Origin of the sequence: Xanthomonas sp. NCPPB 2586, from assembly GCF_041475775.2 — a bacterium.
In the GTDB taxonomy this organism is placed as follows: Bacteria; Pseudomonadota; Gammaproteobacteria; order Xanthomonadales; family Xanthomonadaceae; genus Xanthomonas; species Xanthomonas campestris.
In genome coordinates, this window is record NZ_CM192981.1 from 4,018,016 (window position 1) to 4,248,701 (window position 230,686).

The 230,686-nt window shown below is 65.2% G+C and carries 190 protein-coding genes, 8 other RNA genes, 3 pseudogenes and 2 riboswitches (1 of these 203 only partly in view); of the genes and pseudogenes, 75 read left to right on the top strand and 126 right to left on the bottom strand.

What is annotated here, in order from left to right; translation table 11 throughout:
• Positions 1 to 264 carry the end of a tRNA dihydrouridine synthase DusB gene (gene dusB / locus ACCQ09_RS17610; RefSeq protein ID WP_040941763.1) on the top strand. It extends 735 nt beyond the left edge of the window, so only the last 264 of its 999 coding nucleotides appear in the window; its start codon lies beyond the left edge, outside the window; its stop codon occupies positions 262 to 264.
• Positions 265 to 413: 149 nt separating this feature from the next.
• Here the strand turns inward: dusB and ACCQ09_RS17615 are convergent, their stop codons facing one another.
• Positions 414 to 1,505: a metal-dependent hydrolase gene (locus ACCQ09_RS17615; protein WP_040941764.1), complete on the bottom strand. Its 1,092-nt coding sequence runs from the start codon at positions 1,503 to 1,505 to the stop codon at positions 414 to 416.
• 234 nt (positions 1,506 to 1,739) lie between these two features.
• Here ACCQ09_RS17615 and metK point away from each other — a divergent pair, with 234 nt between their 5' ends.
• Entirely contained in the window at positions 1,740 to 2,951 is a 1,212-nt protein-coding gene (gene metK / locus ACCQ09_RS17620) for a methionine adenosyltransferase (protein WP_011269998.1), read from the top strand.
• A gap of 973 nt (positions 2,952 to 3,924) precedes the next feature.
• Here metK and ACCQ09_RS17625 read toward each other — a convergent pair.
• The 10 genes from ACCQ09_RS17625 to ACCQ09_RS17670 form a co-directional block, all read right to left on the bottom strand.
• A complete protein-coding gene (locus tag ACCQ09_RS17625; RefSeq protein ID WP_040941765.1) occupies positions 3,925 to 5,256 on the bottom strand; it encodes a histidine-type phosphatase in 1,332 nt (443 codons plus the stop codon).
• Positions 5,246 to 8,017, bottom strand: a complete 2,772-nt coding sequence (locus tag ACCQ09_RS17630; RefSeq protein WP_040941766.1) for a TonB-dependent receptor — start codon at positions 8,015 to 8,017, stop codon at positions 5,246 to 5,248. The genes ACCQ09_RS17625 and ACCQ09_RS17630 overlap by 11 nt, the downstream gene beginning before the upstream one ends.
• A gap of 132 nt (positions 8,018 to 8,149) precedes the next feature.
• Positions 8,150 to 8,551, bottom strand: a complete 402-nt coding sequence (locus ACCQ09_RS17635) for a hypothetical protein (RefSeq protein WP_228427854.1) — start codon at positions 8,549 to 8,551, stop codon at positions 8,150 to 8,152.
• 186 nt (positions 8,552 to 8,737) lie between these two features.
• Positions 8,738 to 8,812: non-coding RNA, sX9 sRNA (locus ACCQ09_RS17640), on the bottom strand.
• Between the two features lie 60 nt (positions 8,813 to 8,872).
• Positions 8,873 to 10,084, bottom strand: a complete 1,212-nt coding sequence (locus ACCQ09_RS17645; RefSeq protein WP_488646139.1) for an OmpA family protein — start codon at positions 10,082 to 10,084, stop codon at positions 8,873 to 8,875.
• A gap of 185 nt (positions 10,085 to 10,269) precedes the next feature.
• Entirely contained in the window at positions 10,270 to 12,333 is a 2,064-nt protein-coding gene (locus ACCQ09_RS17650; RefSeq protein WP_228427852.1) for an esterase/lipase family protein, read from the bottom strand.
• Positions 12,330 to 13,373 carry a DUF4105 domain-containing protein gene (locus tag ACCQ09_RS17655; RefSeq protein ID WP_012439198.1) on the bottom strand — a complete coding sequence of 348 codons (1,044 nt, stop codon included), beginning with the start codon at positions 13,371 to 13,373 and terminating at the stop codon, positions 12,330 to 12,332. The genes ACCQ09_RS17650 and ACCQ09_RS17655 overlap by 4 nt, the downstream gene beginning before the upstream one ends.
• Positions 13,370 to 13,942, bottom strand: coding sequence for a TetR/AcrR family transcriptional regulator (locus ACCQ09_RS17660; RefSeq protein WP_014506704.1), 573 nt, complete (start codon positions 13,940 to 13,942; stop codon positions 13,370 to 13,372). The genes ACCQ09_RS17655 and ACCQ09_RS17660 overlap by 4 nt, the downstream gene beginning before the upstream one ends.
• Before the next feature lie 80 nt (positions 13,943 to 14,022).
• The gene (ppc, locus tag ACCQ09_RS17665) at positions 14,023 to 16,737 is read right to left on the bottom strand and encodes a phosphoenolpyruvate carboxylase (RefSeq protein ID WP_228427851.1); all 2,715 of its coding nucleotides are present in this window, start codon (positions 16,735 to 16,737) and stop codon (positions 14,023 to 14,025) included.
• Between the two features lie 277 nt (positions 16,738 to 17,014).
• Positions 17,015 to 19,522: a S9 family peptidase gene (locus tag ACCQ09_RS17670; protein WP_057673216.1), complete on the bottom strand. Its 2,508-nt coding sequence runs from the start codon at positions 19,520 to 19,522 to the stop codon at positions 17,015 to 17,017.
• A 122-nt stretch (positions 19,523 to 19,644) separates the two neighbouring features.
• Positions 19,645 to 19,759: riboswitch (S-adenosyl-L-homocysteine riboswitch) on the top strand.
• Between the two features lie 30 nt (positions 19,760 to 19,789).
• On the opposite strand from ACCQ09_RS17670, the gene ahcY reads away from it, so the two are divergent.
• The 3 genes from ahcY (at position 19,790) to ACCQ09_RS17685 (ending at position 22,144) form a co-directional block, all read left to right on the top strand.
• The gene (gene ahcY / locus ACCQ09_RS17675) at positions 19,790 to 21,232 is read left to right on the top strand and encodes an adenosylhomocysteinase (protein ID WP_050911694.1); all 1,443 of its coding nucleotides are present in this window, start codon (positions 19,790 to 19,792) and stop codon (positions 21,230 to 21,232) included.
• Between the two features lie 335 nt (positions 21,233 to 21,567).
• Positions 21,568 to 21,819 carry a hypothetical protein gene (locus ACCQ09_RS17680; RefSeq protein ID WP_014506700.1) on the top strand — a complete coding sequence of 84 codons (252 nt, stop codon included), beginning with the start codon at positions 21,568 to 21,570 and terminating at the stop codon, positions 21,817 to 21,819.
• A gap of 16 nt (positions 21,820 to 21,835) precedes the next feature.
• Entirely contained in the window at positions 21,836 to 22,144 is a 309-nt protein-coding gene (locus ACCQ09_RS17685; RefSeq protein WP_227971426.1) for a hypothetical protein, read from the top strand.
• A 99-nt stretch (positions 22,145 to 22,243) separates the two neighbouring features.
• Here the strand turns inward: ACCQ09_RS17685 and ACCQ09_RS17690 are convergent, their stop codons facing one another.
• Both ACCQ09_RS17690 and ACCQ09_RS17695 read right to left on the bottom strand, forming a co-directional pair.
• Complete coding sequence (locus ACCQ09_RS17690; protein ID WP_043921613.1) at positions 22,244 to 22,801, bottom strand: DUF3228 family protein; 558 nt, start codon at positions 22,799 to 22,801, stop codon at positions 22,244 to 22,246.
• A gap of 189 nt (positions 22,802 to 22,990) precedes the next feature.
• Positions 22,991 to 23,536 (bottom strand): DUF2058 domain-containing protein, encoded by a 546-nt coding sequence (locus ACCQ09_RS17695; protein ID WP_011035985.1) that lies wholly within the window; start codon positions 23,534 to 23,536, stop codon positions 22,991 to 22,993.
• Between the two features lie 171 nt (positions 23,537 to 23,707).
• Here ACCQ09_RS17695 and ACCQ09_RS17700 point away from each other — a divergent pair.
• The 6 genes from ACCQ09_RS17700 to ACCQ09_RS17725 all read left to right on the top strand — a co-directional run bounded on the left by ACCQ09_RS17700 (position 23,708) and on the right by ACCQ09_RS17725 (position 27,854).
• A non-coding RNA gene (locus tag ACCQ09_RS17700) (sX9 sRNA) lies at positions 23,708 to 23,783 on the top strand.
• A 443-nt stretch (positions 23,784 to 24,226) separates the two neighbouring features.
• Entirely contained in the window at positions 24,227 to 25,597 is a 1,371-nt protein-coding gene (locus ACCQ09_RS17705) for an alpha-amylase family protein (protein ID WP_228427878.1), read from the top strand.
• Between the two features lie 427 nt (positions 25,598 to 26,024).
• Positions 26,025 to 26,231 carry a histidine phosphatase family protein gene (locus ACCQ09_RS17710; RefSeq protein WP_075272220.1) on the top strand — a complete coding sequence of 69 codons (207 nt, stop codon included), beginning with the start codon at positions 26,025 to 26,027 and terminating at the stop codon, positions 26,229 to 26,231.
• A complete protein-coding gene (locus ACCQ09_RS17715) occupies positions 26,146 to 26,733 on the top strand; it encodes a histidine phosphatase family protein (RefSeq protein ID WP_011035983.1) in 588 nt (195 codons plus the stop codon). The genes ACCQ09_RS17710 and ACCQ09_RS17715 overlap by 86 nt, the downstream gene beginning before the upstream one ends.
• An 11-nt stretch (positions 26,734 to 26,744) precedes the next feature.
• Positions 26,745 to 26,906 carry a hypothetical protein gene (locus tag ACCQ09_RS17720; protein WP_228422057.1) on the top strand — a complete coding sequence of 54 codons (162 nt, stop codon included), beginning with the start codon at positions 26,745 to 26,747 and terminating at the stop codon, positions 26,904 to 26,906.
• A 27-nt stretch (positions 26,907 to 26,933) separates the two neighbouring features.
• Positions 26,934 to 27,854, top strand: coding sequence for a hypothetical protein (locus tag ACCQ09_RS17725; RefSeq protein ID WP_228427877.1), 921 nt, complete (start codon positions 26,934 to 26,936; stop codon positions 27,852 to 27,854).
• Here the strand turns inward: ACCQ09_RS17725 and ACCQ09_RS17730 are convergent.
• On the bottom strand, positions 27,813 to 28,748 hold the full coding sequence (locus ACCQ09_RS17730) for a Gfo/Idh/MocA family protein (protein ID WP_016945092.1): 936 nt from the start codon (positions 28,746 to 28,748) through the stop codon (positions 27,813 to 27,815). The two genes, ACCQ09_RS17725 and ACCQ09_RS17730, sit on opposite strands and share 42 nt — an antisense overlap.
• Positions 28,749 to 29,055: 307 nt before the next feature.
• Here ACCQ09_RS17730 and ACCQ09_RS17735 point away from each other — a divergent pair, with 307 nt between their 5' ends.
• Positions 29,056 to 29,457 (top strand): VOC family protein, encoded by a 402-nt coding sequence (locus ACCQ09_RS17735; protein ID WP_012439207.1) that lies wholly within the window; start codon positions 29,056 to 29,058, stop codon positions 29,455 to 29,457.
• A 61-nt stretch (positions 29,458 to 29,518) separates the two neighbouring features.
• Positions 29,519 to 29,593, top strand: a non-coding RNA gene (locus ACCQ09_RS17740) — sX9 sRNA.
• A 162-nt stretch (positions 29,594 to 29,755) separates the two neighbouring features.
• Here ACCQ09_RS17740 and ACCQ09_RS17745 read toward each other — a convergent pair.
• The gene (locus ACCQ09_RS17745) at positions 29,756 to 30,733 is read right to left on the bottom strand and encodes an NAD(P)H-quinone oxidoreductase (protein ID WP_012439208.1); all 978 of its coding nucleotides are present in this window, start codon (positions 30,731 to 30,733) and stop codon (positions 29,756 to 29,758) included.
• A 692-nt stretch (positions 30,734 to 31,425) separates the two neighbouring features.
• The gene (locus ACCQ09_RS17750; protein WP_012439209.1) at positions 31,426 to 31,665 is read right to left on the bottom strand and encodes a hypothetical protein; all 240 of its coding nucleotides are present in this window, start codon (positions 31,663 to 31,665) and stop codon (positions 31,426 to 31,428) included.
• A gap of 161 nt (positions 31,666 to 31,826) precedes the next feature.
• Between ACCQ09_RS17750 and ACCQ09_RS17755 the strand changes: the two genes are divergently transcribed.
• The 3 genes from ACCQ09_RS17755 (at position 31,827) to ACCQ09_RS17765 (ending at position 34,803) form a co-directional block, all read left to right on the top strand.
• On the top strand, positions 31,827 to 33,125 hold the full coding sequence (locus ACCQ09_RS17755) for a glycoside hydrolase family 2 TIM barrel-domain containing protein (RefSeq protein WP_228427849.1): 1,299 nt from the start codon (positions 31,827 to 31,829) through the stop codon (positions 33,123 to 33,125).
• 98 nt (positions 33,126 to 33,223) lie between these two features.
• Positions 33,224 to 34,051, top strand: coding sequence for a methylenetetrahydrofolate reductase [NAD(P)H] (gene metF, locus ACCQ09_RS17760; RefSeq protein ID WP_040941773.1), 828 nt, complete (start codon positions 33,224 to 33,226; stop codon positions 34,049 to 34,051).
• Positions 34,052 to 34,200: 149 nt separating this feature from the next.
• A complete protein-coding gene (locus ACCQ09_RS17765) occupies positions 34,201 to 34,803 on the top strand; it encodes a hypothetical protein (RefSeq protein WP_052844766.1) in 603 nt (200 codons plus the stop codon).
• A 240-nt stretch (positions 34,804 to 35,043) separates the two neighbouring features.
• Here the strand turns inward: ACCQ09_RS17765 and ACCQ09_RS17770 are convergent.
• The 5 genes and pseudogenes from ACCQ09_RS17770 to ACCQ09_RS17790 form a co-directional block, all read right to left on the bottom strand.
• Positions 35,044 to 35,575, bottom strand: a pseudogene (locus ACCQ09_RS17770) (P-loop nucleotide/nucleoside kinase family protein).
• The gene (locus tag ACCQ09_RS17775) at positions 35,572 to 36,519 is read right to left on the bottom strand and encodes a Nudix family hydrolase (protein WP_012439214.1); all 948 of its coding nucleotides are present in this window, start codon (positions 36,517 to 36,519) and stop codon (positions 35,572 to 35,574) included. Before ACCQ09_RS17775 ends, ACCQ09_RS17770 begins: the two are co-directional and overlap by 4 nt.
• A gap of 180 nt (positions 36,520 to 36,699) precedes the next feature.
• A complete protein-coding gene (locus ACCQ09_RS17780; RefSeq protein ID WP_011035971.1) occupies positions 36,700 to 37,068 on the bottom strand; it encodes a VOC family protein in 369 nt (122 codons plus the stop codon).
• Positions 37,069 to 37,537: 469 nt separating this feature from the next.
• The gene (secA, locus tag ACCQ09_RS17785) at positions 37,538 to 40,276 is read right to left on the bottom strand and encodes a preprotein translocase subunit SecA (protein ID WP_228427848.1); all 2,739 of its coding nucleotides are present in this window, start codon (positions 40,274 to 40,276) and stop codon (positions 37,538 to 37,540) included.
• A 157-nt stretch (positions 40,277 to 40,433) separates the two neighbouring features.
• Positions 40,434 to 41,378, bottom strand: coding sequence for a M23 family metallopeptidase (locus tag ACCQ09_RS17790; protein WP_011035969.1), 945 nt, complete (start codon positions 41,376 to 41,378; stop codon positions 40,434 to 40,436).
• Here ACCQ09_RS17790 and ACCQ09_RS17795 point away from each other — a divergent pair, their 5' ends adjacent.
• Positions 41,379 to 41,831 (top strand): DciA family protein, encoded by a 453-nt coding sequence (locus ACCQ09_RS17795; protein WP_011035968.1) that lies wholly within the window; start codon positions 41,379 to 41,381, stop codon positions 41,829 to 41,831.
• A 183-nt stretch (positions 41,832 to 42,014) separates the two neighbouring features.
• Here ACCQ09_RS17795 and lpxC read toward each other — a convergent pair whose 3' ends face one another.
• From lpxC to mraZ, 15 genes are all read right to left on the bottom strand, one after another.
• A complete protein-coding gene (gene lpxC / locus ACCQ09_RS17800) occupies positions 42,015 to 42,926 on the bottom strand; it encodes a UDP-3-O-acyl-N-acetylglucosamine deacetylase (protein ID WP_012439218.1) in 912 nt (303 codons plus the stop codon).
• A gap of 224 nt (positions 42,927 to 43,150) precedes the next feature.
• A complete protein-coding gene (gene ftsZ, locus ACCQ09_RS17805; protein ID WP_040941774.1) occupies positions 43,151 to 44,380 on the bottom strand; it encodes a cell division protein FtsZ in 1,230 nt (409 codons plus the stop codon).
• 290 nt (positions 44,381 to 44,670) lie between these two features.
• Entirely contained in the window at positions 44,671 to 45,906 is a 1,236-nt protein-coding gene (ftsA, locus tag ACCQ09_RS17810) for a cell division protein FtsA (protein ID WP_003485272.1), read from the bottom strand.
• On the bottom strand, positions 45,903 to 46,739 hold the full coding sequence (locus ACCQ09_RS17815) for a cell division protein FtsQ/DivIB (protein ID WP_228427847.1): 837 nt from the start codon (positions 46,737 to 46,739) through the stop codon (positions 45,903 to 45,905). Before ACCQ09_RS17815 ends, ftsA begins: the two co-directional genes overlap by 4 nt.
• A gap of 106 nt (positions 46,740 to 46,845) precedes the next feature.
• Positions 46,846 to 47,802 (bottom strand): D-alanine--D-alanine ligase, encoded by a 957-nt coding sequence (locus tag ACCQ09_RS17820; RefSeq protein WP_228427846.1) that lies wholly within the window; start codon positions 47,800 to 47,802, stop codon positions 46,846 to 46,848.
• Positions 47,799 to 49,232 (bottom strand): UDP-N-acetylmuramate--L-alanine ligase, encoded by a 1,434-nt coding sequence (gene murC, locus ACCQ09_RS17825; RefSeq protein WP_011035963.1) that lies wholly within the window; start codon positions 49,230 to 49,232, stop codon positions 47,799 to 47,801. Before murC ends, ACCQ09_RS17820 begins: the two co-directional genes overlap by 4 nt.
• On the bottom strand, positions 49,229 to 50,446 hold the full coding sequence (gene murG / locus ACCQ09_RS17830; RefSeq protein ID WP_228427876.1) for an undecaprenyldiphospho-muramoylpentapeptide beta-N-acetylglucosaminyltransferase: 1,218 nt from the start codon (positions 50,444 to 50,446) through the stop codon (positions 49,229 to 49,231). Before murG ends, murC begins: the two co-directional genes overlap by 4 nt.
• 62 nt (positions 50,447 to 50,508) lie before the next feature.
• On the bottom strand, positions 50,509 to 51,879 hold the full coding sequence (ftsW, locus tag ACCQ09_RS17835) for a putative lipid II flippase FtsW (protein ID WP_228427845.1): 1,371 nt from the start codon (positions 51,877 to 51,879) through the stop codon (positions 50,509 to 50,511).
• Complete coding sequence (gene mraY, locus ACCQ09_RS17840; RefSeq protein ID WP_040941777.1) at positions 51,879 to 52,964, bottom strand: phospho-N-acetylmuramoyl-pentapeptide-transferase; 1,086 nt, start codon at positions 52,962 to 52,964, stop codon at positions 51,879 to 51,881. The genes ftsW and mraY overlap by 1 nt, the downstream gene beginning before the upstream one ends.
• Positions 52,954 to 54,438, bottom strand: coding sequence for a UDP-N-acetylmuramoyl-tripeptide--D-alanyl-D-alanine ligase (locus tag ACCQ09_RS17845; protein WP_040941778.1), 1,485 nt, complete (start codon positions 54,436 to 54,438; stop codon positions 52,954 to 52,956). Before ACCQ09_RS17845 ends, mraY begins: the two co-directional genes overlap by 11 nt.
• Complete coding sequence (locus ACCQ09_RS17850; protein WP_197708567.1) at positions 54,435 to 55,910, bottom strand: UDP-N-acetylmuramoyl-L-alanyl-D-glutamate--2,6-diaminopimelate ligase; 1,476 nt, start codon at positions 55,908 to 55,910, stop codon at positions 54,435 to 54,437. Before ACCQ09_RS17850 ends, ACCQ09_RS17845 begins: the two co-directional genes overlap by 4 nt.
• Before the next feature lie 8 nt (positions 55,911 to 55,918).
• On the bottom strand, positions 55,919 to 57,781 hold the full coding sequence (locus tag ACCQ09_RS17855; RefSeq protein ID WP_016945098.1) for a peptidoglycan D,D-transpeptidase FtsI family protein: 1,863 nt from the start codon (positions 57,779 to 57,781) through the stop codon (positions 55,919 to 55,921).
• 55 nt (positions 57,782 to 57,836) lie between these two features.
• Positions 57,837 to 58,100, bottom strand: a complete 264-nt coding sequence (ftsL, locus tag ACCQ09_RS17860) for a cell division protein FtsL (RefSeq protein ID WP_011035956.1) — start codon at positions 58,098 to 58,100, stop codon at positions 57,837 to 57,839.
• On the bottom strand, positions 58,097 to 59,155 hold the full coding sequence (gene rsmH / locus ACCQ09_RS17865; protein WP_040941780.1) for a 16S rRNA (cytosine(1402)-N(4))-methyltransferase RsmH: 1,059 nt from the start codon (positions 59,153 to 59,155) through the stop codon (positions 58,097 to 58,099). The genes ftsL and rsmH overlap by 4 nt, the downstream gene beginning before the upstream one ends.
• 14 nt (positions 59,156 to 59,169) lie before the next feature.
• The gene (mraZ, locus tag ACCQ09_RS17870; RefSeq protein ID WP_040942386.1) at positions 59,170 to 59,616 is read right to left on the bottom strand and encodes a division/cell wall cluster transcriptional repressor MraZ; all 447 of its coding nucleotides are present in this window, start codon (positions 59,614 to 59,616) and stop codon (positions 59,170 to 59,172) included.
• 324 nt (positions 59,617 to 59,940) lie between these two features.
• Between mraZ and ACCQ09_RS17875 the strand changes: the two genes are divergently transcribed.
• The 3 genes from ACCQ09_RS17875 to ACCQ09_RS17885 are packed head-to-tail and all read left to right on the top strand — an operon-like array spanning position 59,941 to position 61,324.
• The gene (locus tag ACCQ09_RS17875; RefSeq protein WP_040941781.1) at positions 59,941 to 60,708 is read left to right on the top strand and encodes an NRDE family protein; all 768 of its coding nucleotides are present in this window, start codon (positions 59,941 to 59,943) and stop codon (positions 60,706 to 60,708) included.
• A gap of 50 nt (positions 60,709 to 60,758) precedes the next feature.
• Positions 60,759 to 61,010: a type II toxin-antitoxin system CcdA family antitoxin gene (locus tag ACCQ09_RS17880; RefSeq protein WP_029217148.1), complete on the top strand. Its 252-nt coding sequence runs from the start codon at positions 60,759 to 60,761 to the stop codon at positions 61,008 to 61,010.
• On the top strand, positions 61,007 to 61,324 hold the full coding sequence (locus tag ACCQ09_RS17885) for a CcdB family protein (RefSeq protein WP_040941782.1): 318 nt from the start codon (positions 61,007 to 61,009) through the stop codon (positions 61,322 to 61,324). Before ACCQ09_RS17880 ends, ACCQ09_RS17885 begins: the two co-directional genes overlap by 4 nt.
• A gap of 273 nt (positions 61,325 to 61,597) precedes the next feature.
• Here the strand turns inward: ACCQ09_RS17885 and rnpB are convergent.
• Both rnpB and rsmI read right to left on the bottom strand, forming a co-directional pair.
• An RNA gene (gene rnpB / locus ACCQ09_RS17890) (RNase P RNA component class A) lies at positions 61,598 to 61,947 on the bottom strand.
• A 142-nt stretch (positions 61,948 to 62,089) separates the two neighbouring features.
• Positions 62,090 to 62,911: a 16S rRNA (cytidine(1402)-2'-O)-methyltransferase gene (gene rsmI / locus ACCQ09_RS17895; RefSeq protein WP_040942387.1), complete on the bottom strand. Its 822-nt coding sequence runs from the start codon at positions 62,909 to 62,911 to the stop codon at positions 62,090 to 62,092.
• A gap of 82 nt (positions 62,912 to 62,993) precedes the next feature.
• Between rsmI and ACCQ09_RS17900 the strand changes: the two genes are divergently transcribed.
• From ACCQ09_RS17900 to ACCQ09_RS17915, 4 genes are read left to right on the top strand one after another with little or no spacing between them, the layout of a single operon-like run.
• Positions 62,994 to 64,724, top strand: a complete 1,731-nt coding sequence (locus ACCQ09_RS17900; protein ID WP_012439222.1) for a penicillin-binding protein activator — start codon at positions 62,994 to 62,996, stop codon at positions 64,722 to 64,724.
• Positions 64,725 to 64,728: 4 nt separating this feature from the next.
• Entirely contained in the window at positions 64,729 to 65,097 is a 369-nt protein-coding gene (locus ACCQ09_RS17905) for a YraN family protein (RefSeq protein WP_011035949.1), read from the top strand.
• Positions 65,098 to 65,113: 16 nt separating this feature from the next.
• Positions 65,114 to 65,653, top strand: a complete 540-nt coding sequence (locus ACCQ09_RS17910) for a metal-dependent hydrolase (protein ID WP_040941784.1) — start codon at positions 65,114 to 65,116, stop codon at positions 65,651 to 65,653.
• Positions 65,650 to 67,038: an FAD-binding oxidoreductase gene (locus tag ACCQ09_RS17915; protein WP_040941785.1), complete on the top strand. Its 1,389-nt coding sequence runs from the start codon at positions 65,650 to 65,652 to the stop codon at positions 67,036 to 67,038. The genes ACCQ09_RS17910 and ACCQ09_RS17915 overlap by 4 nt, the downstream gene beginning before the upstream one ends.
• Before the next feature lie 461 nt (positions 67,039 to 67,499).
• Here ACCQ09_RS17915 and ACCQ09_RS17920 read toward each other — a convergent pair whose 3' ends face one another.
• The 12 genes from ACCQ09_RS17920 to ACCQ09_RS17975 form a co-directional block, all read right to left on the bottom strand.
• The gene (locus ACCQ09_RS17920; RefSeq protein ID WP_042597568.1) at positions 67,500 to 68,216 is read right to left on the bottom strand and encodes a response regulator; all 717 of its coding nucleotides are present in this window, start codon (positions 68,214 to 68,216) and stop codon (positions 67,500 to 67,502) included.
• On the bottom strand, positions 68,206 to 70,872 hold the full coding sequence (locus tag ACCQ09_RS17925; RefSeq protein ID WP_040941787.1) for a DUF4118 domain-containing protein: 2,667 nt from the start codon (positions 70,870 to 70,872) through the stop codon (positions 68,206 to 68,208). The genes ACCQ09_RS17920 and ACCQ09_RS17925 overlap by 11 nt, the downstream gene beginning before the upstream one ends.
• 62 nt (positions 70,873 to 70,934) lie before the next feature.
• Positions 70,935 to 71,564, bottom strand: coding sequence for a potassium-transporting ATPase subunit KdpC (kdpC, locus tag ACCQ09_RS17930; RefSeq protein ID WP_040941788.1), 630 nt, complete (start codon positions 71,562 to 71,564; stop codon positions 70,935 to 70,937).
• 30 nt (positions 71,565 to 71,594) lie between these two features.
• Positions 71,595 to 73,643, bottom strand: a complete 2,049-nt coding sequence (gene kdpB, locus ACCQ09_RS17935; protein WP_040941789.1) for a potassium-transporting ATPase subunit KdpB — start codon at positions 73,641 to 73,643, stop codon at positions 71,595 to 71,597.
• Positions 73,644 to 73,656: 13 nt separating this feature from the next.
• Entirely contained in the window at positions 73,657 to 75,456 is a 1,800-nt protein-coding gene (gene kdpA, locus ACCQ09_RS17940) for a potassium-transporting ATPase subunit KdpA (RefSeq protein WP_040941790.1), read from the bottom strand.
• A 15-nt stretch (positions 75,457 to 75,471) separates the two neighbouring features.
• Positions 75,472 to 75,564, bottom strand: coding sequence for a potassium-transporting ATPase subunit F (locus ACCQ09_RS17945; RefSeq protein ID WP_011035940.1), 93 nt, complete (start codon positions 75,562 to 75,564; stop codon positions 75,472 to 75,474).
• A gap of 828 nt (positions 75,565 to 76,392) precedes the next feature.
• Positions 76,393 to 77,973, bottom strand: a complete 1,581-nt coding sequence (locus tag ACCQ09_RS17950; RefSeq protein ID WP_228427844.1) for a CocE/NonD family hydrolase — start codon at positions 77,971 to 77,973, stop codon at positions 76,393 to 76,395.
• 416 nt (positions 77,974 to 78,389) lie between these two features.
• Positions 78,390 to 79,364: a thiamine-phosphate kinase gene (gene thiL / locus ACCQ09_RS17955; protein WP_227971091.1), complete on the bottom strand. Its 975-nt coding sequence runs from the start codon at positions 79,362 to 79,364 to the stop codon at positions 78,390 to 78,392.
• A gap of 110 nt (positions 79,365 to 79,474) precedes the next feature.
• Positions 79,475 to 79,954, bottom strand: a complete 480-nt coding sequence (gene nusB / locus ACCQ09_RS17960) for a transcription antitermination factor NusB (RefSeq protein WP_011035937.1) — start codon at positions 79,952 to 79,954, stop codon at positions 79,475 to 79,477.
• On the bottom strand, positions 79,951 to 80,415 hold the full coding sequence (gene ribH / locus ACCQ09_RS17965; protein ID WP_011035936.1) for a 6,7-dimethyl-8-ribityllumazine synthase: 465 nt from the start codon (positions 80,413 to 80,415) through the stop codon (positions 79,951 to 79,953). The genes nusB and ribH overlap by 4 nt, the downstream gene beginning before the upstream one ends.
• Positions 80,416 to 80,527: 112 nt before the next feature.
• Positions 80,528 to 81,658 carry a 3,4-dihydroxy-2-butanone-4-phosphate synthase gene (ribB, locus tag ACCQ09_RS17970; protein WP_011035935.1) on the bottom strand — a complete coding sequence of 377 codons (1,131 nt, stop codon included), beginning with the start codon at positions 81,656 to 81,658 and terminating at the stop codon, positions 80,528 to 80,530.
• The gene (locus ACCQ09_RS17975; RefSeq protein WP_012439227.1) at positions 81,655 to 82,257 is read right to left on the bottom strand and encodes a riboflavin synthase; all 603 of its coding nucleotides are present in this window, start codon (positions 82,255 to 82,257) and stop codon (positions 81,655 to 81,657) included. Before ACCQ09_RS17975 ends, ribB begins: the two co-directional genes overlap by 4 nt.
• A gap of 168 nt (positions 82,258 to 82,425) precedes the next feature.
• Positions 82,426 to 82,594, bottom strand: a riboswitch (FMN riboswitch).
• Positions 82,595 to 82,812: 218 nt separating this feature from the next.
• On the opposite strand from ACCQ09_RS17975, the gene ACCQ09_RS17980 reads away from it, so the two are divergent.
• Positions 82,813 to 83,436: a hypothetical protein gene (locus ACCQ09_RS17980; RefSeq protein ID WP_011035933.1), complete on the top strand. Its 624-nt coding sequence runs from the start codon at positions 82,813 to 82,815 to the stop codon at positions 83,434 to 83,436.
• Positions 83,437 to 83,510: 74 nt separating this feature from the next.
• On the opposite strand, the gene ribD is transcribed toward ACCQ09_RS17980, so the two are convergent.
• The 5 genes from ribD to ACCQ09_RS18005 all read right to left on the bottom strand — a co-directional run bounded on the left by ribD (position 83,511) and on the right by ACCQ09_RS18005 (position 87,694).
• Positions 83,511 to 84,575 (bottom strand): bifunctional diaminohydroxyphosphoribosylaminopyrimidine deaminase/5-amino-6-(5-phosphoribosylamino)uracil reductase RibD, encoded by a 1,065-nt coding sequence (gene ribD / locus ACCQ09_RS17985; protein WP_043877936.1) that lies wholly within the window; start codon positions 84,573 to 84,575, stop codon positions 83,511 to 83,513.
• Positions 84,576 to 84,601: 26 nt separating this feature from the next.
• Positions 84,602 to 85,084 carry a GNAT family N-acetyltransferase gene (locus ACCQ09_RS17990; protein ID WP_040941794.1) on the bottom strand — a complete coding sequence of 161 codons (483 nt, stop codon included), beginning with the start codon at positions 85,082 to 85,084 and terminating at the stop codon, positions 84,602 to 84,604.
• Complete coding sequence (gene nrdR / locus ACCQ09_RS17995; protein WP_005997276.1) at positions 85,081 to 85,605, bottom strand: transcriptional regulator NrdR; 525 nt, start codon at positions 85,603 to 85,605, stop codon at positions 85,081 to 85,083. Before nrdR ends, ACCQ09_RS17990 begins: the two co-directional genes overlap by 4 nt.
• A 101-nt stretch (positions 85,606 to 85,706) precedes the next feature.
• Complete coding sequence (gene glyA / locus ACCQ09_RS18000; RefSeq protein ID WP_011035930.1) at positions 85,707 to 86,960, bottom strand: serine hydroxymethyltransferase; 1,254 nt, start codon at positions 86,958 to 86,960, stop codon at positions 85,707 to 85,709.
• Between the two features lie 209 nt (positions 86,961 to 87,169).
• Positions 87,170 to 87,694 (bottom strand): RcnB family protein, encoded by a 525-nt coding sequence (locus tag ACCQ09_RS18005; protein WP_040941795.1) that lies wholly within the window; start codon positions 87,692 to 87,694, stop codon positions 87,170 to 87,172.
• Positions 87,695 to 87,920: 226 nt separating this feature from the next.
• On the opposite strand from ACCQ09_RS18005, the gene ettA reads away from it, so the two are divergent.
• Positions 87,921 to 89,582: an energy-dependent translational throttle protein EttA gene (gene ettA, locus ACCQ09_RS18010; RefSeq protein WP_011035928.1), complete on the top strand. Its 1,662-nt coding sequence runs from the start codon at positions 87,921 to 87,923 to the stop codon at positions 89,580 to 89,582.
• Positions 89,583 to 89,700: 118 nt separating this feature from the next.
• Here ettA and def read toward each other — a convergent pair whose 3' ends face one another.
• Both def and arsC read right to left on the bottom strand, forming a co-directional pair.
• Positions 89,701 to 90,216, bottom strand: coding sequence for a peptide deformylase (def, locus tag ACCQ09_RS18015; RefSeq protein ID WP_011035927.1), 516 nt, complete (start codon positions 90,214 to 90,216; stop codon positions 89,701 to 89,703).
• A gap of 255 nt (positions 90,217 to 90,471) precedes the next feature.
• Entirely contained in the window at positions 90,472 to 90,894 is a 423-nt protein-coding gene (gene arsC / locus ACCQ09_RS18020) for an arsenate reductase (glutaredoxin) (protein ID WP_040941796.1), read from the bottom strand.
• Positions 90,895 to 91,669: 775 nt separating this feature from the next.
• On the opposite strand from arsC, the gene ACCQ09_RS18025 reads away from it, so the two are divergent.
• Both ACCQ09_RS18025 and ACCQ09_RS18030 read left to right on the top strand, forming a co-directional pair.
• Entirely contained in the window at positions 91,670 to 92,086 is a 417-nt protein-coding gene (locus ACCQ09_RS18025) for a post-PEP-CTERM-1 domain-containing protein (protein ID WP_040941797.1), read from the top strand.
• Positions 92,079 to 93,737, top strand: a complete 1,659-nt coding sequence (locus tag ACCQ09_RS18030) for a PA domain-containing protein (protein WP_012439232.1) — start codon at positions 92,079 to 92,081, stop codon at positions 93,735 to 93,737. Before ACCQ09_RS18025 ends, ACCQ09_RS18030 begins: the two co-directional genes overlap by 8 nt.
• A gap of 142 nt (positions 93,738 to 93,879) precedes the next feature.
• On the opposite strand, the pseudogene ACCQ09_RS18035 reads toward ACCQ09_RS18030, so the two are convergent.
• The 8 genes and pseudogenes from ACCQ09_RS18035 to ACCQ09_RS18070 all read right to left on the bottom strand — a co-directional run.
• Positions 93,880 to 94,362: pseudogene (locus tag ACCQ09_RS18035) on the bottom strand (cellulose synthase subunit BcsC-related outer membrane protein); the annotation flags it as partial.
• A gap of 313 nt (positions 94,363 to 94,675) precedes the next feature.
• Complete coding sequence (gene pncB / locus ACCQ09_RS18040) at positions 94,676 to 95,872, bottom strand: nicotinate phosphoribosyltransferase (RefSeq protein ID WP_040941798.1); 1,197 nt, start codon at positions 95,870 to 95,872, stop codon at positions 94,676 to 94,678.
• Between the two features lie 443 nt (positions 95,873 to 96,315).
• Positions 96,316 to 96,390, bottom strand: a non-coding RNA gene (locus ACCQ09_RS18045) — sX9 sRNA.
• A 61-nt stretch (positions 96,391 to 96,451) separates the two neighbouring features.
• Positions 96,452 to 97,417, bottom strand: coding sequence for a glycoside hydrolase family 113 (locus tag ACCQ09_RS18050; protein ID WP_040941799.1), 966 nt, complete (start codon positions 97,415 to 97,417; stop codon positions 96,452 to 96,454).
• Complete coding sequence (locus ACCQ09_RS18055; protein ID WP_040942389.1) at positions 97,399 to 98,646, bottom strand: hypothetical protein; 1,248 nt, start codon at positions 98,644 to 98,646, stop codon at positions 97,399 to 97,401. The genes ACCQ09_RS18050 and ACCQ09_RS18055 overlap by 19 nt, the downstream gene beginning before the upstream one ends.
• A gap of 49 nt (positions 98,647 to 98,695) precedes the next feature.
• The gene (locus ACCQ09_RS18060) at positions 98,696 to 100,603 is read right to left on the bottom strand and encodes a glycosyltransferase family 2 protein (RefSeq protein ID WP_040941800.1); all 1,908 of its coding nucleotides are present in this window, start codon (positions 100,601 to 100,603) and stop codon (positions 98,696 to 98,698) included.
• Positions 100,604 to 100,616: 13 nt separating this feature from the next.
• Positions 100,617 to 101,525 carry a hypothetical protein gene (locus ACCQ09_RS18065; protein ID WP_080640160.1) on the bottom strand — a complete coding sequence of 303 codons (909 nt, stop codon included), beginning with the start codon at positions 101,523 to 101,525 and terminating at the stop codon, positions 100,617 to 100,619.
• Positions 101,526 to 101,780: 255 nt separating this feature from the next.
• Positions 101,781 to 102,620, bottom strand: coding sequence for a glycosyltransferase family 2 protein (locus ACCQ09_RS18070; protein ID WP_040941802.1), 840 nt, complete (start codon positions 102,618 to 102,620; stop codon positions 101,781 to 101,783).
• Positions 102,621 to 102,984: 364 nt separating this feature from the next.
• On the opposite strand from ACCQ09_RS18070, the gene ACCQ09_RS18075 reads away from it, so the two are divergent.
• The 4 genes from ACCQ09_RS18075 to ACCQ09_RS18090 all read left to right on the top strand — a co-directional run bounded on the left by ACCQ09_RS18075 (position 102,985) and on the right by ACCQ09_RS18090 (position 107,938).
• Positions 102,985 to 104,142 (top strand): phosphotransferase enzyme family protein, encoded by a 1,158-nt coding sequence (locus ACCQ09_RS18075; RefSeq protein ID WP_040941803.1) that lies wholly within the window; start codon positions 102,985 to 102,987, stop codon positions 104,140 to 104,142.
• Positions 104,143 to 104,173: 31 nt separating this feature from the next.
• Positions 104,174 to 106,342 carry a TonB-dependent receptor gene (locus ACCQ09_RS18080; protein WP_228427843.1) on the top strand — a complete coding sequence of 723 codons (2,169 nt, stop codon included), beginning with the start codon at positions 104,174 to 104,176 and terminating at the stop codon, positions 106,340 to 106,342.
• 188 nt (positions 106,343 to 106,530) lie between these two features.
• Positions 106,531 to 107,106 carry a nicotinamide riboside transporter PnuC gene (pnuC, locus tag ACCQ09_RS18085; protein ID WP_040941805.1) on the top strand — a complete coding sequence of 192 codons (576 nt, stop codon included), beginning with the start codon at positions 106,531 to 106,533 and terminating at the stop codon, positions 107,104 to 107,106.
• Between the two features lie 103 nt (positions 107,107 to 107,209).
• Positions 107,210 to 107,938, top strand: a complete 729-nt coding sequence (locus ACCQ09_RS18090) for a UTRA domain-containing protein (protein WP_040941806.1) — start codon at positions 107,210 to 107,212, stop codon at positions 107,936 to 107,938.
• A 271-nt stretch (positions 107,939 to 108,209) separates the two neighbouring features.
• On the opposite strand, the gene ACCQ09_RS18095 is transcribed toward ACCQ09_RS18090, so the two are convergent.
• The 18 genes and pseudogenes from ACCQ09_RS18095 to xerD form a co-directional block, all read right to left on the bottom strand.
• Positions 108,210 to 109,049 carry a glycosyltransferase family 2 protein gene (locus tag ACCQ09_RS18095; RefSeq protein WP_014506611.1) on the bottom strand — a complete coding sequence of 280 codons (840 nt, stop codon included), beginning with the start codon at positions 109,047 to 109,049 and terminating at the stop codon, positions 108,210 to 108,212.
• A complete protein-coding gene (gspD, locus tag ACCQ09_RS18100) occupies positions 109,049 to 111,388 on the bottom strand; it encodes a type II secretion system secretin GspD (RefSeq protein ID WP_040941807.1) in 2,340 nt (779 codons plus the stop codon). The genes ACCQ09_RS18095 and gspD overlap by 1 nt, the downstream gene beginning before the upstream one ends.
• Positions 111,385 to 112,170: a type II secretion system protein XpsN gene (gene xpsN, locus ACCQ09_RS18105; protein WP_011035909.1), complete on the bottom strand. Its 786-nt coding sequence runs from the start codon at positions 112,168 to 112,170 to the stop codon at positions 111,385 to 111,387. Before xpsN ends, gspD begins: the two co-directional genes overlap by 4 nt.
• On the bottom strand, positions 112,160 to 112,801 hold the full coding sequence (gene gspM / locus ACCQ09_RS18110; protein WP_012439241.1) for a type II secretion system protein GspM: 642 nt from the start codon (positions 112,799 to 112,801) through the stop codon (positions 112,160 to 112,162). The genes xpsN and gspM overlap by 11 nt, the downstream gene beginning before the upstream one ends.
• Positions 112,785 to 113,906 carry a PilN domain-containing protein gene (locus ACCQ09_RS18115; RefSeq protein ID WP_011035907.1) on the bottom strand — a complete coding sequence of 374 codons (1,122 nt, stop codon included), beginning with the start codon at positions 113,904 to 113,906 and terminating at the stop codon, positions 112,785 to 112,787. Before ACCQ09_RS18115 ends, gspM begins: the two co-directional genes overlap by 17 nt.
• The gene (locus tag ACCQ09_RS18120) at positions 113,903 to 114,754 is read right to left on the bottom strand and encodes a type II secretion system minor pseudopilin (protein ID WP_012439242.1); all 852 of its coding nucleotides are present in this window, start codon (positions 114,752 to 114,754) and stop codon (positions 113,903 to 113,905) included. Before ACCQ09_RS18120 ends, ACCQ09_RS18115 begins: the two co-directional genes overlap by 4 nt.
• Entirely contained in the window at positions 114,751 to 115,389 is a 639-nt protein-coding gene (locus ACCQ09_RS18125) for a type II secretion system protein J (RefSeq protein WP_012439243.1), read from the bottom strand. Before ACCQ09_RS18125 ends, ACCQ09_RS18120 begins: the two co-directional genes overlap by 4 nt.
• Complete coding sequence (gene xpsI, locus ACCQ09_RS18130; protein WP_040941808.1) at positions 115,386 to 115,802, bottom strand: type II secretion system protein XpsI; 417 nt, start codon at positions 115,800 to 115,802, stop codon at positions 115,386 to 115,388. Before xpsI ends, ACCQ09_RS18125 begins: the two co-directional genes overlap by 4 nt.
• Positions 115,799 to 116,308, bottom strand: coding sequence for a type II secretion system protein XpsH (gene xpsH / locus ACCQ09_RS18135; protein WP_012439245.1), 510 nt, complete (start codon positions 116,306 to 116,308; stop codon positions 115,799 to 115,801). Before xpsH ends, xpsI begins: the two co-directional genes overlap by 4 nt.
• A 10-nt stretch (positions 116,309 to 116,318) precedes the next feature.
• Positions 116,319 to 116,750 carry a type II secretion system major pseudopilin GspG gene (gene gspG / locus ACCQ09_RS18140; protein ID WP_011035902.1) on the bottom strand — a complete coding sequence of 144 codons (432 nt, stop codon included), beginning with the start codon at positions 116,748 to 116,750 and terminating at the stop codon, positions 116,319 to 116,321.
• Between the two features lie 264 nt (positions 116,751 to 117,014).
• Positions 117,015 to 118,232, bottom strand: a complete 1,218-nt coding sequence (gene xpsF / locus ACCQ09_RS18145) for a type II secretion system protein XpsF (protein ID WP_012439246.1) — start codon at positions 118,230 to 118,232, stop codon at positions 117,015 to 117,017.
• Positions 118,233 to 118,455: 223 nt separating this feature from the next.
• Positions 118,456 to 120,183, bottom strand: a complete 1,728-nt coding sequence (gene gspE, locus ACCQ09_RS18150; RefSeq protein ID WP_016945112.1) for a type II secretion system ATPase GspE — start codon at positions 120,181 to 120,183, stop codon at positions 118,456 to 118,458.
• 131 nt (positions 120,184 to 120,314) lie between these two features.
• On the bottom strand, positions 120,315 to 122,198 hold the full coding sequence (locus tag ACCQ09_RS18155; protein ID WP_040942390.1) for a S8 family peptidase: 1,884 nt from the start codon (positions 122,196 to 122,198) through the stop codon (positions 120,315 to 120,317).
• Between the two features lie 158 nt (positions 122,199 to 122,356).
• On the bottom strand, positions 122,357 to 129,412 hold the full coding sequence (locus ACCQ09_RS18160; RefSeq protein ID WP_228427842.1) for an ESPR-type extended signal peptide-containing protein: 7,056 nt from the start codon (positions 129,410 to 129,412) through the stop codon (positions 122,357 to 122,359).
• A 532-nt stretch (positions 129,413 to 129,944) separates the two neighbouring features.
• A pseudogene (locus ACCQ09_RS18165) lies at positions 129,945 to 130,049 on the bottom strand (serine protease); the annotation flags it as partial.
• 861 nt (positions 130,050 to 130,910) lie between these two features.
• Complete coding sequence (gene purL / locus ACCQ09_RS18170) at positions 130,911 to 134,957, bottom strand: phosphoribosylformylglycinamidine synthase (RefSeq protein WP_228427841.1); 4,047 nt, start codon at positions 134,955 to 134,957, stop codon at positions 130,911 to 130,913.
• A gap of 330 nt (positions 134,958 to 135,287) precedes the next feature.
• Entirely contained in the window at positions 135,288 to 136,082 is a 795-nt protein-coding gene (locus tag ACCQ09_RS18175; protein ID WP_012439251.1) for a DsbC family protein, read from the bottom strand.
• A gap of 251 nt (positions 136,083 to 136,333) precedes the next feature.
• On the bottom strand, positions 136,334 to 137,305 hold the full coding sequence (gene xerD / locus ACCQ09_RS18180; protein ID WP_075286165.1) for a site-specific tyrosine recombinase XerD: 972 nt from the start codon (positions 137,303 to 137,305) through the stop codon (positions 136,334 to 136,336).
• A gap of 87 nt (positions 137,306 to 137,392) precedes the next feature.
• Here xerD and ACCQ09_RS18185 point away from each other — a divergent pair, with 87 nt between their 5' ends.
• On the top strand, positions 137,393 to 137,860 hold the full coding sequence (locus tag ACCQ09_RS18185; protein ID WP_029217152.1) for an RDD family protein: 468 nt from the start codon (positions 137,393 to 137,395) through the stop codon (positions 137,858 to 137,860).
• 139 nt (positions 137,861 to 137,999) lie between these two features.
• Here the strand turns inward: ACCQ09_RS18185 and ACCQ09_RS18190 are convergent, their stop codons facing one another.
• The 3 genes from ACCQ09_RS18190 to lptF are packed head-to-tail and all read right to left on the bottom strand — an operon-like array spanning position 138,000 to position 140,487.
• Positions 138,000 to 138,302, bottom strand: coding sequence for a hypothetical protein (locus ACCQ09_RS18190; RefSeq protein ID WP_012439253.1), 303 nt, complete (start codon positions 138,300 to 138,302; stop codon positions 138,000 to 138,002).
• A complete protein-coding gene (lptG, locus tag ACCQ09_RS18195) occupies positions 138,302 to 139,408 on the bottom strand; it encodes an LPS export ABC transporter permease LptG (RefSeq protein ID WP_012439254.1) in 1,107 nt (368 codons plus the stop codon). Before lptG ends, ACCQ09_RS18190 begins: the two co-directional genes overlap by 1 nt.
• Positions 139,405 to 140,487, bottom strand: coding sequence for an LPS export ABC transporter permease LptF (gene lptF, locus ACCQ09_RS18200; protein WP_012439255.1), 1,083 nt, complete (start codon positions 140,485 to 140,487; stop codon positions 139,405 to 139,407). Before lptF ends, lptG begins: the two co-directional genes overlap by 4 nt.
• A 107-nt stretch (positions 140,488 to 140,594) precedes the next feature.
• Here lptF and ACCQ09_RS18205 point away from each other — a divergent pair, with 107 nt between their 5' ends.
• From ACCQ09_RS18205 to ACCQ09_RS18230, 6 genes are all read left to right on the top strand, one after another.
• Positions 140,595 to 142,076 (top strand): leucyl aminopeptidase, encoded by a 1,482-nt coding sequence (locus ACCQ09_RS18205; protein WP_227971080.1) that lies wholly within the window; start codon positions 140,595 to 140,597, stop codon positions 142,074 to 142,076.
• A gap of 114 nt (positions 142,077 to 142,190) precedes the next feature.
• Positions 142,191 to 142,616, top strand: a complete 426-nt coding sequence (locus ACCQ09_RS18210; RefSeq protein ID WP_005995970.1) for a DNA polymerase III subunit chi — start codon at positions 142,191 to 142,193, stop codon at positions 142,614 to 142,616.
• 9 nt (positions 142,617 to 142,625) lie between these two features.
• On the top strand, positions 142,626 to 143,858 hold the full coding sequence (locus ACCQ09_RS18215; RefSeq protein ID WP_228427840.1) for an AAA family ATPase: 1,233 nt from the start codon (positions 142,626 to 142,628) through the stop codon (positions 143,856 to 143,858).
• A gap of 2 nt (positions 143,859 to 143,860) precedes the next feature.
• Positions 143,861 to 144,526, top strand: a complete 666-nt coding sequence (locus ACCQ09_RS18220; RefSeq protein ID WP_043921595.1) for a hypothetical protein — start codon at positions 143,861 to 143,863, stop codon at positions 144,524 to 144,526.
• Positions 144,527 to 144,639: 113 nt separating this feature from the next.
• Positions 144,640 to 147,474 (top strand): valine--tRNA ligase, encoded by a 2,835-nt coding sequence (locus ACCQ09_RS18225; RefSeq protein ID WP_012439257.1) that lies wholly within the window; start codon positions 144,640 to 144,642, stop codon positions 147,472 to 147,474.
• Between the two features lie 143 nt (positions 147,475 to 147,617).
• A non-coding RNA gene (locus ACCQ09_RS18230) (sX9 sRNA) lies at positions 147,618 to 147,692 on the top strand.
• A gap of 3 nt (positions 147,693 to 147,695) precedes the next feature.
• Here ACCQ09_RS18230 and ACCQ09_RS18235 read toward each other — a convergent pair.
• From ACCQ09_RS18235 to pssA, 6 genes are all read right to left on the bottom strand, one after another.
• Complete coding sequence (locus ACCQ09_RS18235; RefSeq protein ID WP_016945117.1) at positions 147,696 to 147,923, bottom strand: hypothetical protein; 228 nt, start codon at positions 147,921 to 147,923, stop codon at positions 147,696 to 147,698.
• Positions 147,924 to 148,119: 196 nt separating this feature from the next.
• Entirely contained in the window at positions 148,120 to 149,259 is a 1,140-nt protein-coding gene (locus tag ACCQ09_RS18240) for a pectate lyase family protein (RefSeq protein WP_101958101.1), read from the bottom strand.
• Between the two features lie 237 nt (positions 149,260 to 149,496).
• The gene (locus ACCQ09_RS18245; protein ID WP_040941816.1) at positions 149,497 to 150,630 is read right to left on the bottom strand and encodes a pectate lyase family protein; all 1,134 of its coding nucleotides are present in this window, start codon (positions 150,628 to 150,630) and stop codon (positions 149,497 to 149,499) included.
• A 701-nt stretch (positions 150,631 to 151,331) separates the two neighbouring features.
• A complete protein-coding gene (gene rimI, locus ACCQ09_RS18250) occupies positions 151,332 to 151,814 on the bottom strand; it encodes a ribosomal protein S18-alanine N-acetyltransferase (protein WP_012439259.1) in 483 nt (160 codons plus the stop codon).
• Positions 151,811 to 152,278 (bottom strand): alanine acetyltransferase, encoded by a 468-nt coding sequence (locus ACCQ09_RS18255; protein WP_012439260.1) that lies wholly within the window; start codon positions 152,276 to 152,278, stop codon positions 151,811 to 151,813. The genes rimI and ACCQ09_RS18255 overlap by 4 nt, the downstream gene beginning before the upstream one ends.
• Positions 152,275 to 153,048: a CDP-diacylglycerol--serine O-phosphatidyltransferase gene (gene pssA, locus ACCQ09_RS18260; RefSeq protein WP_011035883.1), complete on the bottom strand. Its 774-nt coding sequence runs from the start codon at positions 153,046 to 153,048 to the stop codon at positions 152,275 to 152,277. The genes ACCQ09_RS18255 and pssA overlap by 4 nt, the downstream gene beginning before the upstream one ends.
• A 135-nt stretch (positions 153,049 to 153,183) precedes the next feature.
• Between pssA and ACCQ09_RS18265 the strand changes: the two genes are divergently transcribed.
• The 3 genes from ACCQ09_RS18265 to ACCQ09_RS18275 all read left to right on the top strand — a co-directional run bounded on the left by ACCQ09_RS18265 (position 153,184) and on the right by ACCQ09_RS18275 (position 156,136).
• On the top strand, positions 153,184 to 153,582 hold the full coding sequence (locus ACCQ09_RS18265; protein ID WP_040941817.1) for a DUF4124 domain-containing protein: 399 nt from the start codon (positions 153,184 to 153,186) through the stop codon (positions 153,580 to 153,582).
• A gap of 113 nt (positions 153,583 to 153,695) precedes the next feature.
• Positions 153,696 to 155,390, top strand: coding sequence for a proline--tRNA ligase (locus ACCQ09_RS18270; protein ID WP_012439262.1), 1,695 nt, complete (start codon positions 153,696 to 153,698; stop codon positions 155,388 to 155,390).
• 278 nt (positions 155,391 to 155,668) lie between these two features.
• On the top strand, positions 155,669 to 156,136 hold the full coding sequence (locus ACCQ09_RS18275) for an H-NS histone family protein (RefSeq protein WP_011035880.1): 468 nt from the start codon (positions 155,669 to 155,671) through the stop codon (positions 156,134 to 156,136).
• A gap of 62 nt (positions 156,137 to 156,198) precedes the next feature.
• On the opposite strand, the gene ACCQ09_RS18280 is transcribed toward ACCQ09_RS18275, so the two are convergent.
• The gene (locus ACCQ09_RS18280) at positions 156,199 to 157,458 is read right to left on the bottom strand and encodes a threonine/serine exporter family protein (RefSeq protein ID WP_042596442.1); all 1,260 of its coding nucleotides are present in this window, start codon (positions 157,456 to 157,458) and stop codon (positions 156,199 to 156,201) included.
• Between the two features lie 165 nt (positions 157,459 to 157,623).
• Here ACCQ09_RS18280 and ACCQ09_RS18285 point away from each other — a divergent pair, with 165 nt between their 5' ends.
• The 4 genes from ACCQ09_RS18285 (at position 157,624) to ACCQ09_RS18300 (ending at position 161,219) form a co-directional block, all read left to right on the top strand.
• Positions 157,624 to 158,736 carry an MlaE family ABC transporter permease gene (locus tag ACCQ09_RS18285; RefSeq protein WP_012439264.1) on the top strand — a complete coding sequence of 371 codons (1,113 nt, stop codon included), beginning with the start codon at positions 157,624 to 157,626 and terminating at the stop codon, positions 158,734 to 158,736.
• 82 nt (positions 158,737 to 158,818) lie between these two features.
• The gene (locus tag ACCQ09_RS18290) at positions 158,819 to 159,649 is read left to right on the top strand and encodes an ABC transporter ATP-binding protein (RefSeq protein WP_011035877.1); all 831 of its coding nucleotides are present in this window, start codon (positions 158,819 to 158,821) and stop codon (positions 159,647 to 159,649) included.
• Positions 159,650 to 159,651: 2 nt separating this feature from the next.
• Positions 159,652 to 160,578, top strand: coding sequence for an MlaD family protein (locus ACCQ09_RS18295; RefSeq protein ID WP_011035876.1), 927 nt, complete (start codon positions 159,652 to 159,654; stop codon positions 160,576 to 160,578).
• The gene (locus ACCQ09_RS18300; RefSeq protein ID WP_057673285.1) at positions 160,575 to 161,219 is read left to right on the top strand and encodes an ABC-type transport auxiliary lipoprotein family protein; all 645 of its coding nucleotides are present in this window, start codon (positions 160,575 to 160,577) and stop codon (positions 161,217 to 161,219) included. Before ACCQ09_RS18295 ends, ACCQ09_RS18300 begins: the two co-directional genes overlap by 4 nt.
• A gap of 12 nt (positions 161,220 to 161,231) precedes the next feature.
• Here the strand turns inward: ACCQ09_RS18300 and ACCQ09_RS18305 are convergent.
• Both ACCQ09_RS18305 and ACCQ09_RS18310 read right to left on the bottom strand, forming a co-directional pair.
• A non-coding RNA gene (locus tag ACCQ09_RS18305) (sX9 sRNA) lies at positions 161,232 to 161,307 on the bottom strand.
• 455 nt (positions 161,308 to 161,762) lie between these two features.
• Positions 161,763 to 162,362, bottom strand: a complete 600-nt coding sequence (locus tag ACCQ09_RS18310) for an alpha-ketoglutarate-dependent dioxygenase AlkB family protein (protein WP_029629047.1) — start codon at positions 162,360 to 162,362, stop codon at positions 161,763 to 161,765.
• Between the two features lie 125 nt (positions 162,363 to 162,487).
• Between ACCQ09_RS18310 and ACCQ09_RS18315 the strand changes: the two genes are divergently transcribed.
• Positions 162,488 to 164,137 (top strand): electron transfer flavoprotein-ubiquinone oxidoreductase, encoded by a 1,650-nt coding sequence (locus ACCQ09_RS18315; protein WP_068573739.1) that lies wholly within the window; start codon positions 162,488 to 162,490, stop codon positions 164,135 to 164,137.
• A complete protein-coding gene (locus tag ACCQ09_RS18320) occupies positions 164,134 to 166,221 on the top strand; it encodes a glycoside hydrolase family 99-like domain-containing protein (RefSeq protein ID WP_040941819.1) in 2,088 nt (695 codons plus the stop codon). Before ACCQ09_RS18315 ends, ACCQ09_RS18320 begins: the two co-directional genes overlap by 4 nt.
• 29 nt (positions 166,222 to 166,250) lie before the next feature.
• Here the strand turns inward: ACCQ09_RS18320 and ACCQ09_RS18325 are convergent, their stop codons facing one another.
• Positions 166,251 to 166,892: a CoA transferase subunit B gene (locus tag ACCQ09_RS18325; protein ID WP_012439272.1), complete on the bottom strand. Its 642-nt coding sequence runs from the start codon at positions 166,890 to 166,892 to the stop codon at positions 166,251 to 166,253.
• The gene (locus ACCQ09_RS18330) at positions 166,892 to 167,620 is read right to left on the bottom strand and encodes a CoA transferase subunit A (protein ID WP_075286170.1); all 729 of its coding nucleotides are present in this window, start codon (positions 167,618 to 167,620) and stop codon (positions 166,892 to 166,894) included. Before ACCQ09_RS18330 ends, ACCQ09_RS18325 begins: the two co-directional genes overlap by 1 nt.
• Before the next feature lie 134 nt (positions 167,621 to 167,754).
• Between ACCQ09_RS18330 and ACCQ09_RS18335 the strand changes: the two genes are divergently transcribed.
• Together ACCQ09_RS18335 and ACCQ09_RS18340 are read left to right on the top strand one after the other, a co-directional pair.
• Complete coding sequence (locus ACCQ09_RS18335; protein ID WP_040941821.1) at positions 167,755 to 169,101, top strand: phosphohexose mutase; 1,347 nt, start codon at positions 167,755 to 167,757, stop codon at positions 169,099 to 169,101.
• 45 nt (positions 169,102 to 169,146) lie between these two features.
• Positions 169,147 to 170,550 (top strand): mannose-1-phosphate guanylyltransferase/mannose-6-phosphate isomerase, encoded by a 1,404-nt coding sequence (locus tag ACCQ09_RS18340; protein WP_040941822.1) that lies wholly within the window; start codon positions 169,147 to 169,149, stop codon positions 170,548 to 170,550.
• Positions 170,551 to 170,671: 121 nt separating this feature from the next.
• Here the strand turns inward: ACCQ09_RS18340 and rfbD are convergent, their stop codons facing one another.
• The 4 genes from rfbD to rfbB all read right to left on the bottom strand — a co-directional run bounded on the left by rfbD (position 170,672) and on the right by rfbB (position 174,137).
• On the bottom strand, positions 170,672 to 171,580 hold the full coding sequence (gene rfbD, locus ACCQ09_RS18345; RefSeq protein ID WP_228427839.1) for a dTDP-4-dehydrorhamnose reductase: 909 nt from the start codon (positions 171,578 to 171,580) through the stop codon (positions 170,672 to 170,674).
• Positions 171,577 to 172,134 carry a dTDP-4-dehydrorhamnose 3,5-epimerase gene (gene rfbC / locus ACCQ09_RS18350; RefSeq protein WP_011035866.1) on the bottom strand — a complete coding sequence of 186 codons (558 nt, stop codon included), beginning with the start codon at positions 172,132 to 172,134 and terminating at the stop codon, positions 171,577 to 171,579. Before rfbC ends, rfbD begins: the two co-directional genes overlap by 4 nt.
• Positions 172,131 to 173,018 (bottom strand): glucose-1-phosphate thymidylyltransferase RfbA, encoded by an 888-nt coding sequence (gene rfbA / locus ACCQ09_RS18355; RefSeq protein ID WP_012439277.1) that lies wholly within the window; start codon positions 173,016 to 173,018, stop codon positions 172,131 to 172,133. Before rfbA ends, rfbC begins: the two co-directional genes overlap by 4 nt.
• A gap of 63 nt (positions 173,019 to 173,081) precedes the next feature.
• Positions 173,082 to 174,137: a dTDP-glucose 4,6-dehydratase gene (gene rfbB / locus ACCQ09_RS18360; protein ID WP_012439278.1), complete on the bottom strand. Its 1,056-nt coding sequence runs from the start codon at positions 174,135 to 174,137 to the stop codon at positions 173,082 to 173,084.
• Positions 174,138 to 174,365: 228 nt separating this feature from the next.
• Between rfbB and ACCQ09_RS18365 the strand changes: the two genes are divergently transcribed.
• From ACCQ09_RS18365 to ACCQ09_RS18400, 8 genes are all read left to right on the top strand, one after another.
• A complete protein-coding gene (locus tag ACCQ09_RS18365; RefSeq protein ID WP_011035863.1) occupies positions 174,366 to 175,112 on the top strand; it encodes an electron transfer flavoprotein subunit beta/FixA family protein in 747 nt (248 codons plus the stop codon).
• On the top strand, positions 175,112 to 176,056 hold the full coding sequence (locus tag ACCQ09_RS18370) for an electron transfer flavoprotein subunit alpha/FixB family protein (protein WP_019237972.1): 945 nt from the start codon (positions 175,112 to 175,114) through the stop codon (positions 176,054 to 176,056). The genes ACCQ09_RS18365 and ACCQ09_RS18370 overlap by 1 nt, the downstream gene beginning before the upstream one ends.
• 86 nt (positions 176,057 to 176,142) lie before the next feature.
• The gene (locus ACCQ09_RS18375) at positions 176,143 to 176,463 is read left to right on the top strand and encodes a hypothetical protein (RefSeq protein WP_228427875.1); all 321 of its coding nucleotides are present in this window, start codon (positions 176,143 to 176,145) and stop codon (positions 176,461 to 176,463) included.
• A gap of 48 nt (positions 176,464 to 176,511) precedes the next feature.
• Entirely contained in the window at positions 176,512 to 177,615 is a 1,104-nt protein-coding gene (locus ACCQ09_RS18380; protein ID WP_228427838.1) for a DegT/DnrJ/EryC1/StrS family aminotransferase, read from the top strand.
• Positions 177,600 to 178,571: a glycosyltransferase gene (locus tag ACCQ09_RS18385; RefSeq protein WP_012439282.1), complete on the top strand. Its 972-nt coding sequence runs from the start codon at positions 177,600 to 177,602 to the stop codon at positions 178,569 to 178,571. Before ACCQ09_RS18380 ends, ACCQ09_RS18385 begins: the two co-directional genes overlap by 16 nt.
• Entirely contained in the window at positions 178,568 to 179,497 is a 930-nt protein-coding gene (locus ACCQ09_RS18390) for a WxcM-like domain-containing protein (RefSeq protein WP_228427837.1), read from the top strand. Before ACCQ09_RS18385 ends, ACCQ09_RS18390 begins: the two co-directional genes overlap by 4 nt.
• The gene (locus ACCQ09_RS18395) at positions 179,484 to 179,924 is read left to right on the top strand and encodes a GtrA family protein (protein ID WP_012439284.1); all 441 of its coding nucleotides are present in this window, start codon (positions 179,484 to 179,486) and stop codon (positions 179,922 to 179,924) included. Before ACCQ09_RS18390 ends, ACCQ09_RS18395 begins: the two co-directional genes overlap by 14 nt.
• A gap of 69 nt (positions 179,925 to 179,993) precedes the next feature.
• Positions 179,994 to 182,246 carry a sugar translocase gene (locus tag ACCQ09_RS18400; RefSeq protein WP_228427836.1) on the top strand — a complete coding sequence of 751 codons (2,253 nt, stop codon included), beginning with the start codon at positions 179,994 to 179,996 and terminating at the stop codon, positions 182,244 to 182,246.
• Positions 182,247 to 182,387: 141 nt separating this feature from the next.
• On the opposite strand, the gene ACCQ09_RS18405 is transcribed toward ACCQ09_RS18400, so the two are convergent.
• From ACCQ09_RS18405 to ACCQ09_RS18470, 14 genes are all read right to left on the bottom strand, one after another.
• Entirely contained in the window at positions 182,388 to 183,326 is a 939-nt protein-coding gene (locus ACCQ09_RS18405) for a GDP-mannose 4,6-dehydratase (protein ID WP_012439286.1), read from the bottom strand.
• The gene (gene gmd / locus ACCQ09_RS18410) at positions 183,310 to 184,344 is read right to left on the bottom strand and encodes a GDP-mannose 4,6-dehydratase (RefSeq protein WP_228427835.1); all 1,035 of its coding nucleotides are present in this window, start codon (positions 184,342 to 184,344) and stop codon (positions 183,310 to 183,312) included. Before gmd ends, ACCQ09_RS18405 begins: the two co-directional genes overlap by 17 nt.
• Positions 184,345 to 184,421: 77 nt before the next feature.
• On the bottom strand, positions 184,422 to 185,021 hold the full coding sequence (locus ACCQ09_RS18415; protein WP_012439288.1) for a hypothetical protein: 600 nt from the start codon (positions 185,019 to 185,021) through the stop codon (positions 184,422 to 184,424).
• 32 nt (positions 185,022 to 185,053) lie between these two features.
• On the bottom strand, positions 185,054 to 186,805 hold the full coding sequence (locus ACCQ09_RS18420) for a glycosyltransferase (protein WP_228427874.1): 1,752 nt from the start codon (positions 186,803 to 186,805) through the stop codon (positions 185,054 to 185,056).
• Between the two features lie 20 nt (positions 186,806 to 186,825).
• Positions 186,826 to 187,887 (bottom strand): glycosyltransferase family 4 protein, encoded by a 1,062-nt coding sequence (locus tag ACCQ09_RS18425; RefSeq protein ID WP_012439290.1) that lies wholly within the window; start codon positions 187,885 to 187,887, stop codon positions 186,826 to 186,828.
• A gap of 49 nt (positions 187,888 to 187,936) precedes the next feature.
• Complete coding sequence (locus ACCQ09_RS18430; protein WP_227971070.1) at positions 187,937 to 190,225, bottom strand: methyltransferase domain-containing protein; 2,289 nt, start codon at positions 190,223 to 190,225, stop codon at positions 187,937 to 187,939.
• A gap of 39 nt (positions 190,226 to 190,264) precedes the next feature.
• Complete coding sequence (locus ACCQ09_RS18435; protein WP_116670405.1) at positions 190,265 to 191,551, bottom strand: ABC transporter ATP-binding protein; 1,287 nt, start codon at positions 191,549 to 191,551, stop codon at positions 190,265 to 190,267.
• Positions 191,548 to 192,333 (bottom strand): ABC transporter permease, encoded by a 786-nt coding sequence (locus tag ACCQ09_RS18440; protein WP_227971069.1) that lies wholly within the window; start codon positions 192,331 to 192,333, stop codon positions 191,548 to 191,550. The genes ACCQ09_RS18435 and ACCQ09_RS18440 overlap by 4 nt, the downstream gene beginning before the upstream one ends.
• An 83-nt stretch (positions 192,334 to 192,416) precedes the next feature.
• Entirely contained in the window at positions 192,417 to 193,802 is a 1,386-nt protein-coding gene (locus tag ACCQ09_RS18445; RefSeq protein ID WP_228427834.1) for a glycosyltransferase family 4 protein, read from the bottom strand.
• Positions 193,799 to 194,998 (bottom strand): cystathionine gamma-synthase, encoded by a 1,200-nt coding sequence (locus ACCQ09_RS18450; protein WP_228427833.1) that lies wholly within the window; start codon positions 194,996 to 194,998, stop codon positions 193,799 to 193,801. Before ACCQ09_RS18450 ends, ACCQ09_RS18445 begins: the two co-directional genes overlap by 4 nt.
• Positions 194,999 to 195,091: 93 nt before the next feature.
• Positions 195,092 to 196,462: a pyridoxal-phosphate dependent enzyme gene (locus ACCQ09_RS18455; protein ID WP_014506550.1), complete on the bottom strand. Its 1,371-nt coding sequence runs from the start codon at positions 196,460 to 196,462 to the stop codon at positions 195,092 to 195,094.
• Positions 196,463 to 196,693: 231 nt separating this feature from the next.
• Complete coding sequence (locus ACCQ09_RS18460) at positions 196,694 to 196,912, bottom strand: HP1242/YdcH family protein (RefSeq protein WP_014506549.1); 219 nt, start codon at positions 196,910 to 196,912, stop codon at positions 196,694 to 196,696.
• Between the two features lie 341 nt (positions 196,913 to 197,253).
• The gene (locus ACCQ09_RS18465) at positions 197,254 to 198,144 is read right to left on the bottom strand and encodes a coiled-coil domain-containing protein (RefSeq protein WP_228427832.1); all 891 of its coding nucleotides are present in this window, start codon (positions 198,142 to 198,144) and stop codon (positions 197,254 to 197,256) included.
• Complete coding sequence (locus ACCQ09_RS18470) at positions 198,141 to 198,524, bottom strand: DUF4398 domain-containing protein (protein ID WP_011035838.1); 384 nt, start codon at positions 198,522 to 198,524, stop codon at positions 198,141 to 198,143. The genes ACCQ09_RS18465 and ACCQ09_RS18470 overlap by 4 nt, the downstream gene beginning before the upstream one ends.
• A gap of 98 nt (positions 198,525 to 198,622) precedes the next feature.
• Between ACCQ09_RS18470 and ACCQ09_RS18475 the strand changes: the two genes are divergently transcribed.
• Positions 198,623 to 199,756: a PilT/PilU family type 4a pilus ATPase gene (locus ACCQ09_RS18475; RefSeq protein ID WP_012439300.1), complete on the top strand. Its 1,134-nt coding sequence runs from the start codon at positions 198,623 to 198,625 to the stop codon at positions 199,754 to 199,756.
• Between the two features lie 519 nt (positions 199,757 to 200,275).
• Here ACCQ09_RS18475 and maiA read toward each other — a convergent pair.
• Both maiA and ACCQ09_RS18485 read right to left on the bottom strand, forming a co-directional pair.
• On the bottom strand, positions 200,276 to 200,938 hold the full coding sequence (maiA, locus tag ACCQ09_RS18480; RefSeq protein WP_228427831.1) for a maleylacetoacetate isomerase: 663 nt from the start codon (positions 200,936 to 200,938) through the stop codon (positions 200,276 to 200,278).
• Positions 200,939 to 200,981: 43 nt separating this feature from the next.
• A complete protein-coding gene (locus ACCQ09_RS18485; protein WP_223647447.1) occupies positions 200,982 to 201,971 on the bottom strand; it encodes a fumarylacetoacetate hydrolase family protein in 990 nt (329 codons plus the stop codon).
• Positions 201,972 to 202,350: 379 nt separating this feature from the next.
• Between ACCQ09_RS18485 and ACCQ09_RS18490 the strand changes: the two genes are divergently transcribed.
• The 3 genes from ACCQ09_RS18490 (at position 202,351) to ACCQ09_RS18500 (ending at position 204,733) form a co-directional block, all read left to right on the top strand.
• Positions 202,351 to 203,739: a DEAD/DEAH box helicase gene (locus ACCQ09_RS18490; RefSeq protein ID WP_050912442.1), complete on the top strand. Its 1,389-nt coding sequence runs from the start codon at positions 202,351 to 202,353 to the stop codon at positions 203,737 to 203,739.
• Positions 203,740 to 203,854: 115 nt separating this feature from the next.
• A complete protein-coding gene (gene queD / locus ACCQ09_RS18495; RefSeq protein WP_008576903.1) occupies positions 203,855 to 204,208 on the top strand; it encodes a 6-carboxytetrahydropterin synthase QueD in 354 nt (117 codons plus the stop codon).
• A gap of 189 nt (positions 204,209 to 204,397) precedes the next feature.
• A complete protein-coding gene (locus tag ACCQ09_RS18500; RefSeq protein WP_011035833.1) occupies positions 204,398 to 204,733 on the top strand; it encodes a phasin family protein in 336 nt (111 codons plus the stop codon).
• A 156-nt stretch (positions 204,734 to 204,889) separates the two neighbouring features.
• On the opposite strand, the gene bioD is transcribed toward ACCQ09_RS18500, so the two are convergent.
• Positions 204,890 to 205,564, bottom strand: a complete 675-nt coding sequence (gene bioD, locus ACCQ09_RS18505; protein ID WP_012439302.1) for a dethiobiotin synthase — start codon at positions 205,562 to 205,564, stop codon at positions 204,890 to 204,892.
• Between the two features lie 271 nt (positions 205,565 to 205,835).
• Here bioD and msrC point away from each other — a divergent pair, with 271 nt between their 5' ends.
• Positions 205,836 to 206,318: a free L-methionine (R)-S-oxide reductase MsrC gene (gene msrC, locus ACCQ09_RS18510; protein ID WP_019237988.1), complete on the top strand. Its 483-nt coding sequence runs from the start codon at positions 205,836 to 205,838 to the stop codon at positions 206,316 to 206,318.
• On the top strand, positions 206,315 to 206,707 hold the full coding sequence (locus ACCQ09_RS18515; RefSeq protein ID WP_011035830.1) for a TfoX/Sxy family protein: 393 nt from the start codon (positions 206,315 to 206,317) through the stop codon (positions 206,705 to 206,707). The genes msrC and ACCQ09_RS18515 overlap by 4 nt, the downstream gene beginning before the upstream one ends.
• Positions 206,708 to 207,055: 348 nt before the next feature.
• Here ACCQ09_RS18515 and ACCQ09_RS18520 read toward each other — a convergent pair whose 3' ends face one another.
• Together ACCQ09_RS18520 and dinB are read right to left on the bottom strand one after the other, a co-directional pair.
• On the bottom strand, positions 207,056 to 207,706 hold the full coding sequence (locus tag ACCQ09_RS18520) for a phosphoglycolate phosphatase (RefSeq protein ID WP_011035829.1): 651 nt from the start codon (positions 207,704 to 207,706) through the stop codon (positions 207,056 to 207,058).
• A 136-nt stretch (positions 207,707 to 207,842) separates the two neighbouring features.
• The gene (gene dinB, locus ACCQ09_RS18525; RefSeq protein ID WP_011035828.1) at positions 207,843 to 208,922 is read right to left on the bottom strand and encodes a DNA polymerase IV; all 1,080 of its coding nucleotides are present in this window, start codon (positions 208,920 to 208,922) and stop codon (positions 207,843 to 207,845) included.
• A 206-nt stretch (positions 208,923 to 209,128) separates the two neighbouring features.
• On the opposite strand from dinB, the gene fabA reads away from it, so the two are divergent.
• Positions 209,129 to 209,644, top strand: a complete 516-nt coding sequence (fabA, locus tag ACCQ09_RS18530; RefSeq protein WP_011035827.1) for a 3-hydroxyacyl-[acyl-carrier-protein] dehydratase FabA — start codon at positions 209,129 to 209,131, stop codon at positions 209,642 to 209,644.
• The gene (fabB, locus tag ACCQ09_RS18535; RefSeq protein WP_227971065.1) at positions 209,644 to 210,852 is read left to right on the top strand and encodes a beta-ketoacyl-ACP synthase I; all 1,209 of its coding nucleotides are present in this window, start codon (positions 209,644 to 209,646) and stop codon (positions 210,850 to 210,852) included. Before fabA ends, fabB begins: the two co-directional genes overlap by 1 nt.
• A 623-nt stretch (positions 210,853 to 211,475) precedes the next feature.
• On the opposite strand, the gene ACCQ09_RS18540 is transcribed toward fabB, so the two are convergent.
• Both ACCQ09_RS18540 and ACCQ09_RS18545 read right to left on the bottom strand, forming a co-directional pair.
• A complete protein-coding gene (locus tag ACCQ09_RS18540; protein ID WP_040941838.1) occupies positions 211,476 to 213,500 on the bottom strand; it encodes a M3 family metallopeptidase in 2,025 nt (674 codons plus the stop codon).
• A 185-nt stretch (positions 213,501 to 213,685) separates the two neighbouring features.
• The gene (locus ACCQ09_RS18545; RefSeq protein ID WP_040941839.1) at positions 213,686 to 214,789 is read right to left on the bottom strand and encodes a PLP-dependent cysteine synthase family protein; all 1,104 of its coding nucleotides are present in this window, start codon (positions 214,787 to 214,789) and stop codon (positions 213,686 to 213,688) included.
• A gap of 129 nt (positions 214,790 to 214,918) precedes the next feature.
• Here ACCQ09_RS18545 and ACCQ09_RS18550 point away from each other — a divergent pair, with 129 nt between their 5' ends.
• From ACCQ09_RS18550 to ACCQ09_RS18575, 6 genes are all read left to right on the top strand, one after another.
• Positions 214,919 to 215,341, top strand: coding sequence for a CopL family metal-binding regulatory protein (locus tag ACCQ09_RS18550; RefSeq protein ID WP_040941840.1), 423 nt, complete (start codon positions 214,919 to 214,921; stop codon positions 215,339 to 215,341).
• A 97-nt stretch (positions 215,342 to 215,438) separates the two neighbouring features.
• A complete protein-coding gene (locus ACCQ09_RS18555) occupies positions 215,439 to 217,172 on the top strand; it encodes a copper resistance system multicopper oxidase (protein WP_228427830.1) in 1,734 nt (577 codons plus the stop codon).
• 341 nt (positions 217,173 to 217,513) lie between these two features.
• Positions 217,514 to 218,650, top strand: a complete 1,137-nt coding sequence (locus ACCQ09_RS18560; protein ID WP_372386292.1) for a copper resistance protein B — start codon at positions 217,514 to 217,516, stop codon at positions 218,648 to 218,650.
• Between the two features lie 496 nt (positions 218,651 to 219,146).
• Positions 219,147 to 219,671 (top strand): lactoylglutathione lyase, encoded by a 525-nt coding sequence (gene gloA, locus ACCQ09_RS18565; RefSeq protein ID WP_014506527.1) that lies wholly within the window; start codon positions 219,147 to 219,149, stop codon positions 219,669 to 219,671.
• A gap of 342 nt (positions 219,672 to 220,013) precedes the next feature.
• Positions 220,014 to 220,772: a hypothetical protein gene (locus tag ACCQ09_RS18570; RefSeq protein ID WP_228427828.1), complete on the top strand. Its 759-nt coding sequence runs from the start codon at positions 220,014 to 220,016 to the stop codon at positions 220,770 to 220,772.
• 106 nt (positions 220,773 to 220,878) lie between these two features.
• Positions 220,879 to 222,750 carry an XVIPCD domain-containing protein gene (locus tag ACCQ09_RS18575; protein WP_228427827.1) on the top strand — a complete coding sequence of 624 codons (1,872 nt, stop codon included), beginning with the start codon at positions 220,879 to 220,881 and terminating at the stop codon, positions 222,748 to 222,750.
• Positions 222,751 to 222,822: 72 nt separating this feature from the next.
• Here the strand turns inward: ACCQ09_RS18575 and ACCQ09_RS18580 are convergent.
• From ACCQ09_RS18580 to glmS, 4 genes are all read right to left on the bottom strand, one after another.
• Positions 222,823 to 222,897: non-coding RNA, sX9 sRNA (locus ACCQ09_RS18580), on the bottom strand.
• Between the two features lie 212 nt (positions 222,898 to 223,109).
• Positions 223,110 to 224,264 (bottom strand): hypothetical protein, encoded by a 1,155-nt coding sequence (locus ACCQ09_RS18585; protein WP_228428431.1) that lies wholly within the window; start codon positions 224,262 to 224,264, stop codon positions 223,110 to 223,112.
• A 231-nt stretch (positions 224,265 to 224,495) separates the two neighbouring features.
• A complete protein-coding gene (locus tag ACCQ09_RS18590) occupies positions 224,496 to 224,969 on the bottom strand; it encodes a hypothetical protein (protein ID WP_016945130.1) in 474 nt (157 codons plus the stop codon).
• A gap of 334 nt (positions 224,970 to 225,303) precedes the next feature.
• Entirely contained in the window at positions 225,304 to 227,133 is a 1,830-nt protein-coding gene (gene glmS, locus ACCQ09_RS18595) for a glutamine--fructose-6-phosphate transaminase (isomerizing) (protein ID WP_228428430.1), read from the bottom strand.
• A gap of 203 nt (positions 227,134 to 227,336) precedes the next feature.
• Here glmS and ACCQ09_RS18600 point away from each other — a divergent pair, with 203 nt between their 5' ends.
• From ACCQ09_RS18600 to ACCQ09_RS18610, 3 genes are read left to right on the top strand one after another with little or no spacing between them, the layout of a single operon-like run.
• Positions 227,337 to 228,608, top strand: a complete 1,272-nt coding sequence (locus ACCQ09_RS18600; protein WP_228428429.1) for an efflux RND transporter periplasmic adaptor subunit — start codon at positions 227,337 to 227,339, stop codon at positions 228,606 to 228,608.
• 40 nt (positions 228,609 to 228,648) lie between these two features.
• Positions 228,649 to 229,368 carry an ABC transporter ATP-binding protein gene (locus tag ACCQ09_RS18605; protein WP_050911724.1) on the top strand — a complete coding sequence of 240 codons (720 nt, stop codon included), beginning with the start codon at positions 228,649 to 228,651 and terminating at the stop codon, positions 229,366 to 229,368.
• Positions 229,369 to 229,378: 10 nt separating this feature from the next.
• Positions 229,379 to 230,680: an ABC transporter permease gene (locus ACCQ09_RS18610; RefSeq protein WP_014506519.1), complete on the top strand. Its 1,302-nt coding sequence runs from the start codon at positions 229,379 to 229,381 to the stop codon at positions 230,678 to 230,680.
• Positions 230,681 to 230,686: the final 6 nt, after the last annotated feature.

Genomic DNA, 230,686 nt, shown 5'->3' on the forward strand with positions numbered 1-230,686 from the left:
TTGCTGCCGCCACCGTCGCTGGCCTTCGTGCGCGACACCTTGCTCGGGCATCTGGAAGCGCTGCACGCGTTCTACGGGCAGCCGCAGGGCGTGCGCATCGCGCGCAAGCATCTGGGGTGGTATGCGAAGGATCATCCGCAGAGTGCGGACTTCCGCGCAGTGGTCAATCGCGCCGAAACACCCGAGGCGCAGCTGGCGCTGACCCGTGATTACTTCGACGCCTTGATTGCCGGCGTGCCGCCGCCGCTGCACGCTGCTGCCTGAGCCAGTTGGCCGTGTTTGCGATTCCGCGCCGAGACTGCGCGCAGCGCACGTCACGTTTCCGCAGATGCAGCCACACCTGATCGCATCGGCATGCGTGACACATCACCCATGCGCCGCGCAGCCGCATGAAACCCGCTACGAGACCGGTGTTATTGGACCTTGGCCGAGGCCGGCGCAGCGCTGTCATCAAGATCGCCGGTCAGCGCCTTGCCGGTTGGCGCGTGCCAGATGCGGTGCCACATCTGTGCCAGCACCGCGCCGATCTGGTCGCGCGCCACCGGCGCACGGTACGCCGCCTGGACCTGGCGCGGCACGATCGGCTTCCATCGCCCATCATCACGATGGGCGACCACGAAGTTGAAGTTGTAGTCCGGCTCCAGGCCCATGCGCAGGTCGCTCAGCATCAGGTCGTCGTCAACCAGGCGTGCGCGCATGAAGCCACGATTGAACCAGGTGAGCCGGCGCACCGAGTCGAACGCGGCCACCTCGCCCAGCGCCTGGGTGTTGCTGGAAAAGCCGCGAAACTGCATCGGGCCGCTATCGGCCACCAGCGAACGCTCGCCAATCACGTAGCCATTCGGGGTCATCGCCACCACGCGCCACAGCAGCGTGTTGAGCGGCATCGGCACCGAGAAGCGCGGCGCATCGCCCAGCCCCAGCGCAGCGAGCGCGCGGTCGGCCTCCTGGTCGACCAACTGCTTGGCCAGCAGCGACCAGCCCAGGTAGGCCGAGCTCAGCACCAGCCCGGCAACCAACGCGCGCTGAGCCAGCGGCCGTGCGCGCGCAAACCAGGCCACCGCGCAGGCCAGCAGCAGCCACAGCGTGTAGGCCGGGTCGATGATGAACACACTCGACCACATGGCCGGATGCGGGTGTAGCGGCCACCACAGCTGGGTGCCGTAGACGGTGAAGGCATCCAGTAGCGGATGGGTGATCAAGGCCAGCTGGATCGCCCAGAACCAACGCTTGGGCGCACTGGCCACGCGGCCGTCGCCATAGCGCCGAAACAGCCACCAGATCAGCCAGCCCACCAGCGGCAGCACGAACAATGAATGGCTGACACTGCGGTGCACGGTCATCAGGGTGACCGGGTCGTCGGTGAGCGGCAGCAGCGCCAGCGAGTCGATGTCGGGCAAGGTGCCCAGCGCAGCGCCGGCCAGCAAGGCCGCACGGCGCTGACCGGCCGGCGCGATGGCGGCGGCAATCGCGCCGCCGAGTACGATCTGGGTCAAGGAATCCATCGCCGGATGCTAGCAGGCCGAACCTGCCTGCGCGGTGCCGCCGAAGCCCGACGCGGGGATGTCTGACACCGGCCCCGCATGCAGGTGCAAATCACCTACCCTCGCCCTGGCCGATGCGACCGATGGACGTGGCTTAACCCCACCGATGCCCGTTCAGGCGCACAATGCAACGGTCACCGTGGGCGTGTATCATCCGCACCCATCTTTTCATCCGAATTAAGGGATATAAGCCTGATGTCCAGCTACCTGTTCACCTCCGAATCGGTCTCCGAAGGCCATCCGGACAAGATCGCCGACCAGATCTCCGACGCAGTGCTGGATGCCATCCTGGCCCAGGACAAGCGTGCCCGCGTGGCGTGCGAGACGATGGTCAAGACCGGTGTGGCGATCGTTGCCGGCGAAGTGACCACCAGTGCCTGGATCGACCTGGAAGCGCTGACCCGCAAGGTGATCCTGGATATCGGCTACAACAGCTCCGATGTCGGCTTCGACGGCGAGACCTGCGGTGTGCTGAACCTGATCGGCAAGCAGTCCCCGGACATCAACCAGGGCGTGGACCGCAAGAACCCCGAACAGCAGGGTGCCGGCGACCAGGGCCTGATGTTCGGCTATGCCACCAACGAGACCGACAGCTACATGCCGGCGGCGATCCACCTGTCGCACCGCCTGGTCGAGCAGCAGGCCAAGATCCGCAAGAAGAAGAACTCGGCGCTGTCCTGGCTGCGTCCGGATGCCAAGTCGCAGGTCACCCTGCGCTATGAAGACGGCGTTGCCACCGCGATCGACGCGGTGGTGCTGTCGACCCAGCACGATCCGGGCGTCAAGCAGAAGGACCTGATCGAAGCGGTGCGCGAGGAAATCCTCAAGCCGGTGCTGCCGGCCAAGTGGCTGCACAAGGGCACCAAGTTCCACATCAACCCGACCGGCAAGTTCGTGATCGGCGGCCCGGTGGGCGATTGCGGCCTGACCGGTCGCAAGATCATCGTCGACACCTACGGCGGCTGGGCCCGTCACGGCGGCGGCGCGTTCTCGGGCAAGGATCCGTCCAAGGTCGACCGTTCGGCAGCCTATGCGGCGCGCTATGTGGCCAAGAACGTCGTGGCGGCCGGCCTGGCCGACCGTTGCGAAGTGCAGGTTTCCTACGCCATCGGCGTGGCCGAGCCCACCTCGATTTCGGTCACCACCTTCGGCACCGGCAAGATCGCCGATGAGCTGATCGAGAAGCTGATCCGCAAGCACTTCGACCTGCGTCCGTTCGGCATCATCCAGATGCTCGACCTGATCCACCCGATGTACCAGCAGACCGCCTCCTACGGTCACTTCGGCCGCAAGCCGAAGGACTTCACCTACACCGACGGCACCGGCGCGCAGCACAGCGCAACGTCGTTCTCGTGGGAAAAGACCGACCGTGCAGAGGCCCTGCGCGCTGCTGCAAAGCTGAAGTAAGCCAGCGGCTCCCACGGGAGCGTGCTTGGTAATGCAAATGGGCCGCTGATGCGGCCCATTTGCGTTTTGGCGGCATGGACGTCGTTGGCGAGCTTGTGGCGATGCAGGCGCGGCGTGTCCCGTCTTCGGGTGCAGTTCCGTACACCGCACAGTCTTACGCGCGACGCCTGGCAGTGATGTGCGACGGCTTCGGATAGCGAGCGCGCCTGCACGCATGTCGGCATGGGACACGCCGCAAGTAAGCCCATGTACGCTTCCACGCGGCATCCATGCCGCATAGGGCCCCGCGCCGGCACGTGCACAAGCACCGCCGGTTGTGGTCGATGGCGGAAGGAACGGCGTTGCCGGGTTTCCAGGCGATCGCCAACGTAGCGGCGTCACCGGCCACAGACACGTCGCGCTGATGGCGGCCAGCCTGTTGGCGCAGACCGATCTGTTCCGTATCGGCGTAGCGATGTTTGGAGCACGACCTTCGTCGGCAAAAAATTCGCCTCGATGCCGCCCTGATAAACAGCGGAATTCGGACACGTCGCGCTTGATCGAAGAGATATTTGCGGTGCGACCAGCCATGGCACGGCTTGGCAGCGCGGCGTCGCGTCCGGGAGCGGGACCGTGTAGCGGCATGGATGCCGCTACCGAGCCTCCATGGACGGATTCACGGCGTGTCCCGCTCCCGGATGCGGCGCCGCGCGTATCGACCAACTTCGCGCACGGGAGCTACCGGGGATTGCGCACGCGCATCCGTCATCAAAGACGCTGCGCAAGTAACGGGCTGGGCATGCCCATTGTTAGTCGGTGTAGGTGCCTACGCAGCCCCTATCCTGCAAGAGTTCGATGCCGAAATGCATGCGCGCATCAGTAGCTCTCGTTGGCAGCCGAGACTGGAAAACAGAATCCGTCCATGCCTTTAAAGAATGCTGGCACTCAGCATCGCCCACAAATGCGACCAAGCCGCCAACGCAACTCCATCACCTCACGGCGAGCGCTGCAGCTGCCGTTCCAGCGCCTGCGCAAACGCCGGCAACGGGCACGCCATCCGCTGCTCACCAGCGCAAACGCCTAACGCCAACGTCTGCTGCAACGGTGGGTGGTCCAGATCCAGCGGTGCCAATGTGCGCAATTGGTCCAGCGATTGCGCCAGGTACTGCGCGCGCACGCTGCGATGGCCGTCAGGCATGCGCCACAGGCCCAGCACCAACGCGCCACCGGGCGGCGGGTCGTCTGCGCCATAACCAGGTAGATGGAAGTGCACGCCCAGCAGACTGCTCAATGCCGCGATATGCGTGTCGCTGCCGACGAAGACAGACACCTTCGGCGCGCCCGCGTCGCCGAAGCGCTGCAGCACCTCGCGCGCCAGCGGCGCACCCGAGCGCGAGGCCATGTAATGCGGCCGCGCATAGATGTCGAACAGCAGCGCGTGCAGGCGCGACACCTGCGCCAGGCGCTCGGGAGTGGCACGCCCCCAGCCAACCTGCGACAGCGGCATGCCTTCGGCGTATTGCAGCAGCAGCACTTCACCGGTGCCGGAGGCCAGGTCGATCGGCCCGCCCAGCGCCAGGCCGCGACCGTCCGCCGAAGGCTTCAAGGTGGATGGCATGCGCGCAAAGTCACAAGGTGTTTTGGTGCAGCCCAGGATCTGCTGCAAGGCCTGCAATTCCGCGGCATGCCCCTGCAGCAAGGCGGCCGGGCCGCCGGTTTCACGCTGGATCGCTGCAACCGCTGCGTTCGCATCGAAAGGCACGGCACCGGCTTCGATCGGCCGGAACAACGGATCGTTACTCCCGACCGCGCGATGCCCTGCCTGCACGTTGCAGCCAGGCGCCAGGGCGTCGGCCAGCAACGCGCCACTGTCGATGGTGCGTTGGTCGGTATTGGCCCAGACCGTCAGGCTGCCCGGCGCCGGGCAGCCATTGCGGGGCAGCAGCGCCTGTTGCACCAACCACTGCCGCAGATACTCGCCACTCAGCTGCACCGCCTTGCGGCCATGCGGGGTGACCAGGCTCGCTGGCGTGGACCATTGCGGCCAAGCTTCGTCGGCGTAATGCGCCGCAGCCGCTTCGCCTTGCAGCGGCGCACGCACGCCGTGCCGGAACACCACCACCACCCGTTCCAAGGTCGCGCTGGCAGCTGACGCCGCCGGGGTCGGTCGTGGTGTACAGCCCAGCGACAGCGCGGCCACCAGCAGCACGCCGAGCGTTTGCCAGCGCAAAGGAGCTGCAGCGGCCCGCAGCCGCGCTGGCCTGCGCGCGAACGTCCGCAGTGACTTCAATTCTGCAACCACCACTGCAGCGGGATCAGAACACATACTTGGCCGTCACCAGGCTGGTCATGCCGGAATCGACGATGTCGGAGATGGCCGTGTTGTCGTGGCCCACGTGCGCCCAGTAGCTGTGCTGCCTGGTGAGGTTGGCCACGGACAGGTCCACGCGCAGATGGTCGGTGGGCGCGTAGCCCACGTGCAGGTCCACGCGGGTGATCGGCTTGATCCACAGGTTGTCCCAACGCGCGCCCTGGTTGAGGTAGTCGTAGACCGACACGTATTCGCCGGAATAGTGGTAACTCAGATTCACCGACCACGGGCCTTTTTCGTAGAACACCTCGGCGTTGGCGAGCAGGTCCGGCGCGTTCTGGATGCGCTCGTGCGCGAAGCCTTCCTCGCCCAGATCCACGCGCGTGGTCTGGCGCGTCACGTTGGCACCGATGCCGAAGCCGTCCAGCGGTGCCGGCAGGCCCTGGAAGGTTTGCCGCACCGCCGCCTCCATGCCGAGCACGCGGCCGTCGCCACCGTTTTGCGGGCGCACGAAGCGCGTGCTGGCGGTTCCACTCTCGCCAGCGTTGGCGGCGTCCGAACCGCTCTCGTAGATGTAGTCGGTGAGGCGCTTGTAGTAGCCGGCCAGCATGGCGTGGCCGCCCGCATCGTTCTGCCACTCGCCGGACAGATCCACGTTGAGCGACTTGATCGGCTTCAGATCCGGGTTGCCTTCGGTGATGGTGGTCTGGCCATCGGCAGAAATATCGGTGGAGCGGCCGCCGCCGAGTTGCACGAAGGCCGGGCGCGTGTAGCTGGTCCACACCGAGCCGCGATAGACCGCGCCATCGCCGTCGGGGCGGTAATTCACGAACACGCTGGGCAGCACCACGTTGTAGCGGGTCTGGTTGTTGGCAAAGGCGCCCACCTGCTCCACGCCGCCCACCGCGGCTGGCTGCGCCCAGAAGGTGTTGTCGATGCTGGTGTGCTCAAAACGCAGGCCGGGGAGGATTTCCCAGTTGCCGGTGCGCAGCGTGGCCATCACATAGGCCGCGCTCACCGCTTCGGTGGCGCGCATGGTGTTGCAGTTGAGATTGTTGACCGCCAGCCGCCCGCAGCTGTCGAAACTCTCCGGCGTGAGCGTGCGCGCGATCAAGGCATTGAGGGCATCGTTGCTCAGGCGCAGCGTGGGCAGCGCGTACTGGCCCGGGTACACCGCGTCGTAGCGCTGCGCCACCAGGCCGGTATCGCGCAGCAAGGTGCCATCGGTGTACTTGGCGTTGGTCCAGTCGCGGTCGGTGAAGCTGCGCGAGCTGTCCACGTACTTCACGCCGAATGCAATCCGGCTCAGCACGCCGTCGTCGAAGTCGTAGCTCACATCGAGCTTGCCGCCGCCCTTGTCCTGGCCGCTGTACTGCTTGGAAATCTGTCCCGTCCGCCGTGCAAACAAGCTGCCGACATCCGAGGCCTGCGCCTGCATCGCCGGCGTCAGCAGCGGAATCGGGAAGCCGTCGCCGTCGTAGCTGATGAAGCGGTTGGCACCGTAGGCAAAGTTGGTGGAGCTGTATTGATCGTTGCGCGCGGAGATTTCCACATGGTCCGGGCGGTCATTGTTTCCGGTGCCGTAAAACACATTCGGTGCGAACGTCCAGTGCCCCAGCTGTTTCTCGGCACCGAACTGGATGGTGGCCAGGTCTGCTTCTTCCGGGTTGGTTTCGTACCAGTAGCGCACGGCCACGCGGTTGATCTGCGGCTGGTAGACGCCGCTGGTACCGATCTGCGTATAGCTGACATTGGCCGGCACAAATTGCGTGTAGCCGGTGTTCTGTTCGGTCTTGGCAAACGCGTAGGTCATGCGGGCGTACAGATGCAGGCTGGGGTCCACGCGCCAGTCGAATGCAGCGTTGCCACCGTAGCGGCGGGTATCGCCTTGCGAATAACCGATGTTCACGCCGGTGCTCTGCAGTGCGTCCTGCGGGTCGGTACCTGCCGCCAGCGCGCCGCTGGCATCGGTGCGGGCAAATTCCCAGGAGCCATCGCTGCGCGCGGCAGAGGCGCCGGCCACTTCGCTGTTCACGAAATGGCGCTCGTCGTAGTACGCACTGACCGCCACGCCGAATTGGCCATCGGCGCCGAAGCGCGCATGCCAATCGCCGGCGGCACCACTGCCCAGCCCGGAATCGCCGTAATCACGCGCGCGGCTTTCCATGCGCCCGCTCAGGGTGATGCTGCCGCCCTGGCGGTCTGGCGAATCGAACGCGCTGGGGGTGCGGTAATCGATGGTGCCGCCGATCGCATCGCCATCCATGTCGGCGGTGGAGGTCTTGTTCAACACGATGGTCTGCAAGCCGGAGGGCGGCAGCAGGCTCAGTTGCACGCCGCGGCTGTACGGCATGCCTTGCGCGACGTTGACGCCGTTGATCAGGTTGACGTTGTATTCGGCATTGAGGCCGCGTACCGAGGAGAACATACCCTCGCCACGCGCAGCGCCGTCGATGCCGCCGAAATACGATTGCCCGGTGTTGATGACATTGACGCCCGGCATCAGCCCCAGCGCTTCGGCCACATTGTGCACCGCGGTGGTCTTGAGGTCGTCGGCAGAGAGCACATTGACGGTGTTGGTAGCGGCCATCTGCATGTCGGTCGCGTTGTAACGCGTGGCCGCCACGGTGACCTTGTCCAAGGTAGCCATCTGGCCCTGCGCGGGCGCGTTGGCCTGGGTGTCTTGCGCAGCGGCATGGCCACCCACGATGCACAACGAAAGGCACAGCGCCTGCGACAGGCGCGAGGGACGCAACAACACACAACGACGCATCATGAAAGATCCAAAAGTGCAGCGGCCTGCCATGCCTCTACATGACGACCACCGGGAAGTGGGGGCATTCGACGCGACCGGCTCCTCGGCGCGTCACCTGCAAGCAGGCGCGGCGCATGGTGGCCGGGGCATATTTCAGTGCGGTGACGCGTACGCGATGCGGTGCAAACAGACGCAGGTGATGCGGAATTGCGCACAGTCGATGGCGCAGCAGGTGGCGTGCGCCGTTGAAGTGCGCAAGCGGTCACGCTCGCATCGCTCCTGCAATGAGAAAGACCGCATCGCCGGTTTGCGTGCATGAATCTTGATGAATACCAGGTCTCTATTTGAGGAATTCGGTGCGGCGACGTGATTCGCAGCTGCATTGCGTAGTGGATGCGCTGATGCACCGCCGCCGCGTGCGGTCTGCTGTTTGCTGTTTGCTGTTTGCTGTTTGCTGTTTGCTGTTTGCTGTTTGCTGTTTGCAAGACAGAAGAGCATCACCGCGATGCATGCGCACAACTGACAGCCCCGCAGCATCAGGCGTGAATTCGCCACGACAGCACGTGTATGCGCTTCCGCATCTCAGACGGTCTGATGCAAGTCAGCGTGGATGGAACCTGCAATTCGCTACAGCCGCAACGCAGTGATGACACCAGGCGCGCATCGAAGCCGAGTCAGGCAAACGTGCCCACCGCTGCCACGCACGCAAGCGATGCGTGCGCGGCGTAGTCCACTAAGCGTGGCTACCAAAACGTAGCGAGCGGCCGTCAGGTGGGTGCGGACGGCGCGGAAGAACCGGAGTGTCCGCCAGTACCTGAGGATTCCGAGCACCGGCCGCGCCCGCCTGGCGGCTGCGCAGGCGTTTTGATCGCTGCGCTAAGTGCGCAGGAACAACTCCACGCGCCGATTCAACTGGCGCCCGCCCGGATTGTCCTGCCCTTTGACGGTATTGGGCGCCAACGGCTGCGATTCGCCATAACCCTTGGCGCTGGCAGACTGCGCGGTGCCGCGCGTGCGCAACGCGGCGAGCACCGCGTTGGCGCGGCGCTCGGATAGCGCCTGGTTGTAGTCATCGCCGCCCTTGGCATCGGTATGCCCACGGACTTCCATCTGCGCGACGCTGACCTTGCCGAGTGCAGCCGCCAGCGTGTCCAGCACGCGTGCCGCGTCCGGGCGGATGTCTGCCTTGTCGAAGTCGAAGAGGATGCGGTCGCTCAGGGTGATCACATACCCGCATGGCGCACCGGGCGGCGCGAACTTCTGCAGCAGCGGGAACCGGCCCGCGGGCGGCACCTTGGGTAGCGGCGGCATCCGTACCTGCCGTGGCGGCGTGCCCACGGTGCCGGTGCCATCGCCATGGTTTTGCACCAGGCCATCGGGGCCGTTCCACAGACCCGAACCGTCGGCGTTGATGGTCACCAGCCCACGCGGCCCGTTCCAGGTGCCGCTACCGTCGCCGTGGTTGTCCACCAGGCCGTGCTTGCCGTTCCAGGTGCCGGCGCCCTTGCCGTCCAGGCTGATCAGCCCGGCCGGGCCGTTGTAGGTGCCCGCGCCCGACGCTTCGACCTGGATCAACGCACCCTCGCTCTGGCCGTCATCGGCGCTGTTGATGGTGCCGCTGCCATCGGCGTTGACCTGGACCAGGCCGCCATCGACGTTGGCGGTGCCACTGCCGTCGGCCTTGAGCGCGAACAGGCCGGCCGCACTGTTGCGCAGCAGATTGCCGTCGGCATCCACGCTGGTGATGCCGGCATCGTTGATCAGCGTTCCGCCGGTGTCACAGCGCGCCGGTGCCACGCGCACGCCGTCGATCGGGTCGAGGATGTCCTGCAGCGACGCTTCCAATGCGCGCTGCGCCGGAGTTACGCCGGCGATGTCGGGCACCACGATCTGCGGAATGGCCGGGAACTCGGGAACTGCCGGGCTGCTGGCTGGCTCAGCCGCCGGAGCTGGTGCGGACGCAGACGCTCTCTGCGCCGTTGGTGCAGATTCCGGCACGGCAGCTGCCTGATCCTGCTGCCCCTCCCCGCGGCTGCAGCCCAGCAGCAACATGGGCACCCACAGCACTGCCAACAGCGTCTTGCGCATCGCACCTTCCTTGTTCGAGGAACCGCCTGATAGCACGGGTGCGGTAAACAATGCGCTAAGCCGGGCCTGCGGCCCTGCAGGCAGGCACCGAAGCCTGCGTTGCTGGGGCGCCGACGCCGTGCGACCCGTTGCAGCACACCATCACTCAACGACCGCCCAGGCAATTGCGCAGCCGTGACAGATCGTCAGTGCGTGGCCAGATCAGTCGGTGCGTCGGTAGCCAATTGGGCCGAAGCATCGGGCGGTGCATCCGTCGCGGATTGCACCGCCGCGGGCACCGGCGACGATGCCGCACCCTGCAACTCTGCGTGCAGGATGCGGCGGATCTCCAGGATCGCCTGCGGCGTTTCCTGCACGCTATGCCAGGACGTCACCACCAGTTCGGAGGCGGCGCCGTCCAGATGCGCGCTGCGATACGGCACCAGACCGTCGTCGGACATGGGTAGCGGCACCTGCGGTTTTTCGCGGCCGATGATGGTGTGGTAGCGCACCGAGGGCGCGATCGGCAGATCCGCGGCCGCGCGCACGAACGGGTCGGTATCGCGCAGGTTGTCGATGCTGGTCGGCGGCAACAGGCGCCGCTTGCGTTGCGGCTCGCCCGGTGCATCGCGCTCGCTGTTGGCCAGGTCCTGCAGCACATCGCCGAACCGATCCAGCAAGGCGATCGGCAGGCGCACCAGGCGGCCGACGAAGCGCCCCAGCCCGCCTTCGGCCAACGGCGTGCCGCGGTGCGGCGCGGCGATGAAGATCGCGCGGTCGATCTGCGGCATCGGCGAAAAATGCAGCAGCGGCGACAGCTTCTGCCGGATCCGCGCACCGCGCTCGCCTTCCAGCCGGTAGTCGGCCAGCAGGCTGCTCCAGATCTGCTCGCCAGACGAGGACACCAGCAAGCGGCCGATCACCCCGCCCATGCTGTGACCGATCAACACCATGTCGTGCGAGGCCGGCGCATCACCCTGCGGGTCGAAATGCCGCAGGCTGCGTTGCACCAGTTCCTGGATTTCGGCGCGGTTGACCGCCAGCGGCGCGTTGGTGGGGTAATACACCTGCCAGATCTGATAGTGCTGCCGCAGCGTTTCATCGCCCATCACTTCATTGGCGACATTCACCCAGGCCTCCGGGCTGCTGGCCAGGCCGTGCAGCATCAGCAGCACGCGCCGGTTCGGGTCGTAGGGCTGCATCAGGTATAGATGCGGGCGATCGATGCCGCGCGCGCGGCCCAGCATCGAGCGCAGCGATTGCGCGGCAAAGCCCGACTTCGCAAGCCACAGGCCGTACGCCGCAGTGAAGTTGGCCGCCAATGGCACGCGCTGGCCATGCAGCATCACTGCGGTCTGGCGATACGGGTCGTAGGGCGCGACCGTGGCGCTGTCGGTGTGCAGCACCGCATCCAGCGTGTCGCCTGCAAAACGCAGCAGGACCGTGGCCGGTGCATACGGCATCTCGCTGAAGGTGGGCAACGGCCGCTGCGGGTCTTTTGGCGCGGGCAGCGCCTGCTGCACGGCCAGGCCGGCCGGGTCGCCGACCACCGCCGGGTCTACCTCGGCCACCAGATCTGCACCGAAGCCGTCGCGGCGATAGGTGCTACGCAGCCCGCCGAAGCGCAGCGACGATGCCGCGAACAACGCACGCGGCGTATTGCCATCGCCGGGCAACCGGTAGGCGGCCAGATCCACATTTACGCGCCAGCGGCCCACCGTGGTGGCTGCAGGTGCGCTGGCGCCGGCCTGCTGGGCGCGCACGAACAGGCGTTCGACCACCTGCTGTACGGCGTAGTTGTAGTAATCGCGCACCTGGGTCTGGCGGTTTTCGAAGGCCCGCTCGCTGGGCGCGCGCGTGGTGAAGAACAGATATGCGTAGGCATGCCGCGCCGCTTCCAACCACGCATCCAATGCCGCGTCGCTCATCTGTGCGGGTGTGCGCCCGCTCAACGCGATGGCCTGCGTGATCCACAGCTCGGCCTGGGTGGCCAGCCGGCGCTCATCGCCGATGCCGGCCACCGTGCGCAGCTGTTCGATGCAGGGCAGTGGCGTCTTGCGGCAGGTTTGGGGATCCAGCCCGGCCACCTGCAGCGTCTCGCTGCCGGCCTGGCTGAGCGTGCCGGCACTGAGGATGTCGCCGCGGGTCTGGGCGATGTAATCGCCGCTGCTGCGCGCCTTCACCGTGACCATGGCGCAGCCGCTGAGCCACACACAGGCCAGCACGGCCACGCCTGCCACGGCGCGCCGCGCCCAGGTGCTGCGGCTCATCGGTGTGCGCTCGCTGCAGATGCCGGTGCCGGTGCCGGTGCCTGCGGCATGCCTGCACGGATGCGCGCGGAGAAATCTTCGGCGCGGTCTGCGGCGTGCGCACGCGCAGTGAAATGCCCACGTTGCTTCAGCGTGGCGAAGTCATAGCCCGGCATCAGCCCGTGATGGTCGAAGGCGTATTCGTCCGCATAGCCGGACAACAGCAGGCGATGATCCAGCGGCAACGTCGGCCGCAGCTGGCGCACCAGCGCAAACACAATGGTGGTGCAGTTGCTGGTGAGCGTGTTGTAGAACGCCGGCGCGCGGTTCAAGTCGTTGGCCAGTCCCACATAGCCCATGAACATGCGGCGCAGGCCGGCCTTGGGAATGTTCAGGCGATACAGATACATGTCCTCGCCACGCACGTTGGTGCGCACGCGCAGGATGTCGCGCTCGTCGGCGGCCACCAGGGTCTCTTCGAAGCTGCGAAAGAAGCCACCCAGCGCGGAGAACGATTCGCCGCGTTCCTTGCGGATCTCCAGTGAGAACACCACATGCGAGCCATCGTCGAAACCGAACGATACCAGCGTGTGCGCAATCGCCGGGCCCATCCAGTACGACAGCGCCAGATCCGCGCTGACCAGGTGATCCAGATCGTACTGACGCGTTTCCCAGCGCGGCTGGTAGTCGGTTTCGCTATGCCAGTCGAAGTTGCGCACGTTGTGCAGCGTGACCAGGTTGCCGTGCACTTCCGGGCGCAGACGCTGGGCGACATCATCGGCCCAGTCGCGGTCCTGGCTGGGCTGCATCAGCCACCACGCCGTGCCCAGCGCCACGAAGGCTGCGGCGAAGATCCCCACCAGCGCCCAGTTCTCGCGCCGGCGCCGCAGGCCCCACAGCGCAGCGAGCGCCATCGCGCACCACGAGGCCACCCACCCGGCGCGCACCACGCCATTGCCGCTGAGCGCGAAATAGATCGCCAGCCCGCCCCAGGTGGCGGCCACCACCACCGCAAGCCGCAATGCCCAGCGGCCGATGCGCGCACGCGTGGCCGGTGTCATTGCGTGCCGCCAACCGGTACCGGCATGCCCAGCGCGTGCATCAGCAGATCGGCGGAGCGGTGTGCCAGACGCTTGCGCTCGGCTTCGTCGCTGCCACGCAGGCAACTGCCCAGCATGTCCATCACCAGGACCAACTGCTCTTCATCCAGATCCGCGCGGCACAGGCCGGCCTGCTTGGCGCGCTGTACGAACGGTAGAAAAATGCCGACCACGCGCTGGTCGACCGCTTTCACTGACGGATGCGCGCGCTCGATCGAACGCCAGAAATCCACCATCGGTGCGGACTGGGCGATGTGTTCGGCCACATCGTGCAGCAGCACGGCCAGACCGTCCGGGCGATCGCCCAGGTCGGCTGCCAGCCGCTCCAGTCCATCCAGGCCGCGCTCCATCAGCGCGGTCATCAGGGCCAGGCGGTCGGGGAAATTGCGGTATAGCGTGGCGCGGCCAAGGCCGGCACGTTCCACCACCAGTTCTAGCGGAGCGTTGACGCCGTGTTCGCTGAAGACTTCGTCGGCGGCGTCGAGAATCTGCCGGCGGCGGAGCGCGGCATCGGGGCGGGGAGCTGTCATGCCGGCATTATCGGACAGATTTGTCCGGTTGCGCCAGAGCCCGCTTACCGAATGCACGCACTCTCCGACCAACGGTCGGATCAGCCGGTGTTCTGCACGCCTTGCGCCACCCCGTTGACGCATGCCACCAGCGCACGCAGCAGTTCTTCGTCTTCGCCATCGGTGGCACGCCAGCGTTGCAGCAGATCCACCTGCAACACGCTGATCGGGTCGATATACGGGTTGCGCAGCCGGATCGACAACGCCAGGCGCGGGTCGTGTTGCAGCAACGAGCGCTGCCCGAGCAAGGTCTTGACCCAGTGCTTGGTCAGCGCGAGTTCGTCGCGAATGCGCGGGAAGAAACGCGCGTGCAGCGGGCCAGCCAGGCGCGAGAACAGCTCGGCGATATTGAGATCGCCCTTGGATAGCACCATGGCGATGTCGTCCAGGAAGGTGCGGAAGAACGGCCAGTCCTGCGCCATCTCGCGCAGGCTGTCTTCGTGCCCGGCCTCCACCGCGGCCTGCAGGCCACTGCCCACGCCGTACCAGCCGGGGATCACCGCACGCGCCTGGCTCCAGGCAAACACCCAGGGAATCGCGCGCAGGTTCGACAACGCCGCGTCCTGGCCCAGCCGGCGCGAGGGGCGCGAGCCCAGCGTCATGCGTTCGATCACATCGATCGGCGTGGCCAGGCGGAAGTACTGCATGAAATCCGGCGCGCCGACAAAACCGCGATACGCCACCGTGCTGCGCTCGGCCACCAGATCCATCACTGGCCGCCAGGCGTCTTCGCGCGGCTCCGGCGCGCGCGGGCGCAGGCTGGACAACAACACCGCGCCGGTCATCTGCTCCAGCGAGCGTAACGCCAGCGCGCGGATGCCGTACTTGCGATGGATCACCTCGCCCTGCTCGGTCACGCGCAGGCGTCCATCCACGCTGCCGCGCGGCGCTGCATCCAGCGCGCGGGTGGTCTTGCCACCGCCCCGCACGATCGAACCACCGCGGCCGTGGAAGAAGGTCAGGCGCACGCCGAGTTCGGCGGCGGCCTCCAGCAGCTCCACCTGGGCGCGTTGCAGGCCCCAGCGCGAGGCCGCAATGCCGCCGTCCTTGCCACTGTCCGAATACCCCAGCATCACCATCTGGGTGTCGCCGCGCGCGCGCAGGTGCTGGCGATACACCGGGTCGGCCAGCAGGTCCTGCACGGTGCCGGTGCCGCCGCGCAGATCGTCCACGGTTTCGAACAGCGGCACGATGTCCAGCGGCACCGCACCGGCGTCATCGACCAGGCCACCACGCCGCGCCAGCGCTAGCACGGTGAGCACGTCGGCGCGATTGTGCGCCATCGAAATGATGTAGCTGCCCAGCGCATCGGCACCATGCCGCGTGCGTGCATCGGCGAGCGCGGCGAACACCGCATCCAGCCGCGCGTTGCCTTCGTCGTCCACCTGCGGCAACGCCTGCTCACCCGAGGCATATGGGCCGAGCAGACCGGCACGGTGGGTGGCGTCCTGGCTGTCCCAATCGGCTTGCCCCAATGCATCGGCCACCGCGCGCGCATGCACGCTGGATTCCTGGCGCACATCCAGCCGCGCCAGATGGAAACCGAAGCTGCGCACGCGCCACAGCAGGCGGCGCATTGCGAACCAGCCCGCGTGCAAGCCCTTGTTGACCTCCAGGCTGTCCAGGATCAGTTGCAGGTCGTGTTCCAGCTCGGCAGGCGCGGCGTAGGCGCCGTCGGCATCGTCCAGGGTGGCCTGCAGGCGCGCGCGCATCAGGTCGTTGAGCAGGCGGTACGGCATGTCGCCGTGGCGCGGCCGCGAGCGTGCGGCGGCGTCGGGCAGCAGCGCCTGGTAGCGTTCCAGCTGCGCGCTCAGCGCCGGGCTCACCGCCACCAGCGTGGTGGATTGGCTGAGCAGGCTCGCCAGCTGCCACAACTCGTTGAGATAACGGTCCAGCACCGCGCGCCGTTGCGCGTCCAGGGTGCCGGCAATGGTGTGCGCATCCACGTTGGGATTGCCGTCCATGTCGCCACCGACCCAGGTGCCGAAGCGCAGCAGGCGCGGCAACGCCGGCGTGCTGCCGTAGGTTTCTTCGATGGCGTGTTCCAGGGTTTCGTACATCACCGGGATGACGCGGTAGAGCACCTGGGTGAGATAGAAGCCCACGTGCTCGCGCTCGTCTTCCACGGTGGGGCGCACCGGCGAGGAATCGGCGGTCTGCCAGGACGCGGTCAACGCCATGCGGAACCGCGCCGCATCGGTGGCGCGCTCATTGGGCGTGCGCATGCCATCCAGGTTGTCGACCAGGCTGGCGACCATCAGCTGTTCTTTTTCGAGCAAGGCGCGGCGCACCGCCTCGGTGGGATGCGCGGTGAACACTGGCTCCACGTCGATGCGCGGCAGCCATTCGCTCAACTCGTCCAACGTCACGCCCTGCGCCTTGAGCCGGCGCAGCGCATCGTGCAGGCCTTCCGGCTGCGGGGTGTCGGTACCGCTGCGCTGGTAGTCGCGCCGGCGCCGGATGCGGTGCACGCGCTCGGCGATGTTGACCACCTGGAAATAGGTACTGAAGGCACGCACCAAGGCCTCGGCGGCGCGCGGTTCGCGGCCTTCCAGCAGCGACAGCAAGCCGGCGGGCGGCGTATCGCTTTCGCGGCGTGCGATCGCGGTGGTGCGGATGCGTTCGATTTCTTCAAGAAAGTCCGCAGACACCTGCTCGGCGAGCAGGTCACCGACCAGGGCACCGAGCCGACGGACATCGTCGCGCAAGGGAACGTCGGGGGTAGCGAAGACAAGACTGCTGCGGTACTCGTTCATCGGAAACGCACACCCTCTTCAAGCGCAAAGTCGTCGAAGACTAACCCAAAAGGATTAGATGATCGCGACAGACGCGACGGTTTCACCTTGAACCATCGCGTTGACGGGCGCTTGATGTCTTCGTCGTAGCAGCGCGCTTGCGCGCGATGGGCGTTATCGGCAATGCCTCATCGCGCGCAAGCGCGCTCCTACGTGGAGCCGCCGTGCGTGTGCGGTGTTGCGCAGCGATTGCGCGGAGTGGCGGCACCGTGGAGCGGTGCCGCCTGTAACGCGCGCTTCAGCGCTTGCGCGCAGTGGCTGGCGCGTTGGCCTCACCCAGCGTCATCTTCAACCACTGTTCGCTCTCGGCCAGCATGTGCAGGATCGACTGCCGCGCACGGTAGGCGTGCGCTTCGTTGGGCAGCATCACCAGCCGCGCGTTGCCGCCCAGACCCTTGATCGCGGTGAACAGGCGCTCGCTCTGGATCGGGAAGGTGCCGCTGTTGTTGTCGTCCTGGCCGTGGATCAACAGCAGCGGATCCTTGATCTTGTCGGCGTAGTTGAACGGCGACATTGCCTGATACACCGGTTGCGCCTGCCAGTAATTGCGTTCCTCGGCCTGGAAGCCGAAAGGCGTGAGGCTGCGGTTGTACGCGCCACTGCGCGCGATGCCGGCCTTGAACAAGCGCGTGTGCGCGAGCAGGTTGGCGGTCATGAACGCGCCATAGGAATGCCCGCCGATGGCGATGTGCTCGCGGTCGGTCACCCCACGCCGCACCACTTCATCCACCGCGGCCTGCGCATCGGCGATGAGCTGCGGCAGGTAGGTGTCGTTGGGTTCGGCATCGCCTTCGCCCACGATCGGCATGGCCGGGTTGTTGAGCACCACGTAGCCGATCGCCAGAAACGCCTGCGGGCCCCAGTAGCTGATGGCATTGAAGCGATACGGCGAGTCGGTGACCTGGCTGGCGGTGTCGGCGCTTTTGAACTCGCCCGGGTAGGCCCACATCAACAGCGGCCGCGGGCCATCGCGTTTGGGGTCGTAGCCGGGCGGCAGCAGCAACGTGGCGGTGAGGTCCACGCCGTCATTGCGCTTGTAGCGGATCTGCTCCTTCTGCACGCCGCGCAATTGCGGCAACGGGTGCGCAAAGCGGGTCAGCGCCCGCGGTGTGGCCGCCGCGTCGCCCAGTGTCTGCACGTAGTAGTTGGCCGGCTCCTCGGGCGATTCGCGGCTGAGCAACAGCTGCGTGCCCTGCGTATCCAGCAGCGCGATCGGTGCGGCATAGGTGGGCGCCTTTGAGTGGAACAGCCGCGTGGTGCGTTTGCTCTGCAGATCGAAGCGGTCCACGAACGGGCGGTCGCCTTCCGGCGAAGCGCCCTTGCCAAGCAGGAACAGGCTGTTGCCATCGGCACCGGTCTGCAGCAGCGCATGGCCGTTGCCGTCGGCGATCAGCGCCGGCGTTCCGGGGTCGTTGTAGCGGTCCTGCGAGGAGCGGTCCCACAGCAGTTCCGGCGCGCGCTGTGGTTGGTCCGGTGCGATGCGCCACTGTTTGGTGCGGCGGGTCTTCCACCAGCTCTCGCTGATGATGGCCAGGTCGCCCCGGCCCCAGTGCACGCCCTCGAACCGGCTGCCGAGCTTGGCCAGGGTGACCGGCGCACGTTTGAACGGCGCGGCCTGCATCAGCACCGCATCACGCACGCTGCTGGCGCGCGCCGGGTCGCCGCCGTCCTGGGCTTCGGCCCAGACCAGGGTGGCCGGCGCATCGGCGCGCCAGGCGATTTCGCGCACGCCGGTGGGTACGGCGTCATTGCCGGTCGGCAAGCCTTCCACCAGCGGCAGTTGCGCGATCTGGCGGACCAGCTTGCCTTGCAGATCCAGCACCTCAATGCGGCGCGCAAACGCGTCCAGCGGCGCCAGATACGAGAACGGGCGCTCGCTGCGCTCGCTCAGCACGTAGCGGCCATCCGGCGACACCGACAGGTGCAGATAGATCCCGGGCGGGGCAATCGGCCGCACCTGCCCGTTCACCGCCACGATCACCGGCTGCGCGGTGGCGTAGTACTCGAACAGCCGCGCATCGGCTTCGTTGCGGAGCAGATCCTGATAGGTGCGGATTGCGCGCACGCCGGCATCGGCACTGGTCTGCTGGATTGCCGGGCCCGCCGGCACCGCGTCGCGGGCGGGCGGTGCGGCCTGGTCACGCAGTTGCTGCTGCACCAGCAACCCACTGCTATCGGGCAGCCAGTGCAGTTCGTCGTTGATGCTGGTGTTCACGTCGGCCAGCAGGCGACGCGCCTGCCCTGCCGCCACATCCACCACCCACAGCTCGTTGGCGCCACTGGCCGCATCCTCGCGGCGGAAGGCCAGAGAGCGCTGGTCGGGCGACCAGGCCAGGTCGGCCAGCGACAACGGCGCCGGCAGGCCGGCGATCTGGCGCTCGCTGCCATCGGCCACCGACAGCAGCCACAGCTTGCTGGCGAAGGAGAACCGGCTGGCGGCGTGGGTCTTGGGATGGATGCGCACGCCGGCCAGCTTGAGCTCGGGCTGCGCCACCTCGGCAATGTCCGGCAGCGCCGGCAGCTGCAGCATGGCCGCCAGGTCGCGCCGTGGCGACAGCTGCAGCAACGGCGCGCGCGGCGCGTCCACCACCGCCTGCAGCGCCTTGGAGGGCAGCTGGTAGCCGGTGGTCGGCAAGGACGTCGGCGGGGCCGCCGGCTGCGCCAGGGCCGGGACGCTCAGCGCCAGCCAGCCCAACACCACCCAGCCCCGTTGCCACCCCTGCCGCCTGGTGCATCTCGCCTGCATGCCCTTCCCCGGTGTCGAATGAGGCTTGGACCATAGCAGCCAGGCGGCCCGGCTCCCCCTGTCGTTGGTTGGGGTGGGCGGCAATTCATGCCGGACGGGGGTGCTGCCGATATAATCAGACCCTCGTCGAGGGGCGCTGCGACCGGTACGGCAGATTCATCTGCCACCTGCACGAAAAGTGCGGGCAACAACGGCCAGGCTCGACAGGGATTTTTCGTGAAACGGCGCCCGGAATTGCAGACATTCGCCTGCCTACCGGAGCAACTGATGAACGCTGTCGCAAAAACCGTTCCACACACCGATTACAAGATCGCCGACATCTCCCTGGCCGATTGGGGCCGCAAGGAGCTGGACATCGCCGAGCACGAGATGCCGGGCCTGATGTCGATCCGCCGCAAGCATGCGCAGACCAAGCCGCTGAAAGACGTCCGCATCACCGGCTCGCTGCACATGACCATCCAGACCGCCGTGCTGATCGAAACGCTCAAGGACATCGGCGCCAATGTGCGCTGGGCCTCGTGCAACATCTTCTCCACCCAGGACCACGCGGCCGCCGCGATTGCCGCCACCGGCACGCCGGTGTTCGCCTGGAAGGGCGAGACGCTGGAAGAGTATTGGGACTGCACCCTGGACGCGCTGACCTTCACCCTGCCCGACGGCACCCTGACCGGCCCGGAGCTGGTGGTGGACGACGGCGGCGACGTCACCTTGCTGATCCACAAGGGCTATGAGCTCGAAAACGGCAGCACCTGGGTCGACGAGCCGGCCTCCTCGCACGAAGAAGGCGTCATCAAGGCACTGCTCAAGCGCGTGGCTGTCGAGCGTCCGGGGTACTGGGCGCGTGTGGTCAAGGACTGGAAGGGCGTCTCTGAAGAGACCACCACCGGCGTGCACCGCCTGTACCAGATTGCCGAAGCCGGCAAACTGCTGATCCCGGCCATCAACGTCAACGACTCGGTCACCAAGAGCAAGTTCGACAACCTCTACGGCTGCCGCGAGTCGCTGGCCGATGGCCTCAAGCGCGCGATGGACGTGATGCTGGCCGGCAAGGTCGCCGTGGTCTGCGGCTACGGTGACGTGGGCAAGGGCAGCGCCGCATCGCTGCGTGCCTACGGTGCCCGCGTCATCGTCACCGAGATCGACCCGATCTGCGCCCTGCAGGCGTCGATGGAAGGCTTCGAGGTCAACACCATCGAATCCACCCTGGGCCGCGGCGACATCTATGTCACCACCACCGGCAACAAGGACATCATCACCGTCGAGCACCTGCAGGCGATGAAGGACCAGGCGATCGTCTGCAACATCGGCCACTTCGACAACGAGATCCAGGTCGATGCGCTGAATGCACTCAAGGGCGTGCAGAAGATCAACATCAAGCCGCAGGTCGACAAGTATGTGTTCGGCAACGGTAACGCGATCTTCCTGCTGGCCGACGGCCGCCTGGTGAACCTGGGCTGCGCCACCGGCCACCCGAGCTTCGTGATGTCCAATTCGTTCGCGAACCAGACCCTGGCGCAGATCGACCTGTGGGAAAAGCGCGACAGCTACGAGAAGAAGGTCTACATCCTGCCCAAGCACCTGGATGAAGAAGTGGCCCGCCTGCACCTGGAGAAGATCGGCGTCAAGCTGACCACCCTCACCAAGGACCAGGCCGACTACCTCGGCGTGGACGTGGCCGGCCCGTACAAGCCGGATCATTACCGCTACTGATCCATTGGCAAAACATCGCCATGTAGACAAAACGGGCGCCGTAAGGCGCCCGTTTTTTGTTTGAGGACATTGCCGAGAACAGTGCACCGCAAAGCGGTTGAGGTTCGGGTCACACACACTTGAGCCGCGTGCTTCGCTCGCCTTGCAAGCGTGGCTGCCAACTCAGCACGTTCGATGCTCGACGCATTGATCAGTCCGTTGCATCTGGACCCTTGCGCTCGACAGGCTGCACACGCCGGCGGTAACGTACCGGCCCGGGCGTCGCCCCTGCCTTGCCTGCACGCGGTTGCGGCAGAACGCGCCGGCTCTTTCAGCCCATCTAAAAAGGACACCGCATGGGTAGCTTCAGCATCTGGCATTGGCTCATCGTTCTTGTGTTTTTCGGCATCATCGCTGCCGTCATCAGCGCGATCGTCTGGCTTGCCAAGCGCGCTTCACGCAAACCCGGTGCATCTGCCGCAGGCACTACAGCGGCACTGAAGACCACCGAATCCCGGCTGGCCGAACTGGATCGGCTCAAGTCTCAGCAGCTGATCACCGACGCCGAGTACACCCAGCGACGCACTCAGATTCTGAGCGAACTTTGAGCGGCTGCACCTGCCGGTGAATCATGTCCGCGCCGTGATGGAACATCAGATCCATGTCACCTGCGCGCCAGGCGCCGCGTATCAAACGCTACTGGCGCAAGGTGCCGCGACAAGCGACGGGATCGTGCTGGACGTCCGCACACCGGAGCGACAGGCCGAGATGTTCAGCCTGCTGCAGTCGCTGCAGCTTCCGTTTGCCGATGCGCCTGCAGGCTGGCCACCCGCCGCGGTCTTTGCGCACCTTAGGGAGCAAGGGCGGGTGCACGGCGCCATCATCACGGTGACGTGGGCGGCCCCTGAGATGCCCGTGCTCGGCGTCGGCTAACGCTGCTTGAGCGCGGTGCGTGAACGCCGGTCGCCTGCAGGCAGCTGACGAAGACGAAGGCGCAGGCCCATGTGCAACCGCTACGCCCAACGCCTCGCGTCAGGGGCGCCAATTCGCGTTGGCATCCCAGAACGCCACCGCGCGGCGGTAGGCATCGCGATCCAGCGGCACGCCGGAACCTCCCTCTTGCACACCCAGCGCATTGCGCAGCATGGTGATGGGGGCCATGGGAATTTCGTCTGGCTCGGCGGTGTACAGACAACCGACCACGCCCCAGTCCGCGTCGATGGGGCTGCCCTCCTTGGCCAGCTGATCGCGGCTGTAGAGGATGGGCAGCAGATAGTTAGCCACCGATGGCTCCACGCCTTCGAACCAGCGCACCAGGACGGGTAATTCCTGCGAATTGCGTGCCTCGTAGGCGGAGCGCAGCTGATGGCGATTGGCATCGGTGATGGGGACGGTCAGACAGCGTGTCGAGGTCCAATTGCGATGCGCATGCAGCCGGCAGAATGGCGCGTAGCCCTCGATCACCCGCACTGGCGTTTCATCGTTGAGGCGCTGGATGAACTGCTCGGGCGTGCAGTCCTGGATGGCGTTGCGGCGGCCATCGCGCGGAAACAATCGCGGGCGGGCAAACGGGGTAAGAACAATCGACATGGCGCGTGCTGGCAGCGGTACAGCGTGCAAGGGTAACGCGGGCGCATCGTTCTCACGCAAGCGCTCCTCCCGCGCCTTGGTCTGCGGTGACCCGCCAGATGTGCTGGCAGCAGTACATCGCCCTGCTACCTGTACGCGCGTTGCCCGCCATCGACGCGGCGCGCACGCATCACGGTGCCCGCATCCGGCTTACCAGATCAGATCGTCCGGCACCTTGAACTGGCTGTAATAGTCGTCGTCGCTGTCCGGCGATGGTGGCGCTGCGGCGCGGCCATGATCCAGCACCACCACGGTGGCATCGCGGCTGTAGACCTTCTCGGCCGCGGCACGCGGAATCAGTTCGAAACCCTCGCCGTAGCGCGCGATCACCAACGCGCCACTGGCCAGCTGGCTGCGCAAGAGGGGGCTGACCAGCACGCTGCGAATGACGCTGCCATCGTTGAAGCGGTAATCGATCTCGCCTTCGCGCTTGACGCGGCTGGTCTCGATGATCTGGCGGACCTGCGCCACCAGTTCCTGCTGCCGCAGCTGCGCGTTGCGCTCCTCGGCCAATGCGCGGTCGCGCTCGGCGCGCTCGGCTTGCAGGCGGGCGGCATCCACCTTGTCCGGGTCTGCTGCGGCCGCCGGTGCACCCTTGGCATGGCGCTGCTTGTTCTGCTCGCGCGCCACCTTGTCCACCTGGGCTTTCTTGACCAGGCCTGCCTTGAGCAGTTGTTCTTGAAGAGGATTGCGCATGCGAGAAGACCAACCGGTGACGTGCACACAGTTTAACGCGGCCGGCGTGGTGGCCGCCCTGGTGCACGAGGTGCCGCTGGCCAGGAGGCCTGAACCAGGCTGTTCAGGCTTAGCGCCGCTATCAAAACGCCTGCAGGCGCCAGCCGGGCGCGGCCGGTGCTAGGAATCGGCATGTACCCCCATACACTCCGGGTGCTCCGCGCCGGCCGCACCCACCTGACAACTTGCTCGCTACGTTTCGGTAGCCGCTCTTCATACCGCTGAGCCATTGTGCACGCGCTGCTGCACTGGGCTGCCGTCGTTGCCTGTAGCGCGCAGGTTGCGCACCGAGCCCGGCCTGCTGGACGTCACGGCATCCATACCGGCAACCACCGCCGCCATTCATCAGCACCGCGCGCAGTGCATCGGTGCGAGTGCGACCGTGCACGCCCTCGGCATCGAACCGGCCGCACGTTTCGCGGCTGTTGTGCAGTGAATACGTATGCACAGGGTCAATGCTGCGCCGCGATGCGCGCTTAGCATCACCGCGCGCCGCACGCCGTGGGGCGCGCTTTCCGGAACAGGGGCCGGAGGGCATTGCTGCATGCATCGCTGTGCGGGATGCGTGCGTCCACTGATCAGGAGACACACCCGATGCACGCCACCTCTCGCCCCTGTCCACGCACGTTCTGGCAACGCGCTCACCAGTTGCTGTTGATCGCGCTGACCTTGTTGCTGACCACCGCCAGCGCACAGGCCGACGTCATCCTGCATGCGTTCAACTGGCCCTACGCCACGGTAGAAGCGCGCGCCAAGCAGATCGCCGATGCCGGGTATCGCAAGGTACTGGTCGCACCGGCCTATCGCTCCGAAGGCAGTGCCTGGTGGGCGCGCTACCAGCCGCAGGATATCCGCTTGATCGACAATCCACTCGGCGACACCACCGCGTTCGCGCGCATGGTGCAGGCACTGGCAAACAACGGTGTGGAAACCTATGCCGACGTGGTGTTCAACCACATGGCCAACGAAGCAGCAACGCGCTCGGACCTCAATTACCCCGGCAGCGCGGTGCTGGCGCAGTACGCAGCCAATCCTGGGCGCTACGATGCACTGCGCCTGTTCGGCACGGTGCAGTCCAACTTTTTGAGCGCCAGTGATTTCGGGCCGGCGCAATGCATCAGCAACTACAACGATGCCTTCCAGGTGCGCAATTACCGCATCTGCGGCGGCGGCAGCGATCCGGGCCTGCCGGATCTGCTCAGCAACGATTGGGTGGTGCAGCAGCAGCGCGCCTACCTGCAGGCGCTCAAGGGCCTGGGCGTCACCGGCTTCCGCGTGGACGCGGCCAAGCACATGACCTTCGACCATCTCAACCGCGTTTTCGATGCCGGCATCCGCTCCGGTGTGTACGTGTTTGGTGAAGTGATCACCGGCGGTGGCAGCGGCAATGGCGACTACGACCAGTTCCTGGCGCCGTATCTGCAATCCACCCCGCATGCCGCCTACGATTTCCCGCTGTTCAACGCGGTACGCAATGCCTTCGGTGTGGGTGCGAGCATGCAACAGTTGGTGGACCCGGCGTCCACCGGGCAGGCCTTGCCGGGCAATCGCGCAGTCACCTTTGCCGTAACGCATGACATCCCCAATAACGCGGGCTTCCGCTACGCGATTCTCGACCCGGTCGATGAAACGCTGGCCTATGCGTACTTGCTGGGCCGCAACGGCGGCGTGCCGATGGTCTACACCGACAACAACGAAAGCGGCGACAACCGCTGGGTCAATGCCTATCTGCGCGATGATCTGCGCCGCATGATTGGCTTCCACAACGGCGTGCAGGGCAGCGACATGCAGGTGCTGTCATCCAGTGCCTGCCACATCCTGTTCCGCCGCGGCAGCCTCGGCATCGTGGGCATCAACAAGTGCGGCAACCCGGTCAACACCACCGTTGCCATGAACGGCAGCGTGTTGTTCTGGAATGCGGATTACGTCGATGCACTGGGTTCCGGCAATGTGGTGCGCATCTCCAGTGGCTCGTACACCTTCACCCTGCCGGCGCGGCAGGCGCGTATGTGGCGACGTTGATTTTGCAGACGCGCTGCAGCACGGTCTGTTTTCCGTAGGTGACATCCAGGCAACCAGGGAACACCAGCAGATCCCGCTGAGTAGCAACACCGACGCCTTCATGGGTGCAGCCCGCATGAAGGCGTCGATGCGTTCGGCAACCGAAAAAATCTACAACGACGCATCTTTTTCATTGCTGGCGGCATTTCAGGACCACGCGATGACGCGCACGGTTACCAGCAGGCGCCCTCGCGCGCATGCCAACCAAAGATGAACTGTCCGCGCACCGCAACCCATCAATGCAACCCGTTCGCACGGCGCGCGTACCTACGAGCGGTCGCTGCAATTGCTTCCTTCTGCTGCGCGGCGACCATCGTGGCGAGCGCCATGCGAGCACTACACGCATGACATCGCCCTCCCCCATCGATGGTGCACGCCGGAGCATGCGATGCCTCTCTACTTTGTCCGCCATGGGGAATCGCTCGCCAACGAACAGAACTACTTCGCTGGTTCCCAGAATTCGCCGCTGACCCGGCTCGGCCGGCATCAGGCGCAGCAGGCCGCGCTACGTGCAGCAACGCGCACTGCACTTCGACCAGGTGCATGTCTCCACGCTGGAGCGCGCGCAGGCAACGGCAGCCATCATCCTGCATGACGTTGCGCCCATGCCCGAGGTCGTTTCCAGCGCGGCACTGGTGGAACGCAACTTCGGCATCTTCGCCGGCAAGAACAAGACCTTGATCAAGAAGTCGGTCGGCCATGCGGTGTTTGAACGCTACTTCCATGATGCCGATGGCGCGCCACCGGACGGCGAACACTGGATGGATATGTACGCCCGCTGCAAGACCTACTACGAGACCGTGCTGGCGCCGCTGGATCAGCAAGCCAAGCACGTGCTGGTCGTCGCGCACAAATACATCGTGGAAGTCTTAGCGCTGATCGCATCCGGGCTGCCGCCAGCGGAGTACATCGACTTCCGCTTGCCCAACTCGCGCCCGCTGTCATGGGACGAACTCAAGCAACTGACCGCGCGCAGTTCGTCACACCTCAATACGCTGGGCGAATTGACGGAAATCCACCTGCTGCGCTGGATGCTGCTCGCCACGCTCGGTGGTTTGCACTGTCGTGCATGGGCGCAGCGCTGCCACCTGCGTTAGCCAGCGTTGCGGTGATCGCCTTGCTGGCAGTGAATGCGTTCTTCCTGTCGCTCCGGATCGAGCCCGGGGCACTGCGCCTGACCAGCGGCCCGGAGAACATCGCATTGGGTGCGCTCAGTGTGGGGCGTGTCTTGCTGGCAATAGCCCTGCTGGTTGGCACGCAGAACGCGTGACTGCATGTCCTGGGCCTGTTGCTCATTGTGCCGCCAGCGTTGTCGGTGCCCACGTTCTCGCTGGCACGTGGGGGCGACTATTTCTTTGCCGCGCGCTACACGCTGGTCTTGTCGATCGTGCTGCCGCTGCTGCTATTGGTACTGTTCCTGGACCATCGCGAAGTGCTGGGCAACGCGCATGCGCTGGAGCGCTTCTTCGTGGTGTTGGTGGTTGCCTTGGCGCTGCCTTGCCTGCTTGGCCAGGCCTGGCGCCACGCGCGCCCCATCGCGGCCGGCAAGCTCGCCACCAATTGGAGCTGGGTCGGTGCGCTGGCGATGGTGCCACTGGCATTTCTGGTGGCGCTGCGCGCGGACGGCGATGCACTGCCGGCCACCCTGCGCCACTGCGGCTGGCATGCGTGGGCCGCGTTGCTGCTCCCGTTCTGCGTCCTTGTGGCCAGCCGCTTCTGCAGCGCGCTGTATCTACGGCTGCACCAACGGATGACCGGCAGGACCATTCATGCCGCGATCGTGGCCGATATCCATCTGCTGCAGACCTCGCCGAATATTTTCCTGTGGCTCAGCCTGCTGTTACCCGGCACGTTCCTGCATGCGCCGACACTGGTGGCCGGCTCCCTGTTGGGCTTCTTCGTCTTCGCCTACCTGGATGAAGCGCTGATCGTCAGGCGCTTCCGCGCACAGATTGCGCCCGCTGTGGCAACGCCGGTGCGTGCTGCGACCGACAGCATCGGTGACGCGCAAGCGGTGGATACACAGGATCAATGCACCGTGCTCGACACGCGGCAGGTCAAGACGCGCCTGTTCTCAGACGCTCTAGCAATGGCGTCTCGGCGGCGTTCCATGCACTGGAACGCCGTGAACAGGTACATGGCGAGCCTGCCAACGCTGCGCCTTACGCGCGCACCGTCACCACGCAAACGGCGCAGTCACCTGCCGTTCGCCCAGTAAAAACGCATCAGCCACATGCACGAAGGGCGTGGTGTCCACCTCGGACTCGCCCGCGCGCACCAGTTGCACGAAACGCGCGTACAGCCCGTCGTATTCGCTGGCCGCAGGCACGCTGTGTGCGACGCCATCGATGTGCAGCTTGGCACCGCCCTCGCTCAGCACCAGCGCTCCCTGCGTGGTCTCCACCGCGATGTCCCAGCATTGGTGGCCGGTCTGCAGGAAATCGAATTCCGCAGTCACCGGTACGTCGTCGGTATCGGCGAAGGTAAGCGTGGCCGCCAGCGGCGCCTGCCGATTACTCGGTGTGTGCAACGTGGCTTTGCGCAGCGCGAACGGCCGCGGCAGCAGATGGGTGACGATGGACAACGCATTGATGCCGGGGTCGAACACGCCCATGCCACCGTGCTCCAGGATCCAGTCCTGGCCGGGGTGCCAATGGCGGATGTCTTCCTTCCAGGTGATGTGCACGCGCACCAGCTGCTTGCCGGCCAGCCACTGCCGTGCCGGCTCCACGCCGGCCGCGCAACGCGAGTGCCAGCTGGTGAACAAGCTGCGCTGCGCCTGCCGGGCGATCACGCGCAGGTCGTCGATCTCCGCCAGGGTGGCCGCCGGTGGTTTTTCCAGGAACACATGGCGCCCGGCCGCCAGCGCAGACTGCGCCAGGGCATGCCGCCCCACCGGGGGTGTGCACAAGGCCACCGCCTCGATCTGCGGATGCGCGGCAAACGCCTCCTCCAGCGTCTGGAACGCTGGCACACCATCCACCGTGCCATGCCGGCTCACGGTGGCCACCAGCTGCACGTCGTCGCGCGCGGCGATGGTGGGCACGTGCTGGTCGCGGGCGATCTTGCCGATACCGACAAGGGCAATGCGCAATGCGTCTGGATGCTTCATCGAAACCTTCGTGCTCATGAGGAAATGACGACCCACAGATGACACCGGCAGCCCTGCGTCGTCGTGCGCACGGCTGCGTGGCGAGAGGTGTCGCAGCCACGGCGGCTGCGCGCAACCGGCGCAGTGTACGGTCAGCACAGCGGCCGCTGCGAGACATCGCTACCGCTTGTTTTGCTATACCTCGTGGCAGGCCGCAGCCGCGCGCATCGTGCAAGGTTGGGCGACCGATCTACGGTTGACGGCACGCGGGTCAGCAGCCAGCATCGCGCCGCACACTCCGTGCGGTCATCCCCTCGGGCGCATCGCCATGCTGCATCACCTCTCGCTGGGCGTCAGCGCGATCTACACGTCCGTCACCTTCTACGATGCAGTGCTGGGCGCACTGGGCTATGTGCGGGTGTGGTCGGACCTGGCGCCTGGCACCGATGACCAGGCAGTGGGCTATGGCTGGGCCGGTGGTGGCGACAAGCTCGCCTTGAAGCAAAGCACGGCCGTGCCGCTGGCCGCGGGCGCCGGCTTCCATCTCGCCTTCAGCGCAGCGAGTACCGCTGCGGTGGACGCGTTCTACGCCGCAGCGCTGCAGTACGGCGGCCGCTGCAACGGCGCGCCGGGCCTGCGGCCGGACTATGGCGATGACTACTACGCCGCCTTTGTGATCGATCCCGATGGACACCGCATCGAGGCGGTGCACAACCAGCCTGCCGGCTAAGAGCAGCTTTCAAAACGACTGCGCAGCCGCCAGGCGGGCGCGGCCGGTGCTCGGAATCGGCATGTACCCACGTACATTCCGGTTCCTCCGCGCCGTCCGCGCCCACCTGACGGCTGCTCGCTACGTTTTGTTAGCCGCTCTAAGTGTTGCTGCGGGTGATTGCCGGTGGCGCGCTGTCTTCGAATCGCGCAATGCCACCGATGCGGCCGCACGCGCACCGCTCAAGCAACCGCACAGGCGCGCCCGTGCGACAGGCCCGCAGCCTACGGTGCAGGCCATGTCCGCACCTGCAGTGCCGCTACATTTCCAGCACCACCTTGCCCAGATGGCTACCCTGCTCCAGATAGCGATGCGCGGCGGCGGCCTCGGCCAGCGGGAAACATTGATCGATCAACACGCGCACCTTGCCTTGCGCAATCCAGGGCCACACCACGCGTTCCACTTCCGCTGCCAGCCGCGCCTTTTCGTCGGCGTTGCGCGGGCGCAGGGTCGAACCGGTGATGATGGCCTGCTTGCGCATCAGCAGCGGGATCGGCACTTCCAGCGTGGCGCCGGCCTGCGAGGCGATGTAGACGATGCGGCCACGCGGATTCAGTGCTTCCAGCGTATCGGCAAAGACCGAGGCGCCCACCATGTCCAGCGCCACGTCCACCCCGGCGTGCGCCTTGGCGGCGGCCACGAACGACTCGGTGGTGGAGTCGATCGCCACGTCCGCGCCCAGTTCGCGTGCCTGCGCCGCCTTGCCGGCCGAGCGGGCCGTGGCCAGCACATGCGCGCCGGCGACCTTTGCCAGCTGGATCGCGGTCACGCCGATGCCGGAGGTAGCGCCGTGCAGCAGCAGCCATTCGCCTGCCGCCAGGCGGCCATGTTCGAACAGATTGGCGTACGCGGTGAAGATGGTTTCCGGCAACGCAGCGGCCTGCACCAGCGTCATGCCGTCAGGAACCGGCAACACATGGCGCGCGTCCACCACCGCGTACTGCGCGTAGCCACCGCCGCCGAGCAAGGCGCATACACGGTCGCCAACCTTCCAGCGGCCAGCGGCCACCACGACGTCACCCGCGACCTCCAGGCCCAGCGTCTCCGGTGCACCCGGCGGTGGCGGATAGTGGCCCCCACGCTGCAACAGATCCGGCCGATTGATGCCGGCGGCATGCACACGGATCAACACCTGGCCCGGTCCCGGCTGCGGGCGCGCTTGCTCAACCGCATGCAGTGCATCTGCATCGCCCTTGCCGTTGCGGATCGCAATGGCCGTCATCGTGGTCTCGCTCATGGGGACGCTCCGTAGAAAGTGGGCACCAGTGTAGGCGCCGGCCCGTCAACGTTTGGCACAGGAGCGACGTGTGCCCGGCGTAGCGTCGCGAGAAATGCGAACCGTCGTTGGCGTCACCCTACATCCCTGGGCGACGTGACTGCTTTGTGCATTGATCAATGCCTGCATCAAGAATGCCTTGGCCCTCGAGCATGCGCTGAGCGTTCGAACAGCTGCTGACCGAGGCAGTTTCGCGCTGGCACTGACGCGAACAGGGACTAGCTGCGCGCTGCTAAGCCTGCGCTGCGAGACATCGTCGCGCGCTCTCGGTGATACCAAATCCATCGTTGAACTCGCGCTTGGCGTGCGTTTGCAGTGTTCACTGCTGCTCCTGCCGCCAGCCGCGGCACCACACGGCCAGACACGTGAGCACTCCGACCACGACCACTTCCCCACGTACGCCGCAGACGGTCACCACACGTCGCAGACGCATCATCGTTTCGCTCTGAGCCACCACAGCAGCAGCCACCAACTGCCAGCCACTTGGGCGAAACGATCACCAGCAACCCATCCCCAGTTGTCGCCATGCCGAAAGTTCAACGTGACGGCATCGCGCTGCACCGCGACACCTCGCGCGCCGCCTAAACGACACCACCACCATCGCCACGCCAACAGCTGCGCGCCCACGTTTCCGTAGGCGCGCAGGCAGCCAGTTACTCGGCGTCGTCTGCCACCACGTCCTGATCCAGGTACTGGCGGATCGCCTCGAACACCTTCGAGGTCCCGTCATCCTGGCCCGAGGGCAGGCGTGCGGCGAAGTCGCGCAACAACTTGTCGCCGTCCACGCCGGGCTGTTCGGCCATCGCGAGCGCGAGATCGCCCACGCTGCGCGCCAACGCGACCCAGATGCGGCCCAACGACTCAGCGATTACATCCATTTCCTGCTCTTGCATGTCGCGCTCCGATCAATTGCGTGGGGTAGCGCCCAGCTTACCGCGTGCATCGCGCCATGACTGCGTCACCGGCAAGCAGCCCCAAGCATGCCGCGACCACGATCACATCCAGCGGCTCTGCCGCCTCTATGATTTGCGGCATTCGGCAGCGGAGTCGGCGCATGCGGTATCGATGGCAGTGGTGTCAGTTGGTGGCGGGCGCCCTGCTGCTGGGCTGCGGTGCAGCGGCATGGGCCGCGCAGGTGCGCATCGAACACCGCGATGACCGCTATCGGCTGCTGGTCGATGGCGCGCCCTTCGTCATCAAGGGCGCGGGCCTGGGTAATGGCAGCATGGAGACGCTGGCTGCACGTGGCGGCAACGCGCTGCGCACCTGGCGCGTGGATCCGGACCCGCAGCGCCAGCGCGCATTTCTGGATCGCGCGCAACGCAATGGGTTGAAGGTCGCCGTCGGCATCGAGGTCGGCAACGAACGACACGGCTTCGATTACAACGATGCCGCAGCCGTGCGCCAACAACTGCAGCGCATTCGCACTCAGGTGCAGCAGTCGGCTGCGCATCCGGCGGTTTTGATGTGGGTGGTCGGCAACGAGCTCAATCTCGATTACACCAATCCCAAGGTCTGGAACGCGGTGGGCGCGATTGCTGATGCCATCCACGCAATCGATCCGGACCATCCGGTCACCACCACCCTGGCCGGTTTCGACAAGCCGTTGATCGACCGCCTCAAGGCACGTGCGCCGTCGCTGGATCTGATCGCCGTACAGCTGTACGGCGACATCGAAGCATTGCCGCAAAAACTGCACGACAGCGGCTGGCGTGGCCCGTATGTGGTCACCGAATGGGGCCCCACCGGCCACTGGGAATCGCCGACCACCCCCTGGGGTGCGCCCATCGAAGACAACAGCGCGCGCAAGGCGGTGCTGCTGGAGCAGCGTTATCGCCAGCGCATCGCCAGCGATACGCGGCAGGGGCTGGGCTCGTTCGTGTTCCTGTGGGGCAACAAGCAGGAGCGCACGCCCACCTGGTATGGGCTGTTCCTGCCCTCTGGCGCGGCCACGCCCAGCGTGGACACGCTGCAGGCGCTATGGACCGGGCGCTGGCCAGCCACGCGCGCGCCGGCCGTGTCCACGCTGACCCTGGACGGCAAACAGGTACTGGACAGCGTGACACTGCGCGCAGGCCGAATCGCCACTGCCACGCTCACGGCCAGCGGCGCCACCGCACTGCGCTACGTCTGGCAGGTGCGCACCGAAAGCACGGCGCGCAGCATCGGTGGCGATGCGGAAGCACTGCCAGCGCAGATCGACGTTGAGCTGCATCCCGCGCATGCGGGCGATGACAGTCGCGTCCGCCTGAAGGCGCCGGCGCCGGGCAATTACCGCTTGTTCGTGGAAGTCCATGACCAGCAAGGCCGCGCCGGTTACGCCAACCTGCCGTTCCGGGTAGAAGCGCCTTAGCGCGGCATGCCCCGCGCGGATCGGGACACTCGCAACCAAATATGCATTCATCGCGATGAAGCGATATTATGGCCGCACGCTCTGCCGGACCTGCCGCGATGACGCATCTCAGCTTCGAGTTCTACCCGCCCAAAACTGACGACCAACGCGCGCAGCTGGACCGGACTGCGGCCAAGTTGAAGGCCTATGCGCCCGAATACGTGTCGTGCACGTTTGGTGCCGGCGGCTCCACGTTGAGCTACACCTCCGAGACGGTGCGTCACCTCAAGCAGAAGCACGGCTTTGAAGCGGCGCCGCATCTATCCTGCGTGGGCGGCAGCCGCCAGGAAATCCGCGAGCTGCTCAAGCTCTATCGCGCCATCGGCTGCACCCGCATCGTGGCGCTGCGTGGCGACCTGCCGTCTGGCATGGGCCACCCAGGCGACCTGCGCTACGCCTCGGATTTGATTGCCTTCATCCGCGCCGAGCATGGTGATGCGTTCCGCATCGAGGTGGGCGCCTACCCGGAGACCCATCCGCAGGCCATCGATGCCGACAGCGACCTGAGGTACTTCAAGGCCAAGGTCGATGCCGGCGCGGATGCGGCGATCACCCAGTACTTCTACAACGCCGATGCGTACTTCCATTTTCGCGATGCAGCGCAGCGGCTGGGCGTGGAGGTGCCGATCATTCCCGGCATCATGCCGATCTCCAACTTCTCCCAGCTGCGCCGGTTTTCCGAGCAATGCGGTGCAGAGATCCCACGCTGGATCGGCAAGAAGATGCAGGCCTACGGCGATGATGCCGATGCGGTGCGCGCGTTCGGCGCCGAGGTGGTCGCCGCGCTGTGCGAACGGCTGATTGCCGGCGGCGTGCCGGCGCTGCACTTCTATACGCTCAATCTGGCCAAGCCGACCACACAGGTGTTGCAGCTGCTCGGGCGCTGAGGCAAGCCGTCCAGGGCATTCTCTCCACAGGCATGCCGTTCCGGATCACATCCCTCGCACGCACGCGGGTGACCGGCGCGCGCGGTGCAGGCCTGTGCGGCATTGCTGTGTTGTTCGCCGGCTCACGCGTACACCGTTACGCTGCGCCGATGCCTCGCCTTCTGCTGCCGTTGCTGCTGTTGTTCTGCCTTTGCCCCGCCACACGCGGGCAGGCGCAGGAAATCCGTCGCTGCGTGTCGCCGGACGGGCAGACCATGTTCACCGACCGCCGCTGCGAAGACGTAGGCGCGGTCAGCCGCCTGCCGCCGGCCACGCGTGCGCAGGGCAATGAAGGGTTGTATCGCTACGGCTGCCCTCGTCGGCTGAGCGAGCTGGTGTCGCTGCTGCAGCTGGCAGTGGACAGCCGCGACGTCAACCGGCTATCCAGCCTGTATCTGTGGAGCGGGCAGTCCGACGCCGCCGCCAATCAGGTGCTGAGCCGGCTCGAAGCCATCGTGCAACGCCCGTTGCTGGAGATCGCCCCGATGTATCCACAAAGCGATCCTTCTAGCTGGGAGGCAGACGCAACAGCCTCTGCGGCAGCCCCTGCCAGCGGCCTGGATGGCGGCGCGGTCGACGCGCCTCTGCCGCCGCCGGCTACCCGTCCGCGCCCATGGGGCCTGCGCCTGGAGCAGGCACTCGCCAGCGGCACGCCGGCGCGCAGCGTGTTGCGCCTGCGCCGGCAATACAACTGTTTTTGGGTGACGTTCTAGCGTCAGCCTCGCCGCCCGCCGTGCAGAGGCGGAAGCCGGCAACCAGCAGCGATCAATTGCACCGGCGTGCGCAACGCTAACGCGCCATGCCGCTCAGCGCGTGCGGCCGGCGAACTGCACGAATCAATGGGTGTGAGGTCGTTCGCACATGGCCCGGGCGACGCACGACTGCTGCTTGCCGTGCCGCCTGCGCACCTCAGCGCACCTCAACAGCGCGACGCTCAACCACCGCATCGCCATCTAGCCAGCCAGGTGTGCAGTGATTGCCGCCACCGCCTGCTCCGGGCTCAGCACTGCACTGGAGCAGCAGATGCGGCTGCGTCCACGCCGCATAGTCATGCGCCAACACTGACGCCCATTCCGGCAATCGCAGGCCCGGCACCTCGCTCTGGCGTGTCTCCACCCGCTGCCGATGCAGGTCTTGGTCGCTGCAGATCACTTCGATCTCCAGCACGCGGCTACCGGCATGCGCGGCAACATCGCGCCAGGCCTGGCGCGTGACCGGCAAGGGATTCACGCAATCGGCGACCACCGTCAGGCCGTGGTGCAGATTGCTGCGCGCCAGCGCATAGGCAGCCAGGTAACCGGCCGCGCCAACGTCGCCGGCAAGCATGCCGCTGTCGCGCAACGCCTGCTCGATCGTATCGATGCGCAAGTACACCGCCCCGCACTGCGCCACCAACTGCTGCGCAATGGCGCTCTTGCCGACGCCAGGCAATCCACCGAACACCACCAACCAGGGCGACCGCGCAGCAATCGCGCCTGCTGTCACGCTGGCCACAGCCCGCGAATGGCGGCGATGCCCTGCGCGCCATGCGCGCGTGCTTCGCGCACGTCTCCGGGCTGCATGCCGCCCAACGCGTAAATCGGTAGCGAGACCTGCTCGCGCAAGGTCTCAAACCCCTCCCAGCCCAGCGGCGTGGCGCCCGGGTGCGATGCGGTGGCCTGCACCGGCCCAAGCACGGCGAAATCGCAGCCGAGCCGCTGGGCATGGCGCAGGTCCTCCAGCCCGTGGCAGGAGGCGGCAACGGGCTGGTCGGCCGGCAATGGGCGCTCAGTCAATGTGGCCAGCTGCTCCGATCCCAGATGCACGCCGATGCCGAGCTCGCTGGCCAGGCCGATGTCGCGATTGAGCAACCACTGCGCACGCTGACGCCCGCGCAGCCCCATCACTTGATGCACGAGGGCGCGCCAGCGCGCAGGATCCACCGCCGGTGCGCGCAGCTGGATGCGGGCAATTTCTTGCTGCAGCGCCTGCTCCACGCCATCCAGCCACGCGGCATCGTTCTGCGGCTCCGGCGTGATCAGGTAGCGATCCGGCTGGCGCAGCACCCCCACCACCGGCAAATCGGCCGGCGGCATCGAATAGCGCGCCAGCTTGTCGGCGGCCACCCAGGTCATGGCCTGGCCCTCGCGCCCGCGCGGGCTGCCCTTCCATCCAGTGATCTCCCGCACTTCCAGCCGCAGCCGCTTGTCCGGGTACAGCTGCGGCACGTCCATCACCCACGCGCCCACGTGCGCATCGATGCCGAGTTCTTCGTTGAGTTCGCGCACCAGCGCCTGTTCGGAGGTTTCGCCAGGCTCGCGCTTGCCGCCGGGGAATTCCCACAGGCCAGGCATGTCACGGGTTTCGGTACGGCGGGTCAGCAGGATGCGGCCGCGGGCGTCGGTGATCACGCCGGCAACGACGTGGATGGATCTGAGGGAATCGGGCATGGCGCAAGAGTGCCGCGAGTGAGCGGTTCAGCGCAATCGACTGGCGGTTCAAACAGAGAACGCCGTGCACCAGCTGCCATCTGCACTGGTCAACGCACAGCATTGGAACAACGAGGCCGGCGGCAACCGGCTACGCAGTCCGCTCCAACCAATCTCCACTTCCCAATCCCGACTCCCGCCCTACAGCGGATGCCCGATGCGCCAGAGCACGCCACTGGGGTCGTGCAGGGTGAAATCGCGCGCCCCCCAGGGGCGGTCTTCCGGCGCGCTGCAGGTCACCTGAAAGTGCATGGTCAGTTCGCTGTCGTGCACGTGCTGCCACCACGCATCGGCATCATCCACCCACAGGTGCAGCATCAGGTTCTCGGCCAGCTCGCGCACGTAGAAGTCCTGCAGCAAAAACGCACACTGCGCCCCATGCCGGAAGCAGGTCACGTGACCGACCTCGTCTTCCTGCAAAAAGCCCAACGCCCGATAGAACTGTTGCGAGACGGCGTAGTCGCGCGCAGGCACGAACACTTTCAGTTGCTGGCTGGCTAGAAGCGACACGACCGCACTCCAGTGAGAACGTAGGTCGAGCATACGCCTCGCAATGGCACGGGCGGGGAAGCCTGCATGCAGCGCGGGCGCAGGGCGCAGTTGGCGCCGGTGCGCAATGGACAAGCGCATGGCGAACCTGCAGGGCCGAGGCTTACCGGGAAAAAAGCGCATCGAGCTGGTCGAGCTCTTCTGGGGGCTATACCGCGATTTCCAGACGCCGTCTGGCAACGAGGCAGGCCACGCCGTTGGCAGAGAGCTGGCACAGACGCGATATCTCGGCTGTGGCATTGCGCCCAGCATTCGGCATTCCATGCCTGAGCCTCAGGAGCCCCAACCACCTCCTCCGTAAGTGCAGCCCCCTTGGTAAGGAGGGTGCGCCAAAGGCGAGGGATCGAAAGCAAGGACCGTGCACCCAGCGTCCTGCGCGGACGTTGGGTTTGCAGCCCGCGTCACGGGCTGCACCACGGTCACCAAAGGATCAGCTGAGCTGACCGTGGCAGTGCTTGTACTTCTTGCCGCTGCCGCACGGGCAGGGATCGTTGCGGCCGACCTTGGGCTCGTCGCGGGTGACCTGCGAGACCGGTACCGGCGCGTTGCCGCCCTGCATCTGCTCCACTTCTTCGTCCGCACCGTAGCCGCCGGCATCCTGGTGCTGGAACTGCGAGGCCAGCAGGCGGGCTTCGGCCTGGCGACGCTCCTGCTCTTCCAGTTCGGCGACTTCTTCTTCGCTGCGGATGCGCACGCGCGCCAGCACATTAATCACCTCGCGCTTGACGTTCTCCAGCATCTCGGAGAACAGCTCGAAAGCTTCCTTCTTGTATTCCTGCTTGGGTTGCTTCTGCGCATAGCCGCGCAGATAGATGCCCTGGCGCAGGTAATCCATCTTGGCCAGATGCTCCTTCCAGCCCTGGTCGAGCACAGTCAGCATCACGTGCTTTTCCAGTGCGCGCATGGTGTCTGCGCCCACGGCCGCTTCCTTCTCGGCGAAGTGCGCATCTACCGCGGTCTGCACTTTGGCGGCGATCTGCTCGGCGTCCAGTTCTTCCTGGGTCTTGGCCAGCTCGCGCAGTGCCAGCGGCATGCCCAGTTCCGATTCCAGCGTGGCTTCCAGGCCCTGCAGGTCCCACTGCTCGTCCACCGAGTTGGGTGGCACGAAGCGAGCGACCAGATCGTAGATCACATCGCCACGGATGCCATCGACGTTGTCCTTCACCGACTCGGCATCCAGCAAGTCATCGCGCTGTGCGTAGATCACCTTGCGCTGGTCGTTGTTGACGTCGTCGAAATCCAGCAGGTTCTTGCGGATATCGAAGTTGTGCGCTTCCACCTTGCGCTGCGCCTTCTCGATCTGCCGGCTGACCAGGCGATCTTCGATGACGTCGTCTTCCTTCATGCCCATCATGCGCATCGCCTTCTGGACCCAGTCCGAGGCGAAGATGCGCATCAGGTTGTCTTCCAGCGACAGATAGAAGCGCGAGGAACCCGGATCACCCTGGCGACCGGCACGGCCACGCAGCTGGTTGTCGATACGCCGCGATTCATGGCGCTCGGTACCAATGATGTGCAGGCCGCCGGCGGCCTTGACCGCATCATGGCGGCGCTGCCAATCGGTCTTGATCTTGAAGCGGGCTTCTTCGGTCGCGTCTTCGCCCAAGGCGTGATATTCCGCTTCCAGCGAGCCACCGAGCACGATGTCGGTACCGCGACCGGCCATGTTGGTGGCGATGGTCACCGCGCCCGGCTGGCCGGCATTGGCCACGATGGTCGCTTCGCGCTCATGCTGCTTGGCGTTGAGCACTTCGTGCTTCACGCCGGCCTTGCGCAGGTGCTCGGAGAGCATCTCGGAGGTTTCGATCGAGGTGGTGCCCACCAGCACCGGCTGACCGCGCTTGGCGCAGTCTTCGATATCGGCCAGCACCGCATTGAACTTGCCCTTGCGGTTGAGGAACACCTGGTCCGGATGATCCTTGCGCACGGTGGGGCGGTTGGTCGGAATCACCACCACTTCCAGACCGTAGATGCTCTGGAATTCGTAGGCTTCGGTGTCGGCCGTACCGGTCATGCCGGACAGCTTCTTGTACATGCGGAACAGGTTCTGGAAGGTGATGCTGGCCAGCGTCTGGTTCTCGCGCTGCACCGGAACGCCTTCCTTGGCCTCGACTGCCTGATGCAGGCCATCGGACCAGCGACGTCCGGACAGGGTACGGCCGGTAAATTCGTCGACGATCACCACCTCGCCATCGCGCACGATGTAGTCCACATCGCGCTGATAGATCGCATGCGCACGCAGCGCAGCGTTGAGGTGATGCACCACGCTCAGGTTCTGCGCGGCATACAGGCCGTCGTCGGCGTTTTCCAGGATGCCGGCCTGCAGCAGCAGCTCTTCGGCGTGGCCCATGCCCGCCTCGGACAGATGCACCTGCTTGCCCTTCTCGTCGATCCAGTAATCGCCTTCGCCTTCTTCGCTTTCCTGCTTGGTCAGCTGCGGCACGATGCGATTGACGCGGATGTACAGCTCGGGCGATTCGTCGGCCGGGCCGGAAATGATCAGCGGGGTGCGCGCTTCGTCGATCAGGATCGAGTCGACTTCGTCGACGATCGCGTAATGCAGCTTGCGCTGGTAACGGTCGGCCCGCGACAGCGCCATGTTGTCGCGCAGGTAGTCGAAGCCGAATTCGTTATTGGTGCCGTAGGTGATGTCGGCAGCGTAGGCGGCGTGCTTGTCGCTATGCGGCATGCCCGGATACACCACGCCCACGCTCAGGCCCAGCCAGTTGTACAGCTTGCCCATCTGCGCGGCGTCGCGGCGCGCCAGGTAGTCGTTGACCGTCACCACGTGCACGCCCTGGCCTTCCAGAGCGTTGAGGTAGACCGGCAGCGTGGCCACCAGGGTCTTGCCTTCACCGGTGCGCATTTCGGCGATCTTGCCCAGGTGCAGCACCATGCCGCCGATCAGCTGCACGTCGTAGTGGCGCATGCCCAGCACGCGGCGGCTGGCCTCGCGGCAGACCGCAAAGGCTTCGGGAAGGATCTTGTCCAGGGACTCGCCGGCGGCAAGCCGCTGCTTGAACTCCGGGGTCTTGGCTTGCAGCTCGGCGTCGGAGAGCTTCTCGATCGTCGGCTCCAGCGCATTGATCTGGGTGACGAGGCGGTTGAGCTGGCGCAGCTGGCGTTCGTTACGACTGCCAAAGACACGGGTAAGCAGACTGTTGATCATTGAAGAAACCGGTTGAAAAGGAACGGTTTGACCGACGCCGGTCCCCACAGACCCGACCGCCGTAAACGAAACAGGGCGCACTGCGCCCTGTCGATGGCAACACCCTATTGTAGCTTGGGGCGGGGCTTCACGAATCAAGCACCGCCCGCTGCCGCCATTAGCCGCGCCCGCGGCGTCCCACCGGGGTGTTGGTATCGCCCAGGAACTTGCGCGGATTGACCACGCGGCCGTCGGCCCACACCTCGAAGTGCACGTGCGCACCGGTCGAACGGCCGCTGGACCCGGCCTTGGCCACCTGCTGGCCGGCACGGACCAGATCGCCCACCCTCACCACCAGGCGCGAGTTGTGCGCGTAGCGGGTGACGTAGCCATTGCCGTGATCCACTTCCACCACGTTGCCGTAGCCGCCGCGCACACCGGCATAGCTGACCACGCCGTCGGCCACCGACATCACCGGGTCGCCCACATTGGCGTGGAAGTCCACACCCTTGTGGAAGGCGGAGCCACCGTCGAACGGATCGGCGCGGCCACCGAAGCCGGAGGTGATGTAGGTGTTGCGGATCGGCATCCGCGACGGCACGGAATTCTGCTCCAGCTGATGATCGAACATCAGCGAGGCGAGCACGTTCAATTGCTGGCCGGAGGCGGAAAACTGCTGCTCCAGCTGCCCCAGATCCTGCTTGAGCGACTGCACCGGCATGTCGTTGACCGGCTCATCGCCGCCACCAACGCCGACCGGCTCGTCGAAGTCGAACTCGCCGTCCTTCAACTTGCCCATCTGGGTCAGGCGCTCGCCCAAGGCGTTGAGCCGGGTGGCCTGCGCCTGCAACTCGCCCAGGCGTGCCGCCAGGGCGTTGACCTGGGCCTGCGAAGCGCGCTGCGCCTGCGCAAGCTCGGTCTGCTGCTGCGCGACCTTGGCCTGCAGCGCGGAATTGGTCACCATGCCGGTGGCGGTGCTTGCACCGACGCCGATCAGCATGCCCAGGCCCAGTACCGCACCCAGCACCACCATCGGTCGATCCGCGGCAAAGCCCTGGAACTGTCGGGCCAACCGCTGGGCCCGGGTCTCGCAAGATTTGATTACGACTTTCTTTAACGCCATATGAGTGTCATGTCCAAGCCCAAGTCCAACGCACGCAGCCCATCCGTTCCGCAGCAAGCCGTCGAGGCCCTGCTCGGGGAAAAGGCTGGCGACCCTCTGCGCCGAGCGTTGTGGCTCGACGCGCTGGATCGGCAGTTGCGCCCCCTGTTACCGCCCCATCTCGCCACCCGTTGCCGGTTGGCCAATGTCCGAGGCGAACAGCTCGTTTTTCTGGTTGATTCGCCGGTCTGGCATGCCAAGGTGCGGCTTGCCGAAACCCAATTGCTCGATGCCGCCCGATCCATCGGACTGAAGGTCACCGCGGTGACCGTCAAGACGGCCTCTGCGCCGCTGCATTCCCCAACACAGCAACACCGCGACCGCCCACACACGCCGGTATCCGAGGCCACGCGTAACGGCTTGCGTGACGCACTTGCATCCTTGCGCGACGTGCCATCGACCAACAAAAAGTGATGTCCATGCCGCTGCAAGCGGCTGCCGGTGCGTGAAGAAATTGCGAAGTACCGCACACGACCCGACGCATCCTAGCGATCATGGACGACGCAGGAGTTAGGGAAAGATTAAATAAACGTTAAGAATGGGCCGGAAATCCGACGCAGTTCACACTTCGCGGCCGTGCCAGGGAAATCCCTGACATCAGGCATAGACGGGGCTGGCGTAGGTCACCGGTGACTGCTCGGTGCCTTCCGGGAAGCTGACCCATTCCCATGCGGCCTGGTCCGCCAGCAGCGCACGCACCAGCTTGTTGTTGAGCGCGTGGCCGGATTTGAAGCCTTCGTAGGCACCCAGGATCGCGCCGCCGGCCAGGTACAGGTCGCCGATGGCGTCGAGGATCTTGTGGCGGACGAATTCGTTGGTGTAGCGCAGGCCGTCTTCGTTGAGCACGCGGAACTCGTCCAGCACGATGGCGTTATCCATCGAGCCGCCCAGTCCCAGGTTGCGCTCGCGCATGTACTCCAGGTCGCGCATGAACCCGAACGTGCGGGCGCGCGAGATTTCCTTGACGTAAGCGGAGGTGGAAAACTCGATCTCCTGGCGTGACTGCTTGGCCGGGATCATCGGGTGATTGAATTCGATGGTGAAACCGAGCTTGTAGCCCTCGTACGGCTCGAAGCGCGCGACCTTGTCGCCCTCGCGCACTTCCACCGGCTGCTTGATGCGGATGAAGCGCTTGGCCTTGTTCTGCTCGACGATGCCAGCCGACTGCAGCAGGAACACGAACGGGCCCGAGGAGCCATCCATGATCGGCAATTCAGCCGAGGACAGCTCCACGATCACGTTGTCCACACCCAGGCCGGCCAGTGCCGACATCAGGTGCTCCACGGTCTGGATCTTGGCGCCGTTGCAGGTCAGCCCCGTGCACAGCGTGGTCTCGGTGACCAGCTCGGCATCGGCAGGAACTTCGACCACCGGCTCCAGATCGACGCGACGGAACACGATGCCGTGATCGACCGGTGCAGGGCGCAGGGTCATATAGACCTTGTCGCCGCTATGCAGGCCGACGCCGGTGGCGCGGATGGTGTTCTTGAGAGTGCGTTGCTGGGTCATGGGCGAAGTCTGTATGAGCAATGCAGACAGACGCTGAACCGGCTGTCTAATCGGGGAGATTAGCCGAATCTTAACAAATCACGCGTGACGGAGACTGTAACGCACCAGTCACGCCGCTGCAAAAGCTGCCGGGTCGGCACCGACCCGGCAGAAAAGGACAGGACAGGCGCCCCGGCGGCTGCCGGGGCATTGCCGCTGCGCCGAACCGCGCGCAGCGTGAGCGGTCAGTCGGCCTGGCGGCGCAGGAACGCCGGGATATCCAGGTAGTCGTTCGGCAGATCTGCGGCAGCCGGGGCGGACGCGCCAGCGTTGCTGCTGCCGGCCGAGTCGCTGCTCGGACGACGCAAGCCCAGGCCCATGCTGCCGCCGACGGCCTTGGACACCGCGTCACCGCCGGTCTCGAAGTCGCCAAATTCCGGCTGGCCGGTGGTGGCATTGCGCACCAGCTTGATCGGCGCGCGCTGGTCCGGGCGCTGGGTCTGCCGCGCAACGGCACGGTTGAGGCCCGTGGCCACCACGGTGACGCGCACTTCGTCCTGCATGTCGGGGTCGAGCACGGTGCCGACGACCACGGTGGCATCTTCGGAGGCGAACGCTTCGATGGTGCGACCGATCTCGTCGAACTCGGCCATGGTGAAATCCGGGCCGGCGGTGATGTTGACCAGGATGCCGTTGGCACCGGCCAGGTTGACATCGTCCAGCAGCGGGTTCTGGATGGCGGCTTCGGCAGCGGCCTGCGCGCGGTCATCGCCGCGTGCCGACCCGGTGCCCATCATGGCCAGGCCCATTTCCGACATCACGGTGCGCACGTCGGCGAAGTCGACGTTGATCAGGCCCGGACGCACGATCAGATCGGCGATGCCCTGCACGGCGCCCTGCAGCACGTCGTTGGCAGCGCGGAACGCCTGGATCATGGTGGCGTTGCGGCCCAGCACGGTGATCAGCTTTTCATTGGGGATGGTGATCAGCGAGTCGCAATGCTGGCTCAGTTCCTCGATGCCCTTCAGCGCGACCTGCATGCGGCGACGGCCTTCGAACGGGAACGGCTTGGTGACCACGGCGACGGTCAGAATGCCCATCTCCTTGGCCAGCTGGGCGACCACCGGGGCGGCGCCGGTGCCGGTACCGCCACCCATGCCGGCAGTGATGAACACCATGTCCGCGCCCTGCAGTGCGTCCATGATGCGCTCGCGGTCTTCCAGCGCGGCCTGACGGCCGACTTCCGGATTCGCGCCTGCGCCCAGGCCCTTGGTGACGTTGGTGCCCAACTGCAGCTGCAGCTTGGCGCCGCAGTTCTTGATCGCCTGCGAGTCGGTGTTGGCGGTGATGAATTCCACGCCATCGACGTTGGTGTTCACCATGTGCGCAACCGCGTTGCCACCGCCGCCGCCGACGCCGACGACCTTGATCACCGCGTTGGGAGCCATCTTTTCGATCAGTTCAAAATGTGCCATGTCAGTGTCCTCTTTAATGCCGTGAATGGAGAATCGGGAATGGGGAATCGGAGTACTCCGTTCGCCAGCCCGACACCCGCATGTCGGCGAATGTTGTTGTTTGAATGCCGGAAATGGGGAGTTGGGAATGGGGAATCGCAACAGCGAATCACCTCCACGCCAGCTACCACTTTCCTCGGCGGAAACACAAAAAATTACGTCCTGCCCGCTCTCACCGCTCTCTACTCAAAACTTGCCGCAACCGCCTTGCCCTTGCTTTAACCGATTCCCGAATCTCGATTCCCGATTCGTCAGAATTCGCCGCGATACCAGTTCTTCAATTTCTTGAACAAGCTCCCCGCGCGCCCGGTCGGGATCGACGGTCGGCGCGGGTGTTCGATCTGGCTGCCCATCAGCAACAGGCCCACGCCGGAGGCGTGTACCGGGTTGCCCACCACTTCGCCCAGGCCGGTGACATGTTGGGGAATGCCCACGCGCACCGGCATCTGCAGCATTTCTTCGGCCAGCTCCACCACACCTTCCATCTTCGAGGCGCCGCCGGTGAGCACCATGCCGGCGCGCACCATTTCCTCGAAGCCGGAGCGACGCAGTTCGGCCTGTACCATCTCGAAAATTTCTTCGTACCGGCCCTGCACCGCCTGCGCGAGTGCGTGCCGCGGCATGCGACGCGGCGGGCGATCACCCACCGACGGCACCTGGATGCTTTCTTCGGCGGTGGCCAGCTGCGCCAGCGCGCAGGCGTAGCGCACCTTGATCTGCTCGGCTTCCGGCGTCGGCGTACGCAGCATGTGCGCGATGTCGTTGGTGACGTGGTCGCCGGCGATCGGCAGCGACGCGGTGTGGCAGATCGCGCCCTGCACGTACACGGCCAGGTCAGTGGTGCCGGCGCCGATATCCACCAGCACCACGCCCAGCTCGCGCTCGTCGGCGGTCAGCACCGCGACCGAGGACGCCAGCGAGGACAGCACCAGATCGTCCACCTGCAACCCGCACTTCTGCACGCATTTGGTGATGTTGGCCGCTGCCGACTGCGCGCACACCACCAGGTGCGCGTGCACCTCCAGGCGCACGCCGGTCATGCCGACCGGGTTACGGATGCCTTCCTGCGAATCGTCCAGCACATACTCGCGCGGAATTGCATGCAGGATGCGTTGATCGGCAGGAATGGCCACGGCCTTGGCGGCGTCAAGCACGCGCTCCAGATCGCTCCAGGTTACCTCGCCATCGCGGATCGGCACGATCCCGGGCGAGTTCTTGCACTGCACGTGGTTGCCGGAGATCGAAGCGTACACCGAGCGGATTTCGCAGCCGGCCATCAGCTCGGCTTCTTCGACCGCGCGCTGGATCGACTGCACGGTGGATTCGATATCCACCACCACGCCGCGCTTGAGGCCGCGCGACTCGTGCGAACCGATGCCGATCACTTCGATCGGATTGCCGGGCGAGTACTCGCCGACCAGCGCGACCACCTTGGAGGTGCCGATATCCAGTCCAACGATGAGGGATTTGTCGCCTTTGCGGTTCATGTCTTAAAGCCGGGAATAGCGAATGGGGAATGGGGAATGGTCAACAGCGGTGTACGGAGGCGCAGAGAATTAAGGACCAGCGCGTGCGGCGCAGCAGGCGGAACCGGCTTTGGCTTTTTACCCATTCCCGATTCCCCATTCTCCATTCGCCGTTCGACCGTAAAGCCATTGGTGTAACGCAGGTCGGCGCGCGCGATCGGACGTTGTGGATCAGTCAGCTGCGGCAGTACCCGCGCGAACCGCTGCAGGCGTGCACGTGCATCATCGCGGCCGATCACGATCTGCACGCCATTGCTCAAGCCCAGCGACCAGCTGCCGCGCGCATCCATTTCCAGACGCTCCACATCCAGGCCGGTCGGCGCGAACAACGCGCGTGACTCGTTGTACAGCGCCACCACCTCCTGGGTCTTGGCATCCGGGCCACCGAGCTGCGGCAACTTGAAATCCTTCAGCAACGGCGGTGTGCGAAACAGCCGGCCCTGCTCGGACAACATGCGATCGGTGCCCCAGCGGGCGAACGGCTTGTGTTCGACCACATGCACTTCCAGCACATCCGGCCAACGCTTGCGCACCTGCGCACTTTCCACCCACGGCAAGCGCGCGATGGCGTCCTGCGCGTCCTGCAGCTTCACCGCGAAAAATCCCGAGCGCGCATACGGCAACACCACCGCACGCAGCTCCTCGGCCGGCACCCGCTTGAAATCGCCGGAAACCCGCAAGCGCGCCAACGGCCACCGCTCGGCGCCCACCCAGCCATTGAGCACGGCCACCACCGGCAACGCGACCAGCGCCACCGCGATCAACCAGGCCAGGATGCGCAGAGTGGCGTTCATGGGCGCGCTCCGCGCGCGGGAATGGGGAATCGGGAATAGGGAATCGCAACGGCAACAGCGCAGCCGCTGTTACCCATTCCCGATTCCCGATTCCCCATTCCCCGCTTCACAGCGTCTGCTCCAACACGCGCCAGACCAGCGCTTCGAAGTCGATGCCGAGTTGGCGGGCGGCCTTGGGCACCAGCGAGTGGCTGGTCATGCCCGGGGCTGTGTTCACTTCCAGCAGGTACAGCTGGCCGGTGCTGCCATCGCGCATCACGTCCACGCGACCCCAGCCGCTGCAGCCGGCGGCGCGGAACGCATCCAGGGCGAGCTGGCCGATCTGTGCTTCTGCGTCGCCATCAAGTCCCGGGCACAGGTACTGCGTGTCTTCGGCGATGTACTTGGCGTTGTAGTCGTACCACTGGCCCTTGGGCACGATGCGGATCGACGGCAGCGCCACATCGCCGAGCACGGCGACAGTGAGCTCGTCGCCTTCGATCAGTTGTTCCATCAGCAGCGCGCCGTCGTAGCGTGCGGCAAGCGTCACGGCCTCTTCGAGCTGCGCCTGGTCGAACACGCGGCTGACGCCGACGCTGGAGCCTTCGTTGGCCGGCTTCACGATCACTGGCAAGCCGATCTGCCCGGCAGCGGCGTGGATCTGCTGCGCGCTGGCGCCGGCGGCAAGCCGTGCGTAGCGCGGCGTGGACAGGCCCAGCGACAGCCAGACCTGCTTGGTGCGAATCTTGTCCATGCTCAGCGCCGAGCCGAGCACGTTCGAGCCGGTGTACGGCACGCCGAAGGCCTCCATCAACCCCTGCACGATGCCGTCTTCGCCGCCGCCGTTGTGACCATGCAGCACGTTGAAGACGCGGTCGAAGCGCTGCGCGACCAATGCCTGCGCCAATGCCGGAATGCCGTCGACCGGCTGCGCATCGACACCGCGCGCGCGCAGGGCGTCGAGCACATTGCTGCCGGAGTTGAGCGAAACCTCGCGCTCGGACGAGGTGCCGCCGAGCAGCACTGCAACGCGGCCGAACATGGCCGGGTCGCTGATGCGCGCGGGAGCGATCTGTGCACTCATGCCGGCGCTCCGACAAAGCCATCGGTGACGATCTGCTGGGCGACATAACCGATGTCGCCGGCGCCCATCATCAGCAGCAGGTCACCGTCCTGCAGAACATCGGGCAGCACTTCGGACAGACCGGCGACCTGACCGACCACCACCGGCTCGCTACGGCCACGTGCACGGATGGCACGTGCCAGGGCGCGCGAATCGGCGCCGGGAATCGGTGCTTCGCCGGCCGGGTAGACCTCGCTCAATACCAGGGCATCGACGGTGCTGAGGACTGCGGCGAACGCGTCGAACTGATCGCGGGTACGGCTGTAACGGTGCGGCTGGAAGGCCACCACCAGGCGCTTGTCCGGCCAGCCGCCACGGGCCGCGGCGAAGACTGCTTCGAGCTCGCGCGGGTGGTGGCCGTAGTCGTCGACCACGCGCACGCGCGCGCCGCTGGCGGTGGTGACTTCGCCCAGATCGTTGAAGCGACGGCCGATACCGGCAAAGTTTTCCAGCGCGCGCGCGATGGTGTCCGGCGCCACGCCCAGCTGCCAGCCGATGGCCGCAGCAGCCAGTGCATTGAGCACGTTGTGACGGCCCGGCAGGGCCAGCGTCACCGGCGTGGTGGTGCCTTCGGGCAGGCGCAGTGTGAAGCGCATGCGCGGGCCGTCCTGCACCACGTCTTCGGCGCGCACGTCGGCGTTTTCGCTCATGCCGTAGCTCATCACATGGCGCGGCGTCTTGCCGGCCAGCGCTGCCACTTCCGGGTCGTCGATGCACAGCAACGCCAGACCGTAGAACGGCAGGCGCTGCAGGAATTCGGCAAATGCCGCCTGCACGCGGGCAAAGTCGTTGCCGTAGTTTTCCAGATGATCGGCATCGATGTTGGTGATCACCGCCATCAGCGGATTCAGGCGCAGGAAGCTGCCATCACTTTCATCGGCTTCGGCCACCAACCACTGACCACCGCCGAGCTTGGCGTTGGCACCGGCGGCCAGCAGTTGGCCACCGATCACGAAGGTCGGATCCAGGCCACCTTCGCTCAGCACGGCCGCGGCCAGGCTGGTGGTGGTGGTCTTGCCGTGCGTGCCGGCCACCGCGATCCCGCGACGGAAGCGCATCAACTCGGCCAGCATCGCCGCCCGCGGCATGATCGGAATGCGCTGGCTGCGCGCTTCCATCAGTTCGGGGTTGTCTTCGCGGATCGCGCTGGACACCACTACGCAATCGGTTCCCAGCACGTTGGCCGCCGAATGGCCGCGCATCACGCGCGCACCCAGCTTGGCCAGGCGCCGCGTGGCCGCGTTGTCGGCATTGTCCGAGCCGGAGACTTCATAGCCCAGGGTCAGCATCACCTCGGCAATACCGCTCATGCCGGTGCCGCCAATACCCACGAAATGCACACGCGGGAACGCGCGCACCAGATCGCCACTGTCCTGCAGACGGCGGATCACTGGGCACCTCCTGCGGAAGTGCGAATCGGGAATCGAGAATCGGGAATCGGGTGAAGCGAAGCGCTGGCTGCGTCGAGCGCCTGATCGGTGCGCTTGTTTTGGTGAATCACGGTGTGTTCCTGAAGTTGTTCTGTGCTCTGACCATTCCCCATTCCCGATTTACCATTCCCTGCCTCTTGCAGAATGATGTCGGCGATGCGTTCGGCGGCATCGGGTTTGGCCAGGGTGCGGGCGGCCTGCGCCATGGCGAGGCGGCGGGCGGGGTCGGCGAGCAGGGTCTGCAGCATCTGCTGCAGGCGCACTGCCAGGGTGCCGTCCTGCTTGAGCAGCACGGCGGCCTCGGCACTGACCAGGTATTCGGCGTTGCGGGTCTGGTGGTCATCCACGGCGGCGGCGAACGGCACCAGCACGCTGCCGACACCGGCCGCGCACACTTCGGCCAGCGTGCTGGCACCGGCGCGGCACACCACCAAATCGGCCCAGGCGTAGGCCGCGGCCATGTCGGCGATGAAGGGTTCCACGCTGGCGTTCACCGCTGCCTGCGCATAGGCGGCCTCGGCTTCGGCGCGCAGCTTTTCGCCGCACTGGTGACGCACGTCAACGGCCGGGTGGCCAAGCGCAGCCAGTGCGGCCGGCACGGCATTATTGAGTGCGCGGGCGCCCTGGCTGCCGCCGAGCACCAGCAGCCGCACCGGGCCACCACGGCCGACCAGGCGCGTGGCCGGTGCCGGCAGTGCGGCGATTTCCTCGCGTACCGGGTTGCCCACGGCTTCTTCGCCAGCGAAGCTGCCCGGAAAGCCGGTCAGCACGCGGCGCGCAAAACGCGACAGCACCTTGTTGGTCATGCCCGGCGCGCGGTTCTGCTCGTGCACCAGCAGTGGCACGCCCAGCAGACGCGCTGCCAGGCCGCCCGGGCCCGCGGCAAATCCACCGAAGCTGATCACCGCGCGCGGCTGGCGCTTGCGCAGCACGAAGCCGGCGGCGCGTACTGCACGCATCACCCGCACCGGCGCACCGAGCAGTTTCACGATGCCCTTGCCACGCAGGCCACTGATGGCCAGCGTGTCGATCTGGATTGCGTGCTGTGGCACCAGCCGCGTTTCCATCGCGCCGTCGGCGCCCAGCCACGTCACCGGCACGCCACGCGCGCGCAGCACCTTGGCCACGGCCAGGCCCGGAAAAATATGCCCGCCGGTGCCGCCGGCCAGGATCATCACCGGTCGCACCGATGCCGCGGCATGTGCAGGCTGCTGCGTCGGATGCGCATGCTCAACGCTCACGCGATCCTCCCGAACGTGGGTTCGACGCGTGGCTGCATGCGGCTGGTCCCGCGCAGCACGGCAGATGCCGGCGCGACGGAGGCCGGCATGACCGGTGCAGGTGCGGCAGCCGCGGTTTCGCGCTGCGGCTTGCGCACCGGTGCAGGTGCAGGCGCCGGCGCTGGCTCGGCAGACGGCTCGGCCGGTGCCATCGGAGCAGGCGCGGCACCGTGCGGCGACAACTTGCTGCGCAGGCGCTCGGCACGGTCCATTTCATAGGACACGCGCAGCAGCAGGCCCATCGCCACGCAGGTCATCAGCACCGACGAACCGCCCGAAGAGATCAGCGGCAAGGTCAGGCCCTTGGTCGGCAGAATGCCCAGATTCACGCCCACCGAGACGAAGCTCTGCAGGCTGATCCACAGACCGATACCGAAGGCGATGTAGCCAGAGAAGTGGCGCTTCATTTCCACACAGCGCATGCCCAGCCAGAACGCGCGGCCGACTAGCAGCGCGTACAACGCCACTACGCTGCACACGCCGACAAAGCCGAGTTCTTCGGCGATCACCGAAAAGATGAAGTCCGTATGGGCTTCAGGCAGGTAGTTGAGCTTCTGCACCGAGGCGCCCAGGCCCACGCCGGTCCACTGCCCGCGGCCCACCGCCATCAAGGCATTGGACAACTGATAGCCGGAGCCAAGCTGGTCGGCCCACGGATCCAGGAACGAGGTGATGCGGCGCAAGCGGTACGGTTCCAGGATCGCGATGAACGCAAACACCGGCAGGCCGAACACGATCGGCATCGACATGCGCGGCAGGTTCACCCCGCCCAGCACAAGCATGCCGGCGGTGATCGCCAGCAGCAGCGTGGAGGAGCCGAAGTCCGGCTGCATCAGCAACAGGCCAACCAACGCGATCGCCACGCCCAGCGGCTTGAGCATCGCCGGCCAGGTCGCGTTGACCTCGTCGCGGAAACGCACCAGGTAGCTGGACAGCCACACGATGTAGAGCACCTTGACCGCTTCGACGGTCTGGAATTTCGACACGCCCAGGTTGATCCAGCGCTTGGCGCCGTTGACGCTGCTGCCCAGCCCCGGCACGAACACCACCATCAGCAGGCCGAAGCACGCCAGCAGCAACACCTGGTTGTACTGCTCGATGGTCTTGAGCTCGGTGCGCATCGCCCAGAACGCCAGGCCCACGCCGATGCCCAGGAACAGCAGATGGCGGGTCAGGTAATAGAACGGGTTCTCCGACAACTCGATCGAGCTGGAGGCCACCATCACCACGCCCAGCGATGCCAGCGTGGCAGCCGCGCTGAGCAGCCACGGGTCATAGCGGCCGCCGATGGCGTCCAGTCGCGTGGCCTGGCGGGATATGTCGTTCATCAGCGCACCTTCAACGTGGCAAGGCCGATCAGCACCAGCACCACCGAGATGATCCAGAAGCGCACGATCACGCGCGGCTCCGGCCAGCCCTTGAGCTCGAAGTGGTGATGGATGGGCGCCATGCGGAACACGCGCTTGCCGGTCAGCTTGAAGCTGGCGACCTGGATCATCACCGACAGCGTTTCGATGACGAACACGCCGCCCATGATCACCAGCACCAGTTCCTGACGCACGATCACCGCCACGGTGCCGAGCACCGCGCCCAACGACAGCGCGCCGATGTCGCCCATGAACACCATCGCCGGGTAGGTGTTGAACCACAGAAAGCCCAAGCCTGCCCCGGCAATCGCCGAGCAGATGATGATCAGCTCACCGGCGCCGGGAATCAGCGGGATCTTGAGGTATTCGGCGAATACCACGTTGCCCGAGGCATAGGCGAAGACGCCCAGCGCGCAGGCGACCAGCACGGTCGGCATGATCGCCAGGCCGTCCAGGCCGTCGGTCAGGTTGACCGCGTTGGAGAAGCCGACGATCCAGAAATAGGCGATCACCACGAAGCTCACGCAGGCCAGCGGCAAGGCGATGGCCTTGAACATCGGGATGTAGAAGGTGATCGCGGCCGGCACGTCGGCCGTGTAGTACAGGAACAGGCCCGCGGCCAGGCCGAAGATCGACTGCAGCAGATATTTCCAGCGCGACTTCAAGCCGTTCGGGTCGCGCCGCACGATCTTGATCCAGTCGTCGTACCAGCCGATCGCACCGAAGCAGATCATCACCGCCAGCACCAGCCACACATAGCGGTTGCGCAGATCGCCCCACAGCAACACCGACAAGGTGACCGTGAGCAGGATCAGCGAGCCACCCATGGTCGGCGTGCCGGCCTTGGAAAAATGCGTCTGCGGGCCGTCCTGGCGAATCGGCTGGCCGCCCTTGAACTGCGCCAGCTTGCGAATCACCGCCGGGCCCATCCACAACGACAGGAACAGCGCGGTCAGCGCTGCCAGGATGCCGCGGAAGGTCAGATAGTTGAACAGCCCGAACAGGCTCTCCAGTTGCTGTAGCCAACGGGCCAGCTCAAGCAGCATGGGAGGCATCCTCCGACGGTGCGAGCAACGCGGCGACGATGCGGTCCATGGCGCTGCCACGCGAGCCCTTCACCAGCAGCGTGGGCGGCGCGACGGAGGCAGCGGCCCGCGCCACTGCACCGGTGTGTTCGTGCATCAAAGAAGAGTCCTGCGTTTGAGTCTGCGAAGCAGCGGCTGCCAGGTCCGCCTGCAAGGCCGCGGCCAGCGCGGCATGGGTGGCGAACACACGGCCGCCGTCGCCGAACGCCTGTGCGGCGGCGGCGCTGAGCGCGCCCAGTGCATACAGGCGCGCGAGCTTGGCGTTGCGCGCGCGGCGGCCGGCCGCAGCGTGCAATGCCGGCGCTTCGGGGCCGAGTTCGCGCATGTCACCCAGCACCAGCCAGCCCTCGCCCGGTGCGGCGGCCAGTGCATCGATGGCCGCGTCCAGCGAACCGGGATTGGCGTTGTAGCTGTCGTCGATCAGCACCGCACCGGTCGTCAACGTGTGTGCAATCTGGCGCCCGGCCACCTGCGTGGCCTGGGCCAGACCGGCGGCAATGATCGGCAGCGCAATGCCGGCGCCCAGCGCCAGGCCGGTGGCGGCCAGCGCATTGAGCACGTTGTGGCGGCCCGGCAGCGGCAGCACCACCGGCGCTTCGCCCTGCGGGATCACCAGCACGAACTGCGCGCCGGCGGCATGCAGGCGCAGCTGACGCGCGGTGATTTCAGCGCTTGCGTGCAAGCCGTAGCGCAGCACGCGGCGGCCCTGCAGCGGCTGCGCCAGCAGCTGTTGTTCGAACCAGGCACCGAAGGCGTCGTCGGCATTGATCACGGCCACGCCATCGGCCGGCAGCGCGGTGTAGATGGCGCCCTTGGTCTGCGCCACCCCGAGCAGGCTGCCCATGCGCTCCAGATGTGCCGGCGCGATGTTGTTGACCAGGGCCACGTCAGGGCGCGCGATATCGGTGAGATAGGCGATATCGCCGGGCTTGCCCGCGCCCATTTCGTAGACCGCCAGATCGGCATCGTCCGGCGCGGCGATCACCGCCAGCGGCAGGCCGATCTCGTTATTGCGATTGCCCGGGTTGGCGTAGGCGGTGATGCCGTCGACACGGCCGGCTTCGGCCAGAATCGCCAGCAGCAATGCCTTGACGCTGGTCTTGCCGTTGGAGCCGGTCAGCGCAATGACGCGCGTGGCGCGGTCGCGCTGCATGCCGGCGGCGATGCGCGCCAGGGCGAGTTCGGTATTGGCGACCACTACCTGCGGCACGTGCAGTGCCGGCACTAGGCGCTCCACCAACAGGCCGCTGGCGCCGCGCGCCACCGCATCGGCGGCAAAGTCGTGGCCGTCGAAACGCTCGCCGCGCAGCGCCACATACAGGCTGCCGCTGGCCAGCGCACGGGTGTCGTTGCCAACGGCGTCGATCATTGCGTCGTCGCCATGCAATTCGCCGCCAGCAAAGTGGGCAATCAGCGACAGCGGTGTGAGCTTCATACGCGCACCCCCAGCCCGGTGCGCGGCAGCAACGCCTGCGCAGCCACTGCTGCATCGTCGAAGGCATGCCGCACGCCGGCCACTTCCTGATACGGCTCATGGCCCTTGCCGGCGATCAGCACGATGTCGTCCGTGCCGGCCATGCTGATGGCCTGGTGGATGGCGGCAGCACGGTCGCGCTGCACGATCGCCGCATCCGGACGCGCAAACCCGCGCAGGATGTCGGCAACGATCACATCGCCATCTTCGCCGCGCGGATTATCGTCGGTGACGATCGCCACATCGGCGGTGACCTCGGCAATGGCAGCCATCTGTGGGCGCTTGCCGGTGTCGCGTTCGCCGCCGCAGCCGAACACGCAGATCAACCGATCCTGCGCATGCGAACGCAGGCTGGTGAGCGCCTGTTCCAGTGCGTCAGGCGTGTGTGCGTAGTCCACCACCACCAGCGGCGCGCCATGCGCACCACCCAGGCGATTCATGCGGCCGTGGATCGGCTGCAAGCGGCCCAGCACTTCGGAGATCTGCGCCGGTGCGATGTCGAGCGCGTGCAGCGCGCCGGCCACGGCCAGCAGGTTATCCACGTTGAAACGGCCCAGCAGCGGCGAGCGCACCGGGTGCGCCGCTTCGCCGATGTGCAACGTAAACTGGATGCCGTGGTGATCGAGCTGCAAATCCTGCGCCTGCACCGTGGCACCGGCCTGCGCACGCGAGCTCACGCCGATGGCGTGCAGTGCCGGATCCAGCGCCGCAAACAACGTGCGGCCGAAGGCGTCGTCCAGGTTCACGACCGCTGCGCGCAACCCGGCGCGTGCGAACAGCTTGGCCTTGGCCGCACCGTACTGCGCCATGTCGCCGTGATAATCGAGATGGTCGCGAGTGAGATTGGTGAACACCGCCACGTCGAACTGCACCGCATCCACGCGGCCCTGATCGAGTGCATGCGAACTGACTTCCATCGCCACCGCCTGCGCGCCGGCATCGCGCAGTTGCGCGAGCTCGGCGTGGGTCTGCAACACCAGCGGCGTGGTGAACCCGGTCGGCACCGCAGCGCCGTACAGGCCCACGCCCAGCGTGCCAATGGTGCCGGTGGGGGTGCCGAGCAGCGTCAGCGCCTGCGCCAGCAGCTGCACCGTGGAGGTTTTGCCGTTGGTGCCGGTGACACCAATCATGCGCATCGCCTGCGACGGCGCACCGTGGAAGTGGTCGGCCAGCACGCCCAGGCGCGCGCGCAACCCCGGCACGGCGATCGCGTCGGCCGGCACTGGCAGGTCGGCCGGCGCCGGCGGTTCGAACAGGATGGCGGATGCACCGCTGGCCAGCGCCTGTGCGGCAAATCCCAGCCCATGCGCACCGAAGCCGGCGATGGCCACGAAGGCATCGCCCGGGCGCACGGCACGGCTGTCCATCACCAGGCCGGACACCTGCACATCGCGTGCAAGCGCCACGTCCGGGAGCAGCTGCGACAGTGCCATGGCGCGGCTCACTGGCGGCTCTCCTGCAACGGCGCCGGCTGCGCGGGCGTGGCGCCCGATGCCAGTGCGGTCGGGATGCCGGCGGACACTTCGTCCACCGGGTCCGGCACCAACGCCGGGTCGAGATCGGCCGGCTGCGGCTTGACCACCGGCTGGCCGGTCTTGCCGGCCGCCTGCGCGGCCAGCCACGACTGGATGTCGTCCGGCGGCACGTCCATCAGCCGCAGCGCGCCTTCCATCACCCGGTGGAACACCGGCGCAGACACCAGGCCGCCGTAATACACCTTGCCCTGCGGATCGTTGATCACGATGACCGTGGCAAAGCGCGGCCGGGTGGCCGGCACCAGGCCGGCGAACAGCGCGTTGTAGTGCCCGCGCTCGTAGCCGCCAGCGCCGTTCTTGCGCGCGGTACCGGTCTTGCCGGCCACGTGATACCCCAGGATCGCCGCACCCTTCGCGCCGCCCTGGGTGACCACGGTTTCCATCATGTCGATGACCTGGCGCGCCACTTCCGGCGTCACCACCTGGCGTGTTTCGTTGTGCTGGCCGCGCACGAAGGTGGGCGGGGTCAGCTTGCCGCCATTGCCCAACGTCGCGTACGCCTGCGCAATCTGCAGCGGCGTCACCGACAGGCCGTAACCGTAGGACATGGTGGTCTTGGACGGGCCACTCCACTTCTGCGGCTGCAGCACCATGCCGGACGATTCGCCCGGAAATCCGCTCTGCGGCGCGCTGCCGTAACCGAAGTTGCGGATCGACTGGTAGAACGTCTGGTCCGGCACCTTGGCCGCGATCTTCGCCGCGCCGATGTTGGAACTGCGGGTGATCACGCCGGTGACGTTGAGCACGCCGTTGTTGCGCGGCACGTCGCGGATGGTGAAGCGCCCCACGGCCATGTAGCCGGGGTTGGTATCGATGATGGTGTCCTTGGTCACCACGCCGGCAGTCAGCGCGGTGGCCACGGTCAGCGGCTTCATCGTCGAGCCCGGCTCCACCAGGTCGGTGACCGCGCGGTTGCGGCGCGCCGACGGGTTGATGCCGGTGACCGAATTCGGGTTGTAGGTGGGCAGGTTGACCATGGCCAGCACTTCGCCGGTGGCCACGTCCATCACCACCATCGAGCCGCCAGCGGCCTTGTTTTCGACCAGCGCGTTGCGCAGCTCCTTGTAGGCCAGGAACTGGATGCGGCGGTCGATGCTCAGCGTCAGGTCTTTGCCCGGCTGCGCCGGACGCACCAGGTCCACGCTCTCGACAATGGCGCCGCGGGCATCGCGCACCACCTTCTTGGAGCCCGGCTTGCCGCGCAGCCATTCGTCGAAGGCCAGCTCCAGGCCTTCCTGGCCGCGGTCGTCGATATTGGTGAAGCCCAGCACGTGGGCCATCGCTTCGCCTTGCGGATAGAAGCGGCGGAACTCGCGCTGCGAAAACACGCCCGGGATCTTCAGATCCACGATCGCATGCGCCTTGTCCGGGTTGATCCGGCGCTTGAGGTACATGAATTCCTTGCCGGCTTTTTGCGCCAGCTTGGCGTTCAACTCGTCCAGCGGCTGCCCGAGCGCGGTGGCCAGCTCCGGGATGCGGTCCGGGTTACGCAGCAATTCCTGCGGATTGACCCAGATCGATTCCACCGGCGTGGACACCGCCAGCGGCTCGCCGTTGCGGTCGGTGATCATGCCGCGCGAGGTGGCGATCGGCAGCTCGCGCAGATAGCGGGCCTCGCCCTGGCGCTGGTAGAAATCGCGATTGACCAGCTGCACGTAGGCCGCGCGGCCGATCAGCGTCACCGAGCACAGACCCAGCGCCACGCCGACCAGGGTCAGGCGGCCGCGCAGGTTGAAGTTGCTACGGGGGCGGTTGCGGCCGGCTTTCATGGCGCACATCCCTGTGCGCGGCTTGCCAGTGCGAAACGGCTGTCGTGCCAGCTTGTCATGGGCGGATCACCACGATGTCGCTGGTCTCCGGGAACTTCATCCCGATGCGCTCACGCGAGACCTGATCCACACGATTGCTTTCCGCCCACGTGGCCTGCTCCAGCTGCAGCCGGCCGAATTCGATATTCAATTCATCGCGGCTGTGTTCGAGCTTGGACAACTGCACGAACAACTTGCGATGCATGTGGCGCATGTACACCACACCGATCGCCGAGGCGATGCTGCAGGCGAGCAGCACGATGAGCAGCAGGCGGCTCATGGGGCGTCTCCGTTGGGAGACGTCGGGAATCGGGAATCGGGAGTGGGGAATCGAGAAGCAGCGGCGCCGTGACCTTTGCCCATTCCCGATTCCCGATTCTCCATTCCCAGCTTTTCAGCCACCCGCAGCACCGCACTGCGGGCGCGCGGGTTGACGGCCAGCTCGCTGTCGTCGGCCTTGATCGCGCCGCTGACCAGTTGCAGGGTCGGCACGAACGGCTGCGCTTCGGGCAGACGGCGGTTGCTTGGCGGGGCCTTGGCGTAGCGGGCCATGAACTGCTTGACGATGCGGTCTTCCAGCGAATGGAAGCTGATCACCGCCAGGCGGCCACCCGGCTTGAGCGCGCCCAGGGCAGCGTCCAGCCCGGCTTCCAGGTCGGCCAGCTCGCGGTTGATATGGATGCGGATCGCCTGAAAGCTGCGCGTGGCCGGATGAGTCTTGCTGTCGCCGCGCGGCATCACCGAGGCAATCAGGTCGGCCAGTTGCGCGGTGCGCAGCAACGGCTGTTCGCCACGGCGCGCCACGATCGCCCGCGCGATGCGCCGGCTCTGGCGTTCTTCGCCGTAGGTCCACAACACATCGGCAATCTCGCGGTCGGTTGCCTGCGCCAGCCAGCCGGCGGCGCTCTGCCCGCTATCGGGGTCCATACGCATGTCCAGCGGGCCGTCCTTGCCGAAACTGAAACCGCGCCCGGCCACGTCCAGTTGCGGCGAAGACACGCCCAGGTCCAGCAGGATGCCGTCGACGGTTGCCGCGGCGACCACCTGGCCGAGCCCGGCGAAACTGCCGCGATGGATGGACACGCGCGCATCGCCACCGAACGTGTGTTCGGCCACGGCAATCGCTTCGGGGTCCTTGTCTATCACCAGCAGTCGACCTCCCGGGCCAAGGTGTTCCAGCACGCCGCGTGCGTGTCCGCCACGCCCGAACGTGCCATCGAGATAGGTTCCGTTTTCGGTCACCTGCAGGCCTTCGAGAACCTGGGTGTACAGCACCGGCACGTGGGCCGCCGGCGGCTGCGACACCGGGTGACCGGGCTGCGCTTCACCGCGCATCCGGGCACCCCGGCTCACAACCTGAGATCGAGCAATTCATCGCCCAGATCCCCGTCAGACAATGTCTGCTGGATCAGTGCGCGATGTGCCTGCTCGCTCCAGAGTTCGAACTTGTCGCCCGTGCCCAACAGCACGGCCTTCTTTTCAATGCCGACCGCATTGCGGTGGCTGGCGGGGATGCTCAAACGGCCATTGGCGTCGAGCTCCAGCACCGCCGAAGAACCCACCAGCTTCTGCTGCAGCGTGCGCACCACCCGCTGGGTATTGGGCTTGGACATCACATCGTCACGCACCCGCTCCCACTCCTTTTCTGCATACAGCCACAGGCATCCGGCTTCGAACGGGTTGTAGGTGAGCACCAGGCGATTGCCGCTCACGCGCGCAACCAGGTCGCGATATGCGGTTGGCACCGCCATACGCCCCTTGTCGTCCACCGTGATGGCCGTCTCGCCCTGAAACACCGAATGCAACCTCGAAAATCCGCCTGGGGGATCATTGAACCACGAAAAACCACAAAAAGCCTGGTTTTCCCTCCGTTGCCCACCTTAGCAGTGCGTCAAAGGTTGTCAACAGTTTTCAAAGGCGCAAATCGCTAGTCACATCAATGAGTTGCAGCACTCTTTAGAGACTTGTTCAAAGCTTATCCACAAGTTGCTGTTTCGTCTCAGATTTTGAGATTGAACAAAAATTCAGGGGCGTGAAGGCCATGTAAACCCGACCACTGTCTCACTTCACACTGCGCCAGCTGCAGACCTCAACTGCGCAAACGGGCGACAATAGAAGGTATGTGCCTGGTCGCTCTTGCCTGGAAAACCCACCCACGCTGGCGCCTGCTGCTGGCCGGCAACCGCGATGAGTTCCACGAGCGCCCCACCGCGCCACTGGCGCAATGGGCGGCGCCGGCCGAGCGCGTGCTGGCCGGCCGCGACCTGCGCTCCGGCGGCAGTTGGGTAGGCCTGGGGCTGGACGGCCGCGCCGCCGTTGTGACCAACGTGCGCGACCCGCTGGCCACCGCCTCCGGCCGCTCGCGCGGCCACCTGATTGCCGACTACCTCTCCGGCAGCGCGGACGCGGCCACCTACGCGCGCGAACTGGCGGCTGCCGGGCAGGAGTTCCCGCCCTTCAATCTGCTGCTGTGCGACGCCGAGCGCTGCGAGCACCTCAGCAACCATCCAGCGCTGGCACGCGTCCTCGCCCCGGGAATCCACGGCATGTCCAACGGCCCGCTGGATGCGCACTGGCCCAAGACCACCGTGCTGACCCAAGCACTGGCCGCCTGGTGCGACAGCGGCAGCGACGACCTGCAGCCGTTGTGGACGGCCCTGGCCAACCCCGCTACCGCCGCAGATGCCGACCTCCCGCACACCGGCGTGGACCGCGCCACCGAACGCCTGCTCTCGGCGGCCTTCATCCGCGGCGCCAACTACGGCACCCGCGCCAGCACCATCGTGGCGGCGGACCACCACGGCCACGGTTTTATCCACGAGCGCCGCTTCGGCCCGGATGGTGTCTTTCAGGGCGAGACACGACTGGACGTCGCCGGCATGCATTGACAATGCGCATTCATGCGCATAGCGTGCGCATGAATGACGGGATGCCAATCATGAGCCGTTACTACGACACTTCCGCGCAAAAAAAGCCGCTGAACCTGACCATCAACTCGGACTTGGCCGCGCAGGCACGGGCGATGACCGGCAACCTGTCGGCAAAGGTCGAAGAACTGCTGGCCGACTACGTGACAAAAGAGCGCGACAGCCACAGCGCCAGGGCGATGGAGCTGCAACGCGCCGCAAGCGAATGGAAGACCTTCACCGACGCGCACGGCTCCTTCGCCGACGAGTTCTCCACGCTATGACCGACCAGTTCGATGTCTACGCGAACGTCGGCCAGAACAAGAACATCCCGTACGTGGTGGTCGTCCAGTCAAAGATCTTCGACGCCTCACCTCGCCGCGTCGTCGTGCCCCTGGTCCGAAAGTCCACCCACTCCCCGACCCCATCCCGCTTCAACCCGGAACTCACGGTGTCCGGCCACAGCGTCATCCTGCAACCCCTGGAAATGACCTCGGTGCCGCTGGCGGCGCTCAGCAAACCTGCCGGCTCCCTGAAAGACCAAGGCCAAACCATCATCGACGCCCTGGACGAACTGTTCACCCGCTCATTCGGCTAAGCGCCAAACACGGCCGCAGGGGAACACCAACGCGTCGTCGGCCGCGAGGGCGAAGCCCAAGCCACGTAACGATGACCGCAGCAACCAGATCGCATTGATCGCAGCCAAGGCAAAGCGCCCAGCAGTGCACCCAAGTGCAAGCCCCCTTGAGTCAAGGGGGCGCGGCGATAGCCGCGGGGTTCTGGCGTGCCCGGAGCGGGACCCGCGTTTTGTACTGCCGCAGGCGGTACGAAGCGTGGGCGCCTTGAGCTTTGGGCGATGCCCAAAGCAAGGCGGCGGAGCCGGCCGATAAGCCGGGTTCTGTCGTGGACAGTCATTCGTCTAGGCGCTACGTCACCGCAGCGCTCAAGCAACCTACCCGGATCCAGCGCGGGCCACGCCAATGGATCCCTATTTGGTCTTGCTCCAGGTGGGGTTTGCCGTGCCGGTCCGTTACCGGACTCGCGGTGCGCTCTTACCGCACCATTTCACCCTTACCGGCTCCCCGAAGGGAACGTAGGCGGTATCTTTCTGTTGCACTTTCCGTCGGCTTGCGCCGCCCAGGCGTTACCTGGCACCTTGCCCTATGGAGCCCGGACTTTCCTCGGCACTCTTGCGAGTGACGCGACTGTCTGGCCGACTCCGCCGGGGCGCATTCTACGCTATCGCTGCCGTGCAGAACGGCGCGGCAAGTTGCCTGGCCGATGCAGGGAGCGCGACTGCGCGCAATCAGGGCTTGACCGAGGACGCTCCATCGCGCGCAAGCGCGCTCCTGGGACAACGACATCAGCCGCCATACAACGCCTTACGCGGCGCGCCGGTCAGCTCGGCGGCCAGCTTGGCGGCGGTGGATGGTGGCAGGTATTCGGCAAGCTTGGCGTAGACGCGGCGGCCTTCGGCAAGCTGGCCGTCGGCGGCATCGGCGGCGCCCTGCACCATCACCACGAACTCGCCCTTGCGCTGGTTGTCGTCGGCTTCGACCTGGGCCTGCAGGTCGGCCAGGCTGCCATCGAGCACGGTTTCGAACAGCTTGGTCAGCTCGCGGGCGATCACCGCGGGGCGGTCGTCGCCGAAGGCACTGCGCAGGTCGGCCAGCGATTCGACGATGCGGTGCGAGGATTCGTAGAACACCAGCGTGCGCGTCTCGCCGGCCAGGCGTGACAGCCGCTCGCGGCGCGCAGCGGATTTGGCCGGCAGGAAGCCTTCAAAGCCGAACCGGTCGCTCGGCAAGCCGGCAACGCTGAGCGCGGCGATGGCGGCGCAGGCGCCCGGTACCGGGCTGACCCGGATGCCGGCCTCACGGGCGGCACGCACCAGCTTGAAGCCCGGGTCGCTGACCAGCGGGGTGCCGGCGTCGCTGACGATGGCCAGCGATTCGCCCTCGCGCAGGCGGGTCACGATGCGCTCGGACATGGCTTCTTCGTTGTGGTCGTGCAGGGCCAGCAGCGGGCGGTCGATGCCGAAATGGCTCAACAACTGGCGGGTATGGCGGGTGTCTTCGGCACAGATGGCAGCCACACTGCGCAGCGTCTCCTGGCCGCGCGGCGACAGGTCGGCCAGGTTGCCGATCGGCGTGGCGACCACGTGCAGGGTTCCGGAGGACGTCATCAGCGGCATTCTCAAGGGCAAAGAGTAGAATCGTAGCGTTTTTAACGGTCCGCCCTGGCGGCCCCTGTCCAATGGATCTGAAATGAACAAGCGTGTTGCAAGGATCTCCGCCCTCTCGCTGATGGTCATGCTGGCCGCCGGTTGCGCGACCAGCAGCGTCACCCAGACCGCTTCGCCGACACAGAGCGCGGCGCTGGCGCTGTTGGACCAGGGCAAGCCGCGCGAGGCCGCGCAGCAGCTGGAAGCCGAGGCAGCCAGCGCCAGCGGTGCGCAGCGCAGCCGCCTGCTGGCTGCGGCGGCGTTCGGTTGGCACGATGCCGGCGACGATGCACGCGCCCGTACCTTGCTGGCCCAGGTCACCGCGCGCCACCTCACCGGCGAGGACCGCGCGCGTTTTGACCTGCTCACCGGCGAGCTGGCGGTGATCGACAAGCAGGCCGCGCAGGCACTGCAGGCCTTGGGCGACAGCCCGCAGGGGCTGACCCAGCCGCTGCAGACACGCTGGCTGGTGGCACGCGCAGCCGCGCTGGAAGCCACCGGCGACCTGTTCGGTGCCGCGGCCGACCGCGCCCGCGCCGACGCCAGCCTGACCGGCACACCGCGCAGCGAGAACCAGCGCGCCATCGTGCGCCTGCTTGCCGCGCTCGACGACGCCACGCTCAAAGGCCGCACCGCCGCGCTGCCGGCGGGCGACCCGCTGTACAACTTCGCCGGCCGCGCGCTGATCAGCCGTGGCCTGCCGCTGCCGCGTGCCTTCGAACGTGACGCGCAGTGGGGCTTCGACACCAGCAAGCGCCCGCCGGCCGAACGCGACGGCTACCGCCCGCCGGTGAAGCTGGGCGTGCTGCTGCCGCTCAGCGGCAACCTGGCCACCGCCTCGGCGCCGGTACGCGACGGCCTGCTGGCCGGCTATTACGCCGAGACCCGCCGCCGCCCGGAACTGCGCTTCTTCGACACCGCCGGCACCGCCGCCGGCGCCAATGCCGCCTACGACAAGGCCGTGGGTGCGGGCGTGGATTACGTGGTCGGCCCGCTGGGCCGCGACGAGGTCAGCGCGCTGTTTGCGCGCGGCCAGCTCGCGGTGCCGGTGCTGGCGCTCAACCGTCCCACCGACAACAAGGCCCCGCCCAGCGGCAGCGCCGGGTTCTCGCTGGCGCCGGAAGACGACGGCATCATGGCTGCCGAATATCTGCTCTCGCGCGAACGCCGCAATGTGCTGATCGTCGGCACCAGCGACGACAACGGCAAGCGCACCATCAAGGCCTTCCGCGACCGCTTCAGCGAACGCGGCGGCACCATCGCCGGCAGCATCAGCGTGGCCGATGTGCCGGGCGACATCGGCGCGCAGTTGCGCAATTACGGCACCGCCGATGCGGTGTTCCTGGCGGTGCGCGGCAACACCGCGCGCGCGTTGGCGCCGCAGTTGGCATTGAGCGGGTTCGCCGGCAAGTCGCGCGTTGGCACCTCGCAGCTGGTGGCCGGCACCGGCAAGGTGGAAGACGACCTGGCGCTGGATGGCATCGTCTACCCCAGCGAGACCTGGACCGCCCTGGGCGTGTCCGGCCTGCCGGCAGCCAGCCAGGTCGCCAGCACCCTGCCCAGCGCGCGCGGCCCGGCGGCACGCCTGTTCGCGTTCGGCTACGACGCCTGGAAGATCAGCGCGTACCTGGAAAAGCTCGCCACCGGCAGCGACGGCGGCCTGCGCGGCGCGACCGGCACCCTGCATCTGGATGGGTTCGGCAATGTGCTGCGTACGCCGGCATGGTCCACCTTCAACGGTGGCCGGCCGGTCCCGATCGCCGACGGCCGCTGAGCCCATGCCGGCGGCCCGCCAGCAGCGTGGTGCAGCGGTGGAAGCCGCCGCACGCGCGCAGCTGGAACAGGCCGGGCTGCGGCTGGTGGCGGGCAACGCCAATTACCGCGGCGGTGAACTCGATCTGGTGATGCGCGACGGCCCGATGCTGGTGTTCGTGGAAGTGCGCTACCGCCGCGACGCACGCTTCGGTGGCGGCGCGGCATCGGTGGATTTCCGTAAACGCCGCAAGCTGGTACTGGCCGCGCAACTGTTCCTTGCCGCCCACCCGGCGCTCGCGGCGCTGCCGTGCCGGTTCGATGTGGTCGAGGCCAGCGGCGAGCCGCCGCTGCTGCACTGGATCCGCGACGCATTCCGTCTCGACGACTGCTGAGCAACGAGCCCATTCGATGCCAACCATCATGACCCACGCCGCGGTGCCGCTGGCGCTCTGGTGTGCCAGCGAGCGCGGACGCATCAGCCCGCGCCTGCTTGCCGCCGGCGTGGTGGCCGCAATGCTGCCCGATGCGGACGTAGCCGCCTTTGCACTGCACATCCCGTATGCCGATGCGTTCGGCCACCGCGGCGCCAGTCACTCGCTGCTGTTTGCCGTATTGATGGCCGCGCTGGGCGCCGGCGCGCATCGCCTGCTTCGCGCCGATGCACTGCAGGCAGCGGTGTTTCTGTTGATCTGCACCGCTTCGCATCCGCTGCTGGATGCAATGACCTCCGGCGGCCTGGGCGTGGCGCTGGCCTGGCCGTGGAGCGATGTGCGCTGGTTTGCGCCGTGGCGGCCAATCCGGGTCTCGCCGTTTGCCGGCAATTTCTTCAATGCGCGTGGCCTCACCGTGCTGCTCTCCGAGCTGCGCTGGGTGTGGTTGCCGCTCACCGTCGCGGCGCTTGGGTGGCGATGCCTCCAACGCGCGAGACCACAGGATCACGCGTTATGACTGATGGACTTCCCACCGCGCTGGCCGACCTGCTGGCCGCACGGCTTGGACCGGAAGGCTGGCTGACCGGCGCAGACGCGCGGCGCCGCTATGGCGAGGACGATTCGCGGCGTTGGGCATTGCCGGGTGCGGTGGCGCTGCCGCGCGACACCGACGAGGTGGTGGCGATCGTGCAGGCGTGCCGCGCGCATGGCGTGCCAATCGTGGCGCGCGGCGCGGGCACCGGCACCACCGGCGCGGCGGTGCCGTTTTCTGGCGGCGTGGTGGTGTCGATGGCGCGCATGAACCGCATCCTGGCGTTGCGCCCGGCCGACCGCTGTGCGGTGGTGCAACCGGGCGTGCTCAATGGCGATTTGCAGCAGGCCTTGCAGCCGCATGGCCTGTTCTGGCCACCGGATCCATCGAGCGCGGAGATCTGCAGCGTGGGCGGCAACCTGTCGACCAATGCCGGCGGCCCGCGTGCGGTGAAATACGGCGCCACCCGCGACAACGTGCTCGGCCTGGTTGCGGTGACCGGCACCGGTGATGTCATTCACTGCGGCGGCGCGTACACCAAAAATTCCACCGGCTACGACCTCACCCACTTGCTGGTCGGCAGCGAAGGCACGCTGGCGATCATCGTCGAAGCCACCTTGAAGCTGACCCCGCGCGCCGTGGCACAAGCCGGCGTGCGTGCGCTGTACCGCGATGCCGCCAGCGCGGCGGCGGCGGTGTCGCGCATCATGGCGCAACCCACCACGCCGACGATGCTGGAATTCATGGATGCCAGCGCGATTGCACTGCTGCGCCGCAATTGCAGCGACGTGCCCGATGCCGGCGCGATGCTGTTGATCGAAGCCGATGGCGATCACGATACCCTGCCCTACGCATTGCAGGCCCTGCATGACGCGGCTGATGGCGATGGCGTCCTCAGCCTGGACATCGCCGCCGATGGCAGCGCGCGCGACAAGCTGTGGGCGGCACGGCGTGCGTTGTCGCCGGCATTGCGCACCATCAAGCCGGGCAAGATCAACGAGGACGTGGTGGTCCCGGTGTCGCGCATTCCTGAGCTTGTCGCTGGTGTGGAAGCACTGGCGGTGGAGTTCGCGGTACCGATCGTCGCCTTCGGTCATGCCGGCAATGGCAACCTGCACGTCAACATCATGTATGACCCGGACGACGCCGATGAAACGGCGCGCGCGCAGGCGGCACTGCCGCGCGTGTTTGCGCTGGTGTTGGCACTGGAAGGCACGCTCTCCGGCGAACACGGCATCGGTGTGGCCAAGCGCGATTTCATGACCCAGGCCTTCAGCGCACCCACCCTCGCGGCCATGCGCGCGATCAAGGCCGCGCTGGATCCGGATGGGATTTTGAATCCGGGCAAGGTGCTGCCGCCGGCGCCGTGATGCAGCGGTAGAGGTGCGCGGAATAATGGATGCGGTGCTGGCCAGCGGCGAATGCGGCACGGAAGAAAGCCGGCAGCTGAAAACCGCAAACGCGCGCTGCCGGGTGCTGCTGCGTTTTCGTTCGCTGCGTGGGCGGCGCAGTAGTGGCTCGTTGCTCAGCGTGTGAGTGATGCAACCAAGTGCCGGTGGCGTGCGAATGAGCCCGTCTGTTTATTTCGAAATAGCATCGATCCGTACTCACGCCTGCGCGGCAACAAAGCAGTCGCCATGACACGACCCGCCCCCAGGTAGGAGCGCCCTCGGGCGCGAGCGCTTTCTCGATAAAACCTAGCAGCGCCCACGCTTGATTTCGAACAACCCTAGAACCCCGCCATCCGCAAGCGCTGGGCACCTAGAGCAGCTATCAAAAACGACTGCGCAGCCGTAATGAGATAGCGCCCTCAAGTACCGCAACGCAATACTCAGCGCCCGCCACCGATAAATCGCAAGCCCACGCCCGGTTCGGTGACGATGTAATGCGGCGCCGCCGCATCATCGTGCAGCTTCTGGCGCAGCTTGCCGACCAGGATGCGCAGGTAATGCGTGTCTTCTTCATGGGTGGGGCCCCACACCTCGCGCAGCAACTGCGGCTGCGTCACCACGCGGCCTGCGTGCTTGAACAGCAGCGCGAGCAGCGCGTATTCCTTGCGGCTAAGCGGCACTGCTTCGCCATCGAGCGTGACTTCGCGCAGGCCCAGGTGGATATGCAGGCGGCCATCGTCGAACACGCTTTCTTCCACCGTGTTGCCGGCGCCGGCCTGACGCAGCAGCGCGCGGATGCGGGCCATCAGCTCCTGCACGCCGAAGGGCTTGGTGACGTAGTCGTTGGCGCCGGCGTCGAGTGCGGCGACCTTCTCGGTTTCGCCGGCGCGCACGGTGAGCATGATCACCGGCACGCTGGACCACTGGCGGATCTCGCGCAGCACCTCGTGGCCGTCGCGATCAGGCAGGCCGATGTCCAGCACCACCAGCTCGGCGCCCTGCCCGGCCAGCGTGGCCAGGCCTTCTTCGGCGGTGCCAGCCTGCAGCACGCGGTACCCCTGCGCACGCAGGCTGATGTCGAGAAACCGGCGGATCTGCGGCTCGTCGTCGATGATGAGCACGCGCGCGGGGGGAATGGCAGTCGGGTCAGTCGGCATCGGGGCGAGGTGGCGCGGCAGGAACGAGCAGCGGCAGCGTAATGCGGATCGTGGTGCCGTGACCATGCGGGCCGGCCAGCGCCTCCACGCTGCCGCCATGCGCACCGATCATACCCTGGCAGATGGTCAGACCCAGGCCGGTGCCGTGGCGGCCGCGATCGCCGCGCTCCACGCTGTAGAACATGTCGAAGATACGCGCGCGCTCGTCTTCGGGAATGCCCGGGCCCTGGTCGCCGATCTCGATCTGCAAGGCGCCGCTCTGCAGCCGGGCCTGCACCGTCACCGCCACGCCTGGCGGCGAGAATTTCGCTGCGTTTTCCAGCACGTTGAAGATGGCCTGCTCCACCAGCGCCGGATGCACCCAGATCGCCGGCAGCTCCGGCGCCAGGTCCAGCTGCAGGCGCACCTGCGGCTGGTAGCGCTGCAGCCGCCGCGTGGCCGAGCCGATCAACTCGTCCACGCCGATCCAGTCGCGCTTCAAGGTCAGCCCGGTATGGCCGAGCCGGGTCATGTCGAGCAGATTCTGGATGTAGCGGTCCAGCCGCTCGCCTTCGAGCTGGATGGTCTCCAGCAGGCTGCGGCGGTCGGTGGCGTCCATCGCCTCGCCATATTCGGCCAGGCTGCTGGCTGAGCCGATCATCGAGGCCAGCGGCGAGCGCAAATCGTGCGAGACCGATGACAACAACGCCGAGCGCAGCCGTTCGGTTTCGCCGCTGACGCGGGCGCCTTCCAGATCGGCAACCAAACGCGTGCGCAGTGCGGCCTGGCCAATGTCTTCCACCATCGCCTCGGCCAGGCGGCGCTGCTCCAGGCCCGGCCGCTGCCGCTGCAGCTGCTGGCGGAAGCGCAACGCCGCCACGCCCAGCGTGCCGCGCTCATGCCGCACCGGCAGGCACCACCACTGCGCGCCGGCCAGGGTGTCGGTGAAGCGGCCGGCCGGCTGGCCGTGGCGCTGGGTCCAGTCGGCGGCGTTGCGGTCCAGTGCACTGAAACTGGTGGACGCTTCGCTCTCGCGCTGTTCCAGCCGCAGCCAGACCTCTGCATCGAGCGCGCTGGCCAGCGCACGCCGGCCGGCCTCCAGCACCTGGCCCAGATCGGCCGCAGTGCTGAGCTGGCGGGCCAGCGCCTGCAGTGCGTTGGCGTGCGCGTTGGCCGCGCGCAGGGCCAGCACCTGGCTGCGCAGGCGCGAGGCCAGGCGCCCGGCCACCAGCGCGGCGATCAGGAACAGGCACACCGTCACCACGCCCTGGCGCGCACTGATGTGCAAGGTGAAACGCGGTTCGATGAAGAAGAAGTTGTAGGCGACAAAACTCAGCAGTGCGGCGATCACCGCCGCGGCCATGCGCGTGCGCGAGGCCACCAGCACCACCGCAACGATGAACACCATCGACAGGTCATCGATGTCGGTCCAGCGCTGGATCACCCAGGCAACCGCCACCGCGGCGGCAGCAGCGATCGCGGCGTAAGCCAGGTCGTAACGCTGCAGCCACTGGCCTGGATTACGCCAGCGCTGGCGCGCGCGGGCGCGCGCATCGCCCGAGCTGACGATGACCAGTTCGTAATGTGCGCCGCGCTGTAGCAGTTGCTGGGTCAGCGTGCGGTTGAACATGCGTGCCAGCGGGCGCTCGCGAGTGCGGCCCAACACCAATGTGGAGACGCCGTTTTGCGAGGCGAAATCCAGCAAGGCATCGGCCACGTTGGCGCCATGCAGCAGCGCCGTGTCGCCGCCGAGCCGGCGCGTCAACGCGAACGCGCGGTCGATCTCCAGTTGCCAGGCGGCATCGGCCACGGTGCGTGTCTGCACCGTCACCACAGTCCATGGCGCGTCGCGGCGTTCCGACAGCCGCCGCGCCACCCGTACCAGATAATCCGAGCTGCCGCGCCCGTCGATTGCCACCACCACATGCCGCCGCAACGCCGCCGTGCCCGGCAGACCGCGCGCGGCCTGGGTGTCGCGCAGATCGCTGTCCACGCGGTCGGCGGCGGTCTGCATCGCCAGCTCGCGCAACGCGGTGAGGTTGGAGGGCGAGAAGAATGCCTGCAACGCCTGGCTGGCTTGCTCGGGCAGATACACCTTGCCCTGCTGCAGCCGCTCGATCAGCTCGCGCGGTGGCAGGTCGACCAGCACGATGTCGCGCAGGCGGTCGAATACCGCATCGGGCACGGTTTCGGACACGCGCACGCCGGTGATGCGCAGCACGATGTCGTTGAGGCTTTCCAGGTGCTGGATATTGACGGTGGTGTAGACGTCGATGCCGGCGTCCAGCAACTCCACGATGTCCTGCCAGCGGCGCTCGTGGCGGCTGCCGGGCACGTTGCGATGTGCCAACTCGTCGATCAACGCCAGCTGCGGCTTGCGCGCCAGCAGCGCATCCAGCGCCAGTTCCTCCAGCGCATGCCCCTGGTAGCTCACCTGCGCGCGCGGCAGCAGCGGCACGCCATCGAGCAATGCGGCGGTCTCGCTGCGGCCGTGCGTTTCCACCACCCCGGCCACCACATCCACGCCCTGGCGCAGCCGCTCGCGCGCGCGCGACAGCATGGCGTAGGTCTTGCCCACGCCCGGCGCTGCGCCCAGGAACACGGTCAGCCGACCGCCGTGTTCGCGCTGCAGTTCGCCGATGAGGGCATCGGCGTGTTGGGTACGGGCGTCAGACATTCGGGAATCGGGAATCGGGAATCGGGAATCGGGAATCGAAGAGCCTACCCTGGCTTGGTGTACTAGCGCTGTTGCTCTACGCCATTCCCCGTTCCCGGCGCTCCATGTCCGGCGCGATCAAGCGCCAGATTCAGCGCAAGCACATTGATTCGGGGCTGCCCAAGCAAGCCGAACTGCGGCTGCTCGGTGGCGGCCTGCAACAGCGCGGCCACGCGTTGCTTCGGCCAACCACGGGCGGCGGCGACGCGGCGCAGTTGCACCTGCGCACCGGCCGGGCTCAGGTGCGGGTCCAGGCCGCTGCCGGACTGGGTGAGCAGCTCGCCGGGAACTGCGTCCGGCGCGATGCCATCGCGCTGTGCAACTTCCGCACGTGCGGTGGCGATCCGCGCCAGCAGCTCTGGATTGGAGCGCGCCTGGTTGCTGCCAGCCGCAGCGGTGGGGTCGTACTTGGCGGCGGATGGACGCGGCTGAAAGTAGCGCGCATCGGCAAACGGCTGCGCCACCAGCGACGAGCCGATGACCTGGCCATCCACCCGCAGCAGCGACCCATGCGCCTGGTCCGGCATCAACGCGCCGGTGATGCCGGTGGCCACCAGCGAATAGCCCAGGCCCAGCCCGAGCAGCACGAACAACGCGAGGGCGAAAGATGCGCGCACGGCGCCATCGTCACGCAATGGCAGGGAGTTAGACATGGTCGTGCTCTTGGAAGAAGTGGTCATGACTCAGGCACCCAGCGTGGCGACCAGCGCCAGATCGATCAGTTTGATGGCGGCAAACGGCAGCAACACGCCGCCCAGGCCGTAGATCAGCATGTTCCGGCGCAACAACGCCGTGGCGCTGGAGGGACGGAACCGCACGCCGCGCAGTGCCAGCGGAATCAATGCAGGAATGATCAGCGCATTGAAGATCAGCGCCGCCAGCACCGCATGCCGCGGGCTGGACAGGTGCATCACGTTGAGCGCGGCCATCGAGGGAATGGCCGCTGCGAACAATGCGGGCAGGATCGCGAAATACTTCGACACATCGTTGGCCAGCGAGAACGTGGTCAACGCGCCGCGGGTGATCAGCTGCTGCTTGCCCACTTCGACCACCGCCAGCAACTTGGCCGGATCCGAATCCAGATCGACCATGTTGCCCGCTTCCTTGGCGGCCTGGGTGCCCGAGTTCATCGCCAGGCCCACATCGGCCTGGGCGAGTGCCGGGGCGTCGTTGGTGCCATCGCCCACCATCGCCACCAGGCGACCGCCGGCCTGCTCGGCGCGGATGCGCGCGAGTTTGTCTTCCGGGCGCGCCTGGGCGATGTAGTCGTCCACGCCGGCTTCGGCGGCAATCGCTGCGGCGGTGAGCGGGTTGTCGCCGGTGATCATCACTGTCTTGATGCCCATCGCACGCAACTGCGCGAACTTTTCCTTGATGCCCTGCTTGACCACGTCGCTGAGTTCAACCACGCCGAGCACGTGGCGGCCTTCGGCCACCACCAGCGGGGTGGCGCCGCCGCGTGCCACTTCTTCGATGCGCCCGTTCAACTCCGGCGACACCGTGGCGCCTTGCGCCTGCACATACGCCACGATCGCATCGCCCGCACCCTTGCGGATGTTGCGCCCGGCCAGGTCCACGCCAGACATGCGCGTTTGTGCGGTGAATGCAATGAAATGCGCGTCTTCCGGCTCCACTGACACTGCGCCTTGCTGACGTGCCAATTTGACGATGGATTTGCCTTCCGGTGTCGGGTCGGCGAGCGAGGCCAGCATGGCGGCATCACGCAGCTGTGCACGGTCGATGCCGGCCAACGGATGAAACGCGGTGGCCTGGCGATCGCCGTAGGTGATGGTGCCGGTCTTGTCGAGCAGCAGCACGTCCACGTCGCCAGCCACTTCCACCGCCTTGCCCGACTTGGCCAGCACATTGGCCGACAGCGCGCGGTTCATGCCGGCAATGCCGATCGCCGGCAACAGCCCGCCGATGGTGGTGGGAATCAGGCACACCAGCAACGCGATCAGCAGCAACGGATCCAGCGTGACGCCGACAAAGCCGGCAATCGCCGGCAGCGACGCCACCACGATCAGGAAGGTCAATGTCATCGCCGCCAGCAGCAGCGTCAGCGCAATTTCGTTCGGTGTCTTCTGCCGGTTGGCGCCTTCCACCAGCGCAATCATGCGATCGAGGAAACTCTGCCCCGGCTCGGCGGTGACCTTGAATACGATCTCGTCGGACAGCACGCGCGTGCCGCCGATCACGCCGCTGCGGTCGGTCCCGGCCTCGCGCAGCACCGGCGCGGATTCGCCCGTGACTGCCGCTTCGTTGATGGTGGCCAGGCCGCGCACGATCTCGCCGTCGGCAGGCACAAACTCGCCTTCGGACACCAGCACGAAATCGCCCGGGCGCAATTCGGCCGCCGGCACGCGGGTTTCGCGCCCGCCCAATGCGGTTTCCACGCGCCGCGCCACCAGGTCCTTGCGTGCGCGCCGCAGCGACGCGGCCTGGCCGCGACCGCGCGCCTCGGCGATGGCTTCGGCAAAGTTGCCGAACAGCACGGTGACGAACAGGATCGCCGTCACCGCCCAGCCGAAGCCGGCATTGCCATGCCCGCTGGCGGTGATCACCGCTGCCAGCAAGGTGCCGCCCATCACCACCGCCATCACCGGGCTGCGCAGCAGATGCCGCGGCGTCAACTTCAAAAATGCCGCGCGCATCGCCGCCAGCAGCACCGCGCCATCGAGCAACTTGGCGTCGGCGCGCTCACGCTTTTCAATCACAGGAATCGTAGACATTGCTCGGGAACTCTCAGGACGCCGCCAGGGCGAGGTGTTCGGCGATCGGGCCCAGCACCAGTGCGGGCATGAACTGCAGCACGGTGAGCACCAGCACGATGGCCATCAGGGTCAATGCAAAGGTGGGGGTTTCGATCTGCAGGCTGCCGGACGATTCCGGTGCACGGCGTTTGGTTGCCATGCGCGCAGCCACCATCAGCGGCAGGATCAGCGCCGGATAACGCCCCAGCGCCAGCACCACCGCGCAGCTCAGATTCCACCAGTAGGTGGCATCGCCCAGGCCTTCGAAACCGGAACCGTTGTTGGCGAATGCCGAGGTGTACTCGTAGAACACCTGGCTGATGCCATGGAAACCGGGGTTGGAATTGGCCGTCCACGCCGGCACCGACAACGCCACCGCGGTGAAGCCCAGCACCACCAGCGGCTGCAGCAGAATCAACAGCGCCAGCAATTGCACTTCACGCGCTTCGATCTTGCGGCCGAACAATTCCGGCGTGCGTCCGGTCATCAGGCCGGCCAGGAACACGCTCAACAACAGATACACCACGAACTGCTGCAGCCCGCACCCGATGCCGCCCCAGATGGCGTTGATCAACATGTCCACCAGCGTGACCAGCCCGCTCAACGGGCTGAGCGAATCGTGCATCGCGTTGACCGAGCCGTTGGAGGTCTGCGTGGTCAACGCGGCCCACAACGCCGAGGCGTCGGCACCGATGCGCACTTCCTTGCCTTCCATCAACGCGGGCGATGCGGCGCTGCCCGAATGCGCTTCGGACCACAGCAGCAAGCCGGTGGATGCCACCGACATCAGCAGCATGGTGCCGAACACCAACGCAGTCAGCCGCTTGCGCCCGGTGAGGTAGCCAACCATGAACACCACACTCATCGGCAGTAACACCAGCGCCAGCGTTTCCAGCAGATTGCTCAACGGAGTGGGGTTTTCCAGTGCAACCGAACTGTTGGGGCCATACCAGCCACCGCCATTGGTGCCGAGTTGCTTGACCGCCACCATCGCCGCCACCGGCCCGACCGGAATGGTCTGCGTGGCCATGCCGGCACTGCTGTCCAGCGGCGTCGCCGTCGCTGCACCCTGCAAGGTCGACGGCACGCCCTGCCAGCCCAGCAGCAGCGTCCACAGCAGGCACAGCGGCAACAACACCCGCACGCTTGCGCGGATCACATCGGCCCAGTAGTTGCCCACGTCTGCATCGGGCAACGGCGCGCCTGCCGGTATTGACGGCTGCGTCTCGTGCGTAGCCAAGCTCGCTGTCGCGGCCTGCAACGCGGTGGAGTGCGGGCCGCTTGCCGTTGCCGCAACGTCGTTGGCATTCGCAACCGCCCGCCCGCCAAACAGCGCGCGCAAGGTTGCCACCGCCAGTGCCAGACCCATCATCGGCGTCACCACCTGCAGCCCGACAATGCCGGCCATCTGCGCCAGGTACGACAACTGCGCCTGGCCGGAGTAATGCTGCTGGTTGGTGTTGGTGAGGAACGACACCATCGTGTGCAACGCGGTGTCCCAACGCATGTTGGGAATGGCATCGGGATTGAACGGCAGCCAGGCCTGGGTCATGAACACGCCCCAGGTCAGCACGCCCACCACCAGATTGCTGAGCAGGAACGCGGCGACGTAGCCGCGCCACGACATGCCTTGCTGCGGGCGCGTGCCAAGCGCTGCGTAGAGCGGCCGTTCGATCCAGCCGAACACAGCGTCGCCGCGCATGGGCGCACCGCGCATCACCGCCGCCAGATAGCGACCCAAGGGCCACGCCAGCACGATGGCCAACGCATAGACAAGCAATGTTTCAGTCATTGGAGCGCACTCGCATCAGAAGTCTTCGGGCCGCAGCACCACGTACAACAAGTACGCAGCCGCCACGAACACGGCCACGCCGCACAGCAGGGACAACCAGGCAGGCATGTCGGTTACTCCGTGGGTGCGCAACGCGGCGCAAGCGAGACACCGCCCGCAGGTGCAGGCGGCAGGGACGAACCAACAAGACAAGGCGCTGCCGCACCGGGCGCGCAGCGCCGATGGGGCAGACGGGAAAGAGCGTGCATCGGAATGTCCACGGCGGAACCGCTCCGCCAATGCGCGCAGTCTCGTCCTGTGCTGCGTAAAGTCGCTATGGACCTGGTGGGGCGGCCGCGTAAATTCCGCATAAAGCGCTGAATTGGCTTGTTTGTTCCGGCACTCGGGCCCACTTGGCTTCAGCGCTATTGGCAGGTGCTGGAGTTCCTGCGAGTCCACGCAGGGTTGGTTGCGGGCGGACTGCCCTGGCCGCTTCCGGGACACGCCGTGAATCCGTCCATGGAGCAACTGTGGTGTTGGAGTGGCCACGGCCACTCCGAGGACCGGGCAAGCGCAGACGTGCCGCCTCCAACACCACAGTTGCTACAAGGACGTACTTGCGGCGTGTCCCGCGATGGTGGGCGGGCAAGCGCCCTGCGACGCAACCCCAGTTCGCGCCGTGCAACCAACCCAGACGAAGGGATGAGACACATACACTGAAAAGCAAAACACGGCATGCGCGAAGACAGCATCAGTCACGAGCACATGCATGCACCCCGACACAAATCCTCCGCAACCCAAAGCACCGATCAATCGACAGCCATCTGCCGGCTTATCGTCTTGCGCACGCGAAGCGGCATTTCGCACAGAAGTCCTGCCCACACGCCCAAGCACGCTCCCATCCGACGAGACTCGGCAGCCTCCTGCCACCGAGTCTCTTCAGTATCGAAAACAAGCTCACCGCAGCGGCACATTCAACACCGATGGCGTCGCCACCGGCGACGTAAAGGTCAGCGTGCCGCCGCCGCCGCTGGCATCGGTGTAGCGTGCATCGCGCGTGTCGACCACCAACACCAGGCGCTGCCCGGCCGGGATCTCTGCTGCGGCGGCCTGCAGCGCCCACTCCAGCGTCACCGGCGTGCCGGGCGTTGCGCCGCGCAGCGAATATGGCGCGTGGGTCAGCAGCTGTGCAACGCCCAGTGCATCCATGCGGTACAGATAGGCGAACAGGCTCACCTGCGTCTGGCTGGGCACCACGGTGACCCGCAACGATGGACTGCCGGCCAGTCGGCGCACTCCGCTCGACGGTGCACCCACCCACACCGCCGCACCGGCCCGGTTCACCAGCGGGATGGAGGTGGTCACCGGCAGGCCGATTCCCTGCAACAGCCCACTGGCCAGCACCACGCCAGACTCGGCGAGCGTCGGCACGTCGGTACCAATGCGCGACTGCCAGCCGCTGGCTGTGCCGTTGATCAAGCCGCCCGTGGGGCTGAGCAGCCCGCCCGGCGCGGAGAGCCCGAACCGGGTGGCACCCTGTTGCACCGCCGCCCAGTCCGGGTAGTCCAGCCATTGCCCGGCGCGCGGCGACAGCCGCACCGGCGCTTCGTCGTCCACGCCATTGCGCAGCTGCTTGAGGTGGCGGTCGAACCAGCGCGTGGTCGCCGTGTACACCGCGTTGGGCAGCCCGAGCGCGCCCGGCAATTCGGCGGTGGCATGGTCGCCCTGGCTGAGCAGCAGTTGCTTGGGGCCGCGCAGTTGGTTGTAGAACGCGATGGTCTGGTTGGGTGGAAACAGGCCGTCGTTGAAGGCATTGCCCAGCAGCACCGCGGTGCCGCGCGCATTGAGCGCCGCCACATCGCTCGCGGGGCTACGCGATGCGGCCTGCGGCAGGAAGCCCTGCACCGCGCCGTCGTAATCGCCAGCCGCCACCCTGGCGCCGATCCTGGCCAAGTCCGGCCCCGGCCGGCCGGTCAACGTACCCGCCCCTACCAGCAGGCCCACGCCCTGCTGGCTCACCGTGCGATTTGAGTACAGCGAGGCTTCCAGATCCGCCCACCCGCTGAGCGCGGCCACCGCCTTGATGCGCGGGTCGCGCTCGGCGGCCAGCAGGCTGATGCCCGCACCATAGGAAATACCGGAGGCGCCAATCGCATCGGGATTGGCCGGCGTATGTGCCAGCGCCCAGTCGATCACCGCGCTGACATCTTCCACGGTGTCCGGCCCGGCGATGTCGATCTGCCCGGCCGAATCCCAGAACCCGCGCGAGGTGTAGCTGACCACCACATAGCCATCGCTGGCCAACTGGGTGGCGCGCCCGAGATATTCCAGATTCGGCAGCGACCAGCTGGCCGGCATCACGATCAGCGGAAATGGCCCGCTACCCTGCCCTTGCGGCACCAGCACCAGGGCGCCCATCTGCGCGCCGTCCCAACCCGGAATCCGTTCGTAGGTCTTGCTGAAGGCACCGGCCAGAGCCGACGCCGACGACAGCAACAACGCCATGGCGGCAAGACCGCCCATCCAACGCTTGTCCATCGTGTTCTCCCACGCAAAGCCGGGCCGGGATAGCCCAGCGGCAACTGCCATGCATCCGTGGTTCGGGGGAGAAGGTGGCGAACGTACCAGACGGTACGGTATGGCTCAAGGGCTGGGAATCGGGAATCGGGAATCGGGAATCGGGAGTCGGGAATCGGGAGTCGGGACGAGCCGAGCGCAGGCAGGGCGATTAGATTGTTACTTCAGGATTGGCTGATGCAGCTGCGCCCGAATCCGTCGGATCAATACGTTTGCCGATTCAAAGGCGCTGTAGCACTGCACATTCGAAAATCACGCTCGCTGCGCAACGCGCAATGGCGCCAATCGCATGGTCATGCAGTCGAATGGACCATCAAAGCGAACGCGTAAGACTCACCCTGCGCCTACCCCACCCGCAGAACACAGCGCCAACCGACTCAGCCGACGAAGTGCTGGTAGCCACGTTGCGGCGGTTGCCATGGGTTGCCGCTGGCATCGTGGACCACCACGCCGGGCGCGGCGACGATGCGCCCGATGCGGGTGGCGGCCACTTGTGCGAATTCCAGTGCCTGCCGCACCGCATCGCGATGCTGCACGGCAGCGGTGAAGCACAGTTCGTAATCGTCGCCGCCGCCGAGTTGCCACGCGCTGTACTGCGTGGCTGTGACGCCGGCGGTAGGTGGCATCTGCGGCAAGGCAGCCAGCGCAAGTTCCGCGCCCACGCCGCTGCGTTCGCACAAATGCCCCAGATCGGCCAACAGGCCATCGGACACATCGATGCAGGCATGGGCAAGCCCACGTAGGCGCAGTCCGGCCTGTACGCGTGGCTGCGGGCGCAGCAGGTGCTGTCGCCACTGCTCCTGCACGGCGTCAGTGGCCGGCACCGTCACGTCCAGGTCGCCGGCCTGCCACAGCGACAATGCCGCCGCCGCCTCGCCCAGCGCACCGGTCACCCAGATGTCGTCGCCAACGCGTGCCCCATCGCGGCGCAGCGCCGCGCCCGGTGGCAGGCTGCCGATCGCGGTGACCGCGCACGACAACGGCCCGCGCGTGGTGTCGCCACCGACCAGGGCGATGCCGTGCAGATCGGCCAGCGCAAAAAACCCATCGGCGAACGCATCCACCCACGCGGCATCGTCGTGCGGCAACGACAGCGACAAGGTGCACCAGCGCGGCTGCGCGCCCATCGCGGCCAGATCGGAAAGATTGACCGCCAGCGTCTTCCAGCCGAGGTCCGCGGCGCCTGTTTCCAGCGGGAAATGCACGCCGGCATTGAGCGTATCGGCGGTGATTGCCAACTGCTCGCCGGCCGGCGGCTGCAGCAGCGCCGCATCGTCACCGATGCCCAACGGCACATCGGCCCGCGCAGCAATGCGGGCACGCAGGCGGGCGATCAGATCGAATTCGGGCATGAGGACGGGAATCGGGAGAGGGGAATCGGGAATCGCAAAGGCGCGTCAGGAGATGTCGGAAACGTTGCTCTTCCGATTCTCCATTCCCGACTCCCCATTCCCGCGGCGCCTCACGCGCCGCTGGCGCCCGATTCCATCTTGCGCCACTCCACGGCTGCGCGGTCCAGCACGCCGTTGACATAGGTGTGGCCGTGTTCGGAACCAAAACGCTTGGCGGTTTCGATCGCTTCGTTGATCACCACGCGGTACGGCACGTCCTGGCGATACAACAGCTCGTAGGCGGCCAGGCGCAGCACGGCGCGCTCGATCGCATCGACTTCTTCCACGCCACGGTCCAGGTACGGCGTCAGCGCGGTATCCAGCTCACTGCGGTTGCTGAGCACGCCTTCCACCAGGCTTTCGAAGTAGGCCAGATCGGCCACTTCATGCGCTTGCTCGTGGGCAAACTGCGCGATCACCTGCTTGGCGAACCCACCGGCGATCTGCCAGGCATACACCGCCTGCAAGGCGCGACGGCGTGCGCGCGAGCGCAGCACCGGGTCGATGCCGTCACGACGTCCGTGGCGGGCGTGTCCACCGGGCTTGCTCATGGCAACAGCTCCATCAAATTGACCAGTTCCAGTGCGGCCAGGGCGCATTCTTCGCCCTTGTTGCCGTGGCTGCCGCCGGCACGTGCCTCGGCATCTTCCACGCGCTCGACCGCCAGCACGCCGTTGAGCACCGGCACGCCGGTCTGCAACTGCACGCTCATCAGGCCTTCGGCGCACAGGTCGGCGACGTGTTCGTAATGGCGGGTATCGCCACGGATGACGCAGCCCAGCGCGATGATCGCCGCATGCTGGCCGCCCTGGGCGACGCGGTTGGCGGCCATCGGGATTTCCCAGGCGCCGGGCACGCGCACCACGTCGATGGCGTCTTCGCCGATGCCGTTGCCGGCCAGGCTCTGACGCGCACCGGTCACCAGGGCGTCGGTGATACGGGCATTCCAGCGGCTGGCGATGATCACAAAGCGCGCGGTGGTGGGGCGAAGATCGCCTTCGTAGTGGGTCATGCGGGTCGGCAACTCGAGGGGGCGGGAAGTTTAACAGCAGCCGGGCAATGCGCCCGGTCTGCACGCCACGGCCGGGCCCGCCTGCGCAGGCCTGGCCGTGGCGGCCGCCGGCTCAGGGCGCGGCGGCCACGCGCGAGGCGGCGCCCGGATGGCATTCCAGAAACTCCACCACCTCCAGGCCGAAGCCGGCCAGGCCGACCTGCCGCCGCGGCGTACCCAGCACGCGCAGCTTGCCCAGGCCCAGGTCGGCCAGGATCTGCGCGCCGGCACCGTTGCGGCGCCACTGGCTCACATCCTTGGCGTTGGCGGCCACCTCCGGCTGTTGGCGCAGGCGTGCCAGCAGCGATTCGCTGTCGCGCGGGGCCGACAGCACCACCATCACGCCCTGCCCTTCGGCAGCAATCGCGCGCAGCGCATCGGTGGCGGCCACGCCGAAATCATCGCGCTGCCAGTGCAGCAGATCGGCCAGCGGGTTTTCCACCTGCACGCGGACCAGGGTTGGCGTGGTCGGATCCGGGGTGCCACGCACCAGCGCGAAATGCAGGTCGTGCGCGATGCGGTCGCGGTAGGTCACCAGATGGAACGGCCCGAACTCGGTTTCGATCTCACGTTCATCCACGCGCTCGACGGTGTGTTCGTTGGCCAGCCGGTAGGCGATCAGATCGGCGATCGAGCCCATCTTCAGCCCATGCTCGCGCGCGAACACCTCCAGCTGCGGGCGGCGCGCCATGCTGCCGTCGGGGTTGAGTACTTCCACCAGTACACCGGCCGGTTCCAGCCCGGCCAGCATCGGCAGATCGCTGGCCGCCTCGGTGTGCCCGGCGCGCGTCAGCACGCCACCCGGCTGCGCAATCAGCGGGAAAATGTGCCCCGGCTGGCTGAGATCGTGCGGTTTGGCATCCGGCCGCACCGCGGTGCGCACGGTATGCGCGCGGTCGTAGGCGGAAATCCCGGTGGTGACCCCTTCGGCCGCCTCAATGCTGACGGTGAAGTTGGTATGGAACTGCGCGGTGTTGTTGCGCACCATCGGTGCCAGACCGAGCTGCGTGCAGCGCTCGCGGGTCAGCGACAGGCACACCAGGCCACGTGCGTGGGTGACCATGAAGTTGATGTCCGACGGCTTGACCAACTCGGCCGCCATGATCAGATCGCCTTCGTTTTCGCGGTCTTCGTCATCGACGATCACCACCATGCGGCCGGCGCGCAGCTCTTCGATCAATTCGGGGACAGGCGCAAAATTCATGCCGCACCTCGCGTGCCAAGCAGGCGTTCGACGTAGCGCGCCACCAGGTCGATCTCCAGATTCACCGCCGCGCCCACCGCCGTTTCGGAAAACGCGGTATTGGCCACGGTATGCGGAATCAACGCGACCTCGAACCCGGCATCGTCCACTTCGTTGACGGTGAGGCTGACACCGTCGACGCAGATCGAGCCCTTCTTGGCGACATACCGCAGCACCTGCGGCGGCGCCGCAAAGCGCCAACGTTGCGCGCGTGCATCGCCGTGCACCGATTGCACCTGGCCCAGGCCATCCACATGCCCGCTGACCAGGTGGCCACCCAGCCGATCGGTGGGCCGCATCGCGCGTTCCAGGTTCAACACTGCGCCTTCCTGCAAGCTGCCCAGCGTGGTCAGCGACAGGGTTTCGGTGGACGCATCGGCCTGGAAACTGGCCGCATCGAACGCAATCACGGTCAGGCAGACGCCGTTGACTGCGATGCTTTCGCCGAGCTGCACCGCCTCGAACGGCAGGCTGCCGGTGGCGAAGGTAAAATGTACATCGCCGCCCTGCGGCTGGCGCGCGGCCAGGCGGCCAACGCCTTCAATAATGCCGGTGAACATCAGCACGCTCCTGTGGGCAATGGCCGCAAGGCGCGCGTAGAGCGCTGGACTGGCGTGCGGTAGCACGCTGGATGACGCATGGTGGACATAGCCGTTTCTCGCAAAAAAGTTGAGCGAAAAACGCCGCAAGGCAAACAGGCGCGCGCGCAGCCGCAAGGGCTGCGCGTTGGCCGTCTTCTTTCATCCGGACTATACCGTCGGCCCCGGCATCGCACCGGATCTGCTGACCTTCACCGCCGTGCTCTCAGCGAGAGATCGGCAGCGAAGCGCTCGCGGGCTCACACGCTTGCGCATGCATACCGCCGGTGGGGAATCGCACCCCGCCCTGAAGACGTTCGTAAGTACCGGCGAACCGGCGCGTCAATTCTACAGGGCGGCTTCCGGCGATAGCTGACTGCCAAGACATGCCTGGCAGGACGCTGCGTCATGTCGGGAAATTCCCCATAGCCAGAATCGTGAAGGTTTTGTTAAAGTGCGCGCCGCGGCGGGAGACGTCGCTATTTTCGCCCCGCAACGGGACGAAGACACGGACATCAATTCGGAGAGAAACACCCCATGCGTAACACCCTGATTCTGGCCGCCCTGCTGGCAGCCGCACCGTTTGCCGCCTCGGCCGAAGGCCTGAGCTATTCCTACGTGGAAGGTGGCTGGAACCGTACCGAGATCGGCGTCAACGGCGAATCCGACGACATCGACGGCGGCTACGTTCGCGGGTCCTGGCAGATTGCACAGCCGGTGTATGTGTTCGGCGGCTATGAGCGTGCCAACAAGGACTTCAACCTCGGCGGCGGCTTCGTGCTCGAAGGCACCCTGCAGCAGGCCACCCTGGGTATCGGTTACCGCCAGGAAATGACCGAGCGCGTCGACTTCACCGCCGACATCAGCGTGCTGCGCACCAAGGTCGAATCCGACCTGCGCCTGCGTGGCCGCTCGCTCGACGACTCGTCGGACTCGAGCAACCTCGGCTTCGCCAACCTGGGCCTGCGCGGCAAGCCCTCGCCGCGGACCGAAGCCTGGATCAAGGCCGGCTACATCGACGGCAGCGACGTGGACGAAGGCGAATTCGTCGGCACCCTCGGTGGCCAGGTGAACTTCACCCCCACCTGGGGCCTGGTCGGCGAAGTCCAGTTCATCGACGACGCCAACCAGTACAAGGTCGGCGTGCGCGCGAGCTTCTGATCCAGCGCGCTCAAGATAAAAAAGGCCCCGCATGCGGGGCTTTTTTATGCGGCGTCAAACGCACCGCGCAGCTCTTACGCAGTAGCAACCGGCGCATAGCGCAGTCGCAAATCCTGGCCAATGTGGCGGACATCGAGCAGCTGCAATGCATGCCGCTGCGCCATGGTGTCGATGCCGAGCCCAGCCAGCAGCGGCCGCGCCGTCTCACCCAGCAGCACCGGCGCCATGTAGACCAACAGCTCATCGACCAGGCCGGCCTGCAGCAGTGCCCCACTCAACGTGGCGCCGGCTTCCACGTGCACCTCGTTGATACCGCGCTCGGCCAGCGATGCCAGCACCGCGGCCAGATCGAAGCGACCCGCATGCAACGGCATCGCGGCAAACTCCGCGCCGTCGAACGCCGGCGCCGTGACATCGGCGCCGTGCAGATACAAGGTGGGCGCATCGCCCTGGCGAATGTTGGCGCACGCCAGCGTGCGCAAGCCGGCATCGAGCACCACCCGCAGCGGCGGCACGCACGGCGTGTCCTCGCCCAGCCGCACCGTCATCGATGGGTCATCGGCCAGCACCGTGCCGGCACCGGTCAGGATCACGCCGGCACGTGCGCGCCAGCGCTGCACATCCGCGCGCGCATCGGCGCCGGTGATCCACTTCGATTCGCCGCTGGCCATCGCGGTGCGCCCATCCAGGCTGGCACCGAGTTTGACCCGCACCCAGGGGCGGCCACGCTCCACGCGCGACAGAAAGCCCTGGTTGAGCGCGCGCGCCTGCGCTTCCATCACCCCGCTGTGCACCTGGATCCCTGCATCGCGCAGCAAGGTGAAGCCACCACCATTGACCTGCGGAAACGGGTCCGCCATCGCCGCGACCACGCGTGTGACGCCGGCCGCGATCAAGGCCAGCGCGCACGGCGGCGTGCGCCCGTAATGCGCGCAGGGCTCCAGGGTCACATACGCCGTTGCACCCCGCGCCTGTTCGCCCGCCGCACGCAGCGCGAACACTTCTGCATGCGGGCCGCCAGCACGCTGATGAAACCCCTCGCCCACGCACGCGCCATCGCGCACGATCACGCAGCCCACCATCGGATTGGGACGGGTGGTGTAGGCGCCGCGCTCGGCCAGGCGCAGTGCCTGTGCCATCCAGCGGTGGTCGTCTGCGCTCACGCTCACCGCACTACTGCCGGTTCGATCTGCATCACCACGATCTGCAGTGGTCCCAGCAACAATTCGGCATGCGCCTGCCAGCCCAGGCGCTGGTAGTACGGCACCAGCGCGGGCTGGCAGTACAGATACAACGCCGCCACGCCCAGATGCGCGGCGGCCTGCACGCAATGCGTCACCAGTGCCTCACCGATGCCCTGCCCGCGCGCCTGCGGCTGCACGTACAGCGACGCCAGCCACGGCGACCATTGCCGGATGCGCGCATCGTCGTTCTCCAGCAGGCTCACCGAGCCGAGCCACTGCGTGTCATCCAGTGCCACCCACGTGGTGGGAATCACCCCGTCGCGGTCGTGGCTCTGCAGTTCTTCCAATGCCTGATCAAAATTCCAGTCCGGCAGCAAGGCGCCGAAGGCCTGGAGATGTGCCTGCGCAATGACAGGCAGGAGCTCCGGCGTGTCGGCCACGCAGGCGATGCGCATCACGCTCAACGCTTGCCGGGCTTGCCGGCGCGTTCCAGGGCTGCTTCCAGCAACGGCAGCTGCTCGCTGCCGACCGGGAGTTCGCGTTCGAGCTTTTCGATCTCTTCGCGGAAATCGGCCACGTCCTGAAAACTGCGGTACACCGACGCGAAGCGCACATAGCCGACATGGTCGAGCTTGCGCAGCTCCACCATCACGTATTCGCCTACCCGCAGCGAGCCGACTTCGCGCTCGCCGGACATCCGTAGCTGGTGCACCACCGCACGCACCGCCGCCTCGATCTGTTCTTCGGACACCGGGCGCTTTTGCAGCGCGCGGTCGAAGCTGGTGCGCAACTTGCGCGCATCGAATGCCTCACGCCCGCCATCGCTCTTGACCACCGTCGGCAGCTTCAGCTCGATGGTTTCCAGGGTGCTGAAACGCTCGCCGCACGCTTCGCATTCGCGACGCCGACGGATCGTCGTCCCGTCTTCGGACACGCGCGAATCGATCACGCGGGTGTCATTGTGCTGGCAGAAGGGGCAATGCATCAGACGTCCGGGAATAGGGAGAGGGGAATAGGGAATCGGAACAGCGGGGCTATCGCAGCGTTGCTTTTACCATTCCCGTCTCTCCATTCCCGATTCCCGCATCAGCCATACACCGGATATTTCTTGCACTGCGCGGTCACTGCATCGCGCACCTTGGCCAGCACGGCGTCGTCGGCCGGGGCGTCCAGCACGTCGGCGATCCAGTTGGCCAGGTCCACGCAGTCCTGTTCCTGGTACCCGCGGGTGGTGATGGCCGGGGTGCCCAGGCGCAGGCCCGAGGTGACGAACGGCGAGCGCGGGTCGTTGGGCACCGAGTTCTTGTTGACGGTGATATGCGCCTTGCCGAGCGCGGCTTCCGCGTCCTTGCCCGAGACATCGCGGCCGATCATGTCCACCAGCATCAGGTGGTTCTCGGTGCCGCCGGAGACGATCTTGTAGCCGCGCGCGATCAGCGTGTTCGCCATCGCCTGCGCGTTCTTCACCACCTGCTGCTGGTAGGTCTTGAACTCCGGCTCCAGTGCTTCCTTGAACGCAACCGCCTTGGCCGCGATCACGTGCATCAGCGGGCCACCCTGGATGCCGGGGAACACGATCGACTGCAGCTTCTTGACCAGGTCCTCGCCCGCGCCCTTGGCCAGGATGATGCCGCCACGCGGGCCACGCAGGGTCTTGTGCGTGGTCGAGGTGACCACGTGCGCATGGTCCATCGGGCTGGGGTACACACCGGCGGCCACCAGGCCGGCCACGTGCGCCATGTCCACGAACAGATACGCACCGACGCTGTCGGCAATGGCGCGGAAGCGCGCCCAGTCGATCTTCTGCGAATACGCCGAGAAGCCGGCAATGACCATCTTCGGCTTGTGCTCGGTGGCCAGGCGCTGCACCTCGTCGTAATCGATCAGGCCCTGCTCGTTCACGCCGTACTGCACGGCGTTGAACAGCTTGCCCGAGGCATTGACCTTGGCGCCGTGGGTGAGGTGGCCGCCATGGGCCAGGCTCATGCCCAGGATGGTGTCGCCCGGCTGCAGCAGCGCGAGGTACACCGCCTGGTTGGCCTGCGAGCCACTGTGCGGCTGCACGTTGGCGTAGTCCGCACCGAACACCTGCTTGATGCGGTCAATGGCCAATTGCTCGGCAATGTCGACGAACTCGCAACCGCCGTAGTAGCGCTTGCCCGGGTAGCCTTCGGCGTACTTGTTGGTCAGCTGGCTGCCCTGGGCTTCCATCACCAGCGGGCTGCAGTAGTTCTCGCTGGCGATCAGCTCGACGTGATCCTCCTGGCGGCCGGCTTCAGCGGCAATGGCCTTGGCCAGTTCGGGGTCGTAGGTTTCCAGTCGGACGTCGCGCGAGAACATGCAGAAGCTCCGGGGGGCAGCTGTGGCCAGTAAGACCGCCGATTGTAAGCCTCCGGGGAACGGGTGACCAATCGACCAGACTGGCCTTGCGACGCAGCACACCGGGGCCCAGGAACGGGACCCACAAACGCCATGGGCGCACCGAAGTGCGCCCATGTGATGCCTGTGGCCTGACCGGGCTGCCCGGTCGGGCGCTGCCAGCTAGGGGCTCAGTTGTTGAGCACCAGATCGGCGATCTCACCGGTTGCGATCGCCACCAGCAGGAAGTTGCCGGTGTTGTCGCGCTGCCAGCGATAGCCATACGGCGGGCGACGCAGGTGGTGACGGTCGTAATCGTTGATCACATACACCGGGCCGTTGTAATAGCCGCCACGCACATAGCGCGGGCCGCCGTAATAGGCCGGGCGGACGGGCTGGTAGGTGTAGACGCGGCGATCGTTGTAGCGGTCGCGGTAGCGCGCGTCCTGGTAACCCTCGCGGTAGCCGTTGCTGTAGACGCGGCGGTCCTGGCGCCACTCGCGGCGGTCATCGCGGCGACGGCGGTCATCCCAGCGCTGCTGGGCCTGCCAGTTGCGGTTGTCGTGACGGTCGTAGTCGCGCCGATGGTCGCGGTCGCGGTCATGCCCACGGCGGTCGTGGTCGCGGTCCCAATCCCCGGCAAATGCGGCCGGTGCAGCGAAGCCCAGCGCCAAGATGGAGGAAAGCACAACGGTGACGATGCGTTTGCGGTTCATGGGATTGCTCCTGTGTGCGATGTCGCAATTGCATTAAGAGGCTGCCCGGCTTAACGCTTTCTTGCTGGAATCGGTTACGAAAACACCCATTCAGGTGGGAAGTAAGCTGCCGTTTAGCCGCATCTGCGGTCCGGCGGAGGTGAATACTTGCCGGTATAATCGGCGCAATCCCTTTTCCGCTGCCTCCGGCCTCGGCCGGCGGGCTGCCTGCGTCCACGGAGTCCCCATGTCGCAATACATTTACACCATGAACCGCGTCAGCAAGGTGGTCCCGCCCAAGCGGCAGATCATCAAGGACATCTCGCTGAGCTTCTTCCCCGGCGCCAAGATCGGCCTGCTCGGCCTGAACGGCGCCGGCAAATCCACGGTGCTGAAGATCATGGCCGGCGTGGATACCGACTTTGAGGGCGAAGCCCGCCCGCAGGCCGGCATCAAGGTCGGCTACCTGGCCCAGGAGCCGCAGCTCAACCCCGAGCACACCGTGCGCGAGGCGGTGGAAGAAGGCGTGGGCGACGTGCTGCAGGCCCAGGCCGCGCTGGATGCGGTCTATCTGGCGTACGCCGAAGAAGGCGCCGATTTCGATGCGCTGGCCAAGGAACAGGAGCGCCTGGAGGCCATCCTGGCCGCCGGCGATGCACACACCCTGGAAAACCAGCTGGACGTGGCCGCCGATGCGCTGCGCCTGCCGCCGTGGGACGCCATCGTCGGCAAGTTGTCCGGTGGTGAAAAGCGCCGCGTGGCGCTGTGCCGCCTGTTGCTGCAGAAGCCGGACATGCTGCTGCTCGACGAACCGACCAACCACTTGGACGCCGAGTCGGTGGAGTGGCTGGAGCAGTTCCTGGCGCGCTACACCGGCACCGTGGTGGCGGTCACGCATGATCGCTACTTCCTCGACAACGCTGCCGAGTGGATCCTGGAACTGGACCGCGGCCGCGGCATTCCGTGGAAGGGCAACTACACCGAGTGGCTGACCCAGAAGGACGAGCGCCTCAAGCAGGAAGACAACCAGGAAAAGTCACGCCAGAAGGCGATCCAGAAGGAACTGGAATGGTCGCGGCAGAACGCCAAGGGTGGCCGCACCAAGGGCAAGGCGCGTCTGGCCCGCCTGGAAGAGCTGCAGTCGGTGGATTACCAGCGCCGCAACGAGACCAATGAAATCTTCATCCCGCCGGGCGAGCGCCTGGGCAACTCGGTGATGGAGTTCAAGAACGTCTCCAAGAAGTTCGGCGACCGCCTGCTGATCGACAACCTGTCGATGATCGTGCCGCCGGGCGCCATCGTCGGCATCATCGGCCCCAACGGTGCCGGTAAGTCGACCCTGTTCAAGATGATCACCGGTGCGGAAAAGCCGGATTCTGGCGAGATCGTGATGGGCCCGACCGTGCAGCTCTCGTACGTGGACCAGAGCCGCGACAAGCTCGAGGGCAACCACAACGTGTTCCAGGAAATCGCTGGCGGCCTGGACATCCTCAACATCAATGGCGTGGAGATCCAGTCGCGCGCCTACATCGGCCGCTTCAACTTCAAGGGGCAGGACCAGCAGAAGATGGTCGGCTCGCTGTCCGGTGGTGAGCGTGGTCGCCTGCACATGGCCAAGACCCTGCTGCAGGGTGGCAACGTGCTGCTGCTCGACGAACCGTCCAACGACCTGGACATCGAAACCTTGCGTGCGCTGGAAGATGCGTTGCTGGAGTTCCCGGGCAACACCTTCGTGATCTCGCATGACCGCTGGTTCCTCGACCGTATCGCCACGCACATCCTGTCGTTCGAAGGCGAGTCGCACGTGGAGTTCTTCCAGGGCAACTACCGCGAGTACGAAGAAGACAAGCGTCGCCGCATGGGCGATGACGCCGGTCCCAAGCGCCTGCGCTTCAAGGCATTGAAGTAAGCCATCCACGGCGCCCGGATGAGGGCGCTGTCATGAGGCTGGATGAAAAAAGGGCGCCTTGAGGGCGCCCTTTTCCTTATGCGCGTTGCGCCGCGACGCCTGCGCTGTGGGCGTCGCACTACAGGTCGTAGGACAGCACGTCTTCGAAGCCGAAGGTGTCGAAGTTTTCGATGCGCGAGGGATACAGGCGGCCAACCAGATGGTCGTATTCGTGCTGCACCACGCGTGCATGGAAGCCTTCGGCCTCGCGCTCGATGGGCGTGCCGTCCGGGGCAAAGCCGGAATAGCGGATGACGCGGTGGCGGGGAATGACCGCGCGCAGGCCGGGGATCGACAGGCACCCTTCCCAGCCGTTTTCCATCTCATCGGATAGCGGTTCGATCTGCACGTTGGCCAAGGCGGTGCGTGGCACTGCCGGTGCTTCGGGATAGCGCTCGCTGGCCTCGAAACCGAACACCATCAATTGCAGGTCCACCGCGATCTGCGGTGCGGCCAGCCCGACACCGCGCGCGGCATCCATGGTTTCAAACATATCGGCCACCAACGCGTGCAACTCGTCACTGCCCAGGTTGGTGACCGGCGGCGCCACGCGCAGCAGGCGCTTGTCGCCCATGCGGATAATTTCGCGAATCATGCGGGTGCTCCAATCAACGATGCGCCGATGGTAGAGCGTGGCGCGTGGTGTGAGGTGAGCAAACCTAGCCCGACAGACCCACCCCAGCCAGCACCGATGCGCAGTGGCTGCGCTACGGCGGAACCGGAAAGCCTCCCGGAGGCGCGAGCCCTGCGTTGGCGGGTGCGTGGCGGCGCCGTTGCGCACGCGGCCACGACCGCAGCGGTGTCATCGGCAGGCGATGCTGCTGGGTCCTAGCGCGTTGCCCGCATGACCTCACTGACTAACGCGGCGCCCGGCCTTATCGAGCACACGTTCGCCGTCTTCCTTGATGAAGCCGCTGGTCGCCGCCGGCAGCAGTTCCAGCACCTGCTCGGACGGCCGGCACAGCCGCACTCCGCGATCGGTGCGCACGAACGGGCGGTTGATCAGGATCGGATGCGCCAGCATCGCGCTGAGCAAGGCGGCATCGTCCAGCGCGGGGTCATCCAGCCCGAGTTCCAGATAGGGCGTGCCCTTCTGGCGAAGCGCATCGCGCACCGACAGGCCGGCCTCGGCAATCAGTGCCTGCAAGGTCGCGCGCGTTGGCGGGTCGCGCAGGTACTCGATGATCTGCGGTTCGATGCCGACATGGCGGATCAAGGCCAGCGTGTTGCGCGAGGTGCCGCAGGCAGGGTTGTGATAGATGACGGCGTGCATGGGCAACCTGAGGGCGTCACGCCGATGGCGTGGATGACGGGAGGCCAATGGTAGTGGCGTGCACACTGCAGCACGAGCGGTCTCAGCGCCTGCCATCGAAACGCGAAACGCAAACCGTCTGCCGCGCCTGACCAAGCGACTAACGTTGTGCTGCAGGCGCGGCGATGTAGCCCCTGCGGTGTACGCCACGTAGTACCTGCACTCGCTGCACGTCCGCCTGCGAGCTGCGCGGTGAACACAACTCCTTACGAAGCCATTCCGCTCTGCAATCTGGTAGCGATGGCAGCAGGGCGCGTTCGCGCCGACCAACCTGCAGCGCATCCGATGGCGTGTGCGATGTCGCCGCGTCTGTCTGCGAATGCCACGGCCAACTCCCGGCAACAGCTGCGACGCGGCATCGCCGTCTGCCGTACGCCCTTCAGGTCAGGCCCGTCGAAAACGCGGAAGCCAACACCTGTGTGGGCATGACAACGCTAAGCACCCGCACCTCGTGCGCCAGCTAGCCCTCTCCACCTGCCGTACGCAATCCGATCGCATCCCTCGGAACTCGGAACAGGCAGAGCACTCAGGACGAATTGGCATTTCGCGCAACAGCGCAAGCGCAGACATGACTATTTCAGGCAATGACTTCGCATTCAGGGGTCCATGTGTCAAAAAGTTGCCACACATCACGGATTCATGATTCAGTAATGAACAGACTGGAAATGAAGGATTTCCCCGAGCGCCGGTGTCAGTGCGGCGTATTTCCCCTGTTGGACCCAAGGAAACCCCAACGATGATGAGCTTTCGCAAGCCCGGATGGATGCTGTCCGGTGTGTTGTGTCTTGCCTGCCTGCCGGCACTTGCCGCAGCCCAGGATGCAGGAACCAGCAGCTCCAAGGTCGGTATCGACCCGGTCACCGGCAAGTTGCGTGCGCTGACCGCCGAAGAAAGCGCCGCGCTGGACCGGCAGGCCGCCGCAGCCCCGGCTGCGCGCAGCGCCCAACGCAGTGCAGTCCCTCAGACCGAGACGGCCGCCCTGGCCACCGAGCGCCGCCTGCCCAACGGCACCGTCGCGCGCAAATTGCCGGCCACCCAGATGAGCTCCCTGGTTGCGACCCGGCAGGCCGATGGCCGCCTGGTGATCGAGCACAGCGAGGATGCCACCACCCAACCTGCCCACGCCGAGCACGGAGCGCTGCCGCATGAATAAGCCCCTGTTGCTGTTGTCCCTGGGCATCGCCGCCGCGCTGTCGCCGCTGCACGCCTCGGCCGCCAACGTCACCCTGATCAATGGCGATGCCGGCACCAATGTCGGCTTGAACGACCCCACCGCTGCCGCACCGCTGGGTGGCAACCCGGGCCGGTCGGTGGGTGAGCAGCGGCGCATCGCCTACCAGTACGCCATGGACATGTGGGGCGCAGTGCTGCAGAGCAGTGTCGAGATCAAGGTGTATGCCTCGTTCGCGCGGCTGACCTGTACCGCCACCGGCGGCACCCTGGGCCAGGCCGGCCCGAACTGGATCGTCAACAACTTCCCCGGCGCCAAGGCCAATACCTTGTACCCATCCGCGCTGGGCGATGCGATCGCCGGGCAGGATCTGGTGCCCGACCCGGCCGATCCGGCCGACGTGTTTTCACAATTCAACGGCGACCTGGGCAAGGACGACTGCCTGGCCGGGTCGGGCTGGTACCTGGGCCTGGACGGCAAGACGCCGGAAGGCCAGATCAACTTCCTCAACGTGGTGATGCACGAGATCGGCCATGGGCTGGGCGCGGCGGGCTTCCTCAACAAGACCACCGGTGTGCTCGGCTCGGGCTCCGGCCTGACCGACGTCTATACCGCGCAGGCCTTCGACAACGTGCAGAACAAGCGTTTCGACGACCCCACCATGACCAATGCGCTGCGTGCCGAAGCCATGCGCACGCCCGGGCGGACGGTGTGGGCCGGTACGCGCGTCAACCGCGAGGCGGCGTTGATCCTGGATCCGCGCACGCTGCTGCAGGTGAGCGCGCCAGCCGGTGCGGCCGGCAAGTTCGAAGTGGGCTTTGCCAGCTTCGGGCCGCTGGCCACCGCCGGCAATTTCCCGGCGCGTTCGGTGGTGACGGTGGATGACGGCGTGGCCGCTGCCTCGGCCAGCGACGGTTGCGAAACCCCGTTCGTCAATGCAGCGGCCGTGGCCGGCAAGGTGGCCTTGATCGACCGCGGCACCTGCGCCTTCGCCATCAAGGTCAAGAACGCCCAGCTCAATGGCGCGGTGGGCGTGATCGTGGCCAACAACGCGGCCGGCGTGCAGACGATGGGCAATGCCGCACCGCCGATCACCGACATCACCATCCCGGCTATCATGGTCTCGCAAGCCGACGGCGCGCGCCTGAAGGGCAGCACTGCGGTGGTGGCAGGGCTGTACGAGGACCCGGAACTGCTGCAGGGCACCGACAGCCAGGGCCGCACCCGCTTGTACGCCCCCAGCGTGGTGGCCGGTGGCTCGACTTTCTCGCACTTCGATACCGACCTGCAGCCGAATGCGCTGATGGAACCGTTCGATACGCCGGAAGTGCAGGCGCAGCTCAACATCGACCTGACCCCGGCGATGTTTGCCGATATCGGTTGGACGGTGAACCGCGGCCTGACCAAGCTGGGCAGCTGCAGCACGCTGGTGCCGACGGTGGAAACCGGCGGACTGATTCCCGGCGCCAACATCCAGGCCGAGAGCAGCCTGTGCAAGACGCAGAACGCAGGCAACCGCCTGGGTTACCTGACCTGCATGGACGAGCACGTGCGTGGGCTGCAGGACCAGGGCGCGATCAGCCGCCTGCAGCAGGCGTCGGTGTTCGTGTGTGCCACCAAGGTGCGCCCGTAACCCGGACGCCCTGCGGTCAGTCACGGTGTGACCGGAACGGCGCCGCAAGGCGCCGTTCTTCGTTGCCGCTGCAGACCAGGCGTGCAACGTGCCCGGCGCGCGCACGCATCACCGCACACCTTGCGCACTGCACTGCGTTGGCTCAGTGATCCGCCGCGTACGGCGAAGTCAGTACCTGCGGCGCGCGGCCCAGCGCGGAACCCAGCCGATCCAGCACGAAACGCAGATAGAGATTGCTGCTGAACTGGTTGTAGTCGCGCGCGTTGTTGAAGGTCATGCGCCCGCCCAGGAACAACTGCGGTGCCACCTGCCATTCGGCCGCGCCGCTGAGGTTGTAGGACACGCCGGTGCGGCTTTCGCCCGCGTACACCGGGTCGGTATAGCGGTTGACCAGGCCCAGCAACGCCGCGACCGAGGCGGCATCGTAGGCGGCCTGCTGCAAGGTGGGATCGGTCGGGAAATACGGCGTGGCTTCGGTGGTGAAGTGCTGCACACCGATGCTGGCGTCCACCTTCCAGTTCACCGTCTGCCCGGCGCTGCGGCCGCTCCAGTGCACCGGGAATCCCAGGTCCACATAGTCCTGCGGGCTGAAGTAGCCACCGTGGCCGTAGGTGAAACCTCTGAGCGTACTGCAGGCGGTCTTCGGTACTCGGGGTGGCGCCGGTGACCAGGCGCTGGGCCAGGGTCAATGCGCGCGGGGTGTTGCCGGCGTCGGCGTGCGCACCGGCCAGCGCTGCCAGCAGTTGCGGGTCGTCGAGCTGATTGCCGAGTGCGGCTTCAGTGCGCGCCAGCAGTTGTTGCGCTTCGCCCGCCCGCCCCTGCTCGACCAGCAAGCGCGCCTGGCGCGCCTGCAGTTCGATCCAGGCGGTGTTGCGCAGCTGGGTCATCTCCTGACAGCAGTGCCCGAGCTCCCGACACCGCCTGCCGCTACACGTCAGTCACTGACGCGCTGGGCCACCCGCTTCCGGCATCGGCGGCAGGCCGAACACATCGCGCAGGTAGCGCAGGTAGCCCAGGTCTTCGCACATGCTCTTGCCCGGCGAATCGCTGAGCTTGGCCACCGGCTGCCCATTGCAGCGGACCATCTTGATGACGATCTGCAAGGGCGTCGGGCCCAGGTCGTTGGTCAGGCTGGTGCCCACGCCGAACGCCAGCCGGCAGCGCGGGCTGAAGTGTTCGTACAGCCGCATCACCTTGTCGATGTTCAGCCCGTCGCTGAAGACCAGCACCTTGGTGCGCGGATCCACGCGGTGCGCTTCCAGATGCGCGATCACCCGCTCGCCCCAGTCGAACGGGTCGCCGGAATCGTGGCGCATGCCGTCGAACAGCTTGCAGAAATACAGATCGAAGTCGCGCAGGAACGCGTCCAGGCCCACCACATCCGACAGCGCAATGCCCAGGTCGCCGCGGTATTCGCGCGCCCACGAGTCCAGCGCCGCCACCTGCGAATCCCGCAGCCGCGGGCCCAGCGCCTGGAACGCCTGCAGGTATTCGTGCGCCATGGTGCCCAGCGGCGTCAGCCCGTATTGCTTGGCGAAAAACACATTACTGGTGCCGACGAATTGTTCGCCCAAACCATCGCGTAGCAGCGGCAGCAGTTCGCCATGCCATTGCCGCGAATAGCGGCGGCGCGTGCCGTAATCGGCGATCTTGCAACCGGCCGGCATGCTGCGCAGGCTGCGTACCTTCTCGCGCAGCCGGCTGCGGCCTTCCTCGAAATCCGGCTCGGAGGTGTTGCGGAACCACACCTCGTTGATGATCGCCAGCAGCGGCACTTCGAACAGGATGGTGTGCAACCAGGGCCCGCGAATGGTCAGCTCGATCTCGCCCGGGTGGGCGGCCGAGGCGGCCAGGGTCAGGTATTTGCGGTCCAGGTGGAACAACGCGAGAAAGTCGGCGAAGTCCGGCTTGATGAAGCGCAGGCTGCGCAGGTAGTCCACCTCGTCCTCGCGCAGGCGCAGCCGGCACAGCGCGTCGATCTCACGCGAGATCTCGTCGATGAACTGCGCCAGATCCACGCCGGGTGTGCGGCACTTGAAGCGGTAGTCCACCTGCGCGGCCGGGTGCTGATGCAGCACCGCCTGCATCATGGTGAACTTGTACAGATCGGTGTCGAGCAGCGAATGAATGATCATGCTGCCGGATTATGCCCGCAGCGGCGGGGCGGGTGCGTGTCGTGGCATTGAGACACCGGTGAGCGCAGGCAGTGTTCCCCCGCTGCAGACGAACGCAACAGCAGACGCATACGGCGCTGCATCCGTCAGGCCGTTCAAGCGGGCTCAGTGCGTACAGGACGCGGATTTGCGATCACGCCGAGGGCTGCGGGCGACGCGTTGTGAGCAGCCGCGAGGTTGGAACGCACTATCCATGTGCTCCGCAGCGGTCACGCCTGTCTGGCGCGTGTCGTTCGAGGACGCGTGACGCAGCACCGACTCAGCTAGCGGGATCGTATCGACGGAAATCCGCGCGCATCTCGACTGCATGTGCGCCGAACTCGCAGCGCACAGTCATCGACTGCCTAAGAAGGCAGCGCACCGCGCGCATTTCGAAGCAGCATATCCACGCGCCCACTTGGAGCTGCTGACAACGCGTAGCGAGCAATCGTCAGGTGGTCGGGGACGGCGCGGAGAAACCGGAGTGTTCGGGGTTAGATGCCCGATTCCGAGCACGGCCGCTTTCGCTTGGCGGCTGTGTCGTCGTTCTAATAGCGGCGCTTACTCCGCCAGCACTCGTTGCGCCGGCTTGCCCTGCACGGTGAAGTCGCTATCCCCGGGACCGCCGGCCTTGGGGTCGGTGTACCAGCACCACAGCGCGATACCTTCCACGCCATGCGCCTGCAACACCGCACGCCACTGTTGCAACACCTGCAATTGCAGCTTTGTATCGACCGCCGCGGCGCGCTGTTCCGGGCTCTCCCACGGCGCCGCCAGGCTGCCGCGTGCCGAACGCAGCCCCAGCTCGGCCACCCAGACCGGCTTACCGACGCGCTTGCCCAGGTCCTGCAGGCGCTGCGCGGCGGCCTCCATCTCCGGACGCCGTTTAGCCGCCGCTTCAGACAGACGCGGATACAGACTGGTGCCCACCGCATCGAACAGCGACCAGTAGCGGAACGTCTCCGCGTGCTCCATGCCGTCGGCCACGTACAGCAGCTTGCCGCCGTAGACAGCGCGCACCGCCGCCACCAGGGCCGGCCATTGCGGTGCGTCCTGCAATTGGCGCAGCTCGGTACCGATCACCAACGCCTCGGCGTGCTCGTCTTCAGCAAGCTGTGCCAGCGGCAGCAGCGCGCGCTGATAGGCGGCAAACCATGCTGCCTGATCGGCCGGCGCAGCATCGCCGGCCCAATGCCCCGGAATCCACAGATGCACCTTGAGCGTGGGCTGCAGCCCGGCCGCGTGGCTTTGCCGCAACGCTGCGCGCATCGCGGCCAGGCTGCTGTCGCTGCCCAGCACCGGGTCGTTGGACTGCGGCGCTGCCTGCCACACGAAGGCGATCAACAAGGCCTTGCTCGCACCGGTGTCAGCCAGCGCATTCAACGATTGCGCTGCCGCGTCGCTTTCCCACGGCGCGTTGGCCGACACCTTGACGTTGGCGCCCATCCAGGTCGGCACGGCCTGGCATCCAGTGGCGAACACGCACAACCCCATCAATAACGTTGCGTTTAGAAAGCGCTTGAACATGCTGCAGAAACCTGATTCGACGAAAGCGCCTTCTGCTGAGTGCAGGTTGTGGGGCTTGAGGTTGTAGTGTTCTCGGCAGCCATCGGCGCCAGCGCAGACGCACCGCCAGCCAGCACCGCAGCGCCGGCTTCGGGCTGGGCAGCATGCGCTGCCACAGCAGACTGACCGTCCGTCATCGGCAGCGCCGCCATCGCGGTCACCACGATCGGCTCGCCCTGCGCCTGTGCCTGTTCAGCCGATGGCGCCTGCATCCAGCGGCCCCAGCCCTGCGGCTGCACCCACGCCGCACCAAGCACGCCCAACAGCAGCAGGCCGGCGGCCTGGCCACGTTGATCGGCACGCAGCGCGCGCAGCAACAATGCGGCCGGCACCCACAGCAGCAGCAAGGCATCGAAGCCGGCCCAGCCGAACGCGAACGACAGCGCCGCCGCGCAGATCACCGTGCCCGCACTGGCGAGCACGCCGCGCGCCAACACGCCGCTGCGGCTGCGCATCACCAACGCCAGCAATGGGAAACACGCCACGGCCGCCACACCCCAACGCAGCGCCGGCAGCCAACCGTCGGCATGCGCCTGCAGCGGCAACGGCAGCGGGTGCGCACCGGCGGCGATGCTGGACAATGTCGGCCACGGCGCATTGAACATGGTCAGATTGATGTAGGCCCACATGCCGACCAGGAACACGAACGGCAGGTAGCACACCAGATAGAACGATCCCGGTGCCTTGCGCAGCATCTGCGGCGGCATCACCAGCAGCAGCCAGGGCGCGACCATCGTCGACAGCGCCAAGGTCTGCAGATCCAGGCACAACAGGATGCACAGCCAGCCGGCAATGCGCAGGTAAGTGAAGGCCTCCACCGGCGCCTGCAGGCGGCGCAGCGTGCGGCACAACCCGTAGAACGCGAGCAGGCCGACCGCCTGGCTGCCACCGGCGGCAATCGGCAGCAGGAATAGCGGGTTGCAGCCCACCAGCAAGGTCAATCCGCTGGCCCAGCCGCGCCCGAACACGCCGGCCAGATCGCGCCACAGCAACGACAGGAACAGCGCATTGGCGGCCACCGCCACGAACGGCCACACCTGGAACGGCAGGTTCCAGCGGTGCGCAGCGACATCGATCAGCCAGGTCAGCAGGCCGGTTGCCGGCAACCCCACCGTGGGCGCCACCGCCGGTGCCGCGCTACCCAACGACTGCACCAGCAACGGCTGGCTCAGCAGCGACAACGCCACCACCGCCACCAGGAACGCCGGCAGCCCGCTGTCGCGGCGCGCGGCGCCCGGCTCACTCTTCGAGTGCGGCGCGGCGCTCTTGTTCGGAATGCTTGCTGATGCCATGCGTGGTCTTCTCCCAGTAGAACGGATTGCGGATCAACTGCCACAGACCCTTGTAGGCCGCGATCGACTGCAGCAACCAATAGAACGGCACCGTCAGCGCATACGGCGCGAGCTTGAAGTAGTCGCGCTTGAACGCGGCCACCAGCGTGATGTAGATGAAAAACCCGTTGGCGAGCAGCAGATTGATCAGCGAGACCGCGGCCAGCCACGGCGGGAAGATGCGGTCGAACGCCGAGGTCCCGGTCAGCAACCACGCCGCGTACAGCACCCACAGCACCGGCACGCCCAGCGCGGTGAAAAAGCCGCCGCCGATGAAGAACTGAAAGCCCCAAAACCCCTTGAAGCCGGTGCTGCGGTACAGATGCACCGGGTCGCGCATGTGCACCAGCCAGGTCTGCATGTAGCCCTTGAGCCAGCGCGAACGCTGCCGGATCCAGTTGGGGATGCTGACGTTGGCTTCTTCGAAGGTGGTGGAATTGACCACGTTGACGCGGTAGCCGTTCTGGATCAGCCGCACGCCCAGGTCGGCGTCTTCGGTGACGTTGTACGGGTCCCATGCGCGCACCTGGCGCAACACGTCGAGACGGAAGTGGTTGGAGGTGCCGCCCAACGGAATCGGAATGCGCAGGTATTCCAGCGCCGGCAGGTAGAAGTCGAACCAGAGCGTGTACTCCAGCGTGAACATCCGCGTCAGCCAGTTTTCGTCGGCGTTGTAATAGTTCAAGCGCGCCTGGATGCACACCACATCTTTTTCCGCCTTGCGGAACGCAGCCACCACGCGCTTGAGCTGATCCGGCTCGGGCTTGTCTTCGGCGTCGTAGATGGTGAGCAGTTCGCCGCGCGCAAAATGCAGCGCGTAGTTGCAGGCCTTGGGCTTGGTCTTGGGCTGCGACGGCGGCACCCGGATGATTTCGAAGAATGCTTCCAGGCCGAGCTTCTTGGCCGCTTCGATGGTGTCGAAATCGTCGGCTTCGAGCACCAGTTTCACGTCGAGCTTGCTGATCGGGTAATCCAGCTTGCGCAGCGCGTTGGCCAGGATCGGCAGGACTTCCGGCTCCTTGTACATCGGCACCAGCACGGTATAGACCGGCAGGTCGTCATCGCGCAGCGCGGCCACTTCGTCTTCGGTGACCTTGATGTCAATGCGGTGGCGCGAGCCGAACCACACCAGCAGCAATTTCAGGCCGAAGGTCGCCAGAAAGCCCAGCGCCACCAGCACATTGATGGTGATCAGCGTGATGATGGGGAATGCGGCGATTGCCGCCACCAGCACCGCGGCAATCGCCCACAAGGTGAACTTCTGCCCGCGGGTGACCACCTGGCGTGCGGAATACGTAGGCGCGTGTGCGGCCAGCAGGTTCAGCGCATTGTCGGTGAGCTGCTCGTCGGCGTAGCGCTGCAGGCTCCAGATGATGTCGAACTTGGCAGTGCCGACGAAGCGGACTTCCGCACCGTAATGCTCGCGCGCCCAGGCGAACAGCGCCGGGTCCGGGTCGGCCACGGCCAGCACCAGCACACCGTCCTCGCGCCGCCATGGCAGGATCAGCCGCTGCGCATACACATCCAGGTCGGTGGCGGTGAGCAGCTCGGGGTCCGGCGGCTGTTGCACCAGGTCGACGAACTGCAGCCCGAAGTGCGCGGCCACGATGGCGTAGAACCGCTGCGCCGGCACGCCGCGCTGGGCCAGGATCACATCGCCCAGGCGCGAATTCCAGCGTTGCTGCAAGGCAAGCGCGGCGCGCAGTTGCTCGTCGGTGATGACGCCGGCAGACACCAGCGAACGCCCCAACAAGCCGCGTTCGCGGCCGATATCCGGCGCCCGTCCCAGCGCGTCCATTTCGCAGGTGACCGTCATTGTCGGCCCTGCCCTAGAACCGCCACCAGGCGGCCACGAATGGCCCGCCGGCAGCACCGGTATTGCGGCCCATCACGGGCTGCTGGTAGCCCACCTGCCACTGGCTACCGCCGGGGGCGGTATACAACGTGGACAGCTGCAGCTTGGTGAGGTCGTAGTTGGTGCCGGTGGCGACGAAACTGACGCCACCAGCAGAGCCGGGCACGTCGAAGTTGTTACGCCCGTTGCCCAAGCCCTGGATCACGTTGAGTTCGCCAAGCACTAGCCAGCTGGGAGTCAGGCTCAGACCGGTGGAGGCATCCACCCGCAGTTCGTCGGAGGCGGCACTGCCGCGCAGACGCACCGCACCGCCGAGGTCGACATAGCCATTGCGCCCACCCAGCGTGTATCCACGCCCGCGGCTGTAGCGCAACTCCAGACCATAGTCACCCAACCCCAAGGCCGGGTCGGAATTCGCACCAGGGGTGTTCGGATGGTAGGTCTTGCTGCGGCCATAGGCCGGGATGCTCACCAGTGCCTGCACCGAACTGCGCCAGACATCGTCCTGCGCACTCGGCAGCGCGTAGCGCAGGCCGATTTCCTGATCGGCGAAGCCGGTGGTGCTGGCGCGGGTGCGGCCGTCTCCGCCGTGATTGCTGAAACCCACGTCGGTGAAATAGAAGTTGCCGATGACGCTCAGTTGGTCAGTCAGGCCATGCTCGACGTAAACATTGAGCTGGTCCTGGCGGCTACGCCCGTTGCCATCGAACTGCTGTCCATCACCGAAGGAGGTGCGGTGATGGCTGTCATCGAACCAACCGCGTCCATCGCTATGCAGCGCCTTGACGATCACCAGAATGTCGCCTTGCGGCTGGGTCCAGGCACCGGCCATGGCAGTGTCGGGCAGCGCGGCGATCAGGCAACCCACCGCAAGCAGTGACATGGCCGCCCGCTGGAGGGGACGCCGTTGGGGCTGGCTGCACGCTGGCGCCCGCTCAACCGAGCCGGACAGTGAAGGGATGGCACACGACTGACGTACCCGCGAGCGCGGGTCGTTCTGTAGGGACATTGCAGATTTCCTGGTGGGGGACCCGGAAGGGACAGGAAGCAATCGACTTTGATCACATTTCTAAGAGAAACTTATCACAGTTCCAGACACTATCGCATCACGGATTTATCACAAATTTAACGCGACGAACTAGCGTTGGCGTAGCAGCCGGGGTACCTGCGCCGCCGCATGGGTCCAGATCGCCGCCCAGACCCCAAGCCGCACCAGCAGCCCGCGTTGCGCGGACTCGAATTTGCAAAAATACCGCCACAGACCGCGGTGCTTGTGCCATTCCACGAAGAACGGGCGCGAACGGCTGGAGACCCCACGTACGTGCACCACCTGCAGGTCATTGGCCACTGCCACCAGTGCGCCGGCCTGGCGCGCACGCCGGCACAGGTCCAGGTCCTCGGCATGCAGGCGGTAGCCGCCGTCCCAGCCGTCCAGGCGGTCAAACAGGCTGCGTTGCATCAGCATCAGGGCACCGGAGATGGCGTCCACCGGTTGCAGCGCCAGCGCCGGGTCCGCAGGCACGGCCAGCTGGGCGGCGGCGCGCGGCGCACGCAGCATGGCGGCAAAGTCCGGGTCACGCCGGCGTACCGCGGCGTCGGGCTGGCCGTGTTCGTCCACCTGCTCCACCCCCAGCAACACCGCCGCATGGCCGCCGGCGCGCTCGCACAGCCGGCGCAGCGTGTCGTGTTCGACCATCAGGTCGGGGTTGATGAAGACCAGCCACGGCACCTGCGAGTCGCGTGCGCCCTGGTTGCAGGCGGTGGCGAAGCCGGGGTTGTCCGGGTTGGCGATGAACTGCACGCGCGGATCGGCCAGGGCATGCCGCTGCACCACATCCAGGGTGTCGTCGCTGGAGGCGTTGTCGACCACGCGGATCTCGCTGACGCCCTCGGCCGCGCGCAACCGCGCCAGGCACGCGTCGATCGTGCTGCTGCTCTGGTAGGTGACAACGACGGCGGCGATCGAGAGGGAAGTCATCCGGCGATTATCCCGTGCCGCGCGTCCGCAGCGCCATCGCCGCAGCGGCCGGGTGCATGGCGGTCGGCAAACACAGGGAGCATACTGCGCGCCCGGATCCGCCATGCGGTGTTCCGTGGACGCCGCCCTGCGGCGCACCTCCCACTTTTCAGCTTCGAGATGACGGCCAGCGACCCCACGGTTTCGCGCTGCCCTTTCACTACCTGCGTCGCGGCCGCCTGATGGTGCCTGCGCTGCAACGACGGCCTGGCAGCGCCGTCTTTGATCTTGCCGGCAGGCACGCCGGGCCCCAACGATCGGCCCCACCCTCCTGGTCTATACCAACCCCGCAAGCAAGACTGCGCGCGGTCGCCGGCGGGCAGCCATGAACGGGCCGCATCACGTCCATGGCATGGGCCTGGAACTGGCCTTGCCGGATTGGCCGGTGCTGCGCGCCGACGAGATCCACCATGTGCTGCAGCGGTTCGCAGGCAGCGTCGGCACTGAAGCCGTGCGCTGGCATAGCGCGCGCCCGTTTTCCGCGGCGGCGTGCGTGGAGACGGCGGCCGGCACGGTCATCGTCAAACGGCATCACCACCGCGTGCGCACGGTGGAGACGCTGCGACAGGAGCATGCCTTCATGGCGCATCTGCGCTGGGCTGGCGCGCCGGTGGTCGAAGTCCTGCACGACGCACAAGGCCGCACTGCGCTGGCCGAGGCGGAGTGGGTCTACGAAGTGCAACGCGTGGGCCGCGGCCAGGACGTGTATCGCGATGCCTTGTCGTGGACCCCGTTCTGCAACGTTGCGCATGCGTTTGCAGCCGGCGCCGCGCTGGCACGCCTGCATATGTGCGCGCAGGGATTCGACGCGCCGCCGCGCCAGACCAGTGTGCTGGTGGCCAATCTGGCGTTGTTCACCCAGCAAGACCCGCTGCATGCCTTGGAACAGGCGCTGGCATCGCGTCCCGCGTTGGCGGCCGATCTACGCCATCGGCCATGGCGCGCCGACATCGCCACCCACCTGCTGCCTTGGCATGCGCAGGCCTGGCCGTTGCTCTCTGCGCCGGGCGCGTTGCCGCCGCTGTGGACGCACGGCGACTGGCACGCCTCCAATCTGTTGTGGGACACCGATGCGGGCCACACGGAGGTCAGCGCGGTGTTCGACTTCGGCCTGTGCGATCGCAGTTTCGCGTTGTTCGATCTGGCCACGGCGATCGAACGCAATCTGATTCCGTGGCTGCACCTGGACACCGCGCAGCGCGCCGAGCCGCAGCTGGAACAGCTCGACGCCTTGCTGGACGGCTACGCGCAGCACTGCGCGCTGGATGCGGCGCAACTGCGCCTGCTCGCGGCGTTGCTGCCGATCGTGCATGCCGATTTTGCGCTCAGCGAGATCGGCTACTTCGCCGGCATCACCCGCTCGGCCGACAACGCCGACATCGCCTATCACCGTTATCTGCTCGGCCACGCGGACTGGTTTGCCAGCCCCGAGGGTCGGCGCCTGCGCGAGCATCTGCACGCGCGTGCGCGCCGGCTGCACTGAGCGTCTTTCATCCTTTCTTCGAGTCTTGCGCATGTACGCACCCTGCCCTTCCTTGCTGTCCCGTCGTCCGCTCGCCTTGGCGCTGGCGCTGTGCATCACCACGCCTGCCCTGGCACAGCAACAACCGGACGGTGCGGCCGTCCAACTGGATGCGGTCAACGTGCGGGGTGAGCGCGCCGATGCCGCCACCACGCTGAGCGGCTTTGGTACTACGTCGCTGCTGGATGCGCCGGCATCGATTGCGGTGATCGAGCGCCAGCAACTGCTCGACCGCCAGGCGCGCGTGCTCAGCGAGGTATTGCGCGCCGATGCCTCGGCCGGTGATGCGTATGCGCCAATCGGTTATTACGAAAACTTCGTGCTGCGCGGCTACTCGCTCAACGCCGCCAACAGCTACCGCATCAACGGGCTGAGCGCGGTGGGTGAGCAATCGATCGCGCTGGAAAACAAGCAGCAGGTGCAGATCCTCAAGGGACTGGCCGGGCTGCAATCCGGGGTCAACGAACCGGCGGGGCTGATCGACTACCGCACCAAGCGCCCCGAGCACGTGCGTAGCGTCACCCTGGGGACCGACGAACAAGGCTCGCGCTACATCGCGGCCGATCTGGGCGACTGGTTCGATGCCGATCGCACGCTGGGCGTGCGCGTGAATGCCGCGCGCGAAGATTTCCGCAGCTATGTCGACCATGCCGATGGCTACCGCAATTTCCTGTCGCTGGCCGGCGACTGGAAACCCACCGCGCAGTCGTTGTTGCAGGTGGATGTGGAATACCAGCATCGGCAGCAGCGCTCGGTACCCGGGTATCAGTTGCTGGGCGGCACGCAGGTGCCGCGCAACATCGACGTGCATCGCCTGCTCGGGTATCAGCCGTGGTCGCGGCCGGTGGAGATGGATTCGCTCAACGCGCAGCTGCGCTATGCCTACCAGTTCAACGAGGCGTGGCGCGCCAGCGTGGAAGCGTCGCGCAGCCGCTCAACCATCAACGATTTCTCCGCGTTTGCCTGGGGCTGCTATGGCGCGGCCAGCTGCGCGGACATTGCCACGCCGAATTTTTTCAGTGCGCAGGGCGAATACGACGTTTACGACTACCGCAGCCCGGACGACACCCGCGTGCACGACCAGCTGCGCGCCAGCCTGGACGGCCGCGTGACTACCGGCGCGCTGGACCATCAGCTGAGCATCGGTGCCGATTGGTTGCGCCGGACCATCGACCGCTACGGGTCGGTCAATGAGTTCGTCGGCAGCGGCAGTATCGATCGCGACCCGGAGGTCTTCGCGCAGACCGATGTCGCGCTGGACCCGAAACAGCGCCGCCTGGACAGCCGTCAGCGTGCCCTGGTCGTGGCAGACCGGATTGGCTTCGGTTCGCAATGGGAGCTGTCGCTGGGCGCGCGTTATGTGCGCCTGGACGAGCGCGCCTTCGACCGCGATGGCGTGCTGGAACGCCGCACCCGCAAGGACGCATTGCTGCCACAGGCAGCACTGCTGTTCAAACCGCAGCAGCAGGTCACCGTGTATGCGAGCTACGCCAAGAGCCTGGCTGCCGGTGGCACCGCACCGTGGTTTGCCGACAACGCCGATGAAATTCTGCCGCCGACCAATGCCTATCAGCTGGAAACCGGCGCGAAATGGCAGCTGCAGGGTGTGCGCCTGGGCGCTGCCGTCTTCGATATCCGCCAGGCCTATCAGTTCACCCAGCCGCAGGCCGACGGTGGCCTGCTGTACGTGCAGCAGGGGCGGCTGCACAACCGTGGCCTGGAGCTGTCTGCCGATGGCGCGGTGACCGGGCAACTGCAGCTGTTTGCCAGCGTGGCCGCGATTCGTGCGCGTGCCGAAGACACCGGCATTGCCGCCTACGAAGGCCACCAGGCCATCAATGTGCCCAAGCTGCGCGCCAGTGTGCAGGCCGACTACCGCGTACCCGGCATCGACGGCCTGGCACTGCTGGCGGGCGTGCAATACAGCGGCCGCAAGTTTGCAGACCGCCTCGGCGGCACCAGCGTCCCGGCCTACGCGGTGGCCAACCTGGGCACGCGTTACGCCACCACGCTGGGCGGGCTGGCCACCACCTGGCGCTTGAACGTGGACAACGTATTCGACAAACGCTACTGGCGCGATGCGGGCGAATACCAGGGCGATGCCTATCTATTCCCCGGCGCACCGCGCACCGCCCGGCTGACCGTACAGGTGGATTTCTAACCCGTAATCGCTGCGCTGCGCCGTGTGTAGCGGCGCGGCGCATAAACCTGCAGCGCGTCTGCAGGCTCAGCGATCACGCGCAGCGCCATGACGGCACCCGCACCACCGTGCACGTGCAGCTGATCGGCAGCAAACACACAGCGTCCTGCACACCGTCCACCCACATCGCATTTCCCCTCCAGGCCACCATGTCCTTGCTCGAATCCATCGCCGTTGTGATCAACCTGCTGGGCGTGTGGCTCACGGCGCGGCGCATTCGCTGGTGCTGGCCGGTGGGCATCGTGGCCGTAGCGCTCTACGCCTGGCTCTTCTACCAATGGAAGCTGTATTCGGACATGTTGCTGCAGGGCGTGTACGTGCTGACGCAGTTATATGGGTGGTGGCAGTGGCAGCGCGGCACTGCGCTGGAGACGCGCATCCGCCCGCTGCCAATGCCGCAACGTGAGCTGTGGCTGTCGTTGGGCCTTGGCGCCGGCTTCGCTGCCGCGTTGGGCGCCTACATGCACCACCGCACCGATGCGGCGTTGCCGTGGCTGGACGCGGCGCTCGCCAGCTTCAGCCTGGTGGCCAGCGTGTGGGCCGCGCGCAGGCGCATCGCCAACTGGGTGCTGTGGATCGTGCTGGACTGCGTGTATGTGGGCGTGTTCGTGAGCAAGGCGCTGTACCCCACCGCCCTGCTCTACGCCGGCTTCGTGGGCCTTGCCGTGTATGGCTGGCACAGCTGGAATGCCCAACGGAAGCGCGCCCCCGCAAACGCACAGTGACCTGAAACAGGTTTGTGGCCGCATTCTTCATTACCATCGATGCACTCGTCTTTTCGGTCATCTCCCCGCACATGCTGTGTGTCACCCGTCGGCGGATCGCCGCATGAACGTCTCACGCCAGTCCACCATCACCGATGCCATCAGCGCGCAGATCGCTGCGGGCGAATGGGGCCCGGACCAGCGCCTGCCGGTAGAGCGCGCGTTGGCCGAGCGTTTTGGCTGCACGCGCATCACCCTGCGCGAAGCCCTGCAGCAACTCGAAGCCGAAGGCCGCATCTACCGCGAGAATCGGCGTGGCTGGTTCGTCAGCGCACCGCGCGTGCGCTACGACCCCACCAGCATTGCCGGTTTCATGCAGTACGTGGCTGCGCAAGGGCGCAAACCACGCACCGAGCTGTTGAGCGCCACCCTGCAGCCAGCCGGCGCGGCGTATGCCGCCGCGCTGCGCCTGCACCGCCTGCAAGAGCCGGTGTTCGTGCTGCAGCGGCGGCGCTGGATCGATCGCCGCGCGGTGCTGCTGGAAACCAACGTGGTGCTGGCCGCCTGGGCACCCGGGCTGCTCGAGCATGATCTGGCCGGCTCATTGTCGAGCGTGTTCAACCAGAAACTGGGCCTGTTCCTGAGCCGCAGCCAGTTGTCGATGCATCCGGCCGGCCTGGATGCGGCGCAGGCAATCCTGCTGCAGTCCACCACCGGCACGCCGTGTTTTCGGCTGCAGCGGGTGAGCTTCGCCGAAGACGGCAGCGCGGTGGAACTGGATATCGAATCCTGGCGCCACGATGCGCTGGATGTGGTGGTGCGCACGGAGGCGCCGACGCACTCGGCGCTGTAGCGCCGGGAATCGGGAATCGGGAATCGGGAATCGGGAATCGATGGTGAGCATTGCGCGCTGCGCACTTCGTTGCGTTCGCGAGCCTCAACGCGGCGGACAACGTGTCGCGACCGGTTGAGGGTGAGGCACGCTAAAAAAGCGGTTTATTGTGTATTGAATGGCCGCTGCGCTGCGCCTGTCTCGCCACTGCAAAGACGTTCTTGTCAGTGGCTTTTATGCATTCGGTCGCGACTCCCGCCCTGCACACCAGGCAGACTCGGTCGCGATCGAGCTACGCGTCGAACAAGGTGCGCTGCGGGTCCGGTGGCGGCAGGTCGGCCAACAGGTGCGTCAACTGCTCGCGCTGCGCACGCAGCGGGTCGTGCATCAGGAAGTTCGCCAGGCGCGCATGCCAGGCGGGCCACCGCGTGGCCAGTGCGTCCATGTCGCCATCGGCCGGGCGGCCTTCGTGCGGGGACGCGACGAACGCGGTGTCACACAGCACGTTGCGCCAGCCCAACCCGGCCATGCGCAGGCTCAGGTCCGTCAGCGCGGCGTACCACGAGCCATAACTGCTGGCATCCAGCCCGCCCGCCTTGCGACGTGCGCTGCCGCGCAACAGCACTGCATGGCCGGCGGCCGACGGCAATTCCGGATGCAGCGGCGGCATCGCCGCGCAGGCGGCAGCCAGGCGTTCGGGGGCCTCCGGCAGTGGATTGATCTCGCCCAACCGTGGCCAGGCACAGGCCTCGCCGGCATTGCTCCACGGGGTGGCGGTGGCAATCGCGGCATCGCGCGCAAAACAGGCCTGCAGTTGCCGCAGCCAGCCCGGCAATGGGCGCGCATCGATGCCGAGCACCACCACGTCGGCCTCGCCACAGGCGGCGAGCATTTCATCCAGATGCGCCACCTCGCCCAGCATGCGCTGGCGGCGAGTGTGGTGCGCCTGCAGCTGCGTGCGCGCCAGCCAGTGTTCGATCACCGCGCGCCCGCGTGGGCCGGCCTGCGCGTCGTCGGCCAGCCACACCCGCGTGCCTGCAGGCGTGGCGGCATCCAATGCACCAAGACACGCATCCAGCGCCTCGTCGTCGGTGCCGACCGGCACCAGTACGACAGGCAACGCCGCACTCATTACGGCTTCTGGCTGGGTTTCAGCGGCTCCATCACCTTGAACTTCTGACCGTATTCGTCGGTGAGATTGCGCGCTTCCTGCGGGTTGCGCACGATCGACGGGGTGATCAGCACGATGACTTCGCGGCGGGTGTTGCTCTTTCCCTTGGTACCAAAAAGCGCACCAACAACTGGCAATTTACTGAGGAACGGCACGCCATCGCTGGTGTCGGTGGTCGTGTCATCGATCAGACCCGCAAGCATGATGGTGTCGCCGCTCTGCACAGCAGCTTCGGTTTTGACGCGGCGTGTATTGATATCGACGTTACAAGCGGCCGCATTGACCGTTGCAGTTGCCGACGTACATGCCGCCGGCCGATCACCCGGGCTGCTGACTTCCTGGACGATATCCAAGAAGACCATGCCGTCCTTGGTGACGCGTGGGCGCACCTTGAGGATCACACCGGTGTCGATGTACTGCACCGAGGAAAAGCTGCTGTCGCTACCAAGCCCCGTATTGATCGAGGTGGAATTGATGGCGATCCGCGAGCCGACATTCAGTGTCGCCTCGGCGTTGTTGCGAACAAATACCGAAGGCGTTTGCAACAGTCGGACGTTGGTTACACGGTCCAATGCGGTAATGACGGCCGCAGCATTCTTGCCCAGGAAACTCCATGCGAGACCACCGCTACCAACTTGACCAGCGATATCGCCCCAGATGTTACGTCCCGCTGCATTCGCAAGACCTGCACCAAGGCCGATGCCTGTTCCATTGGTTAGGCCGCCATCAGTCGCGGTTGCCGGTGCATTTACTGCATTTTCAAAATACCAGTTAACGCCATAACTCAGCGCACCAGTCAAATTCACCTCAGCCACCTGCGCTTCAATATGCACCTGCATCGGCATCACATCGAGCTTTTCGATGACGTCGCGGATCGAGCTCCACGATTGCGGGGTGGCGCGCACCAGCAAGGTGTTGGTTTCGGCGACCGCAGAAACGCCGACCTTGTCGCCTTCCACTTCCAGGGTGACCGCGCCATTGCCGTTGCTGCGCGGCGACAGTTGCAGGCTGCCGTTGCCCAGGCCACCGCTACTGCCACTGCTGCCACCACCACCGACGCCGCTGCTGCTGCCGAAGCTGCCGCCTCCACCGCTGCTGTCGCCGTTTTCGCCAATGCTGCCACCGGTCATGCCGGAGCTGCCGCCCATGCTGCTGTCGCGATTACCCAGTGCGCCGCCAAGCACGCTGGTTTCCGAGCCCGGTGCCAGCGAGGCGTTGGAATCGCCACCCTGGCCACGCCCGCCGCCGAACACTTCCGACAGGCGATCGGCCAGGTCCTTGGCCTTGATGTATTTCAGCTCATACGAAAACAGGCGCACGCCGCCACCGGCGCTGTCGATGCGGTCCAGCCACTGCTGGATCTGGTCCAGATAGCGCGGCTGCGGTGTGATCACCAGCACCGCGTTGGCGTTTTCCAGCGGCATGAAACGGAACATGCCGGCACTGGGGGTCTTGCTCTGTTCGCCGAAGACCTTTTCCAGATCGGCGCTGACCTTTTCGGCCTTGCCGGACTGGATCGGGAACACGCCCACCGACATGCCCGACAACCAGTCCACGTCGAAGATCTGCACGGTGCGCAGATAGTTTTCCAGCTCGGCACGCGTACCGCCCAGGGTGATCACGTTGCGCGAGGCATCGGTACCGACGATCGCGTTCGGGCGCGCGTACGGCTCCAGCACTTTCTTCATTTCGCTGGCGGAGATGTACTTCAGCGGCACCACACGCACCTCGAAGCCGCGCGCGGCCGATGGTGAGGCGGTGCTGGGCGCGACCGTGCCGGCCAGCGCCTGGTCGGCCGGCACGATGTTGTAGCGGCCACCACTGAACACCATGCGCGCGTTGTTCCAGCCCAGCACCATCTCCAGCAGGTTCAGCGCCTGCGCGGGCGACACCGGGTTGGGGGTAGCCAGGGTGACGGTGCCTTGCACGCCCGGGGCGATCACGTAGTTCTGGCCGAGCATGTCGCCCAGGATCGCCTTGACCACGGCCTGTACCGATTCGCCTTCGAAGTTGAAGGTGGCACTGCCGCTGCTGGCCATGCCCAGGGTGGGCGATGGGGCCGCGGCGGCGCTCTGGTTGATCATGGTGCCGCTGCCGCGCCGGATCACCGGGGTCGGCTTGGCGCTAGCGTTGCCGTCGGCGCGTTGTTCGGCGGTGGTCTGGGTGGCGCCGGCGGCGCCGACTTGCGGATCCAGGCGCGCGTCGCGGCGTACGTCCGGCGGCGGAGTGGTGGCGCAACCGGCCAGCAGGCCAATCAGCAGGGACACGGGAAACAGGCGCGGCGTCATGCGTTCACTCATTGGGTCTGACCGGGGGTGGAGCCGCCCTGGCGCTGCTGTTGCAGCTGGCGGCGTCGGGCTTCGATACGTTCACGGATGGCGCGCATCTGCTCATCGGAGGGGCGTGGTGCTTCCTGGGCGCCATCGCTGCGCTGCGGCGGCACCGTCGGCGGCGCCTGGCCACCGGGCTGCTGCTGCGGCACCTCGGCCGGCGGCGGCGCGGGTGTTGCAGGTGCCGGCGGGACATTCGGCGGCAATGGCGGGACGGCACCGGGCGCCTGCGGGCGGCCCCCGATGGCGGTTGGCGGCTGCCCACCCTGGCCGTTGAACACCTGCAGCTCCAGGGTCTGGGTGCCGCCCGGGCCTTCGATGGTTGCACTACGCGGCTGCAGGGCCAGCAACCGGTATCCCTTCACCGCATCGCCGCCCAGCTGCACCCGCACCGAATCGGCCGGGTCCAGCGTCAGCGTGGCCATCTTGAAGGTGGAGGTCAGCAGCACGCCGGTCAGGCGCACCGTGGAGGCGGCCCCGCTGCCGTCGTTGCCGGACAGGAAGAACGGGTGCGGCAGGCGATCTTCGGCAAACGCCGGATGCGCGGCGATCTCGGCGTATTTTTCGAACGGCCCCAGCCGTTCCGGGGCCGGTGCCGGCAACGCCGGCAGGCGCTGCACCAGGGCCGGGTCATCAGGCAGCAATTCCACCCGCTTGCCCAGGCCGGCCACGGCCAGCACGCAGACCAGCAACGCCCAGCCGACCACGGTGGCCAGCAACCAGGTGCGCAGGCCAATCATCTCAAGGCGCATTGCTGGCCTCCCCGGCGGCAGGCGCGGCGCCGGTGTTCACCGGGCCGGCATTGCTGCCCGGCCGCAGGTAGCCGGCCAGTTCGAAGGCGATATCCAGGCCATTGCCGCTTTCGTTGGGCGAGAGCTGGTAGCGCTGCGCCATCACGTTGAGGTTGTCCACGAACAGGCGCGGGGTGCCGTTTTCCAGGCTGTACAACACCGAGGCCAGTTCGGGCGTGCCGCAGCGCAGGCGCACCTGCACCGCCACGCGGGTGAAGCGCTTGGTTTCCGGCTGCAGCGGCGAGCGGTTGCTGATCGCGCAGCTGCGGTTGCCCGGGCTGGCATCGACCACGGCACGTTCCAGCCGCTGCACCAGCCCGGCCGAGGCCAGCTCGGCGGAACTCTCCGGCAAGAAGCCGGGGCGGCTTTGCAGCGTCTGCCTGGCCTGCTGCAGGCGCTGGCTGACCTGCGGGGCCTGTTGCAACTGCACGCGCACGCGCAACTCGCGTTCGCGCAGCGATTGCAATTCGTCCTGCACGGCGAGCATCGGCTGGGTGAACCAGGGGTGCACCAACACCAGATACCCCACGCCCATCACCAGCAGCAACAGGCCCAAGGCGATCCAGCGATCGCGTTTAACGCTGCGCGGCATCGGCGGCCTCCTTGGCATCGGGACCGGCCAGTTCGGCGGTGATGGTGAAGCGGTCCACGTTGCGGCCGGCATCGCTCTGCAGCACGCCGGTCAGCGATGGCGTGTGCCACAACGGCGAACCCTCCAGACGACGCACCAGCGAGGAGGCCTCCTTGCTCAAACCGATCAACTGCAATTGCCCGCCCTCGACCGAAAACTTTTCCAGATAGGTGCCGCTGGGCAGGCGGCGGCTCAATTCGTCCCAGATTTCCACCGAGGTCGGACGCGTGGCACGTTGCTCCTGGAAGAACGCTGCGCCCTCCACCAGTTCCAGCAATTGCTGGCGCTCGGCGGCCACCTGGCGCGCGCGCCCGGCATTGGCCTGCACCTGGGCACGCAGGTCGTCGGCGGCCTGGCGGCGGTTGTCCAGCAGCAGCCAGCCGGCCACCGCGAGCAACACCAGCGCGGCCACGGCGAGCAACAGATTCCAGCGCTGCATCGGGTCGCTGCGGCGCAGGCGGCGGGCCGGCGGCAGCAGGTTCACGCCCAACGGCGCGCCGCGCGCATCGGCCACGTCGATCCCGGACAACGCGTTGCTCCATGCCTCGGGCACGCCGGCCGGGCCGTCGATCATGCGCCGCGGCACCACCACCAGCTCGGCATCGAGCTGGCCGTCTTCGCGCACGTCGAGCACGCGTGCATCGAAGTACACCTGGTCGGCGGTAAACGGGGTTTGCCGGTCGATTTCGAAGCGCGCCACGTCCTGCAGGCGTGCAGCGGCGGCGGCAGGTAGCCGCAACGGGCGGCGCAGCGCATGGCTGGCCGGCAGCAGCCAATGCTGCGGCAAGCCTTCCAGCGCGGTGGGCAGCAGCGCGTTGACTTCCTGCGGTTGCACCGGCCACGGCAGGCTGGCGACGGTGTCGCTGGTCTGGTCGCGCTGACGCAGCAACTGCAGCGCCTCGCCATCCAGCTGCAATAGCAGCCGTGACTGCGACAGGCCAAGCTGCCACTGCCAGCGCTGCGGCAACCACGCCAGCAACGATTGCTGCCACCAACGCCAGAAGCCGCCCGCGCCGGGCATGGCGCGAACGCCAATGCGTCCCAAGGTATCCCGCCACGCGGTCATTGCACTACTGCTCCCTCTTCCCAACGCAAAACGGTGTAGGCGGACCCGGGCAGGGCCGACGCACCGGTGCGCACGACCGCACGCAGCACGGCCTCGCGTCCCTGACTCAGGCGTGCCCGGCTCTCGATACTATAAGTGTCTGTCCCACCAAGCGTCGCGTCGCTGCCTGGTAAACCCAGCGGCGCGTCACGCTGCGCCAGCAGTTGCTGCGCATCCAGGCCCATGGCGGTGAGCACCGGGCCGGTGGCAAAGCGCGCTTCCGGGCGCGAACGGCCGCTGTACAAGGTGACATGCGGCAACAGCTTGCGGTACAGCTCCGCGTCCATGCCCAGCACCAGGCGCAATTCGCCCAGTGTTTCAAACGGACCATCCTTGGCGCCATACGGCAGCCCGGCATCGGCGTAGTCGCGATCTTCCGCACCACCGCCCGGCTGCGTGAGCGTGTCGCCATCGCGCCAATCCACGATTGCGCCAGCCAGGCGCACATCGCGCCCGGCTTCGCCACCGACCGCGCGCACCAGCCCGGCGAGCAGCGTTGGCTCGGCCATGTTCAGATCCACCTTGCCGCTCTCGTCGATGATGCGGATCTCCACGTTGGCATCGTCCATCTGCCACCGATAGCGGCGCCCGTCCGGGCGCCAGCGCGCTTGCGGCTCGCCACTGCTCAATCGCGACAGCGCGTATTCCATGCCGGCGCGTGCGTATTCCTGCGCCTGGCCGCCGTTGCGCAGCATGGACCCCTGCAGCGCTTCCACACGCGCGGTCAATGCAAACGCGCCGATCATCGCGGTGAGCAAGGCGATCAACCACAACACCAGCACCAGCGCTGCACCGCGCATCGTCCTCATTGCGCCAGCGCTCCACCGCCACCGGACTGCGGCAGCGCCACCACCACTGGCGGCCAGGCCGAGCCGCCGCTGCGGATGTCGATGCGCACCAGCAAGGGCAGGCGATCGTGCCATTCCCATTGCGGCAGCCACCCGCTCAGCGCACCGCTTTGTGGATCGAGCCCGCGGTAGCGAAAGCTCACCTGCTGCACGTCATCGGCCAGCGTTTCAGCCGGCAAGGCGTTGCCTTCTTCGATCTCCTTGCCCGACTGCAACATGGTCAGCGCAATGGTGAGCGTGCGCTGCTCGCCATCGCCAACCACCGACACGTCATGCAGATACGGCCCGCCGCGGCCCAGATAATCCGGCACATCGGCGGCAAACCGCATGCGCTGCGGCTCGCCGACGAACAGCATTGGTTGCTGGCTTTGCGTATCGATGCCCATCGCGATCGGCAACGCCGCAGACAACCGGCGACGCAGGAATTCTTCTACCGCGCGCGTGCGTTCGCTGCGTTGCGCAATGGCTTCGCCGCGCTGGCTGATCGCGCTGGCCGAGCGCAACGTGGCAAAGGCCAGCGCCAGCCCGCCGACCAGCAGCATCGTGGCCAGCAGCACTTCGATCAGGGTGAACCCGGCAGCGCGCGGACGCATCACGCGGGGTTGCCCTGTGCGGTGGCCGTCACCAGCCGCAACGTGCGCCATAACAAGCGCTGGCTGGGTTGCTCGCCCCACCGCACCACCAAGGTGAGCTGCAGCAGCGTGGGGGCGCTCGGGTCTACCGGCGCCTGCGCATTGCGACGCGGTTCGTCGTACGGGCGCACATCCAGCGACCAGCGGAAATGCCCGTCTTCCAGGCTGCCTTGCTGCTGCCCCGGCACCAGCGGTTTTTCCATGCCCTGCACGGCCAGCAACGACTGCGCATGCAAGGTGGCGCGGGTGCTTTCGTCGGCCCCACGCACCTGCCGCGCCGCACCGGACAAGGAGCCCAGCAACAGCGTCAGCACCAAGGCAAGCAACGCAAAGGCCACGATCACTTCGATCAACGAATAGCCGCGCTGATGCTTCATGGCGCTGGCGTCCGCAGCGGGCCGGAACGCACCTCGCCGGTGATCCAGCCGACGTCCACGCGCCAACGCGCATCCTTGATGGTCAGATCGATGCGCCCGCCGGTGGAGGCGCCATCGGCGAAGAACTGGATGGCGCCCTGGTCCTGGCGCGATTGCACCTGCCGTGCGCCGGTGAAGCGCACCTCCAGGGCAGCGGGCAGGTCGCCGTGATGGCCGCCGGGCGCTTCCCAACGCCGCTGCTGCGGGTCGATCAGAAAGCGCTGCGGCGTGCCGGTGGCGATGGCCTGGGTGCGCGTATAGCGCAGTTGCGCGGCGATGGCCTTGCCGGCGCTGCGCAGACGCATGCCGTCGATGCCGCCGGTGAGCGCGGCGGCGGCCAGCACACCGGCCAGCGCGATCAGCGCGATGACCAGCAGCATCTCCAGCAACGAGCTGCCACGCAGCTGCCTGCGCACAACGGGCGCAGCGCGGTGCGGGGACAGAAACGGCAGACGCGCAACGCGCATGGGTCGCTGCTTACTGGTACTTGATGTCCGAGTCGTAGCTGCTGCCGCCGGGGCGGCCATCCTTGCCCAGGCTGATCAGGTCGAAGGCCTGGCCATCGCCGGGCACGCGGTATTCGATGGTATGGCCCCACGGGTCGTTGAGCTCGACCGGCTTGGCGTACGGGCCCAGCCAACCACTGCTGCCACCGGGCTGGGTGACCAGGTCATCGAGCTTGCTCGGCAACTTGCCGGTGTCGAGCTGGAAGTTCTCGATCTTGCCGGCCAGGGTCTGGATCTGCGACTTGGCGAGGTTCGCCTTGCCGCGATCGGCACCACCGAGCACGCGGCTGCCGACCAGGGTGAGCACCGCGCCGATCAGCACGATGACGATGATGATTTCCAGCAAGCTCATGCCGGCCTGGCCTGCGCGCGACGGACTGCGGGTGATGGAACGCTTGATCATGAACGATTTCCTTGCACGTCGATGAAGGATGCTGCCGCCAGAAGATGACAAGGCCGGCACTGCAATGGTTCCCGCATGGGTGTCATGCGGTCACCGAAACGTTGTGGTGAATGTGGTGCGTGTACACGGGAGCGCGCGGCAGCATGCGAAGCGATGTCGCCAGTTGCACGCAGAGGAGCGGCAGCCAGCGCGTCATCAGCGATGCGCACGCCGGTTGCCAGGCGCACATCTACGCCTGCTGCGCGCCGCACGCGGCCACCACGCTCAACCGATGGCATTGGTGAGGTCATACAGCGGTACCAGCACCGAAATGATGACAAGCCCCACCACCGAGGCCAACACCAGGGTGATCAGGGGCACCAGCGCGGCCAACGCGCGGTCGATGGCCTGCGCAGTTTCCAGCTCGAAGGTGTCGGCGGTCTTGAGCAGCATGGTATCCAGTGCGCCCGACTCCTCGCCCACCTGGATCATCTGCAGCGCCAGCCGCGGGAACCGCTTGCCGCGCGCCAGCGACATCGACAGGCCATGCCCGTTCTTGACGTCGTCGGCCGCGGCGGCCACATCTTCGACCAGCGCGGTATTGGACATCACGTTGCGCGCGATGCCGATCGCGGCGAGCAGCGGCACACCGTTGCGTAACAAGGTGCCCAGCGTGCGCGTGAGCCGCGCGGTTTCCAGCCGTGCGATCAGGCTGCCGATGACTTTCTGGCGCAGCAGCCAAGCGTCCAGCGCAGCGCGGAACGCGGCATTGCGGCGCTTGCGATCCAGCCATAGACCGAGCACGCCAGGAATCACCACCAACACCAGCCACCAATCGCGCACCAACAGGCCAACGCTCAGCACCGCCTGGGTGAACCACGGCAAGGCTACGTCCAGGCTTTCGTACATCTGCGCGAACTGCGGCACCACATAGCCAAGCAGAAACAGCAGCGCGCAGCCGACCACCGCCAGCAGGATCGCCGGGTAGATCAGCGCGTTGATCACCTTGCCCTTGAGTGCGCGGCTGCGTTCCAGGTAGTCGGCCAGGCGCTGCAGGGTGTCCTGCATGCTGCCGCCGGCTTCGCCCGCGCGCACCATGTTGATGTAGAGCTTGGAGAACAGCCCGTGCTGGCGTTCCAGCGCCACCGACAACGGCGCGCCGCCGCGTACGGTGTCGCGGATGTCGGCGATGACGCGGCGGCTTTTGTCGTCTTCGGGCAGATCCATCAGGATCGACAACGCGCGGTCCAGCGGTTGCCCGGCGCCGATCAGCGTCGCCAGCTGCTGGGTGAACTGCACCAGCGAGGCATTGTCGAACGGCTTCTTGCGCAACAGCATGCGCAACGACGGCGAACCGTTTTCGCCGGTGGCCAGACGCGTTTCTACCGGCAGGTGGCCTTGCTCCTGCAGACGCAGCGCCACCTCGGCATCGTTGGCCGCTTCCATCTGACCATCGAGCATTTCGCCGTGCGCATCGAGCGCCTTGTAGCGGTACAGGGGCATTAGGCTGGGAGGCCGGGAATTGGGAATTGGGAATCGGGAATGGGGTGGAGCGCTTGGTCTCGGGGATTTGGGAGTCGGGATTTGGGATTTGGGAAACGCGCGGCGCTGTGGGCGATGGGTGCGGGGGCCTTTGCGTTGTAGCGCATGCGTGGGACTGCCTGAAAGCCCGCGTTATCAGCGTTAGATAGCGCGCAGCCTGCGCGCGTTGCTGCACTCGCTGCTCTCACGCATCCTCCGTGACGCGCAGGACTTCTTCGATGGTGGTTTCGCCACGCAAGGCCTTGGACAAGCCATCTTCGTACATGGTGCGCATGCCGGACTTGCGCGCCAACTGCTCGATCTCGCCCATGCCGGCGCGGCGCATCACCGCGCGGCGGAGTTCGTCGTTCATCACCAGGAACTCGACGATGGTGGTGCGGCCCAGGTAACCGGTGGGCGCTGCCGCCGTGGCGCGCGGGCGATACAGGAAGATCTCGCCGTCTGGCTGCAGCCGGCGCAGGTCGAAGCGTTCGATCTCTTCCGGCGATGCGGCATAGCGTTCGGCGTTGGCCAGGTCGAGTTTGCGCACCAGGCGCTGGGCCAGGATGCCGTTGATGGTGGAGGTCAGCAGATAGTCTTCCACGCCCATGTCGAGCAGGCGGGTGATGCCGCCAGCGGCGTTGTTGGTGTGCAGTGTGGAGAGCACCAGGTGGCCGGTGAGCGCGGACTGGATCGCGATGCGCGCGGTTTCCAGGTCGCGCATTTCGCCGATCATGATGATGTCCGGATCCTGGCGCACGATGCTGCGCAGCGCGTTGGCGAAATCCAGCCCGATCTGCGGCTTGGCCTGGATCTGGTTGATGCCTTCGATCTGATATTCCACCGGGTCTTCGACAGTGATGATCTTGACGTCGGAGGTGTTGAGCTGGCTCAGCGCGGTGTACAGCGTGGTGGTCTTGCCCGAACCGGTGGGCCCGGTGACCAGCATGATGCCGTGCGGTTGTTCGAGCACCTTGCGAAATTGCGGCAGGAAGTCTTCGGTGAAGCCGAGCTTGTAGAAATCGAACACCACCGTTTCACGATCGAGCAGACGCATCACCACGCTCTCGCCATGCGCGGTGGGCACGGTGCTGACACGCAGATCCAGCTCCTTGCCCTGCACGCGCAGCATGATGCGGCCGTCCTGCGGCAGGCGGCGCTCGGCGATATTGAGCTTGGCCATGATCTTGATGCGGCTGATCACCGCGGCGGTGAGCTTGGCCGGCGGGCTTTCGCCTTCCACCAGCACGCCATCCACGCGGTAACGCACCTTGAGCCGGCTTTCGAACGGTTCGATATGGATGTCCGAGGCGCGCAATTCCACCGCGTGCTGGATCACCAGATTCACCAGGCGGATCACCGGCGCTTCGGAGGCAAGATCGCGTAGCGCTTCGATGTCGTCGGTGCTGCTGGCATCGCCGTCGGCGGTTTCCACGATCGTGCCCATTGCGCTGCGGCCCTGCCCGTACCAGCGCTCGATCAGGTCGTCGATTTCCGAGCGCAGGCCCACGTGCAGCAGCAGCGGCAGGCCGGTGGCCAGGCGCACCGCATCGATCGCGTAATCGTCGTAGGGATCGGCAATCCACAGGTCGAGCCGGCCATCGCGTTCGCCGACCGGGCACAGATGAAATTGCTTGAGAAAGCGCAGCGACAGGCCCTGCACCTCAGGCAGCATTTCCGGCGGGGTGTCGCCGAGCTGGCGTGCATCCACCAGCGGCAAGCCGAGCACCTCGGCGCAGGTCTCGGCATGATCGCGCTCGGACACCAGCCCCAACCGGCCCAGCAGCGCCAACAGGCCCATGCCGGATTCGGCCTGCAGCTGGCGCGCGCGCAGCAGGTCGGTGTCCTTCAGACGACGGCGTTCAAGCAGTGCTTCGACGATGCGCGTTTCTGCACTTCGCTGCTCAATTGGATCGACGGCAACCGCGTTCACACTCGTCTCCACAAGTCCGGCGCCGACTGTAGCAGTTTGCCGCGACGATCAACCGCACCACTGCGAAAGGCCCTGAAAAACGAATGCCCCCGGTGATTGGCCGGGGGCATTCGGTCACACTATTGCAGCGATTACTGTCGCGCGACGAGCGTCAGCTTCGCGTAGTCCCCTGCACCCACCAGCTTGATGTAGTAGGTACCAGCCTTGGGTGCGGTGAAGCGCACCGTTTCGCTGTTGCCCGGACGGGTGGACTTGGCGTCGTAATCGGTTGCGGTGGGCTCGGCTTCGAAGCTCACGTAGACCGACACGTTACCGGTGCCGCCGTAGGTCATGAAGCTCAGCACCGCACCGGCCTTGGCTTCGAAGCTGTACAACGTGGAGCTGTTGTACTCACCGCTCAGGCCGGTCAGCGGCGCCTTGTTGGTCAGGGCAATGGCGGCCGGCGCGCAGGTCTCGGTGTCCGGGTCGCACGGCTCCACCAATACCGCTTCCAGCGCGGCCTTGGCGTCGACGATGCCGCTGCCGATCGGGGTGCTGGTCGGCGGGGTCACCGGGAAGCGGCGGCTGGCCTGCTTGAGCAGGGCTTCCATCGCCGCCGGGGTCAGCGGGCCATCGCCCAGGCCGATCGACGCGCTCTGCACCAGGGCCACGACGCCGGCCACGTGCGGGGACGCCATCGAGGTGCCGCCCATACCCATGTAGCTATAGCTACCGGAGGTTGGGGTGGTGGCGCCGTCGTAGCCGGCCTGCCAGATGTAACCACCCGGGTTGCCGTCCACGCTGCCGCCGCCGCCGGGACCGGACAGGTCCACCTTGCTGCCGTAGTTGGAGTAGTAGGTGATGCCGCCGGTGATGCGGGTGGCGCCGACGGTGATGGTGTTGTTGCAGCTCGCCGGTGAATGGTTGGCCGCATCTTCGCCGCTGTTGCCGGCCGCCACCACCACGGTGGTGCCGCGCGACACCGCGCCGTTGATCGCGACCTGGGTGGCCGGATCGCAGGGCTCGCCGCCGCCCAGGCTCATGTTGATCACTTCGGCCGGGTTGGTGTTGGCGGGGACGCCATCGACCGTACCGCCGGAGGCCCACACGATCGCATCGGCGATGTCGGAGGTGTAGCCGCCGCAGCGGCCGAGCACGCGCACCGGCAGGATGGTGGCCTTCGGCGCCACGCCCGCCATGCCCACACCGTTATTGGTTGCCTCGGCCACGGTGCCCGAGACATGGGTGCCGTGCCAGGAGCTTTCCTGGGCGACCGACCCGTCGTAGCAGACGTTATCGGCCTCTTCCCAGTCACCGTAGTCCAGCGCGCCCGGGACGCGGGCGTCGGTGGGGCGACGCGAGACTTCGGCGTCGGTGATGAAGTCATAGCCCTGCAACAGGTTGCCGGCGAAGTCCGGATGGCCCGGCAGGATGCCGGTATCCAGCACCGCCACCACCACGCCGGCACCTTGCGAGAGGTCCCATGCGGCCGGCGCGTTGATGCCGCCGTTGGGGTTGCTCAGGTGCCACTGGTACTGCGCATACAGCGGGTCGTTGGGGACCAGCTGCGGGCTCACGTCGGTCGCCGCAACGCTCTTCTTGATCTCGACCGGACGCAGCATGCGGTCGATCTGCACCTCGGCCACGGACGGGTCGTTCTTCAGCTCGACCACCACCTTGTCCACCTGTGCGGCGGTCAGCGTGCCGGACAGTTTGATCAGGTCCGAGCCAATGCCCAGCTTGCGCAGGTAGGTCGCCTTGGCGGCGGTGGCGCCAGCACGCGCACCGGTCACCGGTGCGGCACGGCCCACGGCCGATTGCACCACGCCCAGCTTGCTGCTGCGATCGCTCGCGGCGGCCGTGCCGTCCTTGTAACGCACGATCAACCGGCTGCTGAAATCGCTGGCGGCCGGCGCGGCTTGGGTCGGTTCCTTGACCTGCAACGCGGGGGCAGCAACGAGGGTGCCCGAAGCACCCAGGGCCATCATCAAGATGGCGCCAGTCAGCGGGTTGAGACGGAAATTCTTGTCGATCACGGTGAAGTCCTCTTCAGTTTTTCGTGGATCAGGCGTCAGTACGGCCATCACTCCCTGCGAATCCGTTGGCCGGCCAAGCCACGGTCCTCGCCCGCCCCCTCAGGCCTTGCTCTGTCGCGACGGCGCACGACGGCGCCGTCGCTGTTTTCAACCGTGCGTTACCAACCGAAACCGGCACCTACGCCGATCGAGCTGTCGTCGCCGCTCAATGCGCCACCGATGGTCACCGTGGCGCGCGGGCTGATTGCCCGCTGATAACCCACCGACAACGCCGACTCGCCGTTCTGGAAACCGACACCGGCACCGAGGCGGTTTTGCGAGGCAATACCGGCCACGCTGGCGGACATGTTCAACATCGCCGAGCCCATTGCGCCCTGACGGTCGAGGCGACGGTTCTGCCGGCGCAGGCGGTCTTCGATATCGCCCTGATAGGTTTCGAAGCTGTCGGCCATCGCGCTGTAACGGCTGTCGGTGTAGCTGTTGGCTGCGGCGACGCCGCTATCCAACTGGCCCTTGTTGACCGCATCGGTGGCGCGCGTACCGGCAGCCACATTGGCCACCTGACGCTCACCGCCCACGCTGCCCACCGAGACCGTGTTGGCACGGTCGGCAACCGAGCCCTGGCCGAGTGCCACCGCACCCTGCGCACTGGCGCGGGCACCCTGCCCGATCGCCGTGCCCGAGGCCGCACTCACCTGCGCGCCTTCGCCCATCGCCACAGCATTGGTCGCCACCGCAGCAATCTGCGTGTTGGCACCCACTGCGGTGCTGCCATCGGCATTGACGCGTGCATTGCTGCCAATCGCGGTGTCGTTGGGGCCGTGCGCATACGCGCTGCCACCAATCGCGGTGCCGGTGATGTGGTTGGCCACAGCGGCGTTGCCAACTGCCGTCGAGGTGGCTGCCGGCGTGGCCGTGCCAACGACCGCAGCGGTCGGCGTGCCCTGCACGCTTGCGCTGCTGTCAGTGACATCGCTGCTCGCGACCGTCGCTGATGCAGCCACCGCCGGAAACGCTGCAGTGCGCAGCGAAACCGTGCGTGCAGCGGTAGCCGTTGCGGTGCCGCCACGTGCATCCAGCTCGGTGACCTTGCTGTCCAACGCGGTCAATGCGGCACCGACGTTGTTGTAGCTGGCACCCTGGATGACGTAGGTCGGCGCAACGAACACGCCTTGCGCGCCGATCGCCGCACCACCGCCGAGGAAGCTGGCGGTATTGCTGAGCGACTGGAAGAACTGGCCGCCGTTGATCGCATCGCTGCTGGCATCGGCAATCGCACCGGCACCCACATTGACGATGCGACGCGTCGCCGGGCCACCGCGGCCGTTGCCGCTGCCCACCGACACCACGTTGGCTTCATAGGTGCGCGAACCGGAACCCAGCGCCACCGAGTCGGCGCCGCTGGCACCCGCATTGGCACCGAGGGCGACGGCGTTGGCGCCGCTCTGGCGCACAAAGGAGTTGTAACCCAGCGCAACGCCGTTCTCGCCAATGGAGTTGGTCTGCCGCCCCATCGCCGTGCTGTTCACGCCGCTGGCGCTACTGTCCACACCCATCGCGCTGGCGCCGGTGGCCGAGGCAGTGCTGCCTGCGGCTACCGCCACGCTGCGTGCACCGCTGGCGGTGGCACCGGCACCGGCGGCGGTGGCGCGATCGCCCGTTGCACGGGCCACGCCCTCGCCGGTGGTCTGCACCATGCCGCTGGTGGTCTGCACATCGGCCGCCAATGCATCCAGCTGGCCCTTGTTGACCGCATCGGTGGCGACTTCGCCGTCGCTGACATTGACGATGCGACGCGTTGCCGGGCCGCCGCGGCCATTGCCGCTACCGACCGACACCGTGTTGGCTTCGTAAGTGCGCGAGCCGGAGCCCAATGCCACCGAATCGGCGCCGGTGGCACCGGCATTGGCACCGAGCGCAACACCGTTGACCGCGCTCTCGCGCACGAACGAGTTGTAGCCCACCGAGACCGCGTTTTCGCCGATTACGTTGACCTGGCGGCCGACGCCGGTGCTGTTGATGCCGGTGGCCGACGCATCCACGCCGACCACGCTTGCACCAATCGCATCGGCGCGGCTGTTGCCGCCGATCGCCAGCGCGTTATCGGCCAATGCAGCGGCGCTCTGGCCCAATGCACTGGCGTTGACGCCGTCGGCATAGGAATTCCAGCCGATCGCGGTGGTGTAATCGGCCGTGGCCCATGCACCGCCACCGAAGGCCGCTGCACCGGTGCCCGACGCACGTGCCGGGATGAAACCGAAGAACGTGCTGCCGCCCACCGCCACGCTTTCATCGCCGGTGGCTTCGCTGAATTCACCCACGGCCACCGCGCTGGCGCCGGAGGCCAGCGACGCGGCACCCACTGCGGTGCTGTAGTCGCTGGACGCCACTGCGCCGTAGCCCAGTGCCGACGACAGGCGGCCGCTGGATTCGCTGTAGCCACCGAAGGCGGCACTGCCCACGTTGGACGCAGCGCTGCGGAAGCCGACCGCCGTGGCCTGGTTGTCCGAGGCCACTGCTTCGCTACCCAGTGCGGTGGCGTAGGTCGAAATGGCCTGCGCGCCGGCACCGTTGGCGGTGGCACCGATATCGCTGGCCAGCGCGTTGCTGCCCACCGCGCTGCTGTTTTCGCCCAATGCCTGGGCGTTGTTACCCAACGCTGCGGCGCCGATGCCGCTGGCCAGCGCATCCATGCCGACTGCGGTTGCGTTCTCGGCAACCGCCTGCGCACCTGCACCCACGGCGGTGCTGTTATCGCTGCTGGCATTGGCACCTTCGCCGGCGGCCAGCGCGTTGTCGCCTTCGATGTAGGCACCGGCGTCGCTGTCGTCGCTGCCGCTGGCCTTGAAGTACTTGCTGGTGCCCTGCGCGGTTTCGGCCACCGCGGTAAGTTGGTCCAGATTCACCGCATCGGTGCCTTGCGTACCGGCCGCGACATTGGTGATCTGGCGCTCGTTGCCGGCACTGCCCACCGACACCGCAAAGTCGCGATCGGCGACCGAATCGGCACCCAGTGCCACGCTGCTTTCGCCGGTGGATTCGGCGAAGTTACCAAGCGCGGTGCTGTTCAAGCCCGGAGCCCACGCCGCGCCGCCCAGCGCGGTGGAGAAGTCGCCGGAGGCCTCGGTCGGCAACAGGCCGAGCAAGGCGCCACCCACCGCCACGCTGTTGTAGCCGCTGGCAACGCTGGCCTGGCCGGCTGCGATGCTGTACGCACCGGAGGCAGTGGCATCGCCACCGACGGCCACGCTGCTGGAGCCGCTGGCGGTGCTGAAGTTACCCAGCGCGGTGCTGTTGAAACCGCTGGCGGTGGAATAGCCACCCAACGCGGTGGAGTAGTTGGAGGTGGCTTCGGCGCCAAAGCCGAATGCGGCCGCGCTGGTGCCATCGGCCACGCTCTCTGCACCGACCGCCGTGGCGGACTCGCCCGTGGCACTGGCGAAATAGCCCAGTGCAGTGCTTTCGGTGCCTTCGGCCACGCTCAGCGCACCACCGGCAAATGCACCATCACCGGACGCCCCTACCGCTGCGCCCACTGCCGTGCTCTGCGCACCGGAAGCTTCGCTTTCGCCGCCCAGGGCCACGCCGTAATCACCGCTGGCCTGGCTGAAAGCGCCGGTCGACACGCTGCCGTAGCCGCTGGCGGCGGCGTTATAGCCGGACGCATTGGCGTACTGCGCCGTGGCGCTGGCACCGCTGCCGATGGCGACCGCGCCTATCGCAGTTGCCTGGCTGCTGGCGCCGAATGCGCTGCTGTAGTCGGCATCAGCGGTGGCATTGGAGCCGGCAGCCGTGGCGTCTTCGCCCTGTGCGAACGCGGTGCCGTCACCGGTGCCCGCATACAGACGCGCGGTGGTCTCGGCAGTGCCGGCCACGGCGTTGAGCTGGTCCAGGTTCACCGCATCGGTGCCTTCGGTACCGGCGGCCACGTTGGTGATCTGCCGTTCGCTCCCCACGCTGCCTACCGACACCGTGTTGTCGCGATCGGCGATCGAACCTGCACCCAACGCAACGCCGTCGTCGGCAGGCGTATACGCACCGCTGCCGAGGCTGACGCTCCGCGTGCCCGAGGCGTTGGATTGCCAGCCCAAGGCGACGCTCTCGTTACCAGGCGCATAGGACTGGCCGCCAATCGACGTGGCGCTTCCACCCGTCGCAACGGCGTAAGTGCCAAGGGCGACCGAATAGTAGTTGCTTGAGTTCGCATTGGCGCCCAGCGCCACTGACGAATCATAGCTTGCCCGCGCATTTGCGCCCAACGCCGTGCTGTCGCCACCATCGGCCACACTTTCGGTGCCGATCGCGGTGTCGCGATCCATTCGCGCCACACTTTCAGCACCGATCGCCGTTGCTCCGCGCCCACTGGCGACGCTGGCGCCGCCCACGGTCGTGCTGAAATTTCCCGATGCCATGCTGTCGCTACCCAGCGCGGTGGCGTAGCCATCAACGGCACGGCTGTTGTTCCCCACTGCCGTGGCAGAGGCGCCACTGGCGGTGGCGTAGCCGCCGATGGCCGTGGAGTACGCATCGGCTTGGCTGCCCGCGCCCAGCGCAATACCCTGGTCGCCTTCAGCCTGCGCTTCCCAGCCCAGCGCGATACTCTCATCGCCAGCCGCATTGGATTGGCCACCGAGCGAAATCGCACGTGGGCCGTACGCGTTTGCGTAGGTGCCAACGGCAATCGAGCCAGTGTCGGCTGCATACGCATTCGCGCCCAGCGCGGTGCTGTCGTCACCGTAGGCCACGCTTTCGGTGCCGATGGCGGTACCACCCTCACCCCACGCCACACTGGCAAAACCCAGCGCGGTCGATGCCGCTCCATTGCCGATGCTTTCGTAACCGATCGCCGTTGCACCACGCCCATTGGCGATGCTGGTGCCGCCCACGGCGGTGCTGAAATAGCCGGATGCGTTGCTGTCGCCGCCGAGTGCGGTGGCATAGTCGTCGCCGGCACTGCTGTTGAAACCGACCGCAGTGGCATTGGCAATGCTGGCATTGGCGTTGCTGCCGACCGCCGTGGTGCCCAGCGCAGAGGCCAGGCTGCTCACGCCGAGCGCAATGCTCTCGTCGCCCGATGCATTGCTGGCACCGCCCAGTGCAACGGTGCGCTCGCCGAAGGCATTGCTGTTTGCGCCGATCGCGGTGGATGCAGTGCCACCTGCAGCGGCATTGGCACCGAAAGCAGCGCTGTCGGTACCGAACGCCACGCTTGCACCACCCACAGCGGTGCTGGTGCCGCCGAACGCCACGCTACCCACGCCCAGTGCAGTGGAGTCCGCGCCATTGGCGATGCTCTCGTAACCGAGCGCAGTCGCGCCGCTGGCGGTGGCCCGGGTTGCACCGCCCACGGCGGTGCTGCCATCACCCGAGGCACTGCTGTTGCCGCCGAGCGCGGTGGTGTTTTCCGCGACTGCGGTGCTGTTGAAACCGACTGCCGTGGCGTTATCGGTGGTGGCATTGGCGCCACTGCCAACTGCGGTTGCGCCCTGCGCCGATGCCACGCTGCTGGAACCCAGCGCGGTGCTGTAATCGTTGAACGCTGCAGCGTTGGAACCGGCCGCAACGCTGTCGACGCCTTCTGCAATCGCAGCGCCGTCGCCGGTGGCGACAAACGAACGCGCAGTGGCGGATGCAACGTCGGACACCGCGGTGAGCTGGTTGAGATTCACCGCATCGGTGCCTTCGGTGCCGGCGGCGACGCTGGTGATCTGGCGCTCCGCACCGGCTGCGCCCACTGACACCGTATCGGCGCGCGTGGCCACCGAGTTGGCGCCCAAGGCCACCGAGTTCGCGCCGCGTGCGGTGCTGTAATACCCGAGCGCGGTGCTGAGTTCACCGCTGGCCCACGACTCCGGGCCCACCGCGGTGGCGCCTTCGCCCGGTGCGTAAGCGAAGTAACCCACTGCAGTGGCTTCAGTGCCCGAGGCTTCGCTGAGCGTGCCGACCGCCGTGGTGTAGGTGCCCGAGGCAATTGCGCCGGCGCCAAGCGCGCTGGCGGCTTCGCCACTGGCCTGGGTCTGCACGAAGAACCCTAGCCCCGGAATCAGATCCACCGGGCCGCCGACGGCGGTGCTGCTGGTGCCGCTGGCGCTGGTCTGCGTGCCCACGGCCGTGGAGTAGTCGCCGGTGGCGTTGGACACCGCGCCGAATGCCGACGACTGCGCGCCGGCCGCGTAAGCGCCCACGCCATACGACGAGGCGGCGAAACCATCCGCGCTGGCGCTGGCGCCCACCGCGGTGCCGCCCACGCCGGCGCTGGTGGCACCGGTGTCAACCGGCACACCGCCATTGGTGATCAGCGGGTTGCCGTCTTCGTCCACGGCGGCTCCGCCCACCGCCACGCTGCCCGGCCCGTTGGCCTGCGCGTTGTAGCCGAATGCGGCGCTGTTCTGCCCCACCGCAAGCGCGTTCGCACCCATGGCGGTGGCATTGTCGGCCAGTGCATTGGCGCCGCTGCCCACGGCGAGCGCGCCGCTGCCGAAGGCGTTGGCGGCATCGCCGGCAGCCACCGCACCAGCACCATCGGCATATGCGCCGATGCTGTCGTCGCCCGGCTGTGCCTTGAAGAACGTGGCGGTGTCTTCGGCCACCTCGGACACGGCCTGCAGCTGCGCCACGTTGACCGCGTCGTTGGCGTTGACACCGGCGGACACGTTGGTGATGCGGCGCGTGGCCGGGCCGCCGCGGCCATTGCCGCTACCGACCGACACCACGTCGTCTTCGTGGGTGCGCGAACCGGCGCCCAGCGCCACCGAATTGGCGCCGGTCACGCCGGCATTGGCGCCGAGTGCCACCCCGTTTTCGCCGGCCTGGCGCACGAAACTGTTGTAGCCAATGGCCACTGCGTTTTCGCCGATGGCGTTGGTCTGGCGGCCGATCGCGCTGCTGTTGACGCCACTGGCGCTGCTATCGGCGCCGGTGGCCACCGCGCCGGTGGCGCTGGCGTTGCTGCCTGCACCGATCGCGGTGGCATGGGCGGCAGGTGCCGACGCGCCGCGGCCAACTTCAACCGACTGCGCACTGGCGGAAAGGGGAATGGCGATGCCGGCGCTACCCAGCGCCAGGGCGATCGCGGCGGCCAGGGAGAGTCCCTGACGGCGGTCAATCAGCGCGGCCGATGCCACGCTTCCCGGGCTGTCGCCGCTGGCCAATTCCGATGCCACGGCCCACACACCCAACGATTTGTTCCAGACCTTGCGATAAATCCGATTCATCGACGTCCTGCTCCTGAAGTGGACTGGTTTTTAGCGATTCCCCACCACCGCAGAAGCCTTCCAGCCAATGCGATCCCCCTGTGGTTACTGGCGCCATGGGCCGGGTGGCGGTGCGCGGAATTCCCCGCACCTTGGGATAGTCAAAAAATGAACGCTACCCAACCATAGAACTGGGCGAAGTGTTAACAGCGCTCAAATCGGGCGTCAAGTTTTTGACACGCCACGTGCATAAGAGTGATAGACGTCACGCTTCAGGCTGGTTTTATTAGTTTTTCGATAAATCTTTGGAAAACAGCCACCTAGGTCACGCCATGCCGCACGCCGCCACGCTGAATAGGCGTGTCCGGGCAAGACAAAAAAACCCGCTGGCAGGACGCCAGCAGGCTTGGTTGCGCAAAAAATGGGCAGGAAACCGGTCAGGCCGGCGGCCAACGCTCCCCGCGTTGGCCGCTGCCGGAATCAGCCGGGCCCGGATGCGTCGCGGGCGCCAACAAATCGTCGCCGTGCGCGTTGCGCAGCACGGCGTGTCGGATCACTGACGCGCGAGCAGGCTGACCCCGTCGAAGCTGGCGCCATCGAGTTTGACGATGTAGGTGCCGGCACGCGGCGCGCTGAGGCGCACGGTCTGGCTGGTGCCGAGCAACGGTGCCGATCGCCCGCGTATTTTCAACGTGCAGGCATGCGACCCATTCCGCCATAAACGCGCCGCTCACGACCGTCATTCAACTCAGTTTGCTTCATTGAGGCCTGACTGCGATTGGTCCGGCATGAAGAAAACAATCACCACGCCCGTGAGCTCAAGCCGCCCTTAGGGTTTAGTGAAACGCAATCGCCCACCTTTTGTCGACGGAATAGACAGCGCAAAGCAGCAAAAAGATAGATATGCCGAAAAAATATGGCAGAAATTTTATAACTCGCAACGCCGACAGAATCCATTTGAAAGCGAGATCCGGATGAGATTAACTTCACGCATGCAAATATATTATTTTTTTATAAATACCAATCAGCATTTAAGTTAATAGAAAACAGGTATTTCTTTAGATTCTAGAAACATGCGATGCAGACACGCGACCACCGGCCACGCTGGATTGAGCAGGTGCAGGGCACTGACTCAGCCCCCCCCTGCATCTGCGCAGCTGACGTGCAGCAGCCAAATCGCACCCAATCCTTGGTAGGCGCCGCTCATCCAGCACCGCTGCATCCATGTGAGCCTGATTCGGGCCAACAACATTGCGATGCCACGCTGGGAGAGCCTCCTCTCCCGTGGATGTTGGCGTAGCGTCCGCGTCCAATCGGTGCCCGCCAGCTCGGCGGTACGCGCCCCGCCCCCCCACAGCCGATGCTCGCCAACTGCGGCGGCATCAGCGCGCATTGCAGCGACGGGCGCGCAGCTTTCGTGCGATCCGATCACCCAAACAACAACGGCCGTGTGCATTGCTGCACACGGCCGTTCGTTGACGCTCTCAACGCGGCATCACCCGATGCCGCGTCACATCACTCAACCACACCACACCCGCGCATTGCGGAACATGCGCAGCCACGGCGAGTCCTCGCCCCAGCCCGCCGGATGCCAGCTCAGATTGACCGAGCGCGGCGTGCGCTCCGGATGCGGCATCAAGATGGTGGCGCGCCCATCGGTGCTGGTCAGGCCGGTGATGCCGTCGGGCGACCCGTTCGGATTGAGCGGGTACTGACTAGCCACCGCGCCGTCACCGTCGATGAAGCGCAGTGCCACGCGCGCCGCGGCCTGATCCACCGCCGTGTCGAATTCGGCGCGGCCTTCGCCATGCGCCACTGCCACCGGAATACGCGAACCGGCCATGCCCCGCAGCAGGATCGACGGCGATTCCACCACTTCCAGCAGCGCCGTGCGTGCTTCGAACTGCTCGCTGCGGTTGCGCAGGAAGCGCGGCCAGTGCTCGGCACCGGGAATGATGTCCTTGAGCTGGCTCAGCATCTGGCAACCGTTGCACACGCCCAGCGCAAAGGTATCGCTGCGCGCAAAGAACGCGGCGAACGCATCGCGCAGTGCCGCACGCTCCCGGATCGAGGTGGCCCACCCGCGGCCGGCGCCCAGCACATCGCCGTAGCTGAAGCCGCCGCAAGCCGCAAACCCTGCGAACTGCGCCAGGTCCACGCGGCCTTCGATCAGGTCGCTCATGTGCACGTCGAACGCACGGAACCCGGCACGCTCGAAGTTGTAGGCCATCTCGATCTGGCCGTTGACGCCCTGCTCGCGCAGGATCGCCACCTTCGGCCGTGCACCGGTCGCCACGAATGGCGCGGCCACATCCTCGGACGGGTCGAACACCAGCTTCGGGCGCAACCCCGGCGCCTGGAAGTTGCGGGCCACCGCGCGTTCCTCGTCGGCACTGTCCGGGTTGTCGCGCAACTTCTGCATGGCGTGCGTCACCGACCACCACGCATCGAACAACGCTTCCCAGCGCCATTCGGCCAACACCCGGCCCTGGCCGCTGACACGCACGCGCGGCGTGCCGGTGGGGCGTGCGATGCGTTGCGCGCATTCGGTCAGTGCATGCCGCTCAACCAGATCGGCAAACGCGGCGCGGTCTTCATTGGCGATCTGCACCACCGCGCCCAATTCCTCGTTGAACAGGCTGCGGAAGGCATCATCGCCCCAGGCATCGAGCGTGATATCCAGGCCCTGGCGCGAGGCAAACGCCATTTCGCACAGCGCGGCAAACGCACCGCCATCGCTGCGATCGTGATACGCCAGCAACAACCCACCCTCGCGTGCATCGCGGATCAGTTCAAAGAACTGGCGCAGCCGCTGCGGGTCATCCAGATCCGGTGTTTCACCACCGAAGGCCGGCAACGCACTGTCATCGGCATACACCTGTGCCAGCACCGACCCACCCAGACGCTGCTTGCCGCCACCCAGGCCGATCAACCACAGCTCGCTCTCATCCTCGCGCTGCAGCAACGGAGTGAGCTGCGTACGCACATCGCTGACCGGCGCGAATGCACTGATGATCAACGACACCGGTGAAACGCTTTTCAGCGTTCCACCGGGAGTCGGGAGTCGGGAATCGGGAATGGCAGAAGCGGACGGTGCTGGCGTTTCACCATTCCCGATTCCCGATTCTCCATTCCCGACCTGCCACTGCGCCTGCATCGACAGCGAGTCCTTGCCCACCGGGATGCTGAGCTCCAGCGCGGGGCACAGTTCCATGCCAACCGCACGCACCGCGTCGTACAGCAAGGCGTCTTCGCCGGCGTGTCCGGCGGCAGCCATCCAGTTGGCGGAAAGCTTGATGCTGTCCAGCGTCTGCACCGGCGCCGCACACAGGTTGGTGATCGCTTCGCCTACCGCCATGCGCGCCGAGGCCGCGGCGTTCAGCAGCGCCAACGGCGTGCGCTCGCCGATCGACATCGCTTCGCCATCGAAGGTCTCGAACCCGGCCAGCGTGATTGCGCAATCGGCCAACGGCAGCTGCCACGGCCCGATCATCTGCTCGCGCGCGGTCAGCCCGCCCACGCTGCGATCGCCGATGGTGACCAGAAAGCTCTTGGACGCCACGGTCGGATGCGCCAACACGCGCAACCCGGCCTCCTGCAGATCCAGCACCCCGGTCTGCAGCACCGGCCACTGCGGCGCCGCCGGATGCACCGCATCGCGGTGCATTTTCGGCGCCTTGCCGAACAGCACGTCCATGGGCAGGTTGATCGGGAGCGGAGAATCGGGAGTGGGGAATAGGGAATGGGCAGACGCGGCGTCGGCAGCCGGCAACGCGCTGTTGCGATTCCCGATTCCCGATTCCCGATTCGCTGCGTCAAAAACGCCATACCCCACCACCAGCCGTTCCTCGGCCGTGGCCACGCCGACGGCGGCGAACGGGCAGCGTTGGCGTGCGCAGATCGCGGCGAATTCATCCAGGCGCGCCTGTGGTACGCCGAGCACGTAGCGTTCCTGCGATTCGTTGCACCACAACTCCAGCGGCGACAGCGACGGGTCGTCGCTCGGCACCCTGGCCAGGTCGATCACTCCGCCCACGCCGGAGTCGTGCAGCAACTCGGGGATCGCGTTGGACAGGCCACCGGCGCCCACGTCGTGGAACCAGCGGATCGGGTTATCGGTGCCCAGTGCCACGCAGTGGTCGATGACCTCCTGGCAGCGGCGTTCCATCTCCGGGTTCTCGCGCTGCACGCTGGCAAAGTCCAGCGCCTCGGCGCTGTCACCGGCGGCCACCGAACTGGCGGCGCCGCCGCCCAGACCGATCAGCATCGCCGGGCCACCCAGCACGATCACCGCATCGCCCGGTTGCAGGCGCAGCTTTTCGACCTGGTTGCGGTCGATCGCGCCCAGGCCGCCGGCCAGCATGATCGGCTTGTCGTAGGCGCGGGTCAGGCCCTGGCCTTCGGCCAGCTCAAAACTGCGGAAGTAGCCAAGCAGGTTCGGCCGGCCGAACTCGTTGTTGAATGCCGCGCCGCCGAGCGGGCCGTCGAGCATGATGTCCAGCGCCGGCGCCATGCGCGGATTCAGCGCGCGCGGCGCTTCCCACGGCTGCGGCAAGGTCGGGATGCGCAGATGCGACACCGAAAACCCGGTCAGGCCGGCCTTGGGCTTGCCACCGCGGCCAGTGGCACCTTCGTCGCGGATCTCGCCGCCGGCACCGGTGGCCGCGCCCGGGAACGGCGCAATCGCGGTGGGATGGTTATGGGTTTCCACCTTGATGGCGAAGGCCGAGGGCACCACCGCTTCGCTGCGGTATTCGCCGGTGGCCGGATCGGGGCGGAACCGCGCCGCCGGCACGCCTTCCACCACCGCCGCGTTGTCGCTATAGGCCGACAAGGTGTGCTGCGGGGTCTGCTGGTGGGTGTGCTTGATCATCCGGAACAGCGAGCGCTCCTGCGGCTTGCCGTCGATGGTCCAGCTGGCGTTGAAGATCTTGTGCCGGCAGTGCTCGGAGTTGGCCTGCGCGAACATCATCAGTTCGACGTCGGCCGGGTCGCGGCCGAGCGCGGCAAAGCGCTCGCGCAGGTAGTCGATCTCGTCCTGCGCCAGTGCCAGGCCCAGATCGCCATTGGCCTGTTCCAGCGCATCCAGCGGGATGCGTTCCAGCTGGCCGGGATCGGGCACGTTGAACAGCGCTTCGGCCGCTGCGGCCGAGCCGAGCAACGATTGCGTCATCGGGTCGTGCAACAGCTTGGCCACCGCGGCCTGATCGGCCTCGCCTTCCGGCCACCCGGCCAGATCGATCCGGGTGCCGCGCTCCACGCGCTGGATCGGCTGCCCGGCTCCGCGCATCAGCTCGGTGGCCTTGCTCGACCACGGCGACAGCGTGCCGAGCCGTGGCACCACGTAGCGCGAAGAGGCAGCCTCATCGCGCGGCGCAGGCGCCGGCTCGGCCTGCAGGATGCGCTGCAAGGTGGCCTGGTCGGGCGTGCGCCCGGCATCGGCACGGATGAAGTACACGTGCCAGGCGCCAGTGAGACGCAGCGCGGGGACGAGCGTTTGCAGGCGGGTTTCGAGCCGAGCGCGGCGGAACGGCGAAAGGGCGGAAGCGCCCTCGAGGACCATCATGTCCGGGGAACCGTGTCAGAAACGGGGCCGATTATTGTAACGGAGGTTGGCCGGCCGGCGCCGACCGGGCGCCTTTGCCGCGTTCCGGCCGATCAGGCGGGCTGCGGAGCTTCTGTAGACCCGTCGCTGCGGCCTGCTGTGGCCGGCCAGGCGAGCTTGGTCTCAACCTGGCCTCAGCCCATGCCCTACACAACACGCAGCGGGCAAGTGCGCATGCGTGCAGCCCAGACAGCACAAAGGCCGGGACACTCATGCATCCCGGCCTTCGTTGATGTCCCGCGGCCAGAGACCGCGGTCGTGCGCTACCGGGCCTGGCCCGGCATGGCCGCCTTAGCGGCTGCCGCCCGCCGTGGTGACCGCGCGCTTTTCCAGCGCTTCGCGCAGCTGTGCCGGCGGCAGGTAGCCACCCAGCTGGGTGCCGTCGGGCGCGAAGATCGCCGGGGTGCCGTTGACGCCCAGGCGCTGGCCCAGGGTGTACTCCATCGACACCGGGTTCTTGCAGTCCTTGGCGTTGACCGGCTGGCCGGACTTGGCCGCAGTGAGCGCCTGCTTGCGGTCGGCTGCGCACCACACCGCGATCATTTCCTTGTGGTCCTGGCTGCCCAGGCCCATGCGCGGGAAGGCCAGGTATTCCACCGCGATGCCCTGCTTGTTGAGTTCACCGATCTCGCTGTGCAGCTTGCGGCAGTAGCCGCATTCCACATCGGTGAACACCGTCACGGTGTACTTCGGGTTGGCCGGCGCGAACACGATGCGGTCAGCCTTGGGAACGGTCTGCAGCTGCTTGCGGCGGTAGGCCAGCAGGCCCTCGCTGGCGGCGAACTGCTTGTTCTGGATGTCGAACGGCTGCGCCTGGATCAGGTACCGGCCGTCATCGCTGACGTACAGCACCTGCCCGCCGACGACCACTTCGCGGAAGCCCGGGAACGGGGCCGCGCCGATGTAGTCCGGCTTGAAGTCCGGGTCCAGCGCCTTGAGCGCGGCGCCCACGCGCTGGTCCACATTGCCCGAGGCCGGTGCGGCGGCAGGCTTGGCGGCGGTGTTGCTCGCGGCCGGCTGCGAAGACTGCGCGCAGGCGGTAAGGCTGATCGCGCCGAGCAATGCGGCGATGGCAAGACGATACATTCACGCATCCAGTGCAGTGGGATGGCGCGATTCTCGCACAGCGCGGATGAAGCTTGGCCGCGTTCGCTGGACCGCTTCGTTGCAGGCGCCGCGCATGCGCCCGATGCAATGGCGGGCGGATCGAAGCGCCCAGAGGCGAACTGCGACGCGGCCGGAGCGAAGCGTAAGTGCCGCACCGGTCGGGAGCATCGGGAAGGCCTAGCTGGCTGCGGCAACCGCTCGCAGCCACCGCACCGCTCGCAATCGCGGCATCAGCCGCGCGGATGATGCCGGGCGTGCAAGGTCTGCAGATGCTGGCGCGCCACCAGCGTGTAGATCTGCGTGGTGGAGAGCGAACTGTGCCCCAACAGCATCTGCAGCGCGCGCAGGTCGGCGCCGTGATTGAGCAGATGGGTGGCAAAGCTGTGCCGCAGGCCATGCGGGCTGACCGTGTCCGGGTCGATGCCGGCAACCGCCGCATAGCGTTTGACCAGGCCCCAGAACTGCTGGCGGCTCAGCGGCCGGCGCGCGGCGTCGATGAACAGCGGAACCTGCCCGTCCACCGCTGGCACCGCCTTGCGCTCGGACAGAGTGGGCCGCGCGGTCTCCAAATAACGTTCCAGCCAGTGCTGGGATTCCTCGCCCAGCGGCACCAGCCGTTCCTTGCTGCCCTTGCCGGTGACCCGCAGCACGCCCTGGCGCAGGTTGATCGCCACGGCCGGCAGCGTGACCAGCTCGCTGACGCGCAGGCCGGCCGCATACATGAGTTCGAGCATGGCGCGATCGCGCAGGCCCAGCGGCGTGCCGATCTCCGGGGCCGCCAGCAGCGCATCGATCTGGCTCTCGGTCAGGGCCTTGGGCAGCGAGCGCGGCACGCGCGGCGGATCCAGCAGCGCGGTGGGGTCGTCGCTGCGCACGCCATCGCGCAGGCACAGCGCGTAGAAGCCGCGCAGGGTCGAGAGCAGGCGCGCATTGCTGCGCGGCGCGTAGCGCGCCTCGGTGCGCCAGCGCAGATAGTCGAACAGCGCGCTGCGGTCGGCGCCCTGCAGGCCACCGCCGGCGCCATCGCGCCACCGCGCCAGCCCTTCCAGATCGCGCCGATAGCTGTCCAGGGTCTGGCGCGCCACGCCCTGTTCGGCCCACAACCGATCCAGGAAGCGCTGGATCGCCTGATCGTCCTCCGCCCGCAGGGGCGGCAGTTGCTGGGCACGTTGGCGGCGTTCGGCGGGACTGCTGGCAGACATTGCCCAAGCTTAGGGCCTGCCGCGGCGCTGACGGTAGCCCCGCATCGCCCGCTTGCCCGATCGCCAGCGCCGGCTATGCTCGCGGGCATGACCTCGATCCCTGCCCCGCTGACCGCACGCGCACCTGCCCTGGTGGGCTGGCGACTGCTGGCGCTGTGCTACGACGCCTGGCCGGTGCTGGCACTGTGGATGCTGCTCTCGGCCGGCTTCACGCTGGGATTCACCCTGGCCGGGCATCCGGCGCGCGAGAACATCGCCCCTTTCAGCGGCTGGCAGTGGCTGTTGTGGCTGTGCTGCTGGATTGCGGCGGGTGTCTACGCCACGGTGAGCTGGCGCCATGGGGGCCAGACGCTGGGCATGCGCCCGTGGCGACTGTCATTGACCGGCCCGCAAGCCTGCTGGCGCGCGTTGTGGATCCGCTATGCCGTCGGCACGCTGTCGCTGGCCCTGGGCGGCGTGGGATTCTGGTGGGCATGGCTGGATCGCGACCGGCTGACCTGGCATGACCGCGCGAGTGGCACCAGGCTGCAGCGGCTGGCCAAGCCGTCGCGCTGAGGGTGAACGCACCGGCACATTGACCACTAACGCTGTACCGCCGCACCGCGCACCGCTGCGCAACAGTGCAGCGACGCGGCATCAACGCAGTCCCAGCCTGGCCGCGCGTCCCGCGCAGTGATGGCAGTCCGGGCAACCTTTAGAAATCTGGCGACGGCCGTTCAATCAGCGCCTGCAGCCCGTGCCCCAGCAAATAGAGCAACACAACCGTGAGCGGAACAAACAGCAGATAAGCCGATACCCAGGACAATGAGCCTAGCCAGGCATCGGCGCCGAGCGCATGCAGTGCTGACTGCTGCAGCCCGATCGGTAACTGCAGCATGACAAAGCGCCCTTTGTAGTCATTTCCGGCTTCGTTCGCTCCCCACAGGCATATCCCGATAAAAAACGCGTACGGCACACACAGCGCCAAGCCGAAAACACTCAGCCGGCGCCGGCGCATCAGCTACTACGCCGCCGGAACAACCAGGCCGAGACTCCCAGCATCACCATGGGCGGCAAGGCATAGGCGATGCGGTAGTCGAGCTTGAGCGCACCGGCCATGCGTCCGAAAAACAGCTGCAGCAGCCAGAAGCCCAGCGCGAACAGGATGCCCAGGAACAAGCGCTTGCCCAGGCCGCCGCTGCGCAACGAACCGAACGAGAACGGGATCGCCGCCAGACACAGCGCCAGCACGTTGAGCGGGTAGAACCAGCGGCTCCAGTACTGATCTTCGTAATCGCTGGCATCCAGGCCGTTGCGACGGCGGTACTCGATGCTCTGCCCCAGATCATGCACCGACAGGTTGCGCGGCTTGGCCAGGCCGGCCGCCAGCGCCTTGGGGTTGAGCTGCGACTGCCACGGCAATTCGGGGAAGGTCTCGCGCTGCACGGAACGTTCCTGGAAGGTATCGCGGCGCACCTGACGCAGCGTCCAGCGGCCATCACGGTGCTCGGCGACCGCGGCGTAGGTCAGTTGCTGCATCTGCCCCTTTGCATCCAGGTGATAAAGCCGCACGTCGTGCAGGGTCAACGCAGTTCCGCCATTGTCCAGCAGCTGCTCCTCGCCACTGAGTGCATTGAGGAACGTATCGCCTTCGCGCGCCCACAGGCCGGAATACCGTGCCGAGGTCATATCGCTCTGATAGCGGGCGCTGGTCTTGAGCGTATCGGCCTGACTCTGTGCCCACGGGCCCACGGTCTCGCCGCTGATCACCATGGTCGCGGTGAGCAAGGCCATCGCCACCACGACCGAGGCAGACATGCGCTTGCGCGACACGCCCAGCGCCCGCAACGCGGTCAGCTCGGAGGTCGCCGCCAGCTGGCCCAGGCCCATCAGCGCGCCGATCACCGCCGCGGTCGGGAACAAGGTGTAGGCCCGGCGCGGCACCGTGTAGGCGACAAAGGCGATGGCATGGCCAAAGCTGTAACTGCCCTGGCCGATACTCTTTGCCTCGCTGGCAAACGCGTTGACCACGTCCAGGCCCAGCAGCACGGCCCAGGTCAGCAGCACCGTGAACAGCACGGCGCGCCCCACATACCAGTCATGTACCCGCGGCATCAGCTTCATGCGCGCGCCCTCGGCCGCGACAACCGGCCATCGCGGGCGTAGGCCCAGATCGATACCGCCAGCAGCGGCAGCGTAAGCCACCACAGCCCAACCGCGCCCGGCACCTTGCCGTTGGCGATCCATTGGGTGCCGACGATCATCAGGTTTGTGCCGACCAGGTAGGCCAGAAACGCCAGCATGATGCGGCCGTAGCGCTGCTGCCGCGGCGCACTGCGCGACAGCGGCAGGGTCAGCAATGCGAAGGCCAGCGCCAGCAGCGGCGGGGCAAGGCGCCGGTGCAACTCGGCGCGCGCGATCGGCCGCGCATCCCCGATGAGCTTGAACGTGGACATCACTTCCGGGTCGTTGGCGTCGTGCGCCTTGGTGCGGTCCGGCAGGGCCACATCGTTGCTGGCGAAGGTCATCAAGCGGTAGTCCAGGCCTTGCGCACCGGCCGGGCCTTCGATGCGATGGCCATCTTCCAGGCGCAGGTAGCGGTCGGTCTTGCCCTCGAAGAACATGGCGCCGCGCTCGGCGGTGACCACGTCGATGCGGTCATCCTTCTGGCGCTGCATGAAGACCTTGCCCAGGCCCTTGCCGTCGGGGGAGATGGTGGTCAGGTAGACCACGCCACCGCCGGACAACGGAGTGAACTTGCCCGATTCCAGGCCGGCCATCACCACGCTGCGGTTGGCATCTTCCAGCATCAGCTCGGCGGTGCGGCTGGCCCAGGGGCCCAGCCACAACGAGCAGGCGCCAATCACCACCACCACCGGCACCACCAGCCACAGGATCGGGCGCAGCATGCGCCGCGGGCCGATGCCAATCGCCGTGATGACCGCCATTTCTGAATCGCGGTACAGCCGCGCCAGCGCCAGCAGCAGGCCCAGCATCAGCGCCAGCGGCAGGATGATCGGCAGGTAGGCAACGAATTGCAGACCCACCTGGGACAGCAGCAACCGCGCGGGGATACGGCCATCGGCAATATTGCCGAGGATATCCACTAGCACCCCGCCCACGCTCACGACCAGCAGCACGATGAGGGTTGCCAGGAAGCTCTGGGTGAAATCGCTAAGCAGATATCGATCGAGCTTCGGCATAGGGTGGGCTTGTTTTAAACTCTCGGATTCGTTCGCGGCGCCGCCAGCCTAGTCAGGTTGGCGTAAACAGCCCGCGATTGTACGGATTTGCCTACGGAATCTGATCAATGGCCCTGCAATTCACCCTGAACCAAGACGCGCCGGCAAGCGCCCACGTCGACTGCATCGTGGTTGGCGCGTTCGCCGACAAGACCCTCTCGCCCGCTGCCCAGGCGCTGGACAGCGCCAGCCAGGGCCGCCTGACGGCGCTGGTGGCACGGGGCGATGTGGCCACCAAGACCGGCACCACCACCCTGGTGCATGACCTGCCCGGCGTGCAGGCCCCGCGCGTGCTGGTGGTGGGCCTGGGCGATGCCGCCAAGTTTGGCGTGGCGCCCTACCTCAAGGCCATCGGCGATGCGGCCCGCGCACTGAAGACCGGCCCGATCGGCACCGCCCTGCTCACCCTGACCGAACTGCCCGTCAAGGCACGCGACGCAGCCTGGAACATCCGCCAGGCCGTCATCGTCAGCGACCATGCCGCCTACCGTTACACCGCCACGCTGAGCAAGAAGAAGGTCGACGACACCGGCCTGACCACCCTGGCGATCGCTGGCGACGACGCCCGCGCCCTGGCCGTGGGCATCGCCACCGCCGAAGGCGTGGAGTTCGCCCGCGAGCTGGGCAACCTGCCGCCGAACTACTGCACCCCAGCCTACCTGGCCGACACGGCGGCCGCCTTCGCCGGCAAGTTCCCCGGCGCCGAGGCCGATATCCTGGACGAGCAGCAGATGGAAGCGCTGGGCATGGGCTCGCTGTTGTCGGTGGCGCGTGGCTCGGCCAACCGCCCGCGCCTGATCGTGCTGAAGTGGAACGGCGGCGGCGAGGCGCGCCCCTACGTGCTGGTCGGCAAGGGCATCACCTTCGATACCGGTGGCGTCAACCTCAAGACCCAAGGCGGCATCGAGGAAATGAAGTACGACATGTGCGGTGGCGCCAACGTCATCGGCACCTTCGTGGCCACGGTCAAGGCCGAGCTGCCGATCAACCTGGTGGTGGTGGTGCCGGCGGTGGAAAACGCCATCGACGGCAATGCCTATCGTCCCTCGGACGTGATCACCAGCATGTCCGGCAAGACCATCGAGGTCGGCAACACCGACGCCGAAGGCCGCCTGATCCTGTGCGATGCGCTGACCTACGCCGAGCGCTTCAACCCCGAAGCGCTGGTGGACGTGGCCACGCTGACCGGCGCCTGCATGGTGGCCCTGGGCCACCAGACCGCCGGATTGATGAGCAAGCACGACGATCTGGCCAATGAACTGCTGGCCGCCGGCGAGCACGTGTTCGACCGCGCCTGGCGCCTGCCGCTGTGGGACGAATACCAGGGCCTGCTGGATTCCACCTTCGCCGACGTCTACAACATCGGCGGCCGCTGGGGTGGCGCGATCACCGCCGGCTGCTTCCTGTCGCGCTTCACCGAAAACCAGCGCTGGGCGCATCTGGACATCGCCGGCGTGGCCAGCGACGAAGGCAAGCGCGGCATGGCCACCGGCCGCCCGGTCGGCCTGCTGACCCAGTGGTTGCTGGACCGCGCCGAAGGTGGGAATTGAAAATCGGGAATAGGGAATCGTGAAAGCCCTTTCCTTTCAGGCACCGCCGCGACCTTCGAGGTCGCGGCGGTGCCGTGACCATTCCCAATTCTCCTCTCCCGATTCCCTGCCCTGATGCCCCGTGCCGACTTTTACCTGATCGCCAAACCGCGCTTCCTCGACGAACCGCTGCGGCTGGTCTGCGAGCTGGCGCGCAAGGCCAACGATGCCAACCTGTCCACGCTGATCCTGGCGCGCGATGCCGCACAGGCCGAGGCGCTGGATGACCTGTTGTGGGCGTTCGACGACGAAGCCTATGTGCCGCACCAGATCGCCGGCACCGATGAGGAAGACGAACTGGCGCCGGTGCTGATCGCAACGCCCGAGTTCGCCGCGCCCTCGCGCCCGCTGGTGATCAACCTGCGCGACGATCCGTACCTGGGCGCCTGCGACCGCGTGCTGGAAGTGGTGCCCGCCGACCCCGCCGCCCGCGAACCGCTGCGCGAACGCTGGAAGCAGTACAAGGCCCTGGGCCTGGAACTCACGAAATACGACATGTAGGGGAAGGATATGGCATTAATCGAAGGCTTTCGTGTCCGCAACTATCGCGCGCTGCGCGATATCACGCTTGGACGCCTATCTGCTGAACAGCAGGGTGATCCGCTGACTCCTTTCACCGTTGTCATCGGCAAGAACGGTGTCGGAAAAAGCACGCTATTCGATGCCTTCGGCTTTGTCGCCGACTGCTTATCGAAGGACGTGGAATCGGCCTGCGACGATAAACAACGCGGAGGCTTTGAGCGCATGCGCTCCTTGGGAACTGAGGAATCCATACGGTTCGATATCTATTACCGAGAAGCCAAGGGCGAACGCCCCATCACCTACGAGCTGGCCATCAATCTGGACAGCAGCGGGCGACCATTCGTCGAGTCAGAGGTTCTCAAGCAACGTCGCAAAGGACAGAAACACGGCCGCCCCTACCCATTCTTACGCCTGCATCACGGCGTTGGAAAGGTATGGGCTGGCGAAGAAGCGGTGGAAACATCCAGCGGCGAAGAAGATCGCGCTCAAGAGGATGTGGAGCTCACTGATTTGCGCCAGTTGGGAATTGCAACTCTTGGCACATTGAAAGAGCATCCGCGCATCAAGCGTTTCCGCGACTTCCTGAAAGGCTGGTATCTCTCCTATTTCCACCCGGACTCTGCACGCTCCATACCTTCGGCCGGGGCTCAGCGACATCTCGATGTGCATGGCGAAAACATCGGAAACGTCGTTCAATATATGGAACGCGAACATAAAGAACGTTTCAAAACAATCCTTGACCGTATCGCGGCAAAAATTCCTGGCGTGCACAGCATCAGAACAACTGTGACGCAAGACAAACGCGTGCTTCTTCAATTCAACGATGGTGCCTTCAACGATCCCTTCTATGCTGGCCAGATGTCGGATGGAACGCTGAAAATATTTACATACCTGCTCTTGATGGAAGATCCTGAACCACCACCATTTATCTGCATCGAGGAGCCCGAGAACGGTCTTTACCATCGATTACTCGATTCACTTGCGAGTGAACTGCGAAGCCATGCCACGGGAAAGAAGAACGCCCCACAGATCTTCGTCACCACCCACCAGCCCTATTTCGTAGATGCACTTTCAACCAAGGAAGTCTGGATACTCGAGAAAGGAAAAAATGGATTTTCCACCATTTGCCGGGCGTCCGATATCGATTTGGTGCGTAATCTCGTAGAAGAAGGATTGCCCCTCGGTGGACTTTGGTATGGCGACTACTTGGATACAAAATAAGTATGCATATTGAAGTCCTTGTGGAAGACAGTTCTGGCGCCAAGGTGGTGAGCATGCTGCTGCCAGCCGTCATCGGGCTCCATGGAGAACCGCATACGTGGCGCATCCACCCCTACAAAGGAATCGGACGACTACCAGCCGGCCTTTCGACTACTGCAGACCCTGCGAAGCGCGCATTATTGAACCAGCTTCCCAGACTCCTCAGCGGGTACGGCAGGACGCAAGGCGTAGACGCAGTAGTTGTTGTCTTAGATAGTGATCGACGCGACTGCGCTACTTTCCTGGCCGATTTGAAAGCCGTGCTGCAGCGGTGCAATCCGGCGCCGAAGACTCTTTTTCGCCTCGCGATCGAGGAAATGGAATCCTGGTTCCTGGGTGACAAGCCAGCTGTGCTCGCTGCCTATCCAAAAGCAAGAAAAGAAATACTTTCGGGCTACCAGCAGGACAGCATCTGTGGAACCTGGGAGCTCTTGGCGGACGCAGTTCACCCTGGCGGATCTGCAGCCATCATGAAAGCTGGCTGGCCGCTACCTGGCGAGGTCAAGCATGCATGGGCCGACCATATCTGCCCCAAGATGGATGTAGAGCTCAATCAGTCTCCAAGCTTCTGTAAGTTTCGCGATGGACTGCGTAAGCTGACACAAGCTTATGGCGCAATGAATCACTGACAGATTTTCCAATTACCTTACTTCCCATCTCTGAAAAACGAAAAAAACTGCATTCTGGTGCTAACTAGCGCCGCTTCGATCATTCAAATTTCCAGTCTCCTTTTGATTCCACCATGACACAACTCGCCTCCAGCTACGACCCCTCCTCGTTCGAATCGCGCTTGTACGCACAGTGGGAGTCGGCCGGGCATTTCAAGCCGTCCGGCAGCGGCGAGCCTTACACCGTGTTGCTGCCGCCGCCGAACGTGACCGGCACGCTGCACATGGGGCATGCGTTCCAGCAGACCTTGATGGATGCGCTGGTGCGTTACCACCGCATGCGCGGCTACGACACCTTGTGGCAGGTGGGTACCGACCATGCCGGCATCGCCACGGAAATGGTGGTCTCGCGCAACCTCGCGCTGGAAGGCAAGGGCGAAACGCGCGACACGCTGGGGCGTGAGGGCTTCATCGCCAAGGTGTGGGAATGGAAGGCGCAATCCGGCGACACCATCGAGCGCCAGATGCGCCGGCTGGGCACCTCCAGCGATTGGTCGCGCAGCACCTTCACCATGGACCCGCAGCCCTCGGCCGCGGTCACCGAGGCGTTCGTGCGCTGGTACGAACAGGGCCTGATCTACCGCGGCCAACGCCTGGTCAACTGGGACCCGGTGCTGAAGACCGCCATCTCCGATCTGGAAGTGGAAAACGTCGAAGAAGACGGCTTTTTGTGGTCGATCCGCTACCCGCTCGCCGACGGTGTGACCTACGAACACGTCGAGCATGATGCCGATGGCGTCGAGACCCTGCGCGAAACCCGCGATTACCTGGTGGTGGCCACCACGCGCCCGGAAACCATGCTCGGCGATACCGCGGTGATGGTGCACCCGGACGATGCGCGCTACGCCACCCTGCATGCCGCACAGATCGTGCTGCCGCTGACCGGCCGTCTGGTGCCGGTGATCACCGACGATTACGTGGACCGCGCGTTCGGCACCGGCGTGGTCAAGGTCACGCCGGCGCATGACTTCAACGATTACCAGGTGGGTGTGCGGCATGACTTGCCGCTGATCAACCTGTTCACCGTCACCGCCGCCATCAACGACAACGCACCGGAGCGCTACCGCGGCCTGGATCGTTACGACGCGCGCAAGCTGGTGCTGTCCGAGCTGGAAGACCTCGGGCTGTTGGTGGAAACCAAACCCCACAAGCTGCAGGTGCCGCGCGGCGACCGTACCGGCCAGGTGATCGAGCCGTATCTCACCGACCAGTGGTTCGTGAAGATGGATGCGCTGGCCAAACGTGGCCTGGAGCTGGTAGAAAGCGGCCAGGTCAAGTTCGTGCCGCCGAACTGGATCAACACCTATCGCCACTGGATGGAAAACATCCAGGATTGGTGCATCAGCCGTCAGCTGTGGTGGGGCCACCGCATTCCGGCGTGGTTCGACGAGGCGGGCAAGTGCTATGTCGGCCACGACGAAGCGCAGGTGCGCGCCACGCATGGTCTGGGTGCAGAGGTTGCCTTGCATCAGGACAGCGACGTGCTGGAAACCTGGTTCTCCTCGCAGCTGTGGCCGTTCTCCACATTGGGCTGGCCGGATGCGCAGGCGATGGATGAGCGCGGTTTCGCCCGCTACTTGCCGTCGTCGGTGCTGGTCACCGGGTTCGACATCATCTTCTTCTGGGTGGCGCGCATGATCATGGCCACCGACAGCTTCACCGGGCAGGTGCCGTTCCGCGATGTCTATATCACCGGCCTGATTCGCGATGCGCAGGGCCAGAAGATGTCCAAGTCCAAGGGCAACGTGCTCGACCCGCTGGACATCATCGACGGCATCAGCATTGAAGATTTGGTGGCCAAGCGCACCAGCGGCCTGATGCAGCCGCGCATGGCCGAAAAGATCGAAAAGGCCACACGCAAGGAATTCCCGGACGGCATCATCGCCCACGGCGCCGACGCGCTGCGCTTCACCATCGCCGCACTCGCCACGCATGGCCGCGACATCAAGTTCGATCTGGGCCGCGCCGAGGGTTACAAGAATTTCTGCAACAAGCTGTGGAATGCCACGCGCTTCGCACTGATGAACACCGAAGGCGCACAGTTCAGCGGCGTGCCGCAACCGCAGACCGAAACCGAACGGTGGATCCTGGCGCGCCTGGACGCGGTGGCCGCCGAAGCACAGGCGCATTACGCCAATTACCGGTTCGACCTGCTCGCGCAAACGCTGTACGAATTCGCCTGGAATGCGTTCTGCGATTGGTTTGTCGAACTCGCCAAGCCTGCGCTCAACGGCGCGGTGCAGGACGCCGCCGACAGCACCCGCCACACGCTGCTCTACGTGCTGGAAGCACTGTTGCGGCTGCTGCATCCGCTCACCCCGTTCGTGACCGAAGAACTGTGGCAGCAGGTGGCGCCGCGCCTGGGCATTACCGGTGACACGATCTCGCTGCAAGCCTTCCCGCAGCGTGGCGATGTCGACACCAGCGGTTACGCCGGTGCAGAAGCCGATATCGAATGGCTCAAGGCGATGGTCTCGGCACTGCGCCGCGTGCGCAGCGAATTGAACGTGCCGCCATCCAAGCAGGTGCGCCTGTGGTTGCAGGCCGGCAGCAGCGACGACCGTGCGCGCGTGGCGCGTTTCGCCTCGCAGCTGGCGTTCCTGCTGAAGTTGGAAGCCATCGACTGGCTGGCCGCCGGCCAGGAGGCTCCGCCGGCCGCCGCTGCTATCGTGGGCGAGCTCACCTTGCTGGTGCCGCTGGAAGGCCTGGTCGACATGGATGCCGAACGCACCCGCCTGGACAAGGAGATCAAGCGCGTGGAGAGCGAGATCGGCAAGTGCAACGGCAAGCTCGGCAACGCCACCTTCGTGCAGAACGCACCAGCGGCGGTGGTCGAGCAGGAACGCGCACGCTTGAACGACTGGACCACCCAGCTGACCGGTCTGCGCGAGCAGCGCGCCAAGCTCTGAAGCACGACGCCTGCGCCACATGGCGCAGGCGTTTGATGCATGCACTGTCCGCAGCCATCCGGCTGCGGCACTTACCGGTTAAGAGCAGCAATCAAAACGACTACGCAGCCGCCAGGCGGGCGCGGCCGGCGGCCGGAATCGGTATGTCCCCCCGTACACTCCGGTTCCTCCGCGCCGTTCGCACCCACTTGACGACTGCTCGCTACGTTTTGTTAGCGGCTCTAAGGTCCTCCGGCGCCCCTATCCGCCAGCACCGCCGCGGTCGGCAACCGGCTGTACGCATCACGCGGCTTCCAACCGATCGCGGTAGTGAGCATGCACACCATCGGCGCGCCGTTGATCTGCTCCACGCGATCGAGATGGGCGCGGCCACCGATGCCCTGCACTCCATCCCTGCAACCACGGGTCTCGCCGATCCGGAACACGTGGCGCTCCGACAACAGCGCCAACTGAATCGCCAGGCCGTGCGCGTCGTTAAACGAGCATCCGGGTCGGCCTTGTCACCCACGCTGCGCGGCCTGTCACGCAAGCCATCGGCACAGCACACACGCCATTACAAACAACGCACAACGCCTGCATCGCTGCAGGCGTTGTGTGCTGCGTTCGCACCGCTGCATGACGCAGCGGTGCAGGATGTGCTCGGCGTTACAGCTTGCCGGCGCCAGCCTTGGCCTTGACGTCCGCTGCCACCTTGTTGGCCGGCAGAATGTTGTAGGTATACGGCGGCTTCCAGCCGATGTTGCTGTTCCAGCTGCAGGTCAGTGCCTTGCCGTTGATCAACGAGCCCTGATCGCGGTACACGCTGCCCTTGTAGTCGCCGGCAATCTTGGTGCAGCTGCTCACGCCGCTGATGTCGAAGGCATTGTTCTCGGAGAAGATCTTCGATTCCTTGCCCACGCCATGCGCATGCGAGAACGGGTACACCTTATTGCTGGTGCTGCCGACGTGGTAGTTGTTGTACAGATGCACCTGGCCGAAGCGTACACGCGGCGCACGTGCGGCAATGTCCTGGAACAAGGTGTTGTGGATGGTGACCTTGAGCTTGCCGGAGTCGGTGCTCGATGCACTGTCGCTGGAGCCGATCAGGCTGTTCTTCTCGTGCGACTTGAACACCGAATACGAAATGGTCACGTAGTTGGCGCCCTTCTTGACGTCCATCGCACCATCGTGATGCTGCTTGGGGCGGCCGTTGGCGGTGCCGTTCTGATCATCGGTGCGGCGGCCGTCGGTGAAGGTCACATGGTCCACCCACACGTTGCTGGCGCCTTCCACGGTCAACCCGTCGTATTCGGAGTTCCAGTTGCCTGCATCGCCGTCGTCGGCATCCCACACCGGCTCCGGATCCCACGGATTCTCGATGGTGAGATTGCGCACAATGACGTCGTTGGCCTTGACGTAGAAAAAGCCTTCGCGGATTTCGGCATTGGTGCCGACGCCGATCAGGCTGGTCTTGGTCGGCACATCCAGGCGACCACGGCTCTTCATGTCCGAGGTCTTGGTGTAGGCCTTGCCTTCGCTGATGTCGATGACACCCTTGATCTTGATGATGCGGCCGTTGCTGCCGGCCTTGGCCTTCAAGGCCGCCTTGAGCTGGGCCGCGTTGGTGACGGTGTAAATGTCTGCCGCCGCCTTGGAGCCTCCCTTGGTGCCGCCGTTCTGGGTGGCCCAGCCGGTGGTGGCCACTTCCAGTGCAGGGTCTGCCGCATACGCGGTGCCCGACAACAACGCAGCGCCCAGAACGACGCCCACAACCGTACGACCCACAACTGTCGATGCAGTCGACATGGTGTTGAATTCTCTTGAATGAGTGATGCAATGACACGTCGCATGCGCGACGCGCTCCCCGTGACAGCACTGCATCCGCCCAGGCCGAATCGGCCAGTCCCCTAGCGGACACGACCGATGCTATCGGTTATGTAAATTATTTAAAAGTATATTTTCGCTATGCTGCACGTGCACCCTCGGCATAGCTGCAACCCATCACGTGCAGTGCCCGTTGCCGGGCACTGCACGTGGTAACGCTTACAGCTTTCCGGCACCTGCTTTTGCCTTGACGTCGGCGGCGACCTTGTCGGCCGACAGCAGGTTGTAGGTATACGGCGGCGTCCAGCCGATGTTGGTATTCCACGAGCAAGAAAGCGCCTTGCCGTTGAGCAACGAGCCCTGATCGCGGTACACGCTGCCGCCGTAGTCGGCAGCGATCTTGTCGCAGCTGCTCACGCCACTGATCTCGAATGCGTTGCGCTCGGAAAAAATCTTCGATTCCTTGCCGACACCATGCGCATGCGAGAACGGATACACCTTATTGCTGGTGCTGCCGACGTGGTAGTTGTTGTACAGGTGCACCTGACCGAAGCGCACACGCGGCGCACGTGCGGCGATGTCCTGGAACATGGTGTTGTGGATGGTGACCTTGAGCTTGCCGCTGTCGGTGCTGGAGGCGCTGTCGCTGGAGCCGATCAAATCGTTCTTCTCGTGCAGCTTGAACACCGAGTACGAAATGGTCACGTAGTTGGCGCCTTTCTTGACGTCCATCGCGCCATCGTGGTGTTGCTTCGGGCGGCCGTTGGCGGTGCCGTTCTGATCATCGGTACGGCGGCCATCGGTGAAGGTCACGTGGTCCACCCACACGTTGCTGGCGCCTTCCACGGTCAACCCGTCGTATTCGGAGTTCCAGTTGCCCGCGCTGCCATCGTCCGGATCCCAGACCGGCTGCGGATCCCACGGATTTTCGATGGTGATGTTGCGGATGATGACGTCGTTCGCCTTGACGTACATGTAGCCTTCGCGGATTTCCGCGTTGCTGGTGATGCCGATCAAGGTGGTCTTGGTGGGAATGTCCAGACGCGCGCGGCTCTTCATGTCGGCCGTGGTGCTGTAGGCCTTGCCTTCGCTGACGTCGATGACACCCTTGATCTTGATGATGCGGCCGTTGCTGCCAACACTTGCTTTCAACGCAGCTTTCAGCTCGGCAGCGTTCTTGACCGTGTAGATATTGGCGGCCGCGGCTTTGGAGCCGCCCTTGGTGCCACCGTTCTGCGTGGCCCAGCCTGTCGTGGCAACTTCCAGTGCAGGATCGGCGCTGGCAACGCCAATCACCAGCAACGACCCGACAAACAGCGACGCGGCGGCCGCCGTTGAGAATTTCGGCTTCATCTTGATGTCTCCCTCGGATAAGTTCGACGCACCGCGCAGCGGCACATCGCTCGACTAGAGCGCGCGGAACGTACTTTTCATCTGTGTACTTTTCAGTTTCCGCGACACGGATACTAGGAGCATCGCAATCGGTTGTATCTAGGCGATGTGTCGATGTGCACGCGCTGTCACGCAAACGCTTGCGGGACATTCAAGAGAAGACAAAACGCGATGACGCAGACACGCGGAGACAGCAGCGAGGACACTGCAATGCAACATCACGTGCAGCGCGTGGTGGCGTGCAGCAGCGCAAGCACGATGTGTGATCGCGGATGTGAGAGGGCACATCAAGCAGCGCGATCAGGACACATCACTGAGCGCTGGAGACCGCACAAACGCAGCAAAACGCATTGCCGGTGACGTGCACTTCCGTGCGATGTGCAGCGCAGTGATCGATCATGCGCACACACGTCCAATACCGCGGGGTATCAATCAGCGCGTGCGTCGCATGATGAGCAGAAGTGGCCGCACGCACGTTGCGTTCGCTTCGTCAGCTGTGACGCATGCACACACGCATGCCGTGCAAGCGCGTACACCTGCATGCACGTTCGATGATGGTGCCGAGCGTCAGCACATACGCGCCCGCCACGCAGCGGCGCGGCCAGCCTTCAATCAGTCAAGTCACACCAGGGCGTCGCAAAGCCTGCGCGCCACACGATCGGTCAGGAGATGCCTTCGAAGAACAACTCGATCGCCATCACCAGGGCATCTTCGCGCCCGGTGTGCGCGGGGTAGTAGCGCGGACGTCGCCCGATCTCGTTGAACCCTTCGGAGTGGTACAAGGCAATCGCCGACGGATTGGACGGGCGCACTTCCAGGAACGCGCGCCGCGCGCCACGGTCGCAGGCCGCCTTGATCAGCGCGCGCAGCAACACACGGCCGTGCCCTTGCGACTGTGCTTCCGGTGCAATGCAGACGTTGAGCACATGCGCCTCGTCGGCAGCAATGCTGATCACGCCGTAGCCAATGATCTGCCCGGCCTGCTCCAGCACCCAGCCCGGATACCCGGCCTGCAGGCAATCGCGAAAAATGCTGCGCGTCCACGGAAACGGATACGCGCGGCGCTCGATGTCCATCACCGCGTCCAGGTCGCTCTCACGCATCGCGCGCAGGGCAGTGGGCATCGGCGCGTTCATGGCGCTCACGCCGGGCCCTGGCGCCGGCGCAGGGCGCGCAGCTGCGGCCACAGCGCGCGCTTGGCGGCCGGGTTGCCGCGCAATTCGGCCAGAGGCCAGGAGGCCATCAACGCCTGGGTCTGCGGATCACCGGGATTGCAGCCGGATGCACGCAACAAGGCAATCTGCAATCTGTCGGGCATGCCCACACGACCACGCCGCGGTGCGGCAGGCGCGGACGGTCGAACGCTGACATCGGCAGGTGGCTCGGACGGCGCAGCCGGTGCGTTGCGGCGTGCGGCAGGTGCTGCGCTGGGCGCAGGCGCGGCGTGTTGCGGGCGCGTAGGTTCACGCACCGGTGCCGGCGCCTCGGCCACGGCAGGCGCCGGTTCGGCCTCCACCGTGTCGCGGTCCAGATACACGGTGTGGCCCATCGCCTGCAGGCAGCTCACCTGCAGGTCCGACCACACCGGCGCGACGGCCATCTCGCTCATGGCAGCTCGGGCGTCCTGCGTCCGCGCCGCCACAGCCACATCACCGGGCCGGACAAGGCGTACAGCACGCCGATCACCAGCAGCGAGCGTGCCGGGTCGATGACCAGCAGCGCGATGACCACCGCCGCGATCGCCAGCGCCAGGAACGGCACCCGGTCGGCACGCGGGCCGCGTTCGCCGCCCTTGAAGCTCCAGAAACGGATCCGGCTGACCATCAGCAACGCCGACACCACGGTGACGCACAGCGCCACATAGCGCAGCTGCTCGCCATCCAGGCCCAGGCTGTCGTCGGCGAAGGCCCACACGAAGGACATCATCAAGCCGGCCGCGGCCGGGCTGGCAAGGCCGATGAACCAGCGTTTGTCGACCACGCCGACCTGGGTGTTGAAGCGCGCCAGCCGCAGCGCGGCGCAGGCCGCATACAGAAACGCCGCCGACCAGCCGACCCGGCCCATCACGCTGCTGTCGAACTTCAACGCTGACAGCGACCAGTGATACATCACCAGCGCCGGCGCCATGCCGAAGCTGACCAGGTCAGCCAGCGAGTCGTACTGCACGCCGAATTCGCTGCTGGTGTTGGTCAGGCGCGCCACGCGGCCGTCCAGCCCGTCCATCACCGCGGCCACGAACACCGCCATGCTGGCTTGCACGAACTGGCCGTTGGCGGCAGCAATGATGGCGTAGAAGCCGGAGAACAACCCGGCGGTGGTGAACAGGTTCGGCAGCAGGTAGATCGTGCGCGAACGCGGGGGCGGTCTCATTTCATCCATCCGGCAAGTGTAGGGCCTGAGGTCCGTCCGGCGGTAGCGCGGCCCGGCCTGATGCGCCCTGCCGGCCCATCGATCACTTGCCACGGCGGTCGCTGAATGCTGCAATCGCCGCGGGAATCATCTAGGGGAAGCCTCATGCACCTGTCGTCCGGGCTCTGCGCCCTGTTGATGCTGGTCAGCGCCGCCGCCGGCGCCACCGATCTATACAAGTGGAAGGACGCCAAGGGCGTGACCCACTACACCGAGACCCCGCCCCCGACCGGCCAGCGCTACGAGTCGCGCCGGATCGACGCGCGCAGCGGCACCGCCGCCATCGCCGCGCCGGAAACGGCCGCGCCCGAATCGGCCGACTGCCTCACCGCACGCCGCAACCTGGAGCTGCTCAGCGGCAAGGGCGAAGTGACCATGGGCGCCGGCGACGGCAAGCCTGGCACCCCGCTGGACCCGGAAGCGCGCGCCGCGCAGCGCAATCTGGCAGAGGCCGCCGCCAAGGCCTATTGCAAGCCGGCACCGGCCGGCGGCCCCAGCACCTGAGCCCTGCGCACCGGCCACGCGCCGGTGCACGCAACGCGCCGCCGGGGCATCGCCGATGACCTGCAGGGCACGACACTGGCAAACTATCGGCTTTCCGCCTCAAGCGAAGCCCGATGCGTCTTTCCCAGTTCCACCTGCACACCACCAAGGAAACCCCGGCCGACGCCGAGCTGGTCAGCCACCGTCTGATGCTGCGCGCGGGCATGATCCGCAAGCTGGCCTCCGGGCTGTACACCTGGTCGCCGCTGGGCTTGCGCGTGCTGCGCAAGGTCGAGGCCATCGTGCGCGAGGAAATGAACCGCGCCGGGGCGGTGGAAGTGCTGTTCCCCACCATCCAGCCGCGCGAGCTGTGGGACGCAACCGGCCGCTGGGAAAAGTTCGGCGGGCAATTGCTGAAGATCAAGGACCGCAAGGAACAGGAGTTCTGCTACACCCCGACCGCCGAAGAAGCCGCGGCCGAGTTCGCGCGCCAGGAAATCAACAGCTACAAGCAGCTGCCGCTGAATTTCTACCAGATCCAGACCAAGTTCCGCGATGAAATCCGCCCGCGTTTCGGCGTGATGCGTGCACGCGAGTTCCTGATGAAGGACGCCTATTCGTTCCATCTCACCGATGCGGACATGGCGCGCGAGTACGACAACATGCGGGCCGCCTATATCCGCATCTTTACCCGGCTGGGGCTGGAGTTCCGCGCGGTGCAGGCCGACTCCGGCGCAATCGGCGGCGATGCCTCGCAGGAATTCCATGTCATCGCCGAATCGGGCGAGGACTCGCTGGCGTTCTCCACCGGCTCGGACTACGCGGCCAATGTGGAAACCGCCAGCGCCGCCCTGCCCGCACCGCGCCCGGCTGCCGGCGAGACCCTCCAGCGCGTGGACACACCCACCCAGAAGACCTGCGAAGACGTGGCCCAGTTGCTGGGCCTGCCGCTGCAGCGCACGGTGAAGTCGATAGCGGTGATGACCACCGCCGGCTTCGTGCTGGTGCTGGTGCGTGGTGATCACGCCGTCAACGAGATCAAGCTGGCCAAGGTCGCCGGCATGGCCGACTACCGGCTGGCCAATGAAAGCGAGATCCGTCAGCACCTGGGCAGCGAGCCCGGCTTCCTGGGCCCGGTGCAGCCGGTCCAGCCGATTCGCATCATTGCCGATCGCGACGTCGCGACCATGGCCGATTTCGTGGTCGGTGCCAACGCGGTGGGCGTGCACCTGACCGGGGTCAACTGGGGCCGCGACCTGCCCGAACCGGAGACCGTGGCCGACGTGCGCAATGTCGTCGACGGCGACCGTGCCAGCGACGGCGGCGAGCTGCGCCTGACCCGCGGCATCGAGGTGGGCCATGTGTTCCAGCTCGGCAGCAAATACGCCGAAGCGCTGCAGGCCACCGTGCTGGACGAAAACGGCAAGGCCGCGGTGATGAAGATGGGCTGCTACGGCATCGGCATCTCGCGCATCGTGGCGGCGGCAATCGAACAGAACCACGACGACGCCGGCATTGTCTGGCCCGCGCCGATGGCGCCGTGGAAGGTGGTGGTGTGCGTGATCAACCCCAAGCAGGACGCGCAGGTGGCTGCCGCGGCCGGTGACTTGCTGGAGGAATTGATCGCCGCCGGCATCGACGCGGCGCTGGACGATCGCGGCCTGCGCCCGGGCGCCATGTTTGCCGATATGGAACTGCTGGGCATTCCGCACCGCGTGGTGGTGTCCGAGCGTGGATTGGCAGCCGGGACTTTTGAATATCGCGCCCGCACCGCCGAATCGGCAGAAAACCTGGATAAGGCCGGGTTATTCTCCCGGCTTGGGCACTGATCAAACCCGGGCAATATCCTCCCGCTGGATGAACACACTGCGCCGAAGTAATTCGGCGCATTTGTCATATGGGTTTTCTGTCATTATGATGTCCGGCGCTGCCACGGAATGGCATTCCGAGAGCAACTAGCAAAGCGTGACGTGCGGTTTGGGATGGTGCGCAGGATTTCGCATGGACGCGCTCCAGAGAAAACCGATGGCAGGCCGCGCCTGCCATTCGAATATGTCGCCGTTTTGTTAGTTGCTCTTAATTTCCCTCTCAATTTTCCGGAGTAGTGATGTCGATCGATCTCACCGGCCTGTCGGCCAAGCAGTTGGGCGCACTGATCAAGAATGCAAAGAAGCAGCAGACGGTGGTCGCCAAGCGCGCGCCGATTGCCAAGGTGCGGACCCAATTGACCCGCGCCGCGAAAGCCCAGGGTTATTCCATTGAAGAATTGTTCGGCGCCGCCGCCAGTGCCGGCCCGGGCCGTCCGGCCGCCGCCGGCAAGCCGGGTCCGCGTGCCGGACGCAAGCTGGGCAAGGTTGCACCGAAATACCGCAATCCCGCCAATGCCCAGGAAACCTGGACCGGCCGCGGCAAGCAGCCGCGCTGGCTGGCTGAATTGACCGCTGCCGGCAAGAAGGTCGAAGACTTCCTGATCAAGAAGGACGGCGGCGCAAAGCCGGCAAAGAAGGCCACCGCCAAGAAGGCCACGCGCAAAACCGCCACCAAGCGCGCGACCAAGAAAGCCAAGGCTGCGTGATTCAAGGCAAATAAAAAACGCCGGCACTGCCGGCGTTTTTTATTGGGCGCCGTTCGGGCCTGTCATAAATTCTTGCGGGCCGGGATCAGCAGATTGCCAAACAGCAATCCGGCCACCAAAGCCATCACGATATTGGTGACCGCCAATAGTGCAGCTTGGCCGACGGTGACATCCTGCTGCTGCACCAGGGTCAAAAACCCGCGCAAACTGGTGCTACCGGGCACCAGCATGATGATGCCCGGCAACCGGATCAGCGCACCGGGTTTTTGCACCACACGTCCAAACAGATTTCCGGCGGCGGTCAATGCCATCGCCGATGCGAACACGCCGGCCGGCCCGCCCCAGGCATGCCCGGCATAACGTGCGATGACATACCCGGACATGGCCGCCGCCATGATCCACAGATAATCGCGGCGATTGGCCTTGAACAGCACCGCGAACGCATACGCGGCCACCAGCAGCGAGGCCCATTCCACCCAGCCGGCCTGTGGGCGCACCGCGGCGACCTGCGGGTTCAAGCCCACCAACTGGGTCAACGTCACCGCAATCACCGCGCCCACGGTGAGCTTGAGCACCGTGGTGACCGCACCGGCCAGGCGCGCCGTGCCCGACACCCAATGCTGGCTGGCCAACTCGTTGAACGCATTGGTCAGCGACATACCGGGCAGCAGCACCACCAGCGAGGCAATGATCACCGTATTGAGATTGAGCGGGCCGACCAGCGAGGCCACCAGCGCAGCGACCACGCCGGCCAGCAGCCCGGCCAGCGCTTCGCCGGCCTCCTTGGTGGCCGGGCGCTTGTCGGTGTACTGGGTGAGCAGCCCGATCGACATGCCGATCACCCCGGCGGTGGCGATGTCCAGCCACGGCAGCTTCCACAGCCCGGCCACCCCGGCCGCAGCCAGGCCGAACGCCAGCACCTGCAGGGCCTTGCCGCGCCGGTCCGTTTCGCGGTCGAGACGGCGCAGGGCCGTGTGCCCCTGGGCAATACTCATGCGCCCGTTGGCGACGCTGTCGGCCACGTAGTCGGCGACGCTGAGTTTGTAGAGGTCGTTCTCGCCCGGCGCCAGGCGGATCACGCGGGTGATGTCGCTGGAGCCGATCGACTTGGTGGGGTCGCTGAAGCTCAGGATGATGCCGGTGGGATTGGACCAGGGCTCGCAATCCAGCCCCAGTTTCTGCGACAGGCCGATCACCGCCGCCTCCAGCCGCTGCGCGGTGGTGCCATAGGAATGCAGGCGCCCGGCGATTTCCGACACGAAGGCGACACGTTGCGCGTAGGTTGCGCCGGCGGACGATGGAACAACGGTGGCAGCAGACATGCGTGGCGGGTCGGATCGAAGCGGCGCCTGGGCGAGGACGCCAGTGTATGCGCAGCACGCGTGGCCCGTGGTCGCCATCGCCGGTGGCTGTCGCCATGCGCGCAGTCACTCCCCATCATTCGCTCACGCCAGCCACTGTATGCTGACGCCACGGACAGGCCGCCCATGATCAAACCGCAACCGCCACGCATCGAACAAGACTCGCAGGACCATGCCGAGGTACGCCTCGCCGGCAGCTGGGTCCTGGCCACCGCCCTGCCCCAGGCCGAGCTGCTGCAAGCCGTTCCCGACGGGGTGCGCCGCATCGACGCGCGTGGCATCGGGCAACTGGATTCGGCCGGGGTACTGCAGTTGCTGCGCTTTGCCAGCCGCATGGGCCTGAAAGAAGACGCCATCGATTTCCGCGACGAGCACCAGGCACTGGTGTGCACCATCGAGGAGCTCAACGACGAGCGCCCCAAGCCCAAGCGCGATTACGGCTTTGTCGCCGCACTCGATCGCCTGGGCCGCACCACCCACGGCGTGGGCCAGGGCATCCTGGAGCTCAACAGCTTCCTGGGCGAGAACCTGGTCAAGATCGGGCGACTGATCCACGAACCGCGCCGCTTCCGGCTCACCTCCACCGTGCACCACATGGAACAGGTGGGGCTGGATGCGGTGCCGCTGGTGGTGCTGCTGTCGTACCTGGTGGGCGCGGTGATCGCGTTTTTGGGCTCGACGATCCTGCGCGACTTCGGCGCGGAGATCTATGTGGTGGAACTGGTGTCGATCGCGTTCCTGCGCGAATTTGCCGTACTACTCACCGCTATTGTCCTGGCCGGCCGCACCGCCAGCGCGTTTACCGCGCAGATCGGCGCGATGAAATCGCGCGAGGAAGTGGATGCCATCCGCACCCTGGGCCTGGACCCGATCGACCTGCTGGTGATCCCGCGCCTGCTGGCGCTGATCTTCACCTTGCCGCTGCTGACCTTCATCGCGATGATCGCCGGCCTGGCCGGTGGCGTCACCGTGGGCGCGTTCGATCTGGATATTCCGCCGCAGATGTACCTGGCGCGCATGCACGACACCATCCAGCTGCGGCACTTCCTGGTCGGCCTGTCGAAGGCGCCGCTGTTTGCGCTGGTGATCGGCCTGATCGGCTGCCTGGAGGGTTTGAAGGTCAGCGGCACCGCGCAGTCGGTGGGAGAACGCACCACTTCTTCGGTGGTGCAGACGATTTCCTTGGTCATCATCCTCGACGCAATTGCGGCGTTGTGGTTCATGAAGATGGGGTGGTGATGAGGCCGAGATTCGACATTGGGGATTCGGAATTCGTGCAAAGCACACGCGCGGGCGTCTCCGCGCTCGCGAGAGGCCTGCTGTGACCAATCCCGAATCCCAAATCACCACTCCCGAGACTGACGACGACCAGCTGGCAATCTCCGTGCGCGGGCTGACCAACCGGTTCGGCAGCCAGGTCGTCCACGAAGAGCTCGACCTGGACGTGCGCCGCGGCGAGATCCTGGGCGTGGTCGGCGGCTCGGGCACCGGCAAGTCGGTGTTGATGCGCAGCATCCTGGGCCTGCGCGAACCCGATGCCGGCAGCATCCAGGTGCTGGGCGCGGATGCGCGCTCGGGCCGTTTCGTCGATCGCCAGCACATCACCCGCAACACCGGTGTGCTGTTTCAGGACGGCGCGCTGTTTTCCTCGATGACCGTCGGCGAGAACGTGCAGGTGCCGCTGAAGGAGCATCACGGCGAATTCCCCGAGCGCTGGTATTTCGAACTGGCGCTGTTGAAGATCAAGCTGGCCGGTTTGCCCGCCGACGCGCTGGACAAGCTGCCCTCGCAATTGTCCGGCGGCATGCGCAAGCGCGCCGGACTGGCGCGGGCGCTGGCACTGGACCCGCCGCTGCTATTCCTGGACGAGCCCACCGCCGGGCTGGATCCAATCGGCGCGGCCGCCTTCGACCGGCTGATCCGCACATTGCAGCAGGCCCTGGGCCTGACCGTGTTCCTGATCACCCACGACCTGGATACGCTGTACGCCATCTGCGACCGCATCGCGGTGCTGGCCGATCGCAAGGTGATCGCCAACGCCCCGCTGGCCGAAATCGAACAAGTCGATCACCCCTGGATCCAGGAATATTTTCACGGCCCCCGTGCGCGTGCCGCGCGCCAGGCCAAGACCGCCTCCACCGAGACCGCCTGAGCATGGAAACCAAAGCCAATTACGTCCTGATCGGCGCCTTCACCATCGTGGCCGGCCTGGCCTTGCTGCTGTTCGGGCTGTGGGCCGCCAAATACTCCTCCGACCGCACCTGGCAGCAATACCGGGTGGTGTTCCGCGAGGCGGTGACCGGCTTGTCGGTCGGCAGCCCGGTGCAGTACAACGGCATCGCGGTGGGCTCGATCACCGAGCTGACGCTGGCGCCGAACGACCCGCGCCAGGTCGTGGCGCATGTGCGGGTGAACTCCACCACGCCGATCAAAAGCGACACCCGCGCCAAGCTGGCCATCACCAGCCTGACCGGCCCTTCGATCATCCAGCTCTCTGGCGGCACGCCCGAAGCGCCGTCGCTGACCACCATCGACAAGAGCGACGCGCCGATCATCCAGACCACGCCGTCGGCGCTGCAGAACATCACCGACACCGCCAACCGCATCGTCGAGCGCATGGACCAGATGCTCTCGGACAAGAACGTGGCCAGCATCACTGCCACGCTGCAGAACCTGGAAAAGATCAGCGGCGGCATCGCCGATCGCGACGAAGGCATGCAGGCGCTGATCGTCAGCGCGCGCGATGCCGCGCGCAATCTGGACACCACCCTGACCACCACCAACGGCACCATCAAGCGGCTGGACCAGAACCTGGTGCAGCAGCTGCCCGGCATCCTGGAAAAACTCGACGCCACCCTGGTCAAGCTGGACTCGGCCGCCGGCAACGCTGACAACATCCTTGGCGAGAATCGCGCGGCCATCAATAGTTTTGCCAACGACGGCCTGGGTCAGCTGGGCCCCACGCTCACCGAGTTGCGCGGCCTGATCCGCGATCTGCGCCGGGTCAGCGACAAACTGGACAACAACCCTGCGCGCTACCTGCTCGGCCGCGACGCACCCAAGGAGTTCGAACCGAAATGACTGCCATGCGCCTGTTGCGTCCCCTGCTGTGCGTCTCGTTGCTGGCGCTGGGCGGCTGCTCGGTCCTGACCGGTGGCGACCAGAAGCCGGCCACGATCTACGCCCCCACCGTGCGCGTCACGCCAAATCCAGCGTGGCCGCAGGTGAGCTGGCAGCTCTCGGTGGCCAAGCCCAGCGCCGCGCGTATCATCGACAGCCAGCGCATCAATGTGCGCCCGACCCCCGGCGAATTGCAGGTCTATCACGGCGCCGGCTGGGCGCAACCGGCCACCGACATGCTGGAAGACAGCGTGGTGCGCGCGTTCGAAGACTCCGGCAAGATCGCCGCGGTTGCGCGCATCGGCGCCGGGATCCGCTCGGACTACAAACTGGCGATCGACGTGCGCCGCTTCGAGTCCGACTATGCCGGCCAGTCGCTGCCGGCTGCCACCATCGAGCTCAACGCCAAGCTGCTGCATTCCTCCGATCAGCGCGTGGTGGCATCGCGTACGTTCACCGTGGCCCGCCCCTCGAGCAGCACCGACACCGCTGCGGTCGCGGCCGCGTTCGAGCAGGCCCTGACCCAGGTCACCACCGAGCTGGTGGGTTGGACCTTGATCACCGGTCAGCAGGACAGCCAGACCTTGCCGCGTGCGTTGTAAGCGCAAGCGAGCAGCCAGAAAAACGTAGCCAGCGGTCGCCAGGTGGACACGGACGGCGCGCAGGAGCCGGAGCATACGAGTGGTACATGCCGATTCCGAGTACCGGCCGCGCCCGCCTGGGGCTGCCGCAAAGCGGCTGATCTGCTGCATGACTGCGGGGGCCCTTGCCTTCCCACCATCGCGGGACACGCTGCAAGTACGTCCTTGTAAGCTCTTGCGCGGCATCCATGCCGCGTAAGGTCCCGCGACGGTGGGCGGGCAAGGACCCGTCGAGATGGTCGGTGTGCATGGCTTTCAGTAAAACAGCCAGCAAACTGTCTGGTGCGGTGTCCTCGCCGCTTGCGGGACCGTGTGGCGGCATGGATGCCGCCACCGAGCCCCCAGGGACGGGTTGACGGCGTGTCCCGCAAGCGGTGAGGACACTGCGCCCTTGAGCGACCCAGCGTTTGACCTGGCTTCTGACTGCATCCAACAAGATGCAGCCAACGAAACCACTGCGCTCACCGCCAGGCGACCGCTCGCGACGTTTTGTTAGCCGCTCTTTTATCGCTGGGACACGCGCACCGCAATCTGGCGAAAGGTCAGATTGATGCGCTCGCCGACCGGTTTTACGGTGCGCGGCAAGGCATGTTTGTAATGGCGCTGGGTATCGCCGCCCATCAGCAACAAGTCGCCATGGCCGAGTTCCAGGGTCTGCTTCAACGCCGCATCGTGCCGATGCTTGAAGGCGAACCGCCGCGCCGCGCCCAGGCTTAGCGATGCGATCACCGGTTGCGCGCCCAGCTCCGGCTCGTCATCGCTATGCCAGCCCATCGCGTCGGCTCCGCTGCGGTAGCGGTTGACCAGCACGCTGTTGAACGGGGAGCCGGTCTCATCCTGCAGACGCGTACGCACTGGCTGTAGCGCCTCCAGCCACGGCTGCGGCGCAAACTGCGTGCCCGAGTAGCGATAGCTGGCATCCGCATCGCCGATCCAGCTGCTCAGACGCGGTGAATCCACCACCCGCCCGAACATGCGGATGCGATGGACCTCCCACTGCACCTGGTCCAGCAGCGCCTGCATCAGCGCATCGGCGTGCGCGGCCTGCAACCAGCCGCGACACCAGTGGACCTGAGCTTGCGGCAGTGCAACGCGTATGTTCATGCGCAAACGCTAGCATGCGCGTGTCGGAGCGCGCCGGCAGCGGCGGATGAATCAACGCGATTTGCCGCCATCACATGCAATCCCGGAAAATGCACCCCAGCCATCGAGCCAACGGGAGCGGAGCAATGTCGGAAGCGGGAATCGGCGCGCAAGCGTCAGAGACGGTCGAGCGCGACGTGATGGAGTACGACGTCGTCACCGTCGGTGCCGGTCCGGCCGGGCTGTCGTTCGCGATCCGGCTCAAACAGCTCAACCCCGCGTTGAGCGTGTGCGTGATCGAAAAATCCAGCACCATCGGTGCGCACATCCTCTCCGGCGCGGTGATCGAACCCGGCCCGCTGGATGCCTTGCTGCCGGGCTGGCGCGATCACCCGCCGCCGGTGTGCGTGGCCGCCACCGAAGACGAATTCTGGTTTCTTGGCAAGGACAGTGCGCGCAAATTCCCGGTGGTGCCGCCAGGCATGCGCAACCACGGCAACTTCATCGTCAGCCTGGGCGCCATGTGCGCCTGGCTCGCTCCGCAGGCCGAAGCCCTGGGCGTGGAGATCTACCCCGGCTTTGCCGCCGCCGAAACCCTGCACGACGACAGCGGCCAGGTGGTGGGCGTGCGCATCGGCGATATGGGCGTGGCCAAGGATGGGTCGCACAAGCCCGGCTACACTGCCGGTATCGACATCCGCGCCAAGGTCACCGTGCTGGCCGAAGGCGCGCGTGGCCATCTCACCAAGCGCCTGCTCAAGCGCTTCGACCTGACTGCCGATGTCGACCCGCAGGGCTATTCGATCGGCATCAAGGAACTGTGGCAGGTGCCCGAGGGCCGCGTCAGCCCCGGCAAGATCGTGCACACGCTCGGCTGGCCGGCCGACAACCGCACCTATGGCGGCAGCTTCCTGTATCACCTGGACAACAACCAGATCGCGCTGGGCTACGTCAGCGGGCTGGACTACAGCGACCCCAATTACCAGCCGTGGGAGGCCTTCCAGCAATGGAAGAACCACGCGCTGATCAAGCCCCTGCTGGAAGGCGGCAGCATCCTGTCGGCCGGCGCGCGCGCCATCGTCACCGGCGGCTGGCAATCGCTGCCCAAGGTGGAAATGCCGGGTGCGCTGTTGATCGGCGACACCGCCGGCCTGCTCAACGTGCCCAAGATCAAGGGCACCCATCAGGCGATCCGCAGCGGCATGCTGGCCGCCGAGCACCTGGTGCAATCGCAGCTAGCCCCACAGGGCTTCGACGCCAAGCTGCGCGCCTCCGATGCCATGGCCGAACTCAAGCAGGTGCGCAACATCAAGCCCGGCTTCAAGAAGGGACTGTGGCTGGGCATGCTCAATGCCGCCTGGGAAACCGCGCTCAAAGGCGCCTCGCCGTGGACACTGAAAAACAAGCCGGACTGGTCGGCCATGCACAAACTCGGCGAGTACGAACAGCCCAAACGCGACTACTTCCAGCGCGAGCTCGCCCCACGCGATCGGCTGCAGGCGGTCTACTTCGCCGCCACCGAACACGACGAAGACCAACCGGTGCATCTGCAGGTGCTTGACACCAGCATCTGCGCCACCCGCTGCGTGGAGGAATACAACAACCCCTGCACCCGCTTCTGCCCGGCCAACGTCTACGAAATGGTCGCAGACACCACCAGCCCCTCCGGCAAGCGCCTGCAGATCAACGCCGCCAACTGCGTGCATTGCAAGACCTGCGACATCAAGGACCCCTACGAGATCATCACCTGGGTCACCCCGGAGGGTGGTTCGGGGCCGAACTACCAGAATCTGTGAGCACACTCGATCGCTCGATCCAGGCACGCGCGCGCGCCCACTTATTTGGGCTGCTGCGCGCTGGGTTTCGTGTCATCCCTTTAAGCGATGCAACACGCGACCGGTGGCGTAGCTGGTTTCTGGACCGACATGCCGATTGGGTACCCGAGCCTGTACGTGGCCGCGCAAACCATGCGATTTCGCGGCGCCCCACAGCACGTAGTGATGAAGCGGCGATTGGCCATGTGGCTTATCGCACGATTGCATTACCCGAAACGCTTCCGGCAACCTTGGTTGCGTTCTATCTGCCGCAATTTCATCCTATCCCGGAAAACGATGCATGGTGGGGCAAGGGTTTCACCGAATGGCGCAATGTCTCCCGCACTCTTCCGCAATTTGAGGGACATCAACAGCCCAGACTGCCTGCTGACCTCGGCTTCTACGATCTTCGCACTCCTGATGTCATGCGCGAGCAGGCTCGACTGGCACAGGAGTACGGTCTAGGCGCATTTTGCTTCTATTTCTATTGGTTCGCCGGCAAGACCTTGCTGGAAATGCCGATCACCCAATGGCACGCAGACACCTCGATCACGTTGCCGTTCTGCCTTTGCTGGGCGAACGAGAAATGGGCGCGGCGCTGGGATGGCCGTGGTCACGATGTTTTGATCGATCAGGCTCACAGTGCGGACGACGATCTGGCCTTTATCGCCCACGTCGCAAGGTATATGCGCAATCCTAAATATCTGCGCGTGGGTGACCGCCCCTTGTTGCTGGTTTATCGGCCACATTTACTGCCCGAGCCTGTGCAGACCGCAGCACGCTGGCGCAATTGGTGCCGCGACAATGGCATCGGTGAAATTCATCTTGCCTATGTCCAAGGCTTCGAACGTCCGGATCCGCGCGACATCGGATTTGATGCGGCAGTTGAATTTCCTCCCAATATGAGTACGCCACCTTCGGTCACTGCAAGACAGCGATTGGTGAATCCGGACTTCAGTGGCGACGTGCTCGACTGGAGAGAACTTGCGCGCGACATGGAACAGCGACCGCTACGCGATTACACGCTGTATCCAGGTGTCAACCCGGGCTGGGACAACGAACCGCGCCGTTCGGGGAAAGGACGCATCTATCTGCATGCATCACCGCGTCGCTACCGTGATTGGCTCGCGCGCACCGTGCAACATCGCCTCGCCAATGCGCCGTCCGCGCACCGCATGGTGTTCATCAATGCATGGAACGAGTGGGCTGAGGGTGCAGTACTCGAACCGGATGCGCGCTTGGGATACGCATGGCTGGATGCAACACGACAGGCACTGACGCGTGCACCCGATGTCGCCACCGAGATATGTTCGCCAAGCGCATGCGTGGTCTTGCACGCCTGGTATCTCGATGTACTGGACGAGATGCTCGACGCAATTGTGGAGTGCGGAACTCCGCTGCGCATCATCATCACGACCGACCTCACGAAGGTCATCGAAGTCACTAAGTGCATACAGCGCCGCGGCATCCAGGCCGAGGTGGAAGGCTTTGAAAATCGTGGCCGCGACATCCTGCCTTTCCTACACGTGGCCAATCGGCTACTCGACGAGAACGTGCAGCTGGTTTTGAAGCTGCATACCAAGAAATCGACCCATCGCGATGACGGAAATGCATGGCGGGGCGAGATGCTCACCGCATTGCTAGGGCCGCAGCGGGTCGATGCGATCGTGAACGCGTTCTCTACCGATCCGCTTGTCGGTCTCGCGGCACCTGAAGATCATCTATTACCGGTGACCGAATTTATCGGCGGCAATGCTGACGCACTGGATTATCTTACTGTTCGCACAGGCTCGGATGCGCCGGACACAAATAGCTTGTTTGCTTCCGGCAGCATGTTCTGGGCAAGGCTTGAGGCGCTACGCCCATTGCTGGACGCGCATCTTCATGCGAGCGAATTTGAAAGCGAACAGGGACAGATCGATGGCACCCTTGCGCATGCGATCGAGCGCTTCGTCGGTCTTGCAGTGACCCATTCGGGGCATCGCGTCACCACGGTCGAACAAACACTGGGCATCACCAAAACACCATCCGCCCAGCCTTACCGATATGCACGCAAGGCGCCTTGACGGCGCCCTGCGAATTGCAGCGTAAACATCTAGCCTCTTGTTTGTACAACGAACGCAACACCGGTTTTGGCGCGTAGCTCCTCCAACCCAACGCCCTCTGCAGCCTCCACCAGCACCAGCCCGCCATCGGTCACATCAAACACGGCCAGGTCGGTGATGATGCGATCGACCACGCCCACGCCGGTCAGCGGCAGGTCGCATTGCGGCAGGATCTTGTGCGTGCCGTCCTTGGCCACGTGTTCCATCAGCACGACCACGCGCTTGACGCCGGCCACCAGGTCCATCGCGCCGCCCATGCCCTTGACCATCTTGCCCGGCACCATCCAATTGGCGAGGTCGCCGCGGTCTGTGACCTGCATCGCGCCGAGGATCGCCAGGTCGATGTGTCCACCGCGGATCATGGCGAACGAATCGTGGCTGCCGAAATAGCTGGCACCTGCGCGCGCGGTCACGGTCTGTTTGCCGGCATTGATGAGATCCGCGTCCACTTCGTCTTCGCCGGGAAACGGGCCGATGCCGAGCAAGCCGTTTTCCGATTGCAGCCACACGTCCACGCCGTCGGGAATGTGGTTGGCCACCAGCGTGGGCAGGCCGATGCCCAGGTTGACGTAGGCGCCATCGGTGAGTTCGCGCGCGGCGCGCGCCGCCATCTGATCGCGGGTCCAGGCCATTACTTGTCTCCCTGGCGCACGGTGCGCTGTTCGATGCGTTTTTCTGGTGTGGCGTTGAGTACCAGGCGGTCAACATAAATGCCGGGCAGATGCACCTGATCCGGATCGATCGCACCGAGCTCGACAATCTCCTCCACCTCGGCGATGCAGATTCGCCCGGCCATGGCACAGGCCGGATTGAAATTGCGCGCCGTCTTGCGGAATACCAGGTTGCCGGCGGTGTCGGCGCGCCACGCCTTGATCAGCGCAACGTCGGCCTGCAACGCGGTTTCCAGCACGTAATGCTTGCCATCGAACTCACGCGTCTCCTTGCCGTCGGCCACGATGGTGCCGTAGCCGGTGGCGGTGTAGAACGCGGGAATGCCCGCACCGCCCGCACGCAGGCGCTCGGCCAGCGTGCCCTGCGGGTTGAATTCCAGCTCGAGTTCGCCGGCCAGATATTGGCGTTCGAATTCCTTGTTCTCGCCCACGTAGGACGAAATCATCTTGCGTATCTGGCGGGTCGACAGCAATTGGCCCAGGCCGAAGCCATCCACGCCCGCATTGTTCGAAATCACCGTCAGGCCGCTCACTGCGCTGTCGCGCAGCGCAGCAATCAAGGCTTCCGGAATGCCGCACAGCCCGAAGCCTCCAACCGCCAGCGTTTGTCCATCGGCCACCACGCCGGCCAGCGCCGCCTTGGCATCGGCATAGCGCTTGGCGCCCGCCCCCCTTGCAACTTGGTTCATCACCGCCCTCACCTCGCTGATGCGAAGCGGGCATTCTAGCCGCTGACTGTTCCCTGTCCTCGGTCGCAATTCCGCCACACCCAAGACACGGCGCAGCCGCTAAACTCGGCTGTCCCCCACCCGAGGAATTGCCCATGACGCTACCCGCCTTCAAGGCCTACGATATTCGCGGCCGCGTGCCGGATGAACTCAACGAGGACTTGGCCCGCCGCATCGGCGTGGCACTGGCGGCGCAGCTGGATCAAGGGCCCGTGGTCCTGGGCCACGATGTGCGCCTGGCGAGCCCGGCACTGCAGGAAGCCCTGTCTGCCGGCCTGCGTGCCAGCGGCCGCGAGGTGATCGACATTGGCCTGTGTGGCACCGAGGAGGTCTATTTCCAGACCGATCACCTCAAGGCCGCCGGCGGCGTGATGGTCACCGCCAGCCACAACCCGATGGACTACAACGGCATGAAGCTGGTGCGTGAGCAGGCGCGACCGATCAGCTCCGATACCGGCCTGTTCGCCATCCGCGACACGGTCGCGGCCGACACTGCCGCTGCAGGCGAGCCCACCGCTGCCGAGCACAGCCGCACCGACAAGACCGCGTATCTGGAGCACCTGCTCAGCTACGTGGACCGCAGCACACTCAAGCCGCTCAAGCTGGTGGTCAACGCCGGCAACGGCGGCGCCGGCCTGATCGTCGACCTGCTGGCACCGCATCTGCCATTCGAATTCGTGCGCGTCTTCCACGAGCCCGATGGCAACTTCCCCAACGGCATCCCCAACCCGCTGCTGCCGGAAAACCGCGACGCCACCGCCAAGGCGGTCAAGGAACACGGCGCCGACTTCGGGATTGCCTGGGATGGCGACTTCGATCGTTGCTTCTTCTTCGATCACACTGGCCGCTTCATCGAGGGCTATTACCTGGTCGGCCTGCTGGCGCAAGCCATCCTGGCCAAGCAGCCCGGCGGCAAGGTCGTGCACGACCCGCGCCTGACCTGGAACACGGTGGAGATGGTGGAAGACTCTGGCGGCATTCCGGTGCTGTGCAAGAGCGGCCACGCCTTCATCAAGGAAAAGATGCGCAGCGAGAACGCCGTCTATGGTGGCGAAATGAGCGCGCACCATTACTTCCGCGAATTCGCCTACGCCGACTCGGGCATGATTCCGTGGCTGCTGATCGCCGAGCTGGTCTCGCAATCGGGCCGTTCGCTGGCCGACCTGGTCGAAGCGCGCATGCAGAAGTTCCCCTGCAGCGGCGAGATCAACTTCAAGGTCGACGACGCCAAGGCTGCGGTCGCACGCGTCATGGCGCACTACGGTAATCAGTCGCCGGAGCTGGATTACACCGACGGCATCAGCGCCGACTTCGGGCAATGGCGCTTCAACCTGCGCAGCTCCAACACCGAGCCGCTGCTGCGTCTGAACGTGGAAACGCGCGGCGATGCTGCACTGCTGGAGACGCGTACGCAGGAAATTTCCAACCTGTTACGCGGCTGATTTACCATCTTCCCCCACTTTGACGCACTGGAGTTTCCCCCGCTCATGAGCGATGTCCTTCCGATCATTCTTTCCGGCGGCTCCGGCACGCGCCTGTGGCCGTTGTCGCGCGAATCCTACCCGAAGCAGTTCCTGCCGCTGGTCGGCGAGCACAGCATGCTGCAGGCCACCTGGCTGCGCTCCGCTCCGGTGGCGGCGCACGCACCCATCGTGGTGGCCAACGAAGAGCACCGCTTCATGGCGGCCGAGCAGTTGCAGCAGCTGGGCGTGAAGCCATCGGCCATCCTGCTCGAGCCCAAGGGCCGCAACACCGCCCCGGCGATTGCGGTTGCCGCACTGGAAGCCACCCGCAACGGCGGCGATCCGCTGCTGCTGGTGCTGCCGTCCGATCATGTGATTCGTGACGAGGCCGCCTTCCAGGCTGCCGTGACCGTCGCGGCAGCTGCCGCAGAACAGGGCAAGCTGGTCACCTTCGGCATCAAGCCGACCGCGCCCGAGACAGGCTATGGCTACATCAAGGCCGGTGTCGGCACCGGCGCCACTGCGGTCGAGCGCTTCGTCGAGAAGCCCGATCTGGCCACTGCACAGGGCTATCTGGCCAGCGGCGAGTACTACTGGAACAGCGGCATGTTCCTGTTCCGCGCCTCGCGCTACCTCGAAGAACTGCGCAAATTCCAGCCCGCCATCGCCGATGCGTGCCAGAAAGCCTGGGAAGGCGGCAAGCGCGACGCCGACTTCACTCGTCTGGACAAGGATGCGTTCGCCTCCAGCCCGTCGGATTCGATCGACTATGCGGTGATGGAAAAGACTGCCGATGCGGTCGTGGTGCCGCTGGATGCCGGTTGGAACGATGTCGGTTCATGGTCGTCGCTGCTGGACGTCTCCGAGCAGGATGGTCAGGGCAACGCGCACCACGGCGATGTCATCCAGCTGGACTGCAAGAACACCTACGCGTACGGCTCGCGCCTGATCGCCATGGTCGGCCTGGAAAATGTGGTGGTGGTGGAAACCGACGACGCCGTGCTGGTCGGCCACCGCGACCGCATCCAGGAGGTCAAGGAAGTGGTCAGCCAGATCAAGTCGGCCGGCCGCTCCGAGGCGACCTGGCACCGCAAGGTCTATCGTCCGTGGGGCGCCTACGATTCGATCGACATGGGCCAGCGTTTTCAGGTCAAGCGCATCACCGTCAAGCCGGGCGCCACGCTCAGCCTGCAGATGCACCACCACCGCGCCGAGCACTGGATCGTGGTGAGCGGCACCGCCGAGGTCACCCGTGGCGACGAAGTTCTGCTGTTGACCGAGAACCAGAGTACCTACATCCCGCTGGGCGTCACCCATCGCCTGAAGAACCCGGGCAAATTGCCGCTGGAACTGATCGAAGTGCAGTCCGGCAGCTATCTGGGCGAAGACGATATCGTGCGCTTTGAGGACACCTACGGGCGTACCTGATCGGTCGTTTGCAGGTTTATGCAACACAAAAGCAAACAGCCGGGGATTCCCGGCTGTTTGCTTTTGCGGCTCTCATTTCGTCGGCAGGTAGCGTGGTTGCCACCGATTTGAGCCGCGACTTTTACTGTCTGGCAGCGGCGACTTCGGCAATCACGCGCTGCAATCCAGGTCGCCATTCCGGCAGCATGATGTCGAAATCGCGCTGCAGTTTCTCGATCGACAACCGCGAATACGCCGGCCGCTTCGCAGGGGTCGGATAGTCTGCGGTGGTGATCGGTACCACGCGCGGCGCACGCGGCAGCAGTCCTGCGCTCACAGCCTCTTCGAAGATCGCCTCGGCAAAGCCATGCCAGCTGGTCTGCCCTGCAGCAGTGAGATGCCAGGTACCCGATGTTTCGGCGGTGCGTTGCCGAAGCAACTGTGCAGTGATATCGGCGATCAACGCCGCCGGCGTCGGCGTTCCGATCTGATCGGCCACCACGCGTAGCTCGTCGCGCTCGGCGCCGACACGCAACATGGTGCGCAGGAAATTCCCGCCGTGCGATGCGTACACCCATGCCGTACGCAGGATCAGATGCTGCGCGCCGGAAGCACGGATGGCGTTCTCACCAGCGAGCTTGGTTTCGCCATACACGCCTAGCGGCGAGGTTTGGGCATCCTCAAGATAGGGGGCGGTGCCCTGGCCGTCGAAGACGTAATCGGTCGAGTAATGCACCAGCGGCACGTCACGGGCGGCACACCATGCCGCAATGGTCAAAGGTGCCTGCGCATTCGCCCGCATCGCGCTGACGCGATCCTGCTCGGCGCGATCCACTGCCGTGTAGGCCGCAGCATTGACGACAAGCGACGGGCCAATCTGGTCCAGCAAGGCTGGCAAAGTTTCCGGTGCGTCGAAGTCTGCGGTCTCGCACGCGCTACCATCAGGCAATCGGCCACTGCGTGTCGTCGCCTGCACCGCGCCATCGGCAGCCAATGCGCGTAGCAGTTCCGCCCCTACCTGCCCGTTCGCACCGAACACCAGCGTGGTCACGGCCTATACACCGGCAAACGATCGACTGGCACCTCATCCAGGAACGGCGCCTTGGCATCCTTGGCGGACAGCGACGGATCGCTGACCGGCCAATCGATCCCGATCGCCGCATCGTCCCAACGCACGCCAGCATCGGCTTCCTTGACGTACACATCGGTGCACAGATAGCTGAACAATGCTTTCTCTGAAAGTACTGCGAAACCATGTGCAAAGCCTTCAGGTATCCAGACTTGGCGTCGATTTTCTGCGCTCAGTAAAACAGCGGTCCAACGCCCGAAGTGGGGAGACCCAGCGCGGATATCCACCGCGACATCGTACACCTCGCCTTCAAGCACGCTCACCAATTTGCCCTGCGGTCGAGGCCACTGATAGTGCAGACCACGTAGCACGCCCCTGGCGGACGTGGAGACGTTACTTTGCACAAAACTCGTCGGCAGGCCGTGCTGCCCAAAGCGCTCCGCATTCCATGTTTCGAAGAACTGACCGCGCTCATCACCGAAGACCGCAGGCTCGATGACGACGCAGCCGGGCAACGTCGTTTCGATCACTTTCAATGGACAGCCCCACGCTTGGCTAATGCAGTCAAATACTTGCCATAGTCATTCTTCAACAACGGCGCCGCCAGACGCTCCAACTGCTCGGCATCGATCCAGCCTTGACCGAATGCAATCTCCTCCGGACAGCACACCTGCAAGCCCTGTCGCATCTGGATGGTCTCGATGAAATTCGCCGCTTCGTGCAAAGACTGATGCGTGCCGGTATCCAGCCACGCATACCCGCGACCCAGCGGCTCCAGATGCAAGTCGCCAGCATCGAGATAGCAACGATTGAGATCGGTGATTTCCAGCTCGCCGCGCGGCGACGGCTTCAAGGCAGCCGCATAATCGCTGGCCTTGCCATCATAGAAATACAAACCGGTGACCGCATAGTTGGAGCGTGGCTTTTCCGGCTTTTCGGCAATGTCGATGACCTTGCCGTGCTGATCGAATTCGGCAACACCGTAGCGCTCCGGATCGTTGACCCAGTAGCCGAACACCGTTGCACCCTGCTCGCGCGCGTCGGCGCGGCGCAAGGTATCGGTCAAACCGTGGCCATGGAAAATATTATCGCCCAATACCAGGCAACTCGGCTTGCCGCCTACGAAGTCGCGTCCGATCAGATAGGCCTGCGCCAACCCGTCCGGGCTGGGTTGCACGGCGTACTGGATATTGACGCCCCACTGCGCGCCATCGCCCAACAGCGACTGGAACAGCGCCTGCTCGTGCGGCGTGTTGATGATCAAGATGTCCCGGATACCCGCGAGCATCAGCACGCTCAGCGGGTAGTAGATCATCGGCTTGTCGTACACCGGCAGCAGCTGTTTGCTGACGCCCTTGGTGATGGGGTACAGGCGGGTGCCGGAGCCGCCCGCCAGGATGATGCCTTTACGTTGTGTCATCACAGATATTCCTTTAGGGCAGCCTGCACCAAAACGCGCGGGCTCGTGCCGGGGGTGCGCGCGTTAAACCGTTGCGCCGATGCGTTCCAGTCGATAGCTACCATCCAGCACGCCTTGGACCCAGGTTTGGTTGGTCAGATACCAGTCCACCGTCAATGCGATGCCCTGCTCGAAGGTGTACGCCGGCTCCCAGCCCAACTCGTCCTTCAACTTGGAGGCATCGATCGCATACCGACGATCGTGCCCGGGGCGGTCGGTGACGTAGGCGATCTGGCTCTCACGCGGCTTGCCATCTTCGCGCGGGCGATGCTGATCCAGCAGCGCGCAGATCGCCTGCACGACCTCGATGTTCTGCCGCTCCGAATTGCCGCCCACGTTGTAAGTCTCGCCGACCCGGCCCTTGGCCAGCACGGTGCGGATCGCCTCGCAGTGGTCGCTGACGAACAACCAGTCGCGCACCTGCTTGCCATCGCCATAGACCGGCAGCGGCTCGCCAGCCAGCGCCTTGGCAATGACCAACGGAATGAGTTTTTCGGGGAAGTGATACGGACCGTAGTTGTTCGAGCAGTTGGTGGTCAGCACCGGCAGCCCGTAGGTGTGGTGAAACGCGCGCACCAGATGATCCGATGCCGCCTTGGACGCCGAGTACGGCGAATTGGGCGCATACGGCGTGGTTTCGGTGAACTTGCCGGTCTCACCGAGCGTGCCATAGACCTCGTCGGTGGACACATGCAGGAAGCGGAAGGCATCACGGCGCGTGTCCGGCAGTGCTTTCCAATAGTCGCGCACTGCCTCAAGCAGGGCCAAAGTGCCGACCACATTGGTCTGGATGAAGGCGCCAGGGCCTTCGATCGAGCGATCGACATGGCTTTCGGCTGCAAAGTTCAGCACCGCGTCCGGCTGATGTTCCTGCAGCAGGCGAGTCACAAGCGCTCCATCACCGATGTCGCCCTTGACGAAGATATGGTCGGCATTGCCTTCCAGCGACGCCAGCGTATTCAGATTGCCCGCATAAGTGAGCGCGTCCAGATTGACCACGCGGATCCCGCGAGAGACCGCCTCCAGAACAAAATTTCCGCCGATGAAGCCGGCCCCGCCGGTTACTAGCCAAGTCGCCACTATCTACCCTCCTGGTCGCGCGCACCCGCGCTGCATTTTCAAGCCACACAGGATATATGGTCCAGGCAAGACCGAGCTTAAGCATCGCCCACATCGCTGCGTCCGACTGCCGCAGCGCAGCACCCATACGCCATCGCATGGTGCGCCCTGCCCGGTTAGAATGGACGCACTCCCGAGCCTGCCGCCGCGGCCGGGCCTTCCCGCAATAGCTGAAGGATCTCGTACACGATGAAAATCCTCGTCGCCTACAAGCGCGTGGTGGACTACAACGTCCGCATTCAGGTCAAGCCGGATGGCTCCGGTGTGGTGACCGACGGTGTCAAGCTCTCGCCGAACCCGTTCGACGAAATCGCCCTGGAAGAGGCGTTGCGCCTGCGCGACGCCGGCATCGCCACCGAGGTGGTGGTCGCCACCCTGGCCCCGGCCGACGCGGCCGCGCACCTGCGCAACGGCCTGGCCATGGGCGCCAACCGCGCCATCCACGTGGTGACCGACGCGGCGATTCAACCGTTGACCGCCGCCCGCACCCTGCTCAAGCTGGTCGAGAAGGAACAGCCGGACCTGGTCATCCTGGGCAAGCAGGCGATCGACGACGACGCCAACCAGACCGGCCAGATGCTCGCCACGTTGTGGGGCCGCCCGCAGGCGACCTTCGCCGGCAAGCTGGTGGTCGCCGATGGCAAGGCTACAGTGACGCGCGAGGTCGACGCCGGCCTGGAAACGCTGGAAGTGGACCTGCCGGCCGTCATTACCACCGATCTGCGCCTGAACGAGCCGCGTTTCATCAAGCTGCCGGACATCATGAAGGCCAAGAGCAAGCCGCTGGAAACGCTGGCCTTTGCAGACCTGGCCGTTGACTCCCACGACAGTCTGACCACCACGCACTACGCAGCGCCGGCCAAGCGCAGCCGCGGCGTGATGGTGAAGGATGCCGCCGAACTGGTGGCCGCACTCAAGCAGAAGGGATTGTTGTAATGGCCAAGATCATCGTCGTCGCCGAACATCTCAACGGCCAGCTCAACGCCGCCACGGCCAAGACCCTCAGCGCAGCGCTGGCGGTGTCTGCCGGGTCCATCGACATCGTCGTGCTGGCGGCCGACCCTGCCGCCGTTGCCGCGCAGGCCGCGCAGTTGGCGGGCGTCGCACGCGTGCTGACGGTGGCCAACCCCGCCAACGAACATGCCATCGCGCAGGTGCTGGGGCCGCAGATCGCCCAGCTTGCCGGCCAGGGCTATACGCACGTGTTCGGCCCCTCCACCACCTTCGGCAAGGACCTGATGCCGGTCGTGGCGGCGTTGCTGGGCGTGAACCAGATCTCCGACCTGATGTCGGTCGAAGATGCCTACACCTTCAAGCGCCCGATCTACGCCGGCAACGCGATCATCACAGTGAAAGCGCCGGCCGACCAGATCGTGGTGGCAACCGTGCGAAGCGCCTCGTGGCCGGAAGCGGCCGGCGGCGGAAGCGCGGCGGTCGAGGCGGTCAATGTCGATGCCACACTCCCGACCCACACCCGTTTCATCGGCCTGGCCGCGGGCAGCTCCGACCGCCCCGACCTGCAGAGCGCCAAGCGCGTGGTCTCCGGCGGCCGCGGCGTCGGCTCGGCCGAGAACTTCAAGCACATCTACAGCCTGGCCGACAAACTCGGCGCGGCCGTGGGCGCCTCGCGCGCCGCGGTGGACGCCGGTTACGTGCCCAATGAGCTGCAGGTCGGCCAGACCGGCAAGATCATCGCCCCCGAGCTGTACGTGGCCATCGGCATCAGCGGCGCGATCCAGCATCTGACCGGCATCAAGGACGCCGGCACGATCGTTGCGATCAACAAGGACCCGGAGTCGCCGATCTTCGAGATTGCCGATATCGGGTTGGTGGGAGATTTGTTCACGCTGTTGCCGGAGTTGGAACAGGCGTTGAGCTGAGCCCGGGGCAAGCACACCGCGTACTCTTCCCGACTACGCGGTTTTCTTGAAGGATCCAGATGCGGTCGACCGGCAGTGGCGCACAAATGATCCGTCCTGGCAGAACGTGTCGCTATAATTTCAGACCGATCTACAATGCCTTCTTTGACTCCCTCCCTGTGCCTCTGACCGCTTTGTGGAGAAACCGGATCTGGCGACAGCTGAGACCTTCACCGCTTCGGAAAGGGACTTCTGGAACAGCGGCGTACTTTCGTTCATGGGCGTTGCGCGACCCGCAGGGTCTCACGCGCAGCTTGAAGAATCCGGACAACGTTCCGCCAGAACTGTTCGAAATTCAATCCGGTAGCTACCTGGAGCCAGACGATATCGTCTGGTTCAAAGATCAGTACAACCGTGCCCCACACTAGGCGGCACGTCATTCCAACTTCCACATCTACTCAAACTCTGCGGATCCCATGGACGCTCTGATTCCTGTCAACTCGCTTTCCCGCCACATCGCTCCCTTGCAGGACAAGCTGTCCCAGATCGCCGGCGACATCATCGCCAGCGGCTACTACGTCCTCGGCCCGAACGTGAAGGCCTTCGAGCAGGAGTTTGCCGGCTACTGTGGCGCCCGCCACTGCGTCAGCGTCGCCAACGGCACCGACGCCCTGGAACTCTCGCTGAAGGCACTGGGCATTGGCCAGGGCGATCGGGTCGCCGTGGTGGCCAATGCCGCCATGTACGGCACCAGCGCCGTTCTGGCCTGTGGTGCGGCGCCGATCTTCGTTGATACCGGTGCAGGCACGGGATTGATGTCCGTCACCGCACTGGAGGCTGCGCTCGCGGGCAAGACCACGCCCAAGGCCGTGATCGTGACCTATCTGTACGGTCAGTTGGCCGAGATCGAGGCCATCGTCGCGCTCTGCCACGCACGCGGCATCAAGGTGGTGGAAGATTGCGCACAGGCGCATGGCGCAGAGCGCAATGGCCGACGCGCCGGCAGCTTCGGCGATATTGCCTCTTTCAGTTTCTACCCGACCAAGAATCTGGGCGCACTGGGCGATGGCGGCGCGATCGTGACCGGCGATGATGCCCTGGCCACCCGTGCAGCACAGCTTCGCCAGTACGGATGGACGGCCAAGTACACCAACAGCCTGCGCGGCGGTCGCAACAGCCGCCTCGACGAGCTGCAGGCCGCAATGCTGCGGCATATGCTCACCTCGCTGGATGGCTGGAACCAACGCCGCCGCGACATCGCCAACCGCTACGCGCGGGGGTTGTCCAACCCGAAGATTGCATCCGCTGGCGTGGTCGGTGCCGACAATGTGGCCCATCTGTACGTCGTGCGCTGCGACCAGCGCGATGCACTGCGCGCCCACCTGCAGGCTGCCGGCGTGCAGACCGAGGTCCACTACCCGCTGTGCGATCATCGCCAGCCCTGTCATGAGGGCGCTTTTGATTCTGTGGCGCTCCCCAATACCGAGGCCGATGCGATCTGCGTGATGACGCTGCCGTGCTTCCCGGAGCTGACCGACGAAGAAGTCGACCAGGTCATCGACGCATGCAACCGTTTCTGAGCGAGGTGCAATCGCCCTCCCTGAGCCTGGTTGTCCCGATCTATCGCAATGAAGGATCGATCGACGACCTGCTGCAGGCCGTGGACTTCATCGCACGCAGCGTGGATGGGGATTTCGAAGCGGTTTTCGTCGTCGACGGCAGCCCGGATCGCAGCTACGCCTTGCTGCGCGAAAAATTGCCCGGTTGCGCATTCCGTTCGCAACTGGCAACGCTGACCCGCAACTTCGGCGCGTTTCCGGCAATCCGCACCGGTCTGCAGCTCAGCACCGGGGACCTGACTGCGGTCATGGCCGCCGATCTGCAGGAACCCCCCACGCTGGTGATCGACTTCTGGCAGCGCTATGTCAGCGAACGCTATGACGTGGCGTTCGGCGTACGCGAAGCGCGCAGCGATCCGGCTGCCTCCAAGCTGGCGTCGACACTATTCTGGGCGACCTATCGGCGGATGGTCATCAAGGACATTCCCAAGGGCGGCGTGGACATCTTCGCTGTCAGCCGTGGCCTCCTCGAACGGCTGTTGCTGTTGAACGAAGCCCACTCCAGCCTGCTCGCACAGTTGTTCTGGCTGGGCGGCAAGCGCGAATTTGTCAGTTATCAGCGGCGCGAGCGGCAGCACGGCAAGAGCGCCTGGACCTTGAGCAAGAAACTGCGGTACCTGTCCGACAGCGTCTTTGCGTTCACCGACCTGCCGGTCCGCATGCTGACGGCGCTGGGCCTGATCGCGCTGGCATTCACCGCGCTGCTCGGTGCGCTGGTGCTGGCCGCAAAGTTCTCCGGGCTCGTCGCGGTACCTGGCTATACCCTGACCATTTTGACCATTCTCTTTTTCGGCGCACTCAATTCACTGGGCCTGGGTATCGTGGGTACCTACGCCTGGCATGCGTTCGAAAATACCAAGGCACGCCCACTATCGATCATGCAGTCGGTCGAAAACTTCGAAAAGGATACTCCGTGAGTCATTTCGTGCACCCCAATGCCCTTTGCGAAAGCGACACCATCGGCGAGGGCACCCGCGTCTGGGCATTTGCGCACGTGCTTCCCGGAGCGCGCCTAGGCCGCGACTGCAATATCTGCGACGGCGTGTTCGTTGAATCCGATGTCATCGTAGGTGACCGCGTCACCGTCAAATGCGGCGTGCAACTGTGGGACGGCGTGCGTTTGGGCGACGACGTTTTCGTAGGGCCGAACGCAACCTTTACCAACGACCTGTTCCCGCGCAGCACGGTGTATCCCGAGAAATTCCTCGGCACCGTGGTCGAGTCGGGCGCCTCGATTGGCGCCAATGCAACCATTCTGGCCGGCACCACCATCGGCAGTGGTGCGATGATCGGCGCTGGCGCAGTCGTTACGCGCTCTGTGCCGCCCAATGCCATTGTGGTTGGCAATCCCGCACGCATTGTCGGCTACGTTTCCGACAAGGACGCAAACCAGCCTGCCGCATTGCCGGTTGACCAGGGAATCACCGACACTGCCGTTCCGGGGGTCAAGCTGTACCGGATGCCCAGTTTCGCCGACATGCGTGGCTCGCTCTCCGTGGGAGATTTCGATAGTTTCCTGCCTTTCAATGCAAGACGGTATTTCCTGGTTTACGGCGTCCCCACCCAAGAGACCCGTGGCGAACACGCGCACAAGCGCTGCCATCAGTTCCTGATCTGTGTATCCGGTTCAGTCAGAGTCCTTGCGGATGACGGCACCCGCCGTATCGACGTCGAACTCAACTCGCCGAACCAGGGCATCCACCTGCCGCCGATGATCTGGGGCACCCAATACAAGTACTCGAAGGACGCTGTTCTCCTGGTGTTTGCTTCCGAGCCCTACGATTCAGACGAATACATTCGCGATTACGCTGACTTCAAGAGTCTGGCGAATGCAGCCGGATGAGCTGAAGGCCGTCGGTTCCGTCCAACGGAGATGGGACAGGCCGTGGGTCGTTGTTGCGCTTCGTTTTCTGCTGGGTGGAGCGCTCAATACGGGCGTCACCCTCGTTCTGTACTGGGTGTTGTTGCGCTTCGTTCATTACCAATGGGCGTATCTGGCGAGTTTTTGTGCCGGCATCCTGCTCAGCTACCTCATAAATACACGGTATGTCTTCCGCGCTGCACATAGCTGGCTGAAATTTGCGGTATTCCCGCTTATCTATGCTGTGACTTATTCACTCGGGGCGTTGGCATTGAAGCTCACCGTAGGGCATCTCGGGGTGCCTGCAGCAATCGGACCGCTGATTTCCATTGCAGTGACCCTGCCCGTGTCATTCGTTCTGAGCAAACTGCTGCTACAGAGCGACAAACCACGTGCGGCACGCAATTGAGTCCAGTCAACCGGCCAAAAGCGATCCGCCGCATGACCGAGCAGCACCCCATTCCTACTTGTTGATTACATGAGCACCCCACTTTCTCAAATGACGCGGCCCGGCCTCTTCCTGAAGACGGATTGGCTGGCCTTATTATTCGGCGCCGTGCTGTCAGTCATCGCCGGCAGCGTCCTGGTCGTCGGCTGGCGTGCCGGCCTGTCTTCGATTCTTGCCTACCCTTTTTCATACAGCGACGACTCCCTGAGCAGCCTCTGGCTGACGCAGCGCGCCATAGAAGGATGGATCTTCGAGAATGATCGGAGCGGCTTTCCTTTCGGCGCATCATTTCTTGATTATCCCGGGGCCGATGCCGGCAGTTTTCTCTTCCTGAAGCTTGCCGGCATACTGACCAGCAGCAACGCCGCGGCGCATAACCTGTTTTTCCTCGCAGGCTTCGCTGCGAATTTTCTGGCTGCGTACTGGGTGATGCGCTGGCTGCGAGTCGGCCGATCATTGTCCTTCGCTACCGCCATACTTTTTACGCTGGCGCCTTTTCATTTCCTCCGACTTCGGCACATTTTTTACACCTGCTACTTCAGCATCCCGATCTATTTCATGATCGCCGTGCGTATCGCACGCTCGGATGCTTCGCTGGATTTCCTGCGTGTGCGGCCTGCGCGCAAGATCGCCCTTACCGTGCTTTATCTTGTTCTGAGCTGTTTCGGCGTTTACTACACGGTTTTTGGCTTGATCCTGATCGGAACCAGCTGTCTGATCGCGCTTTACCAGAGGAATTGGACGTCGATCGCACGCATAGCGGCACCTGCGATCTTTTTCCTTGCCCTTGGAACGCTGGCGAACATTGCACCAAACGTGATCAACGAACGAATCAACGGTCGCAACCCTGAAGTTGCCGCACGTACACCCGCAGAGTCTGAGCTGTACGGGGTGAAATTCATGCAGTTGATCCTGCCCCAGCCGGAACATCGGTCTGCAAAACTGTCCAATGTGACCGCCCAGTACATGGCCAGCACGCCCTTGGTCAATGAAAACAGGACTGCTTCCCTCGGCCTGATAGGCTCCCTCGGCCTGGCCATTCTTGCGTTGGTGATGTTTGCACGCTTGGCCGAGCGCCATGCTGAAGAGCGCATCGCGCTGCTTGCTATCCTTTCCGGCGTGCTGCTCGCCTTCATGACCATCGGTGGTCTTGGATCACTCTTCGCACACGTCGTTTCACCGTCCATCCGCGGCTGGAATCGGGCCAGCATCTTCCTGACGTTCAGTACCCTTGCGGCGGTGGCAATCGCGGTACAGACACTTTCCGACAAGCTGGGACGTCGGCACGGCGTCACCATTGCCTCGGTCGCAGCCGTTGTCATGTTGATCTTTGGCGTATGGGACCAGACCCCAGCGGTGTGTGGCGAGTGCCAGGCTGGAGCACGCGGTGCGTATGAGCGAGACAAGCGCTTCATCGGCAGCATCGAAGCGTCCCTGCCCGCCGGTGCTGCGATCTACCAGCTGCCGTACATGCCTTTCCCGGAAGTGCCACCGAAGAACGGGTTGAATGCGTATGACCATGTTGTTGGATTCGTGCATTCTCGGCAGCTCAAATGGAGCTATGGCGGCATGAAGGGGCGCGAAAGCGACCTGTTTTATCGGAATCTCGAAACACGACCTGCCAGTGCGCAACTCGATGCGCTTCGTCGCTATGGGTTCGACGCCGTCTATATCGATAAAAGAGGGTATGTCGACCAAGGTGCCGGGGTCGTCGCCGAGTGGGAACAAGCGCTCGGTACGCCGCCGACGATGGTTCGTGAAGATGGTGCCGTCATCGTCTTTCGCCTGCCTGGCGGTACAAAACCCTCGAGCGCCGAAGCTGCCAGGGAGGGCCTGATCGGCGAGCCTGCAGCAAACACCACGATTGCACTGCCCTCACTGCGCAATTTTCTGGCTGAAGGCTGGTCGACGGATGAGGCCTGGGGAGTCTGGTCAGTAGGCATGACATCTTCATTGCGCTACCGCGTCGGCGCTGCAACCACTGGCAGGACAACGTTGATTCTGCGTGGCAATCCCTTTCTCGCGGGCTCCCAGCGAACGCTGCGTATCCGTGCCAAGGTCAACGGCGTCCAAGCTCTGGATACCCGCGTCACTGTCGGGCAGCCGTCACCATTGGAGCTCAGGATTCCTGTCTCCACACGCAAGCCAGGCGAGGTAATACGCGTCGTTTTGAGCTACGAGGTACCGGTGTCCCCCGCGCAGATCGGCGTTTCCAGCGATCAGCGGCCTCTCGCCTTCGGCTTGACCAACTTCGAGCTATGCACGGGTGCATGCGCTAAATGAACTCGGAGGCGCGCGTCTGCAGGGCAGTCGGCGCCTCTTTTTTCAGACGATGGCGAGCCGATCAGGACACCTGCCATCCTAGCGATGGCAAGGTAGCTCGCGTGCGGTACGCCCCGCCATGACCTGCCACTGTTCATACGCTCAGTGCGTGCGGACAGCGTCCTCAAGCATCCACCGCAACGTTTCCTCCAACGGAGGGCAGCGCCAGTCGCCGATCAGGCGCTGCAGTTTGGCATTGCTGCCAAGCAGCTTCTTGACTTCGTTCTGACGGACAAAGGCAGGGTTAACCTGCACGTCGATCTGATGGCCGGTGATTTCCGAACAGATCCTGATGATGTCGCCCAGCGAGCTGGCAACCCCGGAACAGACATTGACGGTCTGTCCATCGGCATCGGGTGTCTGCAAAAGCTGCCGATAGGCAAGCACGAGCGACCTGACGTCGCCGAAATCACGCCACACTTCGGTATTGCCGAGCTCTATTGCAGGAGCCCGTGACGCGAAGTGCGAAACAATCTTCGGCACCAGGAAATTGGCTGATTGACCGACGCCGGTGTAGTTGAACGGGCGAGTGATCACCAATGGAAGACGCTCGTGCCACAGCCTTACCACGTATTCCATGGCGAGCTTGCTTACCGCGTAATCGTTCGCCGGCGCCGGCTCCACCGATTCCTCGATGATGCCCTCCGTCGCATTACCGTAGACATTTGCACTGCTGGCAATCAGCACTCTCTCTGGACGGCGTCGGGCCGAGGCCAGCGCCTGCAACAGGTTTCGCGTACCGATCAGATTGACACGATAGAAATCGTCGGCTTCGCCATGTCCGACAAAGGCCACCGCAGCCAAATGGACGACGTATTCGGCGTCCACCTCTGCAACGACGCGAGCAACATCCGCTGCGTCGCGCAGGTCCATCGGGAGAAACTCATCTGTAGTGGCCGAACCTGCGCTTTCCGCACGGGTTCCCACTCCGATCACGGTGCAGCCCTGCTCTTTGAGTTCCTGGGTCAGATAGCGCCCGGTGAACCCGGACGCTCCGCTGACCAGAACGCGCTTGCCGTTCAGATCAGAACGAGAAGCCATGCGCGTTCCTCTTGAGGTCGGCCTCGACCATCATCTGGCAGAGCTGCTCCAGCGTGGTTTCAGGTTTCCAGCCGAGGACGCGCGTTGCCTTCTCGGGATCACCGATCAACAAGTCCACTTCTGCAGGACGGTGGAATTTCGCGTTTATGCGCATTACCACCTTGCCGGTAGCGACATCCACTGCAGTTTCATCTGCATCCTTGCCGCGGAATTCGACGTCGATTCCGGCTCCCTTGAAAGCAATGCTGACAAAATCACGGACGGTTTCAGTGCGATTTGTCGCCAGAACAAAAGTATCCGGCTCATCGGCCTGAAGCATGCGCCACATCCCTTCCACGTACTCGCGCGCAAATCCCCAATCGCGCTTGGCATCCAGATTGCCCAGCTCCAGGCATTCCAACCGCCCGAGTTTGATCTTGGCCACCGAGTCGGTGATCTTGCGCGTTACAAATTCGCGACCGCGCAGCGGGCTTTCATGATTGAACAAAATCCCGCTGGAGCCGAAGATGCCATAGCTCTCACGGTAATTGACTGTCATCCAATGCGCATACAGCTTTGCAACGCCATAAGGGCTACGAGGATAGAATGGCGTGCTTTCGATCTGCGGGACCGCCTGCACCTTGCCGAACATTTCCGATGTCGAGGCCTGGTAAAACCGGATGTCCTTGTTCACCTGCCGAATGGCTTCCAGCAGGTGGACCGGGCCGATGCCGGTGATGTGCGCGGTCGTCGTCGGCTGGTCGAACGATACGCCCACGAAACTTTGAGCCGCCAGATTGTAAACCTCGGTGGCGCCCGTGCTCTCGAGCATGCGGATACTCGAACCGAGGTCGGTCAGGTCGTACTCGATCAAGTGCAAATTAGGGTGATTTGCAATTCCCACCTCTTCGATCCGCCAGAAATTGACCGAACTGGTACGGCGGTATGTGCCGAACACGCGGTAGCCTTTATCCAACAGCAGCTGGGCCAGGTAGGCACCGTCTTGGCCGGAAATGCCGGTAATCAACGCAGTTTTCATCATCCCTCTCTTGGTTACTTATGAGTTCCGGAATCAAGCCGAGACTGAACGCGGCTCGTTCCTGTGATCGTTGAGTCTCAGCGCGAGGCCAAAGGCTTTCCGCCCGCACCGCAAACTGTTTCCTTGCCCTGGTCCTGGCACGAAGTCAGGGGGCCATAATCGAGCGAATCCACCTTGAAGTCGCTGTACCACGCTACCGATTCCTGGACGAGACCGAGTCGCAGTGTTTTGCCAATCACTGCTTGGCTGGGCACATCTGCGATCACTTCAGCGGAACCACCCGCCGGAATTCCCTCGGCAGGAAGCGGTGCGCGCAGGAAGTCCCGATTCGAGAAATTGCCGGAATTATCCACCAGGGAAATGGCGAGATTGACCGGCAGTGTGCCCTTGGAGTTAATCGCGACCTTGCCCGAATTGGTGACCGACACTGCAAGCCGTACCAGTTCGCCGTTGTTGACCAGCACCGGCTCCGAGGCAATGGCGTAGCGTGCGCCAACCTGCTCTTGCGTCAACGGAGTCGACATGCCGCCCGCTTCGGTGGTCTGCGCAGCCTGCTGCGGCTCGGCCTTCACTGGCTGTTCTGCCTCCGGGGCCTTTGAGCAGCCAGTGAATGCGATCACCGTCGCCAGGACGGCCACGGAGCCGAAGGAAACAGGAGATTTCATAATATTTTTCATGGATAAGGACCTGGGGTGGATGAGTGCGCCGCTCAATATTGGGCGGCTTCTACTCGAATGAGAAGTCGAGCCGGTGAGAAGCCACGGCTTTTGAACCAACAGACCGACTCCTGGACTAGATCAATCTCCAGGTAGTAGTCACCTGCGACTGCCGGAGCACGGACTATGAGATCGTGAACTGCAGAGGACATCGGCGCGACAGCATCGTGAATAAAATGACGAGGTTGTTCGGCTACTGCCGTCGGTGTTTCGGCATGAATCCAGAAGTGTCCGAGGTAAATACCGAACGGCCGCAGTGCGTGACCGAGCGGACTGAACCATGAGTACGCACTATTGTTGGTCAACTCAACGCGCAAGGAGACCATGCTGGATGGTTGGGCAACCAGCATCTCCTGCTCGGGAACGGCAGCGTGGCCCTGAAAGGCGTCTTCCGGCAACGGCTGACTGTATGGATAGGGTCCTACTGTTGCACCTACCACACGCGCATTCGAATCCAGCTCCTGATCCTTCAATGCTGCCAGGGCGGGATTCACCCAGCGGTCCCCCCGCAGGCTGCTCAGCACGTCGATTCGATGCAGCTCTTCGACTAGTGGCGAGTCGATTTCGACTTTCAGGCTCACGACTGCATCAGCAACCTGGTCCCTGAAGTCGGAGACGACACGATGCCGTCTCAGCAGGCGCGCATACTGTTCGGTGGCGACATACGGATCCAGCGCCGGCCGCCTCGCTGCGTCAGAGCATTCCTCGGCCCATGCGACATACGCTGCCGGGTCAAGCGCCAGTTGGCGCAGCAAGGCGGCCAGGGCTTGCGGGCACTCCGTGTCCGGCGCGAGCTTCTTGACCGAAGCGGGTAGCTCTGCATACCACCCGTGATCGGAGACGACGCTCGGAAGGCCAGCTTGCATCGCCTTGCACACGACTGCCGAAGCCTCGCCCATCGTCGGTTGGCGCAACGCGATCATCAGATCCGCGCGCTCGAAGACCTTCCAGAACTGATCATCGTCAACATGACCGTGGTTGACCAGCCGCACGTTACGCAGGTCGGCAAGGGCTTCCAGCTGTAAAAGTACGGACTCCTCAACCTGGCCGGCAATCTCCAGCGTGATCGGTTCATCCAGATCGGCGTCGATCATCGCCAATGCCTGTACGACCCAGTCAAAGCGGCGATTGGCCTGTCCGCCGCCCAACAGTGCGATGGTGCGAAGGCCATCGCGGACGCGGTGCGGAGCAACGACCGGATACAGTTGCGGCACTACCGTGACGGGAAGCCAAGGGAAATCCCTGGTGACGCGATCAGCCGCATACTGTGAATGCACCACTACCTCGGTGGCCAGCTTAGTGGCCACTTGATGCAGCGGAAAACGCACCACGTCTTCCCGATTCCATACAGGCGATCCAGTGCGAAGCGCCAGGCTCGCGCTCCTGACATCGGTGACGGAACACCACTTTTCCAGCAGACCCAGATAATCGCCATTCAGTAGACGGCCTTCGTCGTTAAGCACTCCGGCAGCCATGTGATGCAGGACAAGGTCGTGCAGGTGCACGATTCCCGGCGCTGCTGCCATCAGGGGCAGCATCCAGCCGTGGAAGGCTGGATGGTTCCCCATCTGGTACACGATCGCATCGGCGTCTAGCAATCTGCCGACGACGACGTTCACGCCGGATCGAGTGAGATCGTCCAGAGTAAACGCATCGACCTGCAGCCCTTGATCTCGCAGCAGGTTCGACAGGCCTGCCGTGTACTCTGCAATGCCTGAGCGCTCCGGAGGATGCGGCCCGACCATCGCGACGCGAAACGGCGTACTCAAAGCCGGCTCTCCACCAGATTGCTTATCACGCGATCCCAGGTAATGGAAGTACTCATGTGCTGACCAGCCTCAGCCAATGCACGCAGTTGCGCCGGTCCTTTCGCATAACAATCGAGCAGGCTTTCAGCGATCGCCTCTGGTGTAGGACTTGTGACCCAACCGCTACCGGTGGACTCGACGATCCTGCCAACCTCACCGCTATCGTTCACCGTAATGACCGGCTTGTAGGCGGCGAAGCTTTCCAAGGTCGCAAATCCATAATCCTCATCCACCGGCGAGTAGAAGACCGCACGGCAGTTGGCAATCAGCTCAAGCAGCTTCTCGTCTTCCACGAAACCCGCAAGCTCGACGCGATCCGTCAGGCCCAGCTCGCGGATCAGCGGTGCCAAAGAGTGGGCATACTCGCTGGCACCGGTTCCGGCGATGACCACCTTGGCATGGGGGACATGCTTCGCAGCCCGGATCAGCAGATCGGGACGCTTCATCGACTCAAGACGACCGATACACAGCACGTAGTCGCCATAGTCTCCCGAGGTGATGAATGGCGCCAGCTTGGACGGCGGATAGAGAACCTCCGAGCCCAGACCGCTGTACTGCTGCAGGCGGTCGGTAACCGTCTGAGAAATGGTGTAGCGGGGCTCGATCTCCGCCAGCAACTCCCGATCGGACGCCCGCAGGGCATCACGCACCGCCGAATCCTTCGCGGTCAGGTGGGGTTGATCGAAGCGCGTACGTTCCAGGTCGTAAAGCACTCGATGCTGGTGTACGAGCCAAAGCGCCTTATTGGCATGCGAGGCCGCATACGTCGGGTACTTGGTGCAAATGCACAGATCGATTTTCTGCCCATTGCTTTCGTTCAAATTCAATAACCTCCATGCCAGCATGGAAGACAGAATTTCTGTTTCTGGATACCACTTATAGGGTAGCTGCACCAGTTCTGCGACGACCTGGCGCTGCTTTCCCCACAGATTGATCTGCTTGACAAGCTCTTCGTTGAGCAGCTCCGCACCGCCTCTGACAAACGGCACTTGCGCGCCAAGCACAATAACTCTCTTCACCTACACTCCCCTTCATGATGTCCTTGCCGGTACATGGCAATCCCTGTCCTTATTTCTTCGATTTCCTGATCCGGCTACCCAACTGATCCAGCGCTGCCAGCTGCTTGTCGATGGCCACATCGGCGGGCGTTACCACCTCATCCTCCGCAAGCACAGGCTCTGTGCGCTCCAGCCGCTGCGGTGCATGAACCACGAGAGGTCCGCCACGCTTGGTCACCTTCATGGTGACCCATCTCAAAGGTGCTGTCACACGCCATGAGCGGCTCGTATGAAGCTCTCCGATCTGGCCCTCCAGCATATCCACTGCCAACTCAAGTTCACGAATTCGGCTACGTGCGTCCTCGAGGGCCTGCAAGCGATGGGACAGATCCAGCTGCAGCTCCTTCACCCTGCGTGCGTCCGCGGCGCCGGCAGTCTCCGACCTATTGACGCGCTGAACCAGAGAAACAATTTTCGCCTGCAGTTCGTCGATGGTTGACTGCTGCTGCGTGTTGACGCGCTCCATCTCCGACATGCTGACCTGCATGCCATCGCGCTCTTCGACCAGTCGACTGAGGTCAGCGGCAAGCAGTTCCGACAGTTCACGAACGCGTTGACGCTCTTCCAGCTCGGACTCAAGCACCGAAATCTGCGAGACGAGCCTTGCGTTCTCGGCCTCCCGATCGGCCATGCCCTTGTTGAGCTGTTTCTCCCTGTCCTCGGCTTCGGCAGTGCGCTTTTCCAGATCTTTTGCCCACTCCTGCAGTTCGCTACTCACCTTTTCCAGATCGCGGTAGCGGTTATCGGCCGTCTCTGCTTCCAGCTGAAGGGTTGCAAGTTTGTCCTGGGCCTGCTGAGCACCCACCTGCAGGCGCTCAATCAAGGATGCGCGTGCCGCAAGCTCAACACGGTCATGCTCGTTCTGCGCATAGAGGGCGCCAAGGCGCGTGTTGTAGCTCAGCAACGCCTGTTGCATGTGGCTGTAAAGCGATGTCCACTCGGGCGCATGCAATGCAACTGGTTCAGAGCGCGCCAGGCACTCTTGCAGCTCTGCAAACGTCCAGCGTGCCTGGTCTCCCCCAAATGCCTGGATGAAGGTATTGCGATAACGAGGAGGAAGCGTCATGAAGTCCAAAGCCGGCTCCCGACCGGGACTGGCTGGAACAATGCGACGTTGCAGGATCTCCTTGACCGTAATCAGGAAGGACAGCAACAAGTCGCCCAGCCAGGAGCAATCGGTGGCTTCGGCAGAAATGGCGCCGTAGTCGATCAGAATGGCCTTGCCTTCCTGCGAAATCAGAACATTCCAGCAACGCACGTCATTGTGATAAAGACCCACGCGCTCGAGCATTACCAATTGCTCAAGCAATTCTGAGACTACTTTGTCCGGATCGTAGGGCGAGCCGTCGTCGATCAACTCCGAAAGCAGGCGTCCGCCGGCCATCTCCCTGACGAGGAACAAATCCGATGCATCGTCCAAGGCCGCAATCAGCCGTGGTACGGGATACGATGCAGGAGGATTTCTGAGAAACTCGACCTCGTTATTGAATTCCTGCCAATTGATTTCGGCGCGCCCACCGATGCCCATCGTCATTTTCTTGACGAACACCTTGTCGCCGAAATAATAGCGCCTGCTGTACTGGTGCGTTCCGCGTCCATAGGCATGCGCCTCGCCCGACCAGGAACTGAACCTGCCGACAGCCTCGCCCACGTACCAGAACTTGCTGCTGGCAAAGTACAGCGGCCTGGAAATCGAAGACAGATGGGTTGCCTGCCTCGACAACAATCTGGTGAAGGCATAATCGGTCAACAACTCCGCAGGGTCGTGCGGCAGAGAAGGCCCCCAGTACAGCGGCTCCTCACGCAATGCCAGCTCGAAGATCCCGGCGTCGGTGACCTCGGAGAGCTTGCGGCATAATCCCGCCACCCGCGCAATTCCCTGGGAATGCACAAGATGATGGAAGACACTCAGCCCCAGGACAAGGTCGTACTGGTCTGGATCAAGCCGCGCGATAACATCTTCCACGGTCCCGTGCTCGAATGACGCAGCGAACGTCGGGTGCTCCTGGGCCAACGCCTGACACACATCGACATTGAGATCCAGAAAATCCACACCGTGGACCTGATGCCCCTCGGCCGCCAGGCTCAATGAAAAAAATCCCTGGGCGCAGCCGAGATCCAGCACCCGCAGTGGGCGACCAAGCTCTCCCTGGAGCCTTCGCGCACATTCGCGAATCAGCACAAACCTGTCTTCGCAGCCGCGCGAACTTCCCTCCGAAAGCTCGGGGTGTCCGAAAATCGGCTGATACTTCTCAGGCAGAGCGGCCACGCGCGCGCCAATATGCATTGTTTCAGTCATGACTGATGTTCTCTGATGTGATGGTAGATCCTGACGCCGTCATGACAACGCTTCTACGATTTCGAAATCGGCCTTGAGGTCCATCATCCCCCAGAATTGCATCCCTCTTGCGACGTTCAGCACGATGGCGTCGTAACGACGATCCAGCGGCGTCAATTCCACAAGCGGGTCACCACTGGAAATGCCGAGCGAGACCAGATAGTTCGCTTCATTGAGGTCGAGAGGCATGCTGAACTTGCAGACGATGACCTGTCCCGCTTTTACCGAAATCCCGGACCGCCCCTCACTGGATAGGAAGGAGTTGGTGCCGTAGAGGAATAGACCCTCGAGGGTTTTAATCAAAAACCCGGGCACTACACTGTCAAAATCCTGATCGAAGGCGATCTTGACGTAAAATACCGTCCTGGTACCGCTCTCTACGCGAGCAGGAAACTCCTCCCCGCCGCTGACAACGACATAATCGATTATTCGCGCACCGCCCTGCCCCCAGCGATGTTCACCGGCATTGTAGTAAGGGCGCGTATGAAAGATATCCTCATCGCCAGCGTGCATCTGGCCTGGTGCATCGTCGGCCTGTACCTGAAGCGATGCAGGCTTCTTGCCGAACAACTCGTCCAGATAAAGGTTGGAGACCTCACGCGAGGGCCCGTCGGCATACACGCTACCGTCCTTGATCAAAATGGCACGATCGCAGTGTTTGACAACATCTCCGACCGCGTGACTGACGAGGATGAGCGTCATGCCCTCGTCCTTGTAAGACTGGATGCGCTTGAAGCACTTCGCCTGAAAATACGCATCGCCCACCGACAATGCTTCGTCGACGATGAGTACATCGGGTCGAAATGCGGTGGCCACCGCAAACGCGACGCGCACCTGCATACCGCTTGAGTAGGTGCGTACCGGCTCATCGAAGTACTCTCCGATCTCGGCAAACTCCTGTATCTCTGGCAACACCTTGTCGATTTGTTCCAATGTGTAACCCATGAGCCCGGCAGAATGTCTGGCATTCTCCCTGCCACTCAGGTCTGGATTGAAACCCATGCCGAGCTCGAGAATCGCGGCAATACGGCCATGCCGGATGATGCGTCCTTCGGTAGGTTGCGACGTACCGGTGATCAGCTTGAGCAATGTGCTCTTTCCGGCACCATTGCGCCCCATGATCCCGATCGACTCACCCGGAGCGACCGAAAACCCGACATTCCGCAGAACCCAGTGCTCCTCTCGCGGCTTGACCTTCAACCCAAACCAGCTGGCCGCACGCAGCCACTCGCTACCCCAAACACGATAGGACTTTCCCAATCCCTCGACCGTCAGCATAGCGCTCATAGCGCATCCACCATTTCGGCACTTGCGCGACGAAAGACGACCAGCGATACAAAACCCAGGACGGCCGTGGCGGCGGTCAGAGGCAGCAGACTCATCCAATCCGGTGCACGCCCGTAAAGAAGCACCCCCTGGTAGGCGCTGACAAGCGGGAACAGCGGATTGAGCTTGAAGAGTTCCTGGGTCTGCGCGGGAAGGATATCGATGGTGTAAACGATAGGCGTCACCCAGAACATTGCCTGCAGAACGACCGGCACGACCTGCCCGATGTCACGCACGAAGACATTGAAGACGCCGAGCAGCAATCCGATCGACATCGCGAAAGCCAACGTCAGCAGCATCAGCAACGGCAGCCAGGCTGCCTGCGGGCCCAAGGTGTGCCCCAGAATCGCGAACACGATGATGATTGCCAGGAACAGCAGCAGGTTGTTCACCATGACGGTGCCGCCGGCAATGAGTGGGAGACATATCCGCGGGAAGGCCTGCTTCTTCATCAGATTGCCGTTATCCACGAACAATGAAACACACTTGCCAATGCATTCGGCAAACAGGGTCCAGCAAAGCGTTCCGGCCATCAGATACAGGGCGTAAGCAAACTTGTTGTTGACACCAGGCAACTTTGCTGCCAGGACCTCCGAGAGGATCGTTGCAAAGATCAGCACCTGCATGAGCGGATGAATGATCATCCACAAGGCGCCGAGCTTGCTGCGCAAAAAGCGCAGGCGCAGATCATTCCTGATCGATGAGAGGATGAAGTATCGGAAGGCCCATACGGACCGAATCATGTCCAACGTTGCTACCTCTGAAATAGTCACTACTTGGTAAGCGGCCGGCGTCAACATCAGGAACACGGTATGGCAGCCGCGCCTCAACTTGCCGCTAAGACATTCGCAGTCCTGAACAAAATAGCCTGGGCCGCCCTGTCTGGAGCCAGCTTCAAACCGACGTCTCTTCTTGCAGCCTCGCCAATGGCTCGCGCATATTCCGGGTCATCCGCGAGGCGACGCATGGCGTCGGCTGCCCTTGCAACTTTCGGCTCGGCCCACTGCGCGCCCTCAGATTCGGGGTATCTTCCAGCAACAGGCACCAGATCGTACGGAACAAGCACGGAGTTACTTTCGGTCATGAATTCCATATTGCCCGACCATCCGGTTGCGATAACGGGCTTGCCCAACGACATGCATTCGGCCAGACCCAAACCGAAGCCCTCGGCGCGATGCAGAGAGACATAGACATCGCAGCAACGCTGAAGCGCACGAACATGCATTTTGTCGATCACCTCATCCCGAAGCTGGATACGCGCATCTCCCACCACAAGCGCGAGAAGTTCGCGCATCTGTTCGGGATACATGTGGCCGTTACTGGACTTCAACACAAGGTGCACATCATCGCGCTTGTTCGGAAACGCTTGCTGAAAAGCGTGTACCACGGCTTGCGGATTTTTTCTGGCAGCAACCGAATGGAAATCGAAGCTAAAAAGAAAGGTGAACTTGCCAGCCGGCAGGCCAAAGTCCTCTCGCTGCAGACCGCTGTCCCGCAAGTCCGATACCGGTAGAGGCACTCGCATGATCGGTTTATCCGTCACGTGCCGAAACGCGCTTTCAATGAACTGTGACGCAACCATGATCTCGTCTACAAGCTCAATGGCGCGTAGCCAAGTACTCGGGATTACTTCCAGCTCCCAGAACCAGCAGGCAATCACGTAATGACCAGCCAGTCTGGCGCGACCAACTCGTTCGAAGGCGGCCTCCAGATAGTCAGGATTCACGAACACGATGGTCACGCGATGCGGCATGCGCTGATCGATGAAGGCATCCATACTGCGGTCCCGCCAGGAGTGGGGAAGCCCCATATCCAGGTCATACAGAGACACCGAGGCGCCCGCATTGATCAGCGCACGAGCGTACATCCTGGCACTTTCTGCCAGCCCGAACTCTCCACGGATGTAGCCAAGAATATTGATTCCTGCCGCAGCCGTAGGCGTCGGAGTTGGCGGAGCATTTTGCATCTCTGCATCCAGGGATGCACGGGCCTCACCGGCCGCACGCTCCCAGGCCGACGTACGCTGGAAACGCGTCTGAATGACCGAGCGGGCGGACAGTGCGGCAGATACCCTGCCGCGCAAGCTGGTCGGAAACATCCGGTAGAAGCGCTGCAGCCATGTCTGCCGACGCACCCACGCCTGCAGATGCAGTCCAGCCAGACCATTCCGCCAGGAGGCGACGATGCCCTGACGTTGCGAAGAATCTGTCATGGAGACTGAGACGCCTCAAGCGCACGTTCCAAATCCCCCCGCAAATCCCCCACATCCTCAACCCCCACACTCAGCCGCACCAGCGCATCGCTGATGCCAAGCTTTTCACGGCGGGCCACAGGGATCGAGGCATGGGTCATGACGGCGGGATGATTGACCAAACTTTCCACACCACCCAACGATTCGGCCAGGGTGAACAGTTCGGTCTTTTCGCAGAAACGCTTGGCTGCCTCGAAGCCGCCCTTGAGGACGATCGAGACGATGCCGCCGAAGCCGGACATCTGCTGCTTGGCGAGTGCGTGCTGCGGATGCGAGGTCAGGCCGGGATAGATCACTTTTTCGATCGCCGGGTGGGTCTCCAGCCACTGCGCCAGCGCCAGGGCGTTTTCGCAGTGCGCGCGCATGCGCAGCGGCAGGGTCTTGAGCCCGCGCAGGGCCAGGAAGCTGTCGAACGGGCCTTGTACGCCGCCGATCGAGTTCTGCAGGAAGGCCATCTGTTCGGCGAGTTCGGCGTTGTCGCCGACCACGGCGATGCCGCCCACCATGTCCGAGTGGCCGTTGAGGTACTTGGTGGCCGAATGCACCACCAGGTCGGCGCCCAGCTCCAGCGGGCGCTGCAGCATCGGTGAGGCGAAGGTGTTGTCCACCACCACCAGCAGGCCATGCTTGCGCGCGATCGCCGCAATGGCGCCGATGTCGACCAGCTTGAGCATCGGGTTGGTCGGGGTTTCGATCCAGACCATCTTGGTGATCGGGCGGATCGCGGCCTCGAACGCGGCCGGGTCGGTGAGGTCGACGAAACTGAAGTCCAGGCCGGCGGTGCGGCGACGCACACGCTCGAACAGGCGGAACGAGCCGCCGTACAGGTCATCGGTCGCCACCACGTGGCTGCCGGCGTCCAGCAATTCCATCACCGTGGAGGTCGCGGCCATGCCGGAGGCGAAGGCAAACCCGCGGGTGCCGCCTTCCAGCACGGCAACACAGCGCTCATAGGCAAAACGCGTGGGGTTGTGGGTCCGCGAGTACTCAAAGCCCTGATGCTCGCCCGGGCTGGACTGCGCATAGGTGGACGTCGCGTAGATCGGCGGCATCACCGCCCCGGTGCTGGGGTCCGGCGACTGTCCACCATGGATCGCCAGCGTTGCGAGCGACAGCGCGCGCTCGCCATCGTGGCTGTTTGCGGTGCGGTTGGACATGGAGGTTCCCGGAAAAAGTGGCGGATTGTAACAAGCAGGCCTGAATGGCCCATGCCGTGCGTCTCATGCGAGCACGCACGGCGGCGGCACGCATTACTGCACGCGGCGGCGCAGGTAGTTGAGCAGGTCGATACGGGTAATCAGGCCCAGGAACTGGTTGCCGTCCATGACGATGGCGACCTGGCCGCGATCGAACACCGGCAGCAGCGCTTCGATCGGCGAGGCCACGTCCAGACGGTCGAGCTTGCTGACCATTGCAGTGGAGATCGGGTCGCGGAACCGTGCTTCGTCGCCATACACATGCAGCAGCACATCGCTCTCATCGACGATGCCGACCAGCTCGCCATTATCGATCACCGGCAACTGCGAGACGTCGTACAGCTTCATGCGCTGGTAGGCGGTGGTCAGCAGGTCCTTGGGACCCACCACCACGGTGTCGCGCTTGTTGTACGGGCGCAGGATCAGGTCACGCAGGTCGCCGTGCTGTTCGCGCTCCAGGAAGCCGTTGTCCAGCATCCAATAGTCGTTGTACATCTTCGACAGGTACTTGTTGCCGGTATCGCAGACGAACACCAGCACGCGCTTGGGCGTGGTCTGCTCGCGGCAGTACTTCAGCGCTGCGGCCAGCAGCGTGCCGGTGGACGAGCCGCCGAGGATGCCCTCCTTGGCCAGCAGCTCGCGCGCGGTGTGGAAGCTTTCCGCATCGCTGATCGAATAGGCTTTCTTGACCCGCGAGAAATCGGAGATATCCGGCAGGAAATCCTCGCCGATGCCTTCGACCAACCAGCTGCCAGACTTCTCGCTCACCGTACCCTCTTCGATGTACTCGGTCAGGATCGAGCCCACCGGATCGGCCAGCACCAGTTCGGTCTGCGGCGAAGCAGTGGCGAAGGCGCGCGACAGGCCGGTCATGGTGCCGGAGCTGCCGCAGCCAAACACGATCGCGTCCAGCTGGCCATCCATCTGCGCCAGGATTTCCGGCCCGGTACCGAACTCATGCGCAGCCGGGTTGTCCGGGTTGCCGAACTGGTTGATGAAGTAGGCGCCCGGGGTCTCCGAGGCGATCTTGGCGGCCAAGTCCTGGTAATACTCCGGGTGCCCCTTGGCCACGTCCGAGCGGGTCAGCACCACATCGGCGCCCATCGCCTTGAGATTGAAGATCTTCTCGCGGCTCATCTTGTCCGGCACCACCAGGATCAGGCGGTAGCCCTTCTGCTGCGCGACCAGCGCCAGGCCCAGGCCAGTGTTGCCGGCCGTGCCTTCCACCAGGGTGGCGCCCGGCTTCAGGTCGCCGCGCTGCTCGGCCGCTTCGATCATCGACAAGCCGATACGGTCCTTGATCGAGCCGCCCGGGTTGGATGCCTCCAGCTTGAGGAACAGTTCGCAGACACCGGTGTCCAGGCGCTGGGCCTTGACGATCGGCGTATTGCCAATCAGTTCGAGTACGGAGGAATGGATCGCCATCGGGATATCGTCGCTGCGCCGCGCGGGCTAGACCGGTCATTATCCGACGAACCGCCGGGGAATGCTCATTCAGGCAGGAAGCGATTGAGCGCGCCGATGAACGCGGATGTACATCCGGCCCCCTGCCCTGCAACGAGCGGCTGCCAGAAAAGGCGACGCGGACGGTGGCAAGCCGACGAGGAGGCCGCCACCGCCCGCGACGGTGAACTTGTTCTTAGCAGTGGGAGAGGATCAGTGCGTGAGTTGGTCGTACATCCGGGTGAGTTTCTCTTTGGCCTGCAATTTCTCGCGTTTCATCTGGCCTAAGGTCACGTCGTCGATCGGGAGCACCCCGAGTTCGGCATCCATGCATTTCTTGTTCAAGAACTTGTGCCGTTGGTAGAGCTGCTTGAACTCGGGATCGGACTTCATCAATGCGTCGATTTCGGTCTGCGGTTGCCCTTCGAACATGGCGTTACCTCCTTCACTTAAAACAAGAACGCCCCGGCCAGCGAAGGCATGGGGCGCAGCTTGGGGATGGAAGACCGACGCGTTGCAAAGGCCGACACATGGGCGGAACCACCACCAACCATTCCACCGTGTTGCGTCGCTGCGTGCCTCTGCGTCACTGGCCCGGCCCTCCGTACTTTTCCAGGCGGCGGAGTTGCTGCCTGGAGATACGACCCTACGCCGGTCGCGGGGGGCGTTCAAGGCCGAAACGGCAGCTTTTGCCGTTCCCCGCATCAATCAGTGACCGCGGTTCAACCGGGCGTCATCCGCCGGTTAAAAGACCTTAACTTCAACCACTTGGACTACGGCAGCACAACGACCTCAGCCGCACGCGACTTGCTGGCGGTGCCCTTGGTGCCACTGACCTGCACGCGCGTGGCGGCAACGCCACCGGCGACCAGGGCATCGCGAAGCGCTTCGGCACGCTTCTTGGCCGTGGCCGCGTCGCTGTCGTAGCCGACGATGGTGACCCGGCCCTTCTTGCCGATCTGCAGGTACTCGGCCAGCGCCTTGGCCTGGCCGGAACCGGCACCGGCCAGGGCCGTCTTGCCGGCAAAGGCGTCGCTGCCGAGCGAGAACACTTCGCCGCGGCCATCGACCTTGGACGACGGCAGCTTGGCCCCGGCCACCAGTTCGGCCTCTTCGTGGGCGAGCTGCAGGGCCTTTTGCTGGGCCGCGTTGAGCTTGGCGGTCTGCTTGCCGGCCACGCTGGTCAGGGCCAGCTCGGCATCCTGGCGCGCCAGGGTTTCCTGCTCGGCCGCCTGGCGCATGCGCTCGGCTTCCTCGGCCTGGATCTGCGCCTGCACGCGCAGACGCTCGGCCTCCTGCCGGGCGCGGGAGGCATCGCGACGGCTGGCTTCGATCAGCAAGTCGTTGCGGGTGCCTTCCAGACGGTCCAGCTCGCGCCGGGCCAGCGCGGTGCGGGCGGTGAGCTCGGCAATCTCGACCCGGCGGTCGGCCAGGAACACCAGCTCATCGCGGTCGCGACGCTTGGCTTCGGCCAGGGCCGCCACGGTCTGTTGCGCCTGCAGGCGCTCGTAGCGGGCCAGGTCACTGGTCTGCGGATCGTTCTGCAACGCGGCCAGCCGGCGGGTGAGCGCATCGGCCTGCGGGTCGTCCTTGGCCGCCATCGCCAGCGACGGCAGCGTGGCCAGGCTCAGCACACCGATATAGAGGAAGGGGCGCAGTTTCATCGGCCGCCCTCCCCGGTGTTGAGGCTGTTCTGCAGTTGCGCCACTTCCTTGCGGCGTTGCTCCAGCTGGGCGCTGACCACCGCCTCTTCGCTGCGCGCCTTGGCCAGGTCGGCATCGGCGGCGGCGCGCAGGGCGATCTGTGGCACCTGCTTGCGCTGGCGCTTGTCCAGTTGCGCCTGCTGGGCCTGCATCAGTTCCTGGCGGGCCAGATTGACCAGATCAGGGGCGTATTGGTCGGCATCGGCCTGGGTGGCGCGTTGCACGGCCTGTTCGGCGGCAGTGAGCTCCGGCGCCACCTGGGCGGCGGCGGGAGCGGAGAGAACCATGAAACAGGCGATGCCATACAGGGATCGCCGCAAGTATGCGAAGCTAGCCGTCATTAGGGGAGCCGTAGCGAGAAGTCTCGAGCACGGCCATTGTCGGAAGCCTGCGGCGGACTTGCAACGAGACGCTGCTGTTTGTTGGGGAACCATTGCGCATGGATATCGGCTACTTCCTGAAGCTGATGACCGAAAAGAATGCCTCGGACATGTTCTTGACCACCGGCGCGCCGGTGTACATCAAGATCGAAGGCAAGCTTTACCCGCTCGGCAATACGGGGTTGCCGCCGGGGATGGTCAAGAAAATCGCTTACTCATTGATGGACGAAGGCCAGGTGCCGCAGTTCGAGCGCGAGCTGGAACTCAACATGGCCATCGCTCTGTCCGACGCCGGGCGCTTCCGCGTGAACGTGTTCAAGCAGCGCGGCGAAGTGGGCATGGTGATCCGTGCCATCCGCAGCCGGATCCCGAGCATCGAGGAGCTCAACCTGCCGCAGGTGCTCAAGGACGTCATCATGACCCCGCGCGGGCTGGTGCTGGTGGTCGGTTCGACCGGCTCGGGCAAGTCGACCTCGCTGGCCTCAATGATCGACCACCGCAACAGCACCACGACCGGGCACATCCTCACCATCGAGGACCCGATCGAGTACCTGCACAAGCACAAGATGTCGATCGTGAACCAGCGCGAGGTGGGCCTGGACACGCACGCCTTCCAGAGCGCGCTGAAGAACGCGATGCGCGAGGCGCCCGACGTGATCCTGATCGGCGAGATCCTGGACGCCGAGACCATGGAGGCGGCGATCGCCTTCGCTGAAACCGGCCATCTGTGCCTGGCGACGCTGCACTCCAACAACGCCGACCAGACCATCGAGCGCATTCTCAACTTCTTCCCGGAAAGCGCGCACAAGAACGTGCTGATGAACCTGGCACTGAATCTGCGCGCAGTGGTGTCCCAGCGCCTGGTCAAGGGCCTGGACGGGCGCCGCCGCCCGGCCACCGAGGTGCTGCTCAACACGCCGATGATCCGCGACCTGCTGCGTCGCGGGCAGGTGCACGAGGTCAAGCAGGCGATGGAGGAATCGCTGGAAGAAGGCATGCAGACCTTCGACCAGTGCCTGTTCCGGATGGTCAAGACCGGCGAGATCGAGCAGGAGGAAGCGCTGCGCGCGGCCGATTCGCGCGATGGCCTGGCGCTGAAATTCCGTCTTTCCGAAGGCGGCTCCGGCGAGCACGATCCGTATGCCGACTACGAGTCGGCCTCGGCGCCGAAGATCAGCCATGGGTTTATTTAGAACGACCAACAAAATGTAGCGTGCGCCTGCCTGGCGGTGAGCGCAGTGGTTTTATTGGTCGCATCTTGCTGGATGCAGTGAGAAGTCCAGAGCAAAACGCCTGGTCGGTCGAGCGCGCGGCGCCCCCGCCGCTCGCGGGACACGCCGTGAATCCTTCCGTGGAGGCTCAGTGGCGGCATCCATGCCGCCACATGGTCCCGCGATCGGCGAGAACACCGCACCAGAAAGTCTGCTGGTTGCTTTGAGAATAGTTACACGCAACGACCATCTTGACTGGTCCTTGCCCGCCCACCGTCGCGGGACCTGACGCGGCATGGATGCCACGTAAGCGCTTAGAAGGACGTCCTTGCAGCGTGTCCCGCGAGGGTGGGCGGGCAAGGGCACTGCAGCGCTGGCGCAGATCAGCACCCTGCAGTAGACCGGCGTGAGCATCAGCGGCCGCACGCGCATCGATCGCTCTGCGCCCCCCGCATTGCGGAAGGCTGCCCGAACGGCAGATGCGACCGGCATTCTCCGCGTCTAGACTGCCGCGTCAGGCTGCGTTTCCGGCCGTGCCGCATCGAACGCCGGCAGTGCCAGGCAGGCCTGTTCGATCCGCTGCAGCGTCGGATACGGCGCCAACTCCACGGCGAACCGGCGCGCGTTGTAGAGCTGCGGCACCAGCACGCAATCGGCCAGGCCCGGCGTGTCGCCGTGGCAGAACTGCCCGGTCTGTGCGTCGCCCGCCAGGTGGGTTTCCAGCGCTGCCAACCCTTGCTGCATCCAGTGCGCAGTCCAGTGATGGCGCTGCGCTGGCGAGACGTCCCAGGTGTGCTCCAGGAATTGGGTAACGCGCAGGTTGTTGAGCGGGTGCACATCGCAAGCGATCACCTGTGCCAGCGCCCGCACCCGCGCACGCGCGGCGGGGCTGGTCGGCAACAGCGGCGCGCTGTCCGCAAATGCCTCGTCCAGGTATTCGAGGATGGCCAGGGACTGCGGGATCACCACCTGCCCGTGCCGCAGCGTCGGCACCAGCTCCTGCGGGTTGAGTTGCGCGTAGGCGGCGGCGTGTTGCTCGCCGCCATCGCGCACCAGATGCACCGGGTGCGCGACGTAGGCCAGCGCCTTCAGCTGCAGCCCGATGCGTACGCGATAGGCGGCGCTGGAGCGCCAGTACGAAAACAGCTCCAGGGGCGCGCTCATGCCTGCCCCTGCCCTGCCGCATGCGTGAGCATCGGCATCTGGTTCATGGCAGCGGCTGGCGTTCGACGCGCTGTTCGATCGCCCCGAAGATGCTGTGGCCCTGCGCGTCCATCATCTCGATGCGCACTACATCGCCGAACGCCATGAACGGCGTGCTCGGGCTGCCATCGCGCAGCGTCTCCACCACGCGCTGCTCGGCAAAACAGGAGGCGCCCAGGGATGTGTCCTGGTTGGCAATGGTGCCGGAGCCGACAATGGTGCCGGCCGACAATGGACGGGTCTTGGCGGCGTGGGCAATCAGCTGGGCAAAGTCGAACTGCATGTCGTGGCCGGCCTCGGGCGCGCCAAACCAGGCGCCGTTGACGTGGGTCACCAGCGGCAGATGCACCTTGTTGTCGCGCCAGGCATCGCCCAGCTCGTCGGGGGTGACGAACACCGGCGACAGCGCCGAGCGCGGCTTGGACTGCACAAAGCCGAAGCCCTTGCCGAGCTCGGCCGGAATCAGGTTGCGCAGCGAGACATCGTTGACCAGGCCGATCAGCTGGATATGCGCAGCCGCCTGCTCAGGTGAGGCGCCCATCGGCACATCGTCGGTGATGACCACCAATTCGGCTTCCAGATCGATGCCATGGTCTTCGCTGATCACCTTGATGGCGTCGCGCGGGCCGTAGAAGCCGGCGCTGGTGGCCTGGTACATCAGCGGATCGGTGTAGAAGCTCTCGGGCACTTCAGCGTTGCGCGCGCGGCGCACCCGCTCCACGTGTGGCAGGTAGGCGCTGCCATCGACGAACTCGTAGGCGCGCGGCAGCGGCGCGGCCAGCGCCTGCATGTCCAGCGCAAACACGCCATCGGCGCTGCCATCGTCGAGGGAGTCCGCCAGGGCGTTCAGCCGCGGCGCCACGTTGCTCCAGTCTTCCAGCGCGCGCTGCAGCGTCGGCGCGATGCCGGTAGCGCGCACCGCGCTGGTCAGGTCACGCGAGACCACGATCAAGCAGCCGTCGCGGCCGCCTTCCTTCAGGGAACCTAGCTTCATGACCGTCCTGCGGCTGTGGCTGAAGCACCGATTGTACGACCTGCCGCGCCACGTGGTTGCAGCTGAAACAACTGACCCGTTCCCCAACCGCGATCACACAGTTTTGTGCAGCGCGCCAATCGGGCGTACACTTGCCGGGTCTGCATGCGGCCGTCCGTTTCCCTTAGGGACCGCCGGCGAGGCCAGGATCGATCGATCCGCTCGCCCGCCCCACCCGACGCCTTTCGTGGTGCCGACAAACCCATCGCTCTTTGATTGGGTTGTTCCACCATCTCGCAGCGCGGTTCACGGGAACGCTCCGAGCCTCACTTTTTTGCATCTGCAATGCGTCTGCGCTCCGGGCTCTGCCTGGTGGCGACGCTTTACTTGGAGCTTCCTGATGTCTTTTGAATCCTTGGGCCTGGCGCCCTTCCTGCTGCGCGCATTGGCCGAGCAGGGCTATGAAACCCCCACCGCCATCCAGCAGCAGGCGATCCCGCTCGTGCTGGCCGGCCATGACCTGCTGGCTGGCGCACAGACCGGTACCGGCAAGACCGCCGCGTTCGGCCTGCCGCTGCTGCAGCACCTGGGCACCACCCCGCAGCCGGTCAACGGCCCGCGCAAGCCGCGCGCGCTGATCCTGACCCCCACCCGCGAGCTGGCCACCCAGGTGCACGACAGCCTGCGCGGCTACAGCAAGTACCTGCGCATTCCGAGCGCGGTGATCTACGGCGGCGTGGGCATGGGCAACCAGCTTGATGCGCTGCGTCGTGGCGTGGACCTGCTGATCGCCTGCCCGGGCCGGCTGATCGACCATATCGAGCGCCGCAGCGTGGACCTGTCCGGCATCGAAGTGCTGATCCTGGATGAAGCCGACCGCATGCTCGACATGGGCTTCTTGCCGTCGATCAAGCGCATCCTGACCAAGCTGCCGCGGCAGGACCGCCAGACCCTGCTGTTCTCGGCCACGTTCGAGGAGAACATCAAGCAGCTGGCGCTGGAGTTCATGCGCAACCCGATGCAGATCCAGGTCACCCCGAGCAACACCGTGGCCGAGAGCATCACCCACCGCGTGCACCCGGTCGATGGCGCGCGCAAGCGCGACCTGCTGCTGCACCTGCTGGCGCAGGACAGCCGCGAGCAGACCCTGGTCTTCGCACGCACCAAGCACGGCAGCGACAAGCTGGCGCTGTTCCTGGAGAAGTCCGGCATCAAGACCGCGGCGATCCACGGCAACAAGAGCCAGGGCCAGCGCATGCGTGCACTGAGCGACTTCAAGGCCGGCCGCGTGACCGTGCTGGTGGCCACCGACATCGCCGCGCGCGGTATCGATATCGACCAGTTGCCGAAGGTCATCAACTATGACCTGCCGATGGTGGCCGAGGACTACGTGCACCGCATCGGCCGCACTGGCCGTAACGGTTCGACCGGCGAGGCGATCTCGTTGGTGGCACAGGACGAAGCCAAGCTGCTGCGTCAGATCGTGCGCATGCTGGGCCGCGACGTGGAAATCCGCGACGTGCCGGGCTACGAGCCGCAGACCCCGATCCGCTGGGGCAACAGCGCCCCGGGCCGTGCCGAGCAGCCGGGTGGCGATCGCGCCCTGCGCAAGAGCCACGCCCGTCGCCCGCATGGCGATGCACCGCGTCAGGCGCACGCCCATGCCGGCCCGAAGAAGCCGGGTGGCCAGCGCAGCAGCGGGCCGCGTCAGGCCACTGCCGGCGCCGGTGCCGGCCGTCGCGACGCTGGTCGTGGTGGCAGTGGCCGGCCGGCCAGCCGCGGCGCCTAACGCCCGCGACTGACGGTAACGACAAGGGCCGCCATGCGGCCCTTGTCCTGTCAGCCACACCGACGCCGGCAACGTCCGGCCCACCTTCCTCTGCACGCGCCTGCCGATCAACGCCATGGATATCTTCAAAGTATTTACGCTCGAGGCCGCCCACCGGTTGCCCAACGTTCCGCCGGGCCATAAGTGCGCACGGCTGCATGGGCATTCGTTCCGGGTCGAGCTGCATGTCAGCGGCGAACCGGGTGCCGAGACCGGCTGGATCATGGACTTCGGCGACATCAAGGCTGCCTTCCAGCCGATCTACGACCGGCTCGATCACCACTACCTCAATGACATCGAGGGGCTTGAAAACCCCACCAGCGAACGCCTGGCCATCTGGATCTGGCAGCAGCTCAAGCCGGCCTTGCCGCAGTTGAGCGAAATCGTGGTGCACGAGACCTGCACTTCCGGCTGCCGCTATCGCGGTTGATTGGCGCAAATGGTGACCGAAGGCCGCCCTCCGAGGCGGCCTTTCTCGTTTTGAGCGCAACGCAAGCGGTTGATTGGAAACCACTTTTCAGGTCGGTTGGAAAATTTTCAGGAAACATGTTGCATCGCAACAACATCCGCGTATGCTGCAACGCAACAAACGGTCACAGCATTCCCCAAGGGGTTCGCGATGTCGGCGCAGTTCGAAAACAGCTTCACCAGTCAGTTTGCTTCTGCCGCAGCACGTGCCAACCAGTTGGCATTGGACACGCTGGAACAGAACGTCAACGCGACCACCAGCTTCTTCGGTGAGTTTGCGCAGGCGCGCGACCTGGGCGCCTATCAGACGCTCTGGCCGAAAGGGCTGCAACTGGCCCGCGACAACCTGGAACGTCTGGCGTCGGTCAATCAGGAAGTGGTTGGCATGGGGCTGAAGATGTCCAGCGAACTTGGGCAGTTTGCCAAGCAGCAGTTCGAGACCGGCAGCGATCAGACCGGCGCAACAGGCAAGACCCGGCGCAAGTAACGGCCACCAAAATTCAGCGTCTTTGCATGGGTCCCTCCCCCCATGCAATCCGGCCCGACAGATCCCTCCCTCTGTCGGGCTTTTTTATTGTCTGGTGACCGGCGCAGGCGGCGATGGCCGGCACGGTCGATGTGGCTGCGTGCGCAGCCGCTGGGTTCACTCCGGCAGGCGGATGTGCTGCGCCAGGCCCTCGGCCTGGGCGTTGGGGCGCCACGGAATGCGCCCCCAGCACGGCATCGCCAGGCGCTGGCCGAGCATGCGGATGTTGTCCTCGATGCGCTCCATCTGCGGGTCGATCTCGTTGGCGATCCAGCCGATGCAGCGCAGGCCATCGGCGGCGATGGCCGCGGCGGTCAGGCGCGCATGGTTGATGCAGCCCAGGCGCACGCCCACCACCAGCACCACCGGCAGCTGCAGTGTGCGCACCAGATCGGCCTGATCCAGCTGCGCACTCAGCGGCGCCGCCCAGCCGCCGACCCCTTCCACCACCACCACCTCGGCCTGCGCGCGCAGCTGCGCAAAGGCCAGCTGAAGCGGCACCAGCGACAGGCTCACGCCGACATCGGCGGCAGCCAGTTCCGGGGCCAACGCCGCAGGCAACGCATATGGATTGAGGGTGGCGTAGTCCGGCTGCGGCTGGCTGGCGGCTTGCAGCGCCAGCGCGTCTTCGTTGTGCCAACCCTGCGGGGTTGCGACGCAGCCACTGGCCACCGGCTTCATGCCCACTGCGGTGTGGCCGCGTGCTCGCACCGCATGTAACAAAGCCGTGCTGGCAACGGTCTTGCCGATGCCGGTATCGGTGCCAGTGACGTAGAAGGCGGGAAACTGCATGCACCTGTTCCTGCGGCCGCGCCGCCATTGCCGGAGAGGCCGCGCAGCATACCGTGCGGGCGTTTGCTGCACGCGCCTGCGTGGCATCTGCCATGCCTTCTGAAACGAACCAATGCATGGCGGGCCGCTTGGCTGGGCGGCATATGCGGCGCGCGGCCCGGGATGGTCGTGTGCGCGGCGCGCCCCTTGGGGTCCTGCCGGCCCTGCAGCCCGCGCACCTGCTCCGTGGCGTCGCAACGACGCTGCGGATGGCCGCTGCTAGACTTTGCGCATGTTCGCCACCTCTTCGCTGACCGGCAGCAAGCCGGAACAATATGCCCAGCTCACCGCCCAGGCCCAGGCTCTGGTGCACGGCGAGCCGGACCGGATCGCCAACGCTGCCAACCTGGCCGCGCTGATCTTCAATTCACTGCCGTCGCTCAACTGGGCGGGGTTCTATTTCTACGACGGCCGCGAACTGGTGGTCGGGCCCTTCCAGGGGCTGCCCGCCTGCGTGCGCATCCCGTTGGACAAGGGTGTGTGCGGTGCGGCCGCCAGTACCCGGCAGACTCAGCGCATCGCCGATGTGGACGCGTTTCCCGGGCATATCGCCTGTGATTCGGCGTCGCGGTCGGAGCTGGTGATGCCGCTGGTGCAAGGCGACACGCTGATCGGCGTGCTCGACCTGGACAGCCCGGAACTGGACCGTTTCGACGCGGACGACCAGCGCGGACTGGAAGCCATCGCGCAGGTCTTCGTCGGCGCGTTGACGTGACTACCGAACGGCTGCGCAACATCGGCCCCAAGAGCGCGGCTTGGCTACGCCAGGTGGGCCTGCGCACCCAGCAGGACCTGCAGGCCGTGGGCGCGGTGGGCGCGTTTGTAAAAGTGCGTCGTGCCGGATTCAAGCCCAGCCTCAATCTGCTGTATTCGCTGGAAGGTGCGCTTGCCGATTGCCATTGGCAGGAAGTGCCGGAAGCGCGCCGGCATGCCTTGCTGGCCGAATACGAAGCCGCCAGCGCACTGCTGCCGGCCGCACGTGGCCGCCCGGTCGGTGGCCCGGTGGAAACCGTGCATTACGCGCGCGCCGACAGCGATGCGCTGGCAGACGATGCCACCGACGTGGCCGGCGACGACGCGCAGCCCGCCACGCACGACGAGTAACGCGGCCGCACGCAGCGCATATGCGTGTGTGACGGGCCGCTAGCGCGCCGCTGCGGCCTGCAAGGTCGGCACGAGCGAAGCGCTTAACGTTTGCCCGTGGCCCAGTCCTCGAAGCGCCGCTATGAGGCTGGGACTGAGGGTGTTGCCGAACCGGCCGCACTGGTCCAGCCGCACGCCGGGCGTGGGCGTCACCCCTCGGTCACGCATACAGCCTCGCGATCCGCGCATCTACACATATGCGATTCATTGCAAACTGCGTCAGCGCGCTGCATGCGTCATGCACCTCGGCAAAGGACGCATCCATTACCGCTGATTTGCCGCGTCACGCGTCACTCAACAACCCGCAGCTCAGTGCAACATGAGCAGCGCGCGCATGTCGTCGATCACCGCAACCGCGCCGGCGTGCTCCACATCGAAGCCACGCAGGTAGCCATACCGCACCATCGCCAACGGCATGCCGGCGGCCTGCGCAGCGGCGGCATCGGTGGCCGAGTCGCCCACCATCAGGCACTGCGCGGGCGCGTGTTGGAACTGCTGCGCCAGATGCAGCAAGGGCGCTGCACTAGGCTTGCGTTGCGGCAACGAATCGCCGCCGAGCACCGTCGCAAACTGCGCCGCAATGCCCAGGTGTTCGAGCAAGGGCTGGATGAAACGCGCCGGCTTGTTGGTGCATAACGCCAGCGTGGCGCCTGCGCTGCGCAACGCAGGCAAGGCCTCGGCAACGCCTGGATACAAGTGCGGATGATGCAGCAGGCTGGCTTCGTAGTGGCGCATCATCACCGGCATTTCCGCATCCACATCGCGGTCGCTGCCTGCTTCGCGCAACGCGGTGGCCAACAGTGTGTGTACGCCCTCGCCGATCCAGCTGCGCACGGTGGCTTCGGGAAACTGCTGCAGGCCGAGTTCCTGCAAGGTGCCGTTGAGGGCCTCGGCAATATCCGATGCGCTGTCCACCAGCGTGCCATCCAGGTCGAAGATCACCAGCGGATACGGAAACATCGGGTCGCCTTTGCGTAGGGGAGCGCGCAATGTACGAAGCGGCTGATTCAGGACGTGTCAGTGCAGTGCTGCAATCAGCGGGGTGAGTGCGGGTGCGTCCGCGGCATCGGTCGTTGCCGCAGGCCGTGTCAGCGCGTTACTGCTGCGGCACCTCGCCGAACAATTCGCCCTGCACCGCGGCCTGCAGCTCGGGGTCGGAAAAACCGCTCAGCCCCACGCCGACCAGGCGGTAACGTGTCTCCGGCGGCAACTCCACGCGCCGGGTCAGCCCCAACGCGATATCGACCAGCCCCTGCAACGACGCCGGCGGCTGCTCGGGCGTATACGAGCGAGTGAGGATGCGAAAGTTGGAGGTCTTCAGCTTGAGCACCACCGTGCGGCCAATCCGCTCGGTGCGCCGCGTCGCATGCCAGGTCTTTTCGGCCAGCCGCTGGATGTGCGGGTCAAGCGCATCAAGTGCCAGATCTTCACTGAAGGTGTCCTCGGAAGACACCGATTGCACTTCCTGGTCCGGCTCCACCGGCCGCTCGTCGATGCCGCGTGCACGCCGGTACAGGCTTTGCCCGAAACTGCCGAAATGCGCCTGCAGTTCTTCCAGTGGCCGCAAGCGCAAGTCACTCACGGTGACGATGCCCAACGCCGCCAGCTTGCCATCCATGACCTTGCCCACGCCGGGAATACGGTTGACCGGCAGCGGCAGCAGGAAGGCATCCACGCGACTGGGCGCGATCACGAACTGGCCATCGGGCTTGCGCCAATCCGAGGCGATCTTGGCCAGGAACTTGTTGGGCGCGATGCCTGCCGACGCGGTGAGCTGGGTTTCTTCGCGGATCTGGGTCCGGATGAGCTGCGCGATTTCCGTGGCCAACTGCATGCCGGTCTTGGCTTCGGTGACGTCCAGATACGCTTCGTCCAGCGATAGCGGCTCGACCAGGTCGGTGTGCCGGTGAAAGATCTCGCGCACCTGCCGCGACACCGCCTTGTAGCGTGCGAAATCCGGCGGCACGAAGACCGCATCCGGGCACAAGCGCTCGGCGCGTACGGCCGGCATCGCCGAGCGGATGCCGAAGGTGCGTGCTTCATACGAGGCAGCGCACACCACCGAGCGCGCGCCGCGCCAGGCCACCACCACCGGCTTGCCGCGCAGCGACGGATCATCACGTTGTTCCACGGACGCGTAGAACGCATCCATGTCCACGTGAACGATCTTGCGCATCAAGCCAGATTCCCCAGCACAGTCTTGCTGCGCATGATAAATCAGCCGCGTCTCATGCCTTGCGCCAGTCGTTGGCCCGCAGTTGCTGCAGTGCGCAATTGCTTGAAAACACTACGCATGCGTACGGATAAAACGTTTGATTGAACCGTACGGGCTCATGCACGCTTGCCGCCCTCGCCTTTTGCTCTTGCAGGGAACCGTTCGTGATGACTCGTCAAAATGCGTACTCGCGTGACCAATTGCTGGCCAGCGCGCGCGGGGAATTGTTCGGCCCCAACAGCGGCCGTCTGCCGAACGACCCGATGCTGATGTTCGACCGCATCACCGAGATCAACGACAACGGCGGCAGCCACGGCAAGGGCCTGATCCGCGCCGAGCTCGATATCCGCCCGGACCTGTGGTTCTTCAATTGCCACTTCATCGGCGACCCGGTGATGCCCGGCTGCCTCGGCCTGGATGCGATGTGGCAACTGACCGGCTTCTTTCTCACCTGGATCGGTGCGCCGGGCCGCGGACGCGCGCTGGGCTGTGGCGAGGTGAAATTCACCGGCCAGGTGCTGCCCACCGCAACGCTGGTGACCTACGAAATCGAGATCAGCCGGGTCATCAACCGCAAGCTGGTGATGGCACAGAGCGATGCGCGCATGTTGGTGGATGGGCGCGAGATCTACGCCGCCAAGGATCTGCGCGTGGGCATGTTCACTTCGACGGAGAATTTCTGATGCGCCGTGTTGTCGTCACCGGAATGGGCATCAATTCGTGCCTGGGCAATGACCTGGACACGGTCTCCAGCGCGCTGCGCGAAAGCCGCTCGGGCATCACCGCATTACCTGACCATGCCGACGCCGGTCTGCGCAGCCAGGTGGGCGGCGCAGTGGACATCGACCTGGACGGGTTGATCGACCGCAAGCTCAAGCGCTTCATGGGCGATGCCTCGGCCTACGCCTACCTGGCGATGCGCGATGCCATTGCCGATGCCGGCCTGTCGCCCGAGCAGGTCAGCGACCTGCGCACCGGCGTGATTGCCGGCTCCGGCGGCGGCTCCAGCCAGTGGCAGGTGGAAACGGCCGATCTGCTACGCGCACGCGGCGTGCGCAAGGTAGGCCCGTACATGGTGCCGCGCACGATGTGTTCGGCGGTCTCGGCCTCGCTGGCCACCGCCTTCAAGATCCGCGGCCTGAGCTATTCGTTGTCAGCCGCCTGCGCGACCTCGGCGCATTGCATTGGCGCGGCCGCGGATCTGATCCGGCATGGCGCGCAGGATGTGATGTTTGCCGGCGGCGGCGAAGAACTGCACTGGACCATGAGCGTGATGTTCGATGCGATGGGTGCGCTGTCCACCGGCTTCAACGATCGGCCGGCAGTGGCCTCGCGTCCATACGATGCGCAACGCGATGGGTTCGTCATCGGCAGCGGCGGCGGCATGCTGGTGCTGGAAGACTACGACCACGCCATCGCGCGCGGCGCCCGCATCCATGCCGAACTGCTGGGCTACGGCGTGAGCTCCGATGGCGCGGACATGGTCGCGCCCAGCGGCGAGGGCGCGGTGCGCTGCATGCACATGGCGATGCAGGGGCTCGACCGCCCGATCGATTATCTCAACACGCACGGCACCTCCACCCCGCTGGGCGATGTGACCGAGCTGGGCGCGGTGCGCGAGGTGTTCGGCGACAACGTGCCGCCGCTGTCGTCGACCAAGGCGTTGTCCGGTCATTCGCTGGGTGCGGCAAGCGTGCACGAGGCGATCTACAGCCTGCTGATGCTGCGCGATGGCTTCATGGCCGGCTCGGCGCATATCGACGAACTCGATCCGCGTGCGGAAGGCTTCCCGATCCTGCGCGCCACACGCGAGGCGAGGTTGAACACGGTGATGTCCAACAGCTTCGGCTTCGGCGGCACCAACGGCGTGCTGGTGTTCGGCCGGGTGTAATGGCGGCATGCGGACGCGCGTGATCGCGTTGTGCCGATACGCGGAGACGGAGATGCGATCCGTGTCCGCGCGGTGCAAGGGCTTGCCTGTCTTGCATCTGTGCGGGGACGTGTGGTGCAAATGCTTACACCGGGCAGCCCTGCCAGCATGCGTGTTGACGACACGCACCTGTGAGCGCAGTGAGGTGCAATCACGCTTTACCGCCCTGCGCGAAAGCGCAGGTGCAGCACCTTATTCGTCCCGCAATCGGTCGCAATCTTCCACCGCCGTCCCGACGCTGGTGGGCTGCCCATTCGACTCCCTGGAAGCGCTCTGCTCAGCCGCACGCTGCCTGCTGCCGCACGCCATACGGGCCTGATCACGCTTGCGCTGCAAGCGCCTGGCCGCATCGATCTCGGCCCGCTCGCGGTTGGTCCGTTCGATATTTGCGCGTATCTCTTGCTTGACGCGCCTTGCGATGGAGGCCTCGCCGGTTTACGGCACACCCTCTCCGGCCGCAAGCACCTGCAACGCCGGTGCGCTGCCGGGTGATGCGCCATAAAACAAACCACCGCACTCCACGGCGAACGCATGCACTGCGAACGCAGCGCCTGCCAGCGACGGCAGGCGCACGCCTGGCAGGCTCAGCCCGCCATGCCGTTGTGCCGCAGCAGCGCGTCGATCTTGGGCGCGCGTCCACGGAAGGCGCGGAAGTTGTCCGCTGCGCTGCGGCTGCCGCCACGCGCCAGCACTTCATGCCGGAACCGCGCGCCGGTGTCGGCCACCTGCTCGGGCGCTTCTTCGAACGCCGCGTAGGCATCGGCGCTGAGCACCTCGGCCCACTTGTAGCTGTAATACCCGGCCGCGTAGCCGCCTGCGAAAATGTGGCTGAACTGATGCGGGAAGCGATTCCACGCCGGTGGGCGATTCACTGCCACTTCGTCGCGCACGCGCTCGATCAACTCCAGCACGCTGTCCTGGGCCGGATCGAAACTACTGTGCAATTGCATGTCGAACAACGCGAATTCCAGCTGACGCACGGTGAACATGCCGCTCTGGAAATTACGCGCGGCCAGCAGTCGGTCAAAGAGATTGCGCGGCAGCGGCTCGCCGGTTTGCACGTGCGCGGTCATCGCCTGCACACGCTCCCATTCCCAGCAGAAGTTCTCCATGAACTGGCTGGGCAGCTCCACTGCATCCCATTCCACGCCATTGATGCCGGCCACGCCGAGCTCGCCGATACGGGTGAGCAACTGATGCAGGCCGTGGCCCATTTCATGGAACAGCGTGGTGACTTCGCCATGCCGGAACGTGGCCGGCGCATCGCCGCTGCCACGGCCGAAATTGCACACCAGATACACCAGCGGCGTCTGCACGCCCTGACTGGTCTCGCGGCGATTGCGGCAGTCGTCCATCCATGCACCACCGCGCTTGCCCTCGCGCGCGTACAGATCCAGATAGAACTGCCCAACCAGTGCGCCCTGCGCATCTTCCAGCCGATAGAAGCGCACATCCGGGTGCCAGACCGGCGCGCTATCGGGTTTGACAGTCAGGCCGTACAGGCTATGGATCACATCGAACAGGCCAGCCAGCACCTTGGGCTCGGTGAAGTACTGCTTCACTTCCTGCTCGGAGAAGCTGTAGCGCGCCTGCTTGAGCTTTTCGCCGGCATACGCCAGGTCCCAGGCTTCCAGCTGTTCCAAGCCGAGTTCGTCGCGCGCAAAGGCTTCCAGTTCGGCACGATCCTGTTGTGCATACGGCTTGGCACGCACGGCCAGATCGCGCAGAAATCCCATCACTTCATCCGGGCTCTGCGCCATCTTGGTGGCGATGGAATAGTCCGCGTAGCTGGCAAAGCCCAGCAGCTGTGCCAGCTCGGCCCGCAGCGCCAGGATGCGCTGGATGGTGGCGCTGTTGTCCAGCGCGGCATCGCCGAATTCGGAGGCGCGCTCGGCATTGGCGCGGTACAACCGCGCGCGCAGTTCGCGGCTGTCGGCATCGCTCTGCACCGGCAGGTAGCACGGCATCTGCAAGGTGAACTTCCAGCCGGCAACTCCGTCCTTTTCCGCTGCCGCGCGTGCGGCGGCAACCACTTCGGCCGGCAGGCCCGACAACTGGGTCTCGTCCTGCGTCACATGCGCCCACGCGTCGGTGGCGTCGAGCACGTTCTGCGAAAACTTGGCGGCCAGGCCGGACAACTCTTCCTGGATCTGTGCAAAGCGCGCCTTGGAGGCGTCGTCCAGTTCGGCGCCGCCCAGGCGGAAATCGCGCAGCGCGTTGTCGAGTACCTTGCGCCGGGCTTCGTCGTAGTGCGCAGCTTCCGGCGAGGCGGCTAGCGCCTTGTATTGCGCGTACAGGGCCAGGTTCTGCGCCAGTGCACTGCCGAAGCGGCTGACCTTGGGCAGATTGCTGTTGTAGGCCTCGCGCAGCTCGGGGGTATTCATCACTGCCTGCAGGTGGCCGACCTGGCCCCAGGCGCGCCACAGGCGCTCGGTGGCGTCATCCAGCGGCACCACGAAGCTGTCCCAGCTGACCGGGCTGACCTGTTCGGCCGCCTTCACCGCTGCCTCGGCATCGGCCAGCAGCTGATCGATCGCCGGGCCCACATGGTCGGGGCGGATCGCATCGAAGGACGGCAGTCCGGAAAAATCGAGCAGCGGGTTAGTCATGGGAGCTCCGGCAATTGGGTGAATCAGGGGGCATCGGGGGGCGCGCAGGACCGCGCGTGGCCTCGTCAGGGTGCGACTGTTGTGTCGGTCACCCGGTGTGCGTGAAGCACCGCCGGTCCCGACACCGAGCGCGCACGCCTGGTGGCGCGCAGCGCGTTGCGACAGCCGCACCTAGCAGATGGCGATCATTCCAGCGCAGCACAAGGCAGGGCGGGTAACGCGGCGCCGGCCACGGCCGCGGCAATGGCCGCGTCGCTGGCGTCCACGTCGATCTCGCGCGCCACATACCAGGCCGGGTCGTAATAGCTGTGCGCATAACGCTCGCCGGCATCGCACAGGATGGTAACGATGGAGCCCTGCCGGCCCTCGTCACGCATGCGCTGGGCCGCCTGCAGCACGCCGACGAAGTTGGTGCCGGTGGAGCCGCCGACGCGCTTGCCCAGCGTGGCGCTCACATGACGCATGGCCGCCAGGCTCAGGGCATCGGGCACCTTGATCATCACATCCACGCAGCTGGCGATGAAGCTGGACTCCACCCGCGGGCGGCCGATGCCTTCGATGCGCGAGCCACCGGTGATGGCCAGTTCCTTGGGGCACTGCCCGTCCACGGCGCGGCAATAGCCGTCGAAGAACACCGACACTTCCGGGTCCGCGCACAGAATGCGGGTGTCGTGGCGCCGGTAGCGCACATAGCGGCCCAGCGTGGCGCTGGTGCCGCCGGTGCCGGGGCTGCAGACGATCCACTCCGGAATGGGGTGCGGCTCTTCGGAAAGCTGCTTGAAGATCGACTCGGCGATGTTGTTGTTGGCACGCCAGTCGGTGGCGCGCTCGGCGTAGGTGAACTGGTCCATGAAGTGCCCGCCGGTCTCGCGCGCCAGCTGGTGCGAGGCGCTGTCCAGGTCGCAGGCACGCTCGACCAGATGGCAGCGCCCGCCCTGGAATGCGATGGCGGCGATCTTCTCCGGCGAGGTCGAGGCCGGCATCACCGCGATGAAGGGCACCCCGAGCAGGCGTGCGAAATAGGCCTCCGACACCGCGGTGGAGCCGCTGGAGGCCTCGATCACCGGCCGGCCTTCGCGCAGCCAGCCGTTGGCCAGCGCGTACAGGAACAGCGAGCGCGCCAGCCGGTGCTTGAGGCTGCCGGTGGGGTGGCTGGACTCGTCCTTGAAGTACAGGTCGATGCCCGTATACCCCGGCAGGTCCATCGGAATCAGGTGGGTATCGGCCGAGCGGTTGAAATCGGCTTCGATCTTCTGGATGGCGGCGGCCACCCACTGGCGCTGCGACATGGCAAGGCTGTGCTGCGAGAGAAGCGTTGATTCTACCGCCGCCGCGCATGTGCCAAGGGCGGCGGGTCATCCGGGCGGCCACGACGCCGATGGTATGCTCGGCGCACCTGACCGCTCGCTCGATTACCCGTGCCGCATTGCCTGCTTCGCCTGCTGCTGTGCCTGTGCCTGGTTGCCAATACGGCCACCGGCGCGTGGGCGTCGGTGGGCATGGCGATGCCGGCCATGGGCTCGGCCGCGCTGGGGTCGGCGGCGATGGCCGCGACCGCGCGTGGCATGCACGCGGCCGCGCCGGACGCACTGCCATGTCATGAAGACATGGCCTCGCCCGCTGCGATGCCGCTGCCCGACCCGGATCACGCGCAGCATGCGGGCAAAGGCGACTGCTGCAAATTGGTCAGCTGCGACTGCCTGCAGCACTGCAGCCTGGCCCTGCTGACACTGCCGGCGGTGCCCGCGGCGCTGGCCGGCCGCCCCGCAATGCCGGGCGCCTTGGCCGAGGGGCGCGCGAACCCGATGCCCGAGCAACCGGTCCGACCTCCCATCGCCTGAGCCTCGACGGCAGCAGCCGTCGTCGCCCCTGCGCGCGTGCGCAGGACCCATTGCGATGCGCGTTGCCTGCACCCTGTGGGCCGCGCCTGGAGGCTTCATGTCATTCGATCCCTTGTCCCATGGCGGGCTGGCCCGCCGCCGCTTCGTGCACGGCCTGGCGCTGGGCGGCGTTGCCGCGGCCACCGGCCTGTGGCGCAGCGAGGCACGCGCCACCCCCACCTACGCCACGCCCGCCGTCCTGCGTGGCAGCGCCGCAGCGCTGCAGATCGGCCGTATGCCGGTCAACCTCACCGGCCGCGCGCGCAGCGCCATCACCGTCAACCAGTCGCTGCCGGCCCCCACGCTGCGCTGGCGCGAGGGCGACACCGTCAGCGTGCGGGTGCGTAACGCCCTGGCCGACCAGTTCACCTCCGTGCATTGGCACGGCTTGCTGCTGCCGGCCAACATGGACGGCGTGCCCGGCATGAGTTTCGACGGTATCGCGCCGGGCCAGGAGTACCTGTACCGCTTCGCGCTGCGCCAATCCGGCACCTACTGGTATCACAGCCATTCGATGTTCCAGGAGCAGGCCGGGCTGTACGGCGCGATCGTGATCGACCCGCTGGCACCGCCGCCCTATCGGTTCGATCGCGAGCACGTGGTGCTGCTGTCGGACTGGACCGATCTGGACCCGGCCGCGCTGTTCCGCCGGCTCAAGCAGATGCCCAGCCACGACAACTATGCCCAGCGCACCGTGGGCGACTTCGTGCGTGATGCGCGCGAAGACGGGCTGCGCGCCACCCTGGCCGACCGCGGCATGTGGGGGCGCATGCGCATGACCCCGACCGACCTGTCCGACGTCAACGCCAACACCTATACCTACCTGCTCAACGGCGTGGCGCCGGCCGGCAACTGGACCGGACTATTCAAGCCTGGCGAAAAGGTGCTGTTGCGTTTCATCAATGGTTCGTCGATGACGTATTTCGATCTCCGCATCCCCGGGCTGCGCATGACCGTGGTCGCCGCCGACGGCCAATATGTGCATCCGGTCAGCGTGGACGAGTTGCGCATTGCCGCCGCCGAAACCTTCGATGTCCTCGTCGAACCCATCGGCCAGGATGCCTTTACGCTGTTCGCGCAGGACATGGGCCGCACTGGCTTCGCATGCGGCACGCTGGCGGTGCGCCACGGCTTGCAGGCGCCGGTTCCGGCACAGGATCCGCGCGCCATCCTCACCATGCAGGACATGGGGCACGGCGGTGGGATGGCGCATGGCGCAATGCATGACATGCCGGCACAGCACGGCCACGCCAGTGCATCCTCGCGCGCGCCACACCACCCCGCCAGCGAAGACCACAACCCGCTGATCGACATGCGCAGCAATGCCAGCGCACCACGCCTGGACGATCCTGGCGTTGGCCTGCGCAACAACGGCCGCCGCGTGCTCTGTTACGGCGATCTGCACAGCCTGTTCGACGACCCAGACGGCCGCGCACCGGGCCGCGAAATCGAGTTGCACCTGACCGGCCACATGGAGAAGTTCGCCTGGTCCTTCGACGGCATCGCCTTCGCCTCGGCCGAGCCTTTGCGGCTGCACTACGGCGAGCGGCTGCGTATCGTGCTGGTCAACGACACCATGATGCAGCACCCCATCCACCTGCACGGCATGTGGAGCGATCTGGAAGATGCCGATGGCAACTTCCAGGTGCGCAAGCACACCATCGACATGCCACCCGGTACACGCCGCAGCTACCGCGTACGCGCCGATGCGCTGGGCCGCTGGGCCTATCACTGCCATCTGCTTTACCACATGGAAGCGGGCATGATGCGCGAAGTGCGGGTGGAGGCATGAACGCCATGCAGACCCGTCATTTGTTATTGGCCGCCGTCATCGCCAGCGCGACCGCAACTGCGCAAGACCATGCGCATCACCAGATGCATGCTGCAACAGCGGTGCAGGTGGACAATGCGCAGGCGATGGAGAGGCCTGCGCCCACACGTGTGGATGATGCGGGTGAAGCTACGGTGGGAGCTGCTGCATCCGCGCCCACTTCAGTCTCTGGCGCTGCTTCGGCGTCTGCTTCAACGTCGACATCAGCGTCTTCTCTGCAGCGGGCCACGCAGGCCGTGCCACCAGTGGAAATGGATCACGCGCACATGCAGCACACAGAGCAGGCCGCGAATGTGCACGACATGCAGCATTCCGATGACGCGGCGGCAGTGCATGCACACGCCGCAGCGCCTGCAACCGATGCCGCTTCGACAGTGGACTCGGCACATCAAACGCAACCGCACGTGCACGGTGCCGGCGGCACACAGCCACACGCCACGCCAGCTACGCAGACGCAGACGCAGACAATGGACAACGCCGGCAGGCAGCACCACGCCACGCACGACATGCCGCACGCCGATCCAGCGGACTCGGCATACCCAACGCAAGAGCACGCCCGCAGTGCCGACGGCACGCCGCCACGCGCCGCGCCAGCGACGCAGGCAATGGACCACGCCGGCATGCAACATCACGACATGCACGACATGCACGACATGTTGCACGCTGATCCAGCATCCACCGCACAGCAAGCAGCACATCAACACACCGCGCCGGCCGCAACCACATCGCCACGCGAGCCGATCCCTGCTCCCACCGCAGACGACATTGCCGCGGCGTTTGCACCGCTGCGCAGTCATGCCATGCATGGAGCAGGCATCAATCACTACGTGTTGCTCGACCGACTGGAAGCCTCCGACAACCACACCGGCAGCGGCCAGGACTGGGAAGCGCGCGCCTGGCTCGGCGGTGACATCGACCGGCTGTGGCTGCGCAGCGAAGGCGAGCGCCGGCGCGGCCAGACCCATGACGCCTCGTTGGAAGCCTTCTACGGCCATGCCATCTCGCCGTGGTGGGATGTCCTGCTCGGCGCGCGCCAGGATCTCGCGCCCGGCCAACGGCAGAGCTGGGCCGCCATCGGTGTGCAGGGGCTGGCCCCGTACAAGTTCGAAACCGAAGCCACGCTCTATCTGGGCAGCGGCGGCCGCGCGGCATTTCGGCTGGAAGCCGAGTACGACGTGCTGCTCACCAATCGCTTGATCCTGCAGCCGCGCGTGGAAGCCGACGTCGCGCTCACCGACGATGACCGGCGCGGCATCGGCAGCGGGCTGGAACAGGTCGAAGCAGGCCTGCGGCTGCGCTACGAGATCACACGCAAATTCGCGCCATATATCGGCTGGGTGCACAGCCGCCGTTTCGGCGATAGCGCACAACGTGCCGACGGTGATGACACTCCCGCCCGCGAATCGCGCTTCGTCGCCGGCGTGCGGGTGTGGTTCTAGCCGGCGCTGCGGAGGGGCCGGCATGTCTGGCCCCAAAATATTGGCAGCAGTCATTGGCGACCGATTCCGTCTGCCGCCCTCATGGCCAGCCTCTGCTTGGCTTTGGCTTTGGCTCCGGCTTTGGCTCCGGCTCCGGCTCTGGCTTTGGCTTTGGCTTTGGCTTTGGCTCTGGTTCTAGCTCTGTCTCTCTGGCTCTGTCTCTAGCTCTCTGGCTCTGGCTCTGGCTCTAGCTTTGGCTTTTGGCCATGCGCTTGCTGTGGTTTTGGCTGTGGCTGTGCCCGTAGGTATGAGTGTGGGTGTGTAGCTTCGACTTCGGATCCGGCTTTGGGCCGCACGTGACTGTGGAATAGGCCGCTACCTGCCGATGCCCTTAGCTTCTGCCGAAAATCCAGCGCGCAGCTGGCAGTGAAAACAGACATCCCCGCCACTGCCTGCCCGGTACCATGACAGTCACTGCAGCACCGCTGCCTCCCCCCATCCTTCTCAGGAGAGCCCCATGCCCTTGACCGACCTGCAACACGTCCCCGGCGCCACGGCCGCACCGGCAGACACCCAGGGATTCGTGTTCAACCACACCATGCTGCGCGTCAAGGACGCCCCGCGTTCGCTGGACTTCTACACCCGCGTACTCGGCTTCCGCCTGCTCGATGCCCGCGACTTTCCCGACGCAAAATTCAGCCTGTATTTCCTCGCGCTGCTGCCCGAAGGCACTGCAGTGCCCGACGATGACGCCGCACGCCGTCTGTGGATGGCCGGCATCCCCGGCGTGCTCGAGCTGACCCACAACCACGGCACCGAAACCCAGGACGGTGCGGTCTACCACGACGGCAACAGCGACCCACGCGGCTTCGGCCACATCTGCATCTCGGTGCCGGATATCCACGCCGCCTGCGCGCGCTTCGACAGCCTCGGCGTGCCGTATCAAAAACGCCTGGAAGACGGCCGCATGAAACACCTGGCCTTCATCAAGGACCCGGACGGCTACTGGGTGGAGATCATCTCGAACACGCCGCTGGCGTAAGCGCGCAGGCGTTTTGCCGGCGGTTGTCCTGTCGCTGGCAGTGATCGGTTGCAGACATGCCACACCGCACGGTTGCAGACGTTGAAACAAGGGGCAGGAAAGGCCCTGTCCAGCCGCCGCGCCGGGCATGGTTCGGTGGCTGGACAGGCAGCCGGGCTGGAGTAGACTTTCCGCGCCCTCCGCAATGGATGCACCCCAATGCTCGTCAGGAAGATTCCACTGATCCTCGCGCTAGCAACGATCGCCGCATGCAAGCCGGCGCCACCGGATGCCGCGGCTTCAAAGGCGACTCCCCCCGCAGCCAGTACCGCCACAAAGCCTTCAGATAAGGATGCTTCTCCCATGCAGGACGCAACCCAGGGATCCACCCAGCAACTACAGCCGCCCCGTCCGGACAGCGTGCTGTACTTCATCAGCAATGTGGATGGCGACGGCGCCCTTTCCTACGAGGTGGCCAACGGCAGCTGGATTAATTACTGGTACGGCTTTCAGTTCGAACTTGGCGGCACACGTTATTACACCGGCTTCGCATGGGAAACGCCCGAGCTCTTCGGTGCAGAGCGCGAGAACCACTATCCCGCGCCGGGCACCAAGGTGACCTTGGCACACGCCACCTTCGTCACCAGCGAGCCGGGTAGCAAGTCGCCATGGAAGCTTCTTGGCGCAGAGCCCTATATCGGCGAATTCGGTGGAATGGAACAAGGCAACACCGTCGACACGACACGTAAGCCACAGACACTTGTCACCGACGACGGCCGGCTGGTCCTGACCGTGCCGACGTGGAGCCTGCAGTCGGGCGTACGGATCCTTTCCTACGAGGCACTCGTGTTCAACCCGAAGGAAACCGATGACGTCAACGACAAGCATTGGACGTATATCGGCAATATCCCGGCCGGGGAGGACAACAGTGCAAATTGCGGCGAGGATGCGCCTGGGAAGATTCCTTGCGTCAAGAACAGCAGCACGCTTGCGTTTGTCCAGCAACAAGGCCTGCCAGCACTACGGGTAACTGTTTCGGCTGACCCGCCGACGAGCGGGGGTGACGAAACGGTTGAATACCGCTACGATGCGGCCCAGAGATCGTATTTGCCGGCCCCTTAATACAGAACCAAAGGAATTGGTTCGGGCGGCGTACCGCTGCAGCCACGTGGCTGCAGCACTCAATCAAGGACCTTGAGCGATGCCGACGAACTACTCACGAGCCCAAGTGCTCGACATCATCGAACGCGAAGCAACCGAGCGGAATATTCCGCTTGACGACTTCATGCGCTTTGCCCACGTAGAGACTGGCGGCAACTTCGACGAGTTGGCCAGTCGCGGAGCCGCTGGTGCGAAGGGGCTCTTTCAGTTCACTCCTCGGACCGCCGAGCAATACGGCATCGCTGGACGTGAGTTGGACGCAGTGGTCAATACCGATGCAGCAGCGCGGCTATATCTGGATAACCGGACGAGCCTGGTTGACCGGCATGAACGCGATGGCCGGCCTTACCTATCAGGCAAACCGGCGCCTGATGGCCTTGACATGTACATGGCCCATCAGCAAGGCGCTGCAGGTTACCGCTCTCTTCAGACTGCGATCGCCACAGGATCTTTCGGGCTTGAAAGCACTCGCGCCAACATCCTCAACAATGTCGGCGAAAAAGAACTGAAGTCTTTGACGGGCGTGGATGCGGCGACGTTCCAGCGCATGTCGGACAAGGACATGGCACAGACGTTCGTGCAGTACTGGGATACGAAGATGGACCGTATCCGTATCCCTGAAAAAGGTATTGAGCCCGTTTCGGCCACGCAGCAGGCGCCGTCGCAAGCTGCGCCATCGCAGCCCGCACCTGCACAGCCGGAGAAAGCTGCAGCGCAAGGCATCGCGCTCCATGCCGCCTATGACCTCACCAACAAATACGACCACGTCAAGTACGGCCTGGGAGCAAAGGATCCGGACAAAGGCAAGGTCGATTGTTCTGGCTGGGTGGTCGAGATGCAGAACGCGACCATGGGTGAAATCAACGAGGGCGCCGGCAAGGTCATCTTCACCAAAGACGAAAAGTTCAGCCCTGGTTTCGATAGTGCATCAGAACTGCTGCGCAAGGCCGAACAACGCTCTGGGGTCCTGATCCAAGGCAAAGACGTCACTGCCCATAACCTCAAAGAGGGCATGATCATTGGCGAGGACAATGGCCCCCAGAGTTGGGACAAGGGGCGCTACAAGGGCATTGACCACATCACCATGGTGGTGCGCGACCCCAAGGATGGCGAACTCAAGATCAGCCAGTCGCGTGGTAGTGAAGGCGTCGAGCTCAGCTCGCTGGATACCTATCTTGAACGCAAGCACGCCAAGGGCGTCAAGCTCTATGCCAGCGACCCGCTATTCGAGGCGCGCGAGTTGCTGCAGGACCGCAGTCAGAGCAAGCAGCAGTCTCACGACAGCAACACGCATAAACCGGCGCATGCGCAAACGGCTGCAGAAACATCCGGCTTGCTGCGCGAGAAGGCGCATGGCGCTGAGGTTCTGAAGTTGCAACAGACCTTGCAGCAGTTGGGATACAAGGACGCAAAGGGCAATGAGCTCAACGCCGACGGCGCCTACGGCCAGCGAACAGGTGAGGCGGTCAAGGCGTTTCAGCGTGCGCACGGACTGCAGGAAGATGGCGTCGTTGGCGGCGATACGCTCAAGGCGCTGAAGCAGGCCGAGAAAACGCCATTGCTGTCGGAAAAAACCAACCCCGATAATCCGTTGTACAACCAGGCCGTGAGCAAGCTGGAACAGTTGGGTCCGACTGCATTCACCGACCGTCGCGCATTGGAAAATGCGGCTGGCTCATTGGCGTTCGAAGCCAAGGTCAGCGGCCTTCAGCGCATCGACGCGGTGATGCAGAGCAAGGACGGCAGTGGACTGTTCGCGGTACAGGGTCAGCCAAGCGACCCCGCGCACCAGCGGATCTACACGGATAAGGCAGCCGCTGCAGAGCGCCCATTAGAACAAAGCAGCAACGCGGTTCGCCAGGAAGCACAATCCCTGCAAACTCTGCAGGTACAGGACCAGCAAGAACAACAGCGTACTCAGTCACGCGCGGCTGTTTAATAGCTCTGTTCTTGATTGTGCAAAACAGAATGGGCGTGGGCCGAATAGGCTTACGCCCATTTTGCTAAGAGCAGCTAACAAAACGTAGCGAGCAGTCGTCAGGTGGGTGCGGACGGCGCGGAGGAACCGGAGTGTACGTGGGTACATGAGGATTCCGAGCACCGGCCGCGTCCGCCTGACGGCTGCGCAGTAGTTTTGATAGCTGCTCTAAGTGGCGCAACTACAAAGCCCTGCGCTCTAGTCGGTGGTGTGGAAGCGCCTAGATGAACCGCGCGACCGCTCGCCGAGCCAGCCACGCCCTGTAGCCTGCCTATGGCGCGTTCTGCGGTGGATACGCACGATTCCGATTACTACGTTGGCTAGTTCGATGCCGCAACCGTCGCGGTGTCCGGAAACCATTGCGGCAGGCGTTCGGCAAACTTGGCTGCGCACTCGTCGGCGTAGGCTTGCGCGGTCTGTTTGACCAACGCGTAGTTGTTGGCCTCCCACTCCTCTAATGAGGCGGTGCGCGGGGTCGGTTGGCAGTTCAGGTTCACCGGGCTGGCCTTGCGCTTGAGCAAGCCGCTGCGTTCCCCACCGATGCTCACGGCATAACGCAGCTCATAAGGCGACTTTTCGTCGCCCAGGCTCTGATAGACCAGCAGCCAGTCGGACATCACGACCTGCAGCGGAAACGGTTCGACCGGAATGGCCGCCGGATGCCCGGTGAAATAACGCTTCAGATGCGTATTGACGGCATCGCGCTGCAGAACATAGCCCGGGTTGCCGATGTCCTTGATCTTTTCGCCTTTGAGCTGGCTTTTATTGAATATGGACGCACCGGCTCCGCCATATTTCAGGGTCAACAGATTGGTGGCAATTTGCACGCCCACCAGTGCGCCGGTATGCCCACGCCGCACCACGCGCAACATCTCGTCGCCGTTGGGTTGGCCGTTGGAACCTACGCTCAGCTGCGCATGCAACGGCAGTTGCAGGGCCCAGTCTGCCGAGGGCGCCAAGGCCATCTCGGTATCGGACAGCGCGGCGCCAGCCGTATGGCCTTCTGCCGCAGCTACAACCAACGTACCGGCAGTGGCTGCCGCGGCGTAGGCGGTTGCCTGCGAAAAATCACCCGCCACAAAGGCGGGCACCACTGCGGTGGCATCTGCACTGCGCGCAGGCGTACAGAACGTGCCGGCGGCGCGCATCTGCGCCTCATGGAAGGTGATGCCGTTGATCTGATGCACGTCGGCCGACTGCCCATACTGCTCGACCAGCTTGGCGATCACCGCATCGGTGACCGGTTGCTGCGCACACACCTTGGCGGCGGCCAGACGCGACCAGGCGAACTGCAACGCCGGATCCCAGCCCATGGCATCTTCGCCGGTGAATCCATGGTCGTAGTGATACGCGTAGATGGCCGGGTCGATGTCCTGCAGCGTCATCCCGCCCTGACCGGCATAGCCTGGCGGAATGTCCTGCGCCACGGCGGTACCAGCGAGCGCACACAGCAGTGCGGCAATCAACACGTTCATGAGAGTCCTTTCCACGGGAATGAGGGCCGCACTGCGCGCCCCCACGCAGTGCGGCAAGACAGCACCGTACATCTGTGCGGCGGTCGATGGCACAGGATTGATCCGTTGAAGACAACGCTAGGTCGCCCGGCGGATCAAGTCTGCAGGGATAGTGTGGGCCGGCGCAGGGCGTTTGGCAGTCAGGGCCGTCCCCACGCCGCTGTCGGGACGTCCCCTGGCGGGCGTGATGGATCAGGCGTGCAGAATGCCGTGTGCACCTTCCTGCCAGGCACGTGGCGACCGCAACGCGGCCAGTGTGCGTACCAGCTCGCGATAGCTGCCGGCCAGTTGCGCGAACAGACTGGCATCGCTGCAGCGCGTGTCGGCCACCTCCGCATAGGCGCCACGCCCCAGCTCGATGAAGTAGTCCACGTTCAAGCGCCGCCGCTGCGCCACGCCGGGAAACAGGCCGGCAATCAGCAGACAGCCGTCGCCGACATCGCGTAATGCGTCCGCACGCAGGCTGCCCGATTGCGACTGCGCATGCAGCCAGGCCAGCGCCTGAGTGCGCGACACCAGGTGCGCATCACGCTGGAAGCGCAGCAAGACAAACACCAGATAGTGCTCGCGCCATTCGTCCAGCGGCTGTGCGATGCGCTGCGCCGCCTCACGTACCAGCGCCTGCCACAGTTCGGCCGGCGCGCCCTGCTTGAAAGACTCGTGCATGTGTCCTCCTGCGTGGTGTGACCCTCGCAGAGACGAAAGCATATTCCGGGCCAAACTGTTGGCAGAGCGGCTGTGCGAGCGCTAATCAGTCATCTGCTGCCTCGCGTAGGAGCGGCCCTGGCCGCGAACGCTCGACCGAGAAAGCATCAGCATTATCGGTAACGCGTTCGCGGCCTAGGCCGCTCCTACGGGATGGCTGCGGCTTATGGCTTTGCTAGCGGCGGTGCGGCGCGCTCTTTGAAAAGCCATCAGCCATGCATCAATGTGGCGCCGCGTAGGAGCGGGCTGCGTGCTCACGACGCTGCTAGCAATTGTGCAGTGCGCGATTTCGGCGTTATTCCACCGTCACCGATTTGGCCAGATTCCGTGGCTTGTCCACATCGGTGCCGCGTGCCAGGGCGGTGTGATAGGCCAGCAACTGCACCGGGATGGTGTGGATCACCGGCGACAACACGCCGGCGTGGCGCGGTGTGCGGATCACATGCACGCCGTCGGACTCGCTGAAATGGCTGTCCTGATCGGCGAACACGAACAGTTCGCCCCCCCGCGCGCGCACTTCCTGCATGTTGGATTTGACCTTTTCCAGCAGCCGGTCATTCGGCGCGATCACCACCACCGGCATGGTGGCATCCACCAACGCCAGCGGGCCGTGCTTCAACTCGCCAGCCGGGTAGGCTTCGGCGTGGATATAGGAGATTTCCTTGAGCTTGAGCGCGCCTTCCAGCGCGATCGGGTAATGCAGGCCGCGGCCGAGGAACAGCGCATTCTCTTTCGGGGAAAAACGCTCGGCCCAGGCCATGATCTGCGGCTCCAGATTCAAGGCGTGCTGCACGCTACCTGGCAGAAAACGCAGCTGCTCCAGGTAGTCGGCTTCTTCGCTGTCGCTGATACGGCCCTGCAGCTTGCCCAGCACCATGGTCAGCTGGAACAACACTGCCAGCTGGGTGGTGAACGCCTTGGTCGAAGCGACGCCGATCTCGGCACCGGCGCGCGTGTAGCAGACCAGCTCGCTGGCGCGCGGGATGGCGCTCTCCGGCACGTTGCAGATCGACAAGGTGTGCAGATGCCCGAGCGACTTGGCGTATTTGAGCGCCTCCATCGTGTCCAACGTTTCGCCGGACTGCGAGATGGTGACGATCAAATGCTTCGGGTTGGCATAGGCGGCGCGGTAGCGGTATTCGCTGGCAATCTCCACGCTGCATGGCAAGCCGGCGATCGCTTCGATCCAGTAGCGCGCCGTAAGGCCGGCGTAGTAACTGGTGCCGCAGGCCAGGATCTGCACGCCTTCGATGTCGCGCAGCACCGCATCGGCATTTGGCCCGAACAACGATGCGGGGAAGCCCTTGGCATCGATCGCCGCTTCGATGGTGTCGGCCAGCGCACGCGGCTGCTCGTGGATTTCCTTCTGCATGAAGTGGCGGAACGGGCCCAGCTCCAGCGAGGCCAACGAGACATCGGACATATGCAGCGGGCGCTCCACCGGCGCGTCGCTCGCGTCGAACACGCGCACGCCATCGCGGCGCAATTCGGCGGTGTCGCCCTCTTCGAGAAAAATCACCTGCCGGGTGGCCTGCACAATCGCCGAGACATCGGAGGCAACGAAGTTTTCGCCCTCGCCCACGCCGATCAGCAATGGGCAGCCCATGCGCGCGCAGACGAAGCGCTCCTGCTCGGCCTGGCTCATCACCGCCAGCGCGTAGGCGCCAGTGAGTTCCTTCACCGTGCGCTGCAGCGCGCTGAGGAGATCGCCCGCATCGGCCAGATGGTGATGGATCAGATGCGCAATGACTTCGGTGTCGGTCTGCGACTCGAAGGTGTAGCCGAGCGCGCGCAGCTTTTCGCGCTGTTCCTCGTGGTTTTCGATGATGCCGTTGTGCACCAGCGCCACGCCGGCACTGATGTGCGGATGCGCATTGGCTTCGGTGACGCCGCCATGGGTGGCCCAGCGGGTATGGCCGATGCCCAGGGTCGCGCCAAACTGCTCGGCCTGCGCCGCCTGGGCCATTTCCGCCACCCGGCCAGTGCGGCGCACGCGGCGTACCTGCGTGCCGTCCAGCACCGCGATGCCGGAGGAATCATAGCCCCGGTACTCCAGACGCTTGAGCCCTTCGATGAGGACCGGAACCACGTCGCGCCCGGCGATGGCGCCGACAATGCCGCACATAGGACAACCTCTGGAGTGAAGCCGCGCATTTTAGCGTGTCCGCCGATGTCCGCTGCATGACCTCGAGCGGACAGGCTGTCCGCGCCGGTGTCCGCGGACACTGCGGACACTGCGCCAATTCCGAACAAATAAATATAAATCAATAGCTTACAGGTTGGCACGCGTCCTGCTTCAAGACATCCACGCCACCGAGCAAGCCGATCATGATCCGCGACACCTCCGCACAGGACCAGGTACTCCGCACCTCCTCCCAGACCGCGTCATGGCGCCGTTGGCTGTGGCCGGGCATTGCCGCGCTGGCGGTCCTCGCCGGCATCGGATGGGCGGTGACCGCCTGGAGCGCCGGCAGCCGCTCGTTCGACGCCGCCCGCGTGCGCATCGCCACCGTGAGCCAGGGCGATCTGGTGCGCGACATCGCCGCCGACGGCCGCGTGATCGCCGCCAACAGCCCGGTGCTTTACGCCATCTCTGCCGGCACGGTGACGCTGAGCGTGGTGGCCGGCGACGTGGTCAAGCAGGGCCAGGAACTCGCGCGCATCGACAGCCCCGAGCTGCGCAGCAAGCTGGCGCAGGAACAGGCCACCCTGGCCGGCCTGGAGGCCGAGTCCAGCCGCGCTGCCCTGGATGCCACGCTCGCCCGGGCCAGCGCCAGCAAGCTCACCGACCAGGCCAAGATCGACAAGCAGGCCGCTGTGCGCGACCTGGAGCGTTACCAGCGCGGCTACGATGGCGGCGCGGTGCCGCAGGTGGAACTGGCTAAGGCACAGGACACCTTGAAGAAGACCGATATCGACCTGCAACACGCGCAGCGCGATGCCGCCCTGAAGGGCCAGGGCGCGGACCTGGATTCGCGCAACAAGCGGCTGCTGGCCGACCGCCAGCGCGCGGTGGTGGCCGAAGTACAACGCCAGGTCGATGCGCTCACGCTGCTGTCGCCGTTCGATGGCCAGGTTGGCCAGGTGCAGGCGGTGCAGCACACCCAGGTGGCCGCCAATGCGCCCATCCTCGGCGTGGTGGATCTGTCCAAGTTCGAAGTCGAGATCAAGGTGCCGGAAAGCTTTGCGCGTGAGTTGGCGATCGGCATGCCGGCCCAGCTCACCAGCGGCAGTGGCGAACCCTTCGCCGGCGCCATTTCGGCGGTCTCGCCGGAAGTGGTCAATGGTGAAGTCACCGCGCGCATCCGTTTCACCGACAAGCAACCGCCCGGCCTGCGTCAGAGCCAGCGCATGAGCGCGCGGGTGGTGATCGACACGCGGCGCAATGTGCTCAAGGTCGAGCGCGGTCCCTTCGTCGAACAATCCGGTGGCAGCTACGCCTATGTGATGGAAGGCAGCACTGCCGCGCGCCGCCCGGTGAAGCTGGGCGTCAGCAGCCTGGGCGAAGTGCAGGTGCTCTCCGGCCTGCAGGCAGGCGACCGCGTGGTGGTTTCCGGCGCCGACAACTTCGGCGACGCCCCGCGCGTCACCGTGCACTGACTCGCACTCTCCTCTTTCTCTTCGCACAAGGATTTCGGCAATGCTCAAGATGCAATCGGTCTCCAAGGTCTTCCGCACCGAACAGGTGGAAACACACGCGCTGCGCTCGCTCGACCTGCATGTGCGCGAAGGCGAATTCGTCGCCGTCACCGGGCCATCGGGTTCGGGCAAGACCACCTTCCTCAACCTGGCCGGGCTGCTGGAAACCTTCACCAGCGGGCAGTACCTGCTCGACGGCGAGGATGTGAGCCATCTCTCCGACGACGCGCGCTCGCGCCTGCGCAACCAGAAGATCGGCTTCATCTTCCAGGGCTTCAACCTGATTCCCGACCTCAACCTGTTCGACAACGTCGATGTGCCGCTGCGCTATCGCGGCATGGCCGCCGCCGAGCGCAAGCAGCGCATCGAAGAAGCGCTGACCAAGGTCGGCCTGGGCTCGCGCCTGAAGCATTACCCCACCGAACTGTCGGGCGGCCAGCAGCAGCGCGCCGCGATCGCGCGCGCACTGGCCGGCAGCCCGCGCCTGCTGCTCGCCGACGAGCCCACCGGCAACCTCGACTCGCAGATGGCACGCGGAGTGATGGAACTGCTGGAAGAAATCAACAGCCAGGGCACCACCATCGTGATGGTCACCCACGACCCGGAACTGGCCGCACGCGCGCAGCGCAACGTACACATCGTCGATGGCCAGGCCACGGATCTGGAACGCAATCCCAGCCTGATGCGTGGGCCTGCCGCCGCATCCACCCTGGCCGACTGAGGAGCACGGCATGTTCGGCTATTACTTCAATCTCGCGGTGCGCAGCTTCCGCCGCAACAAGGTGCTCACCGCACTGATGGTGCTCGCCATCGCGCTGGGCATCGGCGCCAGCATGACCACGTTGACGGTGTTCTACGTGCTCTCGGGCGATCCGATCCCGCAGAAGAGCGATCGTTTGTTCAATGTCTTGGTCGATCCGATGCCCAAGGCCAGCTTTCAACCAGGTGACGAGCCCGATGACCAGGTGACACGCTTCGATGCGGAAACCCTGCTACGCGAGAAGCGCGCAAAACACCAGGCCATGATGACTGGTGGACGTGTGGCGATCGAACCGCCCAAGAGCGGAATGACGGCATTCAAGACAGAGGCACGCTACACATCGGCCGATTTTTTCCCCATGTTTGCCACGCCGTTCCTGTATGGCCAGGGCTGGTCCGCCGGCAGCGACCAGGGCCACGAACGTGTCGCGGTGATCAGCAAGAAACTCAACGACAAGCTGTTCGATGGGGGCAACAGCGTCGGCCGCGAATTGCGCGTGGACAAGAACACCTTCCGCATTGCCGGTGTGCTTGCCACGTGGACACCGAATCCGCGCTTCTACGACCTCACGGAAAGCTACGGCGCTGACGAACAGGTCTACGTGCCGTTCTCCACCGCCATCGACCTGAAGATGAGTCACTATGGCGGCATGAATTGCTTCGGCAAGGGTGACAACAAGGATCAGACAGCACTGAATGCGTCCTGCACCTGGATCCAGTACTGGGTGGAACTGGAAAGCCCGGCACAGGCAGACGATTACAAGGCGTACCTCAACAATTATTCCGACCAGCAACGTGCTGCCGGGCGTTTCGAGCGTCCAAACAACGTCCGCCTCCGCAATGTGATGGCCTGGCTCGACTATAAACAGGTGGTCCCCAGCGATGTGCGCCTGCAGCTGTGGCTGGCGCTGGGTTTCCTGCTGGTCTGCCTGCTCAATACCGTGGGCCTGCTACTGGCTAAATTCCTGCGTCGTAGCGGAGAGATTGGCGTCCGTCGCGCCCTGGGTGCGTCACGCGGCGCCATCTTCGCGCAGTGTTTGGTAGAGGCAGGGACAATCGGCCTGACCGGAGGTATCGCTGGGCTGGGACTAGCATGGCTAGGCTTGTGGGCAGTACGTCAGCAACCTGTCGAATACGCCGCACTGGCACATCTGGACCTGAAGATGTTGCTCATGACCTTCATGCTGGCGCTGATTGCCAGTCTGCTGGCGGGGCTCTTGCCGTCCTGGCGCGCCATCCAGGTCGCACCGGCGCTGCAGCTCAAATCGTCCTGACCACCA

Coding starts and splice junctions, on each gene's coding strand:
- metK (WP_011269998.1), top strand. CDS start 1,740: ATGTCCAGCTACCTGTTCACCTCCGAATCGGTCTCCGAAGGCCATCCG.
- ACCQ09_RS17820 (WP_228427846.1), bottom strand. CDS start 47,802: ATGAGTGCACAGATCGCTCCCGCGCGCATCAGCGACCCGGCCATGTTC.
- ACCQ09_RS17690 (WP_043921613.1), bottom strand. CDS start 22,801: ATGTCGATTGTTCTTACCCCGTTTGCCCGCCCGCGATTGTTTCCGCGC.
- ACCQ09_RS18590 (WP_016945130.1), bottom strand. CDS start 224,969: ATGCACGAGTCTTTCAAGCAGGGCGCGCCGGCCGAACTGTGGCAGGCG.
- ACCQ09_RS18445 (WP_228427834.1), bottom strand. CDS start 193,802: ATGACAGATTCTTCGCAACGTCAGGGCATCGTCGCCTCCTGGCGGAAT.
- ACCQ09_RS18300 (WP_057673285.1), top strand. CDS start 160,575: ATGACTGCCATGCGCCTGTTGCGTCCCCTGCTGTGCGTCTCGTTGCTG.
- thiL (WP_227971091.1), bottom strand. CDS start 79,364: ATGCCCGAATTCGATCTGATCGCCCGCCTGCGTGCCCGCATTGCTGCG.
- ACCQ09_RS17710 (WP_075272220.1), top strand. CDS start 26,025: ATGCCTCTCTACTTTGTCCGCCATGGGGAATCGCTCGCCAACGAACAG.
- rfbA (WP_012439277.1), bottom strand. CDS start 173,018: ATGACACAACGTAAAGGCATCATCCTGGCGGGCGGCTCCGGCACCCGC.
- ACCQ09_RS18295 (WP_011035876.1), top strand. CDS start 159,652: ATGGAAACCAAAGCCAATTACGTCCTGATCGGCGCCTTCACCATCGTG.
- xpsF (WP_012439246.1), bottom strand. CDS start 118,232: ATGCCCCTGTACCGCTACAAGGCGCTCGATGCGCACGGCGAAATGCTC.
- ACCQ09_RS18475 (WP_012439300.1), top strand. CDS start 198,623: ATGGATATCGGCTACTTCCTGAAGCTGATGACCGAAAAGAATGCCTCG.
- ACCQ09_RS18470 (WP_011035838.1), bottom strand. CDS start 198,524: ATGACGGCTAGCTTCGCATACTTGCGGCGATCCCTGTATGGCATCGCC.
- ACCQ09_RS18335 (WP_040941821.1), top strand. CDS start 167,755: ATGACGCTACCCGCCTTCAAGGCCTACGATATTCGCGGCCGCGTGCCG.
- ACCQ09_RS17670 (WP_057673216.1), bottom strand. CDS start 19,522: ATGCAGGCGAGATGCACCAGGCGGCAGGGGTGGCAACGGGGCTGGGTG.
- nusB (WP_011035937.1), bottom strand. CDS start 79,954: ATGAGCAAGCCCGGTGGACACGCCCGCCACGGACGTCGTGACGGCATC.
- ACCQ09_RS18610 (WP_014506519.1), top strand. CDS start 229,379: ATGTTCGGCTATTACTTCAATCTCGCGGTGCGCAGCTTCCGCCGCAAC.
- glyA (WP_011035930.1), bottom strand. CDS start 86,960: ATGTTCTCGCGCGACGTCCGACTGGAAACCTACGACCCCGAACTGGCC.
- maiA (WP_228427831.1), bottom strand. CDS start 200,938: ATGAGCGCGCCCCTGGAGCTGTTTTCGTACTGGCGCTCCAGCGCCGCC.
- xpsH (WP_012439245.1), bottom strand. CDS start 116,308: ATGCGCGTTGCGCGTCTGCCGTTTCTGTCCCCGCACCGCGCTGCGCCC.
- ACCQ09_RS18405 (WP_012439286.1), bottom strand. CDS start 183,326: ATGGCTTCTCGTTCTGATCTGAACGGCAAGCGCGTTCTGGTCAGCGGA.
- kdpC (WP_040941788.1), bottom strand. CDS start 71,564: ATGTCTAACTCCCTGCCATTGCGTGACGATGGCGCCGTGCGCGCATCT.
- ACCQ09_RS18060 (WP_040941800.1), bottom strand. CDS start 100,603: ATGACGGTCACCTGCGAAATGGACGCGCTGGGACGGGCGCCGGATATC.
- fabA (WP_011035827.1), top strand. CDS start 209,129: ATGACTCGTCAAAATGCGTACTCGCGTGACCAATTGCTGGCCAGCGCG.
- lpxC (WP_012439218.1), bottom strand. CDS start 42,926: ATGACCCAGCAACGCACTCTCAAGAACACCATCCGCGCCACCGGCGTC.
- gspD (WP_040941807.1), bottom strand. CDS start 111,388: ATGAGTGAACGCATGACGCCGCGCCTGTTTCCCGTGTCCCTGCTGATT.
- ettA (WP_011035928.1), top strand. CDS start 87,921: ATGTCGCAATACATTTACACCATGAACCGCGTCAGCAAGGTGGTCCCG.
- ACCQ09_RS17730 (WP_016945092.1), bottom strand. CDS start 28,748: ATGAAGCATCCAGACGCATTGCGCATTGCCCTTGTCGGTATCGGCAAG.
- ACCQ09_RS17945 (WP_011035940.1), bottom strand. CDS start 75,564: ATGCCTGCCTGGTTGTCCCTGCTGTGCGGCGTGGCCGTGTTCGTGGCG.
- ACCQ09_RS18065 (WP_080640160.1), bottom strand. CDS start 101,525: ATGTCACTGCTTGCGGTGGGTTGCCTGATCGCCGCGCTGCCCGACACT.
- ACCQ09_RS18185 (WP_029217152.1), top strand. CDS start 137,393: ATGACCTCGATCCCTGCCCCGCTGACCGCACGCGCACCTGCCCTGGTG.
- gloA (WP_014506527.1), top strand. CDS start 219,147: ATGCCCTTGACCGACCTGCAACACGTCCCCGGCGCCACGGCCGCACCG.
- ACCQ09_RS17925 (WP_040941787.1), bottom strand. CDS start 70,872: ATGTCTGACGCCCGTACCCAACACGCCGATGCCCTCATCGGCGAACTG.
- ACCQ09_RS18225 (WP_012439257.1), top strand. CDS start 144,640: ATGACACAACTCGCCTCCAGCTACGACCCCTCCTCGTTCGAATCGCGC.
- arsC (WP_040941796.1), bottom strand. CDS start 90,894: ATGCACGCCGTCATCTATCACAACCCTGCCTGCGGCACCTCGCGCAAC.
- ACCQ09_RS17765 (WP_052844766.1), top strand. CDS start 34,201: ATGCCTCGCCTTCTGCTGCCGTTGCTGCTGTTGTTCTGCCTTTGCCCC.
- kdpB (WP_040941789.1), bottom strand. CDS start 73,643: ATGTCTACGATTCCTGTGATTGAAAAGCGTGAGCGCGCCGACGCCAAG.
- pssA (WP_011035883.1), bottom strand. CDS start 153,048: ATGGATGAAATGAGACCGCCCCCGCGTTCGCGCACGATCTACCTGCTG.
- secA (WP_228427848.1), bottom strand. CDS start 40,276: ATGATCAACAGTCTGCTTACCCGTGTCTTTGGCAGTCGTAACGAACGC.
- ACCQ09_RS18095 (WP_014506611.1), bottom strand. CDS start 109,049: ATGAGTGCGGCGTTGCCTGTCGTACTGGTGCCGGTCGGCACCGACGAC.
- ACCQ09_RS17980 (WP_011035933.1), top strand. CDS start 82,813: ATGCGTAACACCCTGATTCTGGCCGCCCTGCTGGCAGCCGCACCGTTT.
- ACCQ09_RS17695 (WP_011035985.1), bottom strand. CDS start 23,536: ATGCGCAATCCTCTTCAAGAACAACTGCTCAAGGCAGGCCTGGTCAAG.
- pncB (WP_040941798.1), bottom strand. CDS start 95,872: ATGATCATTCATTCGCTGCTCGACACCGATCTGTACAAGTTCACCATG.
- ribH (WP_011035936.1), bottom strand. CDS start 80,415: ATGACCCACTACGAAGGCGATCTTCGCCCCACCACCGCGCGCTTTGTG.
- ACCQ09_RS17915 (WP_040941785.1), top strand. CDS start 65,650: ATGACTGATGGACTTCCCACCGCGCTGGCCGACCTGCTGGCCGCACGG.
- ACCQ09_RS18310 (WP_029629047.1), bottom strand. CDS start 162,362: ATGAACATACGCGTTGCACTGCCGCAAGCTCAGGTCCACTGGTGTCGC.
- ACCQ09_RS18545 (WP_040941839.1), bottom strand. CDS start 214,789: ATGTCGCAGCGCCAGTGGGTGGCCGCCGCCATCCAGAAGATCGAAGCC.
- murG (WP_228427876.1), bottom strand. CDS start 50,446: ATGATCCTGGCCGGCGGCACCGGCGGGCATATTTTTCCGGGCCTGGCC.
- ACCQ09_RS18115 (WP_011035907.1), bottom strand. CDS start 113,906: ATGACCGCGTGGCGGGATACCTTGGGACGCATTGGCGTTCGCGCCATG.
- kdpA (WP_040941790.1), bottom strand. CDS start 75,456: ATGACTGAAACATTGCTTGTCTATGCGTTGGCCATCGTGCTGGCGTGG.
- ACCQ09_RS17645 (WP_488646139.1), bottom strand. CDS start 10,084: ATGCGCAAGACGCTGTTGGCAGTGCTGTGGGTGCCCATGTTGCTGCTG.
- ACCQ09_RS17815 (WP_228427847.1), bottom strand. CDS start 46,739: ATGAACGCCACTCTGCGCATCCTGGCCTGGTTGATCGCGGTGGCGCTG.
- msrC (WP_019237988.1), top strand. CDS start 205,836: ATGTTCGCCACCTCTTCGCTGACCGGCAGCAAGCCGGAACAATATGCC.
- ACCQ09_RS18520 (WP_011035829.1), bottom strand. CDS start 207,706: ATGTTTCCGTATCCGCTGGTGATCTTCGACCTGGATGGCACGCTGGTG.
- ACCQ09_RS18380 (WP_228427838.1), top strand. CDS start 176,512: ATGGACGCTCTGATTCCTGTCAACTCGCTTTCCCGCCACATCGCTCCC.
- ACCQ09_RS18370 (WP_019237972.1), top strand. CDS start 175,112: ATGGCCAAGATCATCGTCGTCGCCGAACATCTCAACGGCCAGCTCAAC.
- ahcY (WP_050911694.1), top strand. CDS start 19,790: ATGAACGCTGTCGCAAAAACCGTTCCACACACCGATTACAAGATCGCC.
- ribB (WP_011035935.1), bottom strand. CDS start 81,658: ATGAATTTTGCGCCTGTCCCCGAATTGATCGAAGAGCTGCGCGCCGGC.
- ACCQ09_RS17845 (WP_040941778.1), bottom strand. CDS start 54,438: ATGAAGCTCACACCGCTGTCGCTGATTGCCCACTTTGCTGGCGGCGAA.
- xerD (WP_075286165.1), bottom strand. CDS start 137,305: ATGTCTGCCAGCAGTCCCGCCGAACGCCGCCAACGTGCCCAGCAACTG.
- ACCQ09_RS18485 (WP_223647447.1), bottom strand. CDS start 201,971: ATGAAGCTAGGTTCCCTGAAGGAAGGCGGCCGCGACGGCTGCTTGATC.
- ACCQ09_RS17615 (WP_040941764.1), bottom strand. CDS start 1,505: ATGGATTCCTTGACCCAGATCGTACTCGGCGGCGCGATTGCCGCCGCC.
- ACCQ09_RS17745 (WP_012439208.1), bottom strand. CDS start 30,733: ATGAGCGAGACCACGATGACGGCCATTGCGATCCGCAACGGCAAGGGC.
- ACCQ09_RS18365 (WP_011035863.1), top strand. CDS start 174,366: ATGAAAATCCTCGTCGCCTACAAGCGCGTGGTGGACTACAACGTCCGC.
- ACCQ09_RS17790 (WP_011035969.1), bottom strand. CDS start 41,378: ATGGCGTTAAAGAAAGTCGTAATCAAATCTTGCGAGACCCGGGCCCAG.
- gspM (WP_012439241.1), bottom strand. CDS start 112,801: ATGCCGCGCAGCGTTAAACGCGATCGCTGGATCGCCTTGGGCCTGTTG.
- ftsW (WP_228427845.1), bottom strand. CDS start 51,879: ATGAACGACATATCCCGCCAGGCCACGCGACTGGACGCCATCGGCGGC.
- rsmH (WP_040941780.1), bottom strand. CDS start 59,155: ATGCGCGGTGAAGCGCAGCCCGGTCACCCGGTGTCGCAGCCGCCGGCG.
- ACCQ09_RS18090 (WP_040941806.1), top strand. CDS start 107,210: ATGAACGTCTCACGCCAGTCCACCATCACCGATGCCATCAGCGCGCAG.
- ACCQ09_RS17630 (WP_040941766.1), bottom strand. CDS start 8,017: ATGATGCGTCGTTGTGTGTTGTTGCGTCCCTCGCGCCTGTCGCAGGCG.
- ACCQ09_RS18555 (WP_228427830.1), top strand. CDS start 215,439: ATGTCATTCGATCCCTTGTCCCATGGCGGGCTGGCCCGCCGCCGCTTC.
- ACCQ09_RS18455 (WP_014506550.1), bottom strand. CDS start 196,462: ATGGCGATCCATTCCTCCGTACTCGAACTGATTGGCAATACGCCGATC.
- ACCQ09_RS18245 (WP_040941816.1), bottom strand. CDS start 150,630: ATGAAGCCGAAATTCTCAACGGCGGCCGCCGCGTCGCTGTTTGTCGGG.
- ftsZ (WP_040941774.1), bottom strand. CDS start 44,380: ATGGCACATTTTGAACTGATCGAAAAGATGGCTCCCAACGCGGTGATC.
- ACCQ09_RS18415 (WP_012439288.1), bottom strand. CDS start 185,021: ATGAAAAATATTATGAAATCTCCTGTTTCCTTCGGCTCCGTGGCCGTC.
- ACCQ09_RS17660 (WP_014506704.1), bottom strand. CDS start 13,942: ATGACAGCTCCCCGCCCCGATGCCGCGCTCCGCCGCCGGCAGATTCTC.
- ACCQ09_RS17905 (WP_011035949.1), top strand. CDS start 64,729: ATGCCGGCGGCCCGCCAGCAGCGTGGTGCAGCGGTGGAAGCCGCCGCA.
- glmS (WP_228428430.1), bottom strand. CDS start 227,133: ATGTGCGGCATTGTCGGCGCCATCGCCGGGCGCGACGTGGTTCCGGTC.
- lptG (WP_012439254.1), bottom strand. CDS start 139,408: ATGAAGCTGATGCCGCGGGTACATGACTGGTATGTGGGGCGCGCCGTG.
- ACCQ09_RS18025 (WP_040941797.1), top strand. CDS start 91,670: ATGATGAGCTTTCGCAAGCCCGGATGGATGCTGTCCGGTGTGTTGTGT.
- ACCQ09_RS18500 (WP_011035833.1), top strand. CDS start 204,398: ATGTCGGCGCAGTTCGAAAACAGCTTCACCAGTCAGTTTGCTTCTGCC.
- nrdR (WP_005997276.1), bottom strand. CDS start 85,605: ATGCATTGCCCCTTCTGCCAGCACAATGACACCCGCGTGATCGATTCG.
- ACCQ09_RS18400 (WP_228427836.1), top strand. CDS start 179,994: ATGAGCACCCCACTTTCTCAAATGACGCGGCCCGGCCTCTTCCTGAAG.
- ACCQ09_RS17650 (WP_228427852.1), bottom strand. CDS start 12,333: ATGAGCCGCAGCACCTGGGCGCGGCGCGCCGTGGCAGGCGTGGCCGTG.
- rsmI (WP_040942387.1), bottom strand. CDS start 62,911: ATGACGTCCTCCGGAACCCTGCACGTGGTCGCCACGCCGATCGGCAAC.
- ACCQ09_RS17795 (WP_011035968.1), top strand. CDS start 41,379: ATGAGTGTCATGTCCAAGCCCAAGTCCAACGCACGCAGCCCATCCGTT.
- ACCQ09_RS18385 (WP_012439282.1), top strand. CDS start 177,600: ATGCAACCGTTTCTGAGCGAGGTGCAATCGCCCTCCCTGAGCCTGGTT.
- bioD (WP_012439302.1), bottom strand. CDS start 205,564: ATGCAGTTTCCCGCCTTCTACGTCACTGGCACCGATACCGGCATCGGC.
- ACCQ09_RS18315 (WP_068573739.1), top strand. CDS start 162,488: ATGTCGGAAGCGGGAATCGGCGCGCAAGCGTCAGAGACGGTCGAGCGC.
- ftsL (WP_011035956.1), bottom strand. CDS start 58,100: ATGAGCCGCCTGCTGCTCATCGTGCTGCTCGCCTGCAGCATCGCCTCG.
- ACCQ09_RS18255 (WP_012439260.1), bottom strand. CDS start 152,278: ATGAGCGAGATGGCCGTCGCGCCGGTGTGGTCGGACCTGCAGGTGAGC.
- gmd (WP_228427835.1), bottom strand. CDS start 184,344: ATGAAAACTGCGTTGATTACCGGCATTTCCGGCCAAGACGGTGCCTAC.
- ACCQ09_RS18600 (WP_228428429.1), top strand. CDS start 227,337: ATGATCCGCGACACCTCCGCACAGGACCAGGTACTCCGCACCTCCTCC.
- ACCQ09_RS18420 (WP_228427874.1), bottom strand. CDS start 186,805: ATGGTCGGGCCGCATCCTCCGGAGCGCTCAGGCATTGCAGAGTACACG.
- ACCQ09_RS18005 (WP_040941795.1), bottom strand. CDS start 87,694: ATGAACCGCAAACGCATCGTCACCGTTGTGCTTTCCTCCATCTTGGCG.
- ACCQ09_RS18560 (WP_372386292.1), top strand. CDS start 217,514: ATGCAGCATTCCGATGACGCGGCGGCAGTGCATGCACACGCCGCAGCG.
- ACCQ09_RS17775 (WP_012439214.1), bottom strand. CDS start 36,519: ATGCCCGATTCCCTCAGATCCATCCACGTCGTTGCCGGCGTGATCACC.
- ACCQ09_RS18285 (WP_012439264.1), top strand. CDS start 157,624: ATGATCAAACCGCAACCGCCACGCATCGAACAAGACTCGCAGGACCAT.
- xpsI (WP_040941808.1), bottom strand. CDS start 115,802: ATGAAGCATCAGCGCGGCTATTCGTTGATCGAAGTGATCGTGGCCTTT.
- ACCQ09_RS18540 (WP_040941838.1), bottom strand. CDS start 213,500: ATGACTAACCCGCTGCTCGATTTTTCCGGACTGCCGTCCTTCGATGCG.
- lptF (WP_012439255.1), bottom strand. CDS start 140,487: ATGCCGAAGCTCGATCGATATCTGCTTAGCGATTTCACCCAGAGCTTC.
- ACCQ09_RS18460 (WP_014506549.1), bottom strand. CDS start 196,912: ATGTTCGAAGGGCAACCGCAGACCGAAATCGACGCATTGATGAAGTCC.
- ACCQ09_RS18070 (WP_040941802.1), bottom strand. CDS start 102,620: ATGACTTCCCTCTCGATCGCCGCCGTCGTTGTCACCTACCAGAGCAGC.
- ACCQ09_RS17875 (WP_040941781.1), top strand. CDS start 59,941: ATGTGCCTGGTCGCTCTTGCCTGGAAAACCCACCCACGCTGGCGCCTG.
- ACCQ09_RS17885 (WP_040941782.1), top strand. CDS start 61,007: ATGACCGACCAGTTCGATGTCTACGCGAACGTCGGCCAGAACAAGAAC.
- ACCQ09_RS17975 (WP_012439227.1), bottom strand. CDS start 82,257: ATGTTCACCGGCATTATTGAAGGCGTTGGCCGCCTGGCCGCGCGCCAG.
- ACCQ09_RS18325 (WP_012439272.1), bottom strand. CDS start 166,892: ATGGCCTGGACCCGCGATCAGATGGCGGCGCGCGCCGCGCGCGAACTC.
- ACCQ09_RS18465 (WP_228427832.1), bottom strand. CDS start 198,144: ATGAAACTGCGCCCCTTCCTCTATATCGGTGTGCTGAGCCTGGCCACG.
- ACCQ09_RS17855 (WP_016945098.1), bottom strand. CDS start 57,781: ATGAAAGCCGGCCGCAACCGCCCCCGTAGCAACTTCAACCTGCGCGGC.
- ACCQ09_RS18430 (WP_227971070.1), bottom strand. CDS start 190,225: ATGACTGAAACAATGCATATTGGCGCGCGCGTGGCCGCTCTGCCTGAG.
- ribD (WP_043877936.1), bottom strand. CDS start 84,575: ATGGCACAGGCACTGCGCCTGGCCGAGCGCGGCGCCTACACCACCCGT.
- ACCQ09_RS18175 (WP_012439251.1), bottom strand. CDS start 136,082: ATGTATCGTCTTGCCATCGCCGCATTGCTCGGCGCGATCAGCCTTACC.
- dinB (WP_011035828.1), bottom strand. CDS start 208,922: ATGCGCAAGATCGTTCACGTGGACATGGATGCGTTCTACGCGTCCGTG.
- def (WP_011035927.1), bottom strand. CDS start 90,216: ATGATTCGCGAAATTATCCGCATGGGCGACAAGCGCCTGCTGCGCGTG.
- ppc (WP_228427851.1), bottom strand. CDS start 16,737: ATGAACGAGTACCGCAGCAGTCTTGTCTTCGCTACCCCCGACGTTCCC.
- ACCQ09_RS18160 (WP_228427842.1), bottom strand. CDS start 129,412: ATGAATCGGATTTATCGCAAGGTCTGGAACAAATCGTTGGGTGTGTGG.
- ACCQ09_RS18050 (WP_040941799.1), bottom strand. CDS start 97,417: ATGTTCAAGCGCTTTCTAAACGCAACGTTATTGATGGGGTTGTGCGTG.
- ACCQ09_RS17920 (WP_042597568.1), bottom strand. CDS start 68,216: ATGCCGACTGACCCGACTGCCATTCCCCCCGCGCGCGTGCTCATCATC.
- ACCQ09_RS18340 (WP_040941822.1), top strand. CDS start 169,147: ATGAGCGATGTCCTTCCGATCATTCTTTCCGGCGGCTCCGGCACGCGC.
- ACCQ09_RS18275 (WP_011035880.1), top strand. CDS start 155,669: ATGTCGATCGATCTCACCGGCCTGTCGGCCAAGCAGTTGGGCGCACTG.
- ACCQ09_RS18030 (WP_012439232.1), top strand. CDS start 92,079: ATGAATAAGCCCCTGTTGCTGTTGTCCCTGGGCATCGCCGCCGCGCTG.
- ACCQ09_RS18585 (WP_228428431.1), bottom strand. CDS start 224,264: ATGAACGTGTTGATTGCCGCACTGCTGTGTGCGCTCGCTGGTACCGCC.
- gspG (WP_011035902.1), bottom strand. CDS start 116,750: ATGATCAAGCGTTCCATCACCCGCAGTCCGTCGCGCGCAGGCCAGGCC.
- purL (WP_228427841.1), bottom strand. CDS start 134,957: ATGATGGTCCTCGAGGGCGCTTCCGCCCTTTCGCCGTTCCGCCGCGCT.
- ACCQ09_RS18570 (WP_228427828.1), top strand. CDS start 220,014: ATGCAGGACGCAACCCAGGGATCCACCCAGCAACTACAGCCGCCCCGT.
- ACCQ09_RS18330 (WP_075286170.1), bottom strand. CDS start 167,620: ATGAACCAAGTTGCAAGGGGGGCGGGCGCCAAGCGCTATGCCGATGCC.
- metF (WP_040941773.1), top strand. CDS start 33,224: ATGACGCATCTCAGCTTCGAGTTCTACCCGCCCAAAACTGACGACCAA.
- ACCQ09_RS18440 (WP_227971069.1), bottom strand. CDS start 192,333: ATGATTCGGTCCGTATGGGCCTTCCGATACTTCATCCTCTCATCGATC.
- ACCQ09_RS17910 (WP_040941784.1), top strand. CDS start 65,114: ATGCCAACCATCATGACCCACGCCGCGGTGCCGCTGGCGCTCTGGTGT.
- ACCQ09_RS18605 (WP_050911724.1), top strand. CDS start 228,649: ATGCTCAAGATGCAATCGGTCTCCAAGGTCTTCCGCACCGAACAGGTG.
- ACCQ09_RS17755 (WP_228427849.1), top strand. CDS start 31,827: ATGCGGTATCGATGGCAGTGGTGTCAGTTGGTGGCGGGCGCCCTGCTG.
- ACCQ09_RS18210 (WP_005995970.1), top strand. CDS start 142,191: ATGCCCCGTGCCGACTTTTACCTGATCGCCAAACCGCGCTTCCTCGAC.
- ACCQ09_RS18375 (WP_228427875.1), top strand. CDS start 176,143: ATGATCCGTCCTGGCAGAACGTGTCGCTATAATTTCAGACCGATCTAC.
- ACCQ09_RS17850 (WP_197708567.1), bottom strand. CDS start 55,910: ATGGCACTGTCGCAGCTGCTCCCGGACGTGGCGCTTGCACGCGATGTG.
- ACCQ09_RS18220 (WP_043921595.1), top strand. CDS start 143,861: ATGCATATTGAAGTCCTTGTGGAAGACAGTTCTGGCGCCAAGGTGGTG.
- fabB (WP_227971065.1), top strand. CDS start 209,644: ATGCGCCGTGTTGTCGTCACCGGAATGGGCATCAATTCGTGCCTGGGC.
- mraY (WP_040941777.1), bottom strand. CDS start 52,964: ATGCTGCTTGAGCTGGCCCGTTGGCTACAGCAACTGGAGAGCCTGTTC.
- ACCQ09_RS17735 (WP_012439207.1), top strand. CDS start 29,056: ATGCTGCATCACCTCTCGCTGGGCGTCAGCGCGATCTACACGTCCGTC.
- ACCQ09_RS17655 (WP_012439198.1), bottom strand. CDS start 13,373: ATGACACCGGCCACGCGTGCGCGCATCGGCCGCTGGGCATTGCGGCTT.
- ACCQ09_RS18435 (WP_116670405.1), bottom strand. CDS start 191,551: ATGAGCGCTATGCTGACGGTCGAGGGATTGGGAAAGTCCTATCGTGTT.
- ACCQ09_RS18395 (WP_012439284.1), top strand. CDS start 179,484: ATGCAGCCGGATGAGCTGAAGGCCGTCGGTTCCGTCCAACGGAGATGG.
- ACCQ09_RS17625 (WP_040941765.1), bottom strand. CDS start 5,256: ATGTGTTCTGATCCCGCTGCAGTGGTGGTTGCAGAATTGAAGTCACTG.
- ACCQ09_RS17680 (WP_014506700.1), top strand. CDS start 21,568: ATGGGTAGCTTCAGCATCTGGCATTGGCTCATCGTTCTTGTGTTTTTC.
- queD (WP_008576903.1), top strand. CDS start 203,855: ATGGATATCTTCAAAGTATTTACGCTCGAGGCCGCCCACCGGTTGCCC.
- ACCQ09_RS18270 (WP_012439262.1), top strand. CDS start 153,696: ATGCGTCTTTCCCAGTTCCACCTGCACACCACCAAGGAAACCCCGGCC.
- pnuC (WP_040941805.1), top strand. CDS start 106,531: ATGTCCTTGCTCGAATCCATCGCCGTTGTGATCAACCTGCTGGGCGTG.
- ACCQ09_RS18265 (WP_040941817.1), top strand. CDS start 153,184: ATGCACCTGTCGTCCGGGCTCTGCGCCCTGTTGATGCTGGTCAGCGCC.
- ACCQ09_RS17750 (WP_012439209.1), bottom strand. CDS start 31,665: ATGCAAGAGCAGGAAATGGATGTAATCGCTGAGTCGTTGGGCCGCATC.
- ACCQ09_RS17950 (WP_228427844.1), bottom strand. CDS start 77,973: ATGGACAAGCGTTGGATGGGCGGTCTTGCCGCCATGGCGTTGTTGCTG.
- ACCQ09_RS18120 (WP_012439242.1), bottom strand. CDS start 114,754: ATGAGGACGATGCGCGGTGCAGCGCTGGTGCTGGTGTTGTGGTTGATC.
- ACCQ09_RS18190 (WP_012439253.1), bottom strand. CDS start 138,302: ATGCGCCGGCGCCGGCTGAGTGTTTTCGGCTTGGCGCTGTGTGTGCCG.
- ACCQ09_RS17880 (WP_029217148.1), top strand. CDS start 60,759: ATGAGCCGTTACTACGACACTTCCGCGCAAAAAAAGCCGCTGAACCTG.
- ACCQ09_RS18080 (WP_228427843.1), top strand. CDS start 104,174: ATGTACGCACCCTGCCCTTCCTTGCTGTCCCGTCGTCCGCTCGCCTTG.
- ACCQ09_RS18450 (WP_228427833.1), bottom strand. CDS start 194,998: ATGTCCAACCGCACCGCAAACAGCCACGATGGCGAGCGCGCGCTGTCG.
- ACCQ09_RS18280 (WP_042596442.1), bottom strand. CDS start 157,458: ATGTCTGCTGCCACCGTTGTTCCATCGTCCGCCGGCGCAACCTACGCG.
- ACCQ09_RS18490 (WP_050912442.1), top strand. CDS start 202,351: ATGTCTTTTGAATCCTTGGGCCTGGCGCCCTTCCTGCTGCGCGCATTG.
- ACCQ09_RS18240 (WP_101958101.1), bottom strand. CDS start 149,259: ATGTCGACTGCATCGACAGTTGTGGGTCGTACGGTTGTGGGCGTCGTT.
- ACCQ09_RS18215 (WP_228427840.1), top strand. CDS start 142,626: ATGGCATTAATCGAAGGCTTTCGTGTCCGCAACTATCGCGCGCTGCGC.
- ACCQ09_RS18075 (WP_040941803.1), top strand. CDS start 102,985: ATGAACGGGCCGCATCACGTCCATGGCATGGGCCTGGAACTGGCCTTG.
- ACCQ09_RS18205 (WP_227971080.1), top strand. CDS start 140,595: ATGGCCCTGCAATTCACCCTGAACCAAGACGCGCCGGCAAGCGCCCAC.
- ACCQ09_RS17900 (WP_012439222.1), top strand. CDS start 62,994: ATGAACAAGCGTGTTGCAAGGATCTCCGCCCTCTCGCTGATGGTCATG.
- xpsN (WP_011035909.1), bottom strand. CDS start 112,170: ATGCGCCTTGAGATGATTGGCCTGCGCACCTGGTTGCTGGCCACCGTG.
- ftsA (WP_003485272.1), bottom strand. CDS start 45,906: ATGAACCGCAAAGGCGACAAATCCCTCATCGTTGGACTGGATATCGGC.